Annotated in this window: 197 protein-coding genes and 2 pseudogenes (1 of these 199 cut by a window edge); 126 read left to right on the top strand and 73 right to left on the bottom strand. The window is 70.7% G+C overall.

The window, feature by feature from the left end:
• From CLT74_RS08885 to CLT74_RS08870, 4 genes are all read right to left on the bottom strand, one after another.
• A protein-coding gene (locus CLT74_RS08885) for an IucA/IucC family protein (RefSeq protein WP_099846116.1) crosses the window boundary here: on the bottom strand, positions 1-1,265 show its 5' portion. The gene continues 361 nt to the left of window position 1, outside the view; only the first 1,265 of its 1,626 coding nucleotides appear in the window; the start codon lies at positions 1,263-1,265; the stop codon falls past the left edge of the window.
• Complete coding sequence (locus CLT74_RS08880; protein ID WP_486582708.1) at positions 1,262-2,431, bottom strand: ATP-grasp domain-containing protein; 1,170 nt, start codon at positions 2,429-2,431, stop codon at positions 1,262-1,264. The genes CLT74_RS08885 and CLT74_RS08880 overlap by 4 nt, the downstream gene beginning before the upstream one ends.
• A gap of 25 nt (positions 2,432-2,456) precedes the next feature.
• Entirely contained in the window at positions 2,457-3,170 is a 714-nt protein-coding gene (locus CLT74_RS08875; RefSeq protein WP_099851621.1) for a siderophore-interacting protein, read from the bottom strand.
• Between the two features lie 91 nt (positions 3,171-3,261).
• Positions 3,262-3,840, bottom strand: a complete 579-nt coding sequence (locus CLT74_RS08870) for a GNAT family N-acetyltransferase (RefSeq protein WP_099846114.1) — start codon at positions 3,838-3,840, stop codon at positions 3,262-3,264.
• Positions 3,841-4,013: 173 nt separating this feature from the next.
• Here CLT74_RS08870 and CLT74_RS08865 point away from each other — a divergent pair, with 173 nt between their 5' ends.
• Both CLT74_RS08865 and CLT74_RS08860 read left to right on the top strand, forming a co-directional pair.
• Positions 4,014-4,589 (top strand): hypothetical protein, encoded by a 576-nt coding sequence (locus tag CLT74_RS08865; protein ID WP_099846113.1) that lies wholly within the window; start codon positions 4,014-4,016, stop codon positions 4,587-4,589.
• 178 nt (positions 4,590-4,767) lie between these two features.
• Positions 4,768-5,232, top strand: coding sequence for a GNAT family N-acetyltransferase (locus CLT74_RS08860; RefSeq protein ID WP_099851618.1), 465 nt, complete (start codon positions 4,768-4,770; stop codon positions 5,230-5,232).
• Positions 5,233-5,277: 45 nt separating this feature from the next.
• Here CLT74_RS08860 and CLT74_RS08855 read toward each other — a convergent pair whose 3' ends face one another.
• Genes CLT74_RS08855 through CLT74_RS08840 form a run of 4 tightly spaced genes read right to left on the bottom strand, consistent with a single transcriptional unit; the run spans position 5,278 to position 8,106 of the window.
• Positions 5,278-5,685 carry an arsenate reductase ArsC gene (locus CLT74_RS08855; RefSeq protein ID WP_099846112.1) on the bottom strand — a complete coding sequence of 136 codons (408 nt, stop codon included), beginning with the start codon at positions 5,683-5,685 and terminating at the stop codon, positions 5,278-5,280.
• A 55-nt stretch (positions 5,686-5,740) separates the two neighbouring features.
• Positions 5,741-6,484 carry an MIP/aquaporin family protein gene (locus CLT74_RS08850; protein WP_099846111.1) on the bottom strand — a complete coding sequence of 248 codons (744 nt, stop codon included), beginning with the start codon at positions 6,482-6,484 and terminating at the stop codon, positions 5,741-5,743.
• Positions 6,481-7,233 (bottom strand): arsenate reductase/protein-tyrosine-phosphatase family protein, encoded by a 753-nt coding sequence (locus CLT74_RS08845; RefSeq protein ID WP_099846110.1) that lies wholly within the window; start codon positions 7,231-7,233, stop codon positions 6,481-6,483. Before CLT74_RS08845 ends, CLT74_RS08850 begins: the two co-directional genes overlap by 4 nt.
• Before the next feature lie 57 nt (positions 7,234-7,290).
• Positions 7,291-8,106, bottom strand: coding sequence for a DUF3152 domain-containing protein (locus CLT74_RS08840; RefSeq protein ID WP_099846109.1), 816 nt, complete (start codon positions 8,104-8,106; stop codon positions 7,291-7,293).
• Between the two features lie 140 nt (positions 8,107-8,246).
• Here CLT74_RS08840 and CLT74_RS08835 point away from each other — a divergent pair, with 140 nt between their 5' ends.
• Positions 8,247-8,750, top strand: coding sequence for a SigE family RNA polymerase sigma factor (locus CLT74_RS08835; protein ID WP_099851615.1), 504 nt, complete (start codon positions 8,247-8,249; stop codon positions 8,748-8,750).
• On the top strand, positions 8,747-9,481 hold the full coding sequence (locus CLT74_RS08830) for a hypothetical protein (RefSeq protein ID WP_099846108.1): 735 nt from the start codon (positions 8,747-8,749) through the stop codon (positions 9,479-9,481). Before CLT74_RS08835 ends, CLT74_RS08830 begins: the two co-directional genes overlap by 4 nt.
• Before the next feature lie 24 nt (positions 9,482-9,505).
• On the opposite strand, the gene CLT74_RS08825 is transcribed toward CLT74_RS08830, so the two are convergent.
• Positions 9,506-9,904, bottom strand: a complete 399-nt coding sequence (locus CLT74_RS08825) for a hypothetical protein (protein WP_099846107.1) — start codon at positions 9,902-9,904, stop codon at positions 9,506-9,508.
• Positions 9,905-9,990: 86 nt separating this feature from the next.
• Here CLT74_RS08825 and CLT74_RS08820 point away from each other — a divergent pair, with 86 nt between their 5' ends.
• The 7 genes from CLT74_RS08820 (at position 9,991) to CLT74_RS08790 (ending at position 18,971) form a co-directional block, all read left to right on the top strand.
• Positions 9,991-10,611 (top strand): L-threonylcarbamoyladenylate synthase, encoded by a 621-nt coding sequence (locus CLT74_RS08820; RefSeq protein ID WP_099846106.1) that lies wholly within the window; start codon positions 9,991-9,993, stop codon positions 10,609-10,611.
• A 188-nt stretch (positions 10,612-10,799) separates the two neighbouring features.
• Positions 10,800-13,178 carry a tetratricopeptide repeat protein gene (locus CLT74_RS08815; protein WP_486582707.1) on the top strand — a complete coding sequence of 793 codons (2,379 nt, stop codon included), beginning with the start codon at positions 10,800-10,802 and terminating at the stop codon, positions 13,176-13,178.
• Between the two features lie 229 nt (positions 13,179-13,407).
• A complete protein-coding gene (locus CLT74_RS08810; protein WP_486582176.1) occupies positions 13,408-14,013 on the top strand; it encodes a hypothetical protein in 606 nt (201 codons plus the stop codon).
• Between the two features lie 218 nt (positions 14,014-14,231).
• Positions 14,232-15,026 carry an SCO2525 family SAM-dependent methyltransferase gene (locus tag CLT74_RS08805; protein WP_099846103.1) on the top strand — a complete coding sequence of 265 codons (795 nt, stop codon included), beginning with the start codon at positions 14,232-14,234 and terminating at the stop codon, positions 15,024-15,026.
• A gap of 205 nt (positions 15,027-15,231) precedes the next feature.
• Positions 15,232-17,073, top strand: a complete 1,842-nt coding sequence (locus CLT74_RS08800; protein ID WP_099846102.1) for an SCO2524 family protein — start codon at positions 15,232-15,234, stop codon at positions 17,071-17,073.
• On the top strand, positions 17,074-18,003 hold the full coding sequence (locus tag CLT74_RS08795) for an SCO2523 family variant P-loop protein (protein WP_099846101.1): 930 nt from the start codon (positions 17,074-17,076) through the stop codon (positions 18,001-18,003). It begins immediately after the preceding gene.
• Positions 18,003-18,971, top strand: coding sequence for an SCO2522 family protein (locus CLT74_RS08790; protein WP_486582175.1), 969 nt, complete (start codon positions 18,003-18,005; stop codon positions 18,969-18,971). Before CLT74_RS08795 ends, CLT74_RS08790 begins: the two co-directional genes overlap by 1 nt.
• On the opposite strand, the gene CLT74_RS08785 is transcribed toward CLT74_RS08790, so the two are convergent.
• Positions 18,972-20,012 (bottom strand): SCO2521 family protein, encoded by a 1,041-nt coding sequence (locus CLT74_RS08785; RefSeq protein WP_099846099.1) that lies wholly within the window; start codon positions 20,010-20,012, stop codon positions 18,972-18,974.
• Positions 20,013-20,157: 145 nt separating this feature from the next.
• Here CLT74_RS08785 and CLT74_RS31220 point away from each other — a divergent pair.
• Together CLT74_RS31220 and CLT74_RS08775 are read left to right on the top strand one after the other, a co-directional pair.
• A pseudogene (locus tag CLT74_RS31220) lies at positions 20,158-22,974 on the top strand (DUF4062 domain-containing protein); the annotation flags it as partial.
• Positions 22,975-23,078: 104 nt separating this feature from the next.
• Complete coding sequence (locus tag CLT74_RS08775) at positions 23,079-24,431, top strand: HEAT repeat domain-containing protein (RefSeq protein ID WP_099846097.1); 1,353 nt, start codon at positions 23,079-23,081, stop codon at positions 24,429-24,431.
• 80 nt (positions 24,432-24,511) lie between these two features.
• Here CLT74_RS08775 and CLT74_RS08770 read toward each other — a convergent pair whose 3' ends face one another.
• From CLT74_RS08770 to CLT74_RS08755, 4 genes are read right to left on the bottom strand one after another with little or no spacing between them, the layout of a single operon-like run.
• Positions 24,512-25,645: an ABC transporter ATP-binding protein gene (locus CLT74_RS08770; protein WP_486582174.1), complete on the bottom strand. Its 1,134-nt coding sequence runs from the start codon at positions 25,643-25,645 to the stop codon at positions 24,512-24,514.
• Positions 25,642-26,469: an ABC transporter permease gene (locus CLT74_RS08765; protein WP_486582706.1), complete on the bottom strand. Its 828-nt coding sequence runs from the start codon at positions 26,467-26,469 to the stop codon at positions 25,642-25,644. The genes CLT74_RS08770 and CLT74_RS08765 overlap by 4 nt, the downstream gene beginning before the upstream one ends.
• Positions 26,470-26,489: 20 nt before the next feature.
• Positions 26,490-27,275 carry a molybdate ABC transporter substrate-binding protein gene (gene modA, locus CLT74_RS08760; RefSeq protein ID WP_099846095.1) on the bottom strand — a complete coding sequence of 262 codons (786 nt, stop codon included), beginning with the start codon at positions 27,273-27,275 and terminating at the stop codon, positions 26,490-26,492.
• Entirely contained in the window at positions 27,272-27,694 is a 423-nt protein-coding gene (locus tag CLT74_RS08755) for a helix-turn-helix transcriptional regulator (protein WP_099851610.1), read from the bottom strand. Before CLT74_RS08755 ends, modA begins: the two co-directional genes overlap by 4 nt.
• A 399-nt stretch (positions 27,695-28,093) precedes the next feature.
• On the opposite strand from CLT74_RS08755, the gene CLT74_RS08750 reads away from it, so the two are divergent.
• From CLT74_RS08750 to CLT74_RS08730, 6 genes are all read left to right on the top strand, one after another.
• The gene (locus CLT74_RS08750; RefSeq protein WP_486582172.1) at positions 28,094-30,463 is read left to right on the top strand and encodes a glycoside hydrolase family 43 protein; all 2,370 of its coding nucleotides are present in this window, start codon (positions 28,094-28,096) and stop codon (positions 30,461-30,463) included.
• Positions 30,464-30,553: 90 nt separating this feature from the next.
• Positions 30,554-31,966 carry a carbohydrate binding domain-containing protein gene (locus CLT74_RS31215; RefSeq protein WP_486582171.1) on the top strand — a complete coding sequence of 471 codons (1,413 nt, stop codon included), beginning with the start codon at positions 30,554-30,556 and terminating at the stop codon, positions 31,964-31,966.
• The gene (locus tag CLT74_RS31210) at positions 31,963-32,964 is read left to right on the top strand and encodes a carbohydrate-binding protein (RefSeq protein WP_486582170.1); all 1,002 of its coding nucleotides are present in this window, start codon (positions 31,963-31,965) and stop codon (positions 32,962-32,964) included. Before CLT74_RS31215 ends, CLT74_RS31210 begins: the two co-directional genes overlap by 4 nt.
• A 37-nt stretch (positions 32,965-33,001) precedes the next feature.
• Positions 33,002-33,634 carry a hypothetical protein gene (locus tag CLT74_RS08740; RefSeq protein WP_099846093.1) on the top strand — a complete coding sequence of 211 codons (633 nt, stop codon included), beginning with the start codon at positions 33,002-33,004 and terminating at the stop codon, positions 33,632-33,634.
• Positions 33,635-33,722: 88 nt separating this feature from the next.
• A complete protein-coding gene (locus CLT74_RS08735; RefSeq protein ID WP_099846092.1) occupies positions 33,723-34,757 on the top strand; it encodes a hypothetical protein in 1,035 nt (344 codons plus the stop codon).
• A 115-nt stretch (positions 34,758-34,872) separates the two neighbouring features.
• Positions 34,873-36,870, top strand: a complete 1,998-nt coding sequence (locus tag CLT74_RS08730) for a copper resistance protein CopC (protein ID WP_099846091.1) — start codon at positions 34,873-34,875, stop codon at positions 36,868-36,870.
• Here CLT74_RS08730 and CLT74_RS08725 read toward each other — a convergent pair.
• Complete coding sequence (locus CLT74_RS08725) at positions 36,857-37,837, bottom strand: ArsR/SmtB family transcription factor (RefSeq protein ID WP_486582169.1); 981 nt, start codon at positions 37,835-37,837, stop codon at positions 36,857-36,859. The genes CLT74_RS08730 and CLT74_RS08725 overlap by 14 nt on opposite strands.
• Positions 37,838-37,910: 73 nt before the next feature.
• Here CLT74_RS08725 and CLT74_RS08720 point away from each other — a divergent pair, with 73 nt between their 5' ends.
• From CLT74_RS08720 to CLT74_RS08690, 7 genes are all read left to right on the top strand, one after another.
• A complete protein-coding gene (locus CLT74_RS08720; RefSeq protein WP_099846089.1) occupies positions 37,911-39,131 on the top strand; it encodes an MFS transporter in 1,221 nt (406 codons plus the stop codon).
• Positions 39,132-39,140: 9 nt separating this feature from the next.
• Positions 39,141-39,530 (top strand): hypothetical protein, encoded by a 390-nt coding sequence (locus tag CLT74_RS08715; protein WP_143697115.1) that lies wholly within the window; start codon positions 39,141-39,143, stop codon positions 39,528-39,530.
• Between the two features lie 55 nt (positions 39,531-39,585).
• Positions 39,586-40,467 (top strand): hypothetical protein, encoded by an 882-nt coding sequence (locus CLT74_RS08710; RefSeq protein WP_099846087.1) that lies wholly within the window; start codon positions 39,586-39,588, stop codon positions 40,465-40,467.
• Between the two features lie 81 nt (positions 40,468-40,548).
• On the top strand, positions 40,549-41,082 hold the full coding sequence (locus CLT74_RS08705) for an AAA family ATPase (protein ID WP_099846086.1): 534 nt from the start codon (positions 40,549-40,551) through the stop codon (positions 41,080-41,082).
• Between the two features lie 70 nt (positions 41,083-41,152).
• Positions 41,153-41,848: a class I SAM-dependent methyltransferase gene (locus CLT74_RS08700; RefSeq protein WP_486582168.1), complete on the top strand. Its 696-nt coding sequence runs from the start codon at positions 41,153-41,155 to the stop codon at positions 41,846-41,848.
• Between the two features lie 216 nt (positions 41,849-42,064).
• Entirely contained in the window at positions 42,065-42,589 is a 525-nt protein-coding gene (locus tag CLT74_RS08695; protein ID WP_099846084.1) for an NUDIX domain-containing protein, read from the top strand.
• Between the two features lie 55 nt (positions 42,590-42,644).
• Positions 42,645-43,865 carry a low temperature requirement protein A gene (locus CLT74_RS08690; RefSeq protein ID WP_099846083.1) on the top strand — a complete coding sequence of 407 codons (1,221 nt, stop codon included), beginning with the start codon at positions 42,645-42,647 and terminating at the stop codon, positions 43,863-43,865.
• A gap of 21 nt (positions 43,866-43,886) precedes the next feature.
• Here the strand turns inward: CLT74_RS08690 and CLT74_RS08685 are convergent, their stop codons facing one another.
• On the bottom strand, positions 43,887-45,767 hold the full coding sequence (locus CLT74_RS08685) for a Xaa-Pro dipeptidyl-peptidase (RefSeq protein ID WP_099846082.1): 1,881 nt from the start codon (positions 45,765-45,767) through the stop codon (positions 43,887-43,889).
• Between the two features lie 397 nt (positions 45,768-46,164).
• On the opposite strand from CLT74_RS08685, the gene CLT74_RS08680 reads away from it, so the two are divergent.
• The gene (locus CLT74_RS08680; RefSeq protein ID WP_099851607.1) at positions 46,165-47,493 is read left to right on the top strand and encodes a cellulose binding domain-containing protein; all 1,329 of its coding nucleotides are present in this window, start codon (positions 46,165-46,167) and stop codon (positions 47,491-47,493) included.
• Positions 47,494-47,742: 249 nt separating this feature from the next.
• Here CLT74_RS08680 and CLT74_RS08675 read toward each other — a convergent pair whose 3' ends face one another.
• Positions 47,743-48,699, bottom strand: coding sequence for an acyltransferase domain-containing protein (locus CLT74_RS08675; protein WP_099846081.1), 957 nt, complete (start codon positions 48,697-48,699; stop codon positions 47,743-47,745).
• 66 nt (positions 48,700-48,765) lie between these two features.
• Positions 48,766-49,302, bottom strand: a complete 537-nt coding sequence (locus tag CLT74_RS08670) for a cupin domain-containing protein (RefSeq protein ID WP_099846080.1) — start codon at positions 49,300-49,302, stop codon at positions 48,766-48,768.
• Positions 49,303-49,757: 455 nt separating this feature from the next.
• On the opposite strand from CLT74_RS08670, the gene CLT74_RS08665 reads away from it, so the two are divergent.
• From CLT74_RS08665 to CLT74_RS08620, 11 genes are read left to right on the top strand one after another with little or no spacing between them, the layout of a single operon-like run.
• Positions 49,758-51,218, top strand: a complete 1,461-nt coding sequence (locus tag CLT74_RS08665) for an ABC transporter substrate-binding protein (RefSeq protein WP_486582165.1) — start codon at positions 49,758-49,760, stop codon at positions 51,216-51,218.
• Between the two features lie 10 nt (positions 51,219-51,228).
• On the top strand, positions 51,229-52,314 hold the full coding sequence (locus CLT74_RS08660; protein WP_099846078.1) for an ABC transporter permease: 1,086 nt from the start codon (positions 51,229-51,231) through the stop codon (positions 52,312-52,314).
• Positions 52,311-53,228, top strand: a complete 918-nt coding sequence (locus tag CLT74_RS08655; RefSeq protein ID WP_099846077.1) for an ABC transporter permease — start codon at positions 52,311-52,313, stop codon at positions 53,226-53,228. Before CLT74_RS08660 ends, CLT74_RS08655 begins: the two co-directional genes overlap by 4 nt.
• Before the next feature lies 1 nt (position 53,229).
• Complete coding sequence (locus CLT74_RS08650; protein WP_099846076.1) at positions 53,230-54,210, top strand: ABC transporter ATP-binding protein; 981 nt, start codon at positions 53,230-53,232, stop codon at positions 54,208-54,210.
• On the top strand, positions 54,207-54,863 hold the full coding sequence (locus CLT74_RS08645; protein WP_199172144.1) for an ABC transporter ATP-binding protein: 657 nt from the start codon (positions 54,207-54,209) through the stop codon (positions 54,861-54,863). Before CLT74_RS08650 ends, CLT74_RS08645 begins: the two co-directional genes overlap by 4 nt.
• Positions 54,797-55,171, top strand: coding sequence for an ABC transporter ATP-binding protein (locus CLT74_RS30725; protein ID WP_199172143.1), 375 nt, complete (start codon positions 54,797-54,799; stop codon positions 55,169-55,171). Before CLT74_RS08645 ends, CLT74_RS30725 begins: the two co-directional genes overlap by 67 nt.
• Positions 55,172-55,181: 10 nt before the next feature.
• Entirely contained in the window at positions 55,182-56,420 is a 1,239-nt protein-coding gene (locus tag CLT74_RS08640) for an amidohydrolase family protein (RefSeq protein ID WP_099846075.1), read from the top strand.
• Complete coding sequence (locus tag CLT74_RS08635; RefSeq protein ID WP_099846074.1) at positions 56,417-58,120, top strand: DUF885 domain-containing protein; 1,704 nt, start codon at positions 56,417-56,419, stop codon at positions 58,118-58,120. Before CLT74_RS08640 ends, CLT74_RS08635 begins: the two co-directional genes overlap by 4 nt.
• Before the next feature lie 3 nt (positions 58,121-58,123).
• Positions 58,124-58,498, top strand: coding sequence for a nuclear transport factor 2 family protein (locus CLT74_RS08630; RefSeq protein WP_099846073.1), 375 nt, complete (start codon positions 58,124-58,126; stop codon positions 58,496-58,498).
• On the top strand, positions 58,495-58,821 hold the full coding sequence (locus CLT74_RS08625; RefSeq protein WP_099846072.1) for a TIGR04076 family protein: 327 nt from the start codon (positions 58,495-58,497) through the stop codon (positions 58,819-58,821). Before CLT74_RS08630 ends, CLT74_RS08625 begins: the two co-directional genes overlap by 4 nt.
• A complete protein-coding gene (locus tag CLT74_RS08620; protein WP_199172142.1) occupies positions 58,818-59,810 on the top strand; it encodes an LLM class flavin-dependent oxidoreductase in 993 nt (330 codons plus the stop codon). Before CLT74_RS08625 ends, CLT74_RS08620 begins: the two co-directional genes overlap by 4 nt.
• A gap of 25 nt (positions 59,811-59,835) precedes the next feature.
• Here CLT74_RS08620 and CLT74_RS08615 read toward each other — a convergent pair whose 3' ends face one another.
• The 10 genes from CLT74_RS08615 to CLT74_RS08570 all read right to left on the bottom strand — a co-directional run bounded on the left by CLT74_RS08615 (position 59,836) and on the right by CLT74_RS08570 (position 70,124).
• Positions 59,836-61,587: an ABC transporter ATP-binding protein gene (locus CLT74_RS08615; protein ID WP_099846071.1), complete on the bottom strand. Its 1,752-nt coding sequence runs from the start codon at positions 61,585-61,587 to the stop codon at positions 59,836-59,838.
• A complete protein-coding gene (locus tag CLT74_RS08610) occupies positions 61,584-63,260 on the bottom strand; it encodes an ABC transporter ATP-binding protein (RefSeq protein ID WP_099846070.1) in 1,677 nt (558 codons plus the stop codon). The genes CLT74_RS08615 and CLT74_RS08610 overlap by 4 nt, the downstream gene beginning before the upstream one ends.
• An 86-nt stretch (positions 63,261-63,346) precedes the next feature.
• On the bottom strand, positions 63,347-64,288 hold the full coding sequence (gene nudC / locus CLT74_RS08605) for an NAD(+) diphosphatase (protein WP_099851602.1): 942 nt from the start codon (positions 64,286-64,288) through the stop codon (positions 63,347-63,349).
• Between the two features lie 76 nt (positions 64,289-64,364).
• A complete protein-coding gene (locus CLT74_RS08600; RefSeq protein ID WP_486582164.1) occupies positions 64,365-64,520 on the bottom strand; it encodes an SDR family oxidoreductase in 156 nt (51 codons plus the stop codon).
• A 165-nt stretch (positions 64,521-64,685) separates the two neighbouring features.
• Entirely contained in the window at positions 64,686-65,279 is a 594-nt protein-coding gene (locus CLT74_RS08595; RefSeq protein WP_486582163.1) for a TetR/AcrR family transcriptional regulator, read from the bottom strand.
• Positions 65,280-65,311: 32 nt separating this feature from the next.
• On the bottom strand, positions 65,312-65,629 hold the full coding sequence (sugE, locus tag CLT74_RS08590; protein WP_099846069.1) for a quaternary ammonium compound efflux SMR transporter SugE: 318 nt from the start codon (positions 65,627-65,629) through the stop codon (positions 65,312-65,314).
• Positions 65,630-65,640: 11 nt separating this feature from the next.
• Positions 65,641-66,381 carry an SDR family oxidoreductase gene (locus CLT74_RS08585; protein WP_099846068.1) on the bottom strand — a complete coding sequence of 247 codons (741 nt, stop codon included), beginning with the start codon at positions 66,379-66,381 and terminating at the stop codon, positions 65,641-65,643.
• 157 nt (positions 66,382-66,538) lie between these two features.
• Complete coding sequence (locus CLT74_RS08580) at positions 66,539-68,707, bottom strand: CotH kinase family protein (RefSeq protein ID WP_486582162.1); 2,169 nt, start codon at positions 68,705-68,707, stop codon at positions 66,539-66,541.
• Positions 68,698-69,528, bottom strand: a complete 831-nt coding sequence (locus tag CLT74_RS08575) for a polyphosphate polymerase domain-containing protein (protein ID WP_099846067.1) — start codon at positions 69,526-69,528, stop codon at positions 68,698-68,700. The genes CLT74_RS08580 and CLT74_RS08575 overlap by 10 nt, the downstream gene beginning before the upstream one ends.
• A complete protein-coding gene (locus tag CLT74_RS08570) occupies positions 69,525-70,124 on the bottom strand; it encodes a DUF4956 domain-containing protein (protein WP_099846066.1) in 600 nt (199 codons plus the stop codon). The genes CLT74_RS08575 and CLT74_RS08570 overlap by 4 nt, the downstream gene beginning before the upstream one ends.
• Before the next feature lie 546 nt (positions 70,125-70,670).
• Between CLT74_RS08570 and CLT74_RS31205 the strand changes: the two genes are divergently transcribed.
• Together CLT74_RS31205 and CLT74_RS08560 are read left to right on the top strand one after the other, a co-directional pair.
• Positions 70,671-72,335 (top strand): glucuronyl esterase domain-containing protein, encoded by a 1,665-nt coding sequence (locus tag CLT74_RS31205; protein WP_486582161.1) that lies wholly within the window; start codon positions 70,671-70,673, stop codon positions 72,333-72,335.
• 244 nt (positions 72,336-72,579) lie between these two features.
• Positions 72,580-73,953, top strand: coding sequence for an endo-1,4-beta-xylanase (locus CLT74_RS08560; RefSeq protein ID WP_099851593.1), 1,374 nt, complete (start codon positions 72,580-72,582; stop codon positions 73,951-73,953).
• A 58-nt stretch (positions 73,954-74,011) separates the two neighbouring features.
• Here CLT74_RS08560 and CLT74_RS08555 read toward each other — a convergent pair whose 3' ends face one another.
• Together CLT74_RS08555 and CLT74_RS08550 are read right to left on the bottom strand one after the other, a co-directional pair.
• Positions 74,012-75,595 carry a glycoside hydrolase family 43 protein gene (locus CLT74_RS08555; protein ID WP_099846065.1) on the bottom strand — a complete coding sequence of 528 codons (1,584 nt, stop codon included), beginning with the start codon at positions 75,593-75,595 and terminating at the stop codon, positions 74,012-74,014.
• A gap of 56 nt (positions 75,596-75,651) precedes the next feature.
• The gene (locus tag CLT74_RS08550; protein WP_143697114.1) at positions 75,652-77,106 is read right to left on the bottom strand and encodes a hypothetical protein; all 1,455 of its coding nucleotides are present in this window, start codon (positions 77,104-77,106) and stop codon (positions 75,652-75,654) included.
• Between the two features lie 408 nt (positions 77,107-77,514).
• On the opposite strand from CLT74_RS08550, the gene CLT74_RS08545 reads away from it, so the two are divergent.
• A complete protein-coding gene (locus CLT74_RS08545; RefSeq protein ID WP_099846063.1) occupies positions 77,515-78,681 on the top strand; it encodes a glycoside hydrolase family 12 protein in 1,167 nt (388 codons plus the stop codon).
• A gap of 173 nt (positions 78,682-78,854) precedes the next feature.
• Positions 78,855-80,231 carry a glycosyl hydrolase family 18 protein gene (locus tag CLT74_RS08540; protein ID WP_099846062.1) on the top strand — a complete coding sequence of 459 codons (1,377 nt, stop codon included), beginning with the start codon at positions 78,855-78,857 and terminating at the stop codon, positions 80,229-80,231.
• Between the two features lie 89 nt (positions 80,232-80,320).
• Here CLT74_RS08540 and CLT74_RS08535 read toward each other — a convergent pair whose 3' ends face one another.
• Positions 80,321-82,153 (bottom strand): RICIN domain-containing protein, encoded by a 1,833-nt coding sequence (locus tag CLT74_RS08535; protein ID WP_199172141.1) that lies wholly within the window; start codon positions 82,151-82,153, stop codon positions 80,321-80,323.
• A 272-nt stretch (positions 82,154-82,425) separates the two neighbouring features.
• Here CLT74_RS08535 and CLT74_RS08530 point away from each other — a divergent pair, with 272 nt between their 5' ends.
• Genes CLT74_RS08530 through CLT74_RS08515 form a run of 4 tightly spaced genes read left to right on the top strand, consistent with a single transcriptional unit; the run spans position 82,426 to position 87,259 of the window.
• Entirely contained in the window at positions 82,426-83,673 is a 1,248-nt protein-coding gene (locus tag CLT74_RS08530; protein ID WP_099846061.1) for an extracellular solute-binding protein, read from the top strand.
• Positions 83,674-83,690: 17 nt separating this feature from the next.
• Positions 83,691-84,665: a carbohydrate ABC transporter permease gene (locus tag CLT74_RS08525; RefSeq protein ID WP_099846060.1), complete on the top strand. Its 975-nt coding sequence runs from the start codon at positions 83,691-83,693 to the stop codon at positions 84,663-84,665.
• Complete coding sequence (locus tag CLT74_RS08520; RefSeq protein WP_099846059.1) at positions 84,662-85,483, top strand: carbohydrate ABC transporter permease; 822 nt, start codon at positions 84,662-84,664, stop codon at positions 85,481-85,483. Before CLT74_RS08525 ends, CLT74_RS08520 begins: the two co-directional genes overlap by 4 nt.
• Positions 85,484-85,540: 57 nt before the next feature.
• On the top strand, positions 85,541-87,259 hold the full coding sequence (locus CLT74_RS08515) for an MGH1-like glycoside hydrolase domain-containing protein (RefSeq protein WP_099846058.1): 1,719 nt from the start codon (positions 85,541-85,543) through the stop codon (positions 87,257-87,259).
• Between the two features lie 88 nt (positions 87,260-87,347).
• Here the strand turns inward: CLT74_RS08515 and CLT74_RS08510 are convergent, their stop codons facing one another.
• Both CLT74_RS08510 and CLT74_RS08505 read right to left on the bottom strand, forming a co-directional pair.
• Positions 87,348-88,361, bottom strand: coding sequence for a LacI family DNA-binding transcriptional regulator (locus CLT74_RS08510; protein ID WP_099846057.1), 1,014 nt, complete (start codon positions 88,359-88,361; stop codon positions 87,348-87,350).
• Between the two features lie 177 nt (positions 88,362-88,538).
• Positions 88,539-89,315, bottom strand: a complete 777-nt coding sequence (locus CLT74_RS08505; RefSeq protein WP_099846056.1) for an IclR family transcriptional regulator — start codon at positions 89,313-89,315, stop codon at positions 88,539-88,541.
• Positions 89,316-89,361: 46 nt separating this feature from the next.
• Between CLT74_RS08505 and eda the strand changes: the two genes are divergently transcribed.
• The 7 genes from eda to CLT74_RS08470 all read left to right on the top strand — a co-directional run bounded on the left by eda (position 89,362) and on the right by CLT74_RS08470 (position 95,750).
• A complete protein-coding gene (gene eda, locus CLT74_RS08500; protein ID WP_099846055.1) occupies positions 89,362-90,000 on the top strand; it encodes a bifunctional 4-hydroxy-2-oxoglutarate aldolase/2-dehydro-3-deoxy-phosphogluconate aldolase in 639 nt (212 codons plus the stop codon).
• Entirely contained in the window at positions 89,997-91,100 is a 1,104-nt protein-coding gene (locus CLT74_RS08495) for a sugar kinase (protein WP_099846054.1), read from the top strand. The genes eda and CLT74_RS08495 overlap by 4 nt, the downstream gene beginning before the upstream one ends.
• Before the next feature lie 98 nt (positions 91,101-91,198).
• Positions 91,199-91,987 carry a hypothetical protein gene (locus tag CLT74_RS08490; protein ID WP_143697113.1) on the top strand — a complete coding sequence of 263 codons (789 nt, stop codon included), beginning with the start codon at positions 91,199-91,201 and terminating at the stop codon, positions 91,985-91,987.
• A gap of 26 nt (positions 91,988-92,013) precedes the next feature.
• On the top strand, positions 92,014-92,571 hold the full coding sequence (locus CLT74_RS08485; protein ID WP_143697112.1) for a hypothetical protein: 558 nt from the start codon (positions 92,014-92,016) through the stop codon (positions 92,569-92,571).
• A gap of 238 nt (positions 92,572-92,809) precedes the next feature.
• Positions 92,810-94,111 carry a TrkH family potassium uptake protein gene (locus tag CLT74_RS08480; protein ID WP_099846051.1) on the top strand — a complete coding sequence of 434 codons (1,302 nt, stop codon included), beginning with the start codon at positions 92,810-92,812 and terminating at the stop codon, positions 94,109-94,111.
• The gene (locus tag CLT74_RS08475) at positions 94,104-94,784 is read left to right on the top strand and encodes a potassium channel family protein (protein WP_099846050.1); all 681 of its coding nucleotides are present in this window, start codon (positions 94,104-94,106) and stop codon (positions 94,782-94,784) included. The genes CLT74_RS08480 and CLT74_RS08475 overlap by 8 nt, the downstream gene beginning before the upstream one ends.
• A 108-nt stretch (positions 94,785-94,892) precedes the next feature.
• A complete protein-coding gene (locus CLT74_RS08470) occupies positions 94,893-95,750 on the top strand; it encodes a DUF4253 domain-containing protein (protein ID WP_199172140.1) in 858 nt (285 codons plus the stop codon).
• 10 nt (positions 95,751-95,760) lie between these two features.
• Here the strand turns inward: CLT74_RS08470 and CLT74_RS08465 are convergent, their stop codons facing one another.
• Positions 95,761-96,612 carry an endonuclease/exonuclease/phosphatase family protein gene (locus tag CLT74_RS08465; RefSeq protein ID WP_099846049.1) on the bottom strand — a complete coding sequence of 284 codons (852 nt, stop codon included), beginning with the start codon at positions 96,610-96,612 and terminating at the stop codon, positions 95,761-95,763.
• A 129-nt stretch (positions 96,613-96,741) separates the two neighbouring features.
• The gene (locus CLT74_RS08460; RefSeq protein WP_099846048.1) at positions 96,742-98,136 is read right to left on the bottom strand and encodes a short-chain fatty acyl-CoA regulator family protein; all 1,395 of its coding nucleotides are present in this window, start codon (positions 98,134-98,136) and stop codon (positions 96,742-96,744) included.
• A 216-nt stretch (positions 98,137-98,352) separates the two neighbouring features.
• On the opposite strand from CLT74_RS08460, the gene aceA reads away from it, so the two are divergent.
• Together aceA and aceB are read left to right on the top strand one after the other, a co-directional pair.
• A complete protein-coding gene (aceA, locus tag CLT74_RS08455) occupies positions 98,353-99,624 on the top strand; it encodes an isocitrate lyase (RefSeq protein WP_099846047.1) in 1,272 nt (423 codons plus the stop codon).
• Positions 99,621-101,231 (top strand): malate synthase A, encoded by a 1,611-nt coding sequence (aceB, locus tag CLT74_RS08450; RefSeq protein WP_099846046.1) that lies wholly within the window; start codon positions 99,621-99,623, stop codon positions 101,229-101,231. Before aceA ends, aceB begins: the two co-directional genes overlap by 4 nt.
• Before the next feature lie 60 nt (positions 101,232-101,291).
• Here the strand turns inward: aceB and sthA are convergent, their stop codons facing one another.
• From sthA to CLT74_RS08430, 4 genes are all read right to left on the bottom strand, one after another.
• Positions 101,292-102,695 (bottom strand): Si-specific NAD(P)(+) transhydrogenase, encoded by a 1,404-nt coding sequence (sthA, locus tag CLT74_RS08445; protein WP_099851586.1) that lies wholly within the window; start codon positions 102,693-102,695, stop codon positions 101,292-101,294.
• Between the two features lie 141 nt (positions 102,696-102,836).
• Positions 102,837-103,802, bottom strand: a complete 966-nt coding sequence (locus CLT74_RS08440; protein WP_099846045.1) for a nucleotide-binding protein — start codon at positions 103,800-103,802, stop codon at positions 102,837-102,839.
• Between the two features lie 21 nt (positions 103,803-103,823).
• The gene (locus CLT74_RS08435; protein ID WP_099846044.1) at positions 103,824-104,972 is read right to left on the bottom strand and encodes an LLM class flavin-dependent oxidoreductase; all 1,149 of its coding nucleotides are present in this window, start codon (positions 104,970-104,972) and stop codon (positions 103,824-103,826) included.
• Positions 104,962-105,354: an SCO5389 family protein gene (locus tag CLT74_RS08430; protein ID WP_099846043.1), complete on the bottom strand. Its 393-nt coding sequence runs from the start codon at positions 105,352-105,354 to the stop codon at positions 104,962-104,964. The genes CLT74_RS08435 and CLT74_RS08430 overlap by 11 nt, the downstream gene beginning before the upstream one ends.
• Before the next feature lie 136 nt (positions 105,355-105,490).
• Between CLT74_RS08430 and CLT74_RS08425 the strand changes: the two genes are divergently transcribed.
• From CLT74_RS08425 to CLT74_RS08415, 3 genes are all read left to right on the top strand, one after another.
• Positions 105,491-105,853: a metalloregulator ArsR/SmtB family transcription factor gene (locus CLT74_RS08425; RefSeq protein ID WP_099846042.1), complete on the top strand. Its 363-nt coding sequence runs from the start codon at positions 105,491-105,493 to the stop codon at positions 105,851-105,853.
• Positions 105,850-106,347 (top strand): SRPBCC family protein, encoded by a 498-nt coding sequence (locus CLT74_RS08420; RefSeq protein WP_099846041.1) that lies wholly within the window; start codon positions 105,850-105,852, stop codon positions 106,345-106,347. Before CLT74_RS08425 ends, CLT74_RS08420 begins: the two co-directional genes overlap by 4 nt.
• A 102-nt stretch (positions 106,348-106,449) precedes the next feature.
• Positions 106,450-108,726, top strand: coding sequence for a catalase (locus CLT74_RS08415; protein ID WP_099846040.1), 2,277 nt, complete (start codon positions 106,450-106,452; stop codon positions 108,724-108,726).
• Between the two features lie 88 nt (positions 108,727-108,814).
• On the opposite strand, the gene CLT74_RS08410 is transcribed toward CLT74_RS08415, so the two are convergent.
• The 5 genes from CLT74_RS08410 to CLT74_RS08390 all read right to left on the bottom strand — a co-directional run bounded on the left by CLT74_RS08410 (position 108,815) and on the right by CLT74_RS08390 (position 116,479).
• Positions 108,815-111,448 carry a hypothetical protein gene (locus CLT74_RS08410; protein ID WP_486582153.1) on the bottom strand — a complete coding sequence of 878 codons (2,634 nt, stop codon included), beginning with the start codon at positions 111,446-111,448 and terminating at the stop codon, positions 108,815-108,817.
• Positions 111,445-112,782, bottom strand: a complete 1,338-nt coding sequence (locus CLT74_RS08405) for an SWIM zinc finger family protein (RefSeq protein WP_099846039.1) — start codon at positions 112,780-112,782, stop codon at positions 111,445-111,447. Before CLT74_RS08405 ends, CLT74_RS08410 begins: the two co-directional genes overlap by 4 nt.
• A gap of 94 nt (positions 112,783-112,876) precedes the next feature.
• Positions 112,877-114,103, bottom strand: coding sequence for a multidrug effflux MFS transporter (locus CLT74_RS08400; RefSeq protein ID WP_099851581.1), 1,227 nt, complete (start codon positions 114,101-114,103; stop codon positions 112,877-112,879).
• 340 nt (positions 114,104-114,443) lie between these two features.
• On the bottom strand, positions 114,444-116,129 hold the full coding sequence (locus tag CLT74_RS08395; protein ID WP_099846038.1) for a sodium:solute symporter family protein: 1,686 nt from the start codon (positions 116,127-116,129) through the stop codon (positions 114,444-114,446).
• Positions 116,126-116,479 (bottom strand): DUF4212 domain-containing protein, encoded by a 354-nt coding sequence (locus CLT74_RS08390; protein WP_099846037.1) that lies wholly within the window; start codon positions 116,477-116,479, stop codon positions 116,126-116,128. The genes CLT74_RS08395 and CLT74_RS08390 overlap by 4 nt, the downstream gene beginning before the upstream one ends.
• A 394-nt stretch (positions 116,480-116,873) precedes the next feature.
• On the opposite strand from CLT74_RS08390, the gene CLT74_RS08385 reads away from it, so the two are divergent.
• The 5 genes from CLT74_RS08385 to CLT74_RS08365 all read left to right on the top strand — a co-directional run bounded on the left by CLT74_RS08385 (position 116,874) and on the right by CLT74_RS08365 (position 122,296).
• Positions 116,874-117,287, top strand: a complete 414-nt coding sequence (locus tag CLT74_RS08385; RefSeq protein ID WP_099846036.1) for a hypothetical protein — start codon at positions 116,874-116,876, stop codon at positions 117,285-117,287.
• 156 nt (positions 117,288-117,443) lie between these two features.
• Entirely contained in the window at positions 117,444-118,088 is a 645-nt protein-coding gene (locus CLT74_RS08380) for a hypothetical protein (protein ID WP_099846035.1), read from the top strand.
• A 93-nt stretch (positions 118,089-118,181) separates the two neighbouring features.
• A complete protein-coding gene (locus tag CLT74_RS08375) occupies positions 118,182-118,700 on the top strand; it encodes a sigma-70 family RNA polymerase sigma factor (RefSeq protein WP_099846034.1) in 519 nt (172 codons plus the stop codon).
• Complete coding sequence (locus CLT74_RS08370) at positions 118,690-119,451, top strand: hypothetical protein (protein WP_099846033.1); 762 nt, start codon at positions 118,690-118,692, stop codon at positions 119,449-119,451. Before CLT74_RS08375 ends, CLT74_RS08370 begins: the two co-directional genes overlap by 11 nt.
• Positions 119,452-119,530: 79 nt before the next feature.
• On the top strand, positions 119,531-122,296 hold the full coding sequence (locus CLT74_RS08365) for a DEAD/DEAH box helicase (RefSeq protein ID WP_486582152.1): 2,766 nt from the start codon (positions 119,531-119,533) through the stop codon (positions 122,294-122,296).
• Between the two features lie 391 nt (positions 122,297-122,687).
• Here the strand turns inward: CLT74_RS08365 and CLT74_RS08360 are convergent, their stop codons facing one another.
• Together CLT74_RS08360 and CLT74_RS08355 are read right to left on the bottom strand one after the other, a co-directional pair.
• Positions 122,688-123,188, bottom strand: coding sequence for a hypothetical protein (locus tag CLT74_RS08360; RefSeq protein ID WP_099846032.1), 501 nt, complete (start codon positions 123,186-123,188; stop codon positions 122,688-122,690).
• 242 nt (positions 123,189-123,430) lie between these two features.
• Positions 123,431-124,603, bottom strand: coding sequence for an MFS transporter (locus tag CLT74_RS08355; RefSeq protein ID WP_099846031.1), 1,173 nt, complete (start codon positions 124,601-124,603; stop codon positions 123,431-123,433).
• Positions 124,604-124,644: 41 nt separating this feature from the next.
• On the opposite strand from CLT74_RS08355, the gene CLT74_RS08350 reads away from it, so the two are divergent.
• Positions 124,645-125,100, top strand: a complete 456-nt coding sequence (locus CLT74_RS08350; protein ID WP_099846030.1) for a MerR family transcriptional regulator — start codon at positions 124,645-124,647, stop codon at positions 125,098-125,100.
• Positions 125,101-125,206: 106 nt separating this feature from the next.
• Here CLT74_RS08350 and CLT74_RS08345 read toward each other — a convergent pair whose 3' ends face one another.
• Both CLT74_RS08345 and CLT74_RS08340 read right to left on the bottom strand, forming a co-directional pair.
• Positions 125,207-125,983 carry an SDR family oxidoreductase gene (locus tag CLT74_RS08345; protein WP_099846029.1) on the bottom strand — a complete coding sequence of 259 codons (777 nt, stop codon included), beginning with the start codon at positions 125,981-125,983 and terminating at the stop codon, positions 125,207-125,209.
• A complete protein-coding gene (locus CLT74_RS08340; RefSeq protein ID WP_486582151.1) occupies positions 125,980-126,852 on the bottom strand; it encodes a fumarylacetoacetate hydrolase family protein in 873 nt (290 codons plus the stop codon). The genes CLT74_RS08345 and CLT74_RS08340 overlap by 4 nt, the downstream gene beginning before the upstream one ends.
• Positions 126,853-126,997: 145 nt before the next feature.
• On the opposite strand from CLT74_RS08340, the gene CLT74_RS08335 reads away from it, so the two are divergent.
• The 8 genes from CLT74_RS08335 to CLT74_RS08300 all read left to right on the top strand — a co-directional run bounded on the left by CLT74_RS08335 (position 126,998) and on the right by CLT74_RS08300 (position 134,179).
• Positions 126,998-127,462, top strand: coding sequence for a universal stress protein (locus CLT74_RS08335; protein ID WP_099846027.1), 465 nt, complete (start codon positions 126,998-127,000; stop codon positions 127,460-127,462).
• 43 nt (positions 127,463-127,505) lie between these two features.
• A complete protein-coding gene (locus CLT74_RS08330; protein WP_486582150.1) occupies positions 127,506-128,126 on the top strand; it encodes a M23 family metallopeptidase in 621 nt (206 codons plus the stop codon).
• 36 nt (positions 128,127-128,162) lie between these two features.
• Positions 128,163-128,624 (top strand): hypothetical protein, encoded by a 462-nt coding sequence (locus CLT74_RS08325; protein WP_099846025.1) that lies wholly within the window; start codon positions 128,163-128,165, stop codon positions 128,622-128,624.
• Between the two features lie 122 nt (positions 128,625-128,746).
• Entirely contained in the window at positions 128,747-130,282 is a 1,536-nt protein-coding gene (locus CLT74_RS08320) for an ABC transporter substrate-binding protein (RefSeq protein WP_099846024.1), read from the top strand.
• A gap of 18 nt (positions 130,283-130,300) precedes the next feature.
• On the top strand, positions 130,301-131,245 hold the full coding sequence (locus CLT74_RS08315) for an ABC transporter permease (RefSeq protein WP_099846023.1): 945 nt from the start codon (positions 130,301-130,303) through the stop codon (positions 131,243-131,245).
• A complete protein-coding gene (locus tag CLT74_RS08310) occupies positions 131,242-132,132 on the top strand; it encodes an ABC transporter permease (RefSeq protein ID WP_099846022.1) in 891 nt (296 codons plus the stop codon). Before CLT74_RS08315 ends, CLT74_RS08310 begins: the two co-directional genes overlap by 4 nt.
• Entirely contained in the window at positions 132,129-133,112 is a 984-nt protein-coding gene (locus CLT74_RS08305) for an ABC transporter ATP-binding protein (RefSeq protein WP_099846021.1), read from the top strand. Before CLT74_RS08310 ends, CLT74_RS08305 begins: the two co-directional genes overlap by 4 nt.
• Positions 133,109-134,179, top strand: coding sequence for an oligopeptide/dipeptide ABC transporter ATP-binding protein (locus tag CLT74_RS08300; protein ID WP_099846020.1), 1,071 nt, complete (start codon positions 133,109-133,111; stop codon positions 134,177-134,179). The genes CLT74_RS08305 and CLT74_RS08300 overlap by 4 nt, the downstream gene beginning before the upstream one ends.
• 26 nt (positions 134,180-134,205) lie before the next feature.
• On the opposite strand, the gene CLT74_RS08295 is transcribed toward CLT74_RS08300, so the two are convergent.
• Positions 134,206-135,369, bottom strand: coding sequence for an epoxide hydrolase family protein (locus CLT74_RS08295; RefSeq protein ID WP_099846019.1), 1,164 nt, complete (start codon positions 135,367-135,369; stop codon positions 134,206-134,208).
• A gap of 602 nt (positions 135,370-135,971) precedes the next feature.
• On the opposite strand from CLT74_RS08295, the gene CLT74_RS08290 reads away from it, so the two are divergent.
• From CLT74_RS08290 to CLT74_RS08270, 5 genes are all read left to right on the top strand, one after another.
• A complete protein-coding gene (locus CLT74_RS08290) occupies positions 135,972-136,970 on the top strand; it encodes a sulfate ABC transporter substrate-binding protein (protein WP_486582149.1) in 999 nt (332 codons plus the stop codon).
• Positions 136,967-137,815 carry a sulfate ABC transporter permease subunit CysT gene (gene cysT / locus CLT74_RS08285; RefSeq protein ID WP_099846017.1) on the top strand — a complete coding sequence of 283 codons (849 nt, stop codon included), beginning with the start codon at positions 136,967-136,969 and terminating at the stop codon, positions 137,813-137,815. Before CLT74_RS08290 ends, cysT begins: the two co-directional genes overlap by 4 nt.
• The gene (locus CLT74_RS08280; RefSeq protein ID WP_099846016.1) at positions 137,808-138,644 is read left to right on the top strand and encodes a sulfate ABC transporter permease subunit; all 837 of its coding nucleotides are present in this window, start codon (positions 137,808-137,810) and stop codon (positions 138,642-138,644) included. Before cysT ends, CLT74_RS08280 begins: the two co-directional genes overlap by 8 nt.
• A complete protein-coding gene (locus tag CLT74_RS08275) occupies positions 138,641-139,642 on the top strand; it encodes a TOBE-like domain-containing protein (protein ID WP_099846015.1) in 1,002 nt (333 codons plus the stop codon). Before CLT74_RS08280 ends, CLT74_RS08275 begins: the two co-directional genes overlap by 4 nt.
• A 249-nt stretch (positions 139,643-139,891) precedes the next feature.
• Complete coding sequence (locus CLT74_RS08270) at positions 139,892-141,067, top strand: low temperature requirement protein A (protein WP_158240227.1); 1,176 nt, start codon at positions 139,892-139,894, stop codon at positions 141,065-141,067.
• 59 nt (positions 141,068-141,126) lie between these two features.
• Here CLT74_RS08270 and CLT74_RS08265 read toward each other — a convergent pair whose 3' ends face one another.
• Together CLT74_RS08265 and CLT74_RS08260 are read right to left on the bottom strand one after the other, a co-directional pair.
• Positions 141,127-142,074 carry a glycoside hydrolase family 68 protein gene (locus CLT74_RS08265; RefSeq protein ID WP_099846013.1) on the bottom strand — a complete coding sequence of 316 codons (948 nt, stop codon included), beginning with the start codon at positions 142,072-142,074 and terminating at the stop codon, positions 141,127-141,129.
• 75 nt (positions 142,075-142,149) lie between these two features.
• A complete protein-coding gene (locus tag CLT74_RS08260) occupies positions 142,150-143,175 on the bottom strand; it encodes a LacI family DNA-binding transcriptional regulator (protein ID WP_099846012.1) in 1,026 nt (341 codons plus the stop codon).
• Positions 143,176-143,552: 377 nt separating this feature from the next.
• Between CLT74_RS08260 and CLT74_RS08255 the strand changes: the two genes are divergently transcribed.
• The 5 genes from CLT74_RS08255 to CLT74_RS08235 all read left to right on the top strand — a co-directional run bounded on the left by CLT74_RS08255 (position 143,553) and on the right by CLT74_RS08235 (position 148,738).
• Entirely contained in the window at positions 143,553-144,914 is a 1,362-nt protein-coding gene (locus CLT74_RS08255) for an extracellular solute-binding protein (RefSeq protein ID WP_099846011.1), read from the top strand.
• On the top strand, positions 144,911-145,879 hold the full coding sequence (locus CLT74_RS08250; protein WP_099846010.1) for a carbohydrate ABC transporter permease: 969 nt from the start codon (positions 144,911-144,913) through the stop codon (positions 145,877-145,879). The genes CLT74_RS08255 and CLT74_RS08250 overlap by 4 nt, the downstream gene beginning before the upstream one ends.
• Positions 145,879-146,706 (top strand): carbohydrate ABC transporter permease, encoded by an 828-nt coding sequence (locus tag CLT74_RS08245; RefSeq protein ID WP_092376402.1) that lies wholly within the window; start codon positions 145,879-145,881, stop codon positions 146,704-146,706. The genes CLT74_RS08250 and CLT74_RS08245 overlap by 1 nt, the downstream gene beginning before the upstream one ends.
• 4 nt (positions 146,707-146,710) lie before the next feature.
• Positions 146,711-147,862, top strand: coding sequence for a serine hydrolase domain-containing protein (locus CLT74_RS08240; protein ID WP_099846009.1), 1,152 nt, complete (start codon positions 146,711-146,713; stop codon positions 147,860-147,862).
• Between the two features lie 75 nt (positions 147,863-147,937).
• The gene (locus CLT74_RS08235; protein WP_099846008.1) at positions 147,938-148,738 is read left to right on the top strand and encodes an inositol monophosphatase family protein; all 801 of its coding nucleotides are present in this window, start codon (positions 147,938-147,940) and stop codon (positions 148,736-148,738) included.
• Positions 148,739-148,762: 24 nt separating this feature from the next.
• Here the strand turns inward: CLT74_RS08235 and CLT74_RS08230 are convergent, their stop codons facing one another.
• Positions 148,763-149,224 carry a VOC family protein gene (locus CLT74_RS08230; protein WP_099846007.1) on the bottom strand — a complete coding sequence of 154 codons (462 nt, stop codon included), beginning with the start codon at positions 149,222-149,224 and terminating at the stop codon, positions 148,763-148,765.
• Between the two features lie 556 nt (positions 149,225-149,780).
• Between CLT74_RS08230 and CLT74_RS08225 the strand changes: the two genes are divergently transcribed.
• The 5 genes from CLT74_RS08225 to CLT74_RS08205 all read left to right on the top strand — a co-directional run bounded on the left by CLT74_RS08225 (position 149,781) and on the right by CLT74_RS08205 (position 155,701).
• Positions 149,781-150,845: a sugar ABC transporter substrate-binding protein gene (locus CLT74_RS08225; protein WP_099846006.1), complete on the top strand. Its 1,065-nt coding sequence runs from the start codon at positions 149,781-149,783 to the stop codon at positions 150,843-150,845.
• Positions 150,842-152,383, top strand: a complete 1,542-nt coding sequence (locus CLT74_RS08220; RefSeq protein ID WP_099846005.1) for a sugar ABC transporter ATP-binding protein — start codon at positions 150,842-150,844, stop codon at positions 152,381-152,383. Before CLT74_RS08225 ends, CLT74_RS08220 begins: the two co-directional genes overlap by 4 nt.
• On the top strand, positions 152,376-153,419 hold the full coding sequence (locus CLT74_RS08215; protein ID WP_099846004.1) for an ABC transporter permease: 1,044 nt from the start codon (positions 152,376-152,378) through the stop codon (positions 153,417-153,419). Before CLT74_RS08220 ends, CLT74_RS08215 begins: the two co-directional genes overlap by 8 nt.
• Before the next feature lie 72 nt (positions 153,420-153,491).
• Entirely contained in the window at positions 153,492-154,820 is a 1,329-nt protein-coding gene (locus tag CLT74_RS08210) for an enolase C-terminal domain-like protein (protein WP_199172346.1), read from the top strand.
• Positions 154,817-155,701, top strand: a complete 885-nt coding sequence (locus CLT74_RS08205; protein ID WP_099851574.1) for an amidohydrolase family protein — start codon at positions 154,817-154,819, stop codon at positions 155,699-155,701. Before CLT74_RS08210 ends, CLT74_RS08205 begins: the two co-directional genes overlap by 4 nt.
• 95 nt (positions 155,702-155,796) lie before the next feature.
• On the opposite strand, the gene CLT74_RS08200 is transcribed toward CLT74_RS08205, so the two are convergent.
• Entirely contained in the window at positions 155,797-156,492 is a 696-nt protein-coding gene (locus CLT74_RS08200; protein WP_099846002.1) for a FadR/GntR family transcriptional regulator, read from the bottom strand.
• Between the two features lie 172 nt (positions 156,493-156,664).
• On the opposite strand from CLT74_RS08200, the gene CLT74_RS08195 reads away from it, so the two are divergent.
• The gene (locus CLT74_RS08195) at positions 156,665-157,000 is read left to right on the top strand and encodes an L-rhamnose mutarotase (RefSeq protein ID WP_199172139.1); all 336 of its coding nucleotides are present in this window, start codon (positions 156,665-156,667) and stop codon (positions 156,998-157,000) included.
• A 289-nt stretch (positions 157,001-157,289) separates the two neighbouring features.
• Entirely contained in the window at positions 157,290-160,292 is a 3,003-nt protein-coding gene (locus CLT74_RS08190; RefSeq protein ID WP_099846000.1) for a glycoside hydrolase family 95 protein, read from the top strand.
• A gap of 181 nt (positions 160,293-160,473) precedes the next feature.
• Here CLT74_RS08190 and CLT74_RS08185 read toward each other — a convergent pair whose 3' ends face one another.
• Positions 160,474-161,784 carry a hypothetical protein gene (locus tag CLT74_RS08185; RefSeq protein WP_143697111.1) on the bottom strand — a complete coding sequence of 437 codons (1,311 nt, stop codon included), beginning with the start codon at positions 161,782-161,784 and terminating at the stop codon, positions 160,474-160,476.
• 503 nt (positions 161,785-162,287) lie between these two features.
• Here CLT74_RS08185 and chvE point away from each other — a divergent pair.
• From chvE to CLT74_RS08125, 12 genes are all read left to right on the top strand, one after another.
• Entirely contained in the window at positions 162,288-163,418 is a 1,131-nt protein-coding gene (gene chvE, locus CLT74_RS08180) for a multiple monosaccharide ABC transporter substrate-binding protein (protein ID WP_099845998.1), read from the top strand.
• An 80-nt stretch (positions 163,419-163,498) separates the two neighbouring features.
• A complete protein-coding gene (mmsA, locus tag CLT74_RS08175) occupies positions 163,499-165,046 on the top strand; it encodes a multiple monosaccharide ABC transporter ATP-binding protein (protein WP_099845997.1) in 1,548 nt (515 codons plus the stop codon).
• Positions 165,043-166,290 carry a multiple monosaccharide ABC transporter permease gene (gene mmsB, locus CLT74_RS08170; RefSeq protein WP_099845996.1) on the top strand — a complete coding sequence of 416 codons (1,248 nt, stop codon included), beginning with the start codon at positions 165,043-165,045 and terminating at the stop codon, positions 166,288-166,290. Before mmsA ends, mmsB begins: the two co-directional genes overlap by 4 nt.
• Positions 166,291-166,433: 143 nt before the next feature.
• The gene (locus tag CLT74_RS08165) at positions 166,434-167,690 is read left to right on the top strand and encodes an ROK family protein (protein ID WP_486582146.1); all 1,257 of its coding nucleotides are present in this window, start codon (positions 166,434-166,436) and stop codon (positions 167,688-167,690) included.
• A 170-nt stretch (positions 167,691-167,860) separates the two neighbouring features.
• The gene (gene araB / locus CLT74_RS08160) at positions 167,861-169,531 is read left to right on the top strand and encodes a ribulokinase (RefSeq protein ID WP_099851571.1); all 1,671 of its coding nucleotides are present in this window, start codon (positions 167,861-167,863) and stop codon (positions 169,529-169,531) included.
• Entirely contained in the window at positions 169,528-170,205 is a 678-nt protein-coding gene (locus CLT74_RS08155; protein ID WP_199172138.1) for an L-ribulose-5-phosphate 4-epimerase, read from the top strand. Before araB ends, CLT74_RS08155 begins: the two co-directional genes overlap by 4 nt.
• A gap of 124 nt (positions 170,206-170,329) precedes the next feature.
• Positions 170,330-171,337: an ABC transporter substrate-binding protein gene (locus CLT74_RS08150; RefSeq protein WP_486582145.1), complete on the top strand. Its 1,008-nt coding sequence runs from the start codon at positions 170,330-170,332 to the stop codon at positions 171,335-171,337.
• 179 nt (positions 171,338-171,516) lie between these two features.
• Positions 171,517-173,058, top strand: coding sequence for a sugar ABC transporter ATP-binding protein (locus CLT74_RS08145; protein WP_099845993.1), 1,542 nt, complete (start codon positions 171,517-171,519; stop codon positions 173,056-173,058).
• Entirely contained in the window at positions 173,055-174,125 is a 1,071-nt protein-coding gene (locus CLT74_RS08140) for an ABC transporter permease (protein ID WP_099845992.1), read from the top strand. Before CLT74_RS08145 ends, CLT74_RS08140 begins: the two co-directional genes overlap by 4 nt.
• A gap of 76 nt (positions 174,126-174,201) precedes the next feature.
• Positions 174,202-175,191, top strand: coding sequence for a galactofuranose ABC transporter, permease protein YjfF (gene yjfF, locus CLT74_RS08135; protein ID WP_099845991.1), 990 nt, complete (start codon positions 174,202-174,204; stop codon positions 175,189-175,191).
• Between the two features lie 27 nt (positions 175,192-175,218).
• Positions 175,219-176,868 carry an L-arabinose isomerase gene (gene araA, locus CLT74_RS08130; protein ID WP_486582143.1) on the top strand — a complete coding sequence of 550 codons (1,650 nt, stop codon included), beginning with the start codon at positions 175,219-175,221 and terminating at the stop codon, positions 176,866-176,868.
• Positions 176,869-177,102: 234 nt separating this feature from the next.
• Positions 177,103-179,193, top strand: a complete 2,091-nt coding sequence (locus CLT74_RS08125; RefSeq protein ID WP_099845990.1) for a family 43 glycosylhydrolase — start codon at positions 177,103-177,105, stop codon at positions 179,191-179,193.
• Between the two features lie 343 nt (positions 179,194-179,536).
• Here CLT74_RS08125 and CLT74_RS08120 read toward each other — a convergent pair whose 3' ends face one another.
• Together CLT74_RS08120 and CLT74_RS08115 are read right to left on the bottom strand one after the other, a co-directional pair.
• The gene (locus tag CLT74_RS08120) at positions 179,537-181,333 is read right to left on the bottom strand and encodes a family 43 glycosylhydrolase (protein WP_099851566.1); all 1,797 of its coding nucleotides are present in this window, start codon (positions 181,331-181,333) and stop codon (positions 179,537-179,539) included.
• Entirely contained in the window at positions 181,330-182,982 is a 1,653-nt protein-coding gene (locus CLT74_RS08115) for a glycoside hydrolase family 27 protein (protein ID WP_486582142.1), read from the bottom strand. Before CLT74_RS08115 ends, CLT74_RS08120 begins: the two co-directional genes overlap by 4 nt.
• Before the next feature lie 577 nt (positions 182,983-183,559).
• Here CLT74_RS08115 and CLT74_RS08110 point away from each other — a divergent pair.
• Complete coding sequence (locus tag CLT74_RS08110) at positions 183,560-184,549, top strand: LacI family DNA-binding transcriptional regulator (RefSeq protein ID WP_199172344.1); 990 nt, start codon at positions 183,560-183,562, stop codon at positions 184,547-184,549.
• Between the two features lie 115 nt (positions 184,550-184,664).
• On the opposite strand, the gene CLT74_RS08105 is transcribed toward CLT74_RS08110, so the two are convergent.
• Both CLT74_RS08105 and CLT74_RS08100 read right to left on the bottom strand, forming a co-directional pair.
• Positions 184,665-186,038 (bottom strand): glycoside hydrolase family 10 protein, encoded by a 1,374-nt coding sequence (locus CLT74_RS08105; protein ID WP_099845987.1) that lies wholly within the window; start codon positions 186,036-186,038, stop codon positions 184,665-184,667.
• 482 nt (positions 186,039-186,520) lie between these two features.
• Entirely contained in the window at positions 186,521-189,265 is a 2,745-nt protein-coding gene (locus CLT74_RS08100; RefSeq protein WP_099845986.1) for a beta-L-arabinofuranosidase domain-containing protein, read from the bottom strand.
• A 322-nt stretch (positions 189,266-189,587) separates the two neighbouring features.
• On the opposite strand from CLT74_RS08100, the gene CLT74_RS08095 reads away from it, so the two are divergent.
• From CLT74_RS08095 to CLT74_RS31200, 19 genes are all read left to right on the top strand, one after another.
• Positions 189,588-190,841: an MFS transporter gene (locus tag CLT74_RS08095; protein ID WP_486582141.1), complete on the top strand. Its 1,254-nt coding sequence runs from the start codon at positions 189,588-189,590 to the stop codon at positions 190,839-190,841.
• Between the two features lie 11 nt (positions 190,842-190,852).
• Positions 190,853-191,734, top strand: coding sequence for a bifunctional helix-turn-helix transcriptional regulator/GNAT family N-acetyltransferase (locus CLT74_RS08090; RefSeq protein WP_099845985.1), 882 nt, complete (start codon positions 190,853-190,855; stop codon positions 191,732-191,734).
• A 57-nt stretch (positions 191,735-191,791) separates the two neighbouring features.
• Positions 191,792-192,394 (top strand): TetR/AcrR family transcriptional regulator, encoded by a 603-nt coding sequence (locus CLT74_RS08085; protein ID WP_099845984.1) that lies wholly within the window; start codon positions 191,792-191,794, stop codon positions 192,392-192,394.
• Complete coding sequence (locus CLT74_RS08080; RefSeq protein ID WP_099845983.1) at positions 192,391-194,019, top strand: isovaleryl-CoA dehydrogenase; 1,629 nt, start codon at positions 192,391-192,393, stop codon at positions 194,017-194,019. The genes CLT74_RS08085 and CLT74_RS08080 overlap by 4 nt, the downstream gene beginning before the upstream one ends.
• A gap of 314 nt (positions 194,020-194,333) precedes the next feature.
• Entirely contained in the window at positions 194,334-196,445 is a 2,112-nt protein-coding gene (locus tag CLT74_RS08075) for a cellulose binding domain-containing protein (protein WP_099845982.1), read from the top strand.
• Positions 196,446-196,639: 194 nt separating this feature from the next.
• Positions 196,640-197,470, top strand: a complete 831-nt coding sequence (locus tag CLT74_RS08070; protein ID WP_099851561.1) for a poly(ethylene terephthalate) hydrolase family protein — start codon at positions 196,640-196,642, stop codon at positions 197,468-197,470.
• A 116-nt stretch (positions 197,471-197,586) separates the two neighbouring features.
• Positions 197,587-198,744, top strand: a complete 1,158-nt coding sequence (locus CLT74_RS08065) for an acyl-CoA dehydrogenase family protein (RefSeq protein ID WP_099845981.1) — start codon at positions 197,587-197,589, stop codon at positions 198,742-198,744.
• Entirely contained in the window at positions 198,741-199,868 is a 1,128-nt protein-coding gene (locus tag CLT74_RS08060; RefSeq protein WP_099845980.1) for an acyl-CoA dehydrogenase family protein, read from the top strand. Before CLT74_RS08065 ends, CLT74_RS08060 begins: the two co-directional genes overlap by 4 nt.
• A gap of 86 nt (positions 199,869-199,954) precedes the next feature.
• On the top strand, positions 199,955-200,737 hold the full coding sequence (locus CLT74_RS08055) for an ATP-binding cassette domain-containing protein (RefSeq protein ID WP_099845979.1): 783 nt from the start codon (positions 199,955-199,957) through the stop codon (positions 200,735-200,737).
• Positions 200,737-201,456 (top strand): ABC transporter ATP-binding protein, encoded by a 720-nt coding sequence (locus CLT74_RS08050; RefSeq protein ID WP_099845978.1) that lies wholly within the window; start codon positions 200,737-200,739, stop codon positions 201,454-201,456. Before CLT74_RS08055 ends, CLT74_RS08050 begins: the two co-directional genes overlap by 1 nt.
• A 14-nt stretch (positions 201,457-201,470) precedes the next feature.
• Positions 201,471-202,349, top strand: coding sequence for a branched-chain amino acid ABC transporter permease (locus CLT74_RS08045; protein ID WP_099845977.1), 879 nt, complete (start codon positions 201,471-201,473; stop codon positions 202,347-202,349).
• A complete protein-coding gene (locus CLT74_RS08040; protein ID WP_486582139.1) occupies positions 202,346-203,452 on the top strand; it encodes a branched-chain amino acid ABC transporter permease in 1,107 nt (368 codons plus the stop codon). The genes CLT74_RS08045 and CLT74_RS08040 overlap by 4 nt, the downstream gene beginning before the upstream one ends.
• Positions 203,453-203,516: 64 nt before the next feature.
• A complete protein-coding gene (locus CLT74_RS08035) occupies positions 203,517-204,797 on the top strand; it encodes an ABC transporter substrate-binding protein (RefSeq protein WP_099845976.1) in 1,281 nt (426 codons plus the stop codon).
• A gap of 196 nt (positions 204,798-204,993) precedes the next feature.
• The gene (locus CLT74_RS08030) at positions 204,994-205,605 is read left to right on the top strand and encodes a TetR family transcriptional regulator (protein WP_099845975.1); all 612 of its coding nucleotides are present in this window, start codon (positions 204,994-204,996) and stop codon (positions 205,603-205,605) included.
• Positions 205,606-205,695: 90 nt separating this feature from the next.
• Positions 205,696-208,590, top strand: coding sequence for a helix-turn-helix transcriptional regulator (locus tag CLT74_RS08025; protein WP_486582138.1), 2,895 nt, complete (start codon positions 205,696-205,698; stop codon positions 208,588-208,590).
• Positions 208,591-208,772: 182 nt separating this feature from the next.
• Positions 208,773-209,744 (top strand): ABC transporter substrate-binding protein, encoded by a 972-nt coding sequence (locus CLT74_RS08020; RefSeq protein WP_099845973.1) that lies wholly within the window; start codon positions 208,773-208,775, stop codon positions 209,742-209,744.
• 66 nt (positions 209,745-209,810) lie between these two features.
• Positions 209,811-210,611, top strand: a complete 801-nt coding sequence (locus tag CLT74_RS08015; protein ID WP_486582137.1) for an ABC transporter permease — start codon at positions 209,811-209,813, stop codon at positions 210,609-210,611.
• Positions 210,608-211,432, top strand: a complete 825-nt coding sequence (locus CLT74_RS08010; protein ID WP_099845972.1) for an ABC transporter permease — start codon at positions 210,608-210,610, stop codon at positions 211,430-211,432. Before CLT74_RS08015 ends, CLT74_RS08010 begins: the two co-directional genes overlap by 4 nt.
• Positions 211,425-213,149 carry an ATP-binding cassette domain-containing protein gene (locus CLT74_RS31200; protein ID WP_486582136.1) on the top strand — a complete coding sequence of 575 codons (1,725 nt, stop codon included), beginning with the start codon at positions 211,425-211,427 and terminating at the stop codon, positions 213,147-213,149. Before CLT74_RS08010 ends, CLT74_RS31200 begins: the two co-directional genes overlap by 8 nt.
• Before the next feature lie 48 nt (positions 213,150-213,197).
• On the opposite strand, the gene CLT74_RS07995 is transcribed toward CLT74_RS31200, so the two are convergent.
• From CLT74_RS07995 to CLT74_RS07980, 4 genes are all read right to left on the bottom strand, one after another.
• Positions 213,198-214,721: an acyl-CoA synthetase gene (locus tag CLT74_RS07995; RefSeq protein ID WP_099845970.1), complete on the bottom strand. Its 1,524-nt coding sequence runs from the start codon at positions 214,719-214,721 to the stop codon at positions 213,198-213,200.
• 82 nt (positions 214,722-214,803) lie between these two features.
• Positions 214,804-215,256 (bottom strand): MaoC family dehydratase, encoded by a 453-nt coding sequence (locus CLT74_RS07990; protein ID WP_099845969.1) that lies wholly within the window; start codon positions 215,254-215,256, stop codon positions 214,804-214,806.
• Between the two features lie 16 nt (positions 215,257-215,272).
• Positions 215,273-216,154: an amidohydrolase family protein gene (locus CLT74_RS07985; protein WP_099845968.1), complete on the bottom strand. Its 882-nt coding sequence runs from the start codon at positions 216,152-216,154 to the stop codon at positions 215,273-215,275.
• A gap of 23 nt (positions 216,155-216,177) precedes the next feature.
• Positions 216,178-217,104: an SDR family oxidoreductase gene (locus tag CLT74_RS07980; protein ID WP_099851552.1), complete on the bottom strand. Its 927-nt coding sequence runs from the start codon at positions 217,102-217,104 to the stop codon at positions 216,178-216,180.
• A gap of 83 nt (positions 217,105-217,187) precedes the next feature.
• Here CLT74_RS07980 and CLT74_RS07975 point away from each other — a divergent pair, with 83 nt between their 5' ends.
• Positions 217,188-217,649 (top strand): MarR family transcriptional regulator, encoded by a 462-nt coding sequence (locus CLT74_RS07975; RefSeq protein ID WP_099845967.1) that lies wholly within the window; start codon positions 217,188-217,190, stop codon positions 217,647-217,649.
• A gap of 53 nt (positions 217,650-217,702) precedes the next feature.
• On the opposite strand, the gene CLT74_RS07970 is transcribed toward CLT74_RS07975, so the two are convergent.
• The 7 genes from CLT74_RS07970 to CLT74_RS07945 form a co-directional block, all read right to left on the bottom strand.
• Entirely contained in the window at positions 217,703-219,853 is a 2,151-nt protein-coding gene (locus tag CLT74_RS07970; RefSeq protein ID WP_143697110.1) for a DUF6351 family protein, read from the bottom strand.
• A 166-nt stretch (positions 219,854-220,019) separates the two neighbouring features.
• Positions 220,020-220,901, bottom strand: coding sequence for a PaaX family transcriptional regulator C-terminal domain-containing protein (locus CLT74_RS07965; protein WP_099845965.1), 882 nt, complete (start codon positions 220,899-220,901; stop codon positions 220,020-220,022).
• 100 nt (positions 220,902-221,001) lie between these two features.
• Positions 221,002-221,505, bottom strand: a complete 504-nt coding sequence (locus tag CLT74_RS07960) for an IclR family transcriptional regulator (protein ID WP_486582134.1) — start codon at positions 221,503-221,505, stop codon at positions 221,002-221,004.
• The gene (locus tag CLT74_RS31195; protein ID WP_486582133.1) at positions 221,484-221,774 is read right to left on the bottom strand and encodes a helix-turn-helix domain-containing protein; all 291 of its coding nucleotides are present in this window, start codon (positions 221,772-221,774) and stop codon (positions 221,484-221,486) included. Before CLT74_RS31195 ends, CLT74_RS07960 begins: the two co-directional genes overlap by 22 nt.
• Positions 221,775-221,804: 30 nt before the next feature.
• Positions 221,805-222,758, bottom strand: a complete 954-nt coding sequence (locus CLT74_RS07955) for a PDR/VanB family oxidoreductase (protein WP_486582131.1) — start codon at positions 222,756-222,758, stop codon at positions 221,805-221,807.
• A complete protein-coding gene (locus CLT74_RS07950; RefSeq protein ID WP_099845964.1) occupies positions 222,755-223,006 on the bottom strand; it encodes a hypothetical protein in 252 nt (83 codons plus the stop codon). Before CLT74_RS07950 ends, CLT74_RS07955 begins: the two co-directional genes overlap by 4 nt.
• Positions 223,003-224,046, bottom strand: a complete 1,044-nt coding sequence (locus CLT74_RS07945; RefSeq protein ID WP_099845963.1) for a Rieske 2Fe-2S domain-containing protein — start codon at positions 224,044-224,046, stop codon at positions 223,003-223,005. The genes CLT74_RS07950 and CLT74_RS07945 overlap by 4 nt, the downstream gene beginning before the upstream one ends.
• Positions 224,047-224,209: 163 nt before the next feature.
• Between CLT74_RS07945 and CLT74_RS07940 the strand changes: the two genes are divergently transcribed.
• Positions 224,210-225,466: an MFS transporter gene (locus CLT74_RS07940; protein ID WP_486582705.1), complete on the top strand. Its 1,257-nt coding sequence runs from the start codon at positions 224,210-224,212 to the stop codon at positions 225,464-225,466.
• Positions 225,467-225,484: 18 nt separating this feature from the next.
• On the opposite strand, the gene CLT74_RS07935 is transcribed toward CLT74_RS07940, so the two are convergent.
• The gene (locus CLT74_RS07935; protein ID WP_143697109.1) at positions 225,485-225,955 is read right to left on the bottom strand and encodes a hypothetical protein; all 471 of its coding nucleotides are present in this window, start codon (positions 225,953-225,955) and stop codon (positions 225,485-225,487) included.
• Positions 225,956-226,274: 319 nt separating this feature from the next.
• Here CLT74_RS07935 and CLT74_RS07930 point away from each other — a divergent pair, with 319 nt between their 5' ends.
• The 3 genes and pseudogenes from CLT74_RS07930 to CLT74_RS07920 all read left to right on the top strand — a co-directional run.
• Positions 226,275-226,976, top strand: a complete 702-nt coding sequence (locus CLT74_RS07930; RefSeq protein WP_143697108.1) for a hypothetical protein — start codon at positions 226,275-226,277, stop codon at positions 226,974-226,976.
• A gap of 15 nt (positions 226,977-226,991) precedes the next feature.
• A complete protein-coding gene (locus CLT74_RS07925; protein ID WP_099845959.1) occupies positions 226,992-227,291 on the top strand; it encodes a hypothetical protein in 300 nt (99 codons plus the stop codon).
• A gap of 65 nt (positions 227,292-227,356) precedes the next feature.
• Positions 227,357-227,965, top strand: a pseudogene (locus CLT74_RS07920) (XRE family transcriptional regulator); the annotation flags it as partial.
• A 627-nt stretch (positions 227,966-228,592) separates the two neighbouring features.
• Here CLT74_RS07920 and CLT74_RS07910 read toward each other — a convergent pair.
• From CLT74_RS07910 to CLT74_RS07905, 3 genes are all read right to left on the bottom strand, one after another.
• On the bottom strand, positions 228,593-229,216 hold the full coding sequence (locus tag CLT74_RS07910; RefSeq protein ID WP_099845958.1) for a hypothetical protein: 624 nt from the start codon (positions 229,214-229,216) through the stop codon (positions 228,593-228,595).
• Positions 229,217-229,340: 124 nt separating this feature from the next.
• Positions 229,341-229,697 carry a hypothetical protein gene (locus CLT74_RS30170; RefSeq protein ID WP_143697107.1) on the bottom strand — a complete coding sequence of 119 codons (357 nt, stop codon included), beginning with the start codon at positions 229,695-229,697 and terminating at the stop codon, positions 229,341-229,343.
• A gap of 220 nt (positions 229,698-229,917) precedes the next feature.
• Positions 229,918-230,397: a hypothetical protein gene (locus CLT74_RS07905; RefSeq protein ID WP_143697106.1), complete on the bottom strand. Its 480-nt coding sequence runs from the start codon at positions 230,395-230,397 to the stop codon at positions 229,918-229,920.
• Positions 230,398-230,686 lie beyond the last annotated feature (289 nt).

The raw sequence follows: 230,686 nt of genomic DNA, 5'->3' as shown, positions 1-230,686 counted from the left end.
CCGGCGTGCCGGGGGTCGAGCCGGGCTCCGTCGTTGTCCTTGTAGAGCAGCCGGACCGGACCGTCGACCGGCAGGACCAGATGGATGTTCTGCGGATGTGCTTCCAACGCCACTCCGTACCGTAACCACAGGCACACGTGCCAGTCGAGCAGGAGATCCAGATAGGACCCGAGCAGCCGGGTCGGGTCGTCGCCGCCGATCCGCTGGGCGACAGTGCCGGCGGTGGGATCCGCGGCGGCGAGCGCGGCCACCGGCACCACTGTCGCCCGGTCCAGCCCGGCGGGTAGTCGGCGCAGCAGAAAGGACCGCAGCTCGTCGTCGCCGCAGTGTCCGAAGGTGCGCTCGTCGGCGTGCGTGATCCGGTCGGCGAAGCGCGGCTGTTCCGCGGCGACGCGGTCGAGCAGCGCCGCCACCGCCGCGCCGTCGCCGAGCGAGTCGGGCGCGAGGGTACGGCGGTTGCGGGCACCCAGGGTCGCGGTCGGCAGCGGCAGCTTCAGGTGCGTCGTCGGATCGCTGTCCAGGGCGACGGTCCGCATCGACAACGTGGGGCGCACGACGATCTCGGGCCGGTCGAGCGCCGGCAGGGCCGAGCGGTCGGCGGTGAGCGGATGCACCGGCAGCAGCACCTCGCCGGCCTGACGCGGCGTCGGCCACCAGGTCGGCAGTCGGCCGTTCAGCTCCAGCGTCCGGGCCGGTACGGGCAGCCACCGGAGGGCGAACGTGGGGGCGTGCTCCGGTGCGTACCGGAGCAGGTCGTCAGCGTCCAGGCCGTGCCGGCACCTGTCGGTGGGGTAGACGGCGTGGCCGGCGTGGGCGGCCAGTACGTCGTCGAGGAGGGCGCCGCCGAAGCCGGTGGGCGTGCTGGCCCGGGCGGCGGCGACCCGGGCGTAGGTGGGTGACCGGGTGGTCGTGGCCAGCCGGCGGGCCAGCAGGTCCTGCCGGCATTCGTCGGTGAAGGCGCGCCACCCCTGCTCGGCGTCGGCGTCGTCGTGCGGCGCCAGCAGCTCCAACAGCTCCGCCAGCGTGCCCACCCGACGGCCCTCCGCCGGACCGGGCGGCTGCACGTACAGCTCGGCGCTGGCGAGGCGGACGGCGTGCTGGAAGCCGTCGCGACGGACCGGAAGGCGTAACCGGCCGGCGTGGTGCGGCGCCTGCCACCAGCCGGGGCCGGCGGGGCCGCCACCGCTGCTCAGGCCGAGGTGGTCTTCGCGCAGCAGGGCGTCCAGCACCCGGCGGAACAGCTCCCGCTCTACCGGGTCGGTCACCTGGCGATCACCCAGTCGAGTCCGGCGCGGAACTCGCCGAGCGCGCGGTCGACGGCGACCGGGTCCGACCCGATGGCGTGCAGGACGGCCAGGTAGTCGCGGTTGGTGCCGGTCTGCTCGGCGGTGGTCCCGACCGCCCGCAACGGGCGGCAGCCGAGTCGTACCCCGTCGCGTACCGCGTCGACGGGCCCGGGGGCGGCGACCAGCGTGCCGCCGCGGTCGGCGCAGACGTACTCGACCCGGGCGGTCTGACCGACAGTGCTCGGGTCGGGCAGACCGAGGGTGGCCACGGGCTCGCCGAGGTGCAGCCGGATGACGTACTCGAACAGCGGCACCCCGAGCAGTTCGGCGAGGATGAGGTCCATCCGGTCACCGATCAGCCGGTCGTTGACCTCGATGAGGCGGGGCCGTCCCCGGTGCGCGACGAACTCGGTGTGGCACGCGCCGAACCGTACGCCGAGCGCGTCCAGTTGGGCCCGCAGCCCGTCGACAGTCGCCGGGGCGGCCGGGGCCCATTCCAGGCGCAGCTCGGTGAAGGTGGGTGGTGGGCCGAGCGTGGTACGCCAGCCGCCGAGCACGGCAAGCGTGCCGGCGTCACCGAGGGTGTCGTGGGTGCGGACATCGCCGGGCAGGTACTCCTCCACCACCAGCGGCGCGTCCGGTCGGCGACGGCGGATCTCGGTCACCCGACGGGCCAGGTCGGCCTCGTCGGTCACCAGGTAGGCGTCCTCACTGGCGACACCGTCACGGGGCTTCACCACTGCCGGAAAGACGTCGAACGTCGGCGGCTGCTCCGGGGTGAGCACCCGGGCGTGGACCACGTCGAGACCGGCGTCGGCGACAGCCTGCCGGGTGGCGGCCTTGTCCTTGCAGCGCCGGGCCGACTCGGGGTCCTTGCCGGGCAGGCCGAGGCGGCGGGCGGCGAGCGCCGTGGCGGCCTGGAGGTGGTCGCTGTTGGAGAACAGCCCCGCCGCGGCAGGCCCGTCCCGGACCACCTCGGTGACACCGTGCGGGTCCCGCACCGGGCAGCCCCGCACCGGCACCGTGCCGGGCCAGTCGTCGGGCCGGTCGGTCAGGACGGTGACCGGTACGCCGAGGGCGTCGGCGGCCGGCAGCAGACCGTCAAGGACGGAGTCGGTCGGATTGAGGGCGGTCAGGTACAGCATCACGAGCCGGCTCGGCGGTGGGCCGTCACCGGGCGCGCCAGTAGGCGAGCGAGGCCACCTGCTCCTTGCCGACTCCGAGCCCGCGTCGCAGGTGCCTGACGATGCTGCGGGTGCTGGCCGCCTCGCAGGCCACCCAGTACAGCCCGTCCTCCTGCGCTGTGGTCAGGGCGGTGGTGACGGTGTCCACCAGATGCTGACCCTCGTCGCGGCGCGGCACCCACACCACCTCGTCGTGCGGGCGGGTACGCAGCGGCAGGTTCCGCTCACCGTCGTGGGCGTACTCGAGCCAGATCTTCGCCGACGCGGGCCCGGCGGCGTCGAGCAGACTGTTGACCGCCGGCAGCGACGCCGCGTCGCCGACCAGGTAGAGCCGCCCGGGTGTCGGCTCGGGCAGCGCGAAGGAGCTGCCCTGCACGGTCGCCTCGATGGTGTCTCCCGGCCGGGCGGTCGTGGCCCAGCGCGCCGCGCAGCCGTCGTGCAGGGCGAACACGAGGTGGAAGCGTCCGCTGCCGGCGTCCGGGTCGACGAGCGTGTAGGCCCGCTGGTGCGGTCGGCCCTCGTTGTCGAACCACAACCGGATCCACATGGTGGGGTGGACGCCGCAGTCGCGTAGGAGGTCGCCCCCGTCGACGAGCAGCCGTTGGTAGCAGTCGCCGACGGGTTCGTTCTCCAGGACGGTCAGCTGGAAATTCCGGCCCCCGAACGCCTTGAGGACGAGAGCTTCCCAGTTCCTTTTCACGTGTGCCTCCACTGTGTGCGCGTCCCGGTGACGACGAGCCGGATGGTCGGTGCCCCGTGCCGGTCGACGCCTGTCGCGTTGATCTCTGTGCTCACGCCGTGGGGCTCAGCGGCAGCGACCGCACCAGCATCCGGTGCGAGCGCCAGCCCGGAAACGGGACGAGGTCGCCGACATGGACGAACCGGATTCGTTGCAGCGCGTGCCAGACCCGGGTGTTCGTCTCGGCGACCGCCAGGGCGACCCGCTCCTCGCCGCGCCCGTCCAACAACTGGGTGGTCGACCGCAGGCCGAGGCGGTGCCGGCGATGCTCGGGCAGCACGAACGCCTCGCACACCGCGAACGTGCGTCCCGCCCACTCGACGGCCAGGTCGGGATCGTCGGTCGACGACAGGTCACGCCACCACAGGGTCTCGGGCGGCAGCGGACAACCCAGCACCGCCCCCGCCAGACGGCCATCGACGTAGCCGAGCGCCGCCTGGAAGCCGGGGGCCTCGGCGGTCCACCGGAGACGGTCCTGCACGCTCGGCACCCGATGGTCGGGCAGGTGCAGATCTGCCGCGTGCACCTGCCCGTAGACCTCGGCGAGCTGCTCGACGTCGACCTGGTCGGTGACGACGACAGTGCTGGCCACGCCGCTGATGGTCATGGCCGTGGCGACAGACGACGCCATCGCGCCCTCCCCGTTAGTTTGGTTAGGCATACCTAACCAGGAGGATGTCGGTCGGGCAAGTCCCCCGGACCCGGCCTCGCGAGGGACCGACCGCCACGCCCGGCAACGTGTGGTCCGTTCCCGCCTGTGGCGGGGCTATTCTCAACAACACGGACACGAGGTAGGGGACCAACGTGGAGACCGGACACACGTTCCTCAAGGACCTGCGCGACTTTCTCCAGTTCCTGCGTAGCCTCTGGGGTGTTCTCGCGGGAATATCGGTCCTGTTCCCGCTGTCCAACGCATTCGTCGCCGTCATCCCGGTCAATGACGGCGGCCGGCCCTTTCAGGACCTTCCGCCGGCTGTGGTGAGCGCGGTGACGATGCTGACCTGCATCTTCCTGACCTTTGCCACCTTCGGCCGCCGGGACCGGTTCACCGATCCGAGCTCTCGCGGACGCTACGCACGGTCCGCGCGGATCTGTTTCGCCGGTGCGCTCGCCGCGCTTGCCGGTTACGTTCTGGCGCCCAGCGGCCTCTACCGGGCACTGATCACCGACAACCCCGACAGCGCCATCGGCCTGGCCCTCTACGACGGCCTCTTCGCGGCCCTGTACGTCCTGACGTTCGCGTTGCTCACGAGGGCGTTCCTGCTCCTGGCCATGCTTGAGTACTTCGCCGAGGCGAACACCGAGCCGGGTGCCGTGACGACCACCGCCGGCGTTCCGGCGCCGACAGCCGACGGCGGTCAACGACAGGACGCCACGTGACCGCGCCGACGGAACGGCGGCGACCAGGGTACGTTCGCGGTGTCGGCCGACACGCCACCGGCCCGGCGGCGATCGGCCGCCACGGGTCAGGTTCGGCGAGCCGCTGATCGCGGCCTACGCTCCGGTGGTGGGATCCCCGCTGACAGTTCGGTTGGCCCGAGTCGAGGACGCCGCCCAGATGGCGTGGGTGCATGTGCGGTGCTGGCAGGAAACGTATCGCGGACTCATGCCGGATGCGGTGCTCGATGATCCGAGTTTGCCGGCCGCTCGGGAGCGGTTCTGGACCGCCGCACTTACCGATGAGCGATATCGCCGGAACCGGGCGGCTGTGGCCGAGCGGGACGGCAAACTGATCGGAATCGCGATGTCGGGCCCGCCGCCTGATACCGCCGCGGAGTGGGTGAGGCAACTCCATCTGCTCTACGTGCGTGCGGCCGACCACGGTACGGGTGCTGGGTCGGCACTGTTGCGGACCGTCATCGACCCGACGGAGTCGGCGGCGCTCTGGGTCGCCGATCCCAACCCTCGCGCCCAGGCGTTCTACCGTAAGCACGGGTTCATCGCCGACGGAGTGATCCAGGTCGAGGACGGGGTACGGGAAGTCCGCATGGTCCGCAGTGTGCGGACACCAGACGGATGCTGACCGGTAGGTGGGCGGCTGCCGCAGTGGCTGAGGCCGACGGAGCGGTCAGGCGGTCACCGGCAGCTCGGTGAGCAGCCGTTCGACCCGGTGGCGGATCTCGTCGCGGATCGGGCGCACCGCCTCGACGCCCTTGCCGGCCGGGTCCGCGAGCTTCCAGTCCTCGTAGCGCTTGCCGGGAAAGACGGGGCAGGCGTCGCCGCAGCCCATGGTGACGATCACGTCGGAGGACTCGGCGGTGGCGTACTCCAGGAGCTTGGGGGTCTGATCGGTGATGTCGATGCCGACCTCCCGCATGGCCTCGACGGCGGCCGGGTTGATCGCCTCGGCGGGTGCGGAGCCGGCGGAGCGGACCTCGACGGCGTCGCCGGCCAGGTGGCGCAGCCAGCCGGCAGCCATCTGGGAGCGGCCGGCGTTGTGTACGCAGACGAACAGGACGCTGGGCTTGTCGGTCATGAGATGCCTCTCTGCGGTACGGGGGTGGCGGCTGACTGTCGAGCGTGCGGGCAGATCATGGGCGCCGGCTCCCGGCCGCCTGGTTGTCGGCGGGCACGACCACCCGGTCGGCGGCGGCACCGGCGTCGGGGTAGAGGGCTGCCAACAGGCCGACTCCGACGGCGAGACCGACGACCTGGGCCACCACGAAACCCGGCACGGAGCCGGGAGCGATGCCGGCGAAGGTGTCGGTGAAGGCGCGGCCGACGGTGACCGCCGGGTTGGCGGACGAGGTGGACGAGGTGAACCAGTACGCCGCTCCGATGTAGGCGCCCACAGCGGCCGGTGCCACCGTGGCGCGGCCGGACCGGGCCAGCGCGAAGATCAGCAGAACCAGGCCGGCGGTGGCGACAACCTCACCGAGCCACAGGTGCCCGCTTGTGCGGTCCTTGCCGGCGAAGCTGACGGCGGTGAGGCCGAACATCAGGTTCGCCAGGACCGCCCCGGCGATGCCGCCCAGCACCTGGGCCGCGACGTAGCCGGCCAGGTCGGCGGCGGTGAGGCCGGTGCCCGAACGGCGGCCGAGCCACCAGTCGGCGACGGAGACGACCGGGTTGAAGTGAGCGCCGGAGACCGGCCCGAACATCAGGATCAGCACGCCCAGCGCGAAGGCCGTGGCGATCGAGTTCTCCAGCAGTTGCAGGCCGACGTCGCCCGGGGACAGGGTGGAGGCCATGATGCCGGAGCCGACCACGGCGGTGACCAGCAGGGCGGTGCCGGCGAATTCGGCAAGCAGGCGCCGTGGAAGTGCGATGGTCATCGGTTGTGCTTCTCCTCGATGGCTATCGGGTGGGGACGTTCGACTCGTCGAGGAGACGCCGTACCGGCCGTTCGACCGGGTAGGACGGCGGGAGCGAGCCGGGCGACCCGGTCGGCGAGGTCGGCGTAGGCGGACTCGAACGCCTCGTCGGTGTCCACCCGGGCCGGGTCCGGAACCGACCAGTGCAGCCGGGGCCGTAGCTGGTCGGTCAGCCCCTCGTGGGCGTTGTCGCAGACGGCGATGACGAGGTCGTCGCTGCGTACGACATCGGCGACGTGGGCGGTGCCGGCCGGGTCGAGATCGAGCTGGTGACGGTGGGCGACGGCGATCGCGCGGGGATGGACCCGGGCCGCGGGTCGGGTGCCGGCCGAGGCGGCGGCGCCCCGGGTGCGGTGTCGCCACAGCGCGGCGGCGAGCTGTGAGCGGGCCGAGTTGTGGGTGCAGACGAAGACCACCCGGCCGACCCCGGTCAGCCGGGGAGTGGCGAGCGCGGCGAGCGTGTCGGGGAGCAGCTGAAGGTAGGTGCGACGCCGGTCACCCTCGGAACGGACCTTCACCACCAGGCCCGCCTGGGTGAGGACCTTGACGTGATGGGCGACCAGGTTCGTGGGCATGCCGAGGCGGCCGGCGACCTCGCCGGGAGAGGCGTCACCGAGGGTGAGCGCGTCCACGATCGCCAGGCGCGCCGGATCGCCGAGCGCCGCGTGGACGCGTGCCCGAGCGGCCAACGAAGAAAGCTCAACCTCCATAGACTCAACTATTGTTGACCTAAACTCCGCCGTCAAGTGTGACGTCACCACCCGAGGTCAGCCGGGCCGGCCGCGTTCCCGGGGCGGGATCGGGTCGGCGTAGGACCCGGGAGGTCCGGAGTGGCGCCTGCCGTCCAGGTACGGCATCGCGTTGGCGGTGCAACCGTGCAACCCGAGGGTCTGCTGCTGCATCACCGGTGCGGGTCTGCCCCGCCCCGGGCACCGCTCGTGGCCCAGGCCGAGCCGGTGTCCGACCTCGTGGTTGATCACATACCGCCGGTAGACGGCAAGGCTCGCACCGTAGTCCGGCACCCCCTTGACCCAGCGAGCCACGTTGATGACCACCCGATCGCCGTTGCGGCAGGAGGTGTAGCCGTCCGGGGTGTCCTGGCACAGCACATCCCGGGTGCCGGGGGTTGCCAGATAGACGGTGAAATCCGCAGGCTGGCGCGGCCCGACCCGGCGCAGCCGCCAGGTCCCACCGGCGGTCCAACCCTGAGGATCGGCGAGTGTGCGGGTGACCTCGGCGGCGAAATCGGCGACCGGCAGGCCGTGGATGTCGCGTTCCACCGCGACCCGGTAGCGCAACAGACGCCCCGCACCGGACGCGATCGGCGGCTCACCGTCGGCGACCGCCCAGCGGCCACCGCCATCGGCGGGATAGCTCACCGGAGGCGGCGGGACCGGGGTCGACCGCACCGGCCCGGCCGGGGTCGATGCGACCGACCCGCTCCTCGTCGCGCCGGCCGACGGCGGGTTCGACGTGGCGGTGGCCGGTGGGGCGCAACCGGCGAACAGGCCGGCGAGCAGCACCGCCGCCAGCGGCCGGGCCCGGCCGTCACCGGCCCGGGCCCGCGTAGTGTTCCGCGACATGGTTCCTCCCTCGGCGCGCGCCGCCGGCCGGCACGCAGGAGGAAGGACGGCCGGCAGGTCCGAAGAGTTGATCTACCGAGCGCTCAACCTTTTCGTCGTCTCACCCGTCCTGTCCGGCGTGAGGTGCGCAAGAGGTGGCCATGGCCCGGGGTGACACGGAGTTCGCCGAGTTCGCCCGGGTGGCGTCCGGCCGGCTGGTGCACGCGGCGTTCCTGATGACCGGCGACCACCACCAGGCCGAGGACGCCGCGCAGACCGCCCTGGTCCGCACCTACGCGGCCTGGTCACGGGTACGCGACGACGATGCCTACGGGTACGCCCGCACCGTGCTCGTCAACCACCTCGTGGACGGGTGGCGACGGCCGATCAGGGAGTACCCGAGTGACGACATCCCGGAGCAGCGCCGCGGCGACGTCGCCGACGAGGTGACCACCCGGCGCTGGTTGCTCGGTGTCCTCAGCGCGCTCTCCCCCCGGGAACGGGCCATCGTGGTGCTGCGGTACTACTTCGACCTCCCGGAGGCGCAGGTCGCCCGGGAACTCGACGTCTCCCTGGGCACGGTGAAGAGCACCAGCTCCCGGGCCCTCGAGAAGCTGCGTACCGCTGGCGGACAGCCGCAGACCGTCGAGGGGAGGCACCGGTGAACGAGGTGGAGCGACTGCGCGCCGCCATGCGGGCGACGGAACCGGACCGCTGGGAATCGCTCGACCTCGACGCGGTGATGCGTCAGGGCCGGTCGTTGCGTCGCCGTCGGCGGGCCGCGGCCGGCGGAGGTGTGGTGCTGTCGGTGACGCTCGTCGTCGTCGGCGTCACGGCCGGCGTCCGGTTCGCTCGTCCACCCGGGCAGCTTCCACCGCCGGCTCCTGCGGTCAGTGCGCCGATGCCCTCCGCTCCCGTGACGTCCACCCCGGTTCCCGGCACCGAGAGCCGGACACCGATCGGCGAGGTGGTGTCGAGCGGAATCAGGTACGGCACCGAGGAGCGGGTCTTCTACTTCGTGCCGGTGGAGCTGCCCGCCGTGCCGGACGTCACGATCGGGCTGGTCGCCGGTCGGCGACTGGCCGACGGCACGCTGATCGCGGACTATCTGGTGAACGACGTGGCGGGCTCGGATCGCCGGCCCGGCTTCCACGAGATCGGCTACGAATCGTCCCCGGCCGCTCCGACGTACGCCCCGGTGCCCACCTTCGGCTACTTCGTGGGGCCCGCCGACCGGATCATCGGTACCGTCGACGGTCGCCGGGTCACGGCCCGACTGGCGCGCTGGAGCGCGGACACCGACGTGGCGATCTTCTGGTTCGACCCGCAGACGGTGAAGCCGGGGCGGCGGCTGGACGGCATCACGGCGCGCGACACGCAGGGCCGGCCGCTCTGAGCGGCCGGTGACGGAGCGAGATGGTCAGCGCAGTCGACGACGCCCGCGGAACCAGTCCCGCGAGACGCGGGTGTTGAGGGCCAGGACCACCCAGGCCAGCAGGCCCAGGCCGACGATCGTGATCGCGCCGAAAAGGCCCAGCGAGGCGGCGGCCAACAGGCCCGCCAGGGCGTACGCGGGGTAGGGCGACCAGCGGCGGCGGGTGGCCAGGCTGACCGCGACAAGCGCGCACGCGACGGCCATCACGGCGAAGAAGGCGACCGCGCCGAGGGAGCCGGTCGCGGCCAGCGCCCGGTGCACGGTCGCGAGGGCGAACAGTAGTGACAGCAGGGCGAAGGCGAGCACGGTTACCCGTACCGGGGTCGGCGTCGTCGGGGGTCGGAGCATGTCCCCGTAGCCGCCGCCGGGTGCGCGTACGACCATAGAGACAACGATGAACGTCGACGTATGCCCGGGGGTGTCACTGTCGGCAACGCGACACCGGACCCGGGCGGCCTAAGCTTCGCCCCATGGCGAGGTACTTCGACGTGCACCCGGACAACCCGCAACCGCGCATCATCGGCCAACTGGTCGACATCATCCGTGGCGACGGGTTGATCGCCTACCCCACCGACTCCTGCTATGCCCTGGGCAGCCGACTGGGCAACAAGGAAGGCATGGACCGGATCCGGGAGATCCGCCAGCTCGACAGCGGGCACCACTTCACGCTCGTCTGCCGCGACTTCGCCCAGCTCGGGCAGTTCGTGCAGCTCGACAACGCGGTGTTCCGGGCGGTGAAGGCGGCCACCCCCGGGCGCTACACCTTCATCCTGCCCGCCACGAAGGAGGTGCCCCGGCGGCTGTGGCACCCCCGCAAGAAGACAGTCGGGGTACGCATCCCCGCGCATCCGGTCACCCGCGCGCTGCTCGACGCGCTCGGTGAGCCGCTGCTGTCGAGCACCCTGCTGCTGCCCGACGACGAGGAGCCGATGACCCAGGGTTGGGAGATCAAGGAGCGTCTCGACCACGCTGTCGACGCGGTGGTCGACGCGGGCGACTGCGGCACCGAACCGACAACTGTCGTCGACTTCTCCGACGGTGAGCCGGAGATCGTCCGGGTGGGCGCTGGTGACCCGGCCCGTTTCGCCTGAGGTTCCGGCGGGGCCGTCCGGCCGCGCCGACGGCGGCCGGACGACGGCTGGCCGCCACGCCCCCGTACCCCGTGGCGGCCGTCACCCCGCCTGATCCCAACACGACGGTCTGTCCGCCAGGTGAAGTCCAAACGATCCCGTACGGGATGGCGTGGCATCGATTGTTATCGTCGCAACTCGTGGGTGTCATGAAGGCTGCCGCGTCCGATGGGCCACCCGACCCGGGCACGGCCCACAGCCTCGACGAGTTGATCGGCTGCCTGCGCGCACTCAAGCTCTGGGCCGGTGATCCCTCGTACGAGACGATCACCCGGCGGGTCAACGACCGGTGGCAGGCCGACCGTCGTCCGACCGACGAGATGGCCCGCAGGGGCACCGTCGTGGACTGCTTCAAGACCGGACGACGGAGGATCAACGTCGACCTGGTGCTCGCCGTCGTGCGGGCGTTGCACGACGAGACGGGCTACCTCGCGCACTGGCGACAGGCGCTGCGGGTGAGCCTCGCCGAGACGACCGCGGCTGCCCAGGTGCGGGTGCTCGACCGGCTCCCCGACGACGCGGGCGCCTTCACCGGCCGCCAGGCGGAGCTGACCCGGCTTCGGGAACTTGCCGCGCTGACCGCGACGCCGGACACCGCCGCCACCTCCGGGGCCGGGCACGGCGCGCAGGTCTGCGTGATCGCCGGCATGGCCGGGGTCGGCAAGACCCACCTCGCCGTCCACGCCGGCCAGTCGCTTGTCGACGACAGTCGTTTCGACACGAATCTCTTCGTCGACCTGCGCGGCTACCATCCGGATCCGGGGCAGCCGCCGGCCGAGCCCGGTGCCGTGCTCGACGGCTTCCTGCGTCTGCTCGGCATGTCCGGCCACGAGATCCCCTACGGCCTGGCGGAGCGTGCGACGGCGTTCCATGAGCGGCTGGCGGGCCGGCGGGTGCTCGTGGTGCTCGACAACGCGGCCGGCGCGGAGCAGGTGCGTCCGCTCCTGGCCCGGTCGGCCGGCACCCTGACCCTCGTCACCTCCCGTCGTCGGCTCGCCGACCTGGATGAGGCGGTCCATCTCGACCTCGACCTGTTCAGCCCGGAGGAGGCGGAGCGGCTGCTCGTCAGGTCGAACCCCGGCGTGCCGGTGGGCAGCGACCCGTCGGCGCCCGCACGGGTCGCGCTGCGCTGCGGCTACCTCCCGCTGGCGCTGAGCGTGGTCGTCGGGCAGATGGCGACCAGGCCCGGATGGACGGTCACCGACCACGCCGACCGGCTGGACGAGCGTCACCGGCACCGCCGGCTCGACAGCGGTGTCGAGCTGGCGCTGCACCTGTCGTACCAGCATCTGCCGGAGCGCCGGCAGACGCTGCTGCGACGGATGGCCGCGCATCCCGGCGCGGATCTGGACGAGCACGGTGCCGCCGCCCTGCTGGACAGCGACCCGGCCACCGCCGCTGTCGACCTGCGTCATCTCGCCGCCGAGTATCTGGTCCAGCAGCCGGTCGTCGGGCGGTACGCGCTGCACGACCTCGTCCGCGCCTACGCGGGGGAGCGGGGCCGGGAGGAGGATCGGCCGGCGGATCGGCGGGCCGCCCTGACCCGTCTGCTCGATCACTACCTGTACAGCGCGGCGGCGGCCATGGAGGCGCTGTACCCCGCCGAGCGACACCGCCGACCACCGCTGCCACCGCGCCCCTCGGCCGGCCCGCTGCTCGACAAGCCCAGGACCGCACTGCGTTGGCTGGACGCGGAGCGGGCGACCCTCGTCGCGGTGTGCGTACACGCGGCCCGTAACGGCTGGCCGCAGCACGCCGTGTGGCTCGCCGGCACCCTGTACGTCTATCTCGACAACGGTGGGTACCCGGCCGACGCGATCACGGTGCACACCGAGGCCGAGCGCGCGGCTCGGCTGCTCGGCGACACGGTCGCCGAGGCCACCGCCCTGACCAACCTGGGCGTGGTGTGCTGGCAGCTGGGTCGCTATCCGGAGGGGATCGGGCACCTGGAACGCGCACTGCCGCTGTTCCGCGCGGCAGGTGACGGGCGCGGCGAGGCCCGGGTGCTGGGCAACCTCGGCGTCGTGCACAGCGCGGCCGGGTACTGGGAGCGCGCCGGTGGGTACCACGAGCTGGCGCTCGACCGCTTCGTTCAGATCGGCGACCGGGTCGGCGAGGCCAACACCCTGACGAACCTGGGCGCGGTGCACGAACGGTTGGGCCGCCCCGGCACCGCTGTCGAGCAGAACAGCCGCGCCCTGGCGATCTTCCGTGAGCTGCGGCATCTCGGCGGGGAGGCGACCGCGCTGAACAACCTGGGCGACGCCTACGTCGCACTCGGCAGGTTCGCGGACGCCGTCGAGTGTTACGAACCGGCCCTCGCCCTCTTCCGGGACATCGGCGAACGGTATGGCGAGGCGTGCGTCCTCAACGGGCTGGGGCGGGCGTTGACCGGGCAGGGCGCGCGGGAGGAGGCGGTCGCGCGGCACGTCGAGGCGCTGGCCCTGGCCACGGAGATCGACAGACCCGAGGAGCAGGCTCGTGCCCGTGGCGCACTCGCCCGGCTGGGCGCGCCGGTCGACGGGTAGCCGACCGGGACGGCGTCCCACCCGGCGTCGTCAGCAGCACATCCTGACCGGCTTTCGTTGCTCCAGGCGAAAGTTCGGTCCACGGTTCTGAAACTATCGACGTCGCTGGTTGCAAGGGCTACGCTCCCAGGCAACAGCCGTCGATGCGAGGGGTGTCATGTCCCGTCGAACCGGAAAGCCCTCATACCTGGTCACTCCGCCTGCGCGGCAGAACCGGACGAGGACGTGGATGGTCGCGGTCGCGGCGGCAGCGGTCCTGGTGGCGGCTCCGGTCGGCGGTCTGGTCGGGCATGCTGTCGGTCGACCGGATCCGACCGAGGCGACCGTGGCGCAGTTGCGCCAGGCGGACGCCGAGCGGGACGCGCAACAGATCGTCGAACTCACCGAGATGGCCCAACGGACCGGCGAGGAACTCGCGCCGATCATCCGGGCGGTGCGGCAGGACGCCGAGGCGGGACGCACGCCCGAGCGGGCCCAGGTCGACACGTGGCAGCAGACCATGCGGCGGCTGACCGCCCAGTTCGCCGACCCGCCGTCGGGTATGACCGCCACGAACGTCGCCCGGGGCGGCCTGCGTAGCGCCGTCGACCAGGCGGCCGTGGCTGTCGACTCGGTCGTTGTCGCGCTGGCCGGACCGAGCGCCGGGCGCGCGGAGGCGATGAAACTGGCGGCGCGCCAGGCGACCCTCGCCGTCACCACGTGGTCGGTCGCCGCGACCCAGCTCGACCAGATCAACATCGACGCCGGTCAGGGCCACAAGCACGTACACCTCGACGTTGGCGAGGTGGACGGCGCGCTCGGTCCGGACGGCTCGGCCGAGGGCACCGGCGGCTGACCGCCCGGCTCCCGGGCTGATCCACTTTACCGGCCATCGGAATCAGTGCGTTCCTATCGATCCATCATCGTCGGCGGCACCGTCCTGACCGGATGATCGCGGTCGCATCAGCGTCGGCACTTGCGAATCGGTATCGCAACCGATGCATAATGGGCGACGGGCTGAGCGCGTCGGGGCAAGGACCACAGTGATCTGCCGACTTCAATGGAGGCATCTCCATGGCATTGATTCCGGCGGCTGGTGCAGGTTGTAGTGGGCCGTCGACCCCACCGCCACGAGTTGAGTCCCCCGGAACGGTCAATTCCGAGGTCGAGTGGGACGGCTTCGACCCGCGCGCCTACGTCCAGCACAACTACTCGGTCCTGCGCGACGATGATCGCGAAATTCTCTGTCGGATCAGAGACTTTTTCGCGGGCGCGAAGATTTCGGGCGCGCACTGCGTCGATGTGGGATCGGGTGCGAACCTCTACCCGGCGCTGTCCCTTCTGCCATTCGCACGCAGCGTCGAACTGTGCGAATATTCCACGGCGAATGTGCGCTGGTTGCGTCACCAGATCAGCGGCTATGACGAGTGCTGGGATGCGTACTGGCAGGTGTGCGCGGAGCACTCGGCGTACGCGGCGCTGGCCGATCCCCGCAGTCACCTGGCCCGGGTGGGTCACGTGTCCCAGCTCAGCGTCTTCGACCTGCCCAGACGGGCCTGGGGCGCGGGGACCATGTTCTTCGTGGCCTGCTCGATCTCGGCTGACCGCAGCGAGGCCGAGCACGCGATCGGCCGGTTCCTGGGGGCGCTGCATCCCGGTTCGCCGTTCGCCGCGGCCTTCATGCTGGGCTCGAACGGTTACCGCGTCGGGCAGCACTGGTTTCCGGCCGTGCAACTGCACCGCGCGGAAGTGGTGGCGAGCATCGCGGTCGGAGCGTACGACGTGGACATGCACGAGGTGCGACCCACGCCGTCGCTGCGGGACGGCTATCAGGGCATGTTGCTGGTCACCGGACGTAGTCGCGGCTGACGTCGCACATTGTCCGCCGGGGATCCCCGCATCGCTCTCACCTGGACGCTTGGGTCACCTGGTTTCCCCGGGACATCGGTACACACGGCCGTTCAGGTCACGCACCGACAGGGATACGATGATGGGTGCACGTCATCGTGGATCATCGTGGGCCAGGCAACATCAGCAGCTCCGTTTCGACGACTACAGCAGACGGTGGTGGACCATGCGGATGCAGCCGCGCCAGGAGATTCTCGACATCTGGCGCGCCACGGTGCGCAGCTGCCTACGCGACGGTGAATGGGATTGGGGCGGCCGGAGCGGCTCCAATTCCATCAGCGACGCGGAGCAACTGCTGACTCTGCTGCTGCCGGCGACCAAGATCCCGGTGTTGTCCCTGGACGACCCGGACCGGATCGACGAAGAGGTCATCGAGGCCCTCGGCACGATCGGTGGCGCGATAGAGATTCCCCGCCGACTGGTCCGGATCATGAGCGAGTACTTCGTCCGCTACACGGACGACACCGGCGCGCCGACCTTCGGTGGTGGCAGCTACCTCAACCCGGTCGAGGGTGGGCCGGACCTCACCGAGGAGCAGCGCTCCATGGACGTGGTCGACTCCTTCGCGGTGTCGGTCACGCTCACCCTGGCGACAATCGGTTTCGTCAAGATCTATCGTCCCTCCACCCAGCGGGCCGACCTGCGCGCCCAACTGGACAAGTTGGAGGAGATGGCGAGCGTCCGTCTCACCGCCGCCATGGTCGGCCTGCTCCGTAGCTTCAGCACCTCGGTCTTCGCCGCCACCGACGAGTTCGGCATCCGGTTGTGCGACATGGTCAACCAGGACGAGGTGCCGCGCCGCGAGGTGGTGGCCGCGCTGCGTACGCAGCTGCGGGACACCATGGCGAGCCTGCGCAACGTGGTGGTCGGTTCCGGTCAGGTCACCGAGGACCTGGACAACAGCGAGATGCTCTTCGAGTGCGGCTGGTCGTGGGGGACCATCGCCGGCGCCGACGAGGTCGCGACGACCGACCCGATCGGTCGGCAGCGCGAGGGCACCGCGGAGAACGCCCCGTACCTCTACTTCACGGTCATCGCGGTGGACGCCATCGACGATCTCAACTCCGAACGTACCCGGCTGCTCGGTCTGCTCAACGAGGAACAGCAGCGACTGTTCCGGATTCTGCAACTGCGATGGGAGTTGACCCGGCGCTACTGGGCGACGGTGGCGACATTCGGCAACCGGCGGCGGTGGCCGATCGAGGACATTCCCTGGCGTACCACCGACGGCGACCGGACCGACTACTACACGTTGCAGGCCACCTCGCTGGCGGTCAAAGGGCTCGTCGCCAGCGGGCGCGGCGGCGACGAGGAGTTCGGGCGGATCGCGAACGTGCTCGTCGAGCTGGCGCAGCGGGGCCGGATCACCCGCCGAGCCTCACCCAACGAGGCCGCCCTGGTCGTGCACGCCCCCGGCAAGCAGGTGACCCTGAACGACGCCACATCGAAGCCGATCATGACGTGGAACGTCAACGAGTTCTCCACGGTGCTGCTCCAACGGGCGACCACCGTCGCCGGCCTGCTGAACAATGCCCGACGCCGCAGCGAGTTGCTCGAACTCGCCGACGAGGTGTGGGAGCACCTCCTGCTGCGACGCATCCCCGAGGGCCGGCACCGAGGGCTGTGGGACCATGCCGGCGGCGCGTTCCCCGGGTTGGCCCCGCTGCCCGAGGCGCCCTCCTGGTACCTGACCGAGCGCGTCGTGCAGGCCCTGGTCAACGCCGGTCAGCTGCTCTGGGAGCGACAGTTCCCCCGGGCGGTGAACCTCGCCACCTACGCCCAGAATCTCATCGACGAGGCCGAGTACGTGTTCGACCGTGAGCTGATGAGCGGCACGTTCGCCGGTGAGCCCATGCAGCGCAGCATGCGCAGCATCCGGGCCACGCTGCGCCGCGCGCAGTCGCTCGTGGACGACCAGCCGGGCACGGCCGCTGCGCTGGCGAGCACCCTGCTGCTCCAGCTCAACGACATCACCACCGGCCAACAGAAGGCCAGCGAGGGGATCTGAATGCTGGTCTTCGTCACGTCCCACAAGGGTGGCACCGGGCGCTCGGTGACCGCGGCGAACATCGCCTATCGCAGTGCGCTCTCCGGCCGCTCCACCTGCTATCTGGACTACGACTTCGGCTCACCGACGGCCGGCATCACCTTCCAGATCCCCCAGGCGACAAACGGCATCGAGGGCGCCGGCCCGAACGGCGGCGGCCTGCACCGGTACCTGCGCGGTGAGATCCCGTCACCGGAGCAGCTGGACGTGTGGGGCACCTCGGAACGGGTCAGCCTGCGCCAACGGCCGACCGGCTCGGGTTCGCTGGTGCTGCTGCCCGGGCAGCGCAGCGGCAGCGAGTTCGGCTTCACCGACGACATCGGCCGACGCTGCGCCGAGCTTTTCCTCCGGCTGGAGGAGGAGTTCGACCTGACCCTCGTGGACCTGAGCGCCGGCCGGTCGTACGCCAGTCAGATCGCGCTGGCCGCGACCGCCAACCGGACCCTGCGCAAGGTGACGGTCCGGTGGCTGGTCTTTCACCGTTGGACGCCGCAGCACGTGATGGCGGCGGCGGACCTCGCCTTCGAGTCCGGCGGGATCCTGGCCATGGGCAAGGAGTACGGCCATGAGCCGGACCGGCTACGGGAGTCGCTGCGGTTCGTGCGGACCGCTGTGATCGATGCACGCGGTCCCGAGGTTGGCCATCTCGACCTGGCGCAGCAGGCGTTCCTGCGCAGGTGCGACGCGGAACTGGCGGAGCTGGCCCGCAGGCGGGGCACCGGCCGGACCACACTGCTCGGCGCGGTGCCGTTGGACCCGCTGCTGCAGTGGCGCGAGCAGCTCATCTCCGACAACGACGTCCAGGCCAAGATCGCCAATGGCCGGACCGTGGACGCCTTCGTGGGGCTGACCGAGAAGCTCTTCGACGAGACCGCATGGGAGACCGTGTGATGAGCGTGGATGTCAGGTTTCAGGAGGCAGCCGCGGTGCGTCGTACGGAGAGCGTGCCGTACTCACACCTGTCGGTGGAGTTGGGGCACGTCTACGCCGAGGACTTCGGCGACGGGTGCCGGGATCTGCGGCGCAAGTTCGCCCGGATCGCCGACTGGGCGCAGGCGGTCCCGGCGCTCGCCCGTCGAGGGCTGCGCCCACACCGGCAACCCAGGATCAGCACGTGCTTCCTCGTCGACGACTACTTCCACCGGTTCGCCACGCCGCGCGAGGTGATCCCGCAGGTGCAGCAGGCCGCGGCGGAGCACGGGCTGGTGCTCGACTACGTGGCGCGTGAGTCCAGCTTCGCCCGCTACGACGACGTCGAACTGGCCCGGCTGGTGGTGGACACGCTCGTCGTGGAACCGCCACGGCACACCACGGGTAGTCGCCCACCGTTGAGTGAGTCGGGCTGGCTGTCCAACGGCAAGCGTTCCCCGGGGCATGCCGACGCGCCCGCGATGACGCTGCCGGTGCCGTGGTCCCCGCCGTTGCAGTCCGGCGACGCGCCCCACTCGATTTTCGTCGACATCGAACTGTGGTCCGACGAGCCGGACCGTCGGGTGTGGGCGTGCGCGCTGCTCGCCTCGGTGTGGCAGATGACCCGGCTGGGCGTCCTGCGGCACCGGGGGCAGACGATCACCCAGCCGTACCGGCTGCCGCCCGACGAGCCGCTGCCGACCGACTGGGACCGGCTGCCAGCGATCGTCCAGTTGAACCCGGACGCCACGCCGTTCTGCGGGTACCGGACGGTGACGCTCATGGACACCCGCTATCTCCCGGTCGAGTTGGCCGTACGGACCATCCTCGGGCAGGTGGCGGTGCCACCCGCTGTCGCGAAGCAGGTCGCCAAGCGGGCCGGCAGCGAGGGCCTGGAGTTGCCCGACGAACTTGTCGACCGGCTGAGCTACGTGTTCATCGGCGAGTGATCAGCCGCGTGGTGCCTGCGCACCGCGCCCGACCCTACGGTCCGACGGGCCGCTGCCGGCTGTCGAGAAGGGTTCGGTGAGCGTGGCCGACCCGTACGACTGACTCGCCGCCGCCCGGGCAGCCAGGTCACGCAGGATGGCCATGTTGCCGACGGTGATCTGATCCCGGATCCAGTTGACCGAGGACTGCCACTGCCGGCTGAACCCCGGGACCTGCTCCAGCCGGTCCCAGATCGGCCGCAGTCGCGGATCGACCCGGGCACCTGGTAGCCACAGGTGCAGCAGGTGCTCCAGCACCGGCCGTAGCCGTTCGATGTGCTCCTGCGTCGAGCCGGCGCGGGTCACCGCGGCTTCCACCAGCGCGGACAGCATGGTGAGCAGCCAGTCGTGCAGGGCGAGATCCTCGCAGAGGCCGGCGACCGCCGCCGGGACGTCCTGCGGACTCACCGTGAGCCGTACGGTGCGCAACGTCGGTGAGTCCACCGCGACATCCGCCGTGGCGTTCCCGCCCGGCTGCTGGTGCACCTGCGCGGTCCACCGCAGCCGGGTGCGCGCCGCGCGCAGCGGTGGACGCCGGTCCAGCAGGTCGGACATCTGCACACTGTCGAGTACCCGACCGGTGATCGCGTCCAGGTTCAGCACGTCGGCGGCGTTGCCGTGCAGAAAGCCGTTCGTCAGGTCGTCGGCGTCCAGCTTGCCGACCGTCTCCAGCACCCCCGAGTTGGCCAGGTAGTGCGACCACGGCCGGCGGCGCTCCCCGGCGACCACCTGGATGATGGAGGAGGCCTGCACGATTCGCCCGCCGGTGATGACCGCCCGGGTGACCACCGCGCCGACCCCACGCAGTTGGCGGTTCTTCGCGCTCGGCAACCAGCAGTCCACACCGGTACGGACATCGGGCGAGACCGCGTACAGCGACGGACGCCGCGAGGTCAGCACGGCCTCGCCCTCCACCAGGTTGAGCACCTCGGCGCTCTGGTCCTGCGCCAGCGCCGTGCTGTGCTGCAGCAGGCTGGTGTGCACCTCGCCCACCGTGAGCATGGTTCCTCCGCATCGGCGCCACGGGGGACACCGGCGGGCATGGGCCTGCGGCCGGTGACCGGACCGAATCCGTCCCGCGGCCATCATAGGCCCATCCGTGGTGGGAAAGCCGATATGTGCCCCCGGGTGTGGACTCACGGGACCGATGGATGTGACAACGGCTGATATTTTGAAGAATGCGGTCGCCAGCCACCCCTGGAGTTTGCCGTCGATGAAGGTTTACATTTCAGCCACCCAAAAGGACCTGCTGGAATACCGCGCGGCCGTGCACGCGGTGGCGCGTCGCCTGGAGATCGAGGACGTCGCCATGGAGGCGTACGGGGCCGACGTCCGCCCACCGCTGGAACGCTGTCTGACCGACGTGCGTCGATGTGACCTCTATGTGGGTCTCTTCGCCTGGCGCTACGGTTACCGGCCACCCGGCCAGGAGTCCTCCATCACCGAGCTGGAATACCGCGAGGCACTCGCGGCCGGCAAACCGTGCCTGATCTTTCTACTCGCCGAGGACATGCCCTGGCCGCCCGACATGGTCGATCCCAACCGACAGCAGATCGTGGCGTTGCGCAACGAACTGAAGGAACGCCACCTGTGCGCCTTCTTCTCGAGCGTGGACGATCTGTCGGCGAAGGTCACAGTGGCGCTTGCCGACGTGCGCAGCGGCCGGTCGCCCGCGCGTGAGCCGGGCGACCCCGACACCCACCTGCCGGAGGCGGCCCGAAGCCACTACCACAAGCAACTCCGGCTGCGGTACCAGGCGGTGCCGCTGGACGCGGTGTCGCCACGACCCACCATCGGCTACCTCACCGTCGGGTTGTCAAACGTGTTCGTCGAGCCGAAGGTGCACGAGGACGCTCGACCGGAGATGCCGTTGGCCTGGTGGCGCTGGGCCGGATCCGGCCCGGACGGTGACGGCGGCGCGCTGCCCGGCGTGGTGGACCCGAGGGACGTCGAGCGGCTCTGGGAGGAGTACGCGGCCAAGGAGGCGTCGCCACTGTTCGACGTGGTCTGCGACCCGGCCCGACGGGCCATCGTGCTGCTCGGCGATCCCGGTTCCGGCAAGTCGGCTGCCGCCCGTTACCTCGCCCTCGCGCTGGCCGGGGTCTGCGAGGAGCCCAGGCTGGCGGCGCTGGACAGGTACCTTCCCGTCCTCGTCGAACTCCGGTCGTACGCGGCGCATCGTGGTGACGGCCGTTGTGACGGCCTGCTCGACTACGTCGGCCACCGGCACCAGCAGGGGCTGGCCGGCATCGACCGGGACGTGTTGGAGGCCTACCTGCGGCAGGGTGGCCAGGCGCTGTTCCTCTTCGACGGGCTGGACGAGGTGTTCGACCCGGCGCAGCGGGAGGAGATGGCGGCGCAGATCGCCACCTTCGCCAACGAGTACCCCGGGGTGCGTACCGTGGTCACCTCGCGGGCGGCCGGGTACCTGCGGCACACCTTCGCCAACGCCGGATTCGACCACTTCACCCTGGAGGACCTCGACGACGAGCGGATCGCCCGCTTCCTCGGCAACTGGTACGAGTACGTGATGCCGACCCCGTCGGTCGAGGCGGACCGGCAACGGCGGCAGATCCTCGACGTGGTGCGACGGTCCCGGGCGATGCACGAGATCGCCGGCAACCCGTTGCTGCTGATGCTCATGGCGATCGTCGGTCGGGACCGCCCGCTGCCCCGGAACCGTCGCCGCCTCTACGCACACGTCACGGATGTGCTGATCTCGGAATGGGACGTGACCAAGCAACTGCGGGAGAGCCACGGCGACGTACCGCCGCTGGACCCGCAGGCGAAGCTGCGACTGCTGCGTCACCTGGCCTTCTGGATGCAGTGCCGGGAGTCGGGGCCGGCCGGCAATTACATCGAGGCGGATGAACTGTCGCGGATCTTCCGGGACCATCTGGTGGAGTTCTACGGTTTCGAGAACGAACGCGCACACGCCATGGCGTACTCGATGATCGACAAATTGCGCCAGCGCAGTTTCATCCTGGAACGGTACGGGCTGCGCCTGTTCGGGTTCGTGCACCGTACGTTTCTGGAGTTCTTCTGTGCCGAGGAGATCGTGGACAGGTTCGATCACGACCCGGAGACCTGGGGGATCGACCAGTTGCGTGCGCTGTTCCGGGAGAACTGGGCAGATCCGTCCTGGCGGGAGGTGCTGCGGCTGGTCGCCAGCGCGCTGCCCGCCGAGGTCGCAAACGACCTGGTGACCCTGCTGGCCACCGAGGTCAACCGGCCGTGGCCGCCGCTGAACCTGGCCAGTCCACCGTGGAACCTGGTGCTGGCCGCGCAGTGCGTGGCGGAAGCGCCGCAGCCGGCCGGGCTGGCCGGTGCCGGCGAGGCGGTGCTGCGGCAGGTCGTGCTGCTCGTCGAGCACGGCATCTCGGCCGACGATCCGAACCTCGTCGAGGTCACCGAGCAGGAACTGCTCTCCTCGATCCGGGCGCTCGGACCGCAGTGGCCCGGCCGGGCCGTCTTCCTGCACTGGTACCGCCGACGTGGGGTACGCACCAGCTGGCGCTCCGGATCGACATTCGCCACCCGCGCGGCGGCGGTGCTGTCCACCGCCGATGACCAACTGGAGGAGCTGCTGGTCCGGGAACTCGGCCAGGGCCGGGAGCGGCAGGCGCGGATCGCCCTCGTCGCCGGCCTGGCCGAGGCCGCCGGCAGGTTGGACACCACCGGGCGCAGTCGCCGCCACTGTCAGGATCTGCTGCTGACGCAGGCGCGGGCGGAAGGCTCGACCGCGGTACGACAGGCCGCGGTACGTGCTCTCGTCGCCAACTTCGGTGCCGGCGGCGACCTGGTCGAGGTGCTGCGCGACCTCGCCGGCTCGCCCGACGCGGCGGTCCGCGCCCTGGCGGTGCAGTCCCTCGGCGGGCGCACCGAGCTGGCCGAGGACGTCCGCCGACTGCTGCTGACGCGGGCCACGGAGGACCGGGACACAGGTGTCCGGCGGGCCGCGGCGACGGTGCTCGCGGGTCGCTGCCTCGACCTGCCCGACGTCACCGAGACGCTGCACCGCCTGCTGGCCGCCGACACCGACCCCGGTGTGGTGCAGTCCGCGCTGCGGTGCCTGCTCACCCTCCCGAGCAGAGCGAGACGGCCCGTGGTCGGGCCCTGTCACGGGTCTCCGGCGATTCCGAGGACGAGGTGCGACGTTGCCTGGTGTGCGAACTGCTGCCGGGACAGGGTGGCACGGACGGCACCGAGTTGCTGCTCAAACTGGCCGGCTCGGACGCCTCGGCGCGGGTCCGCGCGGTGGCGGTTCAGCGACTGGTGCTGGTCAACGACCCGGACGGACGGTGCCGGGACCGGCTGGTGGACCGGATCGAGCAGGACGAGGACGCCTCGGTGCGGGCGGCAGCGGTGGTGGCGCTTACCGACAGGTACCGGGTGGACGACAGCGGGTGGGTGGTGGCCGCGCAGGCGGCCCGGACCGACGACGACGCCACGGTGCGGCTCGCCGCGGTTCGAGCGCTGGCCGAGGCGTACCCGGATCACCGCACCGGCGAGCTGCTGCTGGAACGGGCCCGCCAGGATCCCACCGCGGGCGTCCGGCTCGCCGCCGTCGACCTGCTCACCGGCCGGCCACCGCTCGGGCACGCCACGCGTGAGCTGCTCATCAGCCGGGCCGCCCGGGAGCGGGACCCGATCGTACGGCTGCGGGTCACCCGCAGCCTGGCCCGCCTCGGTGATCCGCTCGACACGGCAGTTGTCGAGTGCCTCGCCGAGCAGGTCCGCCGCGATCCCGATCCGAACGTGCTGCGTGCCGCCGCGCAGGCGCTGGCCCGCCACGGTGGGACCGACGCGCTTGTGGAGACCCTGTCCCGGCGGGCCCGCCGGGACAGCTACGCCGGCATCCGACTCGCCGCCGTGGAGACCCTCAGCGCGTACGGCGGCCCGGACGTGGTGACCGACGTGCTGCTGGAGCGCATCGAGTCCGACACCGACCCGGCGGCGTTCGACGCGGCGGTGTGCTGCCTGATCGCGCGGGGTGAGACCGCGATGGCGGTGACGCTGCGGTTGATGCGCCGACTGGCCGACCGGGATCCGGCGATCCGGGCCCGCATCGCGGCGGCGCTCGGCGAGCATTTCGGCACCGACCCGGAGGTTCGGGTGCTGTTGGTGGGGCTGGTGCGCGACGATCCGGCGCTGGAGGTGCGGCGTCGGGCCGCGGAACAACTCGCGGCCCACCTGGCCGACCGGACCGGGGTGCGGGAGCTGCTGATGCGGCTGGTCGACGACGAGGACTGGGAGATTCGCCGTACCTCGCTGCTCGCACTCGCCCGGCACTACGGTGCGGACACCCGGACCCGGCCGATCCTCGTCCGGCTGGCCGGTCAGCCCGACCCCACCGTACGGGGTCTCGCCGGCCAACTGCTGGCGACGCTACCCGGCACCGGCCCGGACGACTTTCCGTGACCGGCTGCCGCCGGGGTGGGCCGACGCCCGGGTGACCGGCGCGGACAGTGTCCCCGCAGCGGTGGTGGGACCGGCGGTTCTCATGGCTCGGCCCCGACGTCGGCGGGGGCTGACGCGGCCGGGTAGACCCGGGTCTCGGCAGCCTTGACGGCAGCCCAGAGTGTCTGCCCGGGGGCCAGGTTCAGCTGGGCGGCGGCGGCCGGGGTGATGTCGGCCGCCACAGTGACCGGGCCACCGAGTTGCACCCGCAGGTTGTCGCCGTGGCGTTGAATCCCGGTGATGGTGGCCGGCCAGGTGTTGCGGGGGCTGCCGTCGGGACGACCGGGATGCAGCGCCACGGCCGACGGCGCGAAGGCGACGAAGACGTCACCGGCGTGCTGGTCACCGGTGACGAGGTGGAATCCGTCGCCGAGCAGGACCCGGTGCCCGTCGGCATGACCTCGATAGAGGTTGAGACCGACAAGCCGGGCGACGTAGTCGGTGCGCGGCCGGGCGGTGACGGTGGCGACGTCGCCCTCCTGCACCACCCGCCCGTCCTCGATGATGACCAGCCGGTCGGCGAGTACGACGGCGTCGATCGGGTCGTGCGTGACCAGCAGGGTGGCGCCGGAATGACCGGCGAGGTGATGTTGGAGCTGGGCGCGGGTGTCGAGTCGGGTACGGGCGTCGAGGGCGGCGAGCGGCTCGTCCAGCAGGAGCAGGGCAGGTTCGACGGCGAGGGCGCGAGCCAGCGCCACCCGTTGGGCCTGCCCGCCGGAGAGGTGTCGAGGTTTGCGTCGGGCGTGTTCGGCGAGCCCGACCCGGGCCAGCCAGTCCGCAGCCCGCTGTCGGGCCCGGTGCCGGTCGAGGCCCTGTCGACGCGGCCCGAACGCGATGTTGTCCAGGGCGGTCAGGTGTGGGAAGAGCAGGTAGTCCTGGAAGACGACACCGATCGGCCGCTGCTCGGTAGGGGTCCACAGGCGACGGGCGGGGTCGTCCAGGCGACGGTCGGCGATGCTGAGATGCCCGCCGGTGAGGGGGATCAGGCCGGCGAGCGCGCGCAGCGCGGTCGTCTTGCCGGCGCCGTTGGGCCCGAGGAGGGCGACGACCTCGCCGGGACCGATGGTCAGCGGCAGGTCGAGTCGGAAGGTGCCACGGTCCACGACGAGGTGGGCGTCGAGCACCGCACCGGCGGGCCGTGGGCCGGTGCCGGGCACGCTCGGATCGGTGGTCACGGGCTGCTGAGCCAGCGGTCACGGAGGCTGGCCAGAATCACCACCGAGACGGTGAGCAGGACGAGACTGAGCACGATCGCCGCCTCCAGATCGGTTTCGAGGGCGAGGTACACCGCGAGCGGCATGGTCTGGGTACGGCCGGGGAAGTTACCGGCGAAGGTGATGGTGGCGCCGAACTCGCCGAGCGCCCGGGCCCAGCACAGCACCGCTCCGGCGGCGATACCCGGCGCGACGAGCGGGAGCGTGACGTGGGTGAAGGTGGTCCACCGGCCGGCGCCGAGGGTGGCCGCCGCCTCCTCGTACCGAACGTCCGCGCCACGTAGCGCGCCCTCGACGGCGATCACCAGGAACGGCATCGCGACGAAGGCCTCGGCGAGAACCACACCTGTGGTGGTGAACGGCAGGGTGAGCCCGAAGGTGCTGTCGAGCCAGCCGCCGAGGATGCCCCGCCGGCCGAAGACGAGCAACAGTGCCACGCCGCCGACCACCGGCGGCAGCACCAGCGGCACAGTGACCAGGGCACGCACGAGGCGACGGCCCGGAAAGTCGACGCGGGCGAGCAACCAGGCCAGGGGCACCCCGAGGACGAGGCAGAGCAGCGTGGCGAGGGTGGCGGCCTGCACGGACAGGCGCAGCGCGGTGAGCACCCCCGGCTCGGTGAGTCGCTGCGGGAGCGTGCTCCACGGTGTCCGGATCAGCAGACCGGCCAGTGGCAGCACCAGGAAGAGCAGGCCGAGGGCGGCGGGAAGCAGTAGTGCCACGGGCACCGGACCGGTTCGCCGGGGTCGTGGTGGTGACGCGCGCCGGTCGGGCCGCGCCACCACGGCGTCGCGCGGGGACACGACTACGGGGCCTGGAACCCGGCGGCAATGAGGACCGCCTGACCGGGGCCGGAGCGCACATGATCGACGAACGCCTGGGCGGCCGGTCTGTTCGGGGCGTCCCTCACCACGACTAGCGGATAGTCGTTCGTCGCCCCGGCCGATTCGGGGAACTCGATGCCGTCGACGTCGTCGTCAGCGGCCCGTGCGTCGGTGCGGTAGACAAGTGCCGCGTCGACCTCGCCCAGCCGCACCTTGGACAGCGCCGCCTTGACGTCCTGCTCCAGGGTGACCGGGGTGAGTGCCACCCCGGCGGCGTCCAGCACCTTCCGCGCCGCCGCGCCACAGGGGACCTGTTCGGCGCAGAGCGCTACCTTGACGTCCGGCTGGTTGAGGTCGGCCAGGCCGTTCACCCCGTCCGGGTTGCCGTCGGGTACCGCGATCACGAGCTGGTTGCGGACGAAGACACCCGGGTTGCCGTCGCCGCTGCCGGCGTCGATGACCGTGGCCATGTTCGCCGGAGAGGCGGAGGCGAACACGTCCGCCGGTGCGCCGTGGTTGATCTGGGTCGCGAGGGCGGAACTGCCGGCGAAGCTGAAGGTGACCCGTACCCCCGGATGCGCCGCCTCGAAGTCCTTGCCGATCCGGGCGAACGACTCGGTGAGCGACGCGGCGGCGAAGACCGTGACCTCGCCGGTCACGGCGCCGGCACCGGCGCCCGGTCGTGGGTCCGTGCTCTGGTCACTGCCGCAGCCGACCAACGCGACAATCGTCATGACGGCGAGCAGGACCGACAGTCGTGCTGTCATGGGCCGCTTCTCCTGTTGTCCAGGTGGGCCGGGGGTTTCTCCACGACGACAGTTGTCGATTTGATCACCGCGATCGCCACCGAGCCGACAGTCAGCCCCAGGTCGTCGACGGCCTCGCGGCTCATCAGCGACACCACCCGGAACCGGCCGGCCTGGATGTCCACCTGGGCCATCACGGCGTCCTTGACCACTGCGGTGACGATGCCGCGTAGTCGGTTGCGTGCCGAGGACTCGTCCGCCCGGTCGTCCGGGTCGTCGGCCTGGGCTCGGACGAAAGCGGCCAGATCGACGCCGTCGATGACTCGGTGTCCCTGCTCGTCGCGGGCGGCGCTGAGGCGGCCGGCGTCGACCCAGCGCCGTACCGTGTCGGCGCTGACGCCCAGCAGGTCCGCCGCCTCGCCCATGCGGAACATCGTCACGGCGCTCACCCTACGTCATGCATCCACAAGCCTGAAGCCATCAAAGGCCTCGCAGTTGCGGCCATCACGCCGGTCGCTGGGGCGCAGGTGCGCCCGAAGGAGAGTCGGTGGCCGGCAGTTCCGTCGCCGACCGGTACGGAGACGGGCATTCCGGCCCGGTCGAGACCGGGCCTGGCGGGCCGACGGAGCGGTCCCTTCTGGAGGACGTGCCGCCGCACCGGGCTGCCCGCCGACGGGGCGCTGTTTCCCGAATATTTCGGATCGATCTCGGCCAAGGTCTTGACGATCTATGTTAGCGCTAACAGCATGGAGGCTCCGCGTAACACTCGCGTCTGGAGCCCCTCCATGCAGGTGTCTGACGGCTCTCCCGCCCCACGCCCATCGCGCCGGATCCCACGCGTGGCGGCCGGCATGCTGCTCTGCGCCGCAGCCATCTCCCCAGGTGGCGTGGCGCACGCCGCCGACGAGTGGTCCCCTCCGTCGTCCTACACCTCGACCGACCAGGGGGACGGCACGTACCGCGTGCCGTTGCTGCGCTCCGACGTGCCGGACATCAGCGTGGAACGGGTGCCCGCGGCCGAGAACGACGAGGGCCGCGACGTCTACTACATGATCAGCACGACGATGCACCTCAGCCCGGGCGCGCCGATCATGAAATCCCACGATCTCGTCAACTGGGAGATCGTCAACTACGTGTTCAACCGGGCGAGCGTCGGCGACGCGTTCTCCTTGCGCAACGGGCAGAACTCGTACGGGCAGGGTCAGTGGGCCTCGTCGCTGCGCTACCACGACGGCGTCTTCTACGTCGTGTTCAACACCAACAACCTCGGCGGCGCGTACATCTACCGCACCGACGACATCGAGAACGGCCCGTGGCAGCGCACCGCGCTGGGTCGGGGCCTGCACGACCCCTCGCTCTTCTTCGACGTCGACGGTACGCCGTACATCTTCCACGGCTCCGGCGGGACCAGCGCGGTGCGGCTCAACGCCGGTCTGACCGCGATCACCGCGGACTACCCGAACATCTTCACCGCTGGTGACTACGCCGGCCAGCCGTTCATCGGCGGGCTGTTCGAAGGCGCGCAGTTCTACCACATCGACGGCTGGTACTACGCGGTGATCATCACCTGGCCCTCCGGTCAGGGCCGGCAGGTCGTCATGTTCCGCTCCCGGGAGCTGCTCGGCCGCTACACCGCCACCGGTGGCGTGAACACCTACGAGGCGCGGGGCGTGCTCAACTCCAACGGCTTCGCACAGGGCAGCCTGGTCCCGATCGCGCGCGACGGCGGAGCGACCGACTGGTACGGCATGTTCTTCCGGGACACCTTCCCGATCGGCCGCATCCCGGCGCTCATCCCCGCCACCTGGTCCGACGGGTGGCCGACCTTCGGCGCCAACGGGGTCGTGACGGTGGACGGCACCTTCGCCAAGCCGATCCGGCTCAGCCCCGCCGAGGAACTGTTCGCCCGGCAGCAGAGCATCGTGGTCTCCGACGACTTCGCCAACGACGCACCGCACAAGTCGTACCTGGACGAGCAGTGGACGGCACCGCCGGGAGGCGAGGCGGAGATCGCGCCGAACGGCTCGCGGCTGGACCTGGCGTGGCAGTGGAACCATGCCCCGGACAACAGGTACTGGTCACTGACCGAGCGCGCCGGCTGGCTGCGACTCACCGCCGGCAAGGTGGTCACCGGCGACTACGTCTACACCAAGCTCGCCAACCGTGCCGAACTCGCCTGGTTCGAGGAGGCCCGCAACACCCTGTCGCAGCGGACGTTCGGACCACGGCAGTCGGTCGAGACCAGGATGGACATCTCCGGAATGAAGGACGGTGACGTAGCCGGCCTGGCCGCCTACAACCGCGGCTTCTCGTACGTCGCGGTCAAGCGGACCGGTGGCGTCAACACCATAGGTGTGGTGAACCGGGGGCAACCGTTCGCTGTCGACCTGGACCAGGCGACGCTCGAGAACTTCCTGCCCGGCAGCACCGTGCCGCTGGGCGAGGTGACCGAGGTGCACCTCAAGGCGGACCTCGACTTCGCCGCGCCGACAGGTCAGCTCTGGACCACATTCCACTACAGCCTCGACGGGCGCCAGTGGTCCCAGTTGGGCAGCCGGGTCGGTCCGCAGACGCTGGACGGCAGTCTCGCCCACTTCATGGGGCACCGGGTCGGCCTGTTCAGCTACGCGACGCAGCAGACCGGCGGGCAAGTCGACTTCGACCACTTCCTGCTCAGCGACACACTCACCGCTCAGGGCCGGCCGTTGGACACCAGTCGGCTCGATGCCGCCATCGCGTACGCCGGGTCGCTGGACGAAGGCGACCACCCGGCCGACGCCTGGGCCGCGATGCTCGCCCGGCTGGCCGAGGCGCAGACGGCGCGGGCCGGCGGCTTCGGCACCCAGAACCAGATCGACGCACCGGAGCGGGCGTTGAGCTACCAGCTCGCCCGGCTCGGCGTACTCCGGACCGACCGGGCCGAACTGCCGGTGACCGTCGAGGCGCAGGCCCGCTGCGTCGCCGGCCGCGTGTACCTGGCCGTGCAGGCCCGTAACGACCACGACGCGCCTGTCGACATCGTCCTGGAGACCGCGTACGGCCAGCGGTCGGTGTCGGAGGTCGCGCCGGGAGCCCACGCCTACCAGCAGTTCAACACCCGCTCGGCGGCGGTGCCCGCCGGAACCGTGACCGTCCGGGTCAGTGGTTCGCTCGACGGCCGGCCGGTGACCACCGTCCGTACCGGGAACCACCCGGCCGCGGACTGCTGACCTGATTCCCGACGACCACGACGGTTGGCCGGCACGACCTCCGTCGCTACCGAACCCCCGGATCCACCGCAGTGATCAAGGAGGATGTCAGTGACACATCGCGTGCGAAGGGCAGCCCTACGACGGGCCGCCGCTGTCGTCACGGTCGGGCTCATGCTGGCCAGCGGGCTCGTCGCCGGGTCGCCGGCCCAGGCCGACGACACCGATCTCGTCGTCAACGGCGGATTCGAGGACGGTCTCACCGGTTGGTTCGTCAACAACGGCAACGCCACCGACAGCGCCACGCTGTCGCTCACGGCGGACGCCCACTCGGGATCGACAGCCGTGCTCGTCACCAACCGGGCGACCACCGGGTCCGGCCCGATGCAGGATCTCAGCGGCCGGGTGCAGGCCGGGCAGACCTACACCCTGACCGCCCGGCTCAAGTACGAGAACCCGAACGGACCGGCGACGAAGCAGTTCTTCGCCACGATGCACTACGGCGCGGCGAACTACACGAACCTGGTGAGCGTGGTGGCCACGAAGGGGCAGTGGGCACAGTTCAACGGGACCTTCACCATCCCGGCCGGGCAGAACGTCTCCACCGCCCGGCTGTTCTTCGAGACGCCGTGGACGAGCACGCCGTCGTCGGACCCCGAGGTGCACCTGATGGACTTCAAGCTGGACGGCGTGTCGGTGGTCGGTGCCGCGCCGCCGCCGGCACCGTCGAAGACCATCGAGGTGGTCGGCAAGCTGCCCGGCGAGCACAACCCCTTGATCGGGCACAAGTTCGGCGCCGACGGCTTCGGCTTCGTCCACGACGGCCGGGTCTACCTGTACCTGACGAACGACACCCAGGGGTACGCGCCGGACCCGAGCACCGGCGTCTCGCCGGGCATCAACTACGGCGACATCAACCAGATCACCGTGATCTCCACGACGGACATGGTCAACTGGACCGACCACGGTGAGGTCCAGGTCGCCGGGCCGAACGGCGTGGCACCCTTCACCGCCAACTCGTGGGCCCCCGGCATGGCCAAGAAGGTGGTCGACGGCCAGGAGAAGTTCTTCCTCTACTACGCCAACAACGGCAGTTCGAGCAACGTGATCACCGGTGCGTCGCCGGTCGGCCCGTGGACCAGCGAGCGGACGAGCACGCTCATCGACGGCCGTACTCCCGGCGCGGAGGACGTGGCCTGGAAGTTCGATCCGGCTCCGTTCGTGGATGACGACGGGGAGCCGTACCTCTACTTCGGTGGTGGCCCGGCGTCGACGAGCATGCCTCCGGCCGAGCGCTTCAACAACCCGAAGAACCTGCGGGCCATCAAACTCGGCGACGACATGGTGTCGACCGAGGGCACGGCGGCGGTGGTGGACGCCCCGGTGGCCTTCGAGGCGGCCCAGGTCTTCAAGCGCGACGGCAGGTACTACCTGTCGTACTCGTCGCACTTCGGCGGCAACGACTTCGGTGGCAACCAGACTCCGCTGCCCGGCTATCCCGGGGTGGCCAGATCGGTTACATGATCTCCGACGACCCGATGGAGTGGCCGAAGGAGACCTACGCCGGTGTGCTGTTCCCGAACCAGTCGCAGTTCTTCGGCGCCGGCACCGGCGGCAACAACCACCAGTCGGTCTTCGAGTACGAGGGCAGGTACTACTTCACGTACCACGCCCCGACGTTGAACAAGCGCATCAACGGCAACACCACCCAGGGGTACCGCAGCCCACACATCCAGGAACTGGCCTTCCACCCGGACGGCACGATCCAGCAGGTGGTGGGCACCTACGCCGGTGTCGACCAGGTTCGCGACTTCGACCCGTACCGGGTGTTCGAGGCGGAGACCTTCGGCTGGAGCAAGGGCGTCGCGACCGCCAAGGTGGACGGCGGGTCCGCGCAGTTCGGCGACGCGGCACCGAACCTGGTCGTGCGCGACATCGACAACGGCGACTGGACGGCGCTGTCGTCAGTGGACTTCGGCGACGGTGCCGGCAGCGTGACGGCGAAGGTCCGGCCGCTCGCCAGCGGCGGGTCGATCCAGATCCGGCTGGGTGAGGTCACCGCGCCGGTCGTCGCGACCATCCCGGTCGACGCGCCACCCGGTCAGTGGACGGAACTGACCGCCGTACTCGACGGCGTCTCGGGCGTGCACGACGTGTACTTCACCTACGCCGGCCCGGCCGGTGTCGACCTCTTCGAACTGGACACCTGGGCCTTCGAGGCCGCGACCGGGGCCGAGGTGCCGGTGACGGTCAGCGCCCAGTCGAGGTGCGTGGGCGGTAACGCGTACGTGGCGGTGCAGGCGCGCAACGACAATGACGCGCCTGTGGACGTGGTGCTGGAGACGGCGTACGGGCAGCGGTCGGTGACCGGCGTGGCGCCCGGTGCCAACGCCTACCAGCAGTTCAACGCGCGGACGTCGGCAGTGCCAGCCGGCACGGCTACCGTCCGGGTCACCGTCGACGGCGTCGCGGGCACGACCGTGCGTACCGCCGATTACCCCGCCGTCACCTGCGGCGGCTGACTCCCGGTCCTTCCACCACATGACAACGGAGCAACGGATGAGCAGATGGAATCGCAAGCGGTTGGTCGCGGCGGGGGCCGCAGGCGTCCTCCTGGCCGGGTCGGCGGCGGTGCCGTCGCCGGCCCTGGCCGAGCCGGGTGACAGCGGCGAGGTGGAGGTGACCGTCGACATCGAGGAGATCCGGGAGCCGGGAGTGCTGGCGATGTCGATCGCCGGTGACTCGGTGGCGTTGACCGAGAACGGGTCGACCCTGCTGGTACGCCAGTTCGTGGGCGGGCTGCCGACGGTCACCGTCACCGACACCCGGACCGCGGACGAGGTGCCCGAGGGCGCGGCGTGGGCGGTGCTGGGCAGCGCCACCGACTTCGTCGGAAGCGCTGGCCAGGCGCCGATCGGTGCCGGGCATCTGGGCTGGAAACCGCGGTTGCTCGACGGTGGGGACACCGGCTCGGTCAGTGCGGGTGAAGAGGTCGTGACGGTGCTTGACGAGCCGTCGCAGCCGGGGAACAACGTGGGCCTGGTCGACCAGGAACTGCTGGTCTCGACGTTCGAATCGGGCGCGGTGGCCGGCGACGCGTACTCGGTCGACGCCGACCTGTTCCTGCGGACCCCAGCGGACGTGGCGGCTGGCTCGTACACCTCGACGTTGACCCTGTCCCTGTTCGAGTGAGTCCCGGTGCGGTGGCCGGACCACCGCACTTGCCCGGGGGTCGCCGCTCGGCGGCCCCCGGGCACCGTTCCAACCTCGAAGGGCTCTGATGATCCGATTCTTGTCCCGGTGGTTGGCTGTGCTGCTCGCGGTGCTGACCATCGTGTCGGTCGCACCGGTCGCCGCGTCGGCGGAGCCGACCGGGGCGACGGTGACCTGGGCGGTCCAGCCGGCGGACGCGCAGGGGCCGGACGGCCGTCGGTGGATCGAGCACACGCTGGATCCGGGCGCGGTGGTGACCGAGCACCTGGCGGTGCGCAACTTCGGTGACTCGCCGGTGGTGTTCGCCCTGCAGGCCGCCGACGGCTACCTGACCGACAAGGGCCGGTTCAACATGCTTACCTCCGGCCAGGAGTCGGTGGACGGCGGTACCTGGATCACGCTGCCCGAGACGGTGACCGTCGGGGCGAAACAGACGACAGTGGTGCCGTTCACCATCACCGTGCCCCCGGACGCGACACCCGGGGATCACCCGGCCGGTGTCGCGGCCACTGTGACAAGCACCGGCGGCACGGTGGCGGTGCAGAGTCGGGTCGGCTTCCGGGTCATGTTGCGGGCAAGTGGCACCGTCGCCGCCGCGATAGCGGTCGAGGGCCTGGCCGCCAGCTACCAGAGGTCGTGGAACCCCTTCGCCGTTGGCCGGGTGCACCTGACCTACACCGCCCGGAACACCGGCAATGTCGCGGTCACCGGCGACAGCGCCGCGCGGGTGACCGAGATGTTCGGCCTGGCGGATCGGCACGCGTCCGTCGGGGTGCCGGAGCTGTTGCCCGGCGACGGCCGACGGGTCGACGCCCACGTCGGCGGCATCTGGGGGCTGGGACGGATCACCACCACGGTCGAGGTGACGCCGGCGGTGCTCTCCGGTGACCCGGCCGGTGCCGAGATCCGGCCGACCACCGCCACCGTCACCGTGTGGACGGTGCCCTGGGCGCAGCTCGCGCTCATCGTCCTGATCGGCGCGCTGCTGCTGGGCTGGCGAACCATCGTACGCCGCCATCGTCGGCAGCTCGCCCGGCTGCTCGATCAGGCTCGCGACCAGGGCCGTGTCGAGGGCCGCGAGTCCGTGCGCGCCGCCGACTGAGCAGGCGGCGGTGGACCTCCATACCGTAATCGGTCGGCTCGACCGGAACTTTTCCCATCTGAACAAAAAGATGACGGCCTATTGCGGAAAGCGGCGTCATCGCGAGGATGATTCGATGCGTCATCTCCCTCGGGCTCGCGCCCGCGTGGCCGCCGGCCTGCTCGCTCTGGCCCTCGCCGCCAGCGTCGTCCTCCTCGGTACGGCCACGCCCGCCTCGGCACACGGCACACTCGCCACGTCCACACCGGCCGATGGCGCCACCGTCGACGAGGCCGTGGCGGCCGTGCAGCTCACCTTCACCGAGCGGGTCCGCGAGGACGCGTACTTCACCGTCACCGCGCCCGGCGGGGGCCGGGTCGACAACGGCTGGACGCATGGCGAACCCCGCGAACTGGACCGTCCGGTGCGGGAGTACTTCCTGGTCGACGGCGTGTTCGAGCCGCGCGAGTACACCACCGGGTTTCCCGTCGTGGTGACCCTCGCGCACCTGCCGGCGGCCGGTCGGTACTCGGTGAGCTACCTGTCGGTGGCCTCGGACGGTGACCCGGTGCGCGGCACCGTCACCTTCCGGTACACCGGGAAGCCGACGGACGCGCCGCCGAACTGGCAACCGCCCACCGGTCAGCCGGATCCGACCCTGCTCGCCGCCGCCGAGCAGCACGGGAACACCGGGTCGCAGCCGGTCCCCGGCGACGCCGGACCAACGCCCGTCGCCCCGGCGACACCGGTCCCGTCGGTCGCCGCCGCGCCGCCCGCCTCGGACGACTCCGGCGGCATCGGCCCGTTGGGCTGGGCCGCCGTGGCGGTGGCCGTCGTCGGGGTCGCCGGTTTCCTCGCCTGGCAGCGCCGGCCGGCCCGCGTCGAACCCGGTCGCAGGACGACGCGTCGTTCCGCTGCCACCCGACCTCGCGCCAGGCCGAGCACCCCCACCAAGGGCCGCCGCGTCACGGGTGGCAACCGGCCGGCGGTGGTGCCGGCCGCCCGGCGTGGCGGGCAGGCGGCACCGGCGGCGGCCCCGGCCCAGCGGGCAGAAACCACCGCCCCGGTCGCGAAGGCTGCCACGGCATCGGCCCGACGGGCAGTGACCACCGCACCGGTGACGACAGGTGAGCCCACGGCGCCTGCGGCCGTCACCCCCGAGACACCTACCGACGGATCCGCCTCGCCGGGCTGGTGGCACCGGATGGGCGACACCCGGCTCGCGTTGCTTGTCGGTGCACTGGTGCTGACGCTGGTGGCCGGCTTCGCCCTCGGCCGGATCGGCACCGCCGACGAACCCACCCCCACCGCCCAACCACCCGGCGCGGCAGCGGGCGGTGCCACCCGCGACGCGGCCCAGGCGGTGGCCGCCGGCGACGGGCACGAGCACGCGCCGGGAACCGGCCCGCACTCGCATCCGGGTGACGGCCAGGACCAGGCCGCCGGTACGACGGTGAGCGTCGCCGGGTATACGCTGAAGCCGGTGCTGCGTGCCCAGAAGGCCGGCGCGACCGAGGACTACCGGTTCCGGGTGGTGGGGGTGGACGGGCAGCCGGTGACGCGCTTCGCGGTGGTGCACGACAAGCCGCTGCACCTGATCGTGGTCGGCCGGGACCTCGGCGGATACCAGCACCTGCACCCGACGATGGCGACCGACGGCACCTGGAGCGTGCCGCTGAAACTCACCCGACCCGGGGGCTACCGCGTCTACGCGGACTTCACCGTCACCACCGGCGACGGCCGGGAACTGCCGCTGGTGCTCGGCGTCGACCACGAGGTGCCGGGCAACTACGACCCGGCCGGGCTGCCCCCGCCGCAACCGCAGGCGACCACCGGTCCGTACGCGGTGTCCATGGCCGGCACGCCCACCATCGGCATGACCGTTCCGCTGAGCTTCCGGGTCGACCGTGCCGGGCCGGCGCGGCTGGAGCGCTACCTGGGCGCGTACGGGCATCTGGTCGTGGTGCGTGAGGGCGACCTGGGCTACCTGCACGTCCACCCGCAACCGGAACTGGTCGACGGTGCCGTCACGTTCTGGCTGACCGCGCCCAGCACCGGCCGCTACCGGGCGTTCTTCGACTTCCAGGTGGACGGGAAGGTGCACACCGCGGCGTTCACGATCAACCTGGCCTGACGTCCTCGCCCGCCGGGGAAGCCGCGGTCGCCGGATCACCTGTCGCCAGGGCGGCGCCCCGGTGGGTGTGCCAGTAGAGCACCTCCCGCCCCGAGCGGCGCTTGGTCACCATGCCCGCGTCGAGCAGCACCCGCAGATGGTCCCCGACGGCTCCCAGGGACAGGCCGGTGAGCGCGGCCAGGTGCGAGGTGCTCAGCGGCGTGCCCAACCGGACCAGGATGGCGGCGCGGTTCGGGCCGATCAGTCGGTCCAACCCGTCCGGGGTGGGCGGGGACACCTCGGCGAGGATGCCGCTGGCCGGGTAGACCATGCCGAAGCGGTCCTGGTCCCACACCACCCAGCCCCGGGCGCAGTGCGCCGGGACGAACACCAATTGTCCGGCCCGGTCGAGGGGCAGCGGGGCGGCGGGGTGGTCGTTGACCTGAAGCCAGCCGTCGCCCAGCCACCGCATCCCCGGGTTGAGGTCGGCGAAGAGCCCCGCCCAGCCCTGAGCGCTCAGCCGCGAGGTCCGAGCCACCACGTCGGCCCGCAGCCGATGCTCCCGCTCCGGCCACTCCGGGCGCACCGTGTGGGTCCAGACCCAGTCGAGCAGATCCACCACCTGCTCGGTCAGACCGTCGTGGCACAGCACCTCGGCCAGCGGTCCCGGTCGGGTCACCCGCAGGTCGGCGCGGATCCGCTCGTCGGAACGGGCGGCGACGACGGCCAGTTCCTCGGCGAAGGTCGGCGACGTCGTCGCGGGCGGCAGGGTGAGGAAATCAGCGATCCACCGGGGCGCGAAGGCCGCCGCCAGCAGCGCCGGAATCATCGGCCGCCGGGCCAACATCCGCTGGTACGCCGCGAGGTGTGGCCGCCGCCAGGAGTGTTGCCACGGTTGCCGGGGGCTGTGCAGCGTCTTCAGCGCCGCCACCGTGTCCGTCATCGGCGAGATGACGAAGCGACTGCCCGCGAGCAGATCAACAGGCACCCGCCACACCGACATGTTTCGCCCCCAGCCGTAACTCTACGCCGTCCGGGTCGACAGCCCGACGATCGTCGGCGTGAGGACGTACTCGGAACTGTTCGCCGTGACCGAGTTCCGCAACCTGTTCGTGGCCAACTGCGCCGGCATCGCGGCGCACACCACGTCGGCCCTGGCCCTCGGTTCGCTCACCTACGCCGTGACGGGTTCGGCGCTGCTCACCGCGCTGAGCATGTTCGGCGCGCCGCTGGCCAGCGTGCTCGGCAGCCTGACCCTGCTCTCCGCGGCCGACAGCCTGCCGCCGCGCCGGGCGTTGACCCTCGCCGCGCTCGTCGGCCTCGCCGGTGCGGTGCTCCAGGCCGTTCCCGGTCTGCCGCTGTGGGTACGCTTCGCGCTGATCCTGCTCGTGGCGTACGTCGGGTCGGTCACCGGTGGCGCCCGGTGGGCGCTGATCAACGACATCCTGCCCGCCGACGCGTACGTGCTGGGCCGGTCCACGATGAACGTCAGCGTCGGCGTCATGCAGATCGCCGGCTTCGGCGCGGGCGGGTTGCTGCTGGTCTGGCTGAGCCCGTACCAGGTGTTTCTGGTGGCTGCCGCGCTGCGTGCGCTGGCCGTGGCGGTAACCTGGTTCGGGCTGCGGGAGCGGCCGGCGCGGGCCGGTGAGCGGACGTCGACGGCCCGCACCATGCGGGTCAACCGGGAGCTGTGGGCGGATCCGGGACGCCGATCGCTCTACCTGAACCTGTGGCTGCCCAACGGGTTGATCGTCGGCTGCGAGGCGCTGTTCCTGCCGTACGCGGGCGACCGGGCCGGTTTCCTCTTCGCCGCCGGCGCCGCCGGCATGCTCGCCGGTGACGTGCTTGTCGGACGGTTCCTGCCGGCCGCCACCCGGCAGCGCTGCGTGCTGCCGCTGCGGCTGCTGCTTCCGGTGCCCTACCTGGTCTTCCTGATCCACCCGGGACTGCCGCTGGCGATGCTTCTCGCGCTTGTCGCCTCGGTCGGGTTCGCGGTCTCGCTGCCGTTGCAGGAGCGGCTGATCGCCGGCTCCCCGCCGCAGAACCGGGGCCAGGTGCTGGGCCTGCAACAGAACGGCATGCAGGCTGGGCAGGCGGTGTTCGCGGCGCTGGCCGGTGCGGTCGCCGACCTGCTGCCGACCCACCGGGCGGTGGCCGTGATGGCCGGACTGTCACTGGTCACGACGCTGCTGCTCACTCGGGGACTACGGCTCACCCGGCGGCCGGTGATGGCGGGTCGGCTGAGTACGCCGACTCAGGCCACGGTCCGCAGCCAGCGGTAGCGTTCGGCCATGCCGGGCGAGATGAGGTTCGATGTCCCCCCACCCGTGCGGCCGCGCACCGGTTCCCCGCCAGTCGGACGGGCGGCCGCGGTGTTGGTCGGCTGGTACGCCGTCGTCCTGGTCGGCTTCGCTGTCTGGGTTACCACGCTCCCGACGGAGAACACCGACGGCTCGTGCGAGGGGATCGGCTTCGGCTGTACCCCGGCCCCCCGTGACGGGGCGCTGCTGATGGCGATCTTCTACGGCCTGCCACTGCTCGCGGGGAGCTTCCTGGTTTCGCTCATCGCACTCGGGATCGGCGCTGCGGTACGGTTCCGCTCGGCTGCGGTGGCGGGCACCCTCGCCGCGTTCGTCGGCCTCGTCCTGGCCGCCTCAGTGGCGGTCCCCCTGGCGGGCTGACCGTTCGGGTGGCGATGGGACGCAACCGATCCGGCTCCTGCCGCGTCCGATCGGCATGAGCATTCGTCGAAGCGGGCGGCTGGCAGTCGTCCCCCTGCTGTTGCTGACGTCCGCGGCCTGCGGCCAGCAGGCCGGTGGCGTCGGGTCGGGAGAGGCGGACGCGCCCGAGCGGTCCTACTCCGCCGACGCGGTGGTGTTCCGGATGGATCACACCGGCGGTTTCGTCACGCCGGCCATGCTGGCCACCCGGATACCCGCGATAAGTGTCTACGGTGACGGTCGCGTGATCACCCAGGGGCCGGTGCCGATGATCTATCCCGGGCCGGCGCTGCCCAACCTTCAGCTGGGCACGATCAGCGCCACGCAGGTGGAGGAGCTGCTCAAGGCGGCCCGTGCCGCAGGGGTGGGCGGCGCGGTGGACCTGGGCCGGCCACCGGTCTCCGACGCCCCCTCGACCCGCTTCACCGTACTCGGGGACAACGGGGTCGAGGAGTCCGAGGTGTACGCCCTCGCGGAGTCCGGCGGCGCGGAGACCGGTCTCACCGCCGACCAGCGGGCGGGCCGCGACAAGCTGCGCGAGTTCGCCGACTCGCTGACCGCCGAGGCCGGCCCCCTCGCCGCCGCACAGGCGGACCCGCAGCCGTACGCGCCGACCGCCGTCGCGGCCGTCGCGGAGCCCTGGGTCGCCAACGCCGACGTCGGCCAGCAGCCCGAGGTGGCCTGGCCCGGGCCGGCGCTGCCCGGCCCCGAACTCGGCGAGGGCGTGGGACTGGGCTGTGTCACGGTGACCGGTGACGAGGCGCAGCGGTTGCTCACCGCCGCGGCGGCGGCGAACGCGGCCACCCCGTGGACCTCGGACGGCAAGCGGTGGACGGTGACCCTGCGGCCACTGCTGCCCGACGAGAGCGACTGCGGCGACCTGGCCACCAACCGCTGATCCCGGGTCCGGGCGGTCGGTCACCGGCCGCCCGGACACCTCCGCCGGGCTGCTGGCGCCGGCCGGTTAGGCTGCCGCGCGATGAGCAAGAGGCTGTCTCGCATCCTGGTCTACGGGGTCCACGGCTCCGGCAAGTCCACCCTCGCGCAGCGCCTGTCCGAGCGGCTCGGGCTGCCCTGGTACCCGGTCGACGACCTGCTCTGGGAACCCAACTGGGTCGAGGTGCCGGTGGCACGGCAACGCAGCCGGATCGAGTCGATCTGCCGACAGGACCGCTGGATCCTCGACGGGGCGTACCACGGTTGGCGGGACGTGCCGCTGGCCCGCGCGGACCTGGTCGTCGGCCTGGACTATCCGCGTGGGTTGTCCTTCCGCTGGTTGCTGCGGCGCACGCTGCGCCGACTGTCGACGGGGGAGGAGATCTGCAACGGCAACCGTGAGTCGCTGGGCAGCGTGCTGTCCACCGAGTCGGTCCTGCTGTGGCATCTCACCGAGTTCGGTCGGGAACGGCGTCGGCTGCGGGCCTGGCACGCCGATCCGAGCGGACCGCCGGTGCTGCTGCTCGGCTCTCCGGAGGCCCTCGAACACTGGCTGGCCGGCCTACCGCCCCGGTGAGGGTGCGGCCGGCTGATCGGTGGCGGGAAACGTACCTGTGCGGCACCGGGCCTCGTGACACCATCGTCCGGTGAACCACCGAGGCCAGCCGATGTACGAGCCGTTCGCGGCCGAGTTCGAGGCACACGCCCGCGACAGCGCCTACAACGCCCACTACGACCGACCTGCGGTGCTCGATCTGCTCGGCGACGTCACAGGAGTCCGGCTGCTGGACGCCGGCTGCGGACCGGGCCTGTACGCGGAGGAACTGCTGGCCCGGGGTGCCGCCGTCACGGCGTTCGACGCCAGTCCGGAGATGGTGAGGCTGGCCGGGCGGCGCCTGGGTGGGCGTGCCGACGTGCGGGTGTGGGACCTTGAGCGGCCGCTGACCTGGTTGCCGGACGCGACGCAGGACATCGTTCTCATGGCCCTCGTGATCCACCACGTCGAGGATCGGCCGGCGGCTCTGTCCGAGCTGCACCGGGTACTCCGCCCCGGCGGTCACCTGGTCGTCTCCACCACCCACCCGACCAGCGACTGGCTGCTCACCGGAGGCTCCTACTTCGACCGGATGCGGGTGGAGGAGACCTGGCAGACGCGGTGGCGGGTGCGCTACTGGCGGCAGCCGCTTCAGGCCTGGTGCCGGGAGTTCACCGACGCGGGATTCCTCATCGAGCGGCTGGTCGAGCCGCAGCCGGCCGGGACCATGGCCGCCCGCCATCCCGAGGCCCACGACAGGCTGGTCCACTCGCCGGGTTTCATCGCGTTCCGACTGCTCAAGCCGTGAGGCCGGGGCTGCGGCCCGGTAGGGTCCGCCCGCGGCCATCGCGGGTTGCGGCAGCGCGACCAGGGTGGCGGCGACGGCCGCCGTGGTGATGCGGCGGCGATCGTGGCGCGCCGCGCGTTCCCCTGCCGCTCGTGGTCCGGCGGCGGAGTGACGGCGTGCCCGGGACGCCGGAGATCCGGCGGACGTGACGGAACCGACCGGAGTTACGGTGGGCAGATGGACGAACTCGTGGCCCTGTACCTGGAGGGTGACACCTCAGGAACCGTCACCGGCACCGCGCCCCGCAGCGCCGTACGGGCGCGTAACCTGCCACACGCCGCGACGGCGGTGCTGCTGCGTGACGAGCGGGACCGGGTCTACGTCCATCGTCGTACCGACACGAAGGACGTATACCCGGGTATGCACGACGCCTTCGCCGGAGGCGTGGTGCTGGCCGGCGAGGACCCGACCGAGGCGGCGGCCCGGGAACTCACCGAGGAACTGGGCGTCACCAACTGCGAGATCCGGCCCTGCCTGCGGTACTGGTACGCCGACGCGCGCACCAACTACCTCGCGTACGTCTTCGAGGCCCGCTACGAGCAGCACCGCTGCGGCCCGGTGGTGCACCAGCCCAGCGAGGTCGCCGACGGGTGGTGGCTCGACCTGGCCGAGCTGGTCGACCGGCTCGCCGACCCGGCCTGGCCCTTCGTGCCCGACGGGCGGGTCACCCTCGATCACTACCTGCGGCAGGTGCCGCGCTAGGTGGAGCTTGGCCAATCGTCACGACTGCGACGGCCGCAGCGATGAAGATGGAGCCATGGGGCTGTTCCACCGAGGGCGCGTGGAGCCGACCACGGAGACGCACCGGACGACGCGGTACGAGATCTTCTTCGATCTGGTGTTCGTCTTCGCCCTGACCCGGATCACCTCCTACATGGTTGGTCACGCCTCGCCGTTGACCCTGCTCAAGGGCCTGGTCGTCCTGCTGCTGCTGTGGATCTCCTGGCTGATCTACGCCTGGCTGGGTAACCAGGCGCGCGCCGACATCGGGCTGATCCGGGCCGGCACCACCGCCGCGATGGGCCCCATCTTCCTCATCGCCGTGGTCATCCCGAACGTCTGGGGGCCGAGCCTGGGGCCGCGCCTGATCCTGGTGCTGTCGTATCTCGTGGTGCGGGTGGTGCACCTGGCCCTCTACCGTCGGGCGGCCGAGGGCGACCGCCGGCTGCACCGCACGCTGCGCCTCTACACCACGACCACCGTGCTGTCCTGGATCCCGCTCGTCCTCGGCGCCGTCCTGGGCGGGGACGCGCAGTTGTTGCTCTGGACGGCGGCGGTCGCTGTGGACTTCGCCGGCGGACTGATCGCCTCCATGTTGAGCGGGTGGCCGTTGCGCAGTTCAGAGCACTTCACCGAACGGCACGCCCTCGTGGTGATCATCGCGCTCGGTGAGACGCTGATCTCGGTCGGCGCCGGGATCGGTTCCGAGATGATCAACGGACCGGCTCTGCTGGCCGCGCTGCTCACCCTCGTCGGGACGGTCTGCCTGTTCCGGCTGTACATGCTGAACTCGGTGGCGGCGGGCGAGGTCCTGATGGCCGAGCGCGGGCCGCGGCGGGACCGGCTCGCCGCCAATGCCTACAGCGGCGGTCACTTCGCGTTGATCGCCGGGACCATCTACCTGGCGCTCGGGGTCCACGAGGTGATCGCCCCGTTGGCACACCGAGAACCCTGGCACGCCGCCGGGTCGAGTCTGCCCTGGACCTCGGCCGCCGCGCTGTTCGGCGGGGTCGCCCTGTATCTCGCGGGAGATGTGCTGTTCCGTGGGCTCAGCGTCCGATCGGTGCCCCCCGCGCAGCTGCTCGCACCCGTGGTGGCGCTGGCGCTGCTGCCGGCCGGGCGATTCCTGCCCGGCCTGGTCGCCCTCGGCCTGCTCGCCGCCTTCCTCGTGGTGCTCGTCGGCTACGAGCGGGTCTTCGGTGCCGGTCGCGCCTCCAGCCCTCCCGTCGCCACCACGAAGCGCGACGCGGGGCGCTGAGCCCGGGCCCGCGCATCGGGGTCAGAAGCCGAGAGCTGACCTCCCGCCGACCACCGGCAGGCGCAGTTCGCTGCGGTGCGGCGCGACCCGCAGCCGGGTGCCGCCCAGCGGCAGCAGGGTGTACTCCTGGTCGCTGGAAAAGATCACCAGACCGATCCGGTGGCCTGTCGGAAAGACGTGGTCCTTGGGCTCCAGGGTCCACCGCAGGTCGTACAGTCTGCCCTGGCGCAGCGGGTCGGTGCGGGACGGGCTTCGGCGGTTCTGGGGGTCCATCCAGCCCCGGGTCACCACTGTCGGAGCGGCGGTCGAACCGGCCGGCCCGTAGTCGACCAGGTACGCGGAGAGGTTCGCGTCCGGCTTGTTGTCGACCGCCAGCCGCAGTCGTAGCTCCGGTCGGCCGGAGATACGGACGTCCCGGGCCAGTGTGGGGGATAGGTAGGCCAGCCGGTACGGGCTGGCCGTCTCGGGGTCGGCGACCAGGGTGTCCGGGTGGATGGTGCGACCCTCGTCGACAAAGCTCTGCTCGACCGCGCGCTTCGACGCCGTGGCGGAGGTGAGCGTGCCGACGGCGTCGTCGTCGGCGGCGGCCAGCCGCAGCGGCACCTCCCGACTGTCCGGATCGGGCCAGTTGGCGTACGTCGTGTAGGCGCGGTCCTCGCGCTGCACCACGGCTGTCGGCTCGTCCATGATCCCGTTGGGCACCTGCCACAGCCAGTTGTCGAACCAGCGGTGCTCGGTCTGCTTCCAGGTCCAGGTGCGGCCGTCGGGCAGGGTCACCGAGGCCGTGTTGCCCGGGCCGCCGTGCCCGCCCTGGTGCAGCCAGATCCGACGGGGCACGCGGTGCCGGGTCAACTCGTCCCACCAGCCGGCGAAGTGCTCGGTCTTCACGTTCCAGTCGTTGAGTCCGTGGACGAGGAGCACGCTGGCCCGTACCCGGCTGGCGTCGAGGTGGTCGCGGTCGCGCCAGAACGCCGAGTAGTCGCCGGTGACCCGGTCCTGCCGGGCGGTCAGCTCGGCGATCTCGTCGGCGCAGCGACCCTCGGCCCGGGCCCGGCCGGCGGTGAACCCGGCCAGCACGTCGGTGTCCTCACCCTGGTACGTCCCCGGCGCCACCACGAGACCGTTGGCCCGGTAGTAGTCGTACCAGCTGCTGATGGCGGCCACCGGCACGATGGTCCGCAGCCCCGGAACGCCGGTGGCGGCCACCTGGTTGGGCAGCGTGCCGTTGTAGGAGACACCTGTCATGCCGACGGCCCCGGTGGTCCAGTCGGCGGTGACCGGCGCGCCGGCCGCGTCGTACCCCTTCGCCCGCCCGTTCAGCCAGTCGATAACCGCCCGGGTGCCGAGCGTCTCGGCCCGGTCGCCGCTGGTCGGGCAGCCGTCGGAGTCGCCGGTGCCGACGCTCTGCCCGAGCACGACCGCGTATCCCCGGGGCACGTAGTAGTCGTCGAGCGAGCCGGGCAGGTTGGCCTTCGCCGCCGCCCGCTGCGCCGCCGCGTCGCCGGTCCGTACGCCGGACCGGCGGTCGACGTCGTTCTGCGGCAGCTCGTCCACAAGCACGCTCGGGTACGGCACGTCGTACCAGACGTCCTTGCGGTACGGGCTGTGCTCGAAGATGACAGGCACCTTGAACCCGTCGGTGGCGGTCTCCCGGGGCCGGGAGATGTCGATCGCCACCCGGTCGAGGCGGCCGTCCCGGTCGGTGTCCACGATGGTCTGCACGTACACCCGTTCCTCGATCGCGTCGGCGAACGAGAACACCGGTTGGGTCATGCCGTCGACGACCACGATGCCCGGTGTGGTGCTGGGTGCGGGCCGTGCCGCCGCCGGCGCCGCGTTCCACGTCAACGTGGCGGACAGGCCGATGCCGAGGATGGCCAGCAGGCGGGGGGACCGACGCACGGGCGTCTCCCTTCAATGGGCGACAACATATTTACGCCTTGCTATGTTATCGCTCACCGGCTACGTTGCGGAGGCAGGAGCGAAGGGCACGCTCCGACGTCCCCCGCCCGGTCGTTGACCGGGTGAGCCGAGGCGCCCGGCGCCGGCTGACGGGCACTGCGGGCCCCGTGCGGGACGGGTCACGCCGCCGGTCCAGGGCGGCTGACGGTACGTCGCGGGAGCCGTGGCACACGTCGAAAATCGCCGCCCCGGGTCGCCCACCTGATCCGACAGCCCGGGCCGGTGTCGCACCGTATCCAGGCGCATCACCTCGGTAAGCCGGCCGTTCCCGGCGCCGCCACCACGGTGATGCGCCGCACCGCCGCGCGTCCACAGCGGGCGCGGAATGGAGTACACCATGTCCAGGCGTCTATCGATAGTCGGGCCTGTCGCGCTCGCGGCCCTGATGGTGCTGGCCGCCGCCGGCACGGCCCTGAGCGCCAACCCCGGCAGCGTCCCGGCCGCGCAGTCGGGCATCCTGGCCGCGACCGCCGGCTGCGGCAAGGCACCCACCCTGCGCAGCGGTACGCACACCATCCAGAGCAGCGGCAAGAACCGCAGCTACATCCTGCGGGTGCCGGACAACTACAACAACAACAACCCGTACCGGCTGGTCTTCGGGTTCCACTGGCTCAACGGCTCGGCGACCGACGTCGCCACCGGCCAGACCGTGCAGCGTGACACCTGGGCCTACTACGGGCTGCTGCCGCTGTCGAACAACAGCACCATCTTCGTCGCGCCGCAGGGCCTCAACAGCGGCTGGGCCAACTCCGGCGGCGAGGACGTGACATTCGTCGACGACATGCTCCGGCAGATCGAGGGTGACCTCTGTGTCGAGACCACCCAGCGCTTCGCGCTCGGCTTCAGCTACGGCGGCGCGATGAGCTACGCCGTCGCCTGTGCCCGGCCGAACATCTTCCGGGCCGTCGCCGTCTACGGTGGCGCGCAGCTGAGTGGCTGCAGTGGCGGCACCCAGCCGGTCGCCTACTTCGGGGCGCACGGCATCCGCGACAGCGTCCTCAACATCTCCAACGGTCGGTCGCTGCGGGACCGGTTCGTCCGCAACAACGGTTGCACCGCGCAGAACCCGCCGGAACCCTCGCAGGGCAGCCTCACCCACCGCAGCACCACCTACTCGGGCTGCGCCTCCGGCTACCCGGTCGTCTGGGCGGCGTTCGACGAGGGACACATCGCCGCACCGCAGGACGGCGCTCCCGGTGACAGTGGTTCCCGGACCTGGCTGCCGGGCGAGACCTGGCGCTTCTTCACCCAGTTCGGCGGCGGCACCACCCCACCGCCGAACCCGACCACCCCGCCGCCCAACCCGACCACCCCGCCGCCCAACCCGACCACGCCGCCGCCCGGTGGTGGGGCGTGCCGGGTCACCGCCGAGGTCAACGCCTGGAACAACGGGCTGACCGAGCAGATCACCATCACCAATACCGGCAGCTCGGCGATCAACGGCTGGTCGCTGGTCTTCACGCTGCCCGGCGGGCAGACCATCACCGGTGGCTGGAACGCCAGCTACTCACCGACCTCCGGGCAGGTGACGGCCCGCAACGTCTCCTACAACGGCACCATCGCACCGAACGCGTCGGTCGGCATCGGCTTCCAGGCCACCCACACCGGCAACACCGCCAGACCAAGTTCGTTCACCCTCAACGGCGCGGCCTGCACCGTCAGCTGATCCGTACCGTCCTGTCCGGGCGCGGACCCACCCGGGTCCGCGCCCGGCTCCTGTCGGCGTACGCCGTCGACCCGTCGCACCGAGCCACCTCGGGCCGATGACGTGCACGTCAAGCCCTGTGCTCTGCGTGAGCGCCATGTCACTCAGACATGAATGCATTCGAGTGACATGAGGACATCGAGCGATACCGCCTCGGCGGGCCGGACGGGAGGGGGCGTCGGGCGCTCATTGCGCCCACCTGCCGCCGGGTCAGCTGACCAGCTCGATGGGGAAACTTCCGCGGCGCCAGTGCCAGTGGCGGCCGGCCTTGAGGTGGTCGACGACCGCGCGCTGGAGCGCGGTGTCGCGCGGCAGTTGGTCCAGCGGTGTGGACAGGGTGCGGAACACGAACCGCAGCACCTCGACGTCGGCGTCCAGCCCCTCCGGCTCCTGATAGGGCTCCAGCTCGAATCGTCGCTGGAAGCGGACGATGTTGGCGTCCTCGGGCAGGTACTCCCGTAGTTGCGGGTCGAGCAGCCAGGAGCCGCAGGCGAATGACGTGTAGTGCTCGTCGGGAAAGTGGCGCGGGAAGAAGACCCGGGCCTCGTCGAGCGACGCCTCGACCGCCTCCGGCGTCAGCGGCCCCGAGTCGGGGATGTGCAGGTCGATGGCGGCGCCGCCGCGGTGGTGCTGGAGCCGGCCCAGCTCGTAGACGCTGCCGCGCGCGTGCAGTGTCAGCCAGCTCTGCATGACCGACCAGCCCTCGCGGTTCATCCGCCTGTCGATGGCGAGGTTGCGGCCCAGGTCCGCGAGGGTCACCCAGGAGACGGTGTCGGGAATGCCGTGGTCGCGGTGATAATCCCGGACCACGTCGACCAGGGCCAGGTACGTGTAGACGTAGAGGTGCCGCCAGGCGGGGCCCTGCTCGCGCGGTAGTGCCGGACCCGGCGGCAGCCACTCGTGGCCCCCGAGATCCGCGCGGACCAGGGCGATCGAGCGGTCGAGCAGCCAGCGCAGCTCCGGGGTCCACAGCGGGGAGTCGGGGTCCGGCCAGCCAGCCATGATCTCGGCGGCGTCGTCCGGTCGCACCGCGAGCCGGTCGAGCAGCGCGGGCGCGTCGATCCGGTCGGGCACCGGTGCCGACGGATGGTCGCCGGCCAACCGGTGTACGCGGTCGACGTCCTCGACAGGTACGCCGAGCCGGGCTGCGATGTCGTCCAGATCCACGCCGACGACACTAGCGACAGGTACGGGAGTTGCGACAGGCCCGGCCCGCGCTGCGCCGGAGCCTGGTCAGGGGTTGGGCGGGGTGACCGCGATGATCAGGTGGGCCGGCTGGTCGCTGGCGTTGCGGTAGAGGTGGGCCAGGCGGGAGTCGAAGGTGACGGCCTCGCCGGCGGTGAGGGTGTACGCCTCGCCGCCGATGTCGGCGACCACCTCGCCGCTGATGACGATGGCGCACTCGGTGGAGGGGTGTGCCCACGGCTCGGCCGAACTGGCGTCGCCGGGCGCGAGATGGGCCTGGAGCACCTCCAGATCTCCGCGCCCCGGGGTGAGGCGCTCGTAGGTGATCTGGCCCGGGGGAGCGGTGAGCAGGCTACGGCTGCCCGACCTGCTGATGTGTACCGCCGGTGCCTCGGGTTCGGAGAACAGCTCGGCGATCGAGGTGTCGAACACCTGCGCGAGTTTGCGCAGGGTGGCCAGGCTCGGGTCGGTCGCCCCGTTCTCGATCTGGCTGAGCAGGGCGGGTGACACGTCGGCGGCTGTGGCGAGCTGCCGCAGCGTGAGGGAGTGCTGCTGACGCAGGACGCGGAGCCGGTCACCGAGCATGGGAACCTCAATCCGATAACAGTGTGGCTAAAAATGTTTGACCAAGCTACACGGCCGTGTTTAGGGTGGTCAAACAAGAGGCCGGCGTTGTTTGGTACTGGTAGACACGCCGCGTCCAGACATGAACCGGACGTATGCGAGTCCGGCTACATCCAACCCTGCGACGACGCACCCCGAGAACCCGACGCACCCCTGAGAACCCGGAACACCGTCATTGGCCGTCCGGGCCCGGCCGGTGGTGGTGCCGCCGGACGTCGATGCCCCGCGGATCCCGCGCAGCGGGCCGCGCCATACGAAGGTAGGAACAGCATGTCGGTGTCCCCCGCCGGCTCCGCGCCGGAGCGCTCGCTCTGGCGACGCTGGCCGTCATCTCCACCACCGCCTGCACCGCCGGCGGCAGTGGTGGCAACGCGAACAGTGGCGCGGCCACGACGCTCACCGTCAACACGTCGTTCGTGCTCAAGACCCTCGACCCCGGCCGCGTCTACGAAGCGACGGGCCTGACCGCCGTGCACGCCCTCTACGACACCCTGCTCACCTTCGAGGGCTCCGACGTCGGTACGCCGGTCCCGGCGTTGGCCGAGTCGTACGAGACCTCGCCCGACGCGAAGACCTTCACCTTCAAGCTGCGCTCCGGGGTGACCTTCTCCGACGGCAGTCCGCTCACCGCCGACGACGTGGTGTTCTCGCTGAACCGGCTGAAGAACATCAAGGGCAGCCCGGCGGTCACGGTGAGCGAGTTGAGTGTCAGCAAGACCGACGACAGCACCGTCGTGGTCACCTCGGCCACGCCCAACCCCAACGTGCCGGTGGTGCTGGCGATGCCGTCCACCGGCGTGCTCAACGCCAAGGTCGCCCAGGACAACGGCGCCAAGGACGGCGAGGACGCCGCGCAGGGCGACACCGCGCAGCAGTACCTCGACACCAACTCGATCGGCAGTGGCCCGTACGTGCTCAAGTCGTACGAGCCGGAGTCGCAGGTGGTGCTGGAGGCCAACCCGAACTACTGGGGCGAGAAGCCGCAGTTCGAGCGGGTGGTGCTGCGCAACATGGACGTACAGACCCAGAAGCTGACGATGCAGCGCGCCGAGAGCGCCGAGATCTCGCTGGACATCTCCGGCAAGCTGCTCGACGGGCTGCCGGAGAGCCTGCAGACCTCAGGTGTGCAGGACACCGTCTACTTCCTCTTCCTCAACGCCGACCCGGCCGTGTCGACGGTGACCTCGAACCCGAAGTTCAACCAGGCGCTGCGCGCCGCCATCGACTACCAGGGCATCGCCGCCCTCTACGGCGCGGGCGCCGCTCCCGGCGCGGGACTCGTCGCGCCGGCCTTCCCCGGCACCCTGCCCGAGAGCGAGGCATCCACCCGTGACGTGGCGAAGGCCAAGGCGCTGCTCGCCGAGGCCGGCCTGACCAACCCCACAGTCACGTTCAACTACCCGGCCATCACCTACAAGGGCGTGGACCTGGGCACCGTCGCCACAAAGGTGCAGGGCGACGCCGCCGAAGCCGGCATCACGCTGGAGTTGAACCCGCAGCCGCTGACCACCTTCCTCGACGAGATGCGCGGCGGTAAGTCACCACTGGGCTTCACCCCGCAGAGCCTGAACTACCCGGTCGCCGACTCACTGATCAACAACATGGCACCCGGCCAGGCCACCGCGCTGCGCTCGGGTTGGACGGTCGAACGGGCCGAACCGGCGATCGTGGCGGCCGGCGAGAAGGTCACCGAGACCCTCGACCTCGCGGCCCGGGCCACCGCCATGCAGGAGTGGCAGCGGCTGATGAACCAGTCCTCCCCGTACATCGTGCTGGCCAGCAACTCCTCCACTGTGGTGGCGACCGCCGACCTGACCGGTGCGGACTACTCCGCCGCCGGTTGGCAGGTCGACGTCGCCGCGGTCGGCCGCAGGTAGTCGGAGCACCATGACGACGGTCCACAACGGCGAGCCGGGCGCGGTCACCACGACCGCGTCCCGGCCCCGCCGCACCCACCCACTGCTGGCCTTCCTGGCCAAGCGACTGGCGATCACCGCCGGGCTGCTGCTGGGCGTCACCGTGGTGACGTTCGGACTGGTTAACGTGGTACCCGGTGACCCGGTCACCGCCAACCTGTCCGACCAGGCGCTCAACGACCCGGCCACGGTGGCCGCCTTCCGCGAGAAGTGGGGGCTGGACCAGCCGCTGTGGCAGCAGTACCTGCACTACCTGGGCAACCTGTTCCGTGGCGACCTGGGCATCTCCCAGCAGACCGGCCGGGCGGTCCTGGACGACCTGGTGCGGTACGTGCCGGCGACCATGGAACTGGCCATCCCCACGATGGTGCTGGCGTTGCTGATCGGCACCGGGATCGGCATGCTCGCCGCCGTCCGCAACGGCCGGCTCACCGACCAGTTCGTCCGGGTCGGCGCCCTGCTCGGGCTCTCCACGCCGCCGTTCTGGCTCTCCCTCGTGGTGCTCTACGTGTTCTTCTACCAGCTCGGTCTGACCCCCAGCGGCGGACGGCTGTCCACCGGGTTCAGCCCACCGCCGACGGTCACCGGGATGTACACCGTGGACGCGGCGCTGGCCGGTCAGTGGGACGTGGCCTGGGACGCGGCGCAGCATCTCACCCTGCCGGTGCTGGTGCTGACCTCGCTCACCGTGGCGCTGCTGGTGCGCTTCGTCCGCTCCGCCATGCTGGAGGTGCTCCAGCAGGACTACATCCGGGCCGCGTACGCCAAGGGCCTGCCGGCCAGGGTGGTGCTGCGCCGGCACCTGCTGCGTGCCGGCCTGGTGCCGGTGGTCACCGTGTCCGGCCTGGCCTTCGCCTCGTTGCTGTCCGGGACGGTGCTGGTGGAGAGCATCTTCGGCTGGCCCGGCGTCGGCCAGTACGCCTACCGCAGCGCCACCGCCCTGGACCTGCCGTCGATCCTCGGGGTCAGTCTGTTCGTGGCGCTTGTCTACACCCTTGTCAACCTGACCGTCGACCTGCTGTACGGGCTCATCGACCCGAGGATCCGCCTGTCATGACGATGATCGCACCCGATCCGGTGGCGCCCGACCCGAAGGTGGACCGGGCGCTGACCCGCCGCCGCTGGCTCGGCCGGCTGCGTGGTGACTCGGCCGGTCGGCCGGTCTGGCGACAGCCGATCGCCGTCGTGGCGCTCACCATTCTCGGTGGCTGGCTGCTGGTGGCGATCTTCGCCCCGCTCGTCGCCCCCTACGATCCGCTCGCCCAGAGTGCCGACACCTACGCGTCGCCGTCGGCGGCGCACTGGTTCGGCACCGACTCGCTCGGCCGGGACATCTTCAGCCGGGTCGTGCACGGCGCGCGGCTGTCGATCCCACTGGCCCTGGCCATCGTCTCGCTGGCCCTGCTCATCGGCGGCCTGCTCGGGCTGGTCGCCGGATACCTGGGCCGGTTCGCCGACGAGGCGCTGATGCGGCTCACCGACCTGGTCTTCGCCTTCCCGCAGATCATTCTGGCCATGGCGGTGACCGCCGCCTTCGGCCCGAACACCCGCAACGCGGTGCTGGCGCTCGTCATCGTCTCCTGGCCGGTCTACGCCCGGGTCATCCGCAGCGCCGTAATCAGCATGCGCGGCGACGACTACCTCAACGCCGCCCGACTGCTCGGCGTCGGACCGGTCCGGGCGCTGCGCCGCGACGTGCTGCCCAACAGCATCGGCCCGGCGATCGTGCTGGCGACCCTGGAACTCGGCAACGCGGTGCTGCTGCTCGCCGCACTCTCGTTCCTGGGGCTGGGGCCCCGCCCGCCGGCCGCCGAGTGGGGCTCGATGGTCGCGCTCGGCTCCCAGGACCTGTCGATGTGGTGGGTGAGCGTCTTCCCGGGCCTGGCCATCCTCACCGTCGTGATGGCCTTCAACGTGCTCGGCGACGCGCTGCGCGACCGACTCGACCCCCGCTACGCGAAGGGACGCTGAGATGGCCCCGCTGCTCGACGTCGACTCCCTCGCCGTCACCCTGCCCGGCCCGCGCGGACCGCTGCCGATCCTGCACGACGTGTCGCTCACCGTCGACGAGGGGGAACTCGTCGGCATCGCCGGAGAGAGCGGCTGCGGCAAGAGCATCACCGCCCAGACCCTGCTCGGTCTGCTCCCCGCCGGGGCGCGGACCAGCGGAACGGCCCGCTTCGCCGGCACCGACCTGCTCGGCCTGGACAACCGGGGCTGGCAGCGGATCCGGGGCGCGGGCATCGCCATGGTCTTCCAGGACCCGACCGCAGCCCTGCATCCGATGCTCACCGTCGGCCGTCAGCTCACCGAGCACATGCGGGTGCACCTGCGGATGGACCGGCGGTCCGCGACCCGGCGGGCGGTGGAACTGCTCGACCAGGTCCGGATCCCCGACCCCGAGCGTGCCCTGCGCGCCTACCCGCACCAGTTCTCCGGCGGCATGCGGCAACGGGCGGCCATCGCGATCGCCCTCGCCGCCCGGCCCCGACTGTTGATCGCCGACGAACCGACCACCGCCCTCGACGTCACCGTGCAGGCCGGCATCCTCGCCCTGCTCGACCGGCTGCGCGCCGAGACCGGGCTGGCCGTCGCCTTCATCACCCACGACCTGGGGGTGCTCAGCGCGTTGACCACCCGTGGCTACGTCTTCTACGCCGGTCGGGTGGTGGAGACCGGCCCGACCGGCGCGCTGCTGACCGCGCCCACCCACCCGTACACTGCGGCGCTGCTCGGCGCCCGACCGCACGGCACCCAGGCCGTCGGCACGCTGCGGCCCATCCCCGGCGGCCCGCCCGCACCGGGCGAGGCACCGCCGGGCTGCCCGTTCCAACCCCGCTGCCGGTACGCCGAGCCGACCTGCGGCGCCACCCCACCGCCCCTGGCCCCGGCGGGTGCCGGCCGGTCGGTGGCCTGCGTGGTCCGCCCGCACCTGGAGGAGGCAGCCCGATGACCGGCCTGCTGGACATCAGCGACGTCGAGGTCGAGTACCGCTCGCGGGGACGCGGCCGGGTGCTCGCCGTCGCCGGGGTCAGCCTGGACGTGGCGGCCGGGCAGATCGTCGGCCTGGTCGGTGAATCCGGCTGCGGCAAGTCGTCGCTGGCCCGGGTCGCGGTGGGGCTGACCCCGCCCAGTGCCGGGGCGGTCCGCTTCGCCGGGCAGCCGATCACGCCACTGGGCTGGCGACGCCGGCCGGAGACCGAGACCGCTCTGCAGATGGTCTTCCAGAACCCGTACGCCTCGCTGAACCCCCGGCGCACCATCGGCGCGCAACTGCTCGACGGCGTGCCGACGACCCTGACCGCCACGGCCCGCCGGGACCGGGTGCGCGAACTGCTGGACCGGGTCGGCATGCCGGTCACGGCGACCGAGCGGTACCCGCACCAGTTCTCCGGCGGTCAGCGACAACGCCTGGCCATCGCCCGGGCACTCGCCCCGCAACCCCGCATGATCATCGCCGACGAGCCGGTCACCGCCCTGGACGCCTCGTCCAGGCGCAGGTGGTCAACCTGCTCGTCGGGCTGGTTCGCGATCTCGACATGGGCATGCTGTTCATCTCCCACGACCTCGCCCTGGTGCACGAGATCGCCGACATCACAGCCGTGATGTACCTGGGCCGCATCGTGGAGAGCGCGCCCACCCGGGAGCTGTGGCGGAATCCGCGACACCCCTACACCCGGGCGCTCATCGACGCGGTGCCCCGCATCGGCCCCACCCCACGGTTGCCCGCCACCCTGGCCGGTGAGGTGCCCGACCCGGCGAACGCCCCCACCGGCTGCCGGTTCCGGCCGCGCTGCCCGCACGCCTTCGCCCCCTGCGGCGACCAACCACCCACCCTCGACCTCGGCGGACGCAGCGCCGCCTGCTGGCTCAACGACCCCACGGTGGCCCCGGCCAGCGTGCCCGCGAACTGAGGACGTCGTCATGCACACCGCAACCGAACAGGTCCTGGTCAACCTCGCGCTCTACGACGGCGTCGCCGACCACCTCCAGCCCGACCGGGGTGTCCGGGTCGGCGCCGACGGGATGATAAAGGCCGTGGGAGCCGTCGACGACGTGCTCGCCGAGGCCGGCGACGCCCGCGTGGTCGACCTCGGCGGCGACGTCGTGATGCCCGGCCTGACCAACATGCACGTGCACCTCTCCCTCGGGCTGCCCGGTCACCTCGCCGACACGGTGCACCGGTCCAACCTGGCCGAACTGGTGCTGCTGATGGCCGACTCGGCCCGACGCACCCTGCACGCCGGGGTCACCACCGCCCGGCTGGTCGGCGAGGGACGCTACGCCGACTTCGCGCTGCGCCGGGGCATCGAGGCCGGCGCGGTGGACGGCCCCCGGATCTTCACCGCCGGACACGCGTTGTGCTGCACCGGTGGCCACGGCTGGGAGGCCGACGCGTTGGAGGCCGACGGCGCCGACGGGTTCCGCCGGCTCACCCGGGCCCAGATCCGGGCCGGCGCCGACCTGATCAAAGTCTGCGTCTCCGGCGGCATCGCCGGTCAGTTCGAGGCGATCGACACTCCGCAGCTCCTCGACGACGAGATGGCCGCCGTCATCCGGGTCGCCCACGACTGGGGGCGCAAGGTCACCGCGCACGCCGGCCCCGCCGACACGGTACGCCGGGCTGTCGAACTCGGCCTGGACTGCGTCGAACACGGCTACGAGCTGACCGACGACGTCACCCGTCTGATGGCCGACCGGGGCGTCTGGTACGTGCCCACAATCGTGGTGAGCCGCTGTGAACAGTTCTTCCGCGACTCCGGGGTGCCCGGCTGGCTGATGGACCGGGCCCTGGCCGCTGGCCCCCGACACTGGGAGAGCCTTCAGCACGCCATCCGCAACGGCGTACCTATCGCGCTGGGCAGCGACATGCCGCCGCACGCAGGCTACGACGAGACCACCGCGACCGTCCGCGAGCTGGAGTTCATGGTGGACGCCGGGATGTCTGTCGCGGACGCGCTGAAGGCCGCCACCATCCGGCCCGCCGAATGGCTCGACCAGGCCGACACACTCGGCAGTGTCGAGGCCGGCAAGTACGCCGACCTGCTGGTGCTGCGGGACGACCCGACCCGTTCCGTCTCGGCGTTGCGCACCCTGCACGCGGTCGTCAAGGGCGGCGTCGTGTACCGCGACGACCACCACCGCTTCCGGACGCCCCGATGACCGGCACCGGAGCGGCCGACACGACCGGGCCGAGCATCACCACAGTCGCCGACGGGTACCTGCACGCCCTCGCCGCGCTGGACCCGGAGGCCGCCGAGGCGGCCGGGCGTACCCCGCAATGGCGGCTGGCGGACCTGTCGCCGGAAGCGTTCGACGCCCGGGCCGAGCTGACCCGGGACACCGCCACCGCGGTGGGCGCCGCCACCGTGACCGGTCCGACCGAGCGGGCTCTCGCCGGTGCCCTGGCCGATCGGCTGGCCAGCGACGCGGCGCTCCACGACGCCGGCTTCACCACCCGACTGCTCGCCCCGCTGGCCACCCCGGTGCACCTTGCCCGGCAGGTCTTCGACAATCTGCCCCGGACCACCGCCGACGACTGGGCCGTCGTCGGCGATCACCTGCACCGGCTGCCCGCCACTCTCGACCAGTACACCGCCACGCTGCGTCGTTCCGCCAAGCGTGGCCAGCTGGTCGCCCGCCGGCAGGTGCTGACCGTCGCCGAGCAGTGCACCGCCTGGGTCGAAGCCGACTTCTTCGGTGGTCTCGTCGCCGGGTACGCGGGTGGGCCGCTCGCCGACCGGCTGACCGAAGGGGCCCGGCTGGCCACCGCCGCCACGGCGAGGTTCGCCACCTTCCTGCGTACCGAACTGGCTCCCGCCGCCACCGAGGTGGACGGGGTGGGCCGCGACCTCTACCGGGTCACCGCCCGCGCGTTCCTCGGTGCCACTGTCGACCTGGACGAGCTGTACGCGTACGGCTGGGCGGAGCTGGCCCGCACCGCCGCCGAGCTGCGGGCGGCGGCGCTCGACTGCGGCCACCCGGACGTGGCCGCCGCCCGGACCGCGCTGGACGCGGACCCGGCGGGGCGGGTGCCGGTCGGTCCGCCCCTGGAAGACTGGCTGACCCGGCGGACCGCGCTGGTGACCGAACTGCTCGACGGGACGCACTTCGACATCCCGCCCGCCACCCGGCAGGTGGTCTGCCGGATCAGCCCCGCCGCCTCCGGGGTCATGTACTACACGCCACCCGACGCGAACCTGACCCGCCCCGGCGGCATCTGGTGGTCGGTGCCGCCGGGCGAGTCGACGGTGCCGGTGTGGCGGCACGTCGGCACGCTCTGCCACGAGGGACTGCCCGGCCACCACCTCCAGCACGCCATCACGCTCACCACCGCCGACCTGCACCCGTGGCAGCGCACCCTCTGCCAGGTCCACGGGTACGCCGAAGGCTGGGCGCACTACGCCGAACGGCTCGCCGACGAACTCGGCCTCTACGCCGGCCCGGCGGAACGGCTCGGCATGCTGGACGGGCAGATGTGGCGGGCCGCCCGCGTCGTCATCGACCTCGGCCTGCACCTCGACCTGCCGATACCGGCCGGCAACGGGTTCACCGACGCACCCCGCTGGAGCCATCCGGTGGCGGTGGACCTGCTCACCCGGGTCGCCGGGCTGGACGCCGCGACCGCCCGGTTCGAGGTCGACCGTTACCTCGGCTGGCCGGCGCAGGCGCTCGCCTTCAAGGTGGGCGCGCGGCTGTGGCAGCGAACCCGTCAGGAGGCGGAGCGCCGCGCCGGCCCCGCCTTCGACCGCAAACGGTTCCACCACGCCGCGCTGGCGCTCGGACCGATGGGTCTGGATCCGCTGCGTGAGCGCCTCGCCGAGACGTTCCTACCCGCTGCCGCCTCCCTCGACCGGAAGTGACCGATGAGCATCGACGACCTCACCACCACGATCACCGACCTGTACCGATCACTTGGTGATCGGTCCGCCTTCGACGCCCACCTGCACCCGGACCTGACCATCTGGGAATCCGACGCCGACGGCCTGCTCACCGGCCTGGCCGAGCTGGACGCGCTGCGGGACCGCCGGGCCGCCGAGGCCACCGGACCGGCACCGGTCACCGTCGCTCCGGAACAACTGCACGCCGACTCGTGGGACGACACCGGTCTGGTCCGGTACGTGCTGCGGGCCCGGCACGCCGACGACCGCCCGGACGTCTGCTTCCGGGTCACCGACGTGCTGCGGCGCGACGACGCGGGCTGGCGGATCGTGCACCACCACGCGGAGGCCGTGCGATGAGCGACGAGCAGCCCACCACCGACGTCTACGACCTGCGGGTCGTGGTGGAGCGCATCGAGGGACGCTCGGTGTGCGGCATGAAGCCGGGCGACCACGTCGACCTGACCGAGTCGTGCCGGTTGCGCATCCCCGAGGGCCAGCACTTCTGCCTGTACGCGCTGGCCGCGTGCCTGCCGCTGCTGCCGGCCAAGCAACGGGCCCTGGACGACGGGGACTGGATGGCCCGGGACAGCCACGTCGCCTGCCCCGACCCGGAGGAGCGGCTCATCATGCGCATCGAACGCACCACCCGGCGGCAGATCCCCACCGAGGAGCTGACGTGAGCGCTTCCGATCGCCTGGTCGGCATCGGTCTGCAGTCGGACAAGTCCGCCGACGAGTACGCCGTGCTGGCCGAGCTGGCCGAACGGCACGGCTTCGACGTGCTGTCGGTCTTCGGTGACCTGATGTACCAGCCGCCGCTGTTCCCGCTGCTGGTGGCCGCCCGGCACACCCGTCGGATCCGGCTCGGTGCGGCCTGCCTGAACCCGTTCACCCTGCACCCGGTGGAGGTGGCCGGTCAGGTGGCCGCCCTCGACCTGGCCTCGCAGGGCCGCGCATACCTCGGGCTGGCCCGGGGCACCTGGTTGCAGCAGGTCGGGGTGGCGCAGGTCCGGCCGCTGCGGCGCATCGCCGAGACGGTCCAGATCGTCCGGCGGCTGCTCGCCGGTGACGACGGCGGTTTCGTCGGCCGTGAGTTCACCGTGGCCCCGGGCACCGCGCTGCGGTACACCCCGGCCCGGCCGGACGTGCCGGTGCTGGTGGGCACCTGGGGTCAGCAGACCGCCCGGTCCGCTGCCGCCTTCGCCGACGAGGTGAAGGTCGGCGGGTCGGCGAACCCGGCGATGGCCAAGACGATGCGGGCCTGGTTGGACGAGGCGGCCTCGGGCCGGGACACCGGGGTGGTGCTCGGCGCGGTCACCGTCGTCGACACCGACGGGGCGCTGGCCCGACGGGTGGCCCGCACCGAGGTCGCCATGTACCTCGCCGTGGTCGCCGCCCTCGATCCGACCGTCGAGATCGACCCGGACCTGCTGGCCCGCATCCAGCAGCACGTCACCCGCCGGGAGGACGATCTGGCCGGCGCGCTCATCGGTGACGATCTGCTTGACCTGTTCGCGTTCTCCGGTACGCCCGAGCAGGTCGCCGCGCAGGCCGCAGCGGTGTTCGACGCCGGTGCCAGCCGGGTGGAGTTCGGCACCCCGCACGGGCTGACCCCGCAACGCGGGATCGACCTGATCGGCCGACGGGTGCTGCCGCTGCTGCGCACCTGACGCGCCGGACGGGCCCGACGGATCGTCAGCGCCGCCAGGCCGACCAGAGTTCGGCGTACCGGCCGCCGGCCGCAACCAGCTCGTCCGGGGCGCCGAGTTCGACGATCCGGCCGTGCGCCATCACGGCGATCCGGTCGCAGGTGTGCGCCTGGCTGAGCCGGTGCGCGACCACGACTGCCGTGCGGCCCCGGATCAGGGCGGCGGTGGCCTGTTCGAGCTGCCGGGCGCCGGCGCTGCCGGCCTCGGCGCTGGCCTCGTCGAGCACGACGACCGGTGGGTCCAGCAGAGCGATCCGGGCCAGCGCCACCTGTTGCGCCTGACCGGCCGTGAGCGGGTGTTCGCCGTCGCCGACCCGGGTCGACAGCCCGTCGGGTAGGGCGGTGGCCCAGCCGTCGGCTCCGACCAGTCGCAACGCGGCGTGCAGATCCTCGTCGGAGGCGTCCGGCACGGCCAGCCGCAGGTCGTCGGCGAGGGTGCCGGCGAAGACGTGGACCTCCTGGGTGACGACGCCTACGGTGCGACGCAGCTCGGCCGGGCGCAGCTCGCCGATCGGACGGTCGGCCAGCCACACCTTGCCCTCCGCGGCGGGGAAGACGCCACCGAGGATGGCCGCGAGGGTGGTCTTGCCGGCTCCGCTCTCGCCGACGATCGCCAACGACTCACCCGGGGCGATCTCGATCGAGACGTCCTGCACGACGGCCGGGCCGCCGGGGTAGCGGTGCCACACGGACTTGGCCGTGACGCCGGTCGGCAGCCACCCGGCGACGGGCTCGGCCGGCCGAGCCGCGGGGGCGTCGAGCCCGGAGACGCCGACGAGCCGCGCGAGCGCCGCGCCGGCCGACTGGATGTCGTTGAACGACATCAGCAACAGGCCGAGCGGGCCGAAGAGCCGATGGAAGAGCAGCGCCGCGGCGGTGACGTCACCCACCGTGCTGTCGCCGGCGCGTACCAGCAGGAAGCCGGTGAGCAGCACGGCGGTCAGCCCGAGCGCCTCGGCGTAGTTCATCGTGTTGGCGAACCAGAGGAAGCCGCGAACCGCGCGCAGCCGCGCCACGACGGCGTGCCGGGAGGCCTGCTCGACCCGTCGGCTCTGGCGGTCCTGCATGCCGTACGCGTGCACCGTCCGGGCACCGGTGAAGGTGGTCAGCAGGCTCTGCGTACGCACCGCCGCGGCTTCCCGCTCGGCGGCGTACAGGCGTTTCGCCTGCGGCACGAAACGACGCAGGCTCACGACGTAGACCGGGAAGACGACAAGGAACGCGGCGGCGATCCGCCAGTCCAGGGTCGCGAAACCGGCGAAGGTGATGACCACGGTGACCAGCGCGGTGAAGATGCCGGCGGCCAGGCGTACCGAGTCGGTCACCCGCTCCACGTCCTCGGTGACCCGGGAGGCCACGTCGCCGGAGCCGGCACTCTCCAGCCGGGCCGCGTCCATCCGCAGCGCCCGGTCGAGCACCTCCTCGCGGAGATCGGCGCAGGCCCGCATGCCCCACTCGGTGACCAGCCAGTTGGCCGCGCCGGTGAGGACCGCGGCGGCCAGGCCGGCGCCGAGGATGAACGCGGCGGTCAGCAGCAGCGCTCCGACGGTGCCACCGCCGGCCACCAGGTCGACGAGCCGGCCGAGCAGGATCGGCACGACGACGGCCGCGACGCTCGCCGCGGTGGCCGCCGCCACCGAGGTCCAGGCGAGCGGCGGGTAGTGCCGCAGGGCACGCCAGAAGGCCGCGAGGGTCACCCGACCGGTCGCGACCGGCAGGATCGAGGCGCTGGGGTTCACCGCAGCACCACCTCGGCGTACGCAGAGTCGGCGAGCAGGTCCCGGTGCCGCCCGACGGCAGCCACCTTGCCGGCGCGGAGGAAGACGACCCGGTCGCACCGGTCGAGCAGCGGCGCGCTGGTGGTGACAAGCACTGTCGCCCGGCCGCCGCCGCTCCGGTGGGCGCGGATACCGTCGGCGATGCCGTGCTCGGTGACCGCGTCGATAGCCGTGGTCGGGTCGCGGAAGACGGTGACCGGCCGGTCGGCCAGCAGCGCGCGGGACAGGGCGAGCCGCTGCCGTTGGCCGCCGGAGAGGTTCAGACCGTGATCGACGAGTTCGCGGTCGAACCCGGTGTGGTCGGCGAGCAGGTCACCGACGGAGGCCGAGGCCATCGCGGCGCGCAGGGCCGCGTCGTCCCGGTCGTCGCCGGTCTGGAGCACCTCGCGCAGGGTGCTGCCGAACAGGTCGACCCCGTGCGGTTCGACAAGCACGGTTCGACGCAACGAGCCGAGGTCCAGGTCCGGCATCGGCGTGTCGGCCAGCCGCACCTCGCCCCGGTCCGGGGCCCGGGCGCCGGCGAGCAGCTCGGTGACGCTGTCGGCGGTGCCGGTCTCCGCGGTGACGATGCCGAGCAGTTCACCGGGTTCCACGGTGAGGTCGACGCCGTCCAGGCCGGGCGCGTGCACCGTGTCCAGGGCCAGCGGCCCCGGCCGGGCGGTACGCGTCCCGGACGGTACCCGCTCCGGGGCGGCGAGCACCTCGGCCACCCGGGCCGCGCTGGCCCGTGCCGTCGCCAGCCGGAAGACGCAGTCGGCGAGATTGAGCACCGGATCGGTGAGGAACGTCGCCAACCCGACGATGGTGATGAGCTGTCCGATCGTGATCCGACCATCCAGGGCGTACCAGCCCGCCAGGGCGGCCACCACGGTGATCAGCAGGCCCGTGGTGAAGGTGGACGCGCCGATGAACGTGGCACCGGCCTTGACCGTGCCGATGCCGGCCCGCAGCGACGTACGGCTGGCGGTGCGGTAACGACCGACGGCCTCGTCGACGCCACCGAAACCGCGCAGTGGTCGCAGCCCGCGCAGCAGGTCCGACGCCGTGGCGGCGGCCCGGCCGACCGCCTGCTGCTGCGCGGATGTGCGCCGGCCCACGATCGGGCCGAGCGCGTTGAGCCCGAGCACCAGGATCGGTACGCCCACCACCAGCCCGAGCCCGAGCGACCAGTCGATCCGCAGCAGCACGACCGTCGACACCGTCAGGCCGACGAAGGCGCTCACCCCCCGGGTGCCCAGTTCGAGCAGCTCGGCGGCGGACTGGGTGTCGGAGGTCGCGATCGAGAGCAGTTCCCCGCTCTGCCGACCGGTCCGGATTCCCTGACCACCCACCACGCGCCGGACCACCCGCATCCGCAACTGGTGGGACTCCTCGGTGACCGCCCTGGAGAGGAACCAGAAGCCCGACCGCCAGCCCATGGTGAGGGCGGTGAACAGCGCGAAGATGCCCAGCACGGACCAGGCCATCGCCGAGTTCGACCCGGTCCCGACGGCCTGGTCGATGACCAGACCGATGGCCACCGGGACGAGGGCCTCACACACCTGGTGCAGCGACCAGAACGTGGCGCACAGGGCGGTGTCGCGCCGCTGCCGCCAGAACATCCGGCGGATCAGTCGCCCCGTGGTGTCTGTCATGCCCCCGCCTCACGTCTGATGAGTTAGGGCAGGCTAACCTGCTGGCCTCGCCGAACGCCATTCGCGGGCACCGTGCTGGCTGGCGTTCAGACCTCGGCGTGCCGGGGCGGCGGGCGGTCGAGGCCGGCCCAGGAGCGCAGCAGCCGACCGCCGATCGAGTCGACAGGTCCGGCACCGGGACCGCCGAGGATGCGTTCGACGATCTCGGCCCGGGTGAACCACCGGGCTTCCAGCAGTTCGCGCCCGTCCACGGCGATCGTCTCGTCGACCGCTCGGGCGACGAAACCGACCATGAGGCCGGCGGGAAACGGCCATCCCTGGGAGCCCTGGTAGGTGACCGTACCGACGGTCACGCCGGCCTCCTCGCCGACCTCGCGGCGGACGGTGCCCTCCAGGCTCTCGCCGATCTCGACGAAACCGGCAAGCAGCGAGAAGCCGTCCGGGCCCGCACCGTGATGGCGGGCGAGCAGGCAGCGGGGCTGCGGGTCGGGGGCCTCCACGAGCACGATGACTGCGGGTTCGATCCGGGGAAACAACTGCCTACCGCAGTGGGGGCCCTGACAGACCCGCAGGTGACCGGCGTCGGCACTGACCGTGGTCGCGCCGCAGGTGCCGCAGTACCTGGCGTGTCGGTTCCAGTAGAGCAGGCCGCGCGCGTACGCCAGGGTCGCGGCGAGTGGCTCGGGCAGGGTGGTGGCCAGTCCGCGCAGGTCGGCGCTGCGGTGCGCGGTAGCCAGACGCAGCGCCTCGGTCTCCTCGACGTCGCTGAGATCGGCGGCGAAGCTCGCCCTGGCGCCGTCGAGGCCGAGCAGGGCGGTCTGACCGGCCGCCGCTACCACGGTGCGGGCGGCTGGACCGGTGAGCTGCACCGGCCTGTCGTCGGCCGTGAGCAGCGGCCGGTCGCGCCACATCGGCAGCACCTGGCTGCCGTCGCGGTCGAGCAGGTCGGCCACCCGGGCCGGGTCGGCGCGCAGGCTCCCGGCCCGGTCGTGGGGTGTCGCGGTGTACGCGAGCGCGTGGAACACCATGCAGCCGATCGTGCCGGACGCCTCCGGTGGCGCGAGCACCGGCTCGGCGGAGTGTGACGGAAGGAGCGGCCGTGGGTCAGGGCAGGATGGCGTCGACGTAACCGCCGTCCACCCGCACCGCCGCACCGGTGGTCGCCGAGGCCAGCGGCGAGGCCAGGTAGACGACCAGATTCGCGATCTCGGCCGGTTCGATGAGACGTTGCAGCAGCGACTGCGGCCGGTGCCGGAGCATGAACTCCCGCTGCGCCGCGTCCCAGGGCAGGTCGTCGCCGACGAGCGAGCGGACGAACTGCCGGGCTGGGCGCCGAAGATGCCGAGGTTGTTGACCAGGATGTCGACCCGGGGGAGGGCCTCGACCGTCGGGGACGGCGTCAGGTCGTCGCAGCGCCGTCCCGGGTCAGGCCGTCCCAGGCCGCCATGGCGCAGTCGACGATGCCGAGGAGATCCTCGGCGGCGGCACCGTCGCGGGCCTGCACCGCCATGCCCTGGACGACCGCGCCGACGAACCGGGCGAGTGCGTCAGGCACCACCGACGCGGGCAGATCACCCTCGTCCACCCCCGGCTGATCCGTCGTCGTAGCTCGGCGATGTCCCGCTCGCGGCAGCTGGTGAGGAACTGGCCGACCGCGTCGGACTCCGGCACGGTGCCGGCACCGGCGAGGACGACGAGGCATCCGCTCGGATTCGCCGGATCCACATAGGCGTACGCCTGATGACGCAGCATCGCCTCGATCGCCGCGCGGGCGGTGTCTCCACCGTCGAGGGCCGCCCGGGGACCGGCGCCCTCGGTGCTGTTGTAGAGCTCGACGGCCTCCCGGAACAGCGCTTCCTTGCTGCCGAAAGCGGCGTAGAGGCTGGGCGAGGCGATCCCCATGGCGGCGGTCAGCTCAGCCATCGAGGCGCCCTGATAGCCGCGACGCCAGAAGACCTCCATCGCTCGCCGCAACGCGACCTGACGGTCGAACGTGCGGGGCCGACCTCGGGTGGCCATCGTGTGCCGTCTCCCTCCCCGCAGGTCAGCGGTCAGTGTTCCACCAGACGCAGCCCGATGATCCCGACCACGATCAGAGCCAGGAAGAACAGCCGCGTCGGATCGGCATTCTCCTGCATGGTGACGATCCCGGCGATCACCACGCCGACCGCGCCGATGCCGACCCAGACCGCGTACGCGGCACCGGCCGGCAGGCTCTTCATCGCCCAGGCCAGCATGAAGAAACTGAGCGCGGCGGTGGTGACCGCCAGCACCGAGGGCCAGAACCTGGTGAATCCGTGGGTGTGTTTCAGCGCGGTGGCCCAGACGACTTCGAGCAGTCCGGCCACGACGAGCGCGAACCATGCCATGCGTACGCTCCTCAGGCGGCGAAGCCACCGTCGACGGCGATGGCGGTGCCGGTGATGTAACGGCCGCCGGGACCGGCGAGGTGGCTGACTGTCGCCGCGACGTCGGCGGCGGCCGCGTACTGCCCGAGGGCGATGAAGGTGCGCTCGTGGTCGGCGCCCTCGCCGTCGGCCGGGTTCATCTCGGTGTCCGTCGAGCCGGGATGCACAACTGTCGCGGTGATCCCACGGGGGCCGAGGTCACGGGCCAGCCCACGGGTCAGGCCGAGCAACGCGCTCTTGGTCATCGCGTAGAGACTGACCCCTGCGTACGGCACCCGCTCGGCGAAGCAACTGCCGATGCTGATGATCCGGCCGCCCGGCCCCAGGTGGCGGATCGCGGCCTGGCTGGCGAGGAAGACCCCGCGTACGTGCACCGCGAGAGCGTGGTCCAGTTCCGCCAGACCGACCTGCTCGATCGGTCCGTACGGGAAGAAGCCGGCGTTGTTCACCAGGATGTCCAACCGGCCAAGCTCCTCGGCGGTCCGACGTACCGCGGCGGTGATCGCGGTGGGGTCGGCGCTGTCCGCCGCGATCGCCAGTCCCCGGCGGCCCAGCGTCTCCACCTCGGCGACCACCGCCTGCGCCCGGTCGGCCGCTGCGCGGTACGTGATGGCCACGTCCGCACCGTCACGGGCGAGCCGGGCGGCCACCGCCGCACCGATGCCGCGGCTGCCCCCGGTGACCAACGCGACCCTGCCGGCAAGTTCGGTCATGACCGCCCCTATTCTGTATCGATCGACACAATAATAGGGGAGACTAGCGGAACCCGCCGCCGCCGGCTGTCCCGGAACCCTCGGAACCGTTGACTCGTCAACCGGACGGCCGGCACCGGTCCGTCGGGACGGACCGGTGCCGGAGAGGTCGCTTCGGTCAGTTCGCCGTGCAGGTGGGTGTCGGTGTGCCGGGCGTGCCGGTGGTGGCGCCGAGGAAGCCGAACGTGGTGCTGGCGCCCGCGGTGAGGTTGCCGTTGTAACTGACGTTGCGGGCGGTCACCGTCGATCCCTGGCTGGTGACCGTCGCGTTCCATGCCTGGGTGACCGTCTGTCCGGCCGGGTTGGTCCAGGTCACGGTCCAGCCGCTGATCGGCGATCCGCCGGCGGTGACCCGCACCTCGCCCTGGAAGCCGCCGGACCAACTGTTGGTCACCGTGTAGGTCGCGGTGCAGCCGCCTCCCCCGGGCGGTGGGGTGGTCGGTGGCGGAGGGGTGGTCGGTGGCGGGGTGGTCGGTGGCGGCGTGGAAGGCGGCGGGGTGGTCGGTGGCGGCGTGGAAGGCGGCGGGGTGGTCGGTGGCGGCGTGGTCGACCCACCCCAGCCGGCGGTCGAGTCGAGCCAGGCCGCCCGGCGCAGCATCCAGTCCCGCATGAACTGGACCTGCCCCTGCCAGGTCGGCGAGGTGGGCGTGATGAACGGGCCGACCATGCGGGTGCTCAGATTGGGCCAGCGCTGGAAGTTGCGCTGCGCGGCGGCCGTCAGGGGTGCGCTGAGGTCGTTGACGCGGGACTGCAACGACGCGTCGGAGAGTGGGCCCCGGCGCAGTGTCTGCCAGCGCAGCCGCACCTCGTTGACGAAGGCCGGGTCGCGCATCAACTGCGTGTACCAGTCGTTTGCCACCGGTTGGCGGACCTGCTGGTACTGCCAGCCGGAGGTCTGGTCGTTCTGGAAGTAGCCGCCCACCCCGAAGCTGAGATCGTAGTCCCAGAGCGGCCCGGCGAAGATCTTGGTGTCGCGGTCCTTGTAGAAGTACGCGCTGCGGATGTAGGAGTCCATCTCCCGGCTCAGTTCGTTGATGATGAGCTGGTCGATGAAGGACCCCACGTCGATGTACGCACGGTAGCCGCTGACCGGGTCGGCGAAGTTCGGTGCCCGGAGCACGTTGTGGAATTCCTGGATGTGGTTGCGCAACCAGTCGCGCTGCTCGGGTTGCAGCGGCGACGGATCGGCGACCTCAAGGTAGTTCCAGCAACTCGCCGCCGGACCGGTGCAGGGCAGGGTCGGCTCCTCGGCGGCCATCCACTCGAACTTCCAGATGTATCCGCCGGTGATCCTGGGCAGGGTCCGGTCATCCTCGCGGAGCTGCTTGAGGTCGAGACGGTTCTTGGAGTTCTTGATCGTCTCGACGATCATGTAGACGCCCATGTAGTCGTCGGCCCCGACCGGGCCGGCGTCGGTGTTCAGGTAGAACTCCGCGAAGGCGTACCGGGGTGCCGGCAGGCCCATCTGCCGCCCGAGGTCGTAGACGAACGCCTCCCGGATCAGGGCCTTGTCGCTGAACGGCCCGCGCAGCACCCAGTCGGAGTCGGCCGGCATGCCGAGCACCGGGTAGTCGGCGTCGTCGTCCTCGTTGTCCCAGAACTCGAGCCGGAACGGCGTCTTGTCGAACATCGCCGACGACTGCCCGCGCAGCCGGAACCCGGCCCGGGTGGCCACCGTGGGGGCGGCGGCCAGCGAGGTGCTGCCGCCGCCCGGCTCGAAGATCATCGTGGTGGCGTCGAAGTACTCCCGGTCGGGGCGGCCGGCACCGTACGAGTCGATCAGGACGACCGGCAGGTCGTGCGCGTTGCTGGTGTTCCGGGCGACGTACATCGCGGTGCCGGGGGCACCCGAGGCGGCCTGCCCGACGAACGCCTGGGCCCTCAACTGCGTCGTCCGGGTGAACCGCAGCGCCGTGCCGGAGTAGAGCGGCGACTGCGCGTCGGGCAGACGACCGTCTGTGGTGTACCGGATCTGCGCGCCGCTGACCGTGGTGCTCAGCGACACCGACACCTGGCCGGAGAAGGTTCCGCTGGGTACCGAGAAGCCGATGTCGCCGACCAGGTCTTCGGCGGCTTCCGTGGCCGCGATGGCGTCCGTCGCCGCGCGGGCACCGGCGGCCCGGTCGGTCACTGTGGTGGAGTTGGCGGACGTGTCGGCGAGGGGCTCGGCGCCGGCCGGTGCCGGCGACGGCACGAGAGCCCCGGCTACCAGCACGGCGACGGCAGCGATCCCCGCGATGCGCAGCGGTGCCGCCGGTGTCCCGGCGCTGCGGTCGGTCAGACGCACGATGCCTCCTGAACGGGTCGGTGGGTGGTGGCGGTCGGTGCCGTGCCCACCGACGGGGTGACGCGGAAGTGCCGACGCAGCGTCCGACGCCAGGGCGAATCCGGCAGCTCCGGGCGCAGCGCCGCGAGACCTGTCGCGTACTTGGAGATGCGCGCGGGCCGCAGCCCGCGCTGCCACAGCATCCGGTCGGCCGGTGAGGCGGCGGCGCTGGTCTTGGTCTCGACCACGGCGAGGTCGGGCAGGTGCAGCGAGGTGTCGCCGGCCTGCCAGGCGAGCCCGGTGTCGATGGTGACCCGGCTGGCGGTATTCGGCAGCAGCAGGGTCGCCCGTCGGTAGGTGGTGACCAGCACCGGGTCGAGGGCGCTGCCGGCGGGCGGGCAGATCGCCTCCCGCAGGAGCGCCTCGTCGACGAAGTCCTGGCCGGGGCCGACAGTGGTGCGGTCGCGCGGATCGTAGGGCAACCGGTGTTTGGTGATGTTGTCCCGTGCCCCGCTGATCTTCACTTCGAGCCAGCACTGGGCCGAATCGAGATAGGTGCGGGTCCGCACCTTGAAGCGGCGTCGCCGCCGGTAGGCCGCGCAGTGGTAGCTGGCCAGCAGATCGGTGTCGAAGTACACCGACTCGTAGCGGAAGCTGCGCTCACCGTCGATCTCCAGCACCCGCGCGTACGGGATGAGCTGGTCCAGCAGGAATGGCAGCCGGTCGACTGGGACGAGGTACTTGCGGTCGACCCTGGTCTGCAGAGCGGCACGCTCGATGAGTTCAGCCAGCCCGATGGTGTCCATGGCTGCCAGCGGCGCGGCGATCGGCTGGTTGCTCATCGGTGGGCTCCCGCCTGTGCCGGGGTGGCGGCAGCCCTTGCGGTGCGGCCCTTCACCGAGTACCTGACGTCGACCACAGTGGTCTCGTTGACCAGGTCGAGCCGCTGCACGGTGGCGACGTGCACGCGGGCGCCGAGCAGTTGTTCCAGCTGGGCCACGAGGGTCACGTGGTCGGTCACGGCCGTGTCCAGCACCATGATCTGGTGCCGGTAGTGGCGGAGCAGCCGGGAGTGGTCGCCCACGAACATCACCACGAGGATGAGGCCCATCAGACCGGCGCTGAGCCAGACCGACGTGGTGCTCAACGCGCCGAGGATCCCCAGGGCCAGCGCCGAGAAGTAGTACGCGACCTCGTGCTGGTCGAGCTCCGTGGACCGCAGGCGAATGATCGACAGTACGCCGAACAGCGCCAGGCCGAGCCCGAGCCCCGCGCCGACGTCGCTGGCGCTGAGCGCGCTGGCCACCGCGAGGACACCGACGTTGACGCCCAGATAGGCGACGACGAGGTCGCGGCGGCGGTGCCTCGGGAAGTAGAGCCCGAACACGAGCAGCACCACCGCGCCGATGTCGATCGCGAACAGGATGAGCTGCGACATCTGGTGTCTTCCTCCTGGGTCGCTGTCGCGCCGGCCCGGCACCGTCCCATCTCGTCGGCACGAGCTGCGGCCAGGCGACCGAACGCAACCGAAACTCTCGGTAAACTTGCGGGAACTATTCCGGGAATAGTAGTGCACTGTATCGAACCAGGTCAATGGTTATGTGGTGCCAACCTGGACTTTTGGCGCACTCGCGGCGGTGCTGCCTGGCCGACTCGGGTCGATGTCGCTGGTCAGCATGGGATGACGCGCAGGTGTACCGGGCATGAATCAGCGGTGAACCCGGGTGCGCGACACGTCGGGCCGGGCGCGATCCTCCGGGCCTCCCGGCGCGTCGGTGTCAGTCGGCTGCGCTGGTGCCGGCCGTCGACCCCGGCGGCGGTGGTGGGTTGCGTTTCCACCGGCATCGGCTGCGGAGCGTGGTCGATAATCACCGAAACCATATTGACATGTCTCATTGCTCGGCCTGAAACTTACGACAGGTAGCAATCGACGTCTCTCGATATAGCTGGCCGTGCCTCGCCTGCGGCCCGGAAGAGGTCTCACGTGATCACGAAACTGGGCCGCTCCCGGACCCGCGCGACGTTCGTCGTACTGGCGGTGACGGCACTCGCGCTCGCCGCCACGACATGGCTGGTGACGGGGGCCGGTCAGGCCCGGGCCACCGTCGGGCTGGCGAGCGTCTCGCCGGTGGAGGACGAGGGCGTCGACTGTCCGACACCGAACCCGGGCTCGCCCTCGGCCAACCCCAGGCTGCCCGACCCCTTCCGCAAGCTCGACGGGAGCCGCGTCTCGACCAAGGCCGACTGGCGTTGTCAGCGAGCGGCGACCAAGCAGCTCGCGCAGCGGTACGTCTACGGCGACAAGCCGGCGAAACCGCAGACCGTCAGCGGTACGGTCTCGAACACCAGCATCACGGTGAACGTGGCCCACAACGGCCGTACCGCCAGCTTCTCCGCGAGCGTGCAACTGCCCAGCGGTGGCAGCGGACCGTATCCGGCCGTGGTGGTGCTGGGTGGGTTCGGCGCGGACACCGCCACCATCCGGTCGGCCGGCGCCGCGGTGATCAACTATGACCCGCTCGCGGTGGGTCGGGAGGGCACCCCCCGCAACAACAAGCAGGGCGCCTTCTACAGCATCTACGGCTCGTCGAGCAGCAGCGGACTGCTTGTCGCCTGGGCCTGGGGCGTGAGCCGGATCATCGACGTCATCGAGCAGTCGGGCGGCAGCATCCTGCGGGCGGACGCGACAGGCGTCACGGGGTGCTCCCGATACGGCAAGGGCGCCTTCGTGACGGGGGCCTTCGACCAGCGCATCGCCCTGACCATGCCCATCGAGTCGGGCAGCGCCGGTTCGCCGATCTTCCGTGGCATCCCGGGCGAGTCCGGCGCCCAGCCATTGAGCAGCGCGTACGGTGAACAGCCGTGGTTGGGCGACGCCTTCGGCTCGTACACCGGCAACCCGGCGAACCTGCCCGTCGACACCCACCAGACGGTGGCCATGGTGGCGCCGCGTGGACTGCTCATCATGGACAATCCGCACATCGACTGGTTGGCGGCCCGGTCCTCCAGCGTCGCCGCGCTCGCCGGAGCGGAGGTCTACCGGGCGCTCGGCGCGAGCGACAACATCAGCTACTGGTCCGACGTCCAGGACGGTACGCACTGCGCCTCCCGCTCCGAGTGGCGTACCCCGTTGCAGCAGAACATCCAGAAGTTCCTGCTCAAGACGGGCAACGCGGCGGGCGTGTTCCGGATCTCCAGCCGTAAGGCGGGCAACCTGTCCGAGTGGCGGGACTGGCAGACCCCGACGCTCACCGACGGTCCGACCACCGCACCGCCCACGACGCCGCCGACCACCCCGCCGACGACGCCCCCCAGCACGCCGCCGCCCAGCACTCCGCCCACCACCCCACCGGCAGGCGGCGCGTGCTCGGCCTCGGTGTCGCTCAATCAGTGGACGGGCGGCTTCGTCGCCACCGTACGGGTCACCGCGGGCTCCGCTGCGGTCAACGGCTGGACGGTGGCCGTGACGCTGCCCTCCGGCGTCAGCGTCACCAACTCCTGGAACGCCCAGCGCAGCGGGTCCAGTGGCGCGGTCACATTCAGCAACGTCAGTTACAACGGGTCGATCGCCGCCGGGCAGTCCACCGAGTTCGGTTTCCAGGGCACCGGCACGGCCGGTGGGCTGACGCCCACCTGCGCCGCAGGGTAGTCCCGGGCCCTGCGGGCGGAGCCACTGGACGCGACGGCGGGGCCGTCGCGTCCAGTAACGCTTCGAAACTTCCGAGCCAACTTCCGGAAATCATTGACGTGTGTGAAATCTCGCTGCAATACTTCGGCCCAGTAAGGCCGCTGCGGTCCCTTTGGCCGGGATCGTGTCGTCAACCCTTTTCGCACCCACACGTCCGGATTCACGCTGCCCCAGAGTGGGCCACCGGACCCGGAAGGAGCGTCAGATGGCCAACTCTTCCCGAGCACCCGGACGGTCGAGGCGACTGCGCACCGCGCTCGTGGTCTCCGCCGCCGTCGGCCTGCTCGCCACCGCGGGCGCCGTGGTCCTGCCCGGCAGCGCCAGCGCCGCGAGCACCCTCGGCGCCTCGGCGGCCGAGCGCGGCCGGTACTTCGGCACCGCCGTCGCGGTGAGCAGGCTCAACGACTCGGCATACACCACCATTTTGAACCGCGAGTTCAACCAGGTCACCGCCGAGAACGAGATGAAGATCGACGCGCTCCAGCCGAACCAGGGGCAGTTCAACTACGGCAACGGTGATCGGCTGGTCCAGCACGCCCGCAGCCAGGGCATGCTGGTCCGGGGCCACACTCTGGCCTGGCACGCGCAGCAGCCCGGCTGGATGCAGAACATGTCCGGCACCACGCTGCGCAACGCCATGCTCAACCATGTGACCCAGGTCGCCACCCACTACCGGGGGCAGATCGAGTGGTGGGACGTGGTGAACGAGGCGTTCGCCGACGGCAGCAGCGGCGCTCGCCGTGACTCCAACCTGCAGCGCACCGGCAACGACTGGATCGAGGCAGCCTTCCGCGCCGCCCGCCAGGCCGACCCGAACGCCGACCTGTGCTACAACGACTACAACATCGACAACTGGAACGACGCCAAGACCCAGGCCGTCTACCGGATGGTCCAGGACTTCAAGAACCGTGGCGTGCCGATCGACTGCGTCGGTCTCCAGTCGCACTTCACCGGCGGCTCGAACTACCCGAGCAACTACCGCACCACGCTGTCCAGCTTCGCCGCCCTCGGCGTCGACGTGCACATCACCGAGCTGGACATCCGCAACGCGCCGTCCGACGCGTACCGCAACGTGGTCAACGACTGCCTCGCCGTCGCGCGCTGCAAGGGCATCACCGTCTGGGGCATCCGCGACTCGGACTCGTGGCGGTCGAGCGAGAGCCCGCTGCTGTTCAACAGCAGCGGCCAGAAGAAGCCGGCGTACGACGCCGTGCTCACCGCGCTGAACAACGGCACCACGCCGCCGACCGGCAACCCGACGACGCCGCCCCCCACCGGCAACCCGACCACTCCGCCGCCCAGCAGTGGGTGCACCGCGACGGTGACGCCCGGCCAGGTCTGGGGTGACCGCTACAACACCTCCGTGACGGTCAGTGGGGCCAGCACCTGGTCGGTGGTCGTCGCCATCACCGCGCCGCAGAAGGTCTCCTCCACCTGGAGTGGCAGCTTCAGCTGGGACGGCAGCGGAAACATCATGACCGTCCGCTCCAACGGCAGCGGCAACACGTTCGGCTTCACCACGATGATGAACGGCAACTCCAGCGCCCGACCGCAGATCAGGTCCTGCACCGCAGGCTGACCGAGCCGAGCCACACCGGCCGTGCGGGGTTCGCCCCGCACGGCCGGTCCTCGTTCGGTCACGGCGTCGTCGGCGCCTCCGGCGCGCCGGTCGCCGCCGGCTGGTAGTCGAACCAGTCGAAGGCGGCACTTCCGTCGGTGACGTAGAGGCCGAAGACCCGGCCGGTGAAGCCGGCGGCGACCTCGGTGGACAGATAACGGCCGTCGAGTTCGGCAAGCACCACAGGGCCCTGCTCGGTGTCCACCGCGAAGGTGACCATGTCGCAGGCGGAGGGGCGTACGCCGAAGGGTGCTCCCGGTGCCGCCGCCTGGTCGGCGGCGGTCGCCGTCGGCGGCAGCAGGTCGTGCGTCCTGGTGGAGATGGTGAGCGTGACCGGCCCGGCTGGCACCTGTCGCTCGCCGAACACCTGGCGGAACGGCCCGACCCGGCCGATCACCCGTACGGTCCCGTCGGTGACCTCCAGGTCGTAGTGGTGCGCCTCGTCCAGGCGCAGGGTCAGCCCGGCCCGCCCGGTACCGGGATCGACCCGGACGCCGGCCCGGCAGTCGTGGTGCAGTTGCCGATGGGCGACGAGCGTCGCCCCGGCGCGGTCGAGGGTCGTACCGTCGGCGTGCAGGGTGAGCCATCCCGGCCGTTCGGCGAGCGACCAGCTCGTCCTCGGCCGGTGACGCAGGGAGATCCAGCGCGGCGACAGCTCGCCGCCGTCGAAGTCCTCGCGGTACCCGCCAGCGCCGGGGGCGGGGGCGAGCGCGGGCGGGCTGCCGGCGGGGGCGGCCATGACCTCCTCGACCGGGTCGACCACCGGCCAACCGTCCACCCACCGCACCGGCACCAGAAAGGTCTCCCGACCGAGCACGTGGTACGGCGGCCACTGGCCCTTGGCGCGAATGCCGAGCAGGACCATCCACCAGCTGCCGTCTCCGGCCTGGACGAGGTCGGCGTGGCCGGTGGCCTGCACCGTACGCTTCATGCCGCGGTGGGTGAGGAAGGGGTTCACCGGCCCCGGTTCGAACGGCCCCCGGATACTGCGCGACCGGGCGATGGAGACCGCGTGCCCGGTGTGGGTCCCGCCCTCGGAGACGAGCAGGTACCACCATTCGCCGATCCGGTACAGGTGCGGGGCCTCCGGGTACTGCCCACCGGTGCCGGACCACATCGGCACCGGCCCTTCCAGGACGGTGCCGGTCTGCGGATCGACGCGATAGGACTCCACCCCGGACACGGTCAACCAACAGTCACCGTTGTCGTCCCACGCCAGCGACGGGTCGACGTGCGGCAGGTCGAAGTAGACCGGGTCCGACCACGGTCCGGCCGGATCGACGGCGGTGACGAGCAGGTGCCGGCCGAGGGTGACGTCGGTGGTGATCATCCAGAACCGGCCGTCGTGGTGCCGGATCGTCGGCGCGAAGATGCCGCGCGAGGCGTGCGTGTCCGGCGGGAGCCGCAACTGGCCGGGGCGGTCGAGCACGTTGCCGATCTGCCGCCAGTTCACCAGGTCCCGGCTGTGGAAGATCGGTACGCCCGGAAAGTACTCGAAGCTCGAACAGACCAGGTAGTAGTCGTCGCCGACGCGGCAGATGCTCGGATCGGGATGGAAGCCCGAGAGCACCGGGTTGCGGAACGTGGTCGAGGGGGCAGTCATGCCGACCGATGCTAGGCACCTCGGTGCCGGCGACGTCAGCGCGGTGCGGAACCTGATCAGCCGTAGCCGATGGATTCGGTGATCGCGGAATAGGCCGGTTGGCTGATCCCGGCGGCGCTCGTCGCGGTGACCCGTACCCGCAGCCGACTGCCGGCGTCGGCCTCGGTGACCCGGTACGTCCGGCCGGTGGCTTCCGGAATCGACACGCATACCGGTTCGGAGTGGTGGCAGCGTTGCCACTGGAAGGCGTACGCCAGATTTCGCTGGAACGGCCAGACCCCCGGCGTCGCGCTGCCCACCGATCCATATGGGTCGATCGGGCTGTCGAGTCCGCTCAGTTGCGGCGGGATCGCGTTGAACGGCACAGGTGGCGACTGGTAGGCCCCCGGATCACAGCCGCCAGCGAGCGAACTGCGGCGACTCTGGCCGTGCTGGTCGGTGCCGTCGCAGAGCGGGTCGCCGGCCGGGATGCTGCCGCGGACCGTGCTCGCCACACCGAGGACGTGGGTCGGGGTCGGACCGGTGTCCGCCTCCGCGACGGGGCGCAGGTCGATGTCGTCCGCTGTCACCTGTCGGCCACAACTGCCGTCGGCGCTGACGTTGTGGCCGGCCGGGTCCATGCCGGGAGAGTGGGTGAGGACGCAGTCTCCACCGGCATTGCCGGTGAACAGTGACGCGGTGATGTCGTGGGACCGGTTCGGATCGCCGGAGGTCACCAGAGCGGCCGGCCCCTGGTTGCTGGCGACGGTGGCATGCCGCAGCCGCAGATCCCCGTGCGCGACGAGGATCCCGCTCGCGCTGATACCGGCCGTGTTGCCGGTGATCGTGGAGTCCGTGATCCGGGTCGCCGCGAAGAGCGCGTAGACGCCGCCGCCCGCGACGGCGGCGCGGTTGCCACCAACAGTCGACCTCTCCACGGTCAGCGCGTGGAACCGCGAGAAGATGCCGCCACCGCCGGAACGAGCGGTGTTGCCGCCGATGATGCTGTCGCTGACCCTGGCCGTGGCGTAGGCCGCGATCCCGCCGCCGAACTCGCCCGCGTTGTGCCACAGCCGGACCTGACGCACGGTGAGCGGTGCCGCGCTGGTGATCCCACCGCCGTCGAGGGCACCCTCGCCGACGCCGTTGACGATGCTCAGGCCCGCCACCTCGAGCGCGCCGCCGGTCCAGGAATCGACCACCGTGGCGCGCCCGCGTCCGTTGAGGACGGTCATGTCCATGCCGGCGCCGATCAGGCTGACCGCGAGGCCGTCCGGGATGACGACGTTCTCGTCGTACCAGCCGGGCCCGATTCGGACCGTGCCGCTGGCGGCGGCCCGGCCCACGGCATGGTTGATGGTGCGGCAGGGGATTGTCGGGCTGCCGCAGTCGGCAGAGTCGGCACCGGCGAGGGCGACGGCCACCTCGGCGAGCGGTCCGTCGGCGGACGCCGGTGCCGGCGCGGCGACCAGCCCGGCGGCGACCGCCACGACGAGGGAAGCAGCGATTCGCGGGACGGAGATGCCAGCCATGCTGGACCTTTCGACAGGGCGACCACCGAAGCCCGGGTGGCCTCAGCGTACTGACCCGGTGGCTCGACGGACTGACCAGATGTCGACAGTGGACTCGGCGGGCCCGGCTGCTCGGGAACGGTTCATTGACTGTCGTCTGACTGCCGTCGTACCGTCGCAGCGTCAGCCATCGATGATGGGCAGGGCGACCGAGCCGGCGCCGTGTCCGCCGGGCGACTTCCAGGGCACGGTCGCCGGGCGCGATGGGGCCGCGATGGCCGGGCCAGCGCCGCAGGCACGGTCCGGCCACGCACACGCCGCTGCCGGCTGCCGCCTCAGTACGTGATCACAACCTGCCCGGCAGGATCCGGTTGTGAACGCGAACAGTCCCGGTCGACCGGAGTGCGGCCGGGACTGAAGGAGAGAGCAATGGTGAAACGGAAGCGCATCGCCCTGCTCGCCGCCGCGGCGGCCAGCACCGTCGTCACCGCCGCCGTCGGAGTCGCTGTCGCGCACGCCGCGGCGGTCGGCTGCGCGGTGCGGTACACGGTTTCCGCGCAGTGGCAGGGCGGCTTCAACGCCGACGTGACCATCACGAACCTCGGTGAGCCGGTGACGTCGTGGCGCCTGACCTGGGCGTACGACTCGGGGCAGCGGGTGACGCAGGCGTGGAACGCCACAGTGACCCAGGACCTCGGGCAGGTGACCGCGGCAAACATGCCGTACAACGGGGCGATCGGCCTCAACGGCACCGCGAACTTCGGTTTCAACGGCACCTGGAGTGGCAGCAACCCGGTGCCGACCGCGTTCGCGCTCAACGGAGTGACCTGCACCGGCTCCAGCAACCCAGGTCCGACCCCGACGCCGACCCGTACCACTCCACCGCCGGTGCCCGATTATCCGCCCACCGGCCGGCTGTGTGACAGCAGCGATCTGATCGACATCGGGAAGTACTGGATTCCCAACAACCAGTGGGGTGCCACCGGTGCCACCGGCAGCCAGTGCATCTGGTCCAACGGAGGTCCGGGAGACCCCATCTACTGGGGGACCAGTTACACCTGGAGCGGCGACCCGAGCAGCGTCAAGTCGTACGCGGCGGCGATCCTCGGCTGGCACTGGGGCTGGCGGCGGCCGAACACCGGCCTGCCGGTGCAGGTCTCGGCCAACCGTGACGTCACCACCAACTGGCGGTTCAACGTCACCGCCAACGGCTCGTCGAACATGAATGTCGCGTACGACATGTGGTTCCACCCGATGGCCAACCCGGGCTCCGCGGACCAGCCCACCGACGAGCTGATGATCTGGCTCTACCGTTCCAACGCGTCGCCGGCCGGCAGTCGCCAGGGCACCGTCACCATCGCGGGGACCACCTGGGAGGTCTGGCGTGGCCACGTGGGCACCTGGAACGTCTACTCCTACGTGCGGACCAGCAACACCACGAGCGCGACCCTCAACATCCGCGACTTCACGAACGACGTGGTCTCCCGGGGCTGGATGAGCAGCTCGAAGTATCTGACAAGCGTGCAGGCGGGACCGGAGATCTTCACCGGTAGCGGCGAGGTCAACACGACGTTGTACCAGGTCACCGTCGGCTGAACCGGGCCGGACGGCATCGATCGAAAGACGTCATTGACCGCTACCGTTAACACTCTTTAAGATTTGGCTGCCTCGAGGAACCCAGCACCCGTACGCCACGGCCGGTCATCGGCGGCTCCACAACGACCGGCCGTGGCGGCACGGCGCCCTCACCTGTCATGGGAAGGTCCTCGATGTCCTCACCACGTCCCCGGCCGCGCTCGGCCCTGGCCGCCGGTCTGCTCGCGCTGGTCACCGCCGGTGCCACTCTCGCCGTCACCCCTACCGCCGCGCAGGCGGTGGTGCTGCCCAACAACTTCAAGAGCGTGGGCTACCTGCCGTCCTGGACCGGCAACGTCAACTCGGTGCAGTACCACAAGCTCACCCACATCAACTACGCCTTCGTGCTGCCGAACAGCAACGGCACCCTGCGCGCGGTGGAGAACCCGAGCAAGCTCACCTCCCTGGTGTCGCTGGCCCGGGCGAACAACGTGAAGGTCTCCATCGCCATCGGCGGCTGGAACGACGGTGACGACTCCGCCTTCGAGGCCCTCGCGGCCACCGCCGGCACCCGCACCACATTCGTCAACAGCGTGGTCAACTTCGTCAACCAGTACGGCCTCGACGGTGTCGACATGGACTGGGAGTACCCCGACCCGGGTGCCTCGGCCAACAACTTCAGCCTGCTGATGCAGCAGCTCAGCAACGCGCTGCGCCCGCAGGGCAAGCTGCTCACCGCGGCTGTCGTCGCGGAGGGCTACTACCGCGACGGCGTGCCGACGTCGGTCTTCAACCACGTCGACTTCCTCAACATCATGGCGTACGACGGCGGCAGCCCACACGCCAACTACGACTGGTCGATAAACGCGGTGAACGGCTGGAAGGCCCGGGGTCTGCCGGCCAGCAAGGCCATCCTCGGCGTGCCCTTCTACAGCCGGCCCGGCTACTACACCTACACCCAGCTGGTCGGCATGGATCCGGCAAACGCCAACCGGGACTGCACCACCGCGGGCGGCGCCCAGCAGTGCTACAACGGCGTACCGACGGTGAAGCGCAAGACCCAGTGGGCGATGGCCAACGCCGGCGGCATGATGAACTGGGAACTGACCCAGGACACCGGTGGCTCGACCTCGCTGGTCAGCGCGATCTACGACACTGTGACGGGTGGCTCCCCGCCGCCGACCGGCCGGACCGGCCCGATCACCGGCATCGCCGGCAAGTGTGTCGACGTCGCCGCCGCCAGCACCGCCAACGGCACCGCCGTCCAGCTCTACACCTGCAACGGCACCAACGCGCAGCGCTGGACCGTCGGCACCGACGGCACCCTGCGCGCCCTCGGCAAGTGCCTGGACGTGACAAGCGCCGGCACCGCCAACGGCACCCGGATCCAGCTCTGGGACTGCAACGGCACAGGCGCCCAGGTCTGGCAGGCCCAGTCCAACGGCACGCTGCGCAACCCGGTGTCGAACAGGTGTCTCGACGCCACCGGCAACAGTTCCGCCGACGGCACCCGGTTGCAGATCTGGGACTGCTTCGGCGGCGCCAACCAGGTCTGGCGCCTACCGGCCTGACCTCGCCCGCCCGGAACGCCACGGCGGCCCCGTCCCGACGGGGACGGGGCCGCCGTGGCCGGCGGGCTCTCATCGGCCGGGATCGGCGGTCACCGGCCCCACAGCCGCCAGGTCTGGTTGAGCGGGCTGCCCTGGCCCACCGGGTTGCAGGTCCACTGGTGGACAGCGGCGCGGGGCGCGGTGGAGATGGTGCTGACGTCCACGCACTTGTTGCTGTGCCGAGCCACCAGTTGGTAGTCGTGTGGGTCGTTGCCCGAGTAGGTGACCCTGCGCAGGGTGAACTGCTGGTTGAGGCCACCGTGGCAGCCCCACTGGTGCACGGCCGCGCCGTCGGCGGTGGACACCCCGCTGACATCCAGGCACTTGCCGGTCTGCTGGTTGACCACGCTGAAGGTGTTCGCCACCCCGGCGACCGGCTGGAAGTTCCACAGCTGCTGGTCGCCGCCCTGGCAATGGAACTGCTGCTGCACATTGCCGTCGGCGGTGTTGCGGTCGGTGTTGTCGAGACACTGTTGGGAGTGCTGCGCCACGGCCACCGACTGGAAGCCGCCGTCGGCCGGCGGCAGCAGGGTCAGCGTGTACGTGTCGGTCTGGTTGGAGTAGGGCACCGTCACTGTGGCGTTGTTGCCGCTCACATTCACCACGCTGTTCGAGACGGTGATCGGGCCCTGCACCGCGCCGCCGCCATTGTTGGGGATCCGTTGGGTGAGCACCCGTACCTGGTTGTTCTGCACGATGCCGCTTGTGGTGTCGAGCCGTTGCAGGTTCACTGTGAGGTTTCCGGTGGTCCGGCCCCCACCGAGCAGCACCCGTGCCGAACCTGTCGTCTTCGTGGCGAAGGCGTCGTACGACGGGCTGGCCGAAACCGAGACGATCTGCCCGGTCTGCGCGCCGTAGAAGCGGTAGGCCCACCACTCGCCCTTGGGCTGGTGCTGCCCGGCCGAGTTGCGTACCAGCAGGTTGCCGAGGTCGTTGTGCAGGTTGCCGGCGCTGGCCCAGTTCGCCCGCAGGCCGTCGGCGCGGGCCCGCTCCAGGCGGGCGATGTACCAGGCTCCGTCGGCCGGGTTCTGCTCGTCCGGCGCGGCATACTCGTTGATCTGGTACGGGCGGGGGTGCGGGATGCCGCGCGGGTCGAGGGTCGCGTTGGCGGCGGCGACGTTTGCCACCGGGTCACCGGGCAGCGCGTGCCAACTGACGACGTCCGGGATCGTATTTGTCGAGCGGACGAAGTCCAGGTACTGGTTCCAGAAGGCGTGGTTTGTCGACGGTACGCAGGCGCAGCTGGGCCCGACGATGAGCTGGTTGGGGAATTCGGCCCGGATGCGTTGGTGGGTACGGCGCCACAGCTCGAAGTACTGGGAGATCGGGCGGTTCCAGAACAGCGTGATGTTCGGTTCGTTCCAGATGTCCCACTGCACGCTCAGCCCAGCCGCGCGTACGTCGCTGATGACTCGGTTGAGGAAGTTGTCGTAGTCGGTCCAGTTGCCGTTGTCGCCGGGAAAGCGGGAGATCGCGGCACCGTCGGCACCCCACAGGTCGTGCGGCAGGAGGATGAACTCACCGCCGAGAGCGTTGGTCCGGCGGGCCTGGGCGACTGTGGAATTCCACCGGCGCTCGTAGTTTCCGCCGACCCAGCCGCTGCCGGGGAGCTGCGCGCCCCCGGCACGCATGTACCGGAACTTCACGTCGCGATAGAAGTGGTCGGCCGGGCCGGCGGCGTTCTCGGTCATCCCGTAGATCCAGCCGGCCGCGCGGTACGTCGGTGCGCCGCTGGTGACCGAGAAGTTCACGCTCATCGACTCGTCGGCGGCCCGGGCCGGCGTGGACACCGCGACGACGGAGGTGGCCGCGAGGATGCCGACCACGAGTCGGGCGGTGAGGTGGCGGAGAGGTCCTGGTCTGCTCGTGCGGGGGAGTGGCACTGGGACTCCTTTGCGACGGGGGCACGTCCGGAGGGCGGAGAGCTGCAGTCGAACCGATTCGCAGCGGAGCGTAGAAGTTCATGGTTGTAAATGTCAACGCCGTGTCGCCGGGGTGAAGCGGATGTTTCTCCCGATGGCTGGACGTTGCCGCGCTCGCCCTTGACCGGTTCGCCGAGGCGGGCCTATGGTCGGTCGAACCGATTCGCAGAATCGGTTCGACATTGGGTTGATGGTGCGCAGCGTCCGCCACAGAGATCGAAGCGAGGCGTCAGATGACCCGATCCATCCCGCGCGGGCGCGCCGTCGGTGCCGCCCTGCTGGCCGCCGCCCTCGCCGCCGCGGCCGTCGCCTGCTCCGCGGAATCCCCCTCGACCGAGGCTGGCGGGACGTACACCGTCTGGGATCCGTACCCGCAGTTCACCGAGGATTCCGACTGGGTCGGGCTGCTCAAGGACTGCGGCACGTCAGCCGGGGTGACCGTCGAACGCACCGGCTACGACACCACCGACCTGACGAACAAGGCCTTACTCGCCGCACAGCAGGGCAACTCCCCGGATGTGCTGATCATCGACAACCCGGTGATCTCCACTCTGGCCGAGGCCGGTGTCCTGACCACTACCGTCGAGACCAATCTCGACGTGTCGACGATGGAACCCAACCTGCTCGGCGCTGGGCAGAGCGAGGGCAAGACGTACGGAGTGCCGATCGGCGCGAACACCCTCGCTCTCTACTACAACAAGGACCTGCTGGCCGACGCGGGAGTGGACGTGGCCACGGTGACTGACTGGCCCTCCCTCACCGCGGCGCTGGTCAGGGTCAAGGCCGCCGGCAAGAAGGGCATCACCTTCTCCGCGATCGGCACCGAGGAGGGCAGCTTCCAGTTCCTGCCCTGGTTCTGGGGCGCCGGTGCTCAGTTGACTGCGCTGGACGCGCCACCGGCCGTGGCGGCGTTGACGCTGTGGACCGACTGGCTGGCCGCCGGCCACGCGCCCAACTCCGTCATCAACAACACCCAGACCACCAGTTGGCAGGAGTTCGCCAGCGGCGAGTACGCGTTCAGCGAGAACGGCACCTGGCAGCTGGCCAACGCGGCGAAGCTGGACTTCGAGTACGGCATCATCCCCATTCCGGCCCGCACCGGCGGCACCGCGCCGGCACCCACAGGCGGTGAGTTCATCTCCATCCCGGTGCAGCGTGACACCGGGCGGTACGCCACCTCGCAGCAATTGGTCACCTGCCTGACCAGCGGCGACAACCTGCTCACCACGGACACCACGCTGTCCTACATCGCCCCGGTCGCCGCCGTACAGGAGCAGCAGGTCGCGGCGAACGCCGCATTGAAGGTCTGGGTCGACGCGGTGAAGGCGGCGAAGGCCCGCACCGGCGACGACCTGGGCACCCGGTATCCGAGGATCTCCGAGCCGCTGTGGACGGCTGTGCAGTCCGCGCTCAGCGGCACACAGACGCCGCAGGAGGCGCTGTCGGCCGCGCAGCGGACCGCCGCCAGCGCGACGAGCTGACCAGGCGCGTCAGCGACATGGGAATCGACGTCACCCGTACCCCGCGATCAGCGACGGTGCGCGAGGCCGCCCCGGCGGTACCCACCGCCCCGTCGGCCCGCCGACGCCGCCCCGGCGGTGCCCGGTGGGCGGCGTGGGCCTTCCTCGCCCCAGTGGTCGTATACCTGATCGCCTTCTACGCCTATCCGCTGTACCGCAACGTCGAGCTGAGCCTGCGCGAGTACACGGTCCGCTCCTTCGTCCAGGGTGGTGCGCCCTTCGCCGGCCTGGACAACTACCGGGCGGTGCTGGCCGCGCCGACGTTCCCGCAGGCGCTGCTCAACACGCTCGTCTTCACCGTCACGTCACTTGTCTTCCAGTTCGCCGTCGGACTGCTGCTGGCGCTCTTCTTCCATCGGCACTTCGCGCTCTCCCGCACCCTGCGTGCGCTGTTCCTCGTACCCTGGCTGTTGCCGTTGATCGTGTCGGCGTCCACCTGGTCGTGGCTGCTCAACAGTGAGGCCGGTGTGGTCAACGCCGGGTTCGCGCTTGTCGGCGCGGATCCGGTGAACTGGCTGACCTCGCCCCGGTGGTCGCTGGTGTCGGTGATCATCGCCAACATCTGGATCGGCATCCCGTTCAACCTGGTCGTGCTCTACAGCGGCCTGCAGGCGATCCCGCGCCAGCTCTACGAGGCGGCGGAGCTGGACGGAGCGGGCGGCTGGCAGCGCTTTCGATGGATCACCTGGCCGTTGCTGCGCCCGGTATCGGCGATCACGCTGTTGCTCGGGCTGGTCTACACGCTCAAGGTCTTCGACCTGATCTGGATCATGACCAGGGGCGGCCCGACCGATTCGTCGACCACCCTGGCCACCTGGTCGTACCGGCTCGGGTTCGGCAACCTGCTGCCCGACTTCGGCTCCGGGGCGGCCGTCGGCAACCTGTTGATTCTGTTGGCGGTCGCCGCCGGCGGCTGCTACATCGGATTCGAGCATCGGCGGCGGCTGTCATGAGCCGACCGACGCGTGGCTGGTGGCGAACCGGGCTCGGGGTGATGCTGACCGGGCTGATGCTCTTTCCGGTCTACTGGATGATCAACGTGTCGTTCACCAGGGACCAGGACATGCGCACGAGCCCGCCGCACCTGTTCCCGCTCGACGGCACGCTCGACGGCTACCGCGCCGTGCTCGGCCAGCAGTTGCCATACGTCGGCACCAGTCTGGTCGTCGGGCTCGGCACCGTACTGCTCACCCTGGTCCTAGCGGCCCCCGCCGGGTACGCGCTGGCCAAACTCCGGCCGCCCGGCGGCGGGGCGATCCGCTTCGTCCTGCTGATCGCGCAGATGATCCCCGGCATCATCATGGCGATGGGCTTCTACGCCATCTACCTGAACCTCGGCGTGCTCAACACCGTGCCCGGGTTGATCCTGGCCGACTCGACGATCGCGGTGCCCTTCGCGGTGCTCATCTTCACCGCCTTCATGTCCGGGATACCTGACGACCTGATCCAGGCCGCGCTCGTCGACGGCGCGAACCGGCTGCGGACGTTCTGGTCGGTGGTGCTGCCGGTGAGCCGCAACGCGATCGTCACCGTGTCGCTGTTCGCGTTCCTCTGGGCCTGGTCCGACTTCGTCTTCGCCTCCACCCTGGCCGGCGGTGGCGCTTATCGGCCGATCACGCTCGGCATCTACCAGTACATCGGGAACAACAACCAGCAGTGGAACGCGATCATGGCGACCGCCGTGGTGGCGTCCATCCCCACCACCCTGCTGCTGGTCCTGGCCCAACGCTACGTCGCCGCCGGGGTGACCGCCGGCGCCGTCAAGGACTGATCCGGCCGATCCTCGGAGCAGTCGCACCATCCGTACCCGGAAAGGCAGCCACCTGTCATGACCGTCGTCCGTACCGGCCCGACGTTCTCCATTCAGGAGATTCCGTTCAGCTACCACGGGTCCTGGTTCAGCATCTCGCCGGTGGTGGCAGCGCACACCCACGCACCGGAGCTGCATCTGGTCTCGCACCAGACGGGGATGCATCCGGTGCTCCGGCTGACGCCTTCGGCTGATACCACGGTGACGGCCAGCGCGGCGCTGCTGATCTGGCGCAACCGCACCGGCCAGATCGAGTTGACCTACGACGGCCGGGACACCGTGCGGTTGCGCGGTCGCGGAATCGGTCTGCGGATCGCCGCCGCCCGGGACACCCTCACCCCGTTCAGCGGCACCTACCTCTTCCACGACCCGGTGGCCGACTCGTACGTCTTCACCTCGTACGAGACCGGCCGCCGCTACCGGGTCACCTCACTTCGCAGCCACCCGCGTGCCGAGGGCGTCGAAGCGCTCGGCACCGCCGAGCGGGTCGTGGAGCTGCCAGCCGACCAGCCGTGGGAAATCGCTGTCGAGGAGTACGAGTCGGCCCGCCGCCGCTACCCGGGCGACCGTGACTTCGATCAGCTCGTCAGGTCGACGGCGGCCGAGTTTGCCAGCTTCGTCGACCGGGTGGCGCCCTGGCGCAGCTCCGAGACTCCCGCTGCCGAACTGGCCGCGTACGTGCTGTGGTCGGCGACTGTCGCGCCGGGCGGTTTCCTCACCCGGCCAGCCGTGCTGATGTCCAAGCACTGGATGAACAAGGTGTGGAGCTGGGACCACTGCTTCAATGCCCTGGCCCTGGCCGAGGCGGACGCCGAGTTGGCCTGGCACCAGTTCCACCTCCCCTTCGACCATCAGGACCCGACGGGTGCGTTGCCGGACTCGGTCGCCCACTCCGAGGTGCTGCACAACTACGTCAAGCCGCCGGTACACGGCTGGGCGTTGCGGCAGCTGCGACAGCGGCTGTCCCGGCCACTGTCGCGTGCCGAACTGTCTGACACGTACCGCCGGCTCGCCCGCTGGACGACCTTCTGGCTCGACCAACGCCGGGTATCCGGTCACCACCTGCCGCACTACCAGCACGGCAACGACAGTGGGTGGGACAACGCGACAACCTTCGACGGTGATCGGACCGTCGAGACACCGGATCTCGCCGCCCTGCTGCTGGTGCAGCTGCGTCAGCTCGCGGACCTGGCCGCCGAATTGCACCTGCCCGAGGAAGTGGGGCAGTGGAGCCGCACCGCGAGCCGGGTCCGAGGTGAGCTGCTGAGTGAACTCTGGGACGGCCAGCGGTTCGTGGCCCGGAGTGCCAGGACCGGTCGGCCGAGGTCGAGCACGAGTCTGCTCGACCTCATGCCCATCGTGCTCGGTGCCGACCTGCCCGCCGAGGTGAGCGCCGGGCTCGCCGGTGGTCTCAAGCGTCATCTGACCGCACACGGCCTCGCCACCGAGCCTGTCGACTCGCCGTACTACGCCGCCGACGGCTACTGGCGTGGTCCGATCTGGGCACCGGCCACCGTACTGATCGAGGACGGCCTGCGCCGGGCCGGACACGCCGGGTTCGCCGATGAGATCAGCCACCGGTTCCGTGCCCTGTGCGAGAAGTCCGGCTTCGCCGAGAACTTCGACGCCGAGACCGGCGCGGGTCTGCGCGACCGCGCCTACACCTGGACCGCCAGCAGCTACCTCATCCTCGCCGCCGCCCACGAACGCCGTAACCCGCACCACCCACCCGGTTGATCAAGAAGTTTCGTCGCGCCGCGCGGCCGGGCACGGCAAAAACTTCTTGATCAACGCTGCGGTGGGGGTCGGGGGTCGGGGTCGGGGGTCAGGGGGGAGGGGCTGGGGCGGTGCTGGCTCTCAGCGAGATGGGTGGGTGGTAGAGGTGGTGGCGGGGGGCGGCGGTGGGGGCGGCGATCCGTTCGAGCAGCAGCGCCACGGCTTCGGCCCCCATCTCTAGGGTGGGCACGTCCGCCGCTGTCAACGGTGGGCGGAAGTCCTCGGCCCAGTGCGCGGCGGCGACCCCGACGACGGAGAAGTCGCGGGGCACCAGCCTGCCCTCGGCCTGCAGGGCCCGCTGCACGCCGGGCAGGGCGGCCTCGTTGATCGTGGCAACGGCGGTAACCTCCGGACGCGTGGTCAGCAGCCGGCTCATGGCGGCCTCGCCGGCTGGCGCGTCGTCACCGCAGCACAGGTCGACGCCGGTCAGCCCGCGTTCGGCCACCGCGTGGGAGAACCCGGCCAGGGCGCGGTGCCCGGGACCGTAGCCGGCAGCGACCAGCTCGGCCGAGCGGTTCACCAGGGCGACGTGCCGGTGCCCTAGGTCGGCCAGGTGGTGCACACACCTGGCGATCAGACCCTCGTAGTCCACGTCGACCCAGCTGGTGCCGGTCGGCTCGGCCGTGCGCCCGATGGTCACGAAGGGCAGTCGACTCTGCCGCAGCCGGGTGACCCGGTCGTCCTCCAGCCGGATCTCCATGAGGATCACCCCGTCCACCCGGCGCCCGGTCACGATCCGCTCGAACGACCTGTCGTGGTCGCCGCCGGACGGGGAGAGCAGCACGTCCAGATCGGCGCGGGCGGCGGCCTCGACCACGCTGGCGACGAAGCCGAGCTGCATGTCGGTCAGGCGCTGGCTGGCCGGGGGGATGACCAGGCCGAGGGTACGGGTACGGCCCTCCTTCAACGCCCGGGCGTTCGCGTTGGGGCGGTAGTCCAACTCATCGATGACGGCCTGGATCCGCTGCCGGGTCGGCTCCGACACCGCCCGCTTGCCGCTCAACACGTACGACACGGTGCTGCGGGACACGCCCGCGCGGCGGGCGATCTCCCCGATGTTCATCCCGCTCCTCGCAGTCGAATCGATTCACCCAGGTTATGAGGGGTGCCGGGCAGGGTCAACGTCGCCCGGCAGCGCGCGGGGGTCGATCGCCCGACTCCGATAGGTGCGGTGGCGGCGGGAGGATCGACGTGTGCCGCCGGTACGTCTCGTGCCGTCAGGTCGCCCCACAGGCTGACGTCACGCGCTCAGCATGCTCCGGGCCTTGGCGAGGCCACCCACCAGCTCCCGCAGTGCCGCCACGATCGCCGCTTCGAGCTCCGGGCTCAGCCGGCTTACCGGGACCGAGACGCTCACCGCGTCGACCGCCGGACGGGCCAGCGGTACGGCCATCGCGACGCAGCGGATGCCCTCGGCGTTCTCCTCCCGGTCGACCGCGTGACCGGTGGTCCGCACCGCCGCGAGGGCGGCATGCAGCGCCTCGGGGTCGGTGACCGTGTGTGGCGTGAGGCGGGCCAGCGGCCAGGTCAGCATCCGGTCGACATCCTGGTCCGGATGCTCGGCCAGCAGGGCCTTGCCCAGCGCGGTGGCGTGTGCCGGAAGTCGGCGGCCGATCGCGCTGTACAGCCGCAGGCGGTGCACCGACTCCCGTTTGGCGAGGTAGACGACCTGGTCGCCGTCGAGCCGGCCGAGATGGACGGCTTCGCCGAAGCGGCGGGACAACTCGTCAAGCACGCCGGACAGCAGACCGATCCGGTCGTCCCCGTCGAGGTAGGCGGCTCCCACCCGGAGGGCGCGCAGACCGAGCCGGAACCGGGTGCCGGTCTCGTCGGTGCGTACCCAGCCACGGCTGGTCAACGTGCGCAACAGGCCGTGCAGGCTGCTCTTCGGGATGCCGAGGGCGCGGGCCAGGTCACCCAGCGCCCAGGGGTGTGGGTGATCGGCGAGCAGTTCGAGCAGGTCGAGAGTGCGCCCCGCCGACTTCACGGGCTGGAAGTCCTCGGGTGCGGTGGACACGGGGCCACTCTAGCGAAGGGTTCCCGCCTCAAGTAAGGTCACGTACGTGACCAACGTTCATAGTTCTGAACAGTTGCCTGTCGGTCGGGTGCTACCCGTGGTGGTGCTCGACGACGCACGGCTCGCCGACCCGCTCGGCGACGCCCTGGTCAAGGGCGGTCTGACCGCCGTCGAGGTGACCCTGCGTACCGCCGCCGGGCTGGACGCCATCGCGGCGCTCGCCGCCCGCGACGACCTGACCGTCGGCGCCGGCACGGTGCTCACCGTCGAGCAGGCCGAGCGGGCGATCGCAGCCGGTGCCCGGTTCGTGGTGACCCCGGGCTTCGCGCCGGCCGTGGTCCGCGCCTGCCAGCAGGCCGGTGTGCCGGTGGTGCCCGGTGCCGCCACTGCCACCGAGATCCAGATGGCTCTCGACGCCGGCCTGAACGTGGTCAAGTTCTTCCCCGCCCAGCAGCTCGGCGGGGCGGCGATGATCAAGGCCCTCGCGGCGCCGTTCCGCGACGTCAGGTTCATCCCGACCGGCGGCATCACCGCCGAGGTGATCGCCGACTACCTGGCCCTGCCGGCGGTCCTGGCCGTCGGGGCGAGCTGGATGGTGTCGGCCGACCTGATCGCCGGCGAGCAGTGGGACGAGATCACCGACCGGACCCGGGCGGCGCTGGCCGCCGCAGGGGGTGCGGCGTGAGCGCGGTGAACCCTCGACCGAAGACCGACTGCCGCTATGACCTGGTCTCGCTCGGCGAGGTCATGCTGCGGCTCGACCCCGGAGAGGGCCGGGTCCGCACCGCCCGTCAGTTTCGGGCCTGGGAAGGCGGCGGCGAGTACAACGTGGCCCGAGGGCTGCGTCGCTGCTTCGGTCTGCGCACCGCCGTCGTCACCGCGTTCGCCCGTAACGAGGTCGGTCTGCTGCTGGAGGACCTGATCCTCCAGGGCGGTGTCGACACCAGCCTCATCACCTGGCTGCCGTACGACGGGATCGGCCGCACCGTCCGCAACGGTCTGAACTTCACCGAGCGCGGCTTCGGCGTCCGTGGCGCGGTCGGCACCTCCGACCGGGGCCACTCCGCCGCCAGCCAGCTCAAGCCGGACGACGTCGACTGGGACCACCTCTTCGGCACGCTCGGGGTGCGCTGGCTGCACACCGGCGGCATCTACGCCGCGCTGTCGGAGACGGCCGCGCAGACCGCCGAGGCCGCGATGACCGCCGCCCGCCGACACGGCACCCTCGTCTCGTACGACCTGAACTACCGGCCCAGCCTCTGGAAGGCCGTCGGCGGCCAGGACCGCGCGCGGGAGGTGAACACCCGGCTCGCCGGCCTGGTCGATGTGATGATCGGCAACGAGGAGGACTTCACCGCCTGCCTGGGCTTCCCGGTGCCGGACACCGACATCCACAGTGGTGCGCTGGACACCGGCAACTTCAAGGCGATGATCGAGGCGGTGGTGCGGGCGTACCCCAACTTCAAGGTGGTGGCGACCACCCTGCGCGGGGTACGCAGCGCGACAGTGAACGACTGGGGTGCCGTCGCCTGGGCCGGCGGCGCGTTCGCCGAGGCCACCCACCGGCCCGGCCTGGAGATCCTGGACCGGGTCGGCGGCGGCGACAGCTTCGCCTCCGGGCTGATCTACGGCCTGCTCGAACGCGACGGTGACCTGGCCCTCGCGGTGGAGTACGGTGCCGCGCACGGTGCGCTGGCGATGACCACTCCGGGCGACACGTCGATGGCCAGCCTGGCCGAGGTGGAGGCGCTGGTACGCGGAGCCGGCGCCCGCGTGCAACGCTGAGCCTGTCGGATATGAGCGACATCCACGTTCGATTGGTGTCAGTGTGGAAATTGACATACGTCTTGTAATGGCTGTCGCCCGGTTGAACGATGAACTGCATGAGTGACAAGTCATTTTCACTGGACACCTACGTCGAAAAGACTCTCGACAAGCAGACTGTCGGAGTGCGACTCCGGCTCAACGCGATCGTCACCCAGCTCGACGAGTTCAAGGATCACACCTTCGTCAGCGTCGACGTCAAAGGCACAAACGTCGCGGCTGCCCGCGACGGAAAAATGACACACGACAAGAAGGACAAGCGCGGGTACTTCCTGGAGGGGGTCGACCTCACTCTGCGCCTCGATTCGTCGGATTACTACGTCGGCACCGACTCCCCGCCGACCACCATGAACGCCTCCACCATCACCTCCTCGTCCCAGTTCACCCTGAACCTGAGCGCCGGCACGTTCGGCGACACTCCGACGACGAACGTGGGTGAGAGTCTCACGATCGGCAGTTCCGTAAGCGAGAGCCTTCAGGCATGGCGGGTCGAGAACCTCTCGGACGACACCGTGATCCAGCACCGGTACCGCATGGCCAGCACCGAGGACGGGGCGCGCTACAACCAGCCGAAGGATCTCGTCGACCTCAGCGGAGGCGGTCAGGTGGAGGGGGCGCCGTTGCACCCGGTGCCGCACATCTCGATCGTCAACCTTCCGCTGGTGACCACCGGGATCTTCGTCAGCCGTGGCAAGCAGTCGAAAGACGTGAACCTGGTCGCCGATGTCACCGCCCACCTGGCGTCGGTGGAGAAGACCTTCGAGGTCTTCGCGGTGAAGGTGAAGACGCACACCGAACGTCTGAGTTGGTCCTTCACCTGCCCCGTCGCGATCTCCACCATCGACTGACCGACCTCGAGACAGGAGTGCCGGTCATGCCGGACGAATTCATCATGGGCGTGCCCGAGGAACTTCGCTTCGACGTCATCGAGTTGCTGCCTCCGGAAGCGCTCGCCGGCATCGCGAAGGAACCGTATTCCTACGAGATTCTCCAGGAGTACTTCCAGAAGGCCGACGTCTATTTCGTCGACCGCCCCCGCGATGTGGAGGATCGGAGCTCGGTCGCGGACCTGATCGACGGCCTCCGGAACAACCTCTATTTCCGGGGGCCATCCAACGAGAAGCTGAACAAACTGTTCTACAAGACCCTCATCAGGCTGCCGAACTGGGTGCCACGGGCGGAGCACGGTCAGCGGGGCGACCAGGTGGAGTTCGTCGCCGCGTGCGTCAGTGGCGGAACCCCGCGAACCTCCGACGCGATCAACCGCCGGGAGGCCCTTGAGGAGTTCGCGAAGACCGCCATTCGCCAGGACCTCTTCTCGTACTCCGACACCGGGGAGCGATATCCGGACAAGGACCTGTCGAGGGTCATCGACGCCTGGGCGAGCGGCAAGATCGTGTATCTGTTCAACCCGGAGCAGCCCGGCCAATAGCGGCGCGTCGCCGGGCCGGACTTCCGGGACGGCCCGGCCGTGCGAAGATGCGCCCTGTGGTGATCGCTGCTGACCAGCGGCAACCGGTGGACCGGTTCGTCGGATGGGTCCTCTGCACCTCGGATCCGCCAGCACTGCCGGGTCCCGGTCCCGGCGGAGCGGGCGGTCGGCCGTGCGTCTGGTGACCCGGCGGCCCGCGTGGCAGCGACGAGGTGACCGGTTTCGGCATCCCGCGCAGATGATCGCCGCGGGATTCGCCGGTGCGATCGCGATGGGCACCGGCCTGCTGTCCCTGCCGTGGGCGACCCGGTCGGGCGATCGCACCGAACTGGTGGACGCCCTGTTCACCGCCACCTCAGCGGTCTGCGTCACCGGCCTGGTCACGGTCGACACCGGCAGCTACTGGTCCGGGTTCGGGCAGGTGGTCATCCTGCTGCTCATCCAGATCGGCGGCCTCGGGATCATGACCCTGGCCACGCTGTTCACCGTGCTGTTGTCGCGTCGGCTCGGGCTACGCGCCCGCTTTCTCGCCCAGGCGGAAACCAAGAGCCTCAACCTGGGCGACGTACGCGGCGTGGTCCGCCGCATCGTCGTGTTCAGCCTCGTCAGTGAGGCTGTGGTGGCCACGCTGCTCACCATCCGGTTCGCCACCGCGTACCAGCGCCCGTTCGGCACGGCGCTCTACGAGGGCGTCTTCCACGCGATCTCCGCGTTCAACAACGCCGGCTTCTCCACGCACGCGGACAGTCTGATGGGCTACGTCACGGACCCCTGGATCACTCTGACCATCACGGCGGCGGTCATCCTGGGCGGCCTGGGGTTCCCGGTCGTGTTCGAACTGGTCCGGGGCTGGCGGCGCCCGGCGTACTGGTCGGTGACGACCCGGATAACCGTCGCCCTCACCGTGGCGCTGCTGGCCCTCGGCACCATGGTGTTCACCCTCGCCGAATACTCGAACCCCGGCACGTTCGGCCCGCTCGGCGGTCCGCAGAAGCTGCTCGCCGGGTTCTTCGCCTCGGCGATGACCCGTACCGCCGGTTTCAACAGCGTCGACATCGGGGCGATGCGTCCGGAGAGCCTGCTCGCCAGCGACGTGCTGATGTTCATCGGTGGCGGCAGCGCGGGCACGGCCGGCGGCATCAAGGTCACCACCCTCGGACTGCTCGCCTTCGTGCTGTGGTCCGAGATGCGAGGCGAGACCCAGGTCAACGTCGGCAACCGCCGGATTCCTGCCAGCAACCAGCGCCAGGCCCTCGCGATCGTCCTGCTCAGCGCCGCTGCGGTGGCCGTGGCCACCTTCATTCTCCTGGCCATCACCCCGTACCGGCTCGACGCGGTCCTGTTCGAGGTGGTGTCGGCCTTCGGCACCGTCGGCCTGTCCACAGGCATCACCGCTGACCTGCCGCCGCAGGCCGACGTGCTGCTCGTACTGCTGATGTTCGCCGGCCGGATCGGACCGCTGACCCTGGCCTCCGCGCTGGCGTTGCGCGACCGTAACCGACGCTTCGAACTACCCGAGGAGAGGACCATCGTTGGCTGACATCCGTAACGAGCCGGTCGTCGTGATCGGCCTGGGCCGTTTCGGCAGCGCTCTGGCTCTCGAGCTGGCCAAACGGGGTACCGAGGTGCTTGGCATCGACAACCAGCCGAAGACCGTGCAGAGCATGGTGGGGCAGCTTCCGCACGTGATAACCGCCGACTCGACCGATATCGAGGCGCTGCGGCAGCTCGGCGTGGGTGACTTTCACCGGGCGGTGGTGGCGATCGGCACCGACATCCAGGCCAGCATCCTGACCACCAGCCTGCTCGCCGAACTCGGCATCCCCGACATCTGGGCCAAGGCCATCAGCGGGCAGCATCGCAACATCCTGACCCGCGTCGGCGCCCATCACGTCATCGCGCCCGAGCACGACATGGGCGAGCGCACCGCCCACCTGCTCACCGGCCGCATCCTCGACTACGTGGAGGTGGACGCGGACTTCGCGGTCATCAAGACCAAGCCGCCGGGCGACGTGGTCGGCGTGCCGCTGCGTGAGTCTCGGCTGCGCAGCCGGTGGGGGGTGACCGTGGTGGCGGTGAAGCCGGAGGCGGCCGTGGGCGGGCGACGGCCGGGCTTCACCCACGCGACCCCCGACACCGTCCTGAGCTACGGAGACCTGATCCTGGTCGTCGGCCCGGTCGACAACGTCGAGAGATTCGCCGCTGCGGAGTGAGTGGGCCTGACCTCGACGGCGGTCCGGCTGCTCGGCTGCGTCCACCGCCCGGTGACCGACCGGCCTGTCGCGGAGGATTGTCGGACTTGGCCGCTATCCTCACGCGTCGTGACCGCACAGCTGAACGAGATGCCGCCCGACCTGCTGGAGCTGTTCGTGGACGCCGTTGCGCGCCCCCGGGCGCTGTCCGAGCCACTCCCGCCCGGCCGGACGGTACGCGGCGACGGGGGCGACGCCGACCGGCCCACGCTGTGGCTCAGCGACGACCCGGCCCCGGCCGGCCTCTGGTCGCGGTTGCACGCGGCGCACCCGCAGTCGGGGTTGTGGCCGTTGCTGCTGGACGGCTACGACGGTGCGCCGACGCGTCCCTGGGACGACGGCGAGTTCTGGCCCGACCGGGTGTCGTCGCCCGCCGAGCATGATCCGGAGCGACTGCTGGCCGGCTGGTGGGCCGGCCAGACCGCCCCCTACGACGGCGACGACCAGCTGTCCAACGACCGGCGGGCCGCCGTGACCGCCCCGTACGGGCGGGACTGGCCAGGGCTGGCACCGCCCGGCGAGCCGTGGACGGCGCCGGAGCGGCACGCGGACCACTGGGCCGAGCAGTTGTCACTGGCCCAACCGGCGATGCGCCTCGGCCTGGTCCCCGCCGAGCGGGGCAGCGACGCCCTGGCCGTCCTGGGCTGGCAGGGCGCGGTCAACCACACGAACGACCCGGGGCGGCTGTCGGCCGTGCTGCGGAGCTGGGAGGACCGGTTCGGGGTCCGGGTGATCGGGGTCGGGTTCGCCGAGCTGTATCTGAGCGTCGCCGCGCCCCCGGAGGAGGCCGGCGAGGCGTTGCGGGTGGCCGCCGAGCACTTCGCCTTCTGCCCCGACAACGTGTGGCAGGGGCAGCGGCCGTGCACCCTGGCCGCCTACGCCGAACGGATCGTCGACGCGCCGACCTGGGCGTTCTGGTGGGACTGACCAACGCCCCTCAGTGCGCGGGGTCGCCCTGACCGGGCAGCGTGAGCGTCACCAGGAAGGCCGCGTGGTCGGTGGTCCGTTCCATGCTCACCGACCTGGTGGCGTCGATCCGCAGGTCCGCCGTGGCCATGAACTGCTGCACCCCGCCGTCGTGCCGGTGGCGGTAGTCCGCCGGCACGCAGGACCGCACGTCCGGCGTGCCACCGTGGCGCAGGTTGAGGTCGCCGCTGACCACCGTGGGGCGGTAGCGACCGTCGGCGTGCAGCTGCGGAATCGCCGTGCCGACCAGGTGTGAGCACTGGGCGAGTGCCAGCGTGGAGCTGGTGTACGCCAGGTGCGTGGTGCAGGCGAGGAAGAGGGTGCTGGCTTCGACGCAGAGCCAGGCCCGCTGCTCGGGGTCGGCCGGGTCCTGGGCCGGGTAGATCCCGGCGTGCACCTCGTGGTCGTCGGCGGGGGCCGGGATGTGCGTCAGCACCCCGACGCCGTACTGCTGGCCGTTGACGCAGCGGTACGGTTCGCCGGTACGACCGTTGCGCGCGGGTTGGAAGGCGGCCGCCACCGTGCCGTCGTGCACATCGGTCATCGCCCGCTCCAGCATGTCCACGTCGCCGGAGCAGGTCTCGTTGAGGGTGACGATGTCGGGGGCCTCGGCCCGGATCACCTCGGCGGCCCGGGCCACCGAGCGGCCCGTGTAGCAGCCGGTGGCCATGCCGCTGTTGCACAGGTTCAGCTGGAGCACCCGCAGCGCTGCGGGTGCTGCCGGTTCGACGACCGAGCAGCCGGCGAGCGACGCGGCGACCGAGACCAGAGCGACGGCGGCGGCCAGCAGTGGCCGGGGAACGCGGATCGGACGAGAAACCATGCACCAGCCCTGGGCTCCTGGAGGGGCTGAAAGTGTATCCGTACCGGCGTGGCCCGCCGCCAGGTTCGTCACGGTGGGCGATCGGGACCGCCGGCTGGGTGACGGCGGCGGCGGGCGGCGGGACCGAGGTCAGGTCCGCAGCGGGTACGGGATGAAGGTGCTGCGGTTCTCGTCCACGTCCAGCTGCCGGCTGATCGGCGGGGCGGCCCGCTGTGGGCAGGTCATCCGCTCGCAGGTCTTGCAGCCGGGCCCGATCGGGGTCGCCGCCTCGGCCGCGTGCAGGTCCATCCCGGTGGAGTAGACCAGCCGGCTGGCGTGCCGCACCTCGCAGCCCAGCCCGATTGCGTACACCTTGCCGGGTTGGCCGTAGCCGCCGTGGTGCCGGGTGATGGTGCGGGCGATCCACAGGTAGCGCTGCCCGTCCGGCATGGCGGCGACCTGGGTCACCACCCGCCCCGGCGCCCCGAAAGCCTCGTACACCGTCCACAGCGGACAGGTGCCGCCGGTGCGGGAGAACGGGAAGCCGGTGGCCGACTGGCGCTTCGACATGTTGCCGGCCCGGTCGACCCGGACGAAGGAGAACGGCACCCCCCGCGCCCGGGGCCGCTGCAACGTGCTGAGCCGATGACAGACCGTCTCCCAGCCCATCGCGTAGTGCTGGGTGAGCAGGTCGATGTCGTAACGGCGTTGCTCGGCGGCGGCCAGGAAGTGTTCGTACGGCAGGATTAGCGCCGCCGCGAAGTAGTTGGCCAGGCCGACCCGGGTGAGGATCTGGGTCTGCGCGTCGTCGAACTCCTCCGACTCGACGATCTCGTCGATGACGTCGGCGAACTCCAGCAGCGCGATCTGGGCCGCCATCCGCATCGCCTCCTGCCCGGCGCGCAGCGACGTGGACAGGTGCAGGGTGCGGGTCTGCGGGCGGTACCGGTGCAGCTCACCACCGAGTGCGGCGGCCTCCTCGCGGGTGACGTGGACGCCGTGCCGCTGCGCCAGCCGGTCGCGCAGCAGGGCACGGACCTCGCCGCGGCGCAGCCCCATCCGGGCGGCCAGCCGCTCGGCCTCCTCGTCGAGGTCCGGTACGTAGTTCTGCCGCCGGTAGAAGAACTCGGTGACCTGGTCGTGCGGGCTGCGACCGATCCGCTCCCGGTCACCGACCAGTTCGGCGAGCTGCTCGTCGGCCTGCTGGTAGCGCCGGTGCAGCTCGATGACCGCCGCGGCGACCTCCGGCAGCCGGGTGGCCAGTTCGGTGAGTTCGGTAAGCCCGGCGCGTCCGGGCAGCGCCTCGCGCAGTCCGGCGACCAGCCGCGGGGTGTCGTGCGCGGCGAACACTGTCGGGTCGACGCCGAACAGCTCGGTGATGCGCAGCAACACCGGGACGGTAAGTGGCCGGGTGTCGTGCTCGATCTGGTTCAGATAGCTCGGGGAAATGCTGAGATGCCGGGCCAGCTCCGTCTGGCTGAGCCCACGCTCCTCGCGCATCCGGCGCAGCCGGGCCCCGGCGAAGGTCCTGGCGACGGCCCTCACCTCCCTGGTCCGACGTTCTGATCCGGCCACATTAGCACTGCTGCGAATAGGCGCTTTCACAACTTTGCAAAATCGCGTGCCGACTTTTCAATAATTGGCTTTTTCCGTCTCTCGACCTCCTTCGTCGTGCCGTGTGACCGTGGCTGCACACCCGGCGGCCCGGCGTCTCGCGCAGCGTCACCAGGTGACGACGGAATTCGAAGGGAATGAGCGACGATGGTTACCGCGGTCGAGCAGTTGCAGCACGAATGGGACACCAACCCCCGCTGGCGGGGTGTGCGGCGCAGCTACCGCGCCGAGGACGTGGTTCGGTTGCGTGGCGCGATCCAGGAGGAACACACCCTGGCCCGGCACGGCGCGAACCGGCTGTGGCGGCTGCTGAACAGTGAGGACTACATCCACGCCCTCGGTGCCCTCACCGGCAACCAGGCCGTGCAGATGGTCCGGGCCGGACTCAAGGCGATCTACCTCTCCGGCTGGCAGGTGGCCGCCGACGCGAACCTGGCCGGGCACACCTACCCCGACCAGAGCCTCTATCCGGCCAACTCGGTGCCCGCGGTGGTGCGTCGGATCAACAACGCACTGCTGCGCGCCGCGCAGATCACCACCGCCGAGGGCGACACCTCCGGCATCGACTGGCTGGCGCCGATCGTCGCCGACGCCGAGGCCGGCTTCGGCGGCGTGCTCAACGCGTACGAGCTGATGAACGCGATGATCGCGGCCGGTGCCGCCGGGGTGCACTGGGAGGACCAGCTCGCCAGCGAGAAGAAGTGCGGTCACCTCGGTGGGAAGGTGCTCATCCCCACCGGCCAGCACATCCGCACCCTGGAGGCGGCGCGGCTGGCCGCCGACGTGGCGGGCGTGCCGTCGGTGGTCATCGCCCGCACCGACGCGCAGGCCGCCACGCTGCTCACCACCGACGTCGACGAGCGGGACCAGCCGTTCGTCACCGGCGAGCGTACCGCCGAGGGCTTCTACCGAGTCCGCAACGGCGTCGAGCCGTGCATCGCCCGTGGCCTGGCGTACGCCCCGCACGCCGACCTGCTCTGGATGGAGACCAGCACGCCGGACCTGGAGGTCGCCCGGCGCTTCGCCGAGGCGATCAAGGACGAGTACCCGGACCAGTTGCTGGCCTACAACTGCTCGCCGTCGTTCAACTGGCGGAAGCACCTCGACGACGCGACGATCGCCAAGTTCCAGCGGGAACTCGGCCACATGGGGTACAAGTTCCAGTTCATCACCCTGGCCGGCTTCCACGCCCTCAACTACTCGATGTTCGACCTGGCCCGGGGCTACGCGGCCGACGGCATGTCGGCGTACGTGTCGCTCCAGGAGCGCGAGTTCGCCGCCGAGCCGGCCGGCTACACCGCGGTCAAGCACCAGCGCGAGGTGGGCACCGGCTACTTCGACCTGATCAGCACGGTGCTCAACCCGGCCGCCGAGACCACCGCGCTGCGCGGCTCCACGGAAGAGGAGCAGTTCGCATGAGACACGAGATCATCGGCCCGATGGCCGAACGCTTCGACGAGGTTCTCACGCCCGAGGCACTGGCGTTCCTGGTCGCGCTGGACAGCGAGTTCGCCGCCCGTCGGGTGGCCCTGCTGGACACCCGCCGGGCCCGCCGCGACCGCTACGCCACCGGCCAGCTGCCCGACTTCCTGCCGGAGACCGCGGCGGTCCGCGACGACCCGACCTGGCAGGTGGCCGCGCCCGCACCGGGCCTGGAGGACCGGCGGGTCGAGATCACCGGACCGCCGGACCGCAAGATGACGATCAACGCGTTGAACTCCGGCGCCAAGGTGTGGCTCGCCGACTTCGAGGACGCCACCGCGCCGACCTGGCAGAACGTCATCGGTGGCCAGCTCAACCTGATCGACGCCCTGGACCGCCGGATCGACTTCACCGACGCCCGAGGCAAGCGGTACGCGCTCGGCGACGACCTGGCCACGATCGTGGTCCGGCCGCGCGGCTGGCACCTGGTGGAGAAGGGGATCGTGGTGGACGGGCGGCCGATCTCGGCAAGTCTCGTCGACTTCGGGCTGTACCTGTTCCACTGCGCCCGGCGGCAGCTCGACGCCGGCAAGGGGCCGTACTTCTACCTGCCGAAACTGGAGGGCCACCGCGAGGCGCGGTTGTGGAACGACATCTTCGTCTTCGCCCAGCGATACCTCGGCCTGCCGCAGGGCACCATCCGGGCCACCACACTGATCGAGACGATCACCGCCGCGTTCGAGATGGAGGAGATCCTCTACGAGCTGCGCGAGCACTCGGCGGGGCTGAACGCCGGCCGGTGGGACTACATCTTCAGCATCATCAAGAACTTCGGTCAGTGGCCGGACTTCGTCCTGCCGGATCGTGCCGAGGTGACGATGACCGTGCCGTTCATGCGGGCGTACACCGAGCTGCTGGTGCGGACCTGCCACCGGCGCGGGGCGCACGCGATCGGCGGGATGGCCGCCTTCGTCCCGGCGCGTGATCCGCAGGTCAACGAGGTGGCGTTGAGCAAGGTGCGGGCGGACAAGCAGCGCGAGGCCGGCGACGGCTTCGACGGCTCCTGGGTCGCCCACCCCGGCCTGGTGGCGACCTGCCGGGAGGTCTTCGACGCGGTGCTGGGCGAGCGGCCGAACCAGCTCGACCGACGCCGCGACGAGGTGACGGTCACCGCCGCCGAGCTGCTCTCGGTGGACAAGACCCCGGGCCAGGTCACCGAGGCGGGGGTGCGGGCCAACGTGGCGGTGGCGCTGCGCTACATCGACGCCTGGCTCGGCGGTACGGGCGCGGTGGCGCTGTGGAACCTGATGGAGGACGCCGCCACCGCCGAGATCGCCCGCTGCCAGTTGTGGCAGTGGCTGCACCACGGCACACCGCTGGCCGGCGGGGGATCGGTGACCGAGGAACTGGTCCGCTCGATGCTCGCCGAGGAACTGGCGGCGGTGACCGAGGGGCGCGGGGAGCCCGAGCGGGAACGCGCCGAGCAGGCCGCCCGGATCGTCGAGGAGACCGCGCTCGGCGAGGACCTGCCGTCGTTCTTCACCACCAGCGCGTACGCCCGGCACCTCGGGCCCACGCAGGAACTCGCGCTGGCCGCCGGCTGAGCCGGCGACAGCGCGGGATGGCGCCGGTCGGGTTTGGGCCGACCGGCGCCGCCGCGTCCGTCAGCCGTCAATCCGGGTGATGTTGCGGATCTTGTTGGACGCGTCGAGCGCGGCCACCTTGTACGCCTCGGCCAGCGTCGGATAGTTGAACACCGTGTCGACCAGGTAGTCCACCGTGCCGCCACAGCCCATCACCGTCTGCCCGATGTGGACGATCTCGGTGGCGCCGGTTCCGAAGACGTGCACGCCGAGCAGCCGGCCGTCCGCCGGGGAGACGAGCAGCTTCAACATCCCGTACGAGTCGCCCACGATCTGGCCGCGGGCCAGCTCGCGGTAACGGGCGATGCCCACCTCGAACGGTGTCGCGCTGTCGGTCAGTTCCTCCTCGGTCTTCCCGACGAAACTGATCTCCGGGATCGTGTAGATGCCGATCGGCTGCAACGCGTGCATCGGGCGGTCCGGCTCACCGCAGGCGTGCTGCGCGGCCAGTCGTCCCTGCTCCATCGAGGTCGAGGCCAGCGCCGGGAAACCGATGACGTCGCCGACGGCGTAGATGTTCTCCACGGCGGTCCGGTAGTTCGCGTCGACCTCGATGCGCCCACGCCGGTCGGCGGTCAGCCCGGCCGCGGCCAGGTCCAGCCCGTCGGTCTGGCCCTGCCGGCCGGCCGAGTACATGACGGTGTCCGCGACGATCTTTTTGCCGCTCTTGAGGACGCACAACGCGGCGGTCTGGTGCTTCTCGACGGAGGCCACCTCCTCGCCGAAGCGGAACGTCACGGACAGATCCCGCAGGTGGTACTTCAGCGATTCGACGACCTCCTCGTCGCAGAAGTCGAGCATCCGCTCCCGGCGCTCGACCACCGTGACCTTCGTGCCGAGCGCGGCGAACATCGAGGCGTACTCCATGCCGATCACGCCCGCGCCGACCACGACCATGCTTCGGGGTACGGCCTGGAGGTTGATGACGCCGTCGGAGTCCACGATCGTACGGTCGTCGAAGTCGACACTGTCCGGTCGGGCCGGCCGGGTGCCGGCGGCGATGATGGCCTTGTCAAAGGTGACCCTGGACTCGCGCCCGGAGTCACCGTCCACCCAGACCGAATGAGCGTCGGCGAACCGCCCGGTGCCGGTGATCACCGCGATCCGGTTGCGGGCCAGCTGGTTGCGGATGACGTCTGTCTGCCGGTTGATGACGTGCTGGGTCCGGGCGGCCAGATCGCTCACCGTGATGTCGTCCTTGACCCGGTAGCTGCTGCCGTAGAGGTCCCGCTGGCTCAGGCCGGTCAGATAGAGCACCGCCTCGCGGAGGGTCTTCGACGGCACGGTGCCGGTGTTGATGCACACCCCGCCGAGCATGTCGCGTCGCTCCACCAGGCCGACCCGCCGGCCCAGCTTGGCGGCGGCGATGGCGGCCTTCTGACCGCTGGGCCCGGAGCCCAGCACCAACAGGTCGTAGTCATACACGATCACCAGCGTCGCAAGATGTCGCGGCCAGCGCCAGACCTGTCGCGTACGCGGCAGGTGACGTTAACCAGGTTGGAACAAACGCGATGACCGCTGCCGGGCGCGGGCCACGCGGCCCGGCAGCGGTGTGTCGGCCACGGCTCAGCTACCCGGCACGGCCTCGGCCAGCGCGGCCGGTCCCATCAGGAAGTCCGGGTCGATCTGCGTGGTGAGGTCGACTCCGGCGCGCTCGTTGGCCCAGGCCTCGGCGTTGCGTCTGTGGAACTCGTGGGCCCACCTGGTGAACGCCGCCCAGTCCTGGCCGGTGCCGTCGACGGCGTCGGCCAACAGGCCCAGGACGGCCCGGTTGGCATCCTCGAGCTCGTGCAACGGGCCGACCGTGCCGCGTTCGGCGCGGCGCACGTACGCCGACCGGCTCATCCAGGTGAGCAGGTCCGCCCCGACATGCTCGCGGAGGAACTCCACGTCGGCGGCGTCCTCGACCTTGTTGCCGATCACCGACAGGGCCACGCCGTAGTCGCGGGCATAGCCGGCGTACTGGCGGTAGACGCTGACGCTGCGCACCGTCGGTTCGCAGACCAGGAAGGTACGGTCGAAGCGGGTGAACAGCCCCGAGGCGAACGAGTCGGCACCTGCGGTCATGTCCACCACGACGTACTCACCGGGCCCGTCGAGCAGGTGGTTCAGCAGCAGCTCCACCGCGCCGACCTTGGAGTGGTAGCAGGCCACGCCGAGATCCTCGGCGCTGAACTCGCCGGTCGCCGCCAGCCGCACGCCGCCGACGGTGGCGACGCACTCCGCGTAGATCGGGTTCTCCTCCACCACGCGCAGCAGCCGGGAGCCCCGTCCGGGCGGGGTGGTCTTCACCATCTGCGCGGCCGAACCGATGCGCGGGTTGTCGCCGCGCAGATATTCCTTGATCGCTGGCAGGTGCTCACTCAACGGCCGCATGGTGGCGGCCGGTCCGCCGAGGGCCACCGCGAGATGCTGGTTGATGTCGGCGTCGACGGCCAGCACCGGGCGGCCCTCGGCGGTGAGGTGGCGGGCGTGGAGCGCGGCGAGGGTGGTCTTGCCACTGCCACCCTTTCCGACGAAGGCGACCTTCATCGGCAACCCTCCAGCCAGATGCTAACGGTAACCGTTTCCATGAACCGCATCGTATCGGGTGGCTCCGGCTGACGGCGCCGAACCCGCCGCCTGACCCGACGATGTCGGTGCCGGCCGCCGCCGTTCGTCCTGCGGAGCAAGGTCGAGCACCTCCGTGGCCAACCGGCGGATGTTGGCCAGGCCGGTCTCGGGCCCGCCGCCGGCCTCCACCATGAACAGCAGATGGCGTACGCCGGGCAGCGCCGCCGCCCGGGTCACCGCCGATCGGCAACGGTCCGGTGCCCCCACCGGATGGATGTCGACAAGCCGCCTGACGTATTCGGCCGGATCCCGTTGCCCGGCCGGGGCGCCGTCCAGCCGCACGTACTCCCGGGTGCCGGCCAGCAGCGGGGGGAGTCCGGTGCCCACCGTCCGCGCCGCCTCCTCGTCGGTCGGGCCCACCTGGGCGAGATGGGCGCTGGCGTGACCGATGCCGGCGACATCGTGTCCGTGGGCCTCGGCTGCCCGCGCATAGCGGTCGAGCAACTCCGCCTTCTCGGCCAGATCGGCGTGCAGGCCGAGCAGCAACGGCAGGCCGTGCCGGGCGGCGAGATCGACAGTGCCGGTCGAGGTGGCCGCGACCCAGACGGGTAGCCGGCTGCGCGGTCGCGGCACCACCGGGACCGCGCGGAACGGAAAGCGATGGTTCCCGGCCACCGTCCGCTGCCCGGACAGCCACCGGGTCAACAGCTCCAACGAGTCGTGGAACCCGTGCGCGAACCGCTCCGGCCCGGTGCCGAAGACCTCCAGGTCCACCCAGGGGCCGCCCCGACCGACGCCGAGCCGGAAGCGTCCACCGGACAGCTCGTGCAGCAGCGCCGCCTCCTCGCCCAGTGCCACCGGGTGCCGGTTGGACAGGATGCAGGCGGCGGTGCCCACCTCGATCCGGTGGGTCGCCCCGAGCAGGTGGGCGGCGAAGGTGATCGCGGACGGGCACACCCCGTAGGAGATGAAGTGGTGCTCGGCGATCCACACCCCGGCGAACCCGGCGGCCTCGGCCGCCCGTCCGTAGCGGTGGGCGGTCGCCAGCGCCTCGGCGTGGGTGTCGCCGGGGCGCTGCCCGGCGAGCAGGAACAGGTGCGCCCGTACGCCCTGACCGGCCCGCCGGGTCTCGCTCGAATCAGCAGTCACGCAGCTCGGGAGACTGGTTGAGCAACTGGCCGCGGACCGAGATGAACCGGTGGTAGGTGTCGGAGTCGACGGCGGACGGTCGGAACGCCGCGATCCGGTGGCAGTTCTGGAAGGCGAGCTTGACGCCGAAGTGACGCTCCAGGCTGGACCGGATGGCGTCACTGGCCAGCGCGCGCAAGAGTTGGCCCCGCTCCGCTTCGGTGGGTGGGGGCACCTGGTTGTCGGCGAAGTCGGCGTCGGAGGACGCCAGCTCGGACGCTACCCGGCTGACGGTCTGCCAGGCGTACGGCAGTGACTCGCGGACGCAGGCCACGAAATCCTCGTCGTCGACGGGGCCGGATTCGGCGGCCCGCAGCAGGCTCGGCGGCACGGTGAGAGACATGCTCCTCCTCGACTAACGATCACGGTTGTCATTACCGCTACTATGGGAGCACATCACGTCACTGTCGGCGGTGTCAATGTTCCCCACCGCGTCGGCCTGGCGGGCAAACGCGTAACCCATAAGTTACGCTTTAGCCGTGGACGAGGTAGCCGCCGCGATCGCGGACCCGGTCCGGCGGCGCATCCTCGAACTGCTGCGCGAGCGTCGGCTGCCAGCCGGGCGGATCGCCGAGGAGTTCGAGATCAGCCGCCCGGCGATCAGCCGGCACCTGCGCGTACTGCGCGACAGCGGCCTGGTCCGCGACACCGTCGTCGGCCGCCAGCGGTTCTACGAGCTGGATCCGACCCGGCTCACCGACCTGGTCCGGTGGCTGACCCAGTTCACCCGGACCGACCTCTGGGAACGTCGCTTCGACGCCCTGGAGACCGAGGTCTACCGTGCCCGCCGCGACCGCCGTACCGGCGACTCGCCATCCGCCCCACAGGAGCGCACCGCATGACCCGCATCCCGACCGGACGACTCTTCGACGCCGAGAACGGCGTCGACCTGGTCCTCACCCGTACCTTCCCCGCCCCCATCGACGATGTGTGGGCCAGCCTCACCGAGCCGGAACGCACCGCCCGATGGTTCGGCCCCTGGGAGGGCGACGCCGCGCCCGGCCGGACCATCCGGGTGCAGATGGCCATGGAGGAGGACGCGCCCTGGTCCGACCTGCGGATCGACGCGTGTGAGCCACCCCGCCGGCTGGCCGTGTCGATGCGCGACGAGTACGGCCACTGGGTGCTGGAACTGCTGCTGACCTCCGACGGTGAGCGGACCGAGCTGCGTTTCGTCCACCACCTCGACGACACCGAGGGCATCGGTGGGGTCGGACCGGGCTGGGAGTGGTACCTCGACTGCCTGGTGGCCTCCCGGGAGGGCGTGGCGATGCCGACGTTCGACGACTACCACCCGCCGATGCAGGCGTACTACGAGCAGCTGCGGCCAGAGTGATCGAAGATACCCACATCCGCGCCATTCGCGTCGTTTTGCTGGGTTCACCCAGGGTACCGCCCTGACATCTGGCTCTCGTGTCCCCAGGAGGTACCCGTCGCAATGAATGCTCGCAACCCCGCCAAGGCGGTCAGAGATGTCGTGGAGGCCGCAACCGAGAAGGTGACCGAGGCCCTCACCTCGCAGGTGCCCGGTGCGCCGGGCAGCGCCCCGCCGACGGTCGACGAGCCGACGACGCCGCACGAACCGCTGCCGCCCAAACCCGAGCAGGGCGCGCCGCAGACCCGTACGCCGACCGGTGCCGAGACCGGCGCGCCGGCAACCGCGAACGGTCAGCAGGGCGCCTTCCTTACCACCGCGCAGGGCGCGCGGCTGCGGGACACCGACCACTCCCTCAAGGCCGGCCCGCGCGGGCCGGTGCTGCTCCAGGACCACCACCTGCGGGAGAAGATCACCCACTTCGACCACGAACGCATCCCCGAGCGGGTGGTGCACGCCCGTGGCGCGGGCGCGCACGGCGAGTTCACCGCGTACGGCACGGCCGAGGCCGTCACCCGGGCGGGCTTCCTGAAGAAGGGGCGGACCACGGAGGTCTTCGTCCGCTTCTCCACGGTCCTCGGTTCACGCGGCTCGGCCGACACCGTCCGCGACACCCGGGGCTTCGCCACGAAGTTCTACACCGACGAGGGCACCTTCGACCTTGTCGGCAACAACATGCCTGTCTTCTTCATCCAGGACGCCATCAAGTTCCCCGACATCATCCACGCCGGCAAGCCGCACCCCGATCGGGAGATCCCGCAGGCGCAGAGCGCGCACGACACGTTCTGGGACTTCGTCTCGCTGCACACCGAGGCGCAGCACCACACCATGTGGAACATGTCCGACCGGGGCATCCCGCGCTCCTACCGGACGATGGAGGGCTTCGGGGTGCACACCTTCCGGCTGGTCAACGCCGCCGGTGAGACGGTGCTGGCCAAGTTCCACTGGAAGCCGAAGCTGGGCGTGCACTCGCTGGTCTGGGAGGAGGCCCAGCTGCTCGGCGGCCTGGACCCGGACTTCCACAGGCGTGACCTCTACGACGCCATCGAGGCCGGCGCGTTCCCCGAGTGGGAACTCGGCCTCCAGATCTTCCCCGACACACCCGAGGAGACCTTCGCCGGCATCGACCTGCTCGATCCGACGAAGATCGTGCCGGAGGAACTCGCGCCGGTGCAGCCGGTCGGCAAGCTGACGCTGAACCGTACGCCGACGAACTTCTTCGCCGAGACCGAGCAGGTCGCCTTCCACCTGGGACACCTGCCGCCGGGCATCGACGTCACGAACGACCCGCTGCTTCAGGGCCGGCTCTTCTCGTACCTCGACACGCAGCTGACCCGCCTGGGCGGGCCGAACTTCGCGCAGATCCCGATCAACCGGCCGCACGCCCCGGTCAACGACATGCTCCGCGACGGCTTCCACCAGCACGCCGTGCACGCCGGTGTGGCCCCGTACCGGCCGAACTCCCTCGACGGTGGCAACCCGTTCCCGGCCGGCGACGACGACCACCCGTTCGTCGACGTGCCGGTGCAGGTCGCCCAGGCCCCCAAGGTACGGGCCAACCCCGCCTCGTTCGACGACCACTTCAGCCAGGTCCGCCTGTTCTGGCTCAGCATGTCCCCCGTCGAGCGGGAACACATCATCCGGGCGTACACCTTCGAGCTGGGCAAGTGCTACCACCAGGCGATCAAGGAACGTCAGCTCCAGTGCCTGGCCAACATCGACCCGGTGCTCTGCGCCCAGGTAGCCACCGGCCTCGGTCTGCCCGCGCCGGAGCCGACGGTGCCGTTGGCCGATGTCGAGCCCAGCCCCGCGCTGTCGCAGGTGGGCCGGCAGTGGCCGGCCGACGGCCGGATGGTCGGCATCGTCGTCGACCCCGAGGCCGACCTGGACAGCGTCCGGGCGGTCCGCGAGGCGGTCTTCGCCGCCGACATGGTGCCGCTGCTCATCGCGCCGCACGGCGGAACGATAGGCGACCTGCCCGCCCAGCGGAGCTTCGCCACCGGCCGCTCGGTCGAACTCGACGCGCTCCTGCTCGCCACGGCGCCTGCACCGGCGCCCGACGCGTTGCCGGCCCGCGACGCCAAGGCGGGCGCGGCCGGCTCGGCCACCGTCGACCCCCGGGTGCTGCTGATGGTGGAGGAGTGCTGGCGGCACGCCAAGGCCATCGGCGCGTGGGGGACCGGCGTCACTGTGCTTGAGCAGGCCGGCGTCGCCGGCACACCCGGCGTGGTCACCGCCGACTCCGCAAGCGAGGTCCTGACCGCCGTCCAGCAACTGATGGCCGACCACCGCGTCTGGCAACGGTTCCCACCTCCGTCGCCTGACCACCCCACGCCGTAAAGATCTTGGTCCGTGGGTGCCCCTGAGAGGGCGCTCACGGACCAAGATTTCCAGGTCAACCTCCGGTCGGGCCGACGTCTCCGGTATGTCAGGTGTCGGTCAGTGCCTTGTGCAGGCGGCGGGCTTCGGTGACGAGGCGGTTGGATCCGGTCCGGCCGGCGACCTCGGCCAGGCCGGGCACCTCGATCCGCACGCCGGTCGCGGTGGCCGTCTCCGCCGCCAGGGTCAGCAGTTCCGGCACGCCGCGCGGTGGTGTCGGCGCGGCCAGCACCGCCGGGAGCGCGGCGGCGAGCAGCCGCCACACGGTCAGCGGCGCACCCGCCTGTGCGGCGTCGCGCAGCGGTTCGACGACCCGGGACAGCTTCACCAGCTGCCGGGCGGCAAGGGTGCCGAGTTGTCCACCGGTGCCGGCCGCGTCGAAGTCGCCTGCGGCGGTGAGGGCGAGCAGGGCGTCCACAGTGGCCACCCGGTCCGGACCGTACCGGGCGCTCAGACCGTAGGCCACGGCCAGGTCGAGGGCCACCCCGCCCGGACCGCCGATCTCCGCGAGCAGGGGCAGCACCGCGGCGCCGTCGCGCTCGTCCATGTCCGCGGCACCGGCGACAAGCGGCAGCGCGTACGCGGTGACCAGACCCCGGTGCCCGGGCAGCAGCGACGGCCACAGGTGCACCCAGCCGGAGTGATCGCCGCTGAGGGGTGTGGCAGGCGCGGTGAACAGCCCGTACCTGTCGACCGCGCCGGCGGGTGGCGTCAGGTCGACAAGGATCCGCTCGGCCGGCTGGTACGCGTACTCCCAGTGGCGGTTGCCCCGCCGGGGGTCCCGGGTGAAGGTGCGGGTCCGGACGACCGGCTGCGGTAGGCCGCCGTCGCGCAACCAGCCGGCGAGCCGTCGGCCGGCGGGCGTGCCGAGCGCCGTCGCCTGGTCGGCGATCGACTTGTCCACGCCGGTCGGCAACCGCAGCAACGCCTGGGTGAGATCCCAGTAGCCCGGCTCCCGGTCACCGAGCGCGGTGAGCCGCGCCACCAGAGTCGCCGGGTCGAGCAGACCGTTTGTCGAGGTGGGCGCGGCCAGCAGGCCCGCCTGCCCCGGTTCGTTGAGGTACGCGCCGATCTCGGCCAGCCGGGCCCGCAACAGCCGGTGGACCGGTGGCACCTTGGGATCGGTGACCACCAGTTCCGGTGCCGCGTCGCGCCGACGTACCGCCGTGAGGAGCTTCTCCCACCGCTCCCGCCGCCGGTCAGTGCGCTCGACTCCGGCGCTGCTGAACACCTCGACCACCGTCTCGCAGAGACAGAGCGGATCCCAGCGGTGCGTGTTCGCCCATGACCAGTGCCGCCGCTCGATCACCGGGTCGAGCGCGGTGCGTACCCGGGGTCCCTCGGTCGCGGTGAGCCGGACGAGCCCGTCGAGGATCCGCTCCAGCGGTGCCCCCTGGTACGGGATGCCGAGCAGTGCGGCGACCTCCTCGGTCAGCTCGTCCAGGTCCGTGATGGGCGCGGAAGCCGCAGCCGGCGGAGCGGGCGGGGGCAGGTCGTCGCCGCGGGGCCGGGTCAGCGCCGGGCCGACCGGTGCGGGGTCGAAGCCGTGCCGGGTGGCGAGGGTGGACGCCCGCTCCCGAAGCTCCACAGCGGGATGCTCGGCGGCCACCGCGATCACCTCGGCGATCTCGGTGGCCCGGTCCCGGTGGTGGCGGGCGAGCCGGTCGAGCCAGGTGAGCTGGGTCCGGACCAGAGCCTTCTCGGGTCGCGTGAGCATCTGCCGGGACGCGTCGAGAACGGACTCCAGCTCCAGGTCGGGCAGCTTACGGAGCGCCTTCTGCGCCATCGTGGCCACCGGCGCGGGAGCGTCGACGAGTAGCCGCAGGTAGTCGGGGGCGCGGGCGGTGACCTCGGTGGTGGTCGGTGCGAGCTGGTCGAGCAGGGTGGTGAAGGCGCGGAGCGCGGTGGGCCGGTCACCGCGCAGCAGCCGACTGATCGACGCGTCGAGCAGCGTCACCCGGTCCACCACCCCCTCGGCGGCGAGCTGGGTCAGGGCGGCCGGCAGGGCGGGCTGACCGGGGTCGTTCCAGTTGTCGTGGCCGGCGATGAACATCATCTGGTTACCGATGCCGTCCACCTCGAACAGTCGGGGCAGCATGACGGCCAGGAACGGATCGTCGCGCAACCGGTCGACCACCGGCGCCGGCTGGCCCTGGTGGAACCGGTCCGGGGACTCGACAGCCGTCAACCACAGCTGCACGCACCTGTCGTCGGTAGGTGGCGCGCCGCCCTCGGCGCGCAGCAGCGTGGCGACGAAATGCCACCGACCCACCCAGGTGTCCTGACGGAACCGGGTGGCGATCCGGTGGGCCAGGTCGACGAGCCAGTCGACGCCCCGCTCCTGCCCCACCCGACGGACCAGCTCGGCCGCGCGGCGACCGTGCGGGTTGACCGAGGGACGACCGAGGATCGCCGCGGCCTGAGCTGCGGTCGGCAGGCAGCCGACCACCGCGACGGCCAGGGCGGTCCCGGTGCCGGCCGACCACCAGATGTCGCGGTCCCGTTGTTTGAACCAGGCGGTCAGCTCGACGCCGATCTCCCGGCGGCGCTGCTCCGGCAACCCTTCCAGCGCTGCCGCCACCGATTCGGCGGCACCGTTTGTCACCAGGCCGAACAGGTCGCTGGTGCCGCCGGTGGCCAACTCCAGCCGACGTCGTACCGTGCTCTCCGTCGACCGCGTCACACCCGCTCCTCGACCTGCTCGGTGGTGAGCATCCGGGTGGCCAGGGCGTGCCGGCACGGCCCACGTTGCCCCCGGTGTTTCGCCCACCAGGAACAGGTGCAGGTGAGTGTGCCGTCGGCGAGCTGACGGACCCGGTAGACCTGGTCGCCGCTGCGTACCGTCGCCGCGGTGCCGTCGGGCTGCACCGCGCCGGCGTCGAGCAGCGCCCGCGCACCGACCAGCCGGGGATTGTCCCGCTCGGCACGGCCCGCGTCGTACGGCATCACCCGGTGGAAGTACGCCGCGTCGGCCACGTCGTAGCCGACCCGGCCGGCGGTGCCGAGCTGGGCCAGCGCGCCCCGGACCCGCCCGGCGTCGATGCCGGCCTGCTCGGCCAACCGGTCGGGGTCGATCGTCGGATCCCAGGAGAGCAGGGCGGAGACGAGGTTGGCGTCGTCGACGACATCGTCACCGGCGAGCGCGGCGAGAGCGGCCCCCTCGCCGGAGAAGCCGCGGTACGGCTCGGGGGAGAGGGTCAGCGACAGCCGCAGCGCGCCGGTGTCCAGTTCCCAGACACTCGGGGCCGGGGCGGCGCCGGGCGCCACTGTGGGTCCGTACACCCGGAGGGTTTTGGCGAAGCGCAGCATCGGTTGCAGCGCGGCGAGCCGACCGGCCCCGGCCAGGCAGACCGCTCCGGCGACGGGTCGCGAGGTCAGCCGCAGCGACCGGCCCGCCGGCACCACCCACAGCACCGACCTGTCGCTGCCCCGGGGGAGCCGGCGCAGGAAGGTGCTGGCCTCGGCCGCCGGCAGCTCCGCCCGGGGCTCGAACCGGGCGGCGAGGACCTGCACCTCGGCGAAGCCGCGCAACCAACGCACCGGCAGCGGCACCTTCTTCTCCACCACCGCGCCGTCCAGGGTGGAGACGGTGAGGTCGTCGGGGCCGACCGACAGGTGCAGCGGATCCAGACCACCGACCCGGGCCAGCGCCTCGCGCAGCGGAGTGTTCACGTCGACGTTCGTGGTGCCGTGCTCGGACAACTCACCGTCGAGGCCGGCGGGCAGCACGTCGAGCCGCGCGTACACCCCGCAGCAGCCGGAGAAGGATTCGAAGCGGAGCCGGTCGCAGCTGCCGGTGACCACCGGATCCAGGCTGGCCGGGCTGACCGGCCGGTGGTAGCGGGTGCGGGCCACCTCGGCCACGGCCAGCAGACCCACCGCCGCTGCCTGCCCGGTGGTGAGGAAACCGGCGAAGAAGCGGGGATTCGGCGTGGGACCGCCGCTGGTCTGCAGGGCGAGTGATCGCTGCGTGAGGGTGGAGGGGGCGAGGTACCGGTACGTCTGGACTGCGTTCACGCCGCCGGACGGTAGAGCAACTGGCCGACATTCTGGTCGCTCGGGCACGGTGACGGCGGCGAATCCCAGCCGGCCCGTCGAGACGGTCTGAGCGTCAGTGCGCCGCGACGGCCATCGCCTCCGCCGGCTCCGGCACGGCCAGTTGGCCGGGGCGGACCACCACGAAGAGCACCACAAGCGCGGCGGCCATCCCGCCGGCGATCACCAGGGCCATCGCCACGGCGCCGGTGCCGAGCACGCCCACCAGCGGTGCGGCGAGCGCCCCGATGCCGAACTGCACCGCGCCGAGCAGGGCGGAGGCGGTGCCGGCCGCCTCGCCGTGCCGGGTCAGGGCCAGCGCCGGGGCGTTCGGCAGCGCCAGGCCGGCGGCCGCGAGCACCACCCAGAGTGCGGCGAGCAGGGCGGGCAGGCCACCGATCCCGGTCGCGGCGAGGCCGAGCAGCACCAGACTCGCGGCGGAGCCTGCGATCAGGGCGCTCACCAGGATCCGCTGCGGGGACCAATGGCGCAGCAGGCGTACGTTGCCCTGGGTGGCCGCGATCAGCCCGATCGCCCCGGCACCGAAGGCCAGCCCGAACTGCTGCTCGTCGAGCCCGTACTGTCCCTGTAGGACGAACGACGAGCCGCCGACGTAGGCGAACAGGGCCGCCATGGCCAGCCCGGCGACCAGCACCAGCCCGACGAAGGCGCGGTCACCCAGCAGCGAGCCGTAGAGCCGGACGGTGGGCAGCACTCCGCCGCGTTGCCGCCGCAGCGGCGGCAGCGTCTCCGGCAGGCCCAGCATCGCGATCAGCAGCAGCAGTACGCCGAAGACCGCGAGGGCGGCGAACACGCCGCGCCACTGCGTCCACCGCAGCAGTTCGCTGCCGAGGGTCGGCGCGAGGATCGGGGCGGCGCCCATCACGAGCAGCAGCCGGGACAGCAACTGGGCGAAGGCCGAGCCGCTGAACAGGTCTCGGACCACGGCCATGGCGATCACGGCAGCCGCCGCCGCGCCGAGGCCCTGGACCACCCGCAGCGCGCCGAGCACTGTGATGTTCGGGGCGAGGGCACAGCACACGGAGGCCACGATGTGCAGCGCGGTGCCGGCGATGAGCGGTGTCCGGCGGCCGACGGCGTCGGAGAGCGGGCCGATCAGCAGCTGTCCCAGGGCGAGGCCGATCAGGGTGCCGGTGAGCGTCAGCTGGACCGCCGCCGAGGTGGTGTCGAGGTCGTCGACGATCGAGGGCAGCGCCGGAAGGTACATGTCGATGGTCAGCGGGCCCACCGCGATCAGCGAGCCGAGGACGAGGATGAGGCGTACGCGCTGGCGGCGGCTCATCAGGTCACCCGGCATCAGCGAAGCCGGTGGTGCGGCGGCGGTGTCGACGGCGCTCACCGGGTGGTCTCCCGCCGACCAGCGTGCGGGGCGGGACGTGCTGCGATGGTCATATCTGGCTCCAACCCGCAGCCGCCGGCCTGATTCCCGATCGCCGCCCACGTGCGACAGCTCACACCGCCACCGACCGGGCTGTGCGCACTGTGCCGGGCGGCGGATCGCTGGCGGTCCAGGCTCTCCGCAACGGCCGGTCGCCGCCCGGCCTCTCCGCAACGGCCGGTCGCCGGCCCCAACATCGATGGTGGGACCGGCGACCGGTGGTTATCCGAGGTGCGGGTGCAGATCAGGCGGCGTCGGCGGCGGTGCCGGCGGTCACCTCCCGCCGGTTGGCCGGGTAGCGGATGCTCTCCACCATCTCCGAGATCTCCTCCGGCGGCGGCGCGGTCATCTTCGACACCACGATGGTGACGACGAAGTTGACGATCGCGCCGATGGTGCCGATGCCCTCCGGGCTGATGTCGAAGATGTGCGGGTTCGCGGCGGTACCGAACACCGGCAGCGTGTAGATCATGTAGCTGGCGGTGAAGAGCATGCCGGTCACCATGCCGGCCGCCGCGCCCGTGGCATTACATCGTTTCCAGAAGATGCCGAGCACGATGGCGGGGAAGAAGCTCGCCGCGGCCAGGCCGAAGGCGAAGGCGACCACCTGCGCCACGAACGCGGGCGGGTTGATGCCGGCGTAGATGGCGACCAGCACCGCCAGACCCATGGCGATCCGGCCGGCGAGCAGCCGCTGCTTGTCGGTGGAGTCCCGCTTGACCCGACGGAAGTACAGGTCGTGCGAGAAGGACGACGAGATGACCAGCAGCAGGCCGGCCGCCGTGGACATCGCGGCGGCCATACCGCCGGCCGCCACCAGACCCACGATCGGTGCCGGCAGGCCGGCGATCTCGGGACTGGCCAGCACCAGGATGTCGTTGTTGACGATCAGGTCGGCACCGGAGGTCGGACTGTTGCTGACCGAGGTGATCGTCGAGGCGCTGTCGCTTACCGTCACCAGACCTGTCGCCGCCCAGTTCTCGATCCAACTGGGCAGCGCGTTGGCGGAGACCCCGTTGACGTCCTGGAGCAGGTTCAGCTTGGTGAAGGCACCCACCGCCGGGGCGGTGGTGTAGAGCAGCGCGATGAAGAACAGCGCCCAGAACGCCGAGTAGCGGGCGCCCCGCACGCTCTTCGTGGTGTAGAACCGGACGATCACGTGTGGCAGGCCGGCGGTGCCGATCATCAGCGCCATGGTCACCAGGAACACGTCGATCTGCGGTCGGGCCGCGAACGCCTCGGTGTACTGGTTCAACCCCATCTCGACGCTTATCGCGTCGAGTTCGGCGAGGATCTGCCCGAACGACACCTGCGGGATCGGAATGCCGGTCATCTGCTGAGCCACCGCGAACGCGGGAATCAGATAGGCCACGATCAGCACGGTGTACTGCGCGACCTGGGTCCAGGTGATGCCCTTCATGCCGCCGAGCACCGCGTACAAGCCGATGATCACCGCGGCGAGGATGACGCCCTGGGTCACGTCCAGCTTCAGGAAGCGGCTGAAGACGATGCCGCCACCGCGCATCTGCCCCACCACGTAGGTGAAGGAGATGATGATCGCGGCCACGGCGGCGATGGTGCGGACGGTCTCGGAGTACCGGTCACCGACGAATTCGGGAACCGTGAACTTGCCCCACTTACGCAGGTAGGGCGCGATCAGCAGGGCCAACAGCACGTAGCCGCCGGTCCAGCCCATCAGGTAGATGGTGCCGTCCGAGCCCAGGAACGCGATCAGGCCGGCCATCGAGATGAACGACGCCGCCGACATCCAGTCGGCGGCGACCGCCGCACCGTTGGCGATTGTCGGGATGCCCTGGCCGGCGACGTAGAAGCCGGCTGTCTCCTTCACCCGGCTGCGCCAGGCGATGTAGAGGTAGACGGCGAACGAGCCGACGATGAAGACGAGGGTCCAGATCTGGATCTGACTCATTTGCCAGCCCCCTCGGTCTCCTGCTCGTCAACGCCGAACTGGTTGTCGAGTCGATCCATCATCTTCGCGTACACCAGAATCAGAATGACGAAGACGTAGATCGATCCCTGTTGGGCGAACCAGAATCCGAGCGGGAATCCGGCGATGACGATGTTGTTCAACGGTTCGACAAGGAGGATTCCGAAGCCGAACGAGACGATGAACCAGATGGCGAGCAGGATCACCATGAGCCGCAGGTTGCGGCTCCAGTACTCCTTGCGCCAGCCGTTGTCCGGCGGTGACGCCGGTGGTGGTGCCGACGGTGGCGGTTCACCGCCACGGGTCTCCTTATCGGGGGTTACCTCGGTCATGTCTGGAGCCTCCTAGTCGGTATGGAACCGGCAGATCCGGCGAGGGGCCTGCGACACGGCGCCTGGTTGGTGGTGACGCGGTGCTGGTGCCGTGGCCGATCCGCCCGCCCGCCTCGCCGTGCTGCTCGACGCGGTTGTGCGGTCGGTCACACCTTTGGCTGGGTAGCGAACGCGACGCGGCCTGGCCGGGGCAAGAGGTGATCCGGGCAGGTACGGCATCAGGTCGCTGAACGGTCCGTTGGATCCTGTGAACGGTCGACCGGCCCGGGCTGGGGCAGGCTGTCGTACCGGTTTGTGGCTTTTCGCGAGGCTGGGTCGGCCGCCCACCGATGCTGTCCGACCGCTCGCCGATCGGCCCGTTCGGTGAACGGCGCCGAGCGCATAGCATCCGGAAATGGCCGACACCGCATCCACCGCCGCCCCGGTTCGCCGCCGCATCCTGCACGCCGGCAGCCTCGGCATGATCGTCGGCGGCGTGCTCGCGCTCGTCGGCTCGCTGCTGCCCTGGGTCATCACGCCGTTCGGTTCGCTCTCCGGCGTGGCCGGACCCGGCCTGTGGACGCTGAGCGTGGCGTTCCTCGCCATCGCCGGTGCGCTGCTGCCCAACCGGAAGGTGGCCATCGCACACAGCCTGATCCCCGGGCTCATCATCGCCGTCATCGCCGGGTGGCAGGTGGCCCGCCTGATCAGCCTCAGCGCCAGCACCGGCGCGTGGGGGCAACTGATGCCGGGCATCGGCCTGGTCATGGCCGCCGGTGGCGCGGTCGTCCTGATCCGTACCGGCATGCGGCTGGTCACGCTGCGCTGACCGGGGAGGCCGGACCGGCGGTGTCGAGCCGGTCACCCGAAGATCTGGCCGAGCCGTGAAACCTTCAGACGTACGCACGCGTCATCCCGCTGAATCGACCGAGGATCAGCCGCCGCCAGGCGGTTGACCCCGGTGCTGAGCAGCTCGGGAGGAATCGTGTCGCTGGGTAGGTGGCTCGCCGCGGCGGGTCTGGTGGTGCTGACCGGCACCGCCGTAGGGGTTTACAGCATGGGTCCGGCCTCCGGTGACGGTCAGACCCCGCCGGCCCGTGACGCGTTGGCGGAGGCTGGAGCCCAGTCGTCCGGAGGTGTGGCGGTGGCGGCCACGCCACGGCCGACGGCGGTCGGGGATCCGCTGCTGTCCGGCAAGCGCCGGGTCACCATCGTCCGGGTGGGCGCCTTCGAGTCGGGGCTGGCGTTGCTCGACGGTGGCCGGTTGGTCGAGGTCGACGATGACCAGGGTCGGCAGGTGTTCGTACCGACGCCGGTGGGCTCGGGCCAGTTCCTCATCAAGGCGTACTACGGCGGCGGCACCGGTAAGCCGGTCTGCTGGCAGGTACACAACCCCGGCGACAGCCGGCCGCTGTACGTGCGGGGAGCCACCTGCCGGGCCGGCGACCCTGCCCAACGTTTCGAGATCGTCGCCGTGGCCGACGGCGGCCCCCGCGAATACCTGATCAGCAACCGGTGGGCGTACCTGCGGGACTCCGCGCGATCCGGGCTGATCATGGAGGAGTTGGGGGATGCCCCGCCGGCGAGTAGCTTCCGGTTCAACGACACCGGACCGGCACCCCGAAGGTGAGGCGCGGTGACGCCCCCGGTCCCGGCCCGGGGGCGTCCGTCCGCCGTCCGCCGGGGTCACGACCAGCAGCGACAGTACCGGGTGGGAACGTGAGTGAAACGCGACGCTGAGGAGTTCGACGCCTTCTACACGGCGTCGGCGCAGCGGGTGCTGGGCCACCTGTCCGCCATGGTCGGCAGCCGGGCCGAGGCCGAGGACGCGGTCGCGGAGGCGTACGCCAGGGCCTGGGACCGGTGGGCGTCGGTACGGGAGTGCGACAGCCCGGAGGCATGGGTCCGCCGGGTCGCGTACCGGATCGCCGTCAGTGCCTGGCGCAAGACGGTGAACCGGCTGCGTGCCCACCGTCGGGAGGTGGCCGGCCAGCACGACGAGACGACCTCTGTCGATCACGTGGCGGTGGTGTCGGCACTGCGCCGCATCTCCGCCGAGCAGCGGCACGTGGTGGTGCTGCACCACCTGGTGGGGCTGAGCGTGACCGAGATCGCGGCGGAGATCGACAGCAACGTGAACACCGTCAAGACGCGGCTGGCCCGGGGACGCCGGGCGTTGGCCGCTCACCTGAGCGACGGCGGGTACGAAACCACCGGTGCAGGAGGCAGGAATGGGTCCTGAGCCGAATCTCGACGAGGCCCTGAGGGCGTTGGCCGGGCACGGCCGGCAGGGGAAGGTACCGGCCGCTGTCGACATCCGAGGCCGGGGTGACGCCCGACGTCGCCGTCGACACGCCGCCTCCGCCGCGCTGGGCGTCGTACTCGTCGGTCTGCTCGGTGCCGGCGCGGTCCTGGCGCGTCCCTCCGGGGGCCTGGACTCCCTGCCGGTCGGGCCGGCCGGTCCGACGACCGCGCCGGCCACCGGGTCGGCCAGTCCCGACCCGGCCGCGACGTCCGCGCCGCCGGACGGTCCTTCGGTCAGCGACCCGCTGCTGTCGGGACTGCGGCAGGTGACAATCGTCCGGGCCGCCGAGCGGAGTGGCGGGTTGTCGCTGCTCGACGACGACCGCCTCGCCGAGGTCGACGGCGACGAGGGTCGCCAGCTCTTCGTGGTCACCCCTCAGGGGCCCGACACCTACCTGATCCGGGCCGCCGAGCGGGGTGACGAACCGACAGACGTCTGTTGGGAGGTGCGGTCCTCGGGGAGCCAGCCACTGCGGGTGGTCGCAGCCGCCTGCGCGCCGGAGGAGCCGAGGCAGCAGTTCACAGTCGTCCGGGACGGCCAACGCGGCGGCCAGCCCACGTACGCGATCAGCAGCAACTCGGCCTACCTGCAGAACTCGCCCACCCGTGGCCTGATCGTTGAGGAACTGGGCGACGCCACGCTGACCACGCGTTTCCGTCTGGTCGACAACGGCGCCGCCCCGCAATGACCGCCCCACCTCCGCCGATCATGCAGTTGTGGCACCAGAAATGTTGCGAATGCACCACTTTGGTAGGTGCCATAACTGCATGATCGCGCGAGGCGGCATGGTCGGGCGGGTGGCCGGGTACCGGCTGCGGGTGGGTATGGAGAAGGGCGAGCGTGCAGAGTTCTGCCGGCTCGTGGCGGACTTCAGGCGGTGGGGTCGGCTCGCCGAGGACGTGCGGAACTGGCACCGGGCTGTCCAGCAGGAGGCCGGCGCCGCCGAAGGGGCCATGCGGGACCGCAGCGTGGTGGTCGAGCGCTCCGGCCGGGCCGCGTGGCGGGTGCTCGCCTTGCGGGAGAACGACACTGACGTCGTCCGGCGACTCCAGCAGCGGGCGGCGCTTCCCGCGACGACAGTCGCCGACGACGCCCTGCTGCGCCTGCTCACCGAGGACGCCCCCCGCGCCGTCGCCGACCTCGCACCGATGCTCGATGTACGCCGCTACCTCGCCGGGCCGGCCAGGAAGCAGTCAGCAGCAACCGCCGCGGCCTTCCTACGTGACCGGCACGCGGACGTGATCGCTGCGGACAGCCCCGCACGACTGGCCTACCTCGGCGTCCCCACCGCGTCCCTCGCCCCGGCCCGGCCCCGCGTCGAGGATCTGCTCGACCCGGCTCTGCGCTTCGCCCTGCTCGCCCAGCGGACGAGTCCGGAGCGGGGACCGGCCGAGCGGACGAGCCCGGAGCCGGAGCTGGTGGAACGGTCCGTGTTCGCGGGCCTGCCGGCGGCCCTGGCCACCATCGACAAGGTCGTGGCCGGCGAGGCCGCGTACCGCGCGGCGGCCCGCGAAGCGGGTGAGCAGGTCAGACAGGCCGAGGCGCAACGGATCCTGCGGGACATGCCGGTGGAGGCGTTGCGGACCGTCACCCGCGACCGGTTCCGACTCGGGCCACTTACCGACGCGGGAATCGACACGGTGCAGGACGTGCTGCGCGTCGGCGCCTCCCTTCCGACGCTTCCGGGTGTCGGGGAGACCTCGGCCCGTCGCCTGCTCGGCGCGGCCCGCACCCTCTGGCAGACCACGTACGAGGACACGTCTGTCCGCATCGACGTCGAGCACCGCCATCCGGAGACCACGCACCTGCTGCGCCGCCTCGCCGAGTGGGACGCGCGCCGGCGTACCCGAGGTGCGGCGGCAGACCTCGAACGCGCCGCCGAACTCGCGCCGCTGGGCAGCGCCGTCGACCGGAGGACCCGCCACCTGCTGGTGGTGCCGATCAGAGGGCTCGCCGTCACCGGCCTGCGCGAGAGCGTCGAGGTCGTCATCCGGCGAGCCGAGCTGCTCCGTGGATCGTCGGCCTCCGGTCGGCGGAGCGGGCACGTCGATCCGTGGGACGACTTCCGCGCCCGACCGGCCGACTACCTCGCCATGCTCGCCGAGCTGGGCTTCGCCGCCGACGACAGGCCCGCGACGCACGGCGACCTGCCGGACGAGATCATCCAGGCGGTACGCGACCAGGCGCTCGACGGTGACCACCTGACCGCGTCGCTGCGTGGTTATCAGAGCTTCGCCGCACGCTTCGCCCTCGTCCAACGCAAGATCATTATCGGCGACGAGATGGGCCTCGGTAAGACAGTTGAGGCGCTCGCGGTCCTGGCCCACCTGCGCAGCAGGGGGAGCACCCACTTCCTGGTGGTGTGTCCCGCTGCCGTGGTGACCAACTGGGTCCGCGAGATCAGCGGCAAGTCGAGGCTGCGGCCACACCGGGTGCACGGCCCGGACCGCGACGCCGCAGCCCGCACCTGGCTGCGGGACGGCGGCGTGGCGGTCACCACCTACGAGACCCTCGCCTGGTGGGCGCCGGAACTGCGGGAGTTCCCCGACCTGGCCTGCGTCGTCGTCGACGAGGCCCACTACATCAAGAACCCGCAGGCGCAGCGGACGATCAGGACGAAGGAGATCGTCGCGCGTGCCGAACGGGCCATCCTGCTCACCGGTACGCCGCTGGAGAACAGGGTCGACGAGTTCCGCAACCTCGCCTCCTACGTACGCCCGGATCTCACAGTCGACGCCACAGACCTGTCACCCGCGCGGTTCCGGCGGCAGATCGCACCGGCGTACCTGCGCCGCAACCAGGACGACGTCCTCGACGAACTGCCCGAACTCATCGAGGTCGAGGAGTGGCTGCCGCTGTCCTCGGCGGACACCACCGCTTACCGGGCGGCGGTCGAGCGGGGGAACTTCATGGAGATGCGCCAAGCTGCCATTCTCCAGGCGGCCGAGTCCACAAAGGTGCATCGACTCATCGAGATTGTCCGGGAAGCGGCCGAGAACGAGCGCCGAGTCATCGTGTTCTCCCACTTCAGGGCGGTCCTCGACCGGGTTGTCGAGGCTCTTCCCGAGCCGGTGTTCGGGCCGCTCACCGGATCGGTGCCGGCCAACCGACGGCAGCAGATGGTCGACGAGTTCTCGGCCACCCGCCACGGGGCCGTCCTGGTGGCCCAGATCGTGGCCGGTGGCGTCGGGCTCAACATCCAGTCCGCGTCCGTCGTGGTCATCTGTGAACCTCAGCTCAAGCCGACCACCGAGGCGCAGGCCATCGCCCGGGCGCACCGGATGGGACAGGTCCAGTCGGTGCAGGTCCACCGGCTGCTCTCCGAGGACGGCGTCGACCAGCGGATCACCGAACTGCTGGCCGGCAAGCGACGAATCTTCGACGACTTCGCCCGGGTCAGCGACATGGCCGAGTCGAGTCCGGAGGCGGTGGACCTGTCCGAAGCCGAACTTGTCCGCGAGGTCCTCGCTGCCGAGCGCCAACGCCTGCTCGACCCGGCACCCGGGCTCCCGCGCCAGCACGCGCCTTCGTAACCCACGTCGCCGAACCGTGGCAGTAAAGGTGTCAGCCGGCCGGCGTGTCGGCTACCGCGACTGCCACGGATCGGGAGTGTCACCGCCACCGGTCCACTCGCGATGGCTGCCATGGGCGATACCCCCGAACGTGACTATTCGGCAGCGGCTTACCTCCTGCCGCCACTTCGGACGGTACACCGATGCAACCGCTGAGTAGCGTGGCATGACCTACGTCGAGCCCTCTCAGGTAGTACTCGCGGATCTAGCCGAGCGCGCTCTGCTGATTTATGACGCACCGGTCGATGGTCGGGTGTCGCTGATCGTTAACTGCGTGTCGTCTCAGTGGCGTGGAGCAGGAAGCCACCGGCGACGGGTCGTTGCTGGGTGTGAGCGGAGTGTCCTGGTGGACTCAGTCGACTCGGAGTGAATGGGTGATCGCTTCGGCGAGCGCCGGGTTGCTGGACACGGCGACGAGGACTATCTGCTGGTCGGGGACCACCACCACCTGCCGCGTCCGGCCATCCGGCAGCACGTCGCCGCCGCGGAGGACAGGGTGGCCGAATGCTTCGCCCGCCTCGGTCGCGAGCTGGGCCACCGGGTCGAGGTCGAGATTCGCGTGCTTTATCTCGGCGTAGTCGACGCGAGGTCTCGTCAACACGGCGCAGCCCGCGATCACATCGACATCCACGATGTAGGTGTCGCGCATCGGCGTACCGCATTTGGTGGCATTGCGCGGCCACCCCGCCGGCACCGAGATCCGCAGGCCCTCGCTGGCCACCTCCTGCTGGGGAGTTGGACCGTGATCACGTATGGTCGCAGTCACGACCGTGGCGAGGGCGAGAACCGCCCCGATCGCGACGGCGGCGACCGCCATCGGTAAGCCCCGGCGGCTCCTCAGGTCGAGGCTCATTCATGCCCCTCGCCAGTTGTCCCGCTGTCATGCGGCCGAGAATCGACCCGACCCAAATCTACCCGTGCCGCTGGAGGTGTGGCGGGGTGCTGTCCTTGACGGTTCTACGGTCGGTCGGCGCGATTCGTTCGCGCTCTCAGCTCGACAGGGCCGACACCAGGCATGGCTTCGGAAAGAGCCGGCCTCGCGTGTCACTGCGGGAGCGGTTCCGCCGGCCCCGAACGCCCCGGCAGCCGCTCGCCTCACGATTGGAGCAGCGCCTCGGACGAGGGCCCGCGAGGCGACGAGACCCGGGTGAGGCGGGTGGCGACTATGGTGCCGGCCAGGACGGAGACGGCGGCGACCGGGCCGATCCAGGCCGGGCCGAGGCCGATCGCGAGCACTGTGCCGCCGAGCGCGGCGCCGAGGGCTCCGGCGGCACCGGCGACCGAGATGTTGACGGCGGCGACCAGGCCGGTGCTGGCGGTGTCGACCTGACCCATCAGCCAGGTCTGGACCAGCGGCACGACCAGGAACGCCGCCGCGCCCAGCAGGGTGAGCCCGGCCAGCGCCAGCGGGGCGACCGGCAGCAGCAGCGGCTGCGCCAGCAGGATCACCGTCAGTGCGCCGACGGCGAGGGGCAGCCGTCGGGTGATCGCGTCGGGGCGTACCCGGCCGGCGAGCACGTTGCCGGCGATGGTGCCGAGGCCGTAGAGGACCAGGCCGACGCTGACCCAGCCGGGGGAGAGCCCGGTGACGGTGCGCAGCATCGGGGCGACGTAGGTGAAGGCGGCCACGAAACCGGTGAGCGCCAGCAGGGTGACGCCGAGCCCGGCGTAGATGCCGGGGCGCAGCAGCGCGCTCACACTGTCCCGGACGCCGGCCGGCGGTGGGTTGGGGATCCGGGGGCAGAAGACGAGCACGCCGAGCAGCCCCAACGCGCCCAGGCCGGCCACGGCCACGAAGGTGACAGGCCAGCCGTACGCCTCACCGATCAGGCTGCCCAGCGGCAGGCCGAGCACGGTGGCCAGGGCGAATCCGCCGAACAGTCGGGCCACCGCGACGGTCTGCCGCTCCGGCGGCACCGAGGCCATGGCCACCTGGGAGGCCACCGCCATGAACAACGCCTGCGCCAGCGCCGAGCCCAGCCGGGCCGACAACAGCATCGCGTACGAGGTGGCCATGGCGCTGGCCACCGCGGACACCGCGGCCAACGCCATGGTGCCGGCGAGCAGTTCCCGGCGTGGCAGCCGACGGGTCAGCACGGTGGCGACCGGGCCGCCCACGGTCACCACGATCATGTACGCGGTGACCAGCTGTCCGGCAGCGGCAACGGAGACGTCCAGGTCGGTAGCGACCTGGGGGAGCAGGCCGACAAGCACGAACTCGGCCGTGGCCACGGCGAACGAGCAGACGAAGAGCACATAGATGATCACAGACGGACGCTAAAGCCTGACATCGACGTTAGAGTCAAGTGATGCGGATCGGTGAGTTGAGCGCGCGGACCGGCGCGTCGGTGCGGATGCTGCGGTACTACGAGGAGCAGGGACTGCTGACGCCGGTTCGTACCGGCTCGGGCTACCGGATCTACCAGGAGTCCGATGTCGACCGGGTGGCCCGGATCCGGTGCATGCTGTCCGCCGCGCTGCCCTCCGGAGTGGTCGGGCAGGCGCTGCGGTTCCTGCTGGACGGCCGGGCCGCGATCCCCGACGAGCCGGCTGACCGTGCCCGCCTGGCCGACACCCTCCAGACAGAGTTGGACCTGCTGACCGAGAAGATCGAGTCGCTGCGGTCCAGCCACGATCTGCTCGCCACCATCCTCGCCGACGTACGCGGTGACGTGGTGGGGCCCGGCCATCCCGGTGACCCGGGCGGTGGGGTGGCCCGTCGGTCGGTCCGCAAGGCGGGCCCGGCTGTCGGTCTCGCCCGCTGAGCTGTCACCAAGGCTCCGCTCGCGGTTGCCGTCGTGGGTTGGGCAGGACCGCGCCGGTCAGGCCCTGCTCGCGGTGGCCGTCGTGGGTTGGGGAGGACCGCGCCGCTCAGGCCCCGCTTGGTGGCGTGGGCAGCCGCAGGCCGTGCATCCCGCCGTCCACGGCGAGCACGCTGCCGGTGGTCGACCCGGACAGCGGACTGGCCAGGTACGCGACGGCGGCGGCCACCTCCTGCGGGGTGGTGAGGCGGCCGGTGGGCTGGCGGGCCCGCAACGCGGCAAGTGCCGCCGCCGGGTCGTCGGCGGCGTCGAGCAGCCGGCGTACCCACGGCGTGTCCGCCGTGCCCGGGTTGACGCAGTTGACCCGGATGCCGGTGGTCACGTAGTCGGCGGCCATCGCCAGGGTGAGCGCCTGGACCGCACCCTTGCTGGCGCTGTAGAGGGCCCGCTGGGGCAGCCCGAGCCAGGCCGCGATGGACCCGATGTTGACGATCGCGGCGTGCGCGGAGTCGCGCAGGTGCGGCAGTGCGGCCCGGGTCACCCGGACGACGCCCACCACGTTGACGTCGAGTATCCGGTGCCAGTCGGCATCGCTGTCGGCCTCGATGGTGCCGACCGCGCCGATGGCGGCGTTGTTGACCAGGATGTCGAGGCCGCCGAACGCCTGGTGGGCGGCGGTGATCGCGGCCCGGACCGACGCGTCGTCGGTCACGTCGGCGGCCAGGCCGAGCAACGGCTCGGGCACCTGCTGCGCGTTCAGGTCCAGGCAGGCCACCCGGGCACCACGCTCGGCGAGCAGCGTGGCCGTGGCCAGGCCGATGCCGGAGGCACCACCGGTGACCACCGCCGACAACCCGGCGAACTCCCGAGTGTCCGCGCCGGTCATGCCGGTGCCAGCGGCTGACGTTGCCGGCCCAGCCCGTCGATCTCCAATTCGACCACGTCCCCGGCGACCAGGTACGGCTTGGGTTCCGGCTGGCCGAGGGCGACACCGGCCGGGGTGCCGGTGTTGATGACGTCTCCGGGGTACAGCACCATGAACTGGCTCAGATAGCGGACGATCTCGGCCACCGGGAAGACCATGTCCTTGGTGCTGCCGTCCTGCCGCAGCACGCCGTTGACCCAGAGTCGCAACCGCAGATCCTGTGGGTCGGCGACCTCGTCGGCGGTCACCAGCCACGGGCCGAGCGGGTTGAACGTCTCGCAGGACTTGCCCTTGTCCCACTGACCGCCCCGGTCGAGCTGGAACTCCCGCTCGGAGACGTCGTGGGAGATGGCGTACCCGGCGACGCAGTCCATCGCCGCCTCGGCCGACGGCAGGTAGCGGGCCTTGCGGCCGATGACGACGGCCAGTTCGACCTCCCAGTCCGTCCTGGTGCTGCCGCGGGGCACCAGCACCGGGTCATCGGGGCCGACCACCGTGTCGGCAGCCTTCAGGAAGACCACCGGCTCGGCGGGCAGCGCCGCGCCGATCTCGGCGGCGTGGTCGTGGTAGTTCAGCCCGATGCAGACGATCTTCCCGGGCCGCAGTGGGGGACCGATCCGCAGGCCGGTGGGGTCCATCGGCGACAGGTCGTGCCGGGAGATGCCGGCCAGGCGGGCCAGGCCGTCGGTGGCCAGGAAGGCGGGGTCCAGGTCGTCGGTCACGCCGCTGAGGTCACGGAGTTGGCCGGACTCGTCGAGCAGGGCCGGCGTTTCCCGACCCGGCGGGCCGACCCGCAGCAGCTTCACCGTCGCCCCCAGATACCGCGTCACGTACGAGCCGGCAAGACATGTGATGTCTATCAGGTGATCGTGACGTCTCACAAGGCCGTCCGGCCCGTGCGGACGGGACCTCGGCCGCTGGTCCGCCGCCTGTCCGCAGGCTGCACTGGAAGCAGGACGGAGAGGAGTGAGGACGATGACCTATCTGATTGTTGTCGGCGTCGATGGTTCGGATGGTGGGCGGCGTGCCCTGCGGTGGGCGGTCGGCGAGGCGGCAGAGCGTAACGGCACCGTGCAGGCGGTGACCGCTTGGCGTTGGGACGGCCTGGACGGCGGCGCGATGGTCGCGCCGAACCCGATCGAGGAGGAGGAGCGGGCCACCGCCCTGCTGGCGCGGGAGATCGGCGAGGTGACCCGGGGCACGTCGGCGACACCGGTTTCGGCCGAGGTCGTCGAGGGCCGGCCGGCCGACGTGCTCACCGCCGCCGCCCGTGGCGCCGACCTGCTGGTACTGGGCAGTCACGGGCACGGCCGACTGCGGCACACGGTGCTCGGCTCGGTCAGCGAGGAGTGCGTACGCAAGGCCACCTGCCCGGTGGTGGTGATCCCGGTGCCGGTTTCGGCGCCGAGCGGCCCCGCCGTGCCGGCGGTGCCGGCCTGACCGCGACCGACGGGGGTTGCCGGTCTCTGACATGCTCTGGGCCGTGACGACCGGCCACCCCCGTTCCCACCGCCGCGCCCGCCGGGCGCGGTTCGGTCTCCTGTTCACCCTCGGCATCGTGATCGCCCTGGCCGTGGCGGCCGTGATCGTGCTGCGCCCGCCGGGGCCCCGCCCGCTGTTTCAGATGCCGGTCACCTGCGGGGAGACCTGGCAGGTCGGCACCTACCCGGGGCACGGCGACTACGACGTGGACTTCTTCCCGCTCTCCGGCGACCCTTGGGGACAACCGGTGCTCGCCTCGTACGAGGGCACCGTCACCGTGGCCGGGATCAACGGGTCGCTTGGTGGTCGTACCCCGGACAACCCGGACGGCCCCCGGGGGCGTGGTGGTGGCTACTGGGTGAAGATCGACCACGGCGGCCGGTGGGAGACGCAGTACCTGCACCTGCTGGAGCCGCCGCTCGTGGAAGCCGGCGAGCGGGTCGTCCAGGGTCAGCAGATCGGTCGGATCGGCAGCACCGGCAACTCCGGTGCGCCACACCTGCACTACGAGCAGCGGCGCGGCTGGCAGAAGGTGGAGGCCCACTTCGACGGCGCCCCGTCGGGCATCACCCATGACGATGCGGAGTACACGCTCCGGCTGACCAGCAACAACTGTCCGTAGCGCGGTGCTGTCGTACCCACCTGATGGGGTACGGCCATGGGTGTTCTCTATGACTACTTCCGGGTGGTGGACGACGCCGCCGCGATCGGGCTGATGGCGGATCTCGACGGTGGTCCGGTCGCTGTCTCAGGTGGTCGACCCGAGGTGGACGCGATCGACCTCAAGGGCATCGAGCCGGCGGTCACCCTCGGCAAGCTTGTCGGCTTCGTGCGCGGGGTGGCCTGGTCCACCGACCTGATCGAGCAGCGGCTGATCTGGAGCGGTGGCGACGAGGGGCCGTGGTTGATCGCCCTCGACGACGCCACCAGGGACACTCTGGCGTCGATCACCGCCGCCCAGTCGCCCGAGCTGTCGGCGCGGTGGGGGCGGATCGAGGAGTTGGCCTGGGGCGAGCCGCTGCCGCCGGATGAGCTGCTGCCGGTGATCGAGGAGATCAGCGCGCTGGCCCGCCGCGCCCAGGCTGCCGGTCACCACCTTTACTGCTGGTGCTGCCTCTGACCGGCCGGGTCACAGCTTGACGGCGAACGTGCCCGCCCGCCGGTCCGTGCCCTGCCGCCCGGCGGGTTTGCGGTTAGCGTGGGGCTAGATCGACTGCCGCAGAAGAATCCAGGGGGAGGACCATGTCCAGGACCAGATTCAGGTTGGCCGGCGCGACGATCGCCCTGATGCTCGCCGCCGTGGCGGGATGTAGCGGGGGCGAGGGCGTCGACGTCGACGGCAACGACGCGGCGGGTGCCGGAGGCGTGCTCAACGCCGCGATCGGTGGCGAGCCCGACCAGCTCGATCCGCACAAGACCTCTGCCTACTACAGCTTCCAGGTGCTGGAAAACGTCTTCGACACGCTCGTCGAGCCGGACGCCAACCTGGAGATGAAGCCTTCCCTGGCCACCGGGTGGACCACCAGCGATGACCAGCTGACCTGGACGTTCACCCTCCGTGAGGGGGTGAAGTTCTCCGACGGTTCGCCACTGACCGCCGAGGACGTCGTCTACTCCTACAACCGGATCATCGACGAGAAGCTGAACAACGCGTACAAGTTCGGCACGGTGAAGTCGATCGAGGCATCCGATCCGAAGACAGTCGTGGTGACGCTCAACGCGCCGACGCCGAACCTGCTGGCCAACCTCGGTGGCTTCAAGGGAGTGGCGATCGTCCAGAAGGCCAACGTGGAATCCGGCGAGATCACCACCAAGCCGGTCGGCAGCGGTCCGTTCGCCGTGGAGAACTACAGCTCCGGCGACAGCATCCGGCTGGTCCGCAACGACAACTACTGGGGCGAGAAGCCCAAGCTGGACGGCGTCCGGTTCACCTTCGTCAGCGACCCCACCGTCGCCCTGCAGAACCTGCGCGGCGGTGAGGTGCACTGGACCGACAACCTGCCACCGCAGCAGGTGCCGGCGCTGCTCGACGGGGACGACCCGACCGTGCGGTCGGTGCCGTCGACCGACTACTGGTACCTCGCGCTGAACCAGGCGCGCAAGCCGTACGACGACGTCAACGTACGCCGGGCGATCGCCTTCGCGCTGGACCGCGAGGCGATCACCAAGGCCGCCAAGTTCGGGCTGGCCACCGTCAACCAGGCGGCCATCCCGCAGAACAGCGCCTTCTACTACGAGTACGCGCCGTACACCCACGACGTGAACCAGGCCCGGCAGCTGCTCGACCAGGCCGGGGTGAGTGGCCTGAGCATGGACCTCATGGTCACCAGCGAGTACCCGGAGACGGTCACCGCCGCCCAGGTCATCGCCTCCCAGTTGGAAGCCGTCGGGATCACCGTCAAGATCCGTACGCTGGACTTCGCGCAGTGGCTCGACGAGCAGGGCGCGGGCAAGTTCGACGCGTTCATGCTCGGCTGGCTGGGCAACATCGACCCGGACGAGTTCTACTACGCCCAGCACCACAGCGACGGCACGTTCAACTTCCACGAGTACGCCAACCCGAACGTGGACCGGCTGCTCGACCAGGCCCGGACCGAGACCGACCAGGCCGCCCGCAAGCAGCAGTACGACCAGGTTGCCAAGCAGATCGTGGACGACGCCAGCTACATCTACCTGTACAACCCCGACGTTGCCCAGGGCTGGTCGAAGCAGGTGAGCGGTTACGAGGTACGCACGGACCGGGCGATCCGGTTCCGCGACGTGGCTCTCGCCCGGTGACCGGGCGGGGGACCTCTGGTGGCCCGCTTCGTCATCCGTCGGCTGTTGCAGTCGGCAGTCGTGCTGCTCGGCGTGACGGTCGTGGTGTTCCTGCTGCTGCAACTGGTGCCGGGTGACCCTGTCCGGGTCGCCCTCGGCACCCGCTTCGACCCGCAGACGTACGAGGCGCTGCGGGCCCGGGCCGGGCTGGACCAGCCACTTGTGGCGCAGTATTTCGACTACCTGGGACGGGCACTGACCGGCGATCTCGGGGTCAGCTTCCGCAGTGGACGGCCGGTCACCGCGATCGTGCTGGAGCGGCTGCCGGCGACGCTGTCGCTGGCGGTCACCGCTGTGGTGTTCGCGATGCTCATCGCCTTTCCGCTGGGGATCGTCTCGGCCATCCGCAGTGGCTCGCTCGTCGACCACGCGGCCCGGGTGTTCAGCCAGTTCGGTGTCTCGGTGCCGGACTTCTGGATGGGGATCATGGGCATCCTGCTCTTCTCCGGGATGCTCGGTTGGCTGCCGCCGTCGGGGTACGTCGCGCTCACCGAGGACCCGGGCCGGTGGGCGTCCCACGTGGCGCTGCCCGCCGCCACTGTCGGCCTGGTCACCGCCTCGATCCTCACCCGGTTCATCCGCTCGTCGATGCTTGAGGTGCTCTCCGAGGACTACGTGCGCACCGCCGAGGCGAAGGGTCTGCGTACCCGGGTGGTGGTGTTGCGGCACGTGCTGCGCAACGCCCTGATCCCGGTGGTGACGGTGGTGGCGGTGCAGTTGGCCAGCCTGCTCGGCGGGGTGATCGTGATCGAGGTGCTGTTCGCCTGGCCCGGCATCGGGCGGCTCACCTACGACGCCGTCGCGGCCCGCGACTATCCGGTCCTGCAGGGCGCGGTGCTGCTGGTGGCGGCGCTGTTCCTGCTGGTCAACCTGCTTGTCGACATTCTCTACGCCCGGCTCGACCCGAGGATCACGGTCAAATGAGCGCGCAGCAGGTCAATCGCGAGGGACAGGTGCGTCGGGCGCTGTCCGCACTGCGGCGCGACCCGCTGGCGCTGACCGGCACACTGGTGCTGGCGGTGCTGGTCGTGGTGGGCGTGGGCGGTTCCTGGCTGGCGCCGTCGGGGATCAACGAGGTCGACGTCGACCTGATGCTTCAGCCGCCGAGCTGGGCACACCCGTTCGGCACCGACGAGCTGGGCCGCGACGTGCTCAGCCGGGTCATGGTCGCCGCCCGGGTGTCGTTGCAGGTCGGCCTGGTCAGCGTCGGCATCGCGCTGGTGGTGGGGGTGACCCTCGGGTTGTTCGCCGGCTACTACCGTGGCTGGCTCGACAACGTGCTGATGCGCTGCATGGACGTGCTGTTCGCGTTCCCGGTGCTGCTGCTCGCGGTGGCGATCGTGGCGGTGCTCGGTCCGGGACTGACCACCGCGATGGTGGCGATCGGGGTGGTCTACACACCGATCTTCGCCCGGGTGACCCGGGCCGGCGTGCTCTCCGTGCGCGAACAGGTGTTCGTCCGGGCCGCGGTCTCGGTGGGCGCGTCCGACCTGCGGATCATGCGCCGGCACGTGCTGCCGAACATCGCGGCACCGTTGATCGTGCAGACGTCGCTGTCGCTGGCCTTCGCGATCCTCTCCGAGGCGGCGTTGTCCTTCCTCGGCCTGGGCGTCCAGCCACCCGATCCCGCCTGGGGGCGGATGCTGTTCGACGGGCGCGGGTTCGTCACCGAGGCGTGGTGGCTGGGGTTCTTCCCCGGCGCGGCGATCTTCGTCACCGTCCTGGCGTTCAACCTGGTCGGTGACGCGCTGCGGGATGTGCTCGATCCTCGCCAGCTCACCGTCAGCGAAGCCCGGAGGAGCACCGCATGAAGCCGGTACTTGCCGTCGAGGACCTCACCGTCACCATCGGCACCCGGCGTGGGCCCGCGCACGCCGTCGCCGGGGTCGACTGGGCGGTGCGGCCGGGGGAGACGCTGGCGCTCGTCGGCGAGTCCGGCAGCGGCAAGAGCATGAGCGTGCTCGCCGCCACCGGGCTGGCGCCCCGCACCGCGCGGGTGACCGGGCGGGTGCACCTGCACGACACGGAGCTGACCGGGCTGACCGAGGAACGCCGCCGGCGGCTGCGCGGACGGCACATCGGGTTCGTCTTCCAGGATCCGATGACCTCGCTCAACCCGGTGCTCACCGTCGGCCGGCAGGTCACCGAGGCCGCCGAGGAACACCTCGGGCTGACCCGGCGGGCCGCCCGGTCCCGCGCCGTCGAGCTGCTGGACCTGGTCGGCATCCCGTCGGCGGGGCAACGGGTGGACGCGTACCCGCACCAGTTCTCCGGCGGCATGCGCCAGCGGGTGGTGATCGCCATGGCGCTGGCCTGCGAACCGGACCTGCTGATCGCTGACGAACCGACAACCGCCCTGGACGTCACCACCCAGGCCCAGATCGTCGAGCTGGTCGCCGACCTGCAACAGCGCCTCGGCACGGCTGTCGTCTGGATCACCCACGACCTCGGTGTGGTGGCCGGCATCGCCGACACCGTGGCGGTCATGTACGGCGGCCGGATCCTCGAACAGGGGCCTGTCGACTCCGTCTTCGGTGCCCCGTCGCACCCGTACACCGGGGCTCTGCTGGCCGCCCGTCCGGACCCGGCAGCCGGCGGCGGAGATCTGGTCACCATCGCCGGTGCGCCGCCCAGCCCGTTGGACCTGCCGGCGGGCTGCGCGTTCTGGCCCCGCTGTCCGGTGCGGGGTGACGCCCGCTGCGAGCACGAACTGCCGCCGCTGGTGCCGGTCTCGGCCGGGCACCAGGTCCGCACCTTCTACCCGAAGCCGAGCGACGGGGAGCGCCGATGAGCGAGCGTCAACGAGCCGATCATCAGCTCAGCGCGGTCGTGCCGGCCGACGGCGCGCACGGTGGGGTGCCGAAGCAGCGGGCATCGGGCGAGGTGGTGGCCGAACTCGACGATCTGGCGGTGTGGTTCCCGACGCCGGCGGGTGTCGTGCGGGCCGTCGACGGGGTGTCGTTGCGGGTACGGCGGGGGGAGACGCTGGGGCTTGTCGGCGAGTCCGGCAGCGGCAAGTCCACCGCCGGGCTGGCCCTGCTCCGGCTTGTGGATCCCACCTCCGGCACGGTCCGGGTGGCCGGCCAGGACGTGACCAGGTGGTCCCGGCGACGGCTGCGGGCGTTGCGCCGGCAGGTGGCCATGGTGTTCCAGGACCCGCAGGCGTCGCTGGATCCCCGGCTCACCATCGGGGCGAGCATCGCCGAGCCGCTCATCGTGCATCGGCTCACCGACGGGGGTGCCGCCCGTCGCCGCCGGGTCGACGAACTGCTCGACATGGTCGGCCTGCGCGGCGAACTGGCCGACCGGCATCCCCACGAGCTTTCCGGCGGCCAACGGCAGCGGGTCGGTATCGCCCGTGCCCTGGCCGGTGAGCCGGACCTGATCGTGCTTGACGAACCGATCGCCTCGCTCGACCTGAGCGTGCAGGCGCAGATCATGAACCTGCTGCGCCGCCTGCAACGGGACCTGGGTCTGACCTACCTTTTCATCGCTCACGATCTTGCCGCCGTGGAGCACATGAGCGACCGGATGGCGGTGATGTACCTGGGGCGGATCGTGGAGACCGGCACGCCGGCGCAGATCTGGCGGGATCCGGCTCACCCGTACACTGCCGCGCTGCTGTCCGCGGTGCCGGTCGCCGACCCGCAGGTTGAGCGGGACCGCCGCCGGATCATCCTCAGCGGTGACATTCCCAGCCCGGTGGATCCCCCGGGTGGCTGCCGGTTCCGTACCCGCTGCCCGCAGGCCCGCCCGGAGTGCGCCGAGACCGATCCGGTGCTGGCCGAGGTCGACCCCGACCACCGTGCGGCGTGCCTGTTCGCCGGGGAGGCCGTGCGCGCGATGCGCTCGACGTGACCCGGTGCCCGCCGGCCGCCGGCGGGTCAGGAGGTCCGCAGCGGCCGGAACGCGGCCCGTAGCTCGGCACAGAAGAGATCCGGCTCCTCCCAGGCCGCGAAGTGGCCACCCCTGTCGACCTCGTTGAAGTACGCGACGCCGGGATAGACCGCCTCGACCCAGCTGCGCGGCGCCGCCCAGATCTCGTCGGGGAACGCCGTGAAGCCGACCGGGACCGCGACCGGTGGCGGAGGCTGGCCGGACGCGTCGGCTGCCGCCTGGAAGCGTCCGAACTCCCAGTACCACCGGGCGGCCGAGGTGCCGGTTCCGGTCAGCCAGTACAGCGTGATGTTGTCGACGATGGTGTCCCGGGTGAGACCGCCCACCGGCTCGCCGTCGACGAACGCGCGGGCGGCCTTGTAGTAGCTGTCCGTGTCGTGATCGAGTATCCAGGCCGCCAGCCCGACTGGTGAATCGAGCAGTGCGTAGCCGATGGTCTGCGGTCGGGTGGACTGTTCCAGGAAGTAGCCGAAACCGTCGGTGGTGAACGTGGTGAGCGCGTCGTGCGCCGCGCGTTCCCGCTCGGACTTCGCCGGCAGTTGATCCTTGAGACCGATCGCCGCGGCGAGCAGGTTGACGTGGATGCCGGCCAGTCCGTCAGGTGCCTGACGGCCCATCGCGTCCGTGACGGAGGCGCCCACGTCGCCGCCCTGGGCGACATAGCGTGAGTAGCCGAGGCGGTCCATCAGCTGTGCCCACGCGCGCGCCATCCGGGCGGAGTCCCAACCGAGCTCGGCCGGCTCGCCGGAGAAGCCGTAACCAGGCAGCGAGGGCAGCACCAGGTGGAAAGCGTCCTCGGCCTGTCCGCCGTGAGCTGTCGGGTCGGTGAGCGGACCGACCACCCCGAGCAGTTCGATGACCGATCCCGGCCAGCCGTGCGTCATGATCAAGGGCAACGCGTCCTCGCGTGGCGATCGCACGTGGATGAAGTGAATCTCGACGCCGTCGATCTCGGTGGTGTACTGCGGCAGGGCGTTCAGCCTCGCCTCGCAGGCCCGCCAGTCGTGCTCGCTGGTCCAGAAACGGGCGAGTTCCTGGACCGTCGCCAGCTGCACGCCCTGAGATCGGTCGGTGACCAGTTCTCTGCTGGGCCAACGCGTAGCCGTGATCCGGCGACGCAGGTCCTCGATCGCCTCTTCCGGGGTGTTCAGTTGGAAGGACGGATCCCGGTGTCGTTGGACATGCTCCCCACCTGTCGGATCGGCTCGGCCGGTACCGGCTCCCGGCCGGCTCGTACGCGCTCATCTTCACATCGGCTCGGTGGCCGGGGACCGGAAACACGAACTCACGGTGCGGCCGAGTGGGCCGGACCAGGAGCCGTGCTCGGTTACCGATCCGGCTGCGGTGCCGCATCGTCGGCTGAGCCTTGACGGTGGTCACCTGCCCGATCGGGAGTGCCGGGGGAGTCGGGGCGTGGCCGATCGTGGTCGCGGCGCGGCGCGGCGCGGCGTGACGGCGAACCGGCGGTCAGGTGCCGCCACCAAGACTTGAAAACCTGTCAAGTTAGTGGGATATTCGGTGCGCGATCGATGAGGCCGACCGCAGGCCATTGTCCTGTGTGGAAGTCGAGTGTGGCTCGACGTTTGCGCTCGTGGCGCCGTCCGGGCATTGAGGCCCGACGCGTGAGTCGCACCTGTGTTGCCGCCCCGGTGACGGCACAGTGTCGGCAAATTACCTACTTAACCAGTCGGATCAATATGGTGCGACGCACTGAAGGAGGACGGGTTCGCAGATGAGGCACCGGATCAGAGCAGTGAGCGCCCTGGCCGCGGTCGTCGGCCTGGCCCTGGCGGGTTGCGGTGGCGGGGACGCCGCCGGCAACTCCACCACGCTGAGCATCGTCGGTTTCGCGGTACCCGAGGCGGCGAACAAGGCCATCGCCGCGGAATGGAACAAGACCGAGGCGGGCAAGGGGGTCCGCTTCCGCACGTCGTACGGTGCCTCCGGCGACCAGAGCCGGGCCGTCGTCTCCGGGCTGGCGGCCGACTACGTCCACTTCTCCGTCAGCAGTGACGTGGCGCGGCTGGTCGAGGCCGGCCTCGTCGAGGAGAGCTGGGACGACGGGCCGAACAAGGGCATCGTCTCCTCCTCGGTCGTGGTCCTCGCGGTACGCAAGGACAACCCGAAGAACATCCAGGGCTGGGACGACCTGATCAAGCCGGGGATCGGCATCGTCACGCCGAACCCCGCCTCGTCGGGTGCCGCCCGGTGGAACGCCCTGGCCGCCTGGGGCCACATCGCCGCCAACGGCGGCACCGACGCCGAGGCGGAGGAGTACCTCACAAAGCTCTTCGCCAACGTGGTGTCGCTGCCCAACAGCGGTCGGGACGCCACGACCACCTTCCTCGGCGGCACCGGCGACGTCCTGCTGGCCTACGAGAACGAGACGATTCTGGCCCGGCAGAACGGTGAGGAACTGGACTGGGTGCTCCCCGCCACCACCATCCTGATCCAGAACCCGGGCGCGATCCTGAAAGACGCCGACCCCAAGGCGAAGGAGTGGCTGGACTTCGTGCTCGGCCCGCAGGGCCAGCGGCAGTTCGCGCTCACCGGCTTCCGGCCGATCATCGACGGCGTCGACACCAGCGGCATCGAGGGGGCGATCGACCCGAACGATCCGTTCCCCGCACCGCAGCAGCTGCTCACCGTCGACAAGGACTTCGAGAGCTGGTCGGCCTTGTCGGACAAGTTCTTCGACGAGAGCGAGGGCATCGTCACCACCGTCATCGCGGCGTCCGGGAAGGCGAGGTGACCTCGACGACAGTGGTTGCGGACCGGCCGGCGGGCGACCGTCGACCAGCCCGGGCCGGTCTGCCGTTGACCCGGGTCTCCGGGCTGGGCCTGGGCGTCGCCATGGTGTGGTTCAGCCTGCTGGTGCTGATCCCGCTCGCCGCCGTGGTGGTGACCGCATCCGAGGGCGGGTGGGCCGGGTTCTGGCGGACGATCACCAACGACCAGACCGCCGCCACGCTCCGGCTGACCGTGGGAACCGCGCTGCTCGTCACGCTCGTCAACATCGTCATGGGCACCCTGATCGCCTGGGTGCTGGTGCGGGACCACTTCGTCGGCAAGCGGGCGCTCGAAGTCCTCATCGACGTGCCGTTCGCGTTGCCGACGATCGTCGCCGGCCTGGTGCTGCTGTCGCTGTACGGGCCGGACAGCCCGCTCGGGGTCAACGTCGCGAACACCCGCCTCGCGGTGGTCCTCGCCTTCCTTTTCGTCACCCTGCCGTTCATCGTGCGGACCGTGCAGCCGGTGCTGGCCGAGCTCGACCGGGAGGCCGAGGAAGCGGCGGCGTCGCTGGGCGCGAGCCGGCTCGTCACCTTCCGGCGGATCATCCTGCCCAGCCTCACCCCGGCCATCGCGGCCGGTGCCGCGCTCTCCTTCGCCCGCGCCGTCGGTGAGTACGGCTCCCTGGTCCTGCTCTCCGGCAACCTGCCGATGCGTACCGAGGTCGCCTCGGTGCGGATCCTCAGCAGCATCGAGAACGACAACCCGGACAGCGCGGCAGCGGTGGCGGTGGTGCTGCTGGCCGTCTCGCTCTCCGTCATCGTGCTCCTCGACGTCATTCAGCGGAGGGTGATGCGCCGTGGCTGACAGTTCGATCGCCGCCCGTACCCCGGTCGGTCGCCGTCCCGGCCGGTACGTCCTGCGTGCCGTGGTGGTGGCGTACCTGTTCTTTCTGGTGGCCTGGCCCCTGTATCTGGTCGGCCGCAATGCCTTTGCCGAGGGGGCCGCCAGTTTCCAGGACATCCTCACGGACCCCGACGTGACCCACGCGCTGCAACTCACCGTGGTCATCGCGGTGGTCGCCGTCGTCATCAACACCGTGTTCGGTGTCGGCATCTCGATTCTGCTGGTCCGCTACGACTTCCCCGGTAAGCGGACGCTCAACGCCCTGCTCGACATGCCGTTGTCGGTCTCGCCGATCGTCGTCGGGCTCGCGCTGATCCTGGTTTACGGCGGCCGGGAAGGTTGGTTCGGTCCGAGCCTGGAAACGGCGGGATTCCAGATCATCTTCGCGGTGCCGGGCATGGTGATGGCCACCGTGTTCGTCGCGCTGCCGTTGGTCATCCGGGAGGTCGTGCCGGTGCTCCAGGAGGTGGGCGACGAGCAGGAGCAGGCCGCCCGCAGCCTCGGCGCCAACGCCTGGCAGACCTTCCGCCGGATCACGTTGCCGTCCATCAAGTGGGGCGTGATCTACGGCGTCGTGCTCAGCCTCGCCCGCTCGCTCGGCGAGTTCGGCGCGGTGAAGGTGGTCTCCGGCAACGTGCTCGGCGACACCCGTACGGCCACCCTCGTGGTGGAGGAGAAGTACCTCAACTTCGACAAGGGCGGGGCGTACGCCACCGCCTTTCTCCTCGCCCTCGTCGCGGTCGCCTGCATCATCGTCGTATCCGTTCTCAGGCCGAAGGAAGAGCGTTGAGCATCGAGATCTCCCACGTCGGCAAGCGGTTCGCCGACTTCGTCGCACTCGACGACGTGTCGGTGAGCATCCCGGCCGGTCGGCTCACCGCGCTGCTCGGCCCCTCCGGTGGCGGCAAGTCCACCCTGCTGCGGATCATCGCGGGCCTGGAACGCGCCGACACCGGGCGGGTCGAGATCGACGGCGTGGACGCCACCGCGCTGCCCCCGCAGCAGCGCAACGTCGGATTCGTGTTCCAGCACTACGCCGCCTTCAAGCACCTGTCGGTACGGCGCAACGTGGCCTTCGGGCTGGAGATCCGCAAACGTCCCAAGGAGGAGATCCGACGTCGGGTCGACGAACTGCTCGCCCTGGTCCATCTGGAACAGTTCGGCGACCGGCTGCCCACCCAGCTCTCCGGTGGGCAGCGGCAGCGGATGGCGCTCGCCCGCGCCCTGGCCGTGGAACCGACGGTGTTGCTGCTCGACGAACCGTTCGGCGCCCTCGACGCGAAGGTCCGCAAGGAGCTGCGGGACTGGCTGCGCCGGCTGCACGACGAGGTGCACGTGACCACCGTCTTCGTCACGCACGACCAGGAGGAGGCCCTTGAGGTCGCCGACGAGATCGTGGTGATCAACGACGGGAGGGTGGAACAGATCGGGTCACCTGACGACCTCTACGACCGCCCGGCGAACGAGTTCGTCATGCGGTTCCTCGGCCCCGTCACCCAACTCGGCGACCAGTTCGTCCGCCCGCATGACCTGCAACTCGCTGTCGACCCGGCCGACGGCGTGCCCGGCCGGGTCAGCCGGATCACCCGGATCGGCTTCGAGATCCGGGTCGAGGTCACCACCACCGACGGCCAGCCGGTAACGGTGACCCTCACCCGCAACGAGTTCCTCGCCCTCGACATCGAGACCGGCACCGACGTACGACTCCGCATCGCCCCCAACACGCCCACCACCCGGCTCTCCACCCACGCCCCCACCCTCCGGACCGCCCTCACCCCCACCCACTGACACCCCGCGCCCCACCCACCCACCCACCCACCCAGCCACCCACCGTTGATCAAGAAGTTTGCGTCGCCTCCCAGCGCGGATCCGACGCAAACCTCTTGATCACCGCCAGCGGGTGGGTGGGAGTGCGGGAATCGCGCTCTGCCGAGGGGAGTGGTGCCTAGCATCCTTCCTGGGGCGCGGGTCGCGGTGGGTTCGACCGACGGGAAGGGTCTTCGGCAGGTGCGCCGTGGGTGGCGGGTGGGGCGGCCGGTGCCGGGGCGTGGGGTCCGCGCGGTCACGCCGTTCGAGATCTTCTTCGACCTGGTCTTCGTCTTCACCCTCACCCGCATCGTCGCGTTCATGGGGAAGCCACCGGATCCGGTGGCGATGGGCCGCGGGCTGCTGTTGCTGATGCTGCTCTGGTTCGCCTGGTCGGGGTATCTCTGGCTGGGTAACCAGACCCGCGTCGACAGGCCGCCGGTACGTCTCCTGGTGCTGGCCGCGATGGCCGGGTTCTTCGTCGCCGCCCTGGTCATGCCGAACGCTTGGGACGACGCCCCAGGTCTGGACGGGCCGCTGCTGCTGGCCCTGGCGTACGTGCTGCTGCGCGCGGTCCACCTGGCGCTCTACTACTGGGCGGGCGAGCCGGTGCTGCGACTGCGGATCCGACGTTTCGCCCTGGCGAGCGTGCTGGCCTGGCTGCCGCTCCTGGTCGGCGCCGTGCTCGGCGGCTGGGCGCAGACCTGGCTGTGGGCGCTCGCCTTCCTGATCGAGATCGGCGGGCAGCGTGGGGTGGTGCAGAGTCGTCTGGGCGGGTGGCCGGTGCGCAGCCCCGAATACTTCGCCGAACGCCACGGACTCGTTCTGATCATCGCGCTGGGGGAGTCGTTCCTCGCCGCCGGTGTGGGTGTCGGCACCTTGGTCACCAAGGTTCCGGTGCTCGCCGGTGCGGTGATCGGATTCATCCTTATCGCGTGCCTGTGGTCGGTCCACTTCGACCGGGTCAGCCCGCTCGCCGAGCAGGCGCTGTTGCGGGCCAGCGGTGAGCGGCGGGACCGGGTCGCCGCTGATGCCTACTCGCTCGGGCATCTGCCGCTGATCGCCGGGGTGCTCTACACGGCGCTCGGCTTCGAGGACGTGCTGGCGCTGATCTCCGCCGCCGACACGTCAGGCGGGGAGCCCCTGGAGTGGCCTGGGGCGGTGGCGCTCTACGGAGGCACCGCCCTCTACCTGCTGGGCACCCTGCTGGTGCGATACCTGTCCGGGCGGGGCACCCGGACGAGTCATCTGCTCATCGCCGTCGTACCGCTGCTCCTGCTGCCGGTCGGCCGGGCGCTGCCGGCCCTGGTCGCCATCGGCGTGCTCGCCACCTACCTGGTCGGCGTGGTCCTGCTGCCGTACGCGCGGGGCGGGCAGCGGCCGACGTCCGCACCGACTGACCGATGACCCGTCAGCCGGACGCCCGCCGGCCGGGACCGCCCGGGTTGGCGGGCGTCGCCGGCACCTCACCTACCGACGGGTGCCGGGTGCCGGGCGACGAGGCCGAGAGTGGGGTCGTAGCGGACCGGGACCGGATCGCTGAGTTCCCCGACGAACTCGCCGTCGTCGTGCTCGACGAAGCCGATCAGGGACCAGCCGGCACCGTCGGGGACCAGGCGCGGGGCGTACAGGTGCGGTTGGATGATCGGCCGGGCGGCGGTGATGTCCCACGGGCCGCGCACCGTGGGCCCGGTGGCGACCCAGAGCCGTGACCCGGACTCCTGCCCGGCGGCGAAGGCGTTCGTGCAGAACAGCAGCAGGGGCTGTCCGTCGACGACGGCGACCTGCGGCACCTCCAGGTGGCCGAACCCGGCCGGCGCGGAGAGCGGCGGCTGAACAGTCCAGTTCACCAGGTCGGGAGAGGTCGCGTGGCCGACGACGCCGCGGGCGTCAGCCGGCCCCTGGTTGGCGCGCGCGGTGATCAGCATGTGCCAACCGTCGCCGTCGGGGTCCGGGAAGACCCACGGGTCGCGCCAGGCCTGCTCGTACCACATCTCACGGTCGAGCAGCTCGTACCAGGCCGGGTCGGCTTCCAGCAGCGGCGCGTCGCCGTGCCGGTGCCAGCTGACCAGGTCGTCGGAGACGGCCAGGCCGATGCGCTGGACCAGGCCGTCCTCGGCCCGGCCGACACCTGTGTAGAAGAGGTACCACCGGCCGTCCGGCGCGCGCACCGTGCAGCCGGTCCAGGTGGCCAGATCGTCCCAGGCGGGCGCGTCGGCGGGCACCAGGGCGTCGGCGCGCAGCTGCCAGGAGCGCAGGTCGGTGGAGACCGCGTGGCCGATCGAGGCGCGCCGGTGGCGGCGGTGCGGGTCGAGCAGGGCCCGGGAGGCGCGCAGGAAGAACGCGTGCCACCGGCCGTCGTCGTCCTGGGCGTACCAGCTGTCCCACACCCAGTGGTCGGGCAGTCGAAGCATGGCCGGAAACGTACCAGTGAATCGGTTTAGCGACTACCGCGGGTGCTACCCGCCCGGCCAAGGGGGACGGGTGGCTCAGTCGGCGGGCGCGGCCACCGACCGCCGCCGCCGCAGCGGCATCGGGACGAACGACGCGCCGCCGTCGCCGCCGTCGAGCAGTACCTCCACCGCGCGGCGGCCCATCTGCTCGTGCGGCAGCGCCGCCGTGGACAGCCCCGGCCGCAGCCACGCGGCGATCGGGTCGTCGTCGAAGGAGATCACCGAAAGGTCGTCGGGAATGGTCAGGCCGGCCTCGCCGAGCGCCTGGTACGCGCCGAAGGCCAGCCGGTCGTTCATGCAGATCACCGCGCTGGGGCGGGTCGGGCGGTCCAGCAGCGTACGCATGGCGGCGTAGCCGTGCTCCGGCAGCCACTCCGGGCAGAAGCCCTCGGTGAGCAGCGAGACACCGGCGGCGGCGAGGGTGCCCCGGATGCCGCGCAGCCGGGCGTCGGCGGCCAGCGAGATCTCCGGATCGCGCTCCTTCTGCCGGTTGCGACCGATCAGGGCGATCCGGTCCCGGTGGCCCTGCGCGAGCAGCGTCTCGGCGACCATCGCGCCGGCGCCCTCGTCGTCGGGCAGGACGCAGGGCAACGGCTCCGGACTCGTGGCGTTGAGCAGCACCACCGAGCCGCCGAGGATGGCCGGGGGCACCGCCAGCCGGCGGGTCGCCATGGCCGCGTAGATCACGCCGTCGACCTGGCGGTCGAGGATCGCCTCGATGGCGTACCGCTCGAACGTCGCGTCGCCCTGTGTCTCGGTGATCAGCAGGACGTGATCACGCTCGCGGGCGGCGTCCAGCGCGCCCCGGATCAGACCACCTGCGAAACGGGTGGTGGCGACGATGTCGGAGACGAACGCGATGGTGGCGGTCTTGCGGGTGCGCAGGCTACGAGCTGCCACGTTGGGGCGGTAGCCGAGTTCCTCAGCGGCCGCGAAGACCCGCTGGTGCGCCTCGGCGGAGAGTCGGGTGCCCTCGCGCCCGTTCAGCACCATGGACGCGGCGGTCTTGGACAGACCGGCCCGTCGCGCGACGTCGGCAAGTGTCGCTCTCTCGCGGCCCATTGAGTCCTCCGATCACGGCGGGTCCGTCCCGACGCCGCCGTTGTCCCATCATGATGGGTCGAGTCGCGTCCGTGGTCACCGGCGGTCTGCCCCGCCTGCGTACGGGACTGGTGAACCATCTGTTTCCAGACCGTTGCGAACTCGTCCTTGACAGTCCCCGATGACGCGCGCATGCTCTGCTAAATCAGTTTAGCGACGTGGTTTCGCCTCTGCGGTGGACGCCTTCGCGTCTTCCGACGTCATATTGGGTACCGCGGGCCGCGAGCCGGGTTCGGCACGCGACGTGCGACACGTGGTGGCCGGCGGGCCGGGCTCGTGGCGGTCGCCACGGACGACCGTCAACCGGCTCGGCGCGCGGATGAGTCAAGGAGCATGAGGTGCCGGAGTTCTCGACGAGATTCACCCGACGCCGGTTGGCACTGCTGGTGCCACTACTGGGCGTCAGCCTGGCCGTCACGGCCTGTAGCGCACCGGGTTCGGAGCAGACCCCCTCGGGGGACTCCGACTCCCCGGTGAGTACCGAGCTGGGTAGTGACCCGATCACCCTGGAAATGTACGCCGAAACCGGCTTCCCGCTGGCCAAGGCGCTCGCGGACGAGTTCACCAAGCAGCACCCGAACGTCAAGTTCAACGTGCGCGAGGACCAGTTCACCGTGATCACGGAGAACGCGCCCCGGGTGCTCGCCTCGGACAACGCGCCCGACATCATCCGGCTGCCCACCATGGTCGACCTGGTCAAGGACGGGCTGTTGAAGAACCTCGACCCGTACTTCGACGCGTACGGCTGGGACAAGTTCCCCGCCTCGTCGCTGATCCAGCTGCGCCTGTCCGACGGCGGTGCGGTGCGGGGCAGTGGCTCGCTGTACGGCATGGGGCTGGGCTACAGCGTGACCGGCGTCTTCTACAACAAGAAGCAGGCCGAGCAGGTCGGCATGACCCAGCCGCCGGCCACCATCGCCGAGTTCGAGGAGCTGCTGGCCAAGGCGAAGGCGGCCAACCTCCAGCCGATCATGCAGTTCAACAAGAACACCGCAGGCATCAACTTCCCGCACCAGGCCCTGCAGAACCAGTACGGCGACCCGACGGCCATCGCCGACTGGATCTTCCAGAAGCCGGGCGCGACCTTCGACACCCCGGCGGCGCTCAAGGCCACCCAGACCATCCAGAAGTGGGCCGAGGCCGGCTACTTCCCCAAGGACGCGAACGCCATCGACTACACGGCGATGATGGGCGAGTTCCAGAAGGGCAACGGCCTGTTCATGTTCAACGGCGACTGGGAGTCGGGGAACCTGGACAAGAACATGGCCGGCGAGGTCGGATTCTTCCTCTTCCCGGGTGAGGCCGCCGACGCCAAGCGGGTCGCGATGTCCGCGCCGAACACGTTCGGCGTGGGTGCCAAGGCGAAGAACCCGGACGCCGCTGCCTTCTTCCTCAACTGGGTGCACACCAACGACAAGGCCCGGGAAATCTCGGTCACCATCGGTGGTTCGCACCCGGGCGGTCCGGCCGACCTGGCCCTGCCGCCGGTGTCGGAGGGCACCGTGCTGGCCGAGACGCTCAAGGCTTCCCAGCAGCTCGGCGCGGACAACGGCGCTGTCGACTTCACCGCGAACGCCACCGGCGGCATCTTCGCCGCGGCCATCACCCCCGAGATGCAGAAACTGATCGCCGGTCAGCAGACCCCGGAGGGGTACGTGAAGGCGGTCCAGGCCGAATACGAGAAGGAACTGTCCCGATGACGTCTGCCCTCGGCAGCGCCCCGGCCGGGTCGGACACCGCGTCCCGACCCGGCCGGGGGGACACCCGGTCACCCGCGCGGCCCCACCGGAAGCGGTGGGGCCGCACGGTCCGGTGGACCGGGTGGATCTGGGTCCTGCCCGCCCTGATCATGTACGGCATCTTCGTGCTGCGTCCGCTCGTGCTGACCGTGCAGTACTCGCTGTACCACTGGAACGGCATCGGCGCGGCCCGCTGGGCGGGGCTGGACAACTACCTCACGGTCTTCACCGACCGTGACCTGCTGAAGATCATCTCGAACGCGTTCATTCTGATCATCTTCTTCAGCTTCATCCCGGTACTGCTCGGCCTGCTGGTGGCCAGCCTGGTCCGGCGGATCACCACCGGCCCGGCCGGCACCATGGTCCGGACCGTGCTGTTCCTGCCCCAGGTGATCCCGCTCGTCGCGGCCGGCATCGCCTGGAGCTGGGTGTTCTCCACAAACGGCCTGGTCAACCAGGGGCTGCGGGCCGTCGGGCTGGACGGCATCACCCGCGCCTGGCTCGGCGAGTTCGACACCGCGCTGCCGGCGGTGGGCGTCATCGGCACCTGGGTCATGCTCGGTCTCTGCACGATCCTGCTGATCACCGGCATGAGCAAGATCGACCCGTCGCTCTACGAGGCCGCCCGCATCGACGGCGCCGGCCCGGTGCGGGAGTTCTTCGCGGTGACCCTGCCCAGCCTGCGGCAGGAGATCGGCATCTGCCTGACCGTGACCATCATCGCGGCGCTGGCCAGCTTCGACATCGTCTACATCTCCACGAGCGGTGGTCCGGGCATTCAGACCACAGTGCCCGGTCTGGAGATCTACCGGCTCGCCTTCTCCCAGCGTCAGGTCGGCCTCGCCTCGGCCCTCGCGGTGGTGCTGATGGCGCTGGTGCTGGTGTGCGTACTGCCGATCCAGCGGCTCACCCGGGGAGAGAAGTGATGAACCTGACCACCCGCAGCGAGCGGCTGACCGGACGCATCTTCCTGATCGCACTGGTCGTGGTCACCCTGCTGCCGTTCCTGAGCATGCTGTCGGCGGCCCTGCAACCACGCGGCACCGTGCCCACCGGCCTGGCCTGGCCCACCGATCCGCAGTGGGGGAACTTCGCCGACGCCTTCACCGCCGCCAACATGGGCGCGCTGCTGAAGTCGAGCGCGCTGATCGTGGCCGGGGTGGTGCCGGTCGGCGTGCTCATCGCGACAATGGCCGGGTTCGGCCTCGGCCACCTGCGGGTGCCCGGTGGCCACCTCGCCTTCGGGCTGCTGCTGCTCGGCCTCACCCTGCCCTTCGAGGCGGTGGTGACCCCGCTGTACTACCAGATGCGTGACCTCGGCCTGCTCAACACCCGCTGGGCGATCGTCCTGCCGTTGATCGGTCTCTACATGCCGTTCGCGGTCTTCTGGATGCGCGCCCACTTCATAAACGTGCCCCGGGAACTGTCCGAGGCGGCGCGGGTGGACGGCAGCAACACCTGGCAGCTGTTCTGGCGGGTCCACGTGCCGCTGGCCCGGCCGGCCATCGCCTCGCTGACCATCCTGCTGTTCCTGTGGACCTGGAACCAGTTCCTGCTCGCCATCGTGCTCGTCGACGACGCGACGAAGCGGACGATGGCCGGCGCCCTCGGTGCCTTCCAGGGACAGTGGGGAACCGATCTGGTGCTGCTCTGCGCTGGCTCACTGCTCATCCTCACGCCTACCCTCATCGTGTTCCTGATCTTCCAGCGACAGTTCATCAAGGCCCTGCTGCAGGGCTCCGTGAAGGGATAGCGGGTTGACTGACACCCAGATCCACGGTGACGTCGACGAGGGCTTCGGCCGGGTCGCCGACGTGTTCCGGGACAACTTCGCCCACCGTCAGGAGGTGGGCGCCGCAGTCGCCGTCTACCTGCGCGGCCGGAAGGTCGTGGACCTGCACGGTGGGCTGGCCGACGCCCGGTCGGGACGTCAGTGGTCGGCGGACACGCCCGCTGTCGTCTTCTCCTGCACCAAGGGGATCATGGCGATCTGCGCGTACCTGCTGGTGCAGGAGGGACGGCTGGACCTCGACGCGCCGGTCACCCGGTACTGGCCGGAGTTCGGCCAGCACGGCAAGACGGAGATTCCGGTTCGGTGGCTGCTCACCCACCAGTCCGGCCTGCCGGCGCTGGACAAGCCCTTCTCCCGCGAGGAGGTGCTCGCCTGGGACCCGGTGATCAGGGCGATCGAGGCGCAGGCTCCACTGTGGAAGCCGGGTACCGCGCACAGCTACCACGCGATCACCTATGGCTGGCTGATCGGCGAGGTGATCCGGCGGATCACCGGCGAGCTGCCCGGTGCCTACTTCGCCCGTGTCCTCGCCGGGCCGCTCGGCCTGCGTACCTGGATCGGACTGCCGGCCGCCGAACGGGACGCGGTCGCCTGGATGCTGGCGCCGATCGGCGAGCCCGTCCCGGCCGGCGACCCGGTCGCCGAGCGCGGCATCACCATGGGTGGCGCCTTCGCCTTTCCCGCCGACGAGGACGGCCTGGTCAGCTTCAACGACCCGGCCATCCAGGCCGCCCAGATCCCGGGCGCGGGCGCGGTGAGCACGGCCGAGAGCCTGGCCCGGCTCTACGCCGCCTGCGTCTCCGAGGTCGGCGGCACGCGGCTGCTCACCCCGGCGTCCGTCGACGACGCCGTCACGGTGCGCGTCAGCGGGCAACAGGTCTACGGGCTGCCCGACGCGGGCCACCGCTGGGGTACCGGCTTCCTGGTGCACTCGGTGCCACGCCCGATGCTCGGCGAACGCAGCTTCGGCCACGACGGCGCCGGTGGGCATCTGGCCTTCGGCGACGACGCCCACCAGGTCGGCTTCGGCTACGTGGTCAACCAGATGGGCGGCTTCGACGACGAGCGCGCCAACCTGCTCTCCGCAGCGGTCCGGGACTGCCTGGGCGACAACTGACCGACGCGGTGGCCCGGCGAGGCAACTCGACCGAGCCGGGCACACCCGCGACCGGGATCGACGTACGGTGAGCGGATGTCGCTTGTCGATGCTGAGCTCGCGATCCGGGCGGCGCAGGCCGGTGCCGAGGTGGTGCGCTCGCACCACGGCACCGCGGTGGCCCAGTTCGCGAAGTCGGGTTGGGACTTCGCCACCGCCGCCGACATCGAGGCGGAGCAGGCCATCCTCGGCGTGCTGCGGTCCGCGCGACCCGACGACGCCGTGCTGGCCGAGGAGAGCGGACGCAGCGGGTCGGACCGGAACGGGCGCCTCTGGTTCGTCGATCCGCTCTGCGGGACGCTGAACTTCGCCGTACACACCATGCTCGTCTCGGTGAATGTGGCCCTGCGGGTCGGCGCGGAGGTGGTGGCGGCCGCCGCCGTGGACCCGTTCGCGCAGGAGGTCTTCTGGACCGACGGCAGCGTCGCCCGGATACGGCACGCCGGTGCCGATCAGCAACTCAGGCCGTCGGCGGCATCCGGGCTGGTGGACGTCAATCTCGATCCGCCCTACCCGAACGAGCGGACGTTCCGGGCCGCGCGGCTGTTGGCTGACGAACGGTTCGTCGAGCGCTTCCGGCCCCGGGTCGTGTCGACGACCTTGGCGTTGGCGTGGGTCGCGGCCGGTCGGCGCGCCGCGTACGTGACCGACGGCCACCTGCGCGACAGTGTGCACTTCGCCGCCGGCATCGCCCTGTGTGCGGCGGCCGGCTGCGTGGTGACCGGGCTCGACGGCCAGCCCTGGCACAGCGGTCGGGGCGGGCTCGTCGCGGCGGCCGACCCGGGTACGCACGCGGAACTGTTGGCACTCGTCGCGGCGCAACGGGATTCGGCGTAGCACCCGGGAGCGTCGGAAACCCCGTCAGTCGAGGCAGAACTCGTTGCCCTCGGGGTCGGTCAGCACGATGAAGCCGGCCTCAAGCGGTGGCGCGGGCTCGACCCGGCGTACCTGGGTGGCGCCCAACGCGACAAGCCGATCACACTCGACCTGCAACGCCGCCATGCGTTCCGCTCCGGTGAGCCCGGGCGCGGCCCGCACGTCGAGGTGCACCCGGTTCTTGACGATCTTGTCTTCCGGGACCTGCTGGAAGAACAACCGTGGACCGTGCCCCTCCGGGTCCTCGATGGCCGACCGGGTGTTGCGCTGCTCGGGCGGTACGCCGATCCGGGCGAGGAAGTCATCCCACGCGGCCAGCGGGTCGGCGCCCTCGGGCAGGTCGACCCCGGGCGGGCCGGGATGCACGTAGCCCAGCACGTCACGCCAAAAAGTCGACAGCGCCGTCGGGTCGTGGGCGTCGAAGGTGACCTGGATGTGGCGGCTCATCGGGTTGCTCCAATCGGTTCGCGTCCAGGCAGTCACTCTGCCAGGCAGGGCTGACAAGTCGGTGCGCGAACGTGGTGGACGGGAGGTGCCCCGGCGATGCAGATTCTCGTTGATCGCGTCAGAAACAAGCTAGCAATCTCAACGTCATCGATGTTAGCGTTCGCAGCGAGCACCTACGCACTCGGCACAGCGACCACAGCCGCACGCTTGTGATCGCCAACATCGCCGGTGCCGCGTTGCCGAAGGCGGGTGACCGACCCGCGCGACCATCTCGGCGTTGATACTGGCGATGGTCCACCCGCCGGTGAAATCCGTCCGATGTCTGCTGCGGTCCGAGCGTTGTTTTGTGCCGCCCTGCCGGAGTCTTGGGCGTTGACGTCACATGTCTGTAACCCCTAACGTCTGATGTCTAGCTGGCGCAGGTTCCACCACTCCCGCTCTGGACCATCACCCCCGCACGAACCCTTCACACGTCACGTCCGACAAGCGGCTGTCGCGACCGGACCCGGTCGCGGCGAACCACCTGCGGTGACGTCCCGGACATGGAGGAACGACATTGAGAAACAGGGCACTGACGAGCGTGGGGCTGACACTGCTGCTCGGCGTGTCGGCCACCCTGACGGCCTGCGGTGACGGCACGGCCGACGGGACCGGATCGGGTGGCTCGCAGGTCATCGGGGTGGACTACCCCCGCTCCGACACGGACTTCTGGAACTCGTACATCAGGTACGTCCCGCAGTTCGCCGACGAGATGGGCGTCGAGGTCAAGACCACCACCTCGCAGAATGACATCGCCAACCTCATCTCGAACACGCAGACCTTCATCAGCCAGGGCGTCAAGGGCGTGGTGATGGCGCCGCAGGACACCGCCGCCATCGCGCCGACCCTGTCCCAACTGGACAGCAAGAAGATCCCGGTGGTCACCATCGACACCCGGCCGGACACCGGCAACGTGTTCATGGTCGTCCGGGCCGACAACCGTGCCTACGGCATCAAGGCCTGTCAGTTCCTGGGCACCAAGCTCGGCGGCAAGGGCAAGGTCGTCATGCTCCAGGGCGGCCTCGACTCGATCAACGGCCGGGACCGTACCGAGGCGTTCAACGAGTGCATGCAGAAGGAGTTCCCCGAGATCACCGTCTTCGGCGAAGCCACCGACTGGAAGGCCGACGTGGCGGCGTCGAAGCTGCAGACCCGGTTCGCGTCGGACCCGGACATCAAGGGCATCTACATGCAGTCCTCGTTCGCCCTCTCCGGCACCCTCCAGATCCTCAAGCAGCGGGGTCTCCAGGTGCCGCCGAGCGACCCGAAGCACGTCTTCGTGGTCTCCAACGACGGCATCCCCGAGGAGCTGAAGAACATCGGTGAGGGCCTGATCGACGCCACCGTCAGCCAGCCGGCCGACCTCTACGCCAAGTACGGGCTGGAGTACGTGCAGGCGGCGATCGAGGGCAAGACCTTCCAACCCGGCCCGACCGAGCACGGCAGCACCATCATCCAGGTGCGCGACGGTCTGCTGGAGGACCAGCTGCCGGCACCGCTGGTGACGCTTGACGGCGCGCCCATCGCGGGAGAGCCCACCCTGAAGTTCGACGACTCGTCCCTCTGGGGCAACAACGCATGAGTCCCCTCCCGCAAGGGCCGACTGACGGGCTGGTCGGCACCGACCAGCCCGTCGTGGAGGCCGTGAACATCACCAAGCGGTTCGGATCGACGGTGGCGTTGGCGGACGCGGGGATCGTGGTCCGCCGGGGCGAGACGCATGCCCTGGTCGGGCGCAACGGTGCCGGCAAGTCCACACTCGTCGGCATCCTCACCGGGTTGCAGGCCGCCGACAACGGTGCGGTGGCCTTCGACGGGCGTCCGGCGCCGCCGCTGGGCGACCGGGACGCCTGGCGCAAGCGGGTGGCCTGCGTCTACCAGAAGTCCACAATCATCGGCACGCTCACCGTGGCGGAGAACCTCTTCCTCAACCGGCACGCCCGTGGGCCGGCCGGGTTGATCCGCTGGTCGCGGCTTCGCCGTGCGGCGGAGCAGTTGCTCGCGGAGTGGTCGGTGGAGGTCGACGTACGCCAACCCGCCTCGACGCTCTCCGTCGAGCAGCGGCAGTTCGTCGAGATCGCCCGGGCGCTCTCGTTCGGCGCCCGGTTCATCATTCTCGACGAACCGACAGCCCAGCTCGACGCCGCCGGCATCAATCGCCTGTTCGCCCGGATCCGGGAGCTGCGGGCGCAGGGCGTGACGTTCCTGTTCATCAGCCATCACCTGCAGGAGATCTACGAGATCTGCGATCAGGTGACGGTCTTCCGCGATGCCCGGCACATCGTCACCGCCCCGGTGGCGCAGCTGAGCCGATCGGCGTTGGTCGCCGCGATGACAGGCGAGGACGTGACCATGCCGGAGGCCGACCACCGGCCGCTGCCCGCCGACGCGCCGGTGCTGCTGTCCGTACGTGATCTGGTCACCACCTCGGGTGCCGAGCTGTCCGTCGAGGTGCGGGCGGGCGAGGTGGTGGGCATCGCGGGTGGCGGCGGTAGCGGCAAGGTCGAGGTCGCCGAGGCGATCGTCGGTCTGGCCCGGCCGGCGGGCGGGGCTGTCGTCGTCGACGGTCGGGCGCTGCGTCCCGGCAGCGTGCCGGACGCTCTCGACGCCGGCGTCGGACTGGTGCCGCAGGACCGGCACCGCGAGGGGCTGGTGCCGCTGCTGTCCATCGCCGAGAACGTCACGATGACCGTCCCGGACCGGATCGGTCGGCGGGGTCTCATCTCGCCGGCCCGGCGGGACGCCCTGGCCCGGGACACCATCGCCGACCTTGCGATCAAGGCCGCCGGGCCGCGGGTGCCGGTCGCGGACCTCTCCGGCGGCAACCAGCAGAAGGTGGTGATGGGTCGGGCGCTGGCCAGCGATCCGAAGCTGCTGGTCCTGATCACCCCGACCGCCGGGGTGGACGTGCGCTCCAAGCAGACCCTGCTCGGCGTCGTCGAGGAGGTGCGCCGTCGCGGCACCAGCGTGCTCGTCGTCTCCGACGAACTGGACGACCTGCGGATCTGTGACCGCGTGCTGGTGATGTTCCAGGGCCGGGTCGTCCGCGAGATGGCCGACGGCTGGAGCGACAACGATCTGGTAGCCGCCATGGAAGGGGTGGACCTCCACCATGTCTGAGACGCTCTCCACCACCGCGCGGCCGGCCGCCACGCCGCCACCGCCCCCGCCAGGTTCGTCGTCACGGAGCCTGGCCATCGCGCGGCTTCGTGACCTGGCGCTGGTGCCGGCGATCATCGCGGTCGCGATCGTCGGGTCGATCGTCAGCCCGGTCTTCCTGAGCACCGACAACATCATCAACGTGCTGCAGAGCATGTCGGAGATCGCCATCGTGGTCCTCGCCCAGACCATCGTGCTGATCACCGGCAAGATGGATCTGTCGCTGGAGTCCACCTTCGGCCTGGCACCGGGTATCGCGGCCTGGCTGGTGGTGGATCCCGCGCTGACCCGGGGGCTCGGTCTCGACGTGCTACCGGACGCCTGGGCGGTCCCGGTGGTGCTGCTCGTCGGTGCCCTCGTCGGCGCGTTCAACGGGCTGCTGATCGTCCGGTTCGGCCTCAACGGCTTCATCGTCACGCTGGGCATGCTCATCGTCCTACGTGGTCTGCTCACCGGCATCTCCGGTGGCCAGACCTTCTTCATGCTGCCCGAGTCGATGACCTATCTCGGCTCCGCCACCTGGGTCGGGGTACCGGCTTCGATCTGGCTGTCGCTGCTGCTGTTCGCCGCCGGGATCGTCGTGCTCGGTTACACCCGGGCCGGCCGGGCGCTGTACGCGATCGGCGGCAACGCCGACGCGGCCCGGGCGGCGGGGATCCGCACCGACCGGGTGCTCTGGCTGGCTCTCATCGTGGCCAGTGTGCTCGCGGCGCTGGCCGGTCTGCTGATCAGCGGTCGGCTCGCGGCGGTGCCGTCGGCCCAGGGCAGTGGCGCCATCTTCCAGGTCTTCGCGGCGGCGGTGATCGGTGGCGTCAGCCTCAACGGCGGCAAGGGCAGCGTCTTCGGCGCCTTCACCGGAGTCCTGCTGCTTTTCATGATCATCAACGTGTTGACGCTGGCCGGGGTGCCCGCGCAGTGGACGAACTTCCTCAACGGCACGGTCATCCTGGTGGCCCTGGTGGTCTCCCGCATCACCGGAGGTAAGGCGCAGACGTGAGGCGGCGCGCCCGCCGGCCGGCCCATCGCGAGGCCGACATCAAGGCCCAACCTGGTCGACCCCTCAGGAGTTCTGGTGAGTGAGCGCATCTCGTCCGTAGAAACCATCGACGTACGGTTCCCCACGTCCCGGCATCGCGACGGGTCGGACGCGATGAACCCGTTCCCCGACTACTCCGCCGCGTACGTCGTCGTGCGGACATCGGCCTGCGCCGAGGGCCACGGACTTGTCTTCACCGTGGGCCGTGGCACCGACCTTCAGGTGGCGGCGGTACAGGCGCTCGCGCCGATGGTGGTCGGCCAGCGGGTCGACGAACTGGTCGCCGATCCGGGCATGCTGGCCCGCCGGCTCGTCGGTGACAGCCAGATCCGGTGGCTGGGACCGGAGAAGGGGGTCGTGCACATGGCCGCCGGTGGTCTGGTGAACGCGGTGTGGGATCTCGCGGCCCGACGGGCGGGCAAGCCGTTGTGGAAGCTGCTCGCCGACCTCAGCCCGGAACAGGTGGTCGCCCAGGTCGACTTCCGCTACCTGCGCGACGCCCTCACCGAGGACGAGGCGACGCGGCTGCTGCGGGCCGCCGAGGGTGGGCGAGGCGAGCGCGAGCAGCGGCTGCGGGCCGAGGGGTACCCGGCGTACACCACCACTCCCGGCTGGTTGGGCTACGACGACGAGAAGCTGGCCCGGCTCTGCCGGGAGGCGGTCGAGGACGGCTACCGGCTGATCAAGCTCAAGGTCGGCGGGAACCTGGCCGACGACGTACGCCGAATGGGCATCGCCCGGCAGGCGGTCGGCCCGGACATCCGGATCGCTGTCGACGCGAACCAGATCTGGGGGGTGCCGGAGGCGATCCGCTGGATGCGCGAACTGGCCGAGTTCGACCCGTACTGGATCGAGGAGCCGACCTCGCCGGACGACGTGCTCGGCCACGGCGCGGTACGGAAGGCTCTCGCCCCGGTCAAGGTGGCCACCGGCGAGCACGTGCACAACGCGGTCATGTTCAAGCAGCTGCTCCAGGCCGATGCCGTCGACGTGGTGCAGATCGACGCCTGCCGCGTCGCCGGGGTGAACGAGAACCTGGCGATCCTGCTGCTCGCGGCGAAGTTCGGCGTGCCGGTCTGCCCGCACGCCGGGGGAGTGGGGCTGTGCGAGCTGGTGCAGCACCTGGCCATGTTCGACTTCGTCGCGCTCAGCGGCAGCACCGACGATCGGGCCATCGAGTACGTCGACCACCTGCATGAGCACTTCGTCGATCCGGTACGGGTCAGCGGCGGACGGTACCGCGCGCCCGACGCTCCCGGTATGAGCGCGCGGATCCGGCCCGACTCGTTGGCGCGGTACCGCTTCCCGGACGGCCCGGAGTGGGTGGACGCGCCGGTGATGGCGGGAGCGCCGACGGCATGATCATCGACGCGCATCATCACCTGTGGCGGCCGGAACGCGGCTACACCTGGCTGATGGAACCCGGCCTGGCCGCGATCCGTCGACCGTTCACCCCGGCGGACCTGACCGCCGAACTCGCTGCCGCCGGGGTGCACGGCACCGTGCTCGTGGAGGGCGGCCGGTGCCACCCCGACGAGGCCGCCGAGTTCCTCGGCTACGCCGCCGACACCGGGCCGATCCTCGGGGTGGTGGCCTGGATCGACGTGGCGGCCGACGACCTGACCGCCACCATCGAGCGCTACCGCCGGTCGCGTGGCGGCGAGTTGCTTGTCGGGCTGCGCTCCCAGGTGCAGGGTGAGGCGGACCCGGACTACCTCGACCGGCCCGACGTGCGACGTGGCCTGGCCGGAATCGCCGCCGCCGGTCTCGCCTTCGACCTGGTGATCCGGGCCGACCAGTTGCCGGCGGCGGCCCGGGCCGCGCGAGCGGTCCCGCAGCTCCGGTTCGTTCTCGACCATCTGGGCAAGCCGCGGGTCGACGAGGGCGCTGCCGGGCTGCGGCGGTGGCGCGGGCCGTTCGCCACGCTGGCCGCCAACCCGAACGTCACAGCCAAGCTCTCCGGCCTGGTCACCGAGGCCGCGCCGGACTGGTCACCTGATGATCTGCGGCCGTTTGTCGAGGTGGCGGTCGCGGAGTTCGGCCCGGATCGTCTGATGTTTGGATCGGACTGGCCGGTCTGTCTGCTCAGATCGGGTTACCCGGGGGTGCGCCGGGCACTTGAGGCGGCGCTGCCGCCGCTGACGGCTCGGCAACGGCACGACATCTTCGCCGGTACCGCGCTGCGCGCCTACCAGCTGACCCGGCGGGGCGCCCGGCCCGAACTGGTGAGGCCGCCGGCATGAGCCCGACCGATTCCCGGCGCGCCCCGGCAGCGGGCTGCGCGCGGCGCCCCGGTAGCCGACCGCCGCGGCGTCCGGACGACCGCGCCGGTCGGCGGCTACCCGTCCGCCGACTTGGCGGCGAGCACCGTACGCAGCCACGCCTCGGAGGTGTTGACGTGCAGCAGGGCGCTGGCCTGGGCCAGCAACTGGTCACGCGCACGCAGGGCGAGGTAGATCGTGTGATGCTCCTCGATCGTCTGGTGTGCCGCGTTGCCCTCTATCAACCCGCGCCACACCCGGGCCCGCAGGGTACGGCCGGAGAGCCCGTCCAGCAGCGAGGTGAGCGTCTCGTTGCCGGTGGTGGCGACGACCGTGTGGTGGAAGGCGGTGTCGAACTGGATGAGCTTCTCGGCGTCGTCGGTGGCCGCCCGCATGTCCTCCAGGATCTGGCCCAGCTCGTCGAGGTCGGCGTCGGTCATCCGCAGCGCCGCCAGGCCGGTCGCCATCGGCTCCAGCAGCCGGCGTACCTCCATGACCTCCAGGAGCGTGTCGTCGCGCAGCAGTTCCACCGCGACACCGAGACCTTGCAGCAGCAGCCGGGGGGCGAGGCTCGTCACGTACGTCCCGTCGCCGCGCCGCACGTCGAGCACCCGGGCCGATTCGAGCACCTTCACCGCCTCCCGGACCCCGCTGCGCGAGAGCCCCATCTGAGCGGCCAGTTGCGGCTCCGGTGGCAGCCGCGTCCCCGGGGGCAGCTCACCGCTCTGGATCATGCTCCGGATCTTCGCGATCGCGTCGTCGGTCAGTGCCATCGATGCCCCCTTCGGACCGGTCAGCCGCGCGCCGCCGGCCTGGACCGGATCCTGCGGCGGGCACCGGCGAGCCCCACCACTATAGAGACATCGGACGTTTGCCTGCGATGCCGCCCGCTCGCCGCGTGGCTTCCGGGGACCAGGACCAACCGAGCCCAGCGGAGGATGTGACGTGCGACGTTACGGCATGGTGATTCGGCTCAGGCCGGAGCACCGGGACACCTACCTGCGGCTGCACAGCGCGGTCTGGCCCGGTGTCGAGCAGACCCTACGTGCGGGGAACATCCGCAACTTCACCATCTTCCTGCACGGCGACCTGCTGTTCGGCTACTACGAGTACGTCGGTGACGACCACGACGCGGACCAGCGTCGGATGGCCGACGACCCGGAGACGCAGGCGTGGTGGAAGCTGACCGACCCGTGCCAGGAGTCGCTCGCCGAGCCCGGGTCGGGGCACTGGTGGGCCCCGATGCAGGAGATCTGGCACCTGGCCGAGGAGGCACCCTGACCTTTACATCTGATGAATGAGGCGATGAGTGCGGCTGACCCGGGTACGCGGTCGGTCCGACCGGACTGCCGGCGGGGTGCCGTATCACCCTGTCATGGGTCAAAGAAAAGCCTTGTGACGTTGGGAATCTCAAACTCTCGACCGCCTTGCCCGATAGTCAGATCGACAGTTGCCGATCGAGCCTGGTGGCGGTAACATTCGCGAAACACATCAGACGTCTGGGCCGTTCTGGGCCTGCCGGCGATCAGTGAGGCTTCGCGCGGCCGGATCGGTCACGGTTGGAGGATCGATGTCAGACCTGACTCGACGGCAGGCCCTCAAGATCGGCGCGGCGGGTGCTGGCGGAGCTCTGCTGCCGCTGCCCTGGACCGCCGTGGCCCGAGCGGATTCGGTGGCCCCGCCGCAGGTGCTCGCCGCCGGTGACCTGGCCCTCTGGTACGACGAGTCCGCCGGCACCGACTGGCTGCGGGCGCTGCCGATCGGCAACGGCCGGCTCGGCGCCATGGTCTTCGGCAATGTCGACGCGGAGCGGCTACAGCTCAACGAGGACACCGTCTGGGCCGGTGGACCGCACGATCCGAGCAACCCCCGTGGGCTGGGTGCGCTGGCCGAGATCCGGCGGCTCGTCTTCGCCAATCAGTGGACCCAGGCCCAGAACCTGATCAACCAGAACATGCTCGGCAACCCCGTCGGGCAGTTGGCGTACCAGACCGTCGGCAACCTCCGGTTGGCCTTCCCGACCTCCGGCGGGGCGTCGCAGTACAACCGGCAGCTGGACCTCACCACCGCGACGACGAGCGTGTCGTACGTGATGAACGGCGTGCGGTACCAGCGGGAGACGTTCGCCAGCGCGCCGGACCAGGTCATCGCGATGCGGCTGACCGCCGACCGGACGGGCTCGATCACCTTCACCGCCACGTTCGACAGCCCGCAGCGGACCTCCGTCTCCAGCCCGGACGGCACCACGATCGCCCTCGACGGCGTCTCCGGCAATCAGGAGGGTGTCAACGGCGCGGTCCGGTTCCTGGCGCTGGCCAACGCCACGGTCAGTGGCGGCACGGTGAGCAGTTCCGGCGGCACCTTGCGGGTGACCGGCGCGACGAGCGTGACCCTGCTGGTCTCGATCGGCTCCAGCTACGTCAACTACCGCAACGTCGGCGGCGACTACCAGGGCATCGCGCGTCGGCACCTCACCGCCGCGCGGGCCAGCAACTACGACCAACTGCGCAGTCGGCACGTCGCCGACTACCAGGCGCTGTTCGGGCGGGTCAGCCTCGACCTGGGGCGCACCTCCGCCGCCGACCAGCCGACAGACGTCCGGATCGCCCAGCACAACAACGTCAACGATCCGCAGTTCTCCGCGCTGCTGTTCCAGTTCGGCAGGTACCTGCTGATCTCGTCCTCCCGGCCGGGCACCCAGCCGGCCAATCTCCAGGGCATCTGGAACGACTCGCTGACCCCGGCCTGGGACTCGAAGTACACGATCAACGCCAACCTGCCGATGAACTACTGGCTGGCCAACACCACGAACCTGTCCGAGTGCCACGAACCGGTCTTTGGCATGATCAGGGACCTCGCGGTGGCCGGGGCCCGCACCGCCCAGGTGCAGTACGGCGCCGGTGGCTGGGTCACCCACCACAACACCGACGCCTGGCGGGCCACCTCGGTGGTCGACGGCGCCTTCTGGGGCATGTGGCAGACCGGCGGCGCCTGGCTGGCCACCCTGATCTGGGACCACTACCTGTTCACCGGGGACGTCGAGTTCCTCCGGGCGAACTACCCGGCGATGAAGGGCGCGGCGCAGTTCTTCCTCGACACCCTGGTGACCGAGCCGAGCCTCGGTTACCTGGTGACCAACCCGTCGAACTCGCCGGAGATCGGCCACCACGCCGACGCCAGCGTGTGTGCCGGGCCCACGATGGACAACCAGATCCTGCGGGACCTGTTCGACGGGTGCGCCCGGGCGAGCGAGATCCTCAACACCGACGCCACCTTCCGGGCGCAGGTACGGGCCACCCGGGACCGGCTCGCGCCGAACCGCATCGGGTCGCGCGGCAACATCATGGAGTGGCTCTACGACTGGGTCGAGACCGAGCGGTACCACCGCCACATCTCGCACCTCTACGGGCTGGCGCCCAGCAACCAGATCACCCGGCGGGGCACCCCCCAGCTGTTCGAGGCGGCCCGGCGCACCCTGGAGATCCGGGGCGACGACGGCACCGGCTGGTCGCTCGCCTGGAAAATCAACTTCTGGGCCCGGATGGAGGAGGGCAACCGGGCCCACGACCTGATCCGCTTCCTGTCCACCCCGGCCCGGCTCGCGCCGAACATGTTCGACCTGCATCCGCCGTTCCAGATCGACGGCAACTTCGGCGCCACCGCCGGCATCGCGGAGATGCTGCTGCACAGCCACGTCGGCGAGCTACACATCCTGCCGGCCCTGCCGGCGGCCTGGCCCAGCGGACGGGTCAGCGGCCTGCGCGGCCGGGGCGGTCACACCGTCGGCATCACGTGGAGCAGCGGGCAGGCCACCGAGATCCTGGTCCGGCCGGACCGGGCCGGCACCGTCCGGCTGCGAGGCCGCATGTTCACCGGCAACCACACGGTGGTCGACGCCGCCGACGGCACCCCGGCCCGGACCACGAAGGTCGAGAACGACCTGATCGAGGTCACCGTCGCGGCCGGACGCACCTACCGGGCCACCGGGTCCGGCGGCGTGCCCACCGCGCCGCCGTTGGAGCAGAGCTTCACGAACGTCAGCACCACGAACGACAACAACACCGGCGCCGGGAACTTCGACGGCAACGGCGCCACCCTCTCCGCCCAGGCCCTGGCCCAGGCCGGGGTCACCCCGGGCAGCACGGTGAGCCGCAACGGGGTCACCTTCCGCTGGCCCAACGTGGCCCCGGGCGGTGCCGACAACGCCATCGCCTCGGGGCAGTCGATCGGTGTCACCGGTACGGGCCGTACGCTCGGCTTTCTCGCGACCGGCACCTACGGGGCCGTGTCGGGCACCGCCGCCGTGGTCTACGCCGACGGCACCCGGCAGACCTTCACAATCAGCACCCCCGACTGGTACGGCGGACCGCACGCCGGTGGTACCGCAGCCGTGGTGATGGCGTATCAGAACCGGCCGGGCAACCAGCGGCAGAACACCGCTGCCTGCGTCTACTACGTCGGGGTGGCGTTGCAGAACAAGCCGGTGGCCCGGGTGGAGCTGCCCAACATCAGCCCACGCCCCGCGGCGAACGTCCCGACCATGCACATCTTCGCCATCGCCATCGGCGCCTGACGGTCGAGGGCGGATCTCCGGATCGGGCGGAGCCGCCCGGCCGACTCGCCGGCCGCGACAACCCAGTCGCGGCCGGCGAGTCGGCGCGGTGGCCAGGAACGTGGCCCGGGTCGCCGCCGGGACCTGGCCGCGACACCGCCGACGTTCCTGGCCACCGGGCCCGGGGCCTATCCGGCCGGGCTCACTTTCGCTGGGCCAGCAGCCACTGGAGAATGCTCCGGTCGTCGTACGTCGGGCCGTAGGCAGCGTGGTAGTCGGGCAACGAGAACGCCTCGTTGCCGTACTCGGTGTAGTGCAGCAGCTCGGCGACCTGCTCGGGCGTCTTGCCCTGGGCCTCGTACGCCGACCGCAGCGCCGCCCGCGAGTTGCGGGCCAGCGAGATGTTCAGCAGGTGGTCGTTGACCCCGTGGGTGATCCACAGCGGGATCTCGGCCGCGGCGATGGCCGTCGCCTGGCTGGCACTGACCTGGAACCCGCCGGTCACCAGGCCGGCGGTGAACAGGTCGGGACGCTTGGCGAACGCCTCCCACAGCAGCCGGGAACCGTACGAGACGGTGGTGGCGTACACCCGCTCGGTGTCGACCGCGTGGTCCCTGCTGAACTGCTCGACCAGCTTGACCAGCAGGTCCGCCTCGGCCACGTCACCGACCCGCTGGTTCTGCGGGGCGAGCACGATGACGTCCTCCCGGCTGCCTGTGACGTTCGGCTGCAACCAGGCGGTCGCCGGGATGTCGGCGGCGATCTGCACGCCCGTGTTGTCGCCGTCCCAGCCCATGCCGTGCCCGGGCAGGACCACCATCAGCGGGTACTTCCGGCCGGCCTGGTAGTTCTTGGGCAGGTGGTAGTGGTACGGCAGCACCATGCCGCCGCTGAGGTACGAGCCGTAGCGGAACTCGTCGACGAGCAGGTTCACCGGCGCCTCGGTGACCCCGTGCGAGGTACGCGGGGCACCCTTGGCCAGCACCGGCCCGGCACCCTTGCCCTTGCCCGGCTGGGCGTGCACGTCCTTGCGCTGGGTCACCCGGGTCGGCAGGTCCGGGTTCACCTTCACGGTGCACAGGAAGGTCGGGCACTTGGAGACGATGACGGTCCAGCCGGCGTTCTGGTCGGGGTCCAGCTCGACGATGACGTATTTGCCGGGTACGGACCGCCGGTCGGCGCGGACGGTGGCGGTGCTGTTGGTGTAGGTGTGGGTGATCGTCCGCTCGGTCAGCTTGGGCAGGTCCTCGATGGGGTTGAACCGGAAGTTGTAGCTGGTGTCGGAAACCGAGAAGGTCGAGTTGTCGAGCTTGCGGGGGTTGACCGTGCCGCCGTACTCGACGGCGACGGCCGAGACCTTCTGGCCGTAGGTGTAGACCGTGGTGATGGGGGTGACGCTGCGGATGCCACCGGTGCCGCCGCCGTGATCCCTGCTCGCGGCGTAGGCGGCGGTGCCGGACGTGGCCAGCAGCAGCACCGCAGCGACGGAGACGAACGTCCTGCGCAGTCTCATCGGCCCTCCTCGTGGGACGCGTCCGTCTGGTCCGGCTCGCGCCGGAGCGGCAACTGCCGAGCTCTGAAACAGCGGGCGCTAAACTGATTTAGCAGAGCATCGGTGTCGCCGTCGTGGATGTCAATGCCGGCTTGGTAACCGGATGGAAACCGAGTGTTCACGTCGTGCGACGACCGGTGCCGCGCCGGGTGTTCGAGCGCGGCGCACACGTCCGCAATGGACGGAACGGGGTCGCGGGGTGTTCCCCGGCCCGGGCTTGCCGTATTCTCTGACGTCGATGAGCGTCGCCCGGTCGGGGGCGCGACTCCGTGGTCAGATCCCATGATCACCGGCTTGACCTGCGGCGACTCGGCCACTCGGTGGAGTGGGGCGTTCGTTACGAGACCGTGACCGCGGTATTTCCAACCAGGTGTTGACCTAGGCATTGTGAGCGCTAACACTTGGGCCCCAAGTGCGACCCGCGCAGCCGGTGCGACGGCGCGAGTTCCAGATTGGGGAAGCCAGTGAACAGAAGAGTCCTGGCCGCTCTCGGTAGCGCCGCCCTGGCGCTGAGCATGGCGGCCTGTAGTGGCGACGGCGCCGGCAGCGGCGGTAACGACAGCGACACGCCCGCCGACCTGACCATCGGCGTGTCGATGCCGACCCAGACCTCCGAGCGGTGGATCGCGGACGGCAACTCGGTCAAGGAGAAGCTGGAGGCCAAGGGGTACAAGGTCGATCTCCAGTACGCCGGTGACGACATCCCCACCCAGTCCCAGCAGGTCGACCAGATGATCACTCGGGGTGCCGACGTGCTCATCATCGCGGCGATCGACGGCACGGCGCTGAGCGGTCAGTTGCAGGCCGCGGCCGACGCGGACATCCCGGTCATCGCCTACGACCGGCTCATCCGGGACAGCCCGAACGTCGACTTCTACGTCAGCTTCGACAACTACAAGGTCGGCGTCGCCCAGGCGACCGCGCTGCTCGTCGGCCTCGGAGTGCAGACCAAGGACGGCGCGAAGGGCGAGGCGAAGGGCCCGTTCAACATCGAGCTGTTCGCCGGGTCGCTCGACGACAACAACGCCCACTTCTTCTTCGACGGCGCGATGGACACCCTCAAGCCGTTCATCGACGACGGCACCCTGAAGGTGACGTCCGGGCAGACGAAGATCGAGCAGGTGGCGATCCTGCGGTGGCAGCAGGAGGCCGCGCAGAAGCGGATGGAGGACCTGCTCACCTCCAGCTACAACAGCGGCACCAAGGTCGACGGCGTGCTGTCGCCGTACGACGGGTTGTCGCGGGGCATCATCACCGCCCTGCAGAACGCCGGCTACAAGGGAGCGGAGTTCCCGGTGGTGACCGGCCAGGACGCCGAGATCGCCTCCGTCAAGCTGATCGACGACGGGGTGCAGAGCTCCACCATCTTCAAGGACACCCGGCTGCTGGCCGAGCAGGCGGTCATCGCCGGTGAGGCGTTCCTCACCGACAAGGCGCCGGAGGCCAACGACACCGAGACCTACAACAACGGTGTCAAGGTCGTGCCCTCGTACCTGCTGCCGGTGCAGACGGTGTACAAGGACGACATCAAGCCGGTCCTGATCGACTCGGGCTACTTCACCGCCGAGGAGGTCGCCGCCGGCCAGGCCGGCTGACGGCGCTGCCGGGCCCGGTGGCGTACCCGCCACCGGGCCCGGCACCACCCCTGCCACACACGACGATCTGGAGGCTCAGGATGGTGAGCACCGACGACAACATCCTCGAGATGCGTCGCATCACCAAGACCTTCCCGGGCGTGGCGGCGCTCCAGGACGTCACCCTCGCCGTACGTCGTGGGGAGATCCACGCCATCTGCGGCGAGAACGGCGCCGGTAAGTCCACCCTGATGAAGGTGCTGTCGGGGGTCTACCCGTCCGGCAGCTACGACGGCGAGATCCTGCTCGACGGCGAACCGGTGCACTTCAAGGGCATCCGGGACAGCGAGAGCCGGGGCATCGTCATCATCCACCAGGAACTCGCCCTGGTGCCGTACCTGTCGATCGCCGAGAACATCTTCCTCGGCAACGAGCAGCGTGGGCCCGGCGGGTTGATCGACTGGAACCGCACGAACGCCGAAGCGGCGCGGCTGCTCGCCTCGGTGGGACTGGCCGAGAACCCGGTGACGCCGGTGGTGCAGCTCGGCGTCGGCAAGCAGCAGCTGGTGGAGATCGCCAAGGCCATCTCCAAGAAGGTCCGGCTGCTCATCCTCGACGAGCCGACCGCCGCGCTCAACGACGTCGACTCGGCCCACCTGCTGAGCCTGATGCGGCGACTGCGCGACGAGGGCATCACCTGCATCATGATCTCGCACAAGCTCAACGAGATCACCGCGATCGCCGACTCCACGACCGTGCTGCGCGACGGGCGGACGGTGGAGCGGCTCGAGATGGCCTCCGGCGAGGTGACCCAGGAGCGGATCATCCGGGGGATGGTCGGCCGGGACATCGACAGTTTCTACCCCGACCGGGTGTCCACCCCCGGCGAGGAGGTGCTGCGCATCGAGGACTGGTCGGTGCGACACCCGACCCAGGACCGGCTGGTCGTCGACGGCGCGAACCTGAACGTGCGCGCGGGCGAGGTGGTCGGTATCGCCGGTCTGATGGGGGCCGGGCGGACCGAACTGGCGATGAGCGTCTTCGGACGCTCCTACGGCCGCGACATCACAGGCCGGTTGTTCGTGCACGGCCGGGAGGTCAGGGCGCGCACCGTCGCTGAGGCCATCCGCAACGGCATCGCGTACGCGACGGAGGACCGCAAGCGTTTCGGCCTGAACCTCATCGAGGACATCCGGCGCAACGTCTCGGCCGCCGGGCTGCGCCGCCTCGCCCGGCTCGGCTGGGTGAACGACAACGAGGAGATCAAGGTCGCCGAGACCAGTCGGCGCGACATGAACATCAAGGCGCCGAGCGTGATGTCGGTGGTGGGCAAGCTCTCCGGTGGCAACCAGCAGAAGGTCGTGCTGTCGAAGTGGCTGTTCACCGATCCGGACGTGCTGATCCTGGACGAACCGACCCGGGGCATCGACGTCGGGGCGAAGTTCGAGATCTACACGATCATCAATCGGCTGGTGGCCGACGGTAAGGCCGTCATCATCATCTCCTCCGAGCTGCCGGAGCTGCTCGGCATGTGTGACCGCATCTACACGCTGTCGGCAGGCCGCATCACCGGCCAGGTGCCGGTCGCTGAGGCGACCCAGGAGAAGCTCATGGAACTCATGGCGAAGGACAAGGAAAGCGTCGGATGACCAGCACCAGGCCCTCCTCGGCGGACAAGAAGTCGGCTGAGAGCGCTCCCGCCGTCGCACTGCACGTCGGCACCAGCGACCCACGTACGCTGATCATGAACAATCTGCGGCAGAGCGGCATCTTCGTCGCCCTCGTCGTCATCGTCGCCCTGTTCGCGTTCCTGACCGACGGTCTCTCACTGAGCCCGGGCAACATCACGAACATCGTCCTGCAGTACTCGTACATCCTGGTGCTCGCCATCGGCATGGTCATCGTGATCATCGGCGGGCACATCGACCTCTCGGTCGGTTCGGTGGTGGCGCTCACCGGCGCGGTCTCCGCGGTGGTCGTCATCCGGCAGGGCCAACCGTGGTGGGTCGGTGTGCTGGCCGCCCTGGCGGTGGGTCTCGCGGTCGGCGCCTGGCACGGCTTCTGGGTGGCGTACGTCGGCATTCCCGCCTTCATCGTCACCCTCGCCGGCATGCTGCTCTTCCGCGGCCTCACCCTGCGGGTGCTGGACAACATCTCGCTGTCGCCGTTCCCGGCCGAGTACAACAGGATCGCGGCCGGATTCCTCAATGGTCTGATCGGTGGTGACGGCTATGACGCCTTCACCCTGCTCATCGGCGGCATCGCGGTGGCCGGCTACGTGGTCAGCTGTTTCCGTACCCGGGCCGCCCGCGTCCGGTACCAGCAGCCCGTCGAGTCGTTCGCGTTGTTCGTCGCCCGGATGGCGCTCGTCGGTGCCGTGGTCATGTGGTTCGCCTGGCAGCTCGCGCACGCCCGTGGCCTGCCGATCGTGCTGATCATCCTGGCCGCCCTGGTGCTCGTCTACGGGCTGCTCACCCGGCGTACGGTCTTCGGCCGGCAGGTCTACGCGATCGGTGGCAATCTCTCCGCGGCGATGCTGTCCGGCGTGAAGGTCCGCACCGTCAACTTCTGGATCTTCGTCAACATGGGCTTCCTGTCCGCGGTGGCCGGCATCATCTTCTCCTCCCGCTCCAACGGCGCGCAGCCCGCGGCGGGCAACATGTTCGAACTCGACGCGATCGCCGCCGCGTTCATCGGTGGTGCGGCTGTCACCGGCGGCGTCGGTACGGTCGTCGGCGCCATGGTGGGCGGGCTCATCATGGCGGTGATGAGCAACGGTATGCAGTTGATGGGTGTGGACCAGTCGTTGCAGTCGGTGGTCAAGGGCCTCGTGCTGCTGGTCGCCGTCGCCTTCGACGTCTACAACAAGCGCCGGGCCGGCGCGAGCCGCTGACGAGACTGTCGGGCACCCCCACGCGGGTGCCCGACAGTCTCCGGTCAGCTCCCGGCCGGCGGACCGACGCCGGCCGCGCTTGACGTCGCGACACGATGTGGAAACACTCCCTCGGGTCGGCTCCGCGGCGTCCGGAGGTTCGATTGGTCCAGGAGGAGATCCGCCGGCACAACGCCGGAACGCTGCTGCGGCACGTGCATCTCCGGGGCCCGTTGTCCCGGGCGGAGCTGGGCGAGCGGATGGGCCTGAACCGCAGCACCATCATGGCGCTGACCGCCGAGCTGACCCGGGTCGGCCTCGTCGGTGAGGAGTCGCCTGGGGACACCGGCCGCGCCGGCCGGCCGTCACTCGTGGTCCGGCCGGCGTCCGACAGCTGCTACGTGCTGGCCTTCGATGTCGCGGTGGACCGGTTGGTCGCCGCCCGCGTCGGGCTCGGCGGGGCGATCCTGGACCGGCGGGAGGCGGTGCGTCCACGAGCCGGTCCGGACCTGCACGACGTGGTCGCGGTCCTCGCCCGCTTCGGCCGTCAGCTGCACCGGGCGGCGCCGTCGGGCGCCAGGTGCGTCGGCCTGGGTGCCTCGTACTGCGGCATGATCCGGCCGGGCGACGGGATGGTCAGGTACGGGCCTGATCTGGGCTGGGTCGACCAGGCGTTCGGCGACGAACTCGGCCGCCGTCTCGGCCTCGGCCTGCCGGTGGCGGTGGGCAACGAGGCCCACCTCGGTGCTCAGGCGGAGCAGCAGCGCGGCGCGGGGGTCGGTCTCGACGACCTCATCTACCTGCACGGTGACGTCGGCGTGGGCGGCGGCATCATCGTCGGCGGGCGGCTGCTGGGTGGCGACGGCGGCTACGGCTGCGAGTTGGGGCACATGGTGGTCAATCCGTACGACGGCCGGCCGTGTGGTTGCGGCTCGTACGGTTGCCTGGAGGCGGAGGTCGGCGAGCGCGCCCTGCTCGACGCCGCCGGCCGGCCCGCCGAGCTGTTCGGGCGCGACGCGGTCCGGTCCGTTGCCGACGAGGCCGACCGTGGGGATCCGGCGGCGCGGGAGGCGCTGCGTCGGGTCGGCGACTGGCTCGGCATCGGGGTGGCGAATCTGATCAACCTGTTCAACCCGGGCATTGTGGTCTTCGGCGGGATGCTGTGCGACCTCTATCCGGGGGCCGCCGCCCAGGTACGCGATCGCATCGCCCGCCACGTGCTGCCGGTGGCCCGGGAGACGGTCCGGCTGCGCACCGCGGCCCTCGGCGACGACGCCACCCTGGTCGGTGCGGCGGAACTCGGTTTCGCAGCGTTGCTCGACGATCCGCTGACGGTGCTGACGCGACAGGTGCCGTCGCGCGTCGTCGTGCCGTCCTCCGCACCGCCGGTGCCGGGTGTCCAGCCGGTACGACGGGCCTGAACGACGGCGGGCCGGCACCCCGAGCGCTGTCGATGCGGTGGGACCGGGGTAGCCGAGTGGCCGGTGCGCCTGCGACCATGCAGTCCGTTACGGAGCTGTTGCCGGGAGGTGTCTTGACGTCATCGGATGTGAGCGTTAACACTGAGGTCCGTCATCGGCCGGAGGTGAAGATGAGCGGTGTGGCAGCGGGCGACAAGTACGTCGTCGGCGTCGACTACGGCACCCTTTCGGGGCGGGCCCTGGTGGTCCGGGTCCGCGACGGTGCCGAGCTGGGGACCGCGGTGCACGAGTACCGCAACGCGGTGATCAGCTCAGCGCTGCCGGACGGAGGCACGCCGCTGCCGCCGGACTGGGCGTTGCAGGACCCGGAGGACTACCGCGACGTGCTGCGCCACGCGGTACCGGCGGCGGTGGCCGCCGCCGGGGTCGACCCGGGCGACGTCGTCGGCATCGGCATCGACTTCACCGCCTGCACCGTGCTGCCGACGCTTGCCGACGGCACGCCGCTGTGCGAGGTGCCGGAGCTGCGCCAGCGACCGCACGCCTGGGTGAAGCTCTGGAAGCACCACGCCGCCCAGCCGCACGCCGACCGGATCAACGCGCTTGCCCACGAGCGTGCGGAGCCCTGGATCGGTCGCTACGGCGGCAAGATCTCCGCCGAGTGGCAGTTCGCCAAGGGTCTGCAGATCCTCGAGGAGGACCCGGAGGTCTACCACCGGGCCGAGCGGTTCATCGAGGCGGCGGACTGGATCGTCTGGCAGTTGTGCGGTGTCGAGACGCGCAACGTCTGCACCGCCGGCTACAAGGGCATCCGTCAGGACGGCAACTACCCGTCGGCGGACTACCTCACCGCGCTCAACCCCGGTTTCGGTGACTTCGTGACCAAACTGGACGGTCCGCTGATGCCGCTCGCCGCCCGGGCCGGTGGACTGACCGCCCGCGCCGCGGCCTGGACCGGTCTGCCGGAGGGTATCGCCGTAGCGGTCGGCAACGTCGACGCCCACGTGACCGCGGCCGCCGCCCAGGCGCTCGACCCGGGCCGGCTGGTGGCGATCATGGGCACGTCGACCTGCCATGTGGTGAACGGCACCCATCCCGCCGAGGTGGCCGGGATGTGCGGCGTGGTCGACGGTGGCATCAGCTCCGGAGCCTGGGGCTACGAGGCCGGGCAGAGCGGCGTCGGCGACATCTTCGGATGGTTCGTCAAGCACGCCGCGCCGGCCGGCGTCGACTCGCACGAGCGGCTCACCGAGCTGGCCGCCGCCCAGCCTGTCGGCGCGCACGGCCTGGTCGCGCTCGACTGGTGGAACGGCAACCGGTCGCTGCTTGTCAACCACGATCTCAGCGGGCTGATCGTCGGGTTGACGCTGGCCACCCGCCCGGAGGACATCTACCGGGCGCTGCTGGAGGCGACGGCGTACGGCACCAGGATGATCATCGAGGCGTTCGTCGAGGCCGGTGTGCCGGTCGACGACCTGGTGATCGCCGGTGGGCTCACCTCGAACGAGCTGCTGATGCAGATCTACGCCGACGTGACCAACCGACCGTTGGGCATCATCGGCTCGGCGCAGGGGCCGGCGCTCGGTTCGGCGATCCACGCCGCCGTGGCCGCCGGCGCCCACCCCACGATCCACGAGGCGTCGCGGGCGATGGGTCGGATAGCGGCGGCGGTCTACCAGCCGGACCCGGACCGGGTACGCGCGTACGACGCCCTCTACGCCGAGTACCGGGGGCTGCACGACCACTTCGGTCGCGGCGCCAACGACGTGATGCTGCGTCTGCGGGCGATCCGCAACGCGGCGGTGGAGTCGGCGACGGCGCCGCAGGAGGTGTTCGCGTGAACGTCGAGGTGACCCGACAAATCAGCGAGCTGCGCGAGAGCGTGGCCCGGCTGCACGGGGAACTGACCCGGTACGGCCTGGTCGCCTGGACGGCCGGCAACGTCTCCGCGCGGGTCCCCGGCCACGACCTCATGGTGATCAAGCCGAGCGGCGTCGACTACGACGACCTGTCGGCCGACAACATGGTGCTCTGCGACCTCGACGGCCGGCCTGTCGAGGGGGAGCTGTCGCCGTCGAGCGACACCGCGGCGCACGCCTATGTCTACCGCGCCATGCCCGAGGTGGGCGGCGTCGTGCACACCCACAGCACGTACGCCACCGCCTGGGCCGCGCGGGGCGAGTCGATCCCGTGCCATCTGACCGCGCAGGCTGACGAGTTCGGCGGGGAGATCCCCGTGGGCCCGTTCGCCCTGATCGGCGGCGACGACATCGGCAAGGGGATCGTCAGCACCCTCACCGGGCACCGTTCGCCCGCGGTGCTGATGCGTAACCACGGCGTCTTCACCATCGGGCGTAACGCCCGTGCCGCGGTCAAGGCCGCGGTGATGTGCGAGGACGTCGCCCGAACCGCGCACCTGGCGCGCGCGCTCGGGCAACCGGTGCCGATGGCGCAGGCCGACATCGACGCCCTCTACGACCGCTACCAGAACGTCTACGGCCAACGTTCTTCCTGACCGTCCCCGGCCAGCCGGGGACGCCTTGCTCCAACTGACGCACAGATCCCCACCACGAGCGCCGACCGCTGCCGTACCGGCCGCGGCCGGCGTGGACAACCGCACCCCCACCCGAGGAGATCCGATGAGGAACATGCGAATGCCCATGGCGCGTCGGCGCGCCATGGCGGTCGTCGCCGCCGTGCTGCTCGCCGGCGGCGTGGCGGCCTGCGGCAACAGCGACACCGGCAGCGGCAACGACGGCGGCGGCGACGACAAGCTCGTCCTGGGCTTCTCCCAGGTCGGCGCGGAGAGTGGCTGGCGTACGGCCAACACCAACTCCATCAAGGAGGCGGCGGCCGAGGCCGGTATCGAGCTGAAGTTCGACGACGCCCAGCAGAAGCAGGAAAACCAGATCAAGGCCATCCGCAACTACATCCAGCAGAAGGTCGACGTGATCGCCTTCTCGCCGGTGGTGGAGTCCGGCTGGGACACCGTGCTCAAGGAGGCCAAGGACGCCGGCATCCCGGTGATCCTGACCGACCGCGCGGTGGACTCCGCCGACAAGTCGCTCTACAAGACCTTCCTGGGTTCGGACTTCGTCAAGGAGGGCCGCCTCTCCGGCGAGTGGCTGGTGGAGAACAAGAAGGACGCGACCGGCGACGTGAACATCGTCGAGTTGCAGGGCACCACCGGCTCCGCCCCGGCCAACGACCGGAAGAAGGGCTTCGCCGAGGCGATCGCGGCCGACCCGAAGCTGAAGGTCATCGCCTCCCAGTCCGGCGACTTCACCCGGGCGGGCGGCAAGCAGGTGATGGAGCAGTTCCTGAAGGCTCACCCGAAGATCGACGTGCTCTTCGCGCACAACGACGACATGGGTCTGGGTGCGCTGGAGGCGATCACCGCGGAGGGCAAGGAGCCCGGCAAGGACATCACCATCATCACCATCGACGCGGTCAAGGACGGCATGCAGGCCCTGGCCGACGGCAAGTTCAACTTCATCGCGGAGTGCAGCCCGCTGCTCGGCCCGCAGCTGATGGACCTGGCCAAGAAGGTGCACGCCGGCGAGGAGGTGCCGCCGCGGATCGAGACCGAGGAGACCACCTTCACGCAGGAGCAGGCCAAGGAGGCCCTGCCCAACCGCAAGTACTGATGACGCACGGGGCCGCCGCCACCAGCGGGGCGGCCCCGCCGCGTCGCCCATTCCCGACGGACTGGGCGTCTGGCCCGACATCCCGTGCCACGCCGCCCGGCCGGCCCCAGGCCGGCCGGGCGGCGTGCCGGGGTAACTGGCCCTTCCGCATCGATGAAAATTAGAAGAGGATCGATGGGATGACGGATAGTCGTCCGGTCCTGACGATGACCGGGATCAGCAAGTCCTTTCCCGGGGTGCGCGCACTCCACAACGTCGACTTCCGGCTCTTTCCCGGCGAGGTGCACGCCCTGATGGGCGAGAACGGCGCCGGCAAGTCGACCCTGATCAAGGTGTTGACAGGCGTCTACGGCATCGACGAGGGCAGCGTCACCCTCGACGGCGAGCAGGTGGCCTTCAACGGACCGATGCAGGCCGCCGCCGCCGGGGTCAGTACGGTCTACCAGGAGGTCAATCTCTGCCCGAACCTGTCCGTGGCGGAGAACATCTTCATCGGCCGGGAGCCGCACCGCTTCGGTGCCGTCCGCTGGGGCGAGGTCCGGCGGCGCGCCCGACAGCTGTTGGCCCGTCTCGACCTCGACATCGACGTCACCGCCCCGGTGTCGAGCTTCTCGCTGGCCGTGCAGCAGATGGTCGCGATCGCCCGGGCGATCGACGTGCAGGCCCGAGTGCTGATCCTGGACGAGCCGACGTCCAGCCTGGACGCCGATGAGGTCGCGCAACTGTTCCGGATCATGCGGCAGCTGCGGGACGAGGGCATCGCCATCCTCTTCGTGACCCACTTCCTCGATCAGGTCTACGGCATCGCCGACCGGATCACCGTGCTGCGCAACGGCGCACTCGTGGGGGAGTACCCGATCGCCGAGCTGCCGCAGCTGGCGCTGGTGGAGAAGATGATCGGCAAGGAACTCGACGTCCTGGAACGGATCGAGGAGCAGCCCCGCCCGGAGCTGGCGGTCCTGGAGGGCGGTACCCCCTTCGTCCAGGTGTCGCAGCTCGGTCGCAAGGGTGCGGTCGCCCCGTTCACGCTGGCCATCCACGCCGGTGAGGTGGTCGGCCTGGCCGGTCTGCTCGGCTCCGGGCGTACGGAGGTGGCGCGGCTGCTGTTCGGTGCGGATCGAGCCGACCGTGGCGAGGTCGAGGTGAACGGCACCCGGACCGGCCTGCGCAATCCGGTGCAGGCCATCGACCAGGGCATCGGCTTCTGTTCGGAGAACCGCCGGGCGGAGGGGATCATCGCCGACCTGTCGGTCCGGGAGAACATGATCCTGGCCATGCAGGCCGCTCGTGGCTGGCTGCGTCCGATCCCCCGTCGCCGCCAGGACGAGCTTGTCGACAAGTACATCAAGGCGTTGAGCATCCGTCCGGCCAACCCGGAGATGCCGGTACGCAACCTCTCCGGCGGCAACCAGCAGAAGGTGCTGCTGGCCCGCTGGCTGATCACCGAGCCGCGGCTGCTGATCCTCGACGAGCCGACCCGGGGCATCGACATCGGCGCGAAGGCCGAGATCCAGAAGCTGGTGGTGCAGCTCTCCGACGGTGGGATGGCGGTGCTGTTCATCTCCGCCGAACTGGAGGAGGTGCTGCGCCTCAGCCACAAGATCGCGGTGATGCGCGACCGGGAACTGGTCGCCCAACTCGACAACGACGACACTGTGGACGCGGACCGCGTCATGCAGACCATCGCCAGCGGCACCGAGCGTGAGGAGGCGAGCCGATGAGCGACGCCGGGAACCGCTTCCGGACCCTGCTCGGCCATCGGCTGTTCTGGCCGGTCGCCGTGCTCGTGGTCATGTTGGCGGCCAACACCGTCTACCGTCCCGGGTTCCTGTCCGTCGAGGTCAACAACGGGCACCTGTACGGCACCCCTATCGACATCCTGCGGTTGAGCGCTCCACTGATCCTGGTCGCGCTGGGCATGACCCTTGTCATCTCGACAGGCGGCATCGACCTGTCGGTCGGCTCGACCTGCGCGATCAGCGGCGCCATCGCCTGTCTCTACATCAGCCGGGCGCCCGACCAGAACAATCTGGTCACCGTGCTGACCGCGCTCGCCATGGCTCTCGGGGTCGCGCTGGTGCTCGGTGCCTGGAACGGGGTGCTGGTCTCCGTCATCGGCATCCAACCGATCATCGCCACCCTCATCCTGATGGTGGCCGGCCGGGGCCTCGCGCAGCTGATCGCCCAGGGCCAGATCATCACCATCAACTCCGGTCCGTACCGGGCGATCGGGTTGGGGCACCTGCTGACCCTGCCCCTGGCGATCTTCATCGCGTTGGCCGCTGCCCTGCTCGTCGCGGCGTTCACCCGGCGCACCGCGCTCGGCATGATCGTCGAGTCGGTGGGCGGCAACCGGGAGGCCAGCCGGCTGGCGGGCATCCGGTCCGGTCGGGTCGTCTTCCTCGTCTACGTGGTGAGCGCCGCCTGCGCCGCGATCGCGGGGTTCATGATGACCGCGAACGTCTCCAGCGCCGACGGCAACAACACGGGCCTGTGGGTGGAGCTCGACGCGATCCTCGCGGTCGTCATCGGTGGCACCTCGCTCGCCGGGGGCCGGTTCTACCTCAGCGGCACGATCGTCGGCGCCCTGATCATCCAGACCCTCACCACCACGGTGTACGCCATGAACATCTCACCCCAGACGGCGCTGCTGTTCAAAGCGGTGGTCGTGATCGCCGTCTGCCTCATCCAGGCGCCCGCCTTCCGGGCCAAGTTCCGCCGTCGACGGTCCGGGACACCGCCGCCGCAGTCGTCGCCGCAGCGGCAGAAGGAGCAGGTGCCGGCATGAGCGAGCGTAGCGAGCGAATCATCAGGCTCAGTGCGGATGTGCCTCATGACGGCACGCAGCGAAGCGGAGTGGCGGCATGAGCACGACGTCCGTAACCACCGGCCCGAGCTGGGCCAAGCTGCCCCGGCGGCACATGCCGGTGCTGGCGACCCTGACGTTGCTGCTGGTGATGTACGGCATCGGAGTCTCCCAGTACCGGGCGTTCTCCAACATCCAGGTAGTTTTCAACGTCTTTATCGATAACGGTTTCTTGCTTGTCATCGCGGTCGGGATGACCTTCGTGATCCTCACCGGCGGGATCGACCTGTCGGTCGGCTCGGTGGCGGCGATGACCGCGATGGTCTCGGCGTGGCTGCTGCAATCCGGCCTGCCCGCGTTGCCGGTGCTGGTGATCGCCCTGCTCATCGGGCCGACGCTCGGGTTCCTGATGGGCTGCGCGATCCACTTCTTCGACATCCAGCCCTTCATCGTCACCCTGGCCGGCATGTTCTTCGCCCGTGGCATGTGCACGTTCATCAGCAACGCGTCGATCCCGATCACCGACGGGTTCTGGACCACGATGTCGCAGTACCGGATCGGCGATCCCCGGGGCAACTTCGTCTCGATAAGCGTGCTCGTCGCGTTCGCGGTGGTGCTGGTCGCCGCGTACGTGCTGGCGTACACGCGACTCGGACGCAACGTCTACGCCATCGGCGGCAACCCGCAGTCGGCGCTGTTGATGGGGCTGCCGTTGGGCCGGACCCGGATCGCCGTCTACACCATCAGTGGCCTGTGCGCGGCGATCGGCGGGATCCTGCTGTCGTTCTACACGCTCTCCGGTGCCCCGCTGATCGCCATCGGGATGGAGCTCGACGTGATCGCGGCCGTGGTCATCGGTGGCACCGTGCTCACCGGCGGCTCGGGCTACATCTTCGGCACGGTGCTCGGGGTGCTGGTGCTCGGTGTGATCCAGACCTTGATCACCTTCGACGGCAGCCTCAACTCCTGGTGGACGAAGATCGTGATCGGAGGCCTGCTCTTCGCGTTCATCCTGCTCCAGCGCCTCATCGGCATCCGCTACAAGTGACCGCCCCTCTCGCGGAAGGCAACTCCCATGGCAACACACCCTGAACCCGAGGTCTGGTTCCTCACCGGAAGCCAGGCAATGTACGGCGAGGACACGCTCCGGCAGGTGGCCGACCAGTCCCGTCAGATCGCCGCGCTGCTCGACGAATCGCCGCACATCCCCGCCCGGGTGGTCTGGAAGCCGGTCCTGACCACCAGCGCCGACATCCTGCGGACCTGCCGGGATGCCGCGACGCAGGGGGCGGTCGGGGTGATCGCCTGGATGCACACCTTCTCGCCGGCGAAGATGTGGATCTCGGGCCTGGACGCGTTGCAGACCCCGCTGCTGCACCTGCACACCCAGGCGAACGTCCTGCTGCCGTGGGACGAGATCGACATGGACTTCATGAACCTGAACCAGGCCGCCCACGGCGACCGGGAGTTCGGGTACATCCAGACCCGGCTGGGGGTGGCCCGCAAGACGGTCGCCGGGCACGTCTCGGACCCCCGGGTGGTCACCCGGGTCGGCGCCTGGACCCGGGCGGCGATCGGCTGGTCGGCGATGCGTTCGCTGCGGCTGGCGCGATTCGGCGACAACATGCGCGACGTGGCCGTCACCGAGGGGGACAAGGTCGAGGCGGAGCTGCGCTTCGGGGTCTCGGTGAACACCTACGGGGTCAACGACCTGGTGCGGGTGGTCGACGAGGTGACCGAGGCGCAGATCAACGACCTGGTCAAGGAGTACGACGACACCTTCCGGGTCGCCACCGAACTGCGGCCCGGCGGTGATCGGCACGACTCGCTGCGCTACGCCGCCCGGCTGGAACTGGGTCTGCGTACCTTCCTGGACGCCGGTGGCTTCCGGGCGTTCACCACGAACTTCGAGGACCTGGGCGGACTGCGGCAACTGCCCGGCATCGCGGTGCAGCGGCTGATGGCCGACGGCTACGGCTTCGGCGGCGAGGGGGACTGGAAGACCTCGGTGCTGGTGCACACCCTCAAGGCGATGGCCGTCGGCACCGAGGGTGGCACCTCGTTCATGGAGGACTACACCTACGACCTGACCCCGGGTGAGGAACTGGTCCTCGGTGCCCACATGCTCGAGGTGTGCCCCTCGATCGCCGGCGACGTGCCGAAGGCGGAGATCCACCCGCTGAGCATCGGCGGCCGTGAGGACCCTGTCCGGCTGGTCTTCGACGCGGCACCGGGGCCGGCTGTGGTGCTCGGCCTCGCGGACATGGGCGAACGGTTCCGGCTGGTGGCCAACGAGGTCGACGTGGTCTCTCCGCCGCAACCGCTGCGTCGGTTGCCGGTGGCCCGGGCGGTCTGGCGGCCCCGGCCGCACCTGCCCGGCTCCGCCGAGGCGTGGATCACCGCGGGTGCGCCCCACCACACGGTGCTCTCCCAGGCGGTGGGCGTGGAGGAGTTGCACGACCTCGCCGAGATGAGCCGGACCGAACTCGTCGTCATCGACGCCGACACCGATCCCCGGCGGTTCGCCGACGAACTGCGCTGGAACCAGGCGTACTACCGGCTCGCCCGGGGTTCTGACCGCCCTCTGACGCTGGTGTGGCGGACCGGCCGTAGCGGCCTTTCCGCCCCGCCGGCGGCTGCCCGCTTTCGCGGGTGGCAGGGTCCCCGGCCGGCGTGCCACCCCGCCGGCCGGGGACCGCAACATGCTCCTCCGAGCAGTACGTGAGTCGTCGACGTTACGACTTGACGAAGGCCGTGTTATCGCTCACAGTCGTAGTGAAGACGGACGATATCTGTGGCCGTCCGGGACGTGTCGCGTTGCTCCGAAGACGGCGGTCACCTGATCTCTCCCTTGGGCAGAGCGGTCATGTTAGCGATCACACGCCGCACAGGAACTGCGACGGCGTGGGCCGCAGAGAGACGTCCCGCCGTTCGTTCTGCTCGCATCTGAAGGAGGATCATGATTGCCATTGGTGAGGTCCCACGGACCCTGCCGGGCCGGCGCGGCTGGCTGCCGCGCGCGCTCGCCGTCCTGGCGGCGATGGTGGTGGGCGGCTCCCTGGCTGCGGTGGCGCCGTCGCCGGCGTCCGCTGCCACTGTGGACACCAACGCCTGGTACGTCCTCGTCAACCGCAACAGCGGCAAGGCTCTCGACGTCTACAACCAGGCCACGAACGACGGTGCGCGGATCACCCAGTGGGCCCGCAACGACGGCAACTGGCAGCAGTGGCAGTTCGTCGACTCCGGCGGCGGCTACTACCGGCTGCGGTCACGGCACTCGGGCAAGGTGCTCGACGTGTACAACTTCTCCACCGCCAACGGCGCGTCGATCGTGCAGTGGAGCGACCACAACGGGACCAACCAGCAGTTCCGGCTGGCCGACTCGGCCGGTGGCTACGTCCGGCTGATCAACCGCAACTCCAACAAGGCGCTGGAGGTGCAGAACGCCTCGACCGCCGACGGCGGCAACATCGTGCAGTACGACGACTGGGGCGGCGCCAACCAGCAGTGGCAGCTGGTCCAGGTCGGCAGCGGTAACCCCGGCACGCCCCCCGGCGGCAGCTTCACCAACCCGGTCGTCTGGCAGGACTTCGCCGACGTCGAGGTGATCCGGGTCGGCGAGGTGTACTACATGACCGCCTCCACCATGCACTACTCGCCGGGTGCCCCGATCCTGCGCTCGTACGACCTGGTGAACTGGGAGTTCGCCGGGCACTCGGTGCCCCGACTGGACTTCGGCACCAAGTACGACCTGCCCGCTGGGCAACAGGCGTACGTCGAGGGCATCTGGGCCTCCACGCTGAACTACCGGCCGAGCAACCAGACCTACTACTGGGCCGGGTGCATCAACTTCGCCCAGACCCACATCTACACCGCGACGGCCGTCGACGGCACCTGGAGCCGGCACGCCACCCTGCCCCAGTGCTACTACGACGCCGGGATGCTCATCGACGACAACGACACCATGTACGTCGCGTACGGCAACGGCACCATCAGCGTGGCTCAGCTCTCCGCCGACGGGCGCAGCCAGGTCCGGGCCCAGCAGGTGTACCAGACCCCGTCGAGCATCGGCACGCTGGAGGGGGCGCGCTTCTACAAGCGCAACGGTGCCTACTACATCTGGCTGACCCGCCCGGCCAACGGCCAGTACGTGCTGAAGTCCACGAACGGTCCCTTCGGCCCGTACGAGCAACGCCAGGTGCTGCTCAACATGCAGGGCCCGATCTCCGGCGGCGGGGTGCCCCACCAGGGCGGCCTGGTGCAACTGCCGAACGGTTCCTGGTACTACATGGCCTTCACCGACGCGTACCCGGGCGGCCGGATGCCGACCCTCGCACCGATCAACTGGACCGCTGACGGTTGGCCGCAGGTGCAGACGGTCAACGGCGCCTGGGGGGTCAACTACCCCAACCCGCTGCCGCTGCGCCCGGTCAAGCCGCTCACCGGCGCCGACACCTTCGCCGGCACCACCCTCGGCCCGCAGTACGAGTGGAACCACAACCCGGACAACAGCAGGTGGTCGGTGAACAACGGGCTGCGGCTGCAGACCGCCACCGTGACCAACGACCTGTACCAGGCCCGCAACACGATCACCCACCGCATCCAGGGGCCGACCTCGACCGGCACGGTCGAGATCGACTACTCGACGATGCGCGACGGTGACCGCACCGGCCTGGCCATGCTCCGGGACGTATCCGCGTGGATCGGCGTCCGACGGGACAACGGGAACACCAGAGTGGTCATGACCAACGGGCTGAACATGAACAGCAACTGGGACACCACGAGCACCGGCAGCGAGATCGCCAGCGCGGCGGTCTCCGGTGGGCGGATCTGGTTGCGGGCCAACGCCGACATCCGACCCGGCTCGGGCCGGCAGGCGCGGTTCTCGTACAGCACCGACGGGGTCACCTTCGTCCCGCTGGGCAACGCCCTGACGCTCAACAACAACTGGACGTTCTTCATGGGCTACCGGTTCGCCATCTTCAACCACGCCACCCAGGCGCTGGGCGGTGCGGTGACGGTACGGCGGTTCGAGTTGTCCACACCGTGAGCTAGCGGTGACCGGTCCGGCGGGTAGGCGTCGAGGCCGGGTCGGTCACCCTACAGGCTGGGGCCTGTCGTCTGCCCGCCGAGCGGACGACAGGCCCCTTCTCGTCCGGCGGGCCGCGCCGTCCCGCCTCGGTTATCGGTGTCGGCACGGTCCTGCCGACACCGCCCCGGCAACGGGTGTTGCGGACGCTGTCGAGCTGAGAGTCCAAACGACTCACGCGGCCGAGTGAGAGCACCCAGCCGAGTGAGAGCACACATGATTCAGCTCGACAGGACGCGCGAGGACCGTAGACGCAGATGCCGGGTGGGAAGATCCCACCCGGCATCTGTCCGCGCGCCAAGGGTCAGGCGGCGCGGGACCACTGCATGCTTGACGCGGAACTGCACGTCCGCTGCTCCAGGGCCGCGCCCTGAGCGGTGGAGCCGCCCACCACGTTCAGGCACTTGTTGCTGTTGACGTTCACCAGCTGCTGATATCCGTCGCCTGTCGAACGCCAGCTGAACACCTGGTTCAGACCGTCGTGACAGGTGTACTGGATGATCTGTGCCCCGTCGGCGGTGGAGACGTCGCGCACGTCGACGCACTTGCCGCTGTGCACGCTCTGTAGCCGTACGTTGCCGTTGCCGGCGTCGAGAAAGCGCCACTGCTGCCAGGCGTTGCCGTTGCTGCTCCACTGCCCGATCACGGCGAGGTTGTCGAGGTTGGGCTGCTGCACATCGACGACCTGTCCGCTGTTGCGATTGATGATCCGGTAGGCCGTGGGGGCGCTACCGCCACCGGCGAACTGCCACCAGTTGACGTTGAACAGGTTGCCGCTGCCGCCGGCGAAGCGCAGGTAGAGATCCCGCGTACCGGTGGCTCCGCTCACCCCGCAGCTGGTGGTCGTCCAGTTCTGCCAGCCGCCGGTGCCGGCCACCGTGCAGGTGCCGACGACCGGGCCGCTGGCGCTGTCCAGCCGTACCTCGATGCGGCCACCGCTGGTGGCCGAGGCGACCCGCGCGGAGAAGGTGGTCGCACCGGTGCCGAAAGCGACCCCCTTGACCTTGATGTAGTCGCCGTTCTCGATCCAGCCGACGTTCATGCCACCCTCGCTGGACGGCTCGGTCTCGATGCCGGACCCCCAGGCGATCGTCTCGGCCTCCTGGCGCACGTACGGGTTCAACGTGCCGACCTGGGGAGCCCCGGTGGTGGTCATGTTCATGGTGGGGATGGTTCCGTTGGAGTTGTAGGTGAACTTCTCCACGGCGACCGACCGGGTGTAGCCGCTGCCACCGGGTAGCGCGCCGTTGTGATAGAAGAAGTACGATCCGCCGGCGTAGTCGATCACGCCGGGGTGGTTGGTGAAGCTGGCGCCCTGCCGGGGCATGACCGTTCCCCGGTACGTCCACGGACCGGTCGGGCCGGGTGCCGTCGAGTAGCCGATGAACTCCGAGCAGCACTCCGCGGCGAACACGTTGTAGTAGAGGCCGTTGCGTTTGTAGACCCAGGGCCCTTCCTCGTAGAGGGTGGGCCGGCTGGCGTTGCCGGTGCGGGTCCCGAACCCCGCGGTGGTGAGTGGGATCTGGGTCGGGCCACCGGAGAACGAGATCATGTCGGGGTTGAGCCGTACGTACCACAGGTTTGGGTTGCCCCAGTAGAGGTACGCCTGCCCGTCGTCGTCGATGAACGCGTGCGGATCGATCTCGCCGTTGCCGACGAGCGGACGGCCGAGCGCGTCACGGAACGGCCCGGTCGGGCTGTCCGCGACTCCCACCCCGATGACCATCTGCCCGTTCGAGCGCTGCCGGACGGGCACGTACCAGTAGAACTTCCCGTTGCGGGCGATGACGTGTCCGGCCCACGCGTTGGCGTCCGCCCAGGCGAACGTCGTCAGGCTCATCGGCGTGCCGTGGTCGGTCCAGTTCACCATGTCCGCCGAGGAGAAGACCCGCCAGTCACGCATGGTGAAGTAGGTGGAGCCGTCCTCGTCGTGTCCGGTGTAGAGGTACACCCGGCCGTTGTGCAGCATCGGTGCCGGGTCGGCGGTGTAGATGTGCTGGACGATCGGGTTGTCGGCCCGTGCGACACCGGGTAGCAGGGCGATCGTGCAGGCCACGCTCGCGAGCACGGCGACGACCCGGCGCAGCGCCGTCGCTGTCACGCCCGGCTCCACCGTTGGTTGGCGTTGCCGTGGCAGGACCAGAGGATCACCGCGGTCCCGTTGGCCGTGCCCGCGTTGTTCACGTCCAGACACAGCGAGGGGAAGCGGCCGTTGCTCACCGTGCCGTTGGCGTTGAGCGTCCACTGCTGGTTGGTGCCGCCGTTGCAGTCCCAGATCTGCACCCGGGTGCCGTTTACCGCGTTCGTCGGCACGTCCAGGCACTTGCCGAGCACGCGCAGCGTCTGGCCCTGCTGGCTGATCTGCTGGTTGGGGTTGCCGTGGCAGTCCCAGATCAGGGTGCCGGTGCCGTTGGCGGTGTTGGAGTTGTCGAGGTCGAGGCAGCGCCCGGACGACTCGCTGCGCAGCCGGAAGGTGGTCGGGACCGGCGGGTTGGTGGTGCCTCCGCCGCTGACCCGGTACACCACGGTGCCGTGCGCCGGGACGCTCGCGGAGATGGTTCCGGTGGAGGTGGAGGTGCCGTTGGTCCACGCGTTGAGCAGCGTGAACGAGCTGCCGGTCTTGCCGATCGCCGCCGCCGTGGTGGAGATCGTCGTGGTCGAGTTGCCCTGGTTGAACAGGGCGACCGCGACGTCACCGTTGGCCAGGCGCTTGGCCAGGATCCGTCGGGTGCCGTCATGGGAGACCTGGACGGCCTGGAGTCCAAGCGTGTCCTGGTTGATCGCGACCAGGTTCTGGTTGCGCAGGATGTCAAGCGTCGCCGTGCTGGCGGAACGCAGGTCGTTGCCCATCATCAGCGGCGCTGCCATGATCGCCCAGAGCGCGAAGTGACTGCGCATCTCGGTGTCGTTCATCCCACCGTTGCCGACCTCCAGCATGTCCGGGTCGTTGAATCCGCCCGGTGCGGCATAGCCGGCCAGTGGCACGTTGACGTTCACGATGTTCTGGATGCCCATCGGGTACCCGTTGGTCTGGCCGCTGTCCCAGGTGTTGGTGATGTCCTCGGTGGTCCGCCAGAGGTTCGCCACATCGCTCCAGTTGCGTTGCGGCCCGGTCTTCTCGTGGATGCTGTTCGAGTTGATGCTGTAGACGATCGGCCGGCCGGTGGCGGCCAGCGCGTCGCGCATGATGCTGAACCGTGCCACCTGGTCGTTGATGGTCCCGGTGGGGGAGCACCAGTCGTACTTCAGGTAGTCGACGCCCCAGGCGGCGAACTGCCGGGCGTCCTGGTACTCGTGTCCGAGGCTGCCCGTGGAGCCGGGGAAGGAGTCGAAGTACTGGGCGCAGGTCTGGTCCAGCGGTGCCTGGTAGATGCCGAACAGCAGGCCACGTGAGTGCAGGTAGTCGCCGAGGGCCTTCATGCCGCTCGGGAAACGCTGCGGGTGGGCCTGGAGGTTGCCCTGCGCGTCCCGGTTCGGATCGAACCAGCAGTCGTCGACGACCACGTACTTGTACCCGAGGTCGCGCAGGCCGTGGTTGACGATCGAGTCGGCCATCTGGCGGATGAGGGTCTCGTTGATGTTGCAGCCGAACGTGTTCCAGGTGTTCCAGCCCATTGGCGGGGTCCGGGCGACGCCGTTGTTCAGCGCCTGCGCCGGCTTGGGGGAGATGACCCCGTCGGCGAAGCTCGCGGTGAGCGTCACAGCCAGGATGCCCAGGGCGGCGGTCAGCCACCTTCTTGCGCTACGCACGTTGAATCCTCCTCGTCGGTGCGGTGATCGGATACGGCCACCTGTCGCCGGCATCGCGGCGGTCGGCGGGTGCGGCCGTGAAACTCTGCTTGCGGATCCCGGCCCGCCACCCCGCTCCCGCGCGCTGTCGTGCGGGATGCCGAGGCGCAGTGCCCGTCAGCGCCGGTCGGCAGACCGCTTCAGACGCCCCGGCTCCAGCCCCGACGTGCCGGCAGGCGCCGTTCCGATGACGAAAATGTTATCGCTATCATCAATGCATGTAAATTATCCGTTGCCATCCGCGCAGCATCGTGACGCGCTCATCCGAGCGGTGCGCACAGCCCCGGGCAGACCGGGTGTGACCGCTAACAGACAGCCCTGGAGGAGGTTTTCCGGCGAACGCGGTCGGGCCGCCGGCCACCGGGGTGGTTGCTGGCGCTAGACTGTGCGTGATCTAGCGCTCTCCACCCGGACGGCACGGGCCGGCGTGGGCACCGCGCGAGGGGATCTTTGTACCTGAGCCGTGCCAGTCATCGCCGACGGGCTGCGGCGATGACTGGATTGCGGGGAGTGTGAGATGGCCGTACGCGATCCTGCGATGACGGACGTGGCCCGCCTCGCCGGCGTCTCCCATCAGACGGTCTCACGAGTGCTGAACGGTCACCCGAACGTACGCGAGCAGACCAGGCTGCGCGTGCAGGCGGCCATCGCGGAGCTGGGCTACCGGCCGAACCGGGCGGCCCGCGCGTTGGTCACCGGTCGGTCGCAGGTGATCGGGGTGGTGGCTCAGAACACCACCCTCTACGGTCCGGCCTCCCTGCTGGCCGCGCTGGAGCAGACGGCTGCCGAGTCCGGCTTCGCGGTGAGCGTGGGCAGTGTGCGCGACCTCGACCATCGGTCGATCTCCGCGGTGGTGGAGCGGCACCTGGCCCACCGGGTCGCCGGCATCGTGGTGATCGCACCTGTGGAGTCGGCAGGTGAGGCGCTGGAGCGGCTGCCCAAGGACGTGCCACTGGTGACCGTGGACGGGGACCCCCACCGGCCGATGCCGCTGGTGACCGTGGACCAGGCGGCCGGTGCCAGGGCGGCCACCCAGCACCTGCTCGACGCCGGTCACCGTACGGTCTGGCATGTCTCCGGTCCGTCCGACTGGTTCGACAGTGCGGGCCGGATCGAAGGCTGGCGGGAGGCCCTGACCTCGGCCGGCGCGGAGATCCCGCCGCTGGTGCCGGCGGACTGGTCCGCGGCGGCCGGCTACCGGTGCGGGCAGATGCTGGCCCGGATGCCCGATGTCACGGCTGTCTTCACCGCGAACGACCACCTCGCCCTCGGGGTGCTGCGGGCGCTGCACGAGCACGGCCGCCGGGTGCCGGACGACATCAGCGTGGTCGGCTTCGACGACGTGCCGGAGGCCGCCTACTTCATCCCGCCGCTGACCACCGTGCGACCGGACTTCGGCGCGGTGGCCCGGGCGAGCCTGGAGATGCTGCTCACCCAGATCGAGTCGGTGAGCGGTGGCGCCCTGCGCGAGACCATCGCCCCCACGCTCGTTGCCCGCCGAAGCGTCGCCCCACCTCCCCGTCGCTGACCCGCCCTGACGGGTTGACCAAGAAGTTCTGGTCGCGTCCAACGCGATTCCCGACCAGAACTTCTTGATCACCCGGCCCACCCCGGGCCGGGTGAGGCCCGGGGTGGGGGAGGGGTCAGGTCGCGGTGCAGGTGGGGGTGCCGGAGGGTCCGGTGCCGGTGCCCTGGAAACCGAACTCCGTGCTACCGCCCGCGCCGACCTGGCCGTTGTAGCCGACATTGCTGAAGTTCACAGTGCCGGTGCTGCCGCTGGCCTGCGCGTTCCAGGTGCCGGTGACCGCCGCGCCGCCAGGCAGGGTGATCCGTACCGTCCAGCCACGGATCGCGGCACTGCCGGCGGTGACCCGGACGGTGGCCACGAAGCCACCGTTCCACGAGTTCAGCGACACCGACGCCGAGCAGGCGCCGCCGGCCGGCGGCGGCGCAGTGGTGGTCGGCGGCGGGTTGGTCGGGTTCGGCCCGCTGACGCTGTTCAGCGCGTTGAGCACCGAGGTGTACGCCGGCTTCTTGTTCCCGTTGCCGTCGAACAGCAGCGGGTTGTCGTCTCGCCAGGAGGCCGCGTCCCAGACACCCCAGACCGTGATGCCGGTGCAGCGCGTCACGGCCAGGCAGGCCCGGGTCACCCGTTCGTAGATGCTCGCCTGGTTGGCGCCCTGGGCGACGTCGAGTTCGGTGATCTGCACGTCCACGCCGAGGTCGGCGAAGCGTTGCAGGTTGGCCTGGTAGTCGCTGGCGAGGGTGGTGCCGAGGTGGGACTGGAAGCCGACGCAGTCGATGGGTACGCCGCGCTGTTTGAAGTCGCGCACCATGTTGTAGATGCCTGTCGACTTCGCGTTGATGCCGTCGGTGTTGTAGTCGTTGTAGCAGAGTTTGGCGCCGGGGTCGGCCGCGCGGGCGGCCCGGAACGCCGCCTCGATCCAGTCGTTGCCGGTGCGTTGCAGGTTCGAGTCCCGCCGCGCGCCGCTGCCACCGTCGGCGAACGCCTCGTTCACCACGTCCCACGAATGGATCTGCCCCCGGTAGTGGGTGGCTACCCGGGTGACGTGGTTGATGGCCGCGTTGCGCAGCGCGGTGCCGGACAGGTTCTGCGCCCAGCCGGGCTGTTGAGCGTGCCAGAGCAGGGTGTGGCCACGGACGGACATCCCGTTGGCCCGGGCGTGCGCGACGAGCCGGTCACCCGCGCTGAAGCTGAAGGAGTTCTGCTGGGGCTCGTTGGCGTACCACTTCATCTCGTTCTCGGCCACTATCGAGTTGAACTCACGATTGAGGATCGTGGCGTAGGCGGAGTTGGAGAGCTGGAACGAGTTGGTGGCGGCGCCGAAGTAGCGGCCGCTCTGCGCCGCCGCCGCGCCGAGGGTGCTGGCGGCGGCGTGGGCGGAGGGCGCGATCAGCGCGGTGGAGACGAGCAGCGCGGCAGCCGCCGCGCCGGACATCAGCACGGTACGCGGCCGGATGCCCGCGATCCTGCCGCTGGCGGTTCTGAGTGTCATCGACGTGCCCTTTCGATGGTGGTGGTACCGGGTGCCGCAGCGGAGCCAGCTCCCACCGGGCCCAGCCCTGAACCGGGTGTCCGGATCCGGGCACGGCGGGGCTGACCCGAACGCGGATCGCCCGGGTCGCGCGGTGAGTCGAGATGTTCCGGTCCGCCAACAACAGCGGTCGGTGCGGGTGATGCGGCGATCTGTGCCGTCGAGGCGTGCCCTTCCGCGCGGCGTGACAACGCGCGGCGTCTCGCGGATGCCGGCCCGGACAGGCCGCCGGGCGGAGCCGGCGCGGTGGCCGCCTCGGCCCCGGTGACCGGTGACCTGGAACAGGAGTGTGCCCGTACTCCTCGCCCCGAAGCTAGCATGTTATCGATAACATGCTCAAGCGATGACTGTGGATGCGATGGCGGTTCGGGACGACGACCGAGGCCGCCGGACCGGACCCCTGGTGGGTCCCGCCCAGCGGCCTCGGCGACAGCGGGTCAAGCTCAGATGAAGCGCCAACGGTGGTCGCCCGCGCCGTTGTCGTCCCAGATCACGATCTGGGTGCCCTGGCTGGACGAGGCGCCGGTGACGCCGAGGACCCGCCCGCCGTTTGCGGACTGGATCCGGAAGTAGCCGTTCGCGGCGTACCGCAACCGCCACCGGTTGCTGGCCGCACCGTTGTCGGCCCACTGCACCACCCGGGCGCCGTTGGCGCTGCTGCCGTTCTCCACCCCCAGCACCTTGCCGCTGTTGGAGTTGCGCAGCCGCAGGTAGCCGCCGCTGTCCACGATCGCGGTCCAGAGGTGGTCGGCGGTGCCCGTGTCGCCCCACTGGATCACCAGACCGCCGTCGGCGGTGGACATGTTCTGCACGCCCAGAACCAGGCCGGTGGCCAGGTTCTGGATCCGGCGGGCACCGTTGGGCAGGAACCGCCACTGGTTGTCCGACGTGCCGTTGTCCGGATCCTGGACGACCCGGGCGCCCTGCGCGGTGGAACCGTTGAGGGTGGCGAGCAACTTGCCGGTGTGTACGTTGCGGATCTTGTGGGACCCGTCGCCGACGTCCACGATCGTCCACCGGTGGTCCGCCGTGCCGGTGTCCGACCATTGCAGGACCTGCGCGTTGTCGGCTGTCGACATGTCCTGTACGCCGAGCACCTTGGCGCTGTGGGCGTTACGGAACCGGACCGCGTTGCCGTCGACGACCAGCTGCCAGTCGTGGTCCGCCGTACCGTTGTCGCCCCACTGCAACGCCGGCGCCCCGTCGGCTGTGGACATGTTCTCGATGCCGAGCACCAGGCCACTCGCGGCGTTGGCGAGCCGGAACGTCGCAGTCGTTCCGCCCGGGGACTGGCCGTTGGCGCTCCAGTAGACGGTGTAGTTGTGCCCGTGCGCGTCGTGGAACGGGCCCAGGTTGACAGTGGCGCCGTTGGCGGTGGCGGTGAAGGCCAACGCCGAGGTGCTGGTCCGGGTGACCGAGGTGGTGGCCAGGGCGGGTAGCGCGGAGAGCGCGGTGTTGCCGTAGTTGCCGGAGAGCACCGCCGGGCCGTAGGTCAGCGCCACCACGTTGGGATTGTCGTTGGCCGGCTGCACGATCACCCGCATCGGCAGCTGCACGGTCACCGTGTCGCCGGAGGTCCAGGAGCGGGTGAGCGTCGCGTACGTGCCCGGGGTGGTGGTGATGTTCTGCGCGGTGCCGTTGACGCTCACCGTCGCGCCCTGCGTCCAGGCCGGGATGCGGATCCGCATCGTCCACGAACCGCCGACGCTGCCGGTGACGGTGAGGGTCGTGGTGTCACCGACCGGGTAGGTGGTGGTCTGGGTGACCGTGATGCCCCGTTGCGACCAGGTGAGCACCGAGGGCATGAACAGGTTGACCGTGAGCGTGCTGCCGTTGTGGAAGTAGATCGAGTCCATCAGCGTGGTGTTGCTCTCCAGCCCGGTGCCCTGGCAGCACCAGAAGGAGTTGTAGTCGGTACTCCAGGTGCCGCCGCCCCACGCCGGTCCCACGCCCCGTCGCCCGCCGGGATTCAACGGCGTGAAGTAGGTGATGTGGCCGTGGTTGTCGGCCGGGTTCTGCGCCCCGATCAGGTGGTTGAGCAGCGCCCGCTCGTAGAAGTCGAAGTACGCCACCCGGTTCGGGTCGAGCAGCCACAGCTCCCGGGTCAGCTTGAGCATGTTGTACGTGTTGCACGCCTCGCAGGTGTCGTTGCGCAGATAGCCGGCGATGGCGTTGGGTGCCCGGAAGTGTTCGGCCTGGCTGTTGCCGCCGATGACGTAGGTGTGCGCGTTGACTGTCATGTTCCACGCGTTGCTGGCGATGTCCCGGTACCGGGTGGTGCCGGTGGCCTTGAACTCGCGGGCCGCGCCGATCCACTTCGGTACCTGCGTGTTGGCGTGCAGCCCGTTGAGCTGGTCGGAGTTGGCCGCGAGCGGGTTGAACACGGCGTTGTGGTCGAACCGTTGGGCGGCGGTCAGCCACCTGGCGTCGCCGGTCTGCTGGTAGAGGTCGGTCAGCACCGCGTTCATGCCGCCGAACTCGGTGCCGAGCATCGCCTGCATCTGGGCCGAGCTCAGTCGGCTGGTACGCCAGTCGACCCAGCCGGCGAACGCCAGCAGTACGTCGCGGGCCTGGTTGTTGCCGATGTACCGCCACACGTCGAGCAGCCCGGCAAGGGTCTTGTGGATGGCGTAGTACGGCACGTTGCCGTTGTTGAGCGTGCGGTTCTCCACGGCCGTGAAGTCGGACTCGGGGAAGCCGCTGAGGTACCCGGTGTTGAAGCCGGCGGCGCCGTTGTTGGCCTGGCACTTGGCCAGCTCGGCCACCATGTGGTTGGCCTTGTCCCGGCAGGTGGTGTCGCCGAGTACGGCCCACAGGTACGACCAGGCGGTCAGGAAGTGCCCCTGGGAGTGGGTGCGGAACGGGAAGTTGGGCGCCTCCCAGCCACCGAGGGCGGTGGCGCCGGCGGTGGAGAGCCGGTGGTTGGCGCGGAAGTTGTAGAGCAGCCGGTTGACGTCGACGAAGCGCAGGTAGTTGGCCGTACGGTTCTGGTTGTCCAGCCAGCGGCTGGCGGTCAACCGCACCTGGCCCGGCTCGAAGGCGTAGGCGGAGACGCCGAGATCGGGCCGTACCGGGGCGAGCGCCGCGCTGGCGGTGCCGTTGGCGAGCGTGGGGCCGACGGCGGCGGCGACGGCGGCGGCGCCGGCGGCCCGGAGCACGTGTCGACGGTTGAGGGACGGGTGGGGCATCACGACCTCCGTGGTGGCGTGGGGGCAGCGCCGCCCGGCCCGGCGGGGGTGGTGGCCGACGGGGCGGCGAGGAACTGTGCGATGACGTCACTGCGCGGCGCGCGGCGCGCGGCGACCTGACCCGGCAGTTTTTCGCTGCGGTGGCGGCTCGTGCCAAGCCCATCGATGTTATCGCTAACATACGTGGCTCGATATGTCGTTCGCAAGACGTGAAACGGCGACCCGAGTTGACCCTCGACCCGGTCGAGGCCGGACGGTGCCTCAGACGGACGGCCGGCGTCCTCCACCGACACCGGCCCGGTGGTCTGCGGGGGGTCTGGGGATGGCGACGGGTGGCGACCGGAGCACGGTGCCGGGTGCGTACTGGATGTGGCTGGGCGGTACCGCGCTGGGTCTGGTCGGCGTCCAGGCGATGGCGTTCGCGATGGCCTGGGCGGCGGCCGGACAGGGCGCCCGCTTCGCCGCCCTGGTGCCGACCGCGATCGTGCTGCCCCGGGTGCTGCTGCTGATGGTGGGTGGTGCGGTGGCCGACCGGTTCGGTGCCTGGTCCGTCCTGCTCGTCTCGGACGCGGCCATGATCGTGGTCACCGTGGCGTTGGCGGTCGCCGTCTGGTCGCCGCTCGATCCACGGCTAGCGCTGCTGCTCGCCGCGCTGGCCATCGGGACTGTGGACGCCTTCCAGCTGCCGAGTTCGGGTTCGATGCCGCGGCGACTGGTGCCGCCGGAGGCACTGGCCCGCGCGATGTCGGCCCGCCAGCTCGCCGGGCAGTTCGCGCTCTTCGCGGGCCCGCCGCTGGGCGGCCTGATGCTCGGCCTGGCCGGGCTCGCCGGGGCGGCCCTGAGCAACACCGCCACCGCCCTGGTGATGCTGGCGGTGCTGCTGGTCGTCCGTCCCGCCGCCGGGTCGTCGCCGGACGCCGGACGGGTGTCCGGGCCGCCGGTGTCGGCCGCGCTCGACGGTCTACGTGTCGCCTGGTCGGTGCCGGTGCTGCGGGCGGCGCTGTTGGTGACCGCCGTCGCCGCCGGATTCCTCCTTCCGGTCGGCACGCTGCTGGTGCCCCTGCTGGCCCGGCAGCGGGACTGGTCGCCGTCGGCCACCGGCGCGGTGGTCGCGGCGATGGCGCTGGGTACCGCCGCCGTCGCGGTGGTCGTCCTGCTGCGCGGCGCGTCCCGCCGTCCGGGCGTGGTGGCCGCCGTCGGTCTGCTGGTGGCCGCCGGCGGGGTCGCCGGGCTCGGGGTCGGAGGTGCACAGTTGCCGGCCGTCCTGGCCGGGGTGGTCGTCGGTATCGGCTCCGGGTGCTTCGCCACGCACGTCGGTCCGCTGGTGCTGGCCGCCACACCGCTCACCCACCTGGCCCGGGTGCAGGCCGTGCTGGTGCTCGTGCAGAGCCTGCCGTTGCTGGTGACGACAAACGCGTTGGGCCTCGTCGCGGAGGTCGCGCACGTCGCGGCGGTGCTGCACGGTTGCGCGGGCGTCCTCGCCGTGACCGGGCTGGCGGCGCTGGCGGTGCCGGCCCTGCACCGTCCGCCCACCGACGCCGCCTCGCAGCTACCCGTCGCCCGAATATCTGACTAAGGTCAGCAATCATGGATCGTGCACTCGTGGACGTGGTGCGGCGCTTCAACCGCACAGTGACCCAGCGCGTCGGCGCGCTTGACGACAGTTATCTCGCCCGTGACCGACCGCTCGCGCAGTCGCGGCTGCTCTGGGAGATCGGTCTCGACGGCGCCGAGGTGGCGGCGTTGCGGACCCGGCTGGATCTCGACGCCGGCTACCTCAGCCGGCTGCTGCGCACCCTGGAGGGGGCTGGCCTGGTGGTCGTCGGACCCGGTGAGGGCGACGGGCGGGTGCGCACCGCGTGTCTCACCGAGGCCGGTCGCGCCGAGTGGAAGCTGCTCGACGGCAGGTCCGACGACCTGGCCTGGGCGGTCCTCGCGCCGCTGACCGACGGCCAGCGGAGCCGGCTCACCGCCGCCATGGCCGAGGTCGAGCGACTGCTGATGGCGTCGCTTGTCGACATCGGGCCCTGTCATCCGGGCGAGCCGCGCGCCCGGGCCTGCCTGCGGGCGTACGCACGGGAACTCGCCGCCCGGTTCGACTCGGGTTTCGACCCGGCCGGTAGCGGCGTCGACGATCACGAGCTGATGCCGCCGGCCGGAATTTTCCTGGTGGCCACCGTGGCGACCGAGGCGGTGGGCTGTGGCGCGGTGCGGTTGCCGCCGGGTGAGCCCGCCGAGATCAAACGGCTGTGGGTGTCGTCGTCGGTGCGTGGGCTCGGTGTCGGCCGCCGCCTGCTGAACGAGCTGGAACGGCACGCCGCGAAGGCCGGCGCGCGCAGCGTACGCCTGGACACCAACCGCACCCTCACCGAGGCGATGCGGCTCTACCGCGCCGAGGGCTACCAGGAGATCCCGCGTTACAACGACAACCCGTATGCCCACCACTGGTTCGCCAAGCCGTTGGACTGACCGGGTCCGACCGGCGGCGTCTTGCCGCGAAGAAATGAATGGTGGTTCAATCCTTGGGTGGCGTACCGGAGCACCGAGCGGGTGAGGGCGCGGCTGACCGCCTCCCGTGAGCGGATCATCGACGCCGCCCTCGGCGTCCTGGCCGAGCACGGCTACGCCGGCTGCTCGGTGGCGGCCGTCGCCGCGCGGGCCGGGGTGGCCACCGGCAGCGTCTACCGGCACTTCCCGACCAAGGCCGGCCTCTTCGCCGAGGTGTTCCGCACCGCAAGTCAGCGCGAGATCGACGCCGTCACCCGGGCCGCCGCGGCCGCCGAGGGCACGGCCGCCGCACGGGTCCAGGCGGTGATCGAGACCTTCGCCGGTCGGGCGCTGCGGTCCCCGAGGCTGGCGTACGCCCTGTTGGCCGAGCCGGTCGATCCGGCGGTGGAGGCACAGCGGCTGGTCTTCCGGCGCGCCCACGCGACCCTGCTGGCCGGCTATGTCGCCGACGGGGTGGCCGGCGGTGAGCTGCCGCCACAGAATCCCGAGCTGACCTCCACCGCAGTGGTAGGCGCCCTGGCCGAGGCGATGGTGGGCCCACTCGCCGCAGGTGTCGCCGGCCCGGACACCATCAGCGGGCTGGTCACCGTCATCCACCGCGCGTTGGGAGTTCCGTCGTGACCACACACGAGGTGTTCAACCAGGTTCCGCAGCTGGTCGGCCACGACACGGCGGACGAGCCCGCGCTGCTCGACGCGTTGGCCCGGGAGGGTGCCGGCTGGGCAACGGCGGAGCTGCGCGAACTCGGCCGACTGGCCGGCACCGAACAGGCGGCCGAGCACGGCCGGTTGGCCAACGACCATCCGCCGGTGCTGCGTACCCACGACCGCTACGGCCACCGGATCGACGAGGTGGAGTTCCACCCCTCCTGGCACGAGTTGATGCGGACCGCCGTGGAGCACGGCCTGCACGCCGCGCCCTGGAGCGACGAGCGGCCCGGCGCGCACGTGGCCCGGGCCGCGAAGTTCCACGTCTGGCGTCCCGACGCGGGTCACGGCTGCCCGATCTCGATGACGTACGCGGCGGTGCCGGCGCTGCGGCACGCGCCCGACCTGGCCGCTCGCTACGAGCCGCTGCTGACCGCCCGCAGCTACGACTTCGGGCTGCGTGAGCCGGGGCGTAAGCAGGGACTGCTGGCCGGCATGTCGATGACGGAGAAACAGGGCGGGTCGGACGTGCGGGCGAACACCACCACGGCCCGCCCGGCAGCCGACGGCAGCTACCGGCTGGTCGGGCACAAGTGGTTCACCTCCGCGCCGATGTGCGACCTCTTCCTCACCCTCGCCCAGGCACCGGGTGGGTTGACCTGCTTCCTGGTCCCGCGCGTGCTGCCCGACGGCACCCGCAACGCGATGCGGCTGATGCGACTCAAGGACAAGCTCGGCAACCGCTCCAACGCCTCCAGCGAGGTGGAGTACGACGACGCGGTGGCCTGGCGCGTCGGTGACGAGGGCCGCGGCGTACGCACCATCATCGACATGGTGAACCTGACCCGCCTGGACTGCGTGATCGGCGCGGCGGCCGGCATGCGGCACGGGGTCGTCACCGCCGCGCACCACGCCGCCCACCGGCAGGCGTTCGGCAGGTACCTCGTGGACCAGCCGTTGATGCGTAACGTCCTGGCTGATCTGGCGGTGGAGTCGGAGGCCGCCACCGTGCTGATGATGCGCCTGGCCGGGGCGACGGACCGGTCCGCCCGGGGTGACACGGCGGAGACGGCGTTCAAGCGGATCGCCCTCGCGGTGGGCAAGTACTGGGTCTGCAAGCGGTGGCCCGGCCACGCCGCGGAGGCCCTGGAATGCCTGGGCGGCAACGGCTACGTGGAGGAGTCCGGTATGCCGCGCCTGTTCCGCGAGTCGCCGCTCAACTCGATCTGGGAGGGTTCCGGGAATGTCGCCGCGCTTGACGTGCTGCGGGCGTTGGCCGGTCAGCCCGAGGTGATGGCGGCGTTCCAGGCGGAGGTGGACGCCGCGGCGGGGGCCGACGCCCGGCTCGACGCCGCCGTCCGCCAGGTGCGGTCCGCGCTTGCCGATCCGGCCGATCTGGAGGTACGCGCCCGTCGGGTGGTCGAGCAACTGGCGCTGGTGCTGCAGGGCGCGCTGCTGGTGCGCCACGGTCATCCGGCCGTCGCCGACGCCTTCTGCGCGTCCCGGCTCGGCGGTGACCGGGGGCACGCGTACGGCACGTTGCCGGCCGGCGTCGACTTCACCGCGATCATCGAGCGGGCCACCCCGAAGGTGGGCTGACCGCCCGGTGGCCTGCGACGGCACCGGATCGGGTGGCCGTCGCGTCGTGCGTGGTCACCGTGCCGGGTGGTGGTGGGCGTTACTGATAGTTCCGAGGACCGAACTGGGCGTTGAGCCTGGCCCGATGCTGTGGGATTCTTGGACGCCGATGCGTTGTCGCGCGTGTGAGTGACCGTCGCCCGATGGGCAGCCGGGACCGTCACGGTCCCGGGGGGCGACGGCAGAAGAGGGATTCGTCTCTGTTCCACAGGTCCCGAGCCCGGCATGCCGGGCTCGGGACCTGTGGATCTCCGCGTGACCAACGAAGGAAGAACATGGAGATCTCGGACCGGCACGGGGTTCGACACCTGGCCCCACCTCGACGATCCGCCCGACGCACGCACACCCTTTTCTCGGTCGGCCTGCTGCTCGGCACGGCCGCACTTGTCGGGATCGACCAACCGAACGCCGTCGCGGCGAGCACGCCGGCGACGGTGACCGTGAACGCCCGGGCCGGGCTGGCCACCGTGCCCGACACCGCCCTCGGCGTCAACCACGCCATCTGGGACTCGCAACTGGGCACCACCGAGACGTCGGACCTGCTGCGCGCGGCCGGCGTGCAGATGATGCGTTACCCCGGCGGTTCCTACGCCGACATCTACCACTGGGAGGACCACACCGCCCCCGGCGGCTACGTCGCTCCGGGCACCGACTTCGACACCTTCATGGCCGGCGTACGGCGGGCCGGCGCCCAACCGATGATCATCGCGAACTACGGGACCGGCACCCCTGAGGAAGCGGCCGAGTGGGTCCGGTACGCGAACGTGACGAAGGGCTACGACGCACGGTACTGGACGGTCGGCAACGAGAACTACGGCAACGGCCACTACGGCTCGGCGTGGGAGGCCGACCACCACCCGGACAAGAGCGCCACCTACTACGCGAACCTGGTGGTCGCGTACGCCGACGCCATGAAGGCCGTCGACCCGAGCATCAAGGTCGGCGCGGTGCTCACCATGCCGGCGAACTGGCCCGACGGGCTGACCGCCGGTGACGACCCGGGCCCGTGGAACCAGACGGTGCTGTCCATCGCCGGCCAGAAGATCGACTTCGTCGACGTGCACTGGTACCCGGGCGGCAGCGCCGCCGAGTCGCTGCCCCGGACCGGCCACATCACCGACGCGGTCCACCTGCTCCGGGAGCAGATCACCAGGTACGCCGGGCCGAACGCCGGTCGCATCGGCATCAGCCTCACCGAGGTGAACGTCACCTCCCAGGGGATGACCAGCCAGCCGGCCGCGCTGTTCCTCGCCGACGCGTACAGCGGGCTGCTGGCCAACGGGGTGTTCACCGTGCACTGGTGGAACGTGCGCAACGGCATCGGGCAGGTGTCGACGGTGGCCGGGCAGACCGACTACGGCGACTTCGGGATGCTCTCCAGCGGCACCTGCACCTCGGACGGATCGGTCTGCGAGCCGCCGTTGAACACACCCTTCGCCGCCTACCACGGACTGTCCATGATGAGCCGCTTCGCCCGTACCGGCGACCAGTTCATCCGGGCGGCGAGCGACGAGCCACTTGTCGCCGCGCACGCGGTACGCCGGGCCAACGGCGAGGTCGCGGTGCTGCTGGTGAACCGGGACCCGGACAACGCCCGCGAGGTCAGCATCGACTATGCCGGCTTCGCCCCGTCGAGTGGGGAGCCGACGGTGCACACGCACACCAACGGGGCCACCGCCATCACCACCAGCCGCTCCGGCAGCGCGACAAGTCGGACCCTGCCGCCGTACTCGCTGACCACGCTCGTGGTGCGTCCGGCCGCTTCGACCACCGGGCAGCCGGGTGCTCCGGGGCAGCCCACGGTCGCCGACGTCACCGACCGGGCCGCGACGATCTCCTGGCCGACGGCGAGCCGGGGCGCGAGCCCGATCGCCAAGTACGAGGTGTACCGGCAGTACGGCGCGGTGAGTGAGCAGCTCGGCGAGACCTCGGGCACCTCGCTCACCGTCGACAACCTGGTGCCCGGCGGCAGGTACACGGTCAACGTGCTGACCCGGGACACGGCGGGCCGGGTCTCGTGGGCTTCGCCGCCGCTGAGCTTCACCACCGGCAGCCCGGCCAGCAGCATCTGCGGTGTCCGCTTCACCCGGACCACGGACTGGGGCAACGGCTACGTGGCGACCGTCGACATCACGAACAACGCGGACACCGCGATCGACGGCTGGACGCTGACCTGGACCTGGCCGACGACGTGGCAGCGGGTGGGCAGCGGCTGGAGCGCGTACTGGGAGCAGGTCGGCAGCACCGTCCGGGTCACCGGCACTGACGACAACCGGCGGATACCCGCCGGGGGCAGCACCAGCGCCGGCTTCGTCGGGGAGTACAGCGGACCGAACGTCACGCCTACGGCGTTCCGGCTCAACGGCGCGCTCTGCACCGTCAGCTGAGGCCGCCGGCGTCGCCGGTGGGGCCAACCTGCTCCACCGGCGACGCCGGGACTGGTGATTTTGCCGATGCGGTACCTGCGGGGCGCCCCAAACACTGATCGCAGTCGATACAGCTCCAACCCAAGGGAGTATCCGACGTGCGATCTACCACCACCATCCGTCCCCGTTCCGTCCCCCTCCTGGCCCGGCTGGCGATGGCCGCCGTCCTGGCCGCCGGTGGCGTCGTCGCCACCTCGACCCCCGTCCAGGCCGCCAACCCGTACGAGCGGGGACCGGCACCGACAAACGCGATCCTGGAGGCCAGCCGTGGCCCCTTCGCGACCTCGTCGACGACCGTCTCCTCGTTGGTGAGCGGCTTCGGCGGCGGCGTCATCTACTACCCGACCACGACCACGGCGGGCACCTTCGGCGCGGTGGCCATCTCGCCCGGCTACACCGCCTCCTGGTCGAGCCTGGACTGGCTGGGCCCGCGGATCGCCTCGCACGGCTTCGTGGTCATCGGCATCGACACGATCACCCGGCTGGACCAGCCGGCCAGCCGGGGTCGGCAACTGCTCGCCGCGCTGGACTACCTGACCCAGCGCAGTTCGGTGCGCGGCCGGATCGACGCGAGCCGGCTCGCCGTGGCCGGACACTCGATGGGCGGTGGGGGCAGTCTGGAGGCCGCCGCGAGCCGGCCGTCGTTGCAGGCCGCGGTGCCGCTGGCGCCGTGGAACCTGTCCAAGAACTGGTCGAACCTGCGGGTGCCGACGCTCATCGTCGGTGGCGAGAACGACACCGTCGCCTCGGTCTCCTCGCACTCCGAGCCGTTCTACAACAGCATCCCGGCGTCGGCGGAGAAGGCGTACCTCGAACTCAACGGCGAGGGCCACTTCTTCCCCAACACGGTGAACACGCCCACCGCCAGGCAGATGGTGGCCTGGCTGAAGCGGTTCGTCGACGACGACACCCGGTACGAGCAGTTCCTCTGCCCGGGGCCGAGCGGCCTGGCGATCGAGGAGTACCGCAACACCTGCCCGCACTGAGGTCGACCGGGGCGGATGCGACGTGTCCGCCCCGGGTCGTCCGGCCGCCGGTCTTCCGTCCCGTGGACCGGCGGCCTTATATTGCATTCACAGTGCAATAATGTTGGAGGTGGTGAGTGTCCGACCACACGGCCGACGGGCTGCGCGAGCTCGTCGCAACGTTCCTGCGGACGCACGACCCGAGCGGTGACCGCACCGCTTTCCTGCGCGCCCGCTTCGACGCCGGACTGGCCTGGGTGCACTTTCCGCCCGGCCGTGGTGGCCTGGGCGCACCGGCGCACCTTCAGGCGGTGGTGGACGACGCCTTCGCCGAGGCCGGCGCGCCGGACAACCGCCCCCGGCGCAACAGCATCGGGCTCGGCATGGCCGCGCCCACCCTGCTGCGGCACGCCAGCGAGGCCCAGTGCCGGCGCTGGCTGCGTCCGCTGTGGACCGGCGAGGAGGTGTGGTGCCAGCTGTTCAGCGAGCCTGACGCCGGGTCCGACCTGGCGAGCGTGCGTACCCGGGCGGTGCCCGACGGCGCCGACTGGGTGGTCGACGGCCAGAAGGTGTGGACGTCGCTGGCCCACCGGGCGCGCTGGGCGATCATGCTGGCCCGCACCGATCCGGACGCACCGAAGCATCACGGCCTCACCTACTTCGTCTGCGACATGACCGCGCCGGGGGTGCGGGTGCGTCCCCTGCGGCAGGCCACCGGCGAGGCGGAGTTCAACGAGGTCTTCCTGACCGGGGTCCGGATACCCGACGCCCACCGCATCGGGGAGGTCGGGCACGGTTGGCCGGTCGCCCGCACCACGCTGATGAACGAACGCGTCGCCATCGGTGGCCGACCGCTGCCCCGGGAGGGCGGCATGGTCGGTGTGCTGGCCCGGCTCTGGCGGGACCGACCCGACCTGCGTACCGGTGGCCTGCACGAGGAGGTCCTGCACGCGTGGGTACGTGCCGAGGCCGCTCGGCTGGCGGCGCTGCGCCTGCGCCAACTGGTCGCCGCCGGTCAACCCGGCCCCGAGGGGTCGGCGGTGAAGCTGTCCTTCGCCGAGCTGAGCCAGCGGATCAGCGGTCTGGAGGTGGAGCTGCGCGGCGCCGAGGGGCTGCGGTACGACGACTGGACGATGCGTCGACCAGCCGAACCCGACCTGCTCGGCCGCACCGCCACCTACCGCTACCTGCGCGCCCGAGGAAACTCCATCGAGGGCGGCACGTCGGAGATCCTCCGCACCATCATCGCCGAGCGGGTGCTCGGGCTCCCTGCCGAACCCCGGGTGGACAGGTGACCGATCTGCTCTACGACTCCGACGAGGAGGCGCTGCGCGGCAGCGTACGCGGGCTGTTGGCCGCGCACGCACCGTGGCAGCGGGTGCTGGCCGCCGTCGACAGTGGTGAGCCGTACGACGCGGCGCTGTGGCGCCGGCTTGTCGACCAGGTGGGCGTGACAGGTCTGACCGTGCCCGCCGAGCACGGCGGCGCCGGAGCCGGTTACCGCGAGGTCGCGGTGGTGCTGGAGGAACTGGGCCGGGCGGTCGCGCCGGTGCCCTTCCTGGGCGCCGTGGTGGCCACCCGGGCGTTGCTCGCCTGCGACGAGTCCGCCCTGCTGCGGCAGGTCGCCGCCGCCGAACGCGACGTGGCGTTGGCTGTCGGGTTGGCCACCGCGCCCGACGCGGCTTTCGGCGCGGTCGCGGTCGACCCCGGGCCGACGGTGTCCGGCCGGGTGGCCGGCGTCGCCGACACCGCGCCGGGTGGCCTGCTGCTGGTCCCGACCGGCGACGGGTTGTACGCCGTCGACGCCGTCGAGCCGGCGGTGCGGACGACCCCCGTGGTGTCGCTGGACGCCACCCGGCCGCTAGTCGACATCGAGTTCACCGCCGCGCCCGCCCGCCGGGTCGCGGCGGGCGAGGTGGCCGCCAACGCGGTGGCGGCGGCGCTGACGGCGGGCGCGGCGCTGCTCGCCTCCGAGCAGCTCGGGGTGGCGCAGTGGTGTCTGGACACGACTGTGGCCTACGTGCGGGAGCGCCACCAGTTCGGCCGTCCGGTCGGCTCGTTCCAGGCGGTCAAGCACCGGCTGGCCGACCTCTGGGTGGAGCTGACCGAGGCCCGAGCGGTGGCCCGGCACGCCGCCGACCGGCTGGATGACACCGGTACCGAGGCGGCGTTGGCAGCCGCGCTGGCGCAGGCGTACTGCGGTCCGGTGGCGGTCCGGGCGGCGGAGGTCTGCGTCCAGTTGCACGGCGGGCTCGGCTTCACCTGGGAGCACCCGGCCCATCTCTATCTCAAACGGGCCAAGAGCACCGCCATCGCCTTCGGCACCGCCGACCGGCACCGGGCCGCCCTGGCCCGGCTGGTCGACCTGCCCGGACCGGGCACCGCCGACGGCGTCACAAATCGCTGTACCGGCAGGTAACAACCAGGCATCGAGGGTGTTGACGAAACACGCGAGAAACGTACACTCCGAGTGTAATAAGTTGGCGCGAGGCGAGGGGTGGGCTGATGGCGGACGGTCTCGCACTGGACCAGGTCGGCGTCCGCTTCGGCGGCCTCACCGCCCTCGACGACGTCTCGCTCGAGGTCGGGCCGGGTGAGGTGGTCGGGGTGATCGGCCCCAACGGGGCCGGCAAGACCACCCTGTTCAACGTCGTGTGCGGCTTCGTCACCGCGCACACCGGCACGCTGACCCTCGACGGCCGGCCCTTCCGACCACTACCGCACCGGCTGACCCGGTTGGGCATCGCCCGGACGTTGCAGGGCACCGGCCTGTTCGCCGGGCTCACCGTGCTGGAGAACGTGATGGCCGGCGCCACCCACACCGCCCGTACCGGCCTGGTGCCGGCCCTGCTCGGGCTGCCCCGCAGCGACCGCGACGAGCGCCGGCTGCGCGAGCAGGCCCGCGCCGTCCTGGCCGACCTGGGCATCGACGCGTACGCCGACGCCGCGCCGGACACCCTCCCGTTCGCGGTACGCCAGCGGGTCGCGCTGGCCCGCGCCCTGGCCGCCCGCCCCCGGCTGCTGCTGCTCGACGAGCCGGCCGGCGGCCTCGGCGTCGACGACGTGGACACCCTCGCCGAGTTGATCCGGCAGCTGCCGCACCGGGCCACCGACCCCTGCGCGGTGCTGCTCGTGGAACACCACATGGACCTGGTCATGGCGGTCTGTGACCGGATCGTGGTGCTCGACTTCGGGCGGGTCGTCGCCACCGGGCCGCCGGAGGCGGTCCGTGAGGATCCGGCAGTGGTGGACGCCTACCTCGGTGCCGCAGTCGACGAGGCCGCGTAGTGGGCGGCGACCTGCTCACCGCCGAAGCCCTGGCCGCCGGCTACGGACCGGTGCCGGTGCTGCACGACGTGGACCTGCGGGTGCCCACCGGCACCATCGCCGCCGTCATCGGGGCCAACGGCGCCGGCAAGACCACCCTGTTGCGCGCCCTGTCGGGCATGCTGCGCCCGACCGCCGGCCGGATCGTCTTCGACGGCCGCGACCTGCGCGGCACCCCGGTCGAGCAGCTCGTCCGGCGCGGCGTGGCGCACGTGCCGGAGGGGCGCGGCGTGATCGGCGAACTCACCGTGGCGGAGAACCTGCGCCTCGGCGCGCTGTGGCGGCGGGACCGGGCCGCAGCCGCCAGCGCCCTCGACGAGGTCTACCAGCTGTTCGAGCCGCTGGCCCGGCGTCGACGTCACCTCGGCCACCAGCTCTCCGGCGGCGAGCGGCAGATGCTGGCGCTCGGCCGGGCCCTGGTCAGCCGGCCCCGCCTGCTGCTGTTGGACGAACCGTCGCTCGGTCTGGCGCCACGGGTGGTGGCCCAGACCATGGCGCTGCTGCGCCAACTGCGCGACGACACCGGGCTGACCGTGCTGCTCGTCGAGCAGAACGTGCGCAGCGCCCTGGCCGTCGCCGACCAGGGCATCGTGATGTCGCTCGGCCGGGTCGTCCTGGCCGCCCCGGCGGCCCGGCTGCGCGACGACGCCGACCTACGCCACGCCTACCTCGGATTCTGAACGCAAGGAGGACCGTGGACCGCTTCCTCTTCCTCACCCTCGACGGACTGTCGAGGGGCGCGGTCTACGCCGCGTTCGCCCTCGCCCTGGTGCTGATCTGGCGGGCCGGTCGGATCGTCAACTTCGCCCAGGGCGCGATGGCGGTGGCCGCCGCGTACGTCGCGTACAGCGTCACCGCCGTGACCGGGTCGTACTGGCTCGGCTTCGGCGCGGCGTTGCTCGCCGGGCTGCTGCTCGGCGCGGTCGTCGACGTCGCGGTGATGCGGCTTGTGGACCACCGGTCACCGCTCAACCCGGTGATCGTCGCGCTCGGGCTGGTCCTGCTGATCCAGGCGGTCCTCGGCATGGTGTACGGCAACGAGTACCTACCCGCCCGCACGCCGTTCAGCCGGAGCGCGCTGACGATCGGCGGCACGCCGGTGCTGTCCCCGTACGACCTGTTCGTCTTCGCCACCGTCGGAGTGGTCGGCGCGGCCCTCGTCTGGATCTTCACCCGGACCGCGATCGGGCTGCGGATGCGCGCCGCGGCGTTCGCACCCGAGGTGTCCCGGCTGCTCGGGGTGAACGTCGGCGGCATGCTCACCCTCGGCTGGGCGTTGGCCTCGGGTGTCGGGACGCTGGCCGGGATGCTTGTCATCCCCACCGAGCTGGGTCTGCATCCGCACGCGATGGACCTGGTCTTCGTCTCCGCGTTCACCGCCGCGGTGCTCGGCGGGCTGGACAGTCCGCCCGGGGCGGTCGTCGGTGGTCTGGGGGTCGGCCTGCTGCTGTCCTATGTGAGCGGCTACGCCGGCGGCGACCTCATCCCGCTCGCGGTGCTCGCCCTGCTGCTGACGGTGCTGCTGCTGCGCCCCGGCGGGCTGTTCGCCCCGGTCACCGCGAGGCGGGTGTGAGCGCCACCCGGGCGTCGGCGCCGCCCGCCCGGCCCGCCGTCGTCGAGTCCACCGGCCCCCGGTGGTCGCTGCCGACCCTGGTGCGTCACCTCGCGGTCGCGGTCGGCGTTGCGCTGCTGGTGCTGATGGCCAGCTACCAGCTCGACTCGTTCCGCAACTTCCAACTGGCCACGGTGGCGGCCTACCTCTGCGCCACCGCCGGGCTGACCGTCCTCACCGGGCTCTGCGGCCAGCTCTCGCTGGGGCACGGTGCGCTGATGGCCACCGGCGCGTACACCCTCGCGTTGGTGCAGAACGCCTTCGCCGAGCGGGGTCTCACCGCCGGCGGCTTGCTCGTCGTGTCCCTGGTAATGGCCGTACTGGCCACTGTCGTCGTCGGCGCGGTCGTCGGGGTCGCCGCCGCCCGGCTGCGCGGTCCGTACCTGGCCGGTCTCACCCTGGCGGTGGCGGTGGTGGTGCCGGCGCTGACCGTCACCTTCGACGGCGTCTTCAACGGTGAGCAGGGCCTGGCGGTGCCGGTGGCGCCCGCCCCGGCCGGGCTGGGCAGCTATTTCCCGCACGAGCGGTGGCAGCTCTGGGTGGCCACCGCGGCGACCCTGCTCTGCCTGGTGCTGCTGGCGAACCTGGTCCGCAGCAGGTACGGCCGCTCCTTCCGAGCGGTACGCGACGACGAGGTCGCCGCCGGCCTGGCCGGGATCCACGTGGCGCGTACCCAGGTCATCGCCTTCGTGATCAGCGCGGGCAGCGCCGGCCTCGGCGGGGCCCTGCTGGCGGTGCTCGCGCAGAGCGTGTCACCCGGCGCGTTCGGTCTGACGTTGTCGCTGTTCCTGCTGATGGCTGTGGTCATCGGCGGTCTCGGTCGACTCGCCGGGGCGGTCTGGGGTGCCTTCCTGCTGGTCGCCCTGCCCGACCTGACGCACTCGCTGACGAACCTGTTCACCCTCTCGCCGGCGGCGGCGCAACGGCTGGAGGGCAACCTGCCGCTGGCGATCTTCGGCAGCACGTTGATCGCAGTCATGATCGTCGCGCCTGGCGGCGTTCAGGGGCTGCTGTCCCGGCTGACCCGGGCGTTGCGCGCCCGCTGGCCGGCCGGGCGGTCGTGACCGTTCCACCCGCTCACCCAACCACCCATCTCGCACAACCGGACCGATGAAAGGTCGGTGTCCCATGCGAACCACGGCACGGCGCGGTCTCGTGATCGCCACCACCCTCACCCTGCTGCTCAGCTCCACCGCCTGCGGCTCCGACGACGGTCCCGGATCGGGAGCGCCGGTGCCCGGCGTCACCGACACGGAGATCATCGTCGGCACCCACATGCCGCTTACCGGTCCGGCGTCCGCCGGCTACTCGAAGATCGCCCCGGCGACGAAGGCGTACTTCGACTACGTCAACGCCAACGGCGGCGTGCACGGCCGCACCATCACCTACAAGATCATGGACGACGGCTACAACCCCGCCACCACCCAACAGGTCGTCCGTCAGCTCGTGTTGCAGGACAAGGTCTTCGCCATCCTCAACGGGCTCGGCACGCCGACCCACACCGGGGTGCTGGACTTCCTGCACACCAACCGGGTGCCCGACCTCTTCGTCGCCTCCGGCAGCCGCAACTGGGACCAGCCCGACCGCTACCCGAACACCTTCGGCTTCAACCCCGACTACACGGTCGAGGGCAAGATCCTGGCGAACCACGTGAAGACCGCCCTGCCCGGCCGCAAGGTCTGCTTCCTCGGGCAGGACGACGACTTCGGCCGGGACGCGCTGGCCGGCGTGGAGAAGGTGCTCGGCGCCGACGGCGTGACCGACCGCCAGACGTACGTCACCAGCAACACGAACGTCGCGCCGCAGATCGGGGCGTTCAAGGCCGCCGGGTGCGAGGTGGTCATCCTCGCCACCGTGCCCGGCTTCACCGCCCTGTCCGTCGGCACCGCCGCCCGCCTGGACTTCCGGCCGCAGTGGGTGGTGTCGAACGTGGGCGCCGACCACCCGACCCTGTCCCGGCAGCTCGGCGACGCCGCAGGTCTGCTGGAGGGCATGGTCGGCCTGAACTACCTGCCGATGCAGGGTGACAGCGACGATCCGTGGATCCAGCTGTTCACCAAGGTCAACACGGAACACAACGGCGGCGCGGAGTTCGACGGCAACACCGTCTACGGGATGGCTGTGGGCTACCTGTTCGTGCAGGTGCTGCTGGCCGCCGGCAAGGACCTCACCCGCGAGTCGCTTGTCGAGGCTGTCCGTAAGGGCGGCTACCAGGGGCCCGGCGTGGCGCCGTTGCGGTTCTCCGGCACCGACCACTCCGGCTACGGCGGTGGCCGGCTGAGCCGGGTCGAGGGCGGCGAGCAGCGCTACTTCGGCCCGACCTACGAGACCGACGAGGCCGACGGGCCCGTCAACGAGTACACCGCCCCGCCGGTGCCGCCGCCCGCGAACGGCATGCCGAGCGCCTGATCCGCTCGCCCGGTGCGCACCGCCCGGACCCGGACCCCGGGCGGTGCGCACCGGCGAGGTGCGCCCACCCTCGCCGGCCCGCCGCGACCCGCAGCGGCCCGGGGCCCGCTCGACGAGGCTCGGCCGGCAGGGTCTCAGCAGACGCCTAGACTCGGCTCGCATGAACGCGACGCCAGGGGTGAGGGGGACGGCGGGGATGGTAAGTGCCGAGGCGGCCGGTCGGGTCGACGGGCGCACCGCCCGGGCCGAGCGCACCCGGGCGGCGATCGTCGAGGCACATCTCGCGCTCATCTCCGAGGGTGACCTGCGCCCGACAGGTGAGCGCATCGCCGAGCGGGCCGGCATCTCCCTGCGGACGCTCTGGACCAACTTCAAGGACATGGAGACGCTCTTCGAGGCCAGTGGCGCGGAGCTGCTGCGCCAGCAGGACGCCGCGTGGCGGCCGATCCCGCCCGGGTTGCCGTTGGCGAAGCGGGTCGACGCGTTCTGCCGGCAGCGGGCGAAACTGCTGCAACTGATCGCGCCCTCGGCTCGGGCAGCGCAGATGCGCGAACCGGTCTCCGCGCAGTTGCGGCGCAACCGGCTCAAGCACATCGCCCGGGTACGCGACGAGGTCGAGCAACTGTTCGCCGAGGAGCTGGACCGCGCGGGGACGGCGCGGGAACAGCTGGTCAACGCCGTGGTGGCGGCGAGCACCTGGCCGGCGTGGTCGACCCTGCGCGACGGACTCGGGTTGGGCGTCGACGCCGCCCGGGCGGTGATGGCCCGCACCGTCGGCGCGCTGCTGGCCGAGCCGGTCGACAGCTGACCCACGCCGCTGTCGGCGGCTGCCCCACATTCACCCCTTCTCAAGTGCCTGCGGGTAGGCGAGACTCGATGCATGATTAATGCATCTACAGTGCAAATATCTGTGCTACGGGGCCGGCAGGCGGAGTGCCGGGAGATCCGAACCCTGCTCGCCGCACCGGCCGGCCGAGCGCTGCTGCTGCACGGCGAGCCCGGTTCCGGGCGCAGCGCGCTGCTGGCGTACGCCCACCGGCACGGTCGGGGTCGCCGACTGCTCGCCGCCGCCGGCCTGCCCGACGAGGCGGTGCTGCCCTACGCCGGGCTGCAACGGCTGCTCGATCCGGTGCTCGACCGCACCGGTGCGCTGCCCGAAAGGCAACGACAGGTGCTGCGCCGGGCGGTGACCGGCGAGGGCTGCCGCGACCAGGACCAGCTCGTGCTCTCCCACGCCGTACTCGGGCTGTTCGCCGAGGCCGCCCACGACGGCCCGCTGTTGTGCACCATGGACGACCTCGACGCGGGTGACGCCCCGACGGCGCGGTTGCTGACCTTCGTGGCCCGCCGGTTGCCGCACCTGCCCGTCGTCCTGCTGCTCACCGCCGGCAGCAGCGGCGCGGCGGACGCCGTACCCGGTCGTCGGTTGCTGCCGCTCGACGAGCCGGACAGCCGTGCCCTGCTGACCGCTCGCCGCCCGGGGCCGCCACCCCCCGGGCCGGTGCTGGCCGCCCTGAGCGCCCTCGCCGCCGGGAACCCGCAGGCGCTTGTCGACCTCGCGGACTCGCTGACACCCGGCCAGTGGCACGGCACGGAACCGCTGCCCACGACCCCGCCGGCCGACGGCGACCTGGGCCGGTCGTACCGGAGCATGCTGTCCCGCCTGCCCGGCGACACGCGGCGCGCGCTGCTGCTGGCCGCGCTCGCCGCGACCGCTCCCGTCACGCCGACTCCGGCCGGCCCGGGACACGTGGCGGATCCGTACACCCCGGCCGGCCCGGGTCACGCGGCGGATCCGGTCACCCTCGGTCGGGCGCTGCGGGCGGCCGGCAGCAGCGTCGCGGCGCTCGCACCGGCCGAGGCCGCCGGCCTGCTCCAGCTCACGGCCCCGGGTGGCGCGGTCTTTCCCCGGCCCCTGGCCCGCGCCATGGTCGAGGCGACCGCCTCCCTCGCCGCGCGCCGCGAGGCGCATCTGCTGCTCGCCGCCGCCCTCGACGGCACCGGGGCCCGGTTACGTCGGGCGCTGCACCTGGCCGCCGCGACCGACGGTCCGGACCCGGCGCTGGCTACCGAATTGGCGGACGCGGTGGGCGACCCGGTGGACCGGTCCGCCGCCGCTACGGCGTTGGCCCGGGCCGCCGAACTCAGCGACGCCCCGGAGCTCGCCGCCAGCCGGCAGGTCACCGCTGCCCGCTACGCCTGGCAGGCGGGGGACCCCGACCGGGCCCGCGCGTTGCTGCACCGCGTCGCGGTCCCGCTGCCCGGTCCTGCCGGTACCCGGCGCTACGGAGCGCCACCAGCCCCGGTCGCCCTCGGCACCGACACCGGAGCCGCAGGCGACCGGACGGTGGCAGCCACCACCTGCGGTCTCGCCGAACTGTTGCGCGGGGAGATGCGACTGCGCTGCGACTCGGCGTCCGCCGCGCTGTCGACCCTGCTGGCCGCCGCGACCGCGCTGGCCGAGGTCGACCGTGAGTCGGCACTCGTCGCACTGGTGCGAGCCGGCGAGGCCGCCTGTTTCTCCGGCGACCAGTACCGCTACGCCGAGGTGGCCCGTCGGATGGCGGCCCTTCGCCGCGACGGCGATCCGCCGTGGGCGGACCTGCTGACCACCCTGGTCGCCGGGGTCGCCGCCACGCTGCGCGGCGAGCACGCCCACGCGGGCCCGCTGCTGCGCCGGGCGGTGGTGCTCGGCGGGCGGCTGACCGGTGCCGCACAGACCCCCACCGCGTTGAGCGGCGCGGCCGTGGCCGGCCTGCTGGTGGCGGTGGACGCCGCGGCGTACCGGCTGGCCGACCGCGCCGTCGAACTGTCGGCCGAGCACGGCGAGGTGTCCCTGCTGCCGAGGGCGCTCGAACTACGCGCGATGAGTGAGTACTGGCTGGGCCGGCACGACGCCGCGACGAAGAGCTGTCGGGAAGGACTGCGGGTGGCCCGGGCCGCCGGTCAGCACACCAGCGGCGGCGTACACCTCGGCTTGCTGGCCATGCTCGCGGCGGTGCGGGCCGATCGCGACGCCGCTCTGGGGCACGTCGCCGCGCTGGGTGACGCGGTCGTGCCGGGCAGCCGGCCGCACGCCCTCGCCCAGTGGGCCCTCGCGTTGCTGGACCTGGTCGACGCGAGGTACGCCGACGCCGCGGACCGGCTGGTCGCGCTGGCCCGCCCCGGCACCGGGCGGGGCCAGGTCCTCGTCCAGGTGATGGCCACGCCCCACCTGGTCGAGGCCGCCGCCCACGACGGTCGGCACGCCCGGGCCCGGGCGGCGCTCGCCGTCTTCGACCGCTGGGCCGGCAGTACCGCCAGCCCGCTGCGCCGAGCGCTGTCGGCGCGCTGCCACGCGTTGCTGGCCCCGCGCGGCAGCGCCGAGGCCGAACACCAGTTCCGGCTGGCGCTGTCCCTGCACCCGTCCGACGCCGCGACCTTCGAACGGGCGCGTACCGAGCTGCTCTTCGGTCGGGAGCTGCGCCACGCCCGCCGCCCCCGTGAGGCCCGCGGTCACCTGCACCGGGCCCGGCAGACCTTCACCGTGCTCGGTGCCGAGGTGTGGGCGCGGCAGGCCACCGTTGAGCTGCGCGCGGCGGGGGAGTCCGTCGGTACGCCGGACCCGCACGCCGTAGGGCTGCTCACCGGTCAGCAACTGCGCATCGCCCACCTGGTCGCCGCCGGCGCCACCAACCGGGAGGTGGCCACGCAGATGTTCCTGTCCACCCGGACCGTCGACCACCATCTGCGCAACATCTACCACCGGCTCGGCATCCGCTCCCGTACCGAACTGGTCCGCGCGTTGGGGTGACGTGGCCAAATCGATATTCAACCGATCCATGACGGGCGTCAGAATTTCTTGACATTCGAAGGTCGGTGGCTAACGATGGCCAAACGGCCGGGTGATCTCACTCACATCGAACCCGCCGTTGGTCCCCAGGCACCTGTCGGTGTTGACGCACCTACCACCCCCGCCCAGGAAGGGCCTTGTCGATGAAGAAGGTATTCACGCTCGGGCTGATAGCCGGTCTCGCGGTCGCGCTCGCCGGATGTACGGACTCGGATGCCACCCCCTCGGGAGAGAACAGCGGCGAACTGCGCCAGGTCCGGGTCGCTGCCCTGCCCATCACCGAGACCGCCGCGTTGTGGGGCGGCATGAAGGCCGGCATCTTCGAGAAGCACGGACTCGCAGTCGAGGTGCTGCCCGCGCAGGGCGGCGCCCAGGCCATCCCCGCCCTCATCAACGGCGACATCGACTTCGCCATCGGTCAGCCGTTCGGCCCGTTCCGGGCCGACCTGCAGGACCTCGGCGTCGTGATGATCGGCAACTACGCGTCGTCCTACGCCGAGGGCGACGACATCAACGCCGTGGTGGCCTCGGCCAAGTCGGGCATCACCAGGCCGGCGGAGCTCGCCGGCAAGCGGGTGGCGGTCAACAGCCTGGGGGCGGCCGGCGATGTGACGATCATGGCCGCGGTGGAGAAGGACGGTGGTGACCCCACCACCATCAAGTTCGTCGAGGTCGCCTTCCCCGACGTCCCGGCACAGCTCGAAGCCGACAACATCGACGCCGCCTGGGTGCCGGAGCCCTTCGTCACCCAGCTGCGCAGCCGTGGCGACACCTTCATCGTGGCGCCCTACCAGGCGGTCGCGCCCGGGCTCGCGACGCTCACCACCATCGCGACGAAGGCCAAGATGGACTCCGACGCCGAGCTGATCGCCGACTTCACGGCGGCGATGAAGGAAACGCTCCTGTGGGCCCAGGACTCCGCGAACGAGGCGGCCGTCCGGCAGGCGATCAAGGACAACCTGGAACTCCCGGAGCCGGTCGCGGACTCGGTGAAGCTGCCGCGGTTCGGTTGGGAGCTGGACCGGGCGAGCCTGGAGTCGCTGGCCACGCTCGCCGGCAAGTACAAGGTGCTCGATCAGCAGCCCAACTTCGACCGCCTCATCCAGCAGCAGTAACCGGCGCGGTCCCGCCCTTCCCGGTGACCGGCCGGGAAGGGCGTCGCCGCCGAACACGGGAGCAACATGCACGTCTTCTCCACCCGGCGTCCCCGTTCGCTGCGGAAGGTGATGCTGGGCGTTGCCGGGCTGACCGGGTTCCTCGTCGTCTGGCAGCTGGTTCCGACCCTGGGCCTGATCAACTCGCAGTACCTGCCGTACGTCACCGACGTCCTCGCCCGGCTCGCCGAGGAGTCCCGCGACCTCGCCTTCTGGCGCCGGCTCGGACACACCATGACCTCGTGGGCGATCGGGCTGGCCGTGGCCACCGCCGCCGCCGTCGTCCTCGGCACGATCGTCGGCCTGGTGCCCTTCCTGCGCCGCGCCACCCACACGGTGGTGGAGTTCCTGCGGCCCATTCCGTCGGTGGCGCTGATTCCCCTCGCCGTGCTGCTGTTCGGCATCCAGATGCAGGCCGCCCTGCTCATCATCATCTACGCGTCGTTCTGGCAGGTGTTCGTGCAGGTGATCTACGGCGTCGCCGACGTCGACGCGGTCGCCCGGGACACCGCCCGCAGCTTCGGACTCACCCGCCGCGAGCGGCTGTCGTACCTGGTGCTGCCGACGGCCCTGCCGTACCTCATGACGGGCGTCAGGCTCGCCGCCGCCGTCGCGCTCATCCTCGCCATCACCGCCGAGATGGTGATCGGCAATCCCGGTCTGGGTCGGATGATCGAGCTGTCCCGCTCCGCCGGTGACTCCGTCGGGCTGTACGCCTTCGTGGTGGTCACCGGGCTGCTCGGGCTCCTGGTGAACATCGTCTTCCGCTTCATCGAGCGGCGTTCGTTGTCGTGGCACCAGTCCGTACGCGGGGAGGAGGTCCTGTGAGCGCGCACACCGACCGGATCGTCAAGCGGTCGCGAGGGCGTGGCCTCGGGTACCGCGTCGCCGCGGGCTTCCTCTACTCGCTCGGGCTGCCCTTCCTGCTGCTGGTGATCTGGGGACTGGCGTCGTCCTCGTCGACGAGCCGGTTCTTTCCCGGCCCCCTCACCATCCTCGAAGCCTTCCGGGAGACCTGGATCGGTCCCGCGTTCGTCGACGACGTGCTGCCGAGCCTCTACCGGCTCGCCCTCGGCATCGCGGCCTCGATCGTGATCGGCATCGCCGCCGGTACGCTCATCGGCCTGTTCCGGCCGTTGCGCGAACTGCTCGAACCGTTGCTGGAGTTCTTCCGGGCCATCCCCCCGCCGGTGCTGATCCCGGTGGTGATGCTGCTGCTCGGCATCACCGACACGATGAAGGTGGTCGTCATCGTCTCCGGCGCGGTCTGGCCGATCCTGCTGAACACGATCGACGGTGTCCGAGCCACCGACAGCGTGATGTCCGAGACCGCCGACTCGTTCCAGATCACCTGGTGGGAGCGGCTCCGGTTCCTCGTGCTCCCGGCGGCCAGCCCCCGGATCATGACCGGGATCCGGCAGGGTCTCTCGGTCGCGCTGATCCTGATGGTCATCTCGGAGATGTTCGCCTCGTCCGCCGGACTGGGCTACCGGATCGCCTACTTCCAACGCAACTACCTCATCGCCGAGATGTGGAGCGGCATTCTCCTGCTCGGCCTCGTCGGCGTTCTCCTCGCCGCGACCTTCGGTGTCGTCGAGCGACGGGTGCTGCGCTGGTACCACGGAATCAGGGAGGTCAATCGTGCCTGACCGGAGCACCCTGCTGCGGGTGGAGCACCTGCGCAAGGTCTACGAGTCCGCGAACGGCGACGTCGAGGCGATCGGGGACATCAGCTTCACCATGCGGTCCGGTGAACTGGTCTGCATCGTGGGGCCCTCGGGCTGCGGCAAGACGACCCTGTTGAAATGCCTTGCCGGCCTGCTCCGGCCGACGAGTGGCCTGGTCGAGATGGACGGGCAGCCGGTGACCGGTCCGAGCCCCGCGATGGCCGTGGTCTTCCAGGAGTACGGCCGCAGCCTCTACCCGTGGCTGACCGTCCGGGGCAACGTCGAGCTGCCGCTGCGCCACAAGCGGCTGTCCCGCCAGGAACGCGACAAGCTCGTCACCGACGCCATCGAGGCGGTCGGGCTGGCGCACGCGGCCCGTAGTCACCCCTGGCAGCTCTCGGGCGGCATGCAGCAGCGGGTGGCGATCGCGCGGGCCATCGCGTACCAACCTGAGGTGCTGATCATGGACGAGCCGTTCGCCGCGGTCGACGCGCAGACCCGCGCGGACCTGGAGGACCTCGTCCGCGAGCTGCACCGGACGCGCAAGATTTCGGTTCTCTTCGTTACCCACGACATCGACGAGTCGGTTTACCTGGGGAACGGGTCCTGGTGTTGTCGGCTTCGCCGACCTGGGTGCAGGAGGATCTCGCGGTCGACCTTCCGCCGGAGCGGGATCAGATCACCACCCGGGCGCTACCGCGCTTCACCGAGCTGCGTACGCATGTCTACGACCAGATCCAGCGTGCGAAGCGTGGGCAGGCCGTCGCCCCGTGACCTGTGGGTTCGCTCGAGAGGGAAAACGGTGCGCAGTCGTCAGCCGAAGCAGCTGCTGCTCGCGTTCTTTGGCGAGCATGTCGTCGACGATGCTCCAGGGCCGATCCGCGCCAGCGTCCTGATCGGGGTGCTCGAAGGTGCCGGTGTCGCCGCACCGGCGACCCGGGCGACCCTCGACCGGCTGGTGCAGACCGGCATGCTCGACCGCAGCAAGAGCGGCCGGGAGATCCAGTTCTCGCTGACCGAGCACGGGGTGGCGGTGTTGCGGGAGGCCACCGAACGGGTTCGAGGCCCGCGTCCGTTCGATCCGCAGGGCACCGGCTGGACCCTCGTCACGTTCACCATCCCCGAGGGGCAACGGACCCTGCGCCACCGGTTGCGTTCCACCCTCACCTGGGAGGGTTTCGCGCCGCTGCGGGACGGTCTCTGGTTGGCACCGGGCGAGGTCGACCTCGCCGGGTCACTGGAGCCGCTGTGCCGGGACCTGCCCCCCAAGACGGTGATCGCCTTCCACGCCCGGGAACTCGCCGGGTTTCCGATCGCCGACAGTGTCCGCGCGGCGTGGGACATCGAGGCGATCCGGCGCGAGCACCTGGCGTTCATCGAGGTGTGGGACGACCCCGGCGCCGCGACGCAGGCACCGAGCGCGCTCACCGTGCGGACGATGCTGGTGGCCGACTGGCTCGCCTTGCTGCGCGCGGACCCGAGACTGCCGCGCGAGTTCATGGACGCCCGGTGGCCGGCCGGGCGGTCAACTCAGGTGTACCGGCGGATGCACGAGCGGCTGGCCGCGGCGTCCGCCGAGGAGTTCGCCGCCCTCATGACCGGTGGCGCCGGTGCGACGCCGAGGAACGGTGGCGGTGCCGCCGTACGGGCCGGGCGGCGACCCGGCAAGTCGGAGGCGGATCTGGACCGCGCCTCCTGAGCCGTGCCCGGACGGGCCCGGCCCGCGCGGGCGAGCCCGGTCGGCGGGCTAACCGCCGTACCGGTTGCGTAGGTCGGCCTTGCGCACCTTGCCCGAGGCGGTACGCGGTAGCTCGTCGACGACGACCACGTTCTTGGGCAGCTTGTAGCGGGCGACCCGGCCGTCCAGGAACTGCCGCACGGTGTCGACGTCGACGGTGACACCCTTGCGGACCGTCAGGATGGCCCACGGCACCTCGCCCCACCGCGCGTCGGGTACGCCGATGACCGCCGCCCCCGTCACCCCGTCGATCTCGCCGAGCAGGACCTCGATCTCGGCCGGGTAGATGTTCTCGCCCCCCGAGATGATCATGTCTTTGAGTCGGCCCGAGATGTAGAGGTAGCCGTCGGCGTCCAGGTATCCCAGGTCGCCCGAGCGGAACCAGCCGTCCGGGGTGAACGCCTCGTCCGTCGCCTCCGGCAACAGGTGGTAGCCGGGGAAGAGGTTCGGGCCGCTGATCTGGATCTCACCGATGCCGCCGTCGGCGATCGGCTCGCCGTTTTCGTCGGCGATCCGCACGCTCGTGAAGAAGTGGGGGAGTCCCACGCTGCCCTGCTTGGCGCGGGTCATCGCGGGCGGCAACGACGTCGCGCCCGGCGACGCCTCGGTCATGCCGTAGCCCTGCGAGAACGACAGGCCGCGTTCCTCGTAGGCGTTGAGAATCCGGGTGGGTACCGCCGAACCGCCGCAGGTGAGCTTGCTCAGCGTCGACAGGTCGGTGCTGGCCCAGTCCGGATGGTCGGCCATCAACTGGTAGGTGGTCGGCACGCCGCTGAGCATGGTGACGCCGTGCCGCTGGATCTGGGCGAGCGCGCGGCCCGGCTCGAAGCCCTTCTCCAGCACGAGCGTGGCGCCCTTGAGGATGACCGGCAGCGCGCCCATGCCGAGGGACGCGACGTGGAACAACGGGGAGATCATCAGCGCCACGTCGGTCGAGACGACGTCGTAGTCGACGACGCAGTTGAGCGCGACCCAGGTGAGGTTGGCGTGGGTCAGCACCGCGCCCTTGGCCCGGCCGGTCGTACCCGAGGTGTAGATGATCGCGGCCGGGTCGTCCATGCCCACCTCGGCGGCGGCAGCGTCGTCCACGGCGGTCGTGCTCAGCAGGCGGGCCAGCCCCGGATGGTCGGTCGTGCCCGCCCCGGTGACCACGACGCGGGGCGACTCCCCGGTGCGGGCGGCGGCCACCCGCTCGCCGAACTCGGGATCGTGGATCAGCACCCGCGCGCCGCAGTCGGTGAGCACGTGGGCCACCTCGGGCGGCGCCAGCCGGGTGTTGACCGGCACGAAGACGGCACCCAGCCGGGCCGCGCCGAACATCACCTGGAGGAAGTCCGGGCTGTTCTCGCCCAGGTACGCCACCGCGTCGCCCTTGCCGACACCGAGTTGCCGCAGCAGCGCGGCGAACCGGTCGGCGGCGTCGGCGAACTGGCGGTACGTCACGCTGTCGCCCTCGCCGTGCACGAGAGCGACCTTGTCGGGGGACTTGAGTCGGCGCTTGGCCAGCCAGGCACCGATTCCCTGTTCGTGCATCAGCGTCTCCCGGTGGTGGAGGATGGTGCGTCGATGCGTGCCCGGTCTGCCGATGTGTCCGGCCCCGGTGCGTCGGCGGCCGTCAGGCGTAGAAGCGGTACAGGCCGCGTGCCACCACTGCGGGCTTGGTGCCGCCGTCGATCTCGATCGTCTGGTCGACGGCGATCTGGTAGCCGCCGGCCACCGCGACGACCTCGGCCACGGTCGCGGTCATGCGGACCCGCGAGCCGACAGTGACGGGAGCCGGGAAACGCACCTTGTCGAGGCCGTAGTTGACCTTCGTGGTGACACCCTTCACGTCGAGCAGCTCGGTCCAGAAGGGCACCGCCAGGGAGAGGGTGAGGAAGCCGTGCGCGATGGGCGCGCCGAACGGCCCGTTCTTCGCCCGCTCGGGGTCGACGTGGATCCACTGGTGGTCGTCGGTGGCGTCGGCGAAGAGGTTCACCTGGTCCTGGGTGACCGTCCGGTAGTCGGTGTAACCGAGGTCGGTGCCGGCAAGGTCGGCGAGCTGTTCGTAGGTGATCGTGGTCGTCATGAGCTTCCTCTCGTCGTCAGCTGGACAGGCGCAACAGCCGGACGGCGTTGTCCTTCAGGATGCCGGGGAGCACCTCGGGCTTGAGGTCGGTGCCGCGCACGTCCCGGAGCCACCGCTCGGGGGTGAGCAGCGGATAGTCGGTGCCGAACAACACCCGGCGCTTGAGCAGCGAGTTCGCGTAGCGCACCAGCTCGGCCGGGAAGTACTTCGGGCTCCAGCCGGACAGGTCGATCCAGGTGTTGGGCTTGTGGGTGGCCACCGACAGCGCCTCGTCCTGCCACGGCACCGACGGGTGGGCCATGATGATCTGAAGCTCCGGGAACTCGGCCGCGACGGGATCGAGCAGCATCGGGTTCGACAGGCCGAGCCGGAAGCCGTAGCCCCCCGGCATCCCGGCACCGATCCCGGTCTGCCCGGTGTGGAACAACGCCGGCACGCCTGCCTTCTCCAGCAGGCCCCACAGCGGCGCGTACTGCTCGTCGCTGGGATCGAAGCCCTGCACCGTGGGATGGAACTTGAAGCCGCGTACGCCCTCGTCCTCGATCAGCCGGGTGGCGAGGTCGAGCGCCGCCGCCCCGGTGCGCGGGTCGACGGAGCCGAAGGGAATCAGGACGTCGGCGTGCTCGGACGCGGCGCGGGCGATCTCCACGCTCGACAGCGGCTGGTGCGCCAGTTGGGTGCGGGCGTCCACGGTGAACACCACCGCCGCCATCTGGCGTTCCCGGTAGTACTGCGCCACCGCCTCGATCGCCGGGCGCGGTCCGTCGGCCTTGAAGTACTTCGACACCGCCGCCACCAGATCGTCGGGCAGCGAGTTGTGGCCGTGCTCGTCGACCTCGATGTGCACGTGCATGTCGATGGCGGTGACGACGTCGAGGTCGATGGCGGGTTGGTACATGGTGGGAACTTTCGTCCGGCGGGTCAGGAGGCGGCGGTCTTGAACTCCTCGGGGAGGTCCGGGAACCGCTCGCCGACGCTCTGCGTCGCACCGGCGAAAGTCGCCGGCCCGGCTTCGAGCAGGGCGTCGTACGTCCAGCCGCCCTCGCGGTAGGCGGTGAGGGCCGCCTCCGGGTGGGTCCAGACCTGGAGCCGGTCGCCGCCGATCCCGATCACCTGCCCGGTGATGCCGCCGGCCGCCTCGGAGCCGAGGAAGGCGATGAGCCCGGCCACGTCGTCGGCCGTGCCGAAGCCGAGATCGTGCCGGAAGAACGCCGGCATCGGCTCGCCCTTGTCGGCCGCCTGCACGGCGGCGGCGAAGTAGGGGATGGTCGCGGTCATGGCGGTCGCGGCCACCGGCACCACCGTGTTCGCGGTGATGCCGGCGCGCTTGAGCTCCAGCGCCCAGGTGCGCGTCATGCCGACGATGCCCGCCTTGGCGGCGGCGTAGTTGGTCTGACCGAAGTTGCCGCGCTGGCCGGTGGGGGAGCCGATGCAGATGATGCGCCCGCCCTCGCCGGCCGCCCGCATGTGCTGCACCGCCGCGCGCACGGTGGTGAAGGTGCCGCGCAGGTGCACGTTGATGACGGTGTCGAAGTCCTCGTCGGTCATCTTCCACAGCACGGTGTCGCGCAGGACACCGGCGTTGGTGACCAGGATGTCGAGTCGACCGAAGGTCTCGACAGCGGTGGCGACAAGCTGCTCGGCGGTCTCGGTCAGGCCGACCGGAGCGACAACCGCGGCGGCCCGGCCGCCCAGCGCCTGGATCGACGCGACGGCGTCGGCAGTGGTCTGCGCGTCGACGTCGTTCACCACCACGGCGGCGCCCTGTCGGGCGAGCTCCTGCGCGTACGCGAGGCCGAGACCGCGTCCGGACCCGGTGACGATGGCGACCTTGCCGTCCAGGGACATGGAGAACTCCTTCGTGTCCACCCGATCTGAGCACGGACCATTGAAAATGTCAATCATTGGTGAAACTTGCTACCATCACGGTCATGGCCTCTAAGACCCGGCTGCCGGGGCGGGACGCCCTGCGGGACAGCGTGCTCGGCGGTGACCTGGTCTTTCTGCTGGCCCGCGCCAACGCCCTCACGCTCGCGGCGGCAAACGCCGCCCTCGCCGAGCACGGGCTCAAGGCGCGGTCCTACTCCGTGCTCGCGCTTGCCGCCGACGGGGCCCGACCCACGCAGCGGGAGCTTGCCGAGTTCCTCCGCCTCGACCCGAGCCAGGTCGTCGCGCTCGTCGACGGCCTCGAACAGCGTCAGTTGGTGGAGCGCCGCACCGACCCCGCCGACCGGCGGGCAAACGTCCTCGTCGCGACCGACGCCGGTCGGGACCTCTTCGCCCGCGCCCAGAAGGCCGCCCGCGCCGTGGAGCGGGGCCTGCTGGCCCCGGTGACCCCCGAGGAGCACGAGCGGCTGGCCGGTCTGCTGCGGTTGCTCGCGTTTCCCGACTGAGCGTGGTCGGGGAGGCTCGCCCGTGGCGAGCCTCCCCGACCAGGTGCTGCCCGTCAGAAACGGATCCAGGTGCCGGCGAGCCGACGCTGGCCGACGCCCGGCTTCGACCAGTCACAGACGCCGCCGGGGAAGACCGCTCGCAACCGCTGCCACTGCTCGGCGGTGAAGTCCACCCCGTACAGCGATTTCCGCAGCGGCTGGAGCTGGCACTTGAGCACCGCCGACGTGGTGGGTCCGCCCGCGACCACCCGGGGATTGCGGTGGTACGGGTAGAGCTGGTTGCACCGGGCCTGCGGATCGAGGGTCAGCCGCTCCACGATCCGCTCCCCGTCGGGCGTGACGCAGCTGTCGGCCACGCCGCGCGGTCGCGACAGTCGGGTGAGCGCGACGGCGTCGAGGTGCGGACGGGCCGCCGCGAGCCTGCCGCGCGCGGTCAGCCAGGCGTCCATGTCGGTGAGCGCCTGCTCCTGGATCGCCGCGCTCGTCGCTCCCGGCGGGCCGGTCACGCTCACGTGGTTGTCAGCGTTGCCGTTGGCCCGCACCAGCCGCTCCCGCATCGTCCAGGAGCGGAACCGGTCGTGGAAGTCGCCGGTGGGATCGGTGTATCCCCGCGTCTCGATGATCGGGGTCCAGCGCAGCCCGCCGTCGAACTGGTTGACCCGGCCCGTGGCGTACGCCGTGCTGAGCGCCGCGACGTTCGCCGAGGTGCGCTGCGGGGTGCGGTTGCCCTCCACGTCCAGGCCGCCGATGCCCTCGTTGAGCCGGACGAACTGCTCCGGGCTGAGCACGCCCGCCTTGAGCGTCGCCAGGCCGTACTGCACGCCGACGGTGTCCGGGATGATCGGCCGGCCGGCACCGGTCCGCTTGTCGACGCCGTACACGTTCGACACGAAGTCCGCCATGGCGCAGCGGATGCCCTCCGGGTTGGTGTCCGGGTGGTAACGCCGGTCGGCGGGGATGTGGGCGGGGCAGGCGGTCGGCCAGTCCACACTGTCGAAGAACTGGTAACCGAAGCAGGTGTTCGGGCTGCCGAAGCCGCTGACGGCGCTCTGCTGGGCCGCCGACAGCCCAGCGGCGGCGGCCGCCTGGGAGATGAACCGGCACTCGTGGCCGGAGATGGTGGTGGAGCGCTCGTCGGGGTAGCCGATGCTGCCGATGACGCCGTCCAGGATGCCGGGGTACGCGTTCGAGATCAGCAACTGCTGCATGGTGCCGGCCGATCCGCCCCACCCCATGGTGAAGGCCGGTACGCCGAGCGTCTCGATGAAGTGTTCCTTGACCATCATGGCCGTCTCGGCGGAGGTGACGTCGTTGCAGTTGTGCGCGTACACGTTGAATGTCGCGCTGGCCACCGCGTACCCGCGCCGCAGCAGCGTGTCGTCGACGACGCCGCCGGTGCTGGTGGCCTGGGTGTGGCCGATGCCGCAGGCGCCGCCGAAGGTGTAGACCAGCCGTTCGTTCCAGCCACGGGTGCTCGTCCACGGGCTCGGGGCCGGCGTGCCCGGCTGGTGCAGCATGGCGATCTCGTACACCGCCCGGTTGATGGTGCCGCGTTCGATCCGCACCACGTACGGGACGGTCCGGCCGGCAGTGGTGGTGGTGCTGGCCACGTCCGCCGGTAGCGGACCGTCGGGCAGGTCGACGAAGCTGCCGGCGGTGCTGCGGTAGCGGTAGCTGACCTGGGGCTCGGCGACGTGGCAGTTCTCGTCGACCGGGCCCAGATGCCACGGGCTGCCCGAGGCGGTGCAGAAGAGTGGGATGTGCGGCCCGGAGAAGACCGGGCCGGCGGCCGGATGGTTGACAAGCGTCAGCGTGGCGCCGGGTCGGCCCCAGCCCGGCCCGTGCGCGCGGACCTCGATCCGGTTGCGGCCCAGCTTCAACCGGTCCACCAGGCCGAGCAGGGTCCGCTTGTCGCCGGCCGGGCGGAAACGACCTGTCACGTCACGGCCGTCGAGGCGGACCTTGACCCGATGGGGTGCGACGGTGCGCGGCACGGTGACCCGCACCAGGGCGTCGCCGCCGCTGACCATGTCCGCGCGGCCGGACACGACCGCCACGTCGAAGCCACTGTGGCTGCCCCTGCCGGCCACGGTGGCCGCGCCGGCCGGTGCGGAGCTGCCGACAAGTGCGGTGGCGACGAGCGCGGTCAACGCCACCCGGAGGGGTCGGTGCCGGGCGCTCCTCCTCGAACGGTGGGTGGGCATGGCAGGACCCCTTTCAGCCGGGGACGGGCGGCTGGGCCTCCGGGGCCGGAGGCACGGAGAAAACGTAATGCGAAAACTGACCGGCAGTCAATGGAAGTGCAATGCATCAATGCCACGAGGTGGCCCTGGGCCGGGCTCGGCACGGATGTGCGGCGGGCCGGTGCGGTCAGACCGGTTCGAGCCGCTGGACGAGGTCCTCGAAGCGTTTCTGGGCCAGCGGCGCCAGCGCCTCGGAGATGCTCAGGAACATCGCCCGCGCCTCGGCGCGCGGAAACGACCGGGGCAGGAACTCGGCGGGCAGGTCAGGGTCGGCGCCGACAAGCGCCCGCCAGTCGCTGACCAGCCGGGTACGCGCGACGAGCGCCTCCGCCGGCAGCACCCCACCGGCTGCGGCACGACCCGCCAGATCGCGGTAACGGTGCAGGAAGTCCCGGTAGCCGGCGGCCACCTCGTCGATCCGCCAGGCGGCCTCCAGCCGCGCCCGGCCGGCCGGCAGCAGCTCCAGCTCGGTGGACCGCAGGATCACCGCGTCGGTGACCCCGAGTTCGCTTAGCTGCTCCCGTGCCTCGTGGCGCCGGTCGTGCGGCGTCACCCAGGTCGCGTCGTACAACGGCCAGAACGTCAACCAACGCAACCGAGCCCGGATCAGGCGACGCTGGTTCGCGTCCTCCATCGGCACCGTGAACGCGATGAGCGTCCAACTGCCGTCCCAGCCACTCTCGTCGGTGGTGGCGAAGATGCGCCGCGCTCCGCGCTGGAGGATGTGCCAGGCCGGCTCGGTCAACCGGTAACTGGTCCGCCGGCCCTCCTTGGTCCGCTGGAGCATGCCCCGCTGGGTCAGCCGGGCGAGCGTGGCACGGGCGTTCGCGGGCGCGATGCCGAACTCCGCGAGGACCGCCACCAGGCCCCCGGACGGCAGTGGTGAACGACCGGCGTGCCAGTGGTCGCCGAGCAGGGTCACCAGCAGACGCTGGGCCCGGGCCCGCCCGACCGCCGCCCGCTCCGACGACGACCCCGGCGGCAACCGTTCGCCCAGACCGTCGCTCATCACGACGACGCCCCGGTGGTGGTTCCGTCGGTGCGGGTCTGGCCAGAGCGCATCAACACCCGGACACGTTACTGCGCCAGGTGACGGGGCGGTACCAGCCTCAGCCGGCCGACCGCCGGGATCCGTACGACGTGCCGAGCGACCGGGAGATGGTCCGGCCGGCCGCCTGGACCAGCGGTGCCAGCGCCACCGGGTCCGCCCGGTGCTGGGCGACCACCAGTGAGATCGCGGCGACCACCGCGCCCTCGGGTCCGCAGATCGGCGCGGCGACCGAGAGAGCGTCCATGGTGACCTGCCTGTCGCTGACGGCGTACCCGGTGCGGCGCACCTCGGCCAGAGCACGGCGCAGCCGTCCGGGGTCGGTGACGGTCAGCGGGGTGTACCGCTCCAGCGGCGCGGCCAGCACCTGCTCCTGGATCTCGGCCGGCGCGTACGCCAGCAGCACCAGCCCGACGCCGGTGGCGTGCAACGCAAAGCGGCCACCGACCCGGGTGAGCACCGGCACCGCGTGCCGCCCGGCGATGCGTTCGATGAAGACGAGTTCGACGTCCTGCCGGACGGCGAGCTGGACGTTCTCGTGGGTCACCTCGTAGAGGTCCTCCATCGTCGGCAGCGCCAGTTCGCGCAGCCCGAGCCCCCGGGGGCGAGGGAACCGACCTCCCACAGCCGCAACCCGATCCGGTACCGCCCGTCGTCGCCCCGCTCCAGCGCACCCCAGGCGAGCAGCTCGGCGACCCGCCGGGAGGCGGTGGGCAGCGGCAGGTCGGCCCGGCGGGCCAGCTCGCTGAGGGTCAGCGCCGGACCGGCCGGGGTGAACGCGTCGAGCAGGGCCAGCACCTTGCTGGTGACCGACCGTCCGGGTTGCGCGTCCACCCCGCCATCATGCCGACCCCGGCCCGCCGGTCACAGCTCCAGCGTCAGTCGGGGCGTGACGGACCGCGAAACGCAGATCATCATGGTGTCGCCGACGGCCCGTTCCGCCTCGGTGAGCAGGCTGTCCCGGTGCTCCGGCACACCGTCGAGCACAGGTGTCTCGCAGGTGCCGCAGGTGCCCTCCCGGCACGAGGACAGCACCTGCACGCCGGCCGCCTCCACCGCCGCCAGGATCGACGTGCCCGGCGGCACGGTCAGCGTCCGGCCACTGAGGGCGAGTTCGACCTCGACAGCGGTGTCGACGGCATCGGCGGTGGCCAGCGGCGTGAAGCGCTCGACGTGCAGGGCCCCGGCGGGCCAGGTCCGGCAGCGTTGCTCCACCGCCGCGATCAACGACTCCGGCCCGCAGCAGTAGACGAGCCCGTCCGTCGGCTGTCCCAGCAGCTCGTCCAGGTCGAGCAGGCCGGTCTCGTCCTGCGGGTACAGGCTCACCCGGTCGCCGTACTTCTCCCGCAGCGCGTCGGCGAAGGCCATCGTGGCGCGGCTGCGTCCGCCGTACACCAGCCGCCAGTCGGCTCCGGCGGCGTCGGCGGCGGCGACCATCGGGCTGATCGGCGTGATACCGATACCACCGGCGACGAACAGGTAGCGCGAGGCCGTCACCAGCGGAAAGTTGTTCCGTGGTCCGCGCACCCGGACAGTCGCGCCCGGGGTGAGCCGCTCGTGCACATGCCGTGAGCCACCGCGCCCCTCCGGCTCCAGCTGCACCGCGACCCGCAGGGTGGCCCGGTCGGCCGGGTCGCCGCAGAGCGAGTACTGGCGTACCAGCCCCGGCCCGAGTTCCAGGTCGAGGTGCGCGCCGGGAGACCAGGCGGGCAGGTCGCCGCCGCCGGGTCGACACAGGCTCAGCACGGCGACACCCGTCGCCGGCCAGTCCCGGTCGGCCACCACCAGCTCCGCGCCGGCCAGGTTGTCGTCGGTCACGCCGGCACCGCCGACCGGGTCGGGGCAGGCGACACCGGCGTCCCGGTGGCGGCCTGGGGTGCCGGCGGGACCAGCTCCGGCGGCTGATGACCGTACGGATGGGCGAGCAGCCACTCCCACAACTCGACAGGTTCCTCGGCGACGCGCTCGGCGCCGCAGTGACAGATCCCGCGCAGCGTGTCGGTGCCCGGCATCCAGTGGATCCGGTAGATCCGGTCGCCGGTGAGCATCCGGGCCGGCTCGGTCATCGGGGTGCCCCCACCGTCCCCGCCTCGACCATCCGGGCGATCAGCCGCCGGGCGGCGAGCCCGCCGGTGTCGATGTTGATGCTGAGTTCCTGGTACTTGTCCGGCTCGGACGCGATCACCTGCTCCAGGATGTTCAGCGCCGTCACGTCCTGCATGACCACCGTGTGGTTGCTCTGGTGCAGGTACTCGCTCACCGACTCGTCGTCGATGGCGAAGTCGCGGGCCACCGCCCAGAAGTCGTATGTGGTGTTCTCCGTCGACGGCGTGATGGCGTACACGATCTCGGCGTGGAAGGCGTCGCTGTCCTCGTCCTCGGCCGGCGGGTAGAGGCCCTGCGGCGCGATCCGGCTGTGCAGCAGGTACAGGCACGGCGGGTGGAACTCGATGTCCTGCCAGCGGGTGATCCGGCCCTGGATGCCTGTCGACTTGGCGTAGAACGGCGGGCACTCGGCGTCGTCCATGTGCCGGCTGACGTAGACGATGCCGCGTTCCTCGTCGACCTCGGTGGTGATCGGCGTGTTCGCCACCTCCGGGGTGCCGATGTAGCCGCCGTGCAGGTAGGTCTCGTGCGACAGGTCCATCAGGTTGTCCACGAGCAGGCTGTACCGGGCGTTCAGCGGCGCCATCCCGCGCACCACCGTGTACCGGGGGTCGTCCAGCCAGGGGGCGCGGGGAATCGTGGTCGGGTCCGCGCGCTCCCGGTCGCCGATCCACACCCAGATCAGCGAATCCTGCTCCACCACCGGGTACGCGGCGACCCGCGCGGTCCGCGGGATGCGTTGCTGACCCGGGACGAAGACGCAGGTGCCGGTCTGGTCGTAGGTGAAACCGTGGTAGCCGCAGACAATGGTGTCGCCGTCGAGGCGGCTCTCGGAGAGCGGGTAGCGCCGGTGCACGCACCTGTCGGCGAGCGCCACGGCCTCCCCGGACTCGGTGCGGTAGAGGACTAGCGGCTCACCGAGCACGGTGCGGGCGAGCAGATCCCGCCCGACCTCGTTGCTGTAGGCCGTCACGTACCACTGGTTGCGGGCGAACGCCATCGTGACCCAACCTCTCTCGGGACGGGAGCGGGGTGCAGTCGGATGATCCCGTGACCCGAGTGCTGATCGGCAGCGTCTCTTTCACTCAGTGAAAGGCCAGCGGCCTTTCGCCGGTCGCCGCGACGCTGCCATGATCGGCGGCGTGACGGGGGTCGAGGAACCAGTGCGTACGGACCAGGGAGCGGCGCACGCGGCTTGTGAGAGCCGGCTGGGTGGTCGGTTCTGGCGGCTCTGGTCAGCGTCGGCGGTGTCCAACCTCGCCGACGGGATCGTCAAGATCGCACTGCCGTTGGTGGCCGTCGGCTACACCCGCTCACCGGTGCTGGTGGCCGGGGTCGCCACCGCGTTCAGCCTGTCCTGGCTGCTGTTCGCGCTGCCGGCCGGGGCGCTCGCCGACCGGCTCGACAGGCGTCGGGTGATGCTTGCCGCCAACACCCTGCGCGCCGTTCTCATCGGCGGGCTGGCGCTCGCGGTGGCCTTCGACGCCGGGTCGATCTGGCTGCTCTATCTGGTGGCGCTCGGCCTCGGCACCGCCGAGACCCTCTACGACACCTCCGCCCAGTCGATCCTGCCGCAGGTGGTCACGCGCGACCAACTGCCCCGGGCCAACGGCCGACTCGCCGCCGTGGAGCTGGCCGCCAACCAGTTCGTCGGCCCACCACTCGCCGGTTTCCTGGTCGCCGCCGGAGTGGCCCTGGCCCTCGTCGGGCCGGCGGTGCTGTGGGCGCTGGCAGTCGCCGCACTGCTCCTGGTCGCCGGCCGGTTCCGGATCGAGCGCGACGAGCCGACGACGATCCGCGCCGACATCGCCGAAGGGCTGCGCTTCCTCTGGCGGCACCGGCTGCTGCGCACCCTGGCCACAATGGTCGGGACCAGCAACTTCATCACCAGCGCCATCTTCGCCGTGCTTGTGCTCTATGCGGTCGGCCCGGACTCGGCCGTCGGCCTCACCGAACCCGGGTACGGGCTCCTGCTCACCACCATCGCGGCCGGCATCGTGCTCGGCTCGGTCGCCACCGCACGGATCGAACAACGGCTCGGCCGGTCCCGCACCCTGGCGCTCTCCGTGCTGGCGATGGCCGCCGTCGTCGGCGTACCGGCGCTGAGCACCAACCCGTTCGTGATCGGTACGGTCTTCTTCGTCGGCGGCATCCTGCTCGCCACCTGGAACGTCATCACCATCTCGCTACGCCAACGGATCACCCCGGACCGGCTGCTCGGCCGGGTCAACAGCGGCTACCGAATGCTGGCCTGGGGAAGCATGCCGGCCGGCGCGCTGGTCGGCGGCGTCGCGGCCGAGGTCTTCGGCCTCCGCGCGGTCTTCGCCATCATGGGAGTGCTGACGCTTACCCTGCTGCTCGGCATGTTCGTGGTCACCGACGACAACATCGAGGCCGCCGAACGCGACGCGGCCGACTGACCTCGCCTGCGAGTGCCGCTAGCTGTCCCGCCCGGTGGACGCGGAGATGTAGGCATGGAACGCCGCGACTTCTTCGTCCCGCACGGTCGGTGCGAAATCGAGGTGCTCGCTGGGATGTATGCCGGTGCCGGAACCGGTCACCGTCACGAACCAAGCCCCCTCAGCACCGAACCAGTGCGCCTGCCCCAGACGGCCGACCTGCTCAGCCTCCGACGGGTCGTCCGGGTCTGTCGCTGCAACGATGCGTACCCACTGTCCGTCCCGCCCGTAGGGTGGTCGAGGGAACTCGGTGCCGGCGTCCGTTCGGATGCTCTCCACCGGCACACCGAACAGGCGGGCCGCACCGGCACGGGCCAACGCCAGCACCTCGCTGGTCTTGAAGGTCCGGCCGACCTCCACCTCACCGTCCGGTCCGTCAACCAGTACCGCATATGAGCGGTCCGGCTCGTGGCGAACCCGCGCCCGCACGGCGATCGATCCCTCCCTCATCTGCTGATGATGCCGCACCCACAGGTATACGTTGCATCGGATCTTGAGTCTGGAATGTCACACGATCCGAGCGCCGATGTGGTCTGCCCTGCGCCGCCTTGCGGCAATCGCGCCGCGGAACTGCCCCTCGGTTCCTAGGCGCTGAGCAGCCCACTCGGATCGGCCCGGGCTTCGGGCCGCCGAAGCGAAAGGTCGGGCACGCCCGCGAGCAGGGACTCGGACACGTCTCGCGTAGACACTGTCGCCGCAGTTCGTCGCCCCCGCGCGAACTGCCAGCTCGGTATCCTCGGTGCACTCACGGGTATCGGGGGGTCACGGGATGTCGCGCGGCAAGACTGTCGTGTTGGTCTTGGCCGTCGCAGTGGCGCTGGCCGGCTGTGGTGCGGGCGGGTCCGGGGTCGGCGGCTCCACCAATTCGCCCGCTGGCCCACCTACCTTCTCCGTTCCGATGCACAGCACGGCCGCGTTGGATGGACCCTCCTCCCTGCCGACCGATCCGCTCGAGGTCTTCAAACGCAATGTCACGTTGGCTGCCGAGTCTTGTGGCACCTGCCGGGGCCAGAAGAGCATTAACCTGCCGCCGGCAGAACGAGCGGCGGCGCTCCGGCGGCTCATCGACGATTCGAACGAGAACTTCCGACTCAGCGAGGCCAACGCCGACGCCGCGTTGCGTGGCCCACAGGACACCCGGCCGCAGGTGGCGGGGCCGGGCGGCGAAGGGGCGGACGTCACCTTCCTCGGAGCCGGCGGCACCGCGGCGTTCCGGCGGGAGGTCAAGTGTCTCAAGGGGGGCAATTTCAGCGGTGAGATGTCCCGCGCCGCCCGTCAAGTTAAGTACGACGGCGAGGTCTTCGTGCAGATGCCGGCCGGCACCGACGTGGTTCGCCTGCTGCAGCGGTTCTGGGGCGGCCGCACCGATGCGGACCTGGCGAAATACCGGGGTGTCTGGGTGACCGTGCATGATCCGAACGGCAACCGGATCGGAGCTGGCATGCTGGGACTGCGTGGCATGACGATGTGATTGAGGGGTTCTCGGGTGTCGCTCACCGGCTGGTTGGCCTGTCCGCAGTGCGCCACGCGTATGGCGCTGGGCACCGCGTACCGGCTGGGGGACCAGCGAATCGGCTATTTCCAGGACGGTTACAGCGCCAACTCCGACCAGCCGGAGTTGACCCGGGCGTTGTGGAAGTTCCTGGCCGACCACGCCACGCACCCCCTGCGGGTGCTGCTGCCTGATACGCCGGGTTACGACGACCTGGACCAGTTCCGGGAAATCGGCGGTGACGAGCGGGGCGACGTTTCCTTCGCCCAGTACCTCGACGGGTGGCCCGGCTGAATCCAGGCCCAACCACCTCACCCGTCCGGCACGGCAACCACTACAAGCGCTGCGGATACGACAACAATGATCCGGTTGCGGTGGGGGTGGCCGCGGCGAATCGGGCGCGGGTGTCGGCGTACACCGGCGCGTACGGCCCGGCCCGGGTGTACTGCGATCGTGCCGGTGCGGACCTGGTGGGCAGCGGCGCGGACACCTCGTTGGATGTGCTCGGGTTCCTGCACCTGGCCCGCGCGCATCACCTCGCCGGCATGAAGGATCAGTCCGCCGCCGAGGATCACCTCGACGAGGCGGCGCGGATCGCCGCGCACACCGGGGAGACGACGAGCTGGGACCTGTTGTGGGGGCCGAGCAACGTGGCGTTGTGGCGGATGGCCTACCTGCTCGACACCGGGCGTCCGCAGGAGGGGTTGCTGGCGGCTGCCGGCGTGGTGGTCGGGGAGCTGCCGGCGGTGCGGCAGGTGTACTACTGGCTGGACATGGCCCGCGCGATGGTGGCGGCTGAACGGGAGCGAGACGCGGTGCGGATGCTGCTGGCGGCCGAGCGGGTCGGCCCGCAGCACACCCGGTCATCGACGGCGGCGCGAGAAGTCGCCCGTGGACTGCTGCGCCGAGGGCTTGTCTCCACCGAACTGCGGGGCCTGTGCGAACGCATGGGAGTCACCAGCCAGTAGTGGTGCGTAGGTGTGCCATCACGCACCGTGCCGTCCATAGCGTTCCGATCAGGACACGACGGCAGGAAGTACCCGCTGCGTCGACTGTGTCCGTCGGGTGGCGGCGTCAACCCGAGCGCGACGCCTGACAGGCGTGCTGCCGTCGCCACCCTCCAACCCGTGACGAGGGAGGCGGAACCTGTGGCGATCCGGTCCGAGCTGCGCGACATCATGCGGTGGCTACTTCGGCGGGCGGACTCGCCTCCGCCGCCTGGGACTGGCCAGCGCCACCAAGCCGCCGAGCAGGCAGCGGCACAGCAGCGGTTGCTCGACCAGGCTAAGCGCCTGCGGGACGCGCAGTGGCACCGAGAGCCGATGCACGCAACGCCGTACGCGCCGACGATGCGGGATCAGCGCACGACATGGAGCCACGGGTGAGCCCAGGGCGGGCAGGTGCTCCTGACATGTCGCCTACGAGCAGGCGACGCGTCTCGTATGACGAGTACCTGTCGGCCACCGCGTTGACCTTCGCCCGACGGCATCGGTCGGTCTCCGGATCGGGGGCGGTGATCTAGCGCAGCGCCGGCAGGGTGTAAATCGGCGGGACTGAGGGCCACCTACCGGAAGAGGACGTCTCGACGGTTCACGTCACGTCGCCAAAGCTCTCGGCGTAGGAGGTGGTGTGGCGACCATGCCGCGTAGCGCGGCCAGGAGAAGTCCCTGCTCGTCAACAGGTAGACCAAACCGGGCACGCGAGAGCTGGGTGGCGTACGGCGCGAGGGTGTCGAGGTCGGCATGTTGTTGCCGCGCCTCCGCATTCAATGCGGCATCGGGGTCGAAGTCGATGTCGTCGTCGGTGTAGTCCTCGGACGCCAGTTCCATGCGGTAGTCGACGGCGTCGATGGCCCGGCCTGCGACGTGGACGGCGAAGGCCGGCTCCGCGTGGAGGTAGCATTCCGCCGCGTAGAGAATCGCTGCGGCCGGGTCATCGTCGGCGTCATCCGGGCCGTCCTGCCCCTCGTTATGGTAGTACTCGCTGATGTAGAACTCGCCGAGGGTGACGGCGATTGGCTTGAAGGCCGTCTGATCGCCGGCGGCAGCACGCCACACCAGATCGAGCAGAGGTCGCAGGCTTTGTGTGAACGGCAGCCCTTGCGGGTCCAGCCGCATGAGCCGCTCCGCTGTGATAGCGGCGAACGCCACGGCCGTACCAGCGTCGACCGCCAGCAGCCGCGACCGCACCTGCTCGTTGAGGGTCTGCCAATCCGTCATACCAACCTCCGAACACCGGGTGGGTAACTATACGAGCGGGGTTCCGGCCCGGGTGCGACGACCCGGACCGTGAACCGCCAGTGCACACCTTTGGCACGTGGACCTGCTCGCTGGGCTGAAGCCGCTACCCGCCTTCGTTGCCCTTCTTCCATTCAGTCGCCGCCACCTTCCACGCCATCCAGTGCAACAACTGTCGCTCAACTTTTCGTGATGCAACAGGAAGTCGACCAAGGGTTTCCAGTGGGACATCCAGTCGCCCTAACGAAATTTTCCTACTTCGGCCGTGATCCGCCGAAAACCCTCCATCGATGGCTATGATGCGGCATTTCCAGAACGGTAGCGGCTCTTCCTCGTAGCCGAACGGCAGGAGCAGATAGACAGCCCCTTCGCTTGTCGACAGGGCGTCGGCAGCCCACCCCAGTCGACCGCGCTCGGCAACATCAATCAGCAGGCGCAATTTCCGCATCGAGACAACCCGCACCGGTGGAGCCGAAAGCCCGGACCAGGACCGGACGAAATTCGCGCGACTGAACGGCAACTATCGAGTCGGCATCACTGTACGGCCACGTTGACTACCTGCGCTGCACTGCCTTCGGCAGATTTCCTGTTGCTGGCCAATCTGATCAACACCTCGAGCATCCTAGTGGGCCCGTTCCAGGCCTGGACTTGTCCCTGGTGTGGCCGGTGGCTCGTGTCTTTGCCTACAGCAGGTTCCTGAGCAGGCTCAGGTTTTTCCGCATGAGGCGGATGCAGGCAAGTCGTTCGTCCCGGTCATCGAACAGATATATGTATCCGGCTTCTATGTCGAGATCCACGGCGGGGGCGGGTCTGGACAGCGCATCCCTTCTGAAATCGCTGTTTCTTTCCCTTACCTTGTCCACCAGCTTGTCGTACGCTGCACCGATTTCGGTGGACTCCAGGGTGAGCCAGCGGCGGTAGAAGGACAGCGACTTCTGTGTGTCGCCAAGTATCGCTGCCAGGTTGGCCCGGGTCTCGGGGGTGCCGTCATGCAACCGGAAGAACATGTAAGGAAGTTGCCTGTAGTGCTCTACCACTTCTAGTGCATCTGCGTATCGACGGGCTCTCTCGGCACGTCTGGTTGCGGCGTTGCTTAGTAGGTACCCCACTAGTGCTGTGGTCGCTGCTATTATGCCAACGGTCACCGTCGGGTCAATCCTCATGAGGCGATTAAAGCAGTTGAATGCAACCGCGGCTGAATCAGGCCCAACCCGCCGCGGCATGCGAATCACAGACTAGGTCTGCCCGTTGGACGGCCGCCGTACGACCGAGCGTTCTAGACGCTGACCGCCGCCCTTAGGGCGATCGCGGGAAAGCCGGCGTCCATGCGGATGCTGTCCACCGGCACACCGAACAGGCGAGCCGCACCGGCACGGACCAACGCCAGCACCTGCCTGGTCGTAACGGTCCAGCCACCGCAAACGCAGACGACAACAACAGGGAAGTTGCTCT

This window comes from Verrucosispora sp. CNZ293, from assembly GCF_002754655.1.
The sequence above is the reverse complement of the archived record's forward strand: the minus strand, read 5'-3'. Positions and strand labels throughout refer to the sequence as shown.

Bases quoted from the DNA above. Each gene is read 5' to 3' on its own strand.
- CLT74_RS08880 (WP_486582708.1), bottom strand. From the start codon at position 2,431: ATGCTGTACCTGACCGCCCTCAATCCGACCGACTCCGTCCTTGACGGT.
- CLT74_RS08870 (WP_099846114.1), bottom strand. From the start codon at position 3,840: ATGGCGTCGTCTGTCGCCACGGCCATGACCATCAGCGGCGTGGCCAGC.
- CLT74_RS08860 (WP_099851618.1), top strand. From the start codon at position 4,768: ATGGCGTGGGTGCATGTGCGGTGCTGGCAGGAAACGTATCGCGGACTC.
- CLT74_RS08855 (WP_099846112.1), bottom strand. From the start codon at position 5,685: ATGACCGACAAGCCCAGCGTCCTGTTCGTCTGCGTACACAACGCCGGC.
- CLT74_RS08850 (WP_099846111.1), bottom strand. From the start codon at position 6,484: ATGACCATCGCACTTCCACGGCGCCTGCTTGCCGAATTCGCCGGCACC.
- CLT74_RS08845 (WP_099846110.1), bottom strand. From the start codon at position 7,233: ATGGAGGTTGAGCTTTCTTCGTTGGCCGCTCGGGCACGCGTCCACGCG.
- CLT74_RS08840 (WP_099846109.1), bottom strand. From the start codon at position 8,106: ATGTCGCGGAACACTACGCGGGCCCGGGCCGGTGACGGCCGGGCCCGG.
- CLT74_RS08835 (WP_099851615.1), top strand. From the start codon at position 8,247: ATGGCCCGGGGTGACACGGAGTTCGCCGAGTTCGCCCGGGTGGCGTCC.
- CLT74_RS08825 (WP_099846107.1), bottom strand. From the start codon at position 9,904: ATGGTCGTACGCGCACCCGGCGGCGGCTACGGGGACATGCTCCGACCC.
- CLT74_RS08820 (WP_099846106.1), top strand. From the start codon at position 9,991: ATGGCGAGGTACTTCGACGTGCACCCGGACAACCCGCAACCGCGCATC.
- CLT74_RS08815 (WP_486582707.1), top strand. From the start codon at position 10,800: ATGAAGGCTGCCGCGTCCGATGGGCCACCCGACCCGGGCACGGCCCAC.
- CLT74_RS08810 (WP_486582176.1), top strand. From the start codon at position 13,408: ATGGTCGCGGTCGCGGCGGCAGCGGTCCTGGTGGCGGCTCCGGTCGGC.
- CLT74_RS08805 (WP_099846103.1), top strand. From the start codon at position 14,232: ATGGCATTGATTCCGGCGGCTGGTGCAGGTTGTAGTGGGCCGTCGACC.
- CLT74_RS08800 (WP_099846102.1), top strand. From the start codon at position 15,232: ATGCGGATGCAGCCGCGCCAGGAGATTCTCGACATCTGGCGCGCCACG.
- CLT74_RS08795 (WP_099846101.1), top strand. From the start codon at position 17,074: ATGCTGGTCTTCGTCACGTCCCACAAGGGTGGCACCGGGCGCTCGGTG.
- CLT74_RS08790 (WP_486582175.1), top strand. From the start codon at position 18,003: ATGAGCGTGGATGTCAGGTTTCAGGAGGCAGCCGCGGTGCGTCGTACG.
- CLT74_RS08785 (WP_099846099.1), bottom strand. From the start codon at position 20,012: ATGCTCACGGTGGGCGAGGTGCACACCAGCCTGCTGCAGCACAGCACG.
- modA (WP_099846095.1), bottom strand. From the start codon at position 27,275: ATGACAGCACGACTGTCGGTCCTGCTCGCCGTCATGACGATTGTCGCG.
- CLT74_RS31210 (WP_486582170.1), top strand. From the start codon at position 31,963: ATGATCTCCGACGACCCGATGGAGTGGCCGAAGGAGACCTACGCCGGT.
- CLT74_RS08740 (WP_099846093.1), top strand. From the start codon at position 33,002: ATGAGCAGATGGAATCGCAAGCGGTTGGTCGCGGCGGGGGCCGCAGGC.
- CLT74_RS08735 (WP_099846092.1), top strand. From the start codon at position 33,723: ATGATCCGATTCTTGTCCCGGTGGTTGGCTGTGCTGCTCGCGGTGCTG.
- CLT74_RS08730 (WP_099846091.1), top strand. From the start codon at position 34,873: ATGCGTCATCTCCCTCGGGCTCGCGCCCGCGTGGCCGCCGGCCTGCTC.
- CLT74_RS08715 (WP_143697115.1), top strand. From the start codon at position 39,141: ATGCCGGGCGAGATGAGGTTCGATGTCCCCCCACCCGTGCGGCCGCGC.
- CLT74_RS08710 (WP_099846087.1), top strand. From the start codon at position 39,586: ATGAGCATTCGTCGAAGCGGGCGGCTGGCAGTCGTCCCCCTGCTGTTG.
- CLT74_RS08705 (WP_099846086.1), top strand. From the start codon at position 40,549: ATGAGCAAGAGGCTGTCTCGCATCCTGGTCTACGGGGTCCACGGCTCC.
- CLT74_RS08695 (WP_099846084.1), top strand. From the start codon at position 42,065: ATGGACGAACTCGTGGCCCTGTACCTGGAGGGTGACACCTCAGGAACC.
- CLT74_RS08690 (WP_099846083.1), top strand. From the start codon at position 42,645: ATGGGGCTGTTCCACCGAGGGCGCGTGGAGCCGACCACGGAGACGCAC.
- CLT74_RS08680 (WP_099851607.1), top strand. From the start codon at position 46,165: ATGTCCAGGCGTCTATCGATAGTCGGGCCTGTCGCGCTCGCGGCCCTG.
- CLT74_RS08670 (WP_099846080.1), bottom strand. From the start codon at position 49,302: ATGCTCGGTGACCGGCTCCGCGTCCTGCGTCAGCAGCACTCCCTCACG.
- CLT74_RS08660 (WP_099846078.1), top strand. From the start codon at position 51,229: ATGACGACGGTCCACAACGGCGAGCCGGGCGCGGTCACCACGACCGCG.
- CLT74_RS08655 (WP_099846077.1), top strand. From the start codon at position 52,311: ATGACGATGATCGCACCCGATCCGGTGGCGCCCGACCCGAAGGTGGAC.
- CLT74_RS08650 (WP_099846076.1), top strand. From the start codon at position 53,230: ATGGCCCCGCTGCTCGACGTCGACTCCCTCGCCGTCACCCTGCCCGGC.
- CLT74_RS08645 (WP_199172144.1), top strand. From the start codon at position 54,207: ATGACCGGCCTGCTGGACATCAGCGACGTCGAGGTCGAGTACCGCTCG.
- CLT74_RS30725 (WP_199172143.1), top strand. From the start codon at position 54,797: ATGGGCATGCTGTTCATCTCCCACGACCTCGCCCTGGTGCACGAGATC.
- CLT74_RS08640 (WP_099846075.1), top strand. From the start codon at position 55,182: ATGCACACCGCAACCGAACAGGTCCTGGTCAACCTCGCGCTCTACGAC.
- CLT74_RS08635 (WP_099846074.1), top strand. From the start codon at position 56,417: ATGACCGGCACCGGAGCGGCCGACACGACCGGGCCGAGCATCACCACA.
- CLT74_RS08630 (WP_099846073.1), top strand. From the start codon at position 58,124: ATGAGCATCGACGACCTCACCACCACGATCACCGACCTGTACCGATCA.
- CLT74_RS08625 (WP_099846072.1), top strand. From the start codon at position 58,495: ATGAGCGACGAGCAGCCCACCACCGACGTCTACGACCTGCGGGTCGTG.
- CLT74_RS08610 (WP_099846070.1), bottom strand. From the start codon at position 63,260: ATGACAGACACCACGGGGCGACTGATCCGCCGGATGTTCTGGCGGCAG.
- nudC (WP_099851602.1), bottom strand. From the start codon at position 64,288: ATGGTGTTCCACGCGCTCGCGTACACCGCGACACCCCACGACCGGGCC.
- CLT74_RS08600 (WP_486582164.1), bottom strand. From the start codon at position 64,520: ATGCTCCGGCACCGGCCGCAGTCGCTGCTGCAACGTCTCATCGAACCG.
- CLT74_RS08595 (WP_486582163.1), bottom strand. From the start codon at position 65,279: ATGGCCACCCGAGGTCGGCCCCGCACGTTCGACCGTCAGGTCGCGTTG.
- sugE (WP_099846069.1), bottom strand. From the start codon at position 65,629: ATGGCATGGTTCGCGCTCGTCGTGGCCGGACTGCTCGAAGTCGTCTGG.
- CLT74_RS08585 (WP_099846068.1), bottom strand. From the start codon at position 66,381: ATGACCGAACTTGCCGGCAGGGTCGCGTTGGTCACCGGGGGCAGCCGC.
- CLT74_RS08575 (WP_099846067.1), bottom strand. From the start codon at position 69,528: ATGAGCAACCAGCCGATCGCCGCGCCGCTGGCAGCCATGGACACCATC.
- CLT74_RS08570 (WP_099846066.1), bottom strand. From the start codon at position 70,124: ATGTCGCAGCTCATCCTGTTCGCGATCGACATCGGCGCGGTGGTGCTG.
- CLT74_RS08560 (WP_099851593.1), top strand. From the start codon at position 72,580: ATGGCCAACTCTTCCCGAGCACCCGGACGGTCGAGGCGACTGCGCACC.
- CLT74_RS08555 (WP_099846065.1), bottom strand. From the start codon at position 75,595: ATGACTGCCCCCTCGACCACGTTCCGCAACCCGGTGCTCTCGGGCTTC.
- CLT74_RS08550 (WP_143697114.1), bottom strand. From the start codon at position 77,106: ATGGCTGGCATCTCCGTCCCGCGAATCGCTGCTTCCCTCGTCGTGGCG.
- CLT74_RS08545 (WP_099846063.1), top strand. From the start codon at position 77,515: ATGGTGAAACGGAAGCGCATCGCCCTGCTCGCCGCCGCGGCGGCCAGC.
- CLT74_RS08540 (WP_099846062.1), top strand. From the start codon at position 78,855: ATGTCCTCACCACGTCCCCGGCCGCGCTCGGCCCTGGCCGCCGGTCTG.
- CLT74_RS08530 (WP_099846061.1), top strand. From the start codon at position 82,426: ATGACCCGATCCATCCCGCGCGGGCGCGCCGTCGGTGCCGCCCTGCTG.
- CLT74_RS08525 (WP_099846060.1), top strand. From the start codon at position 83,691: ATGGGAATCGACGTCACCCGTACCCCGCGATCAGCGACGGTGCGCGAG.
- CLT74_RS08520 (WP_099846059.1), top strand. From the start codon at position 84,662: ATGAGCCGACCGACGCGTGGCTGGTGGCGAACCGGGCTCGGGGTGATG.
- CLT74_RS08515 (WP_099846058.1), top strand. From the start codon at position 85,541: ATGACCGTCGTCCGTACCGGCCCGACGTTCTCCATTCAGGAGATTCCG.
- CLT74_RS08510 (WP_099846057.1), bottom strand. From the start codon at position 88,361: ATGAACATCGGGGAGATCGCCCGCCGCGCGGGCGTGTCCCGCAGCACC.
- CLT74_RS08490 (WP_143697113.1), top strand. From the start codon at position 91,199: ATGAGTGACAAGTCATTTTCACTGGACACCTACGTCGAAAAGACTCTC.
- CLT74_RS08485 (WP_143697112.1), top strand. From the start codon at position 92,014: ATGCCGGACGAATTCATCATGGGCGTGCCCGAGGAACTTCGCTTCGAC.
- CLT74_RS08480 (WP_099846051.1), top strand. From the start codon at position 92,810: ATGATCGCCGCGGGATTCGCCGGTGCGATCGCGATGGGCACCGGCCTG.
- CLT74_RS08465 (WP_099846049.1), bottom strand. From the start codon at position 96,612: ATGGTTTCTCGTCCGATCCGCGTTCCCCGGCCACTGCTGGCCGCCGCC.
- aceA (WP_099846047.1), top strand. From the start codon at position 98,353: ATGGTTACCGCGGTCGAGCAGTTGCAGCACGAATGGGACACCAACCCC.
- aceB (WP_099846046.1), top strand. From the start codon at position 99,621: ATGAGACACGAGATCATCGGCCCGATGGCCGAACGCTTCGACGAGGTT.
- CLT74_RS08440 (WP_099846045.1), bottom strand. From the start codon at position 103,802: ATGAAGGTCGCCTTCGTCGGAAAGGGTGGCAGTGGCAAGACCACCCTC.
- CLT74_RS08430 (WP_099846043.1), bottom strand. From the start codon at position 105,354: ATGTCTCTCACCGTGCCGCCGAGCCTGCTGCGGGCCGCCGAATCCGGC.
- CLT74_RS08420 (WP_099846041.1), top strand. From the start codon at position 105,850: ATGACCCGCATCCCGACCGGACGACTCTTCGACGCCGAGAACGGCGTC.
- CLT74_RS08415 (WP_099846040.1), top strand. From the start codon at position 106,450: ATGAATGCTCGCAACCCCGCCAAGGCGGTCAGAGATGTCGTGGAGGCC.
- CLT74_RS08400 (WP_099851581.1), bottom strand. From the start codon at position 114,103: ATGAGCCGCCGCCAGCGCGTACGCCTCATCCTCGTCCTCGGCTCGCTG.
- CLT74_RS08395 (WP_099846038.1), bottom strand. From the start codon at position 116,129: ATGAGTCAGATCCAGATCTGGACCCTCGTCTTCATCGTCGGCTCGTTC.
- CLT74_RS08390 (WP_099846037.1), bottom strand. From the start codon at position 116,479: ATGACCGAGGTAACCCCCGATAAGGAGACCCGTGGCGGTGAACCGCCA.
- CLT74_RS08385 (WP_099846036.1), top strand. From the start codon at position 116,874: ATGGCCGACACCGCATCCACCGCCGCCCCGGTTCGCCGCCGCATCCTG.
- CLT74_RS08370 (WP_099846033.1), top strand. From the start codon at position 118,690: ATGGGTCCTGAGCCGAATCTCGACGAGGCCCTGAGGGCGTTGGCCGGG.
- CLT74_RS08365 (WP_486582152.1), top strand. From the start codon at position 119,531: ATGATCGCGCGAGGCGGCATGGTCGGGCGGGTGGCCGGGTACCGGCTG.
- CLT74_RS08360 (WP_099846032.1), bottom strand. From the start codon at position 123,188: ATGAGCCTCGACCTGAGGAGCCGCCGGGGCTTACCGATGGCGGTCGCC.
- CLT74_RS08350 (WP_099846030.1), top strand. From the start codon at position 124,645: ATGCGGATCGGTGAGTTGAGCGCGCGGACCGGCGCGTCGGTGCGGATG.
- CLT74_RS08345 (WP_099846029.1), bottom strand. From the start codon at position 125,983: ATGACCGGCGCGGACACTCGGGAGTTCGCCGGGTTGTCGGCGGTGGTC.
- CLT74_RS08335 (WP_099846027.1), top strand. From the start codon at position 126,998: ATGACCTATCTGATTGTTGTCGGCGTCGATGGTTCGGATGGTGGGCGG.
- CLT74_RS08325 (WP_099846025.1), top strand. From the start codon at position 128,163: ATGGGTGTTCTCTATGACTACTTCCGGGTGGTGGACGACGCCGCCGCG.
- CLT74_RS08320 (WP_099846024.1), top strand. From the start codon at position 128,747: ATGTCCAGGACCAGATTCAGGTTGGCCGGCGCGACGATCGCCCTGATG.
- CLT74_RS08310 (WP_099846022.1), top strand. From the start codon at position 131,242: ATGAGCGCGCAGCAGGTCAATCGCGAGGGACAGGTGCGTCGGGCGCTG.
- CLT74_RS08305 (WP_099846021.1), top strand. From the start codon at position 132,129: ATGAAGCCGGTACTTGCCGTCGAGGACCTCACCGTCACCATCGGCACC.
- CLT74_RS08300 (WP_099846020.1), top strand. From the start codon at position 133,109: ATGAGCGAGCGTCAACGAGCCGATCATCAGCTCAGCGCGGTCGTGCCG.
- CLT74_RS08265 (WP_099846013.1), bottom strand. From the start codon at position 142,074: ATGCTTCGACTGCCCGACCACTGGGTGTGGGACAGCTGGTACGCCCAG.
- CLT74_RS08260 (WP_099846012.1), bottom strand. From the start codon at position 143,175: ATGGGCCGCGAGAGAGCGACACTTGCCGACGTCGCGCGACGGGCCGGT.
- CLT74_RS08250 (WP_099846010.1), top strand. From the start codon at position 144,911: ATGACGTCTGCCCTCGGCAGCGCCCCGGCCGGGTCGGACACCGCGTCC.
- CLT74_RS08245 (WP_092376402.1), top strand. From the start codon at position 145,879: ATGAACCTGACCACCCGCAGCGAGCGGCTGACCGGACGCATCTTCCTG.
- CLT74_RS08235 (WP_099846008.1), top strand. From the start codon at position 147,938: ATGTCGCTTGTCGATGCTGAGCTCGCGATCCGGGCGGCGCAGGCCGGT.
- CLT74_RS08230 (WP_099846007.1), bottom strand. From the start codon at position 149,224: ATGAGCCGCCACATCCAGGTCACCTTCGACGCCCACGACCCGACGGCG.
- CLT74_RS08220 (WP_099846005.1), top strand. From the start codon at position 150,842: ATGAGTCCCCTCCCGCAAGGGCCGACTGACGGGCTGGTCGGCACCGAC.
- CLT74_RS08215 (WP_099846004.1), top strand. From the start codon at position 152,376: ATGTCTGAGACGCTCTCCACCACCGCGCGGCCGGCCGCCACGCCGCCA.
- CLT74_RS08205 (WP_099851574.1), top strand. From the start codon at position 154,817: ATGATCATCGACGCGCATCATCACCTGTGGCGGCCGGAACGCGGCTAC.
- CLT74_RS08200 (WP_099846002.1), bottom strand. From the start codon at position 156,492: ATGGCACTGACCGACGACGCGATCGCGAAGATCCGGAGCATGATCCAG.
- CLT74_RS08190 (WP_099846000.1), top strand. From the start codon at position 157,290: ATGTCAGACCTGACTCGACGGCAGGCCCTCAAGATCGGCGCGGCGGGT.
- CLT74_RS08185 (WP_143697111.1), bottom strand. From the start codon at position 161,784: ATGAGACTGCGCAGGACGTTCGTCTCCGTCGCTGCGGTGCTGCTGCTG.
- mmsA (WP_099845997.1), top strand. From the start codon at position 163,499: ATGGTGAGCACCGACGACAACATCCTCGAGATGCGTCGCATCACCAAG.
- mmsB (WP_099845996.1), top strand. From the start codon at position 165,043: ATGACCAGCACCAGGCCCTCCTCGGCGGACAAGAAGTCGGCTGAGAGC.
- araB (WP_099851571.1), top strand. From the start codon at position 167,861: ATGAGCGGTGTGGCAGCGGGCGACAAGTACGTCGTCGGCGTCGACTAC.
- CLT74_RS08150 (WP_486582145.1), top strand. From the start codon at position 170,330: ATGAGGAACATGCGAATGCCCATGGCGCGTCGGCGCGCCATGGCGGTC.
- CLT74_RS08145 (WP_099845993.1), top strand. From the start codon at position 171,517: ATGACGGATAGTCGTCCGGTCCTGACGATGACCGGGATCAGCAAGTCC.
- CLT74_RS08140 (WP_099845992.1), top strand. From the start codon at position 173,055: ATGAGCGACGCCGGGAACCGCTTCCGGACCCTGCTCGGCCATCGGCTG.
- yjfF (WP_099845991.1), top strand. From the start codon at position 174,202: ATGAGCACGACGTCCGTAACCACCGGCCCGAGCTGGGCCAAGCTGCCC.
- araA (WP_486582143.1), top strand. From the start codon at position 175,219: ATGGCAACACACCCTGAACCCGAGGTCTGGTTCCTCACCGGAAGCCAG.
- CLT74_RS08125 (WP_099845990.1), top strand. From the start codon at position 177,103: ATGATTGCCATTGGTGAGGTCCCACGGACCCTGCCGGGCCGGCGCGGC.
- CLT74_RS08110 (WP_199172344.1), top strand. From the start codon at position 183,560: ATGACGGACGTGGCCCGCCTCGCCGGCGTCTCCCATCAGACGGTCTCA.
- CLT74_RS08105 (WP_099845987.1), bottom strand. From the start codon at position 186,038: ATGACACTCAGAACCGCCAGCGGCAGGATCGCGGGCATCCGGCCGCGT.
- CLT74_RS08100 (WP_099845986.1), bottom strand. From the start codon at position 189,265: ATGCCCCACCCGTCCCTCAACCGTCGACACGTGCTCCGGGCCGCCGGC.
- CLT74_RS08095 (WP_486582141.1), top strand. From the start codon at position 189,588: ATGGCGACGGGTGGCGACCGGAGCACGGTGCCGGGTGCGTACTGGATG.
- CLT74_RS08090 (WP_099845985.1), top strand. From the start codon at position 190,853: ATGGATCGTGCACTCGTGGACGTGGTGCGGCGCTTCAACCGCACAGTG.
- CLT74_RS08075 (WP_099845982.1), top strand. From the start codon at position 194,334: ATGGAGATCTCGGACCGGCACGGGGTTCGACACCTGGCCCCACCTCGA.
- CLT74_RS08070 (WP_099851561.1), top strand. From the start codon at position 196,640: ATGGCCGCCGTCCTGGCCGCCGGTGGCGTCGTCGCCACCTCGACCCCC.
- CLT74_RS08055 (WP_099845979.1), top strand. From the start codon at position 199,955: ATGGCGGACGGTCTCGCACTGGACCAGGTCGGCGTCCGCTTCGGCGGC.
- CLT74_RS08035 (WP_099845976.1), top strand. From the start codon at position 203,517: ATGCGAACCACGGCACGGCGCGGTCTCGTGATCGCCACCACCCTCACC.
- CLT74_RS08030 (WP_099845975.1), top strand. From the start codon at position 204,994: ATGGTAAGTGCCGAGGCGGCCGGTCGGGTCGACGGGCGCACCGCCCGG.
- CLT74_RS08020 (WP_099845973.1), top strand. From the start codon at position 208,773: ATGAAGAAGGTATTCACGCTCGGGCTGATAGCCGGTCTCGCGGTCGCG.
- CLT74_RS08015 (WP_486582137.1), top strand. From the start codon at position 209,811: ATGCACGTCTTCTCCACCCGGCGTCCCCGTTCGCTGCGGAAGGTGATG.
- CLT74_RS07995 (WP_099845970.1), bottom strand. From the start codon at position 214,721: ATGCACGAACAGGGAATCGGTGCCTGGCTGGCCAAGCGCCGACTCAAG.
- CLT74_RS07990 (WP_099845969.1), bottom strand. From the start codon at position 215,256: ATGACGACCACGATCACCTACGAACAGCTCGCCGACCTTGCCGGCACC.
- CLT74_RS07985 (WP_099845968.1), bottom strand. From the start codon at position 216,154: ATGTACCAACCCGCCATCGACCTCGACGTCGTCACCGCCATCGACATG.
- CLT74_RS07980 (WP_099851552.1), bottom strand. From the start codon at position 217,104: ATGTCCCTGGACGGCAAGGTCGCCATCGTCACCGGGTCCGGACGCGGT.
- CLT74_RS07975 (WP_099845967.1), top strand. From the start codon at position 217,188: ATGGCCTCTAAGACCCGGCTGCCGGGGCGGGACGCCCTGCGGGACAGC.
- CLT74_RS07970 (WP_143697110.1), bottom strand. From the start codon at position 219,853: ATGCCCACCCACCGTTCGAGGAGGAGCGCCCGGCACCGACCCCTCCGG.
- CLT74_RS07965 (WP_099845965.1), bottom strand. From the start codon at position 220,901: ATGAGCGACGGTCTGGGCGAACGGTTGCCGCCGGGGTCGTCGTCGGAG.
- CLT74_RS07960 (WP_486582134.1), bottom strand. From the start codon at position 221,505: ATGGAGGACCTCTACGAGGTGACCCACGAGAACGTCCAGCTCGCCGTC.
- CLT74_RS07950 (WP_099845964.1), bottom strand. From the start codon at position 223,006: ATGACCGAGCCGGCCCGGATGCTCACCGGCGACCGGATCTACCGGATC.
- CLT74_RS07945 (WP_099845963.1), bottom strand. From the start codon at position 224,046: ATGGCGTTCGCCCGCAACCAGTGGTACGTGACGGCCTACAGCAACGAG.
- CLT74_RS07935 (WP_143697109.1), bottom strand. From the start codon at position 225,955: ATGAGGGAGGGATCGATCGCCGTGCGGGCGCGGGTTCGCCACGAGCCG.
- CLT74_RS07930 (WP_143697108.1), top strand. From the start codon at position 226,275: ATGTCGCGCGGCAAGACTGTCGTGTTGGTCTTGGCCGTCGCAGTGGCG.
- CLT74_RS07910 (WP_099845958.1), bottom strand. From the start codon at position 229,216: ATGACGGATTGGCAGACCCTCAACGAGCAGGTGCGGTCGCGGCTGCTG.
- CLT74_RS07905 (WP_143697106.1), bottom strand. From the start codon at position 230,397: ATGAGGATTGACCCGACGGTGACCGTTGGCATAATAGCAGCGACCACA.